At 54.7% G+C, this 229,554-nt stretch carries 207 protein-coding genes, 7 tRNA genes and 12 pseudogenes (1 of these 226 only partly in view); 100 read left to right on the top strand and 126 right to left on the bottom strand.

What is annotated here, in order from left to right:
* The 3 genes from A1830_RS06595 to A1830_RS06580 all read right to left on the bottom strand — a co-directional run.
* Positions 1-241, bottom strand: the 5' end (the start) of a protein-coding gene (locus A1830_RS06595; RefSeq protein ID WP_067703452.1) for a bifunctional succinylornithine transaminase/acetylornithine transaminase. It extends 980 nt beyond the left edge of the window; only the first 241 of its 1,221 coding nucleotides appear in the window; its start codon is at positions 239-241; its stop codon lies off the left edge, out of view.
* Positions 242-896: 655 nt separating this feature from the next.
* Positions 897-1,802 (bottom strand): bestrophin family protein, encoded by a 906-nt coding sequence (locus A1830_RS06585; protein ID WP_067703446.1) that lies wholly within the window; start codon positions 1,800-1,802, stop codon positions 897-899.
* Between the two features lie 255 nt (positions 1,803-2,057).
* Positions 2,058-3,503 (bottom strand): YchO/YchP family invasin, encoded by a 1,446-nt coding sequence (locus tag A1830_RS06580; protein WP_082804105.1) that lies wholly within the window; start codon positions 3,501-3,503, stop codon positions 2,058-2,060.
* Between the two features lie 228 nt (positions 3,504-3,731).
* Here A1830_RS06580 and A1830_RS06575 point away from each other — a divergent pair, with 228 nt between their 5' ends.
* The 9 genes from A1830_RS06575 to A1830_RS06535 all read left to right on the top strand — a co-directional run bounded on the left by A1830_RS06575 (position 3,732) and on the right by A1830_RS06535 (position 13,609).
* Positions 3,732-4,283, top strand: coding sequence for a YbhB/YbcL family Raf kinase inhibitor-like protein (locus tag A1830_RS06575; RefSeq protein ID WP_067703443.1), 552 nt, complete (start codon positions 3,732-3,734; stop codon positions 4,281-4,283).
* A gap of 229 nt (positions 4,284-4,512) precedes the next feature.
* Complete coding sequence (locus A1830_RS06570; protein WP_067703441.1) at positions 4,513-5,031, top strand: SH3 domain-containing protein; 519 nt, start codon at positions 4,513-4,515, stop codon at positions 5,029-5,031.
* Between the two features lie 114 nt (positions 5,032-5,145).
* Positions 5,146-6,375, top strand: coding sequence for a type IVB secretion system protein IcmH/DotU (gene icmH, locus A1830_RS06565; RefSeq protein ID WP_067703438.1), 1,230 nt, complete (start codon positions 5,146-5,148; stop codon positions 6,373-6,375).
* Entirely contained in the window at positions 6,375-8,468 is a 2,094-nt protein-coding gene (tssM, locus tag A1830_RS06560; protein ID WP_067703435.1) for a type VI secretion system membrane subunit TssM, read from the top strand. Before icmH ends, tssM begins: the two co-directional genes overlap by 1 nt.
* A 28-nt stretch (positions 8,469-8,496) precedes the next feature.
* Positions 8,497-9,195 carry a type VI secretion system-associated protein TagF gene (gene tagF, locus A1830_RS06555; RefSeq protein WP_067703733.1) on the top strand — a complete coding sequence of 233 codons (699 nt, stop codon included), beginning with the start codon at positions 8,497-8,499 and terminating at the stop codon, positions 9,193-9,195.
* 38 nt (positions 9,196-9,233) lie between these two features.
* Positions 9,234-10,406 carry a type VI secretion system-associated FHA domain protein TagH gene (gene tagH, locus A1830_RS06550; RefSeq protein ID WP_067703432.1) on the top strand — a complete coding sequence of 391 codons (1,173 nt, stop codon included), beginning with the start codon at positions 9,234-9,236 and terminating at the stop codon, positions 10,404-10,406.
* On the top strand, positions 10,396-11,190 hold the full coding sequence (locus tag A1830_RS06545; RefSeq protein WP_067703730.1) for a PP2C family protein-serine/threonine phosphatase: 795 nt from the start codon (positions 10,396-10,398) through the stop codon (positions 11,188-11,190). Before tagH ends, A1830_RS06545 begins: the two co-directional genes overlap by 11 nt.
* Positions 11,187-12,137 (top strand): hypothetical protein, encoded by a 951-nt coding sequence (locus tag A1830_RS06540; protein WP_067703429.1) that lies wholly within the window; start codon positions 11,187-11,189, stop codon positions 12,135-12,137. The genes A1830_RS06545 and A1830_RS06540 overlap by 4 nt, the downstream gene beginning before the upstream one ends.
* Before the next feature lie 23 nt (positions 12,138-12,160).
* On the top strand, positions 12,161-13,609 hold the full coding sequence (locus A1830_RS06535) for a serine/threonine protein kinase (RefSeq protein ID WP_067703426.1): 1,449 nt from the start codon (positions 12,161-12,163) through the stop codon (positions 13,607-13,609).
* A gap of 12 nt (positions 13,610-13,621) precedes the next feature.
* On the opposite strand, the gene A1830_RS06530 is transcribed toward A1830_RS06535, so the two are convergent.
* Complete coding sequence (locus A1830_RS06530) at positions 13,622-14,299, bottom strand: gamma-glutamylcyclotransferase (RefSeq protein ID WP_067703423.1); 678 nt, start codon at positions 14,297-14,299, stop codon at positions 13,622-13,624.
* 562 nt (positions 14,300-14,861) lie between these two features.
* Here A1830_RS06530 and A1830_RS06525 point away from each other — a divergent pair.
* From A1830_RS06525 to A1830_RS06515, 3 genes are read left to right on the top strand one after another with little or no spacing between them, the layout of a single operon-like run.
* Positions 14,862-15,344 carry an Hcp family type VI secretion system effector gene (locus A1830_RS06525; RefSeq protein WP_067703420.1) on the top strand — a complete coding sequence of 161 codons (483 nt, stop codon included), beginning with the start codon at positions 14,862-14,864 and terminating at the stop codon, positions 15,342-15,344.
* 25 nt (positions 15,345-15,369) lie between these two features.
* A complete protein-coding gene (locus A1830_RS06520) occupies positions 15,370-15,969 on the top strand; it encodes a peptidoglycan recognition protein family protein (RefSeq protein ID WP_067703417.1) in 600 nt (199 codons plus the stop codon).
* Positions 15,963-16,394, top strand: coding sequence for a hypothetical protein (locus A1830_RS06515; RefSeq protein ID WP_067703414.1), 432 nt, complete (start codon positions 15,963-15,965; stop codon positions 16,392-16,394). Before A1830_RS06520 ends, A1830_RS06515 begins: the two co-directional genes overlap by 7 nt.
* A gap of 179 nt (positions 16,395-16,573) precedes the next feature.
* Here A1830_RS06515 and chaB read toward each other — a convergent pair whose 3' ends face one another.
* Positions 16,574-16,801 (bottom strand): putative cation transport regulator ChaB, encoded by a 228-nt coding sequence (gene chaB / locus A1830_RS06510; protein WP_067703412.1) that lies wholly within the window; start codon positions 16,799-16,801, stop codon positions 16,574-16,576.
* 393 nt (positions 16,802-17,194) lie between these two features.
* On the opposite strand from chaB, the pseudogene chaA reads away from it, so the two are divergent.
* Positions 17,195-18,227, top strand: a pseudogene (chaA, locus tag A1830_RS06505) (sodium-potassium/proton antiporter ChaA).
* Between the two features lie 84 nt (positions 18,228-18,311).
* Here chaA and kdsA read toward each other — a convergent pair.
* From kdsA to hemA, 6 genes are all read right to left on the bottom strand, one after another.
* Entirely contained in the window at positions 18,312-19,166 is an 855-nt protein-coding gene (gene kdsA, locus A1830_RS06500) for a 3-deoxy-8-phosphooctulonate synthase (protein ID WP_067703409.1), read from the bottom strand.
* A gap of 87 nt (positions 19,167-19,253) precedes the next feature.
* Positions 19,254-20,063 carry an invasion regulator SirB1 gene (gene sirB1 / locus A1830_RS06495; RefSeq protein WP_067703406.1) on the bottom strand — a complete coding sequence of 270 codons (810 nt, stop codon included), beginning with the start codon at positions 20,061-20,063 and terminating at the stop codon, positions 19,254-19,256.
* A complete protein-coding gene (locus A1830_RS06490; RefSeq protein ID WP_067703402.1) occupies positions 20,060-20,458 on the bottom strand; it encodes a SirB2 family protein in 399 nt (132 codons plus the stop codon). The genes sirB1 and A1830_RS06490 overlap by 4 nt, the downstream gene beginning before the upstream one ends.
* 2 nt (positions 20,459-20,460) lie before the next feature.
* The gene (gene prmC, locus A1830_RS06485) at positions 20,461-21,303 is read right to left on the bottom strand and encodes a peptide chain release factor N(5)-glutamine methyltransferase (RefSeq protein ID WP_067703399.1); all 843 of its coding nucleotides are present in this window, start codon (positions 21,301-21,303) and stop codon (positions 20,461-20,463) included.
* Complete coding sequence (prfA, locus tag A1830_RS06480) at positions 21,303-22,385, bottom strand: peptide chain release factor 1 (RefSeq protein ID WP_067703396.1); 1,083 nt, start codon at positions 22,383-22,385, stop codon at positions 21,303-21,305. The genes prmC and prfA overlap by 1 nt, the downstream gene beginning before the upstream one ends.
* A gap of 38 nt (positions 22,386-22,423) precedes the next feature.
* Positions 22,424-23,680, bottom strand: coding sequence for a glutamyl-tRNA reductase (hemA, locus tag A1830_RS06475; RefSeq protein WP_067703392.1), 1,257 nt, complete (start codon positions 23,678-23,680; stop codon positions 22,424-22,426).
* A 225-nt stretch (positions 23,681-23,905) separates the two neighbouring features.
* On the opposite strand from hemA, the gene lolB reads away from it, so the two are divergent.
* The 3 genes from lolB to prs all read left to right on the top strand — a co-directional run bounded on the left by lolB (position 23,906) and on the right by prs (position 26,498).
* Positions 23,906-24,529, top strand: coding sequence for a lipoprotein insertase outer membrane protein LolB (gene lolB, locus A1830_RS06470; protein WP_067703388.1), 624 nt, complete (start codon positions 23,906-23,908; stop codon positions 24,527-24,529).
* The gene (gene ispE, locus A1830_RS06465) at positions 24,526-25,419 is read left to right on the top strand and encodes a 4-(cytidine 5'-diphospho)-2-C-methyl-D-erythritol kinase (RefSeq protein ID WP_067703385.1); all 894 of its coding nucleotides are present in this window, start codon (positions 24,526-24,528) and stop codon (positions 25,417-25,419) included. Before lolB ends, ispE begins: the two co-directional genes overlap by 4 nt.
* A gap of 131 nt (positions 25,420-25,550) precedes the next feature.
* Positions 25,551-26,498 carry a ribose-phosphate diphosphokinase gene (prs, locus tag A1830_RS06460; protein WP_156484946.1) on the top strand — a complete coding sequence of 316 codons (948 nt, stop codon included), beginning with the start codon at positions 25,551-25,553 and terminating at the stop codon, positions 26,496-26,498.
* Positions 26,499-26,707: 209 nt separating this feature from the next.
* Here prs and ychH read toward each other — a convergent pair whose 3' ends face one another.
* The gene (gene ychH, locus A1830_RS06455; RefSeq protein WP_067703379.1) at positions 26,708-26,995 is read right to left on the bottom strand and encodes a stress-induced protein YchH; all 288 of its coding nucleotides are present in this window, start codon (positions 26,993-26,995) and stop codon (positions 26,708-26,710) included.
* Positions 26,996-27,267: 272 nt separating this feature from the next.
* On the opposite strand from ychH, the gene pth reads away from it, so the two are divergent.
* Positions 27,268-27,852, top strand: a complete 585-nt coding sequence (gene pth, locus A1830_RS06450; protein WP_067703376.1) for an aminoacyl-tRNA hydrolase — start codon at positions 27,268-27,270, stop codon at positions 27,850-27,852.
* Between the two features lie 7 nt (positions 27,853-27,859).
* Here the strand turns inward: pth and A1830_RS06445 are convergent, their stop codons facing one another.
* Positions 27,860-29,341, bottom strand: a complete 1,482-nt coding sequence (locus tag A1830_RS06445; RefSeq protein WP_067703374.1) for a SulP family inorganic anion transporter — start codon at positions 29,339-29,341, stop codon at positions 27,860-27,862.
* 342 nt (positions 29,342-29,683) lie between these two features.
* Between A1830_RS06445 and ychF the strand changes: the two genes are divergently transcribed.
* The 4 genes and pseudogenes from ychF to A1830_RS06435 all read left to right on the top strand — a co-directional run bounded on the left by ychF (position 29,684) and on the right by A1830_RS06435 (position 32,267).
* Positions 29,684-30,775: a redox-regulated ATPase YchF gene (gene ychF, locus A1830_RS06440; RefSeq protein WP_067703371.1), complete on the top strand. Its 1,092-nt coding sequence runs from the start codon at positions 29,684-29,686 to the stop codon at positions 30,773-30,775.
* A gap of 214 nt (positions 30,776-30,989) precedes the next feature.
* Positions 30,990-31,205: pseudogene (locus A1830_RS23900) on the top strand (Arm DNA-binding domain-containing protein); the annotation flags it as partial.
* Between the two features lie 41 nt (positions 31,206-31,246).
* Positions 31,247-31,438, top strand: a complete 192-nt coding sequence (locus tag A1830_RS23895) for a hypothetical protein (RefSeq protein ID WP_369815690.1) — start codon at positions 31,247-31,249, stop codon at positions 31,436-31,438.
* A 235-nt stretch (positions 31,439-31,673) separates the two neighbouring features.
* Positions 31,674-32,267: a LuxR family transcriptional regulator gene (locus tag A1830_RS06435; protein ID WP_067703369.1), complete on the top strand. Its 594-nt coding sequence runs from the start codon at positions 31,674-31,676 to the stop codon at positions 32,265-32,267.
* Positions 32,268-32,308: 41 nt separating this feature from the next.
* Here A1830_RS06435 and A1830_RS06430 read toward each other — a convergent pair whose 3' ends face one another.
* From A1830_RS06430 to A1830_RS06415, 4 genes are all read right to left on the bottom strand, one after another.
* Complete coding sequence (locus A1830_RS06430; protein WP_067703367.1) at positions 32,309-33,466, bottom strand: CfaE/CblD family pilus tip adhesin; 1,158 nt, start codon at positions 33,464-33,466, stop codon at positions 32,309-32,311.
* Positions 33,467-33,475: 9 nt separating this feature from the next.
* Positions 33,476-36,214, bottom strand: coding sequence for a TcfC E-set like domain-containing protein (locus tag A1830_RS06425; RefSeq protein ID WP_067703364.1), 2,739 nt, complete (start codon positions 36,212-36,214; stop codon positions 33,476-33,478).
* 76 nt (positions 36,215-36,290) lie between these two features.
* Positions 36,291-36,794, bottom strand: a complete 504-nt coding sequence (locus A1830_RS06420; RefSeq protein WP_067703360.1) for a CS1 type fimbrial major subunit — start codon at positions 36,792-36,794, stop codon at positions 36,291-36,293.
* 178 nt (positions 36,795-36,972) lie between these two features.
* Positions 36,973-37,770 (bottom strand): fimbrial protein, encoded by a 798-nt coding sequence (locus A1830_RS06415; protein ID WP_067703357.1) that lies wholly within the window; start codon positions 37,768-37,770, stop codon positions 36,973-36,975.
* Positions 37,771-38,271: 501 nt separating this feature from the next.
* Here A1830_RS06415 and A1830_RS06410 point away from each other — a divergent pair.
* Positions 38,272-39,126, top strand: a complete 855-nt coding sequence (locus tag A1830_RS06410; protein WP_067703354.1) for a hypothetical protein — start codon at positions 38,272-38,274, stop codon at positions 39,124-39,126.
* Positions 39,127-39,524: 398 nt separating this feature from the next.
* Here the strand turns inward: A1830_RS06410 and A1830_RS06400 are convergent, their stop codons facing one another.
* Positions 39,525-40,715: a serine hydrolase domain-containing protein gene (locus tag A1830_RS06400; RefSeq protein ID WP_067703348.1), complete on the bottom strand. Its 1,191-nt coding sequence runs from the start codon at positions 40,713-40,715 to the stop codon at positions 39,525-39,527.
* 243 nt (positions 40,716-40,958) lie between these two features.
* On the opposite strand from A1830_RS06400, the gene treA reads away from it, so the two are divergent.
* The gene (gene treA, locus A1830_RS06395; protein ID WP_067703345.1) at positions 40,959-42,620 is read left to right on the top strand and encodes an alpha,alpha-trehalase TreA; all 1,662 of its coding nucleotides are present in this window, start codon (positions 40,959-40,961) and stop codon (positions 42,618-42,620) included.
* 109 nt (positions 42,621-42,729) lie between these two features.
* Entirely contained in the window at positions 42,730-44,007 is a 1,278-nt protein-coding gene (locus A1830_RS06390; protein WP_067703342.1) for an MFS transporter, read from the top strand.
* Between the two features lie 66 nt (positions 44,008-44,073).
* Here the strand turns inward: A1830_RS06390 and A1830_RS06385 are convergent, their stop codons facing one another.
* Positions 44,074-44,325 carry a GlsB/YeaQ/YmgE family stress response membrane protein gene (locus A1830_RS06385; RefSeq protein ID WP_067703340.1) on the bottom strand — a complete coding sequence of 84 codons (252 nt, stop codon included), beginning with the start codon at positions 44,323-44,325 and terminating at the stop codon, positions 44,074-44,076.
* 183 nt (positions 44,326-44,508) lie between these two features.
* On the opposite strand from A1830_RS06385, the gene A1830_RS06380 reads away from it, so the two are divergent.
* Positions 44,509-45,246, top strand: a complete 738-nt coding sequence (locus tag A1830_RS06380) for a flagellar brake protein (protein WP_067703338.1) — start codon at positions 44,509-44,511, stop codon at positions 45,244-45,246.
* A gap of 64 nt (positions 45,247-45,310) precedes the next feature.
* Here A1830_RS06380 and emtA read toward each other — a convergent pair whose 3' ends face one another.
* Entirely contained in the window at positions 45,311-45,943 is a 633-nt protein-coding gene (gene emtA / locus A1830_RS06375; protein ID WP_067703336.1) for a membrane-bound lytic murein transglycosylase EmtA, read from the bottom strand.
* A gap of 281 nt (positions 45,944-46,224) precedes the next feature.
* Between emtA and ldcA the strand changes: the two genes are divergently transcribed.
* On the top strand, positions 46,225-47,145 hold the full coding sequence (gene ldcA / locus A1830_RS06370; RefSeq protein ID WP_067703334.1) for a muramoyltetrapeptide carboxypeptidase: 921 nt from the start codon (positions 46,225-46,227) through the stop codon (positions 47,143-47,145).
* A gap of 15 nt (positions 47,146-47,160) precedes the next feature.
* Positions 47,161-47,823 (top strand): MBL fold metallo-hydrolase, encoded by a 663-nt coding sequence (locus tag A1830_RS06365; protein ID WP_067703332.1) that lies wholly within the window; start codon positions 47,161-47,163, stop codon positions 47,821-47,823.
* Between the two features lie 29 nt (positions 47,824-47,852).
* Here the strand turns inward: A1830_RS06365 and A1830_RS06360 are convergent, their stop codons facing one another.
* Complete coding sequence (locus tag A1830_RS06360; protein ID WP_067703329.1) at positions 47,853-48,257, bottom strand: hypothetical protein; 405 nt, start codon at positions 48,255-48,257, stop codon at positions 47,853-47,855.
* 124 nt (positions 48,258-48,381) lie between these two features.
* Positions 48,382-48,606: a YgdI/YgdR family lipoprotein gene (locus tag A1830_RS06355; RefSeq protein ID WP_067703328.1), complete on the bottom strand. Its 225-nt coding sequence runs from the start codon at positions 48,604-48,606 to the stop codon at positions 48,382-48,384.
* A 104-nt stretch (positions 48,607-48,710) separates the two neighbouring features.
* Between A1830_RS06355 and A1830_RS06350 the strand changes: the two genes are divergently transcribed.
* Positions 48,711-48,956, top strand: coding sequence for a DinI-like family protein (locus tag A1830_RS06350; protein ID WP_067703323.1), 246 nt, complete (start codon positions 48,711-48,713; stop codon positions 48,954-48,956).
* Between the two features lie 107 nt (positions 48,957-49,063).
* Here the strand turns inward: A1830_RS06350 and A1830_RS06345 are convergent, their stop codons facing one another.
* From A1830_RS06345 to A1830_RS06330, 4 genes are all read right to left on the bottom strand, one after another.
* Positions 49,064-49,273, bottom strand: coding sequence for a hypothetical protein (locus tag A1830_RS06345; protein WP_067703321.1), 210 nt, complete (start codon positions 49,271-49,273; stop codon positions 49,064-49,066).
* Between the two features lie 293 nt (positions 49,274-49,566).
* Entirely contained in the window at positions 49,567-51,318 is a 1,752-nt protein-coding gene (locus tag A1830_RS06340; RefSeq protein WP_067703318.1) for a pectate lyase family protein, read from the bottom strand.
* Between the two features lie 90 nt (positions 51,319-51,408).
* The gene (locus A1830_RS06335; protein ID WP_067703316.1) at positions 51,409-51,753 is read right to left on the bottom strand and encodes a DUF7940 domain-containing protein; all 345 of its coding nucleotides are present in this window, start codon (positions 51,751-51,753) and stop codon (positions 51,409-51,411) included.
* A complete protein-coding gene (locus tag A1830_RS06330) occupies positions 51,750-52,217 on the bottom strand; it encodes a glycoside hydrolase family protein (RefSeq protein WP_067703314.1) in 468 nt (155 codons plus the stop codon). The genes A1830_RS06335 and A1830_RS06330 overlap by 4 nt, the downstream gene beginning before the upstream one ends.
* Before the next feature lie 204 nt (positions 52,218-52,421).
* Between A1830_RS06330 and A1830_RS06325 the strand changes: the two genes are divergently transcribed.
* Complete coding sequence (locus A1830_RS06325) at positions 52,422-53,111, top strand: XRE family transcriptional regulator (protein WP_067703311.1); 690 nt, start codon at positions 52,422-52,424, stop codon at positions 53,109-53,111.
* A gap of 305 nt (positions 53,112-53,416) precedes the next feature.
* Here A1830_RS06325 and A1830_RS06320 read toward each other — a convergent pair whose 3' ends face one another.
* Positions 53,417-53,704, bottom strand: coding sequence for a phage holin family protein (locus A1830_RS06320; protein ID WP_067703308.1), 288 nt, complete (start codon positions 53,702-53,704; stop codon positions 53,417-53,419).
* On the bottom strand, positions 53,691-54,071 hold the full coding sequence (locus A1830_RS06315) for a putative holin (protein WP_073980964.1): 381 nt from the start codon (positions 54,069-54,071) through the stop codon (positions 53,691-53,693). Before A1830_RS06315 ends, A1830_RS06320 begins: the two co-directional genes overlap by 14 nt.
* Positions 54,072-54,534: 463 nt before the next feature.
* Here A1830_RS06315 and A1830_RS06310 point away from each other — a divergent pair, with 463 nt between their 5' ends.
* Entirely contained in the window at positions 54,535-55,011 is a 477-nt protein-coding gene (locus tag A1830_RS06310; RefSeq protein ID WP_067703305.1) for a GNAT family N-acetyltransferase, read from the top strand.
* A 284-nt stretch (positions 55,012-55,295) separates the two neighbouring features.
* Here A1830_RS06310 and A1830_RS06305 read toward each other — a convergent pair whose 3' ends face one another.
* The 6 genes from A1830_RS06305 to icd form a co-directional block, all read right to left on the bottom strand.
* Positions 55,296-56,603 carry a ParB/RepB/Spo0J family partition protein gene (locus tag A1830_RS06305; RefSeq protein WP_067703303.1) on the bottom strand — a complete coding sequence of 436 codons (1,308 nt, stop codon included), beginning with the start codon at positions 56,601-56,603 and terminating at the stop codon, positions 55,296-55,298.
* Positions 56,604-57,308: 705 nt separating this feature from the next.
* The gene (locus tag A1830_RS06295; protein WP_082804104.1) at positions 57,309-57,524 is read right to left on the bottom strand and encodes a helix-turn-helix domain-containing protein; all 216 of its coding nucleotides are present in this window, start codon (positions 57,522-57,524) and stop codon (positions 57,309-57,311) included.
* Positions 57,525-57,672: 148 nt separating this feature from the next.
* Positions 57,673-58,014, bottom strand: coding sequence for a hypothetical protein (locus A1830_RS06290; RefSeq protein WP_067703294.1), 342 nt, complete (start codon positions 58,012-58,014; stop codon positions 57,673-57,675).
* Positions 58,015-58,889: 875 nt separating this feature from the next.
* A complete protein-coding gene (locus A1830_RS06285) occupies positions 58,890-59,978 on the bottom strand; it encodes a glycosyltransferase family 9 protein (protein ID WP_067703292.1) in 1,089 nt (362 codons plus the stop codon).
* A 768-nt stretch (positions 59,979-60,746) separates the two neighbouring features.
* Entirely contained in the window at positions 60,747-61,787 is a 1,041-nt protein-coding gene (locus A1830_RS06280; protein WP_067703290.1) for an IS630 family transposase, read from the bottom strand.
* A 256-nt stretch (positions 61,788-62,043) separates the two neighbouring features.
* Positions 62,044-63,294 carry an NADP-dependent isocitrate dehydrogenase gene (gene icd, locus A1830_RS06275; RefSeq protein WP_067703287.1) on the bottom strand — a complete coding sequence of 417 codons (1,251 nt, stop codon included), beginning with the start codon at positions 63,292-63,294 and terminating at the stop codon, positions 62,044-62,046.
* 101 nt (positions 63,295-63,395) lie between these two features.
* Here icd and rluE point away from each other — a divergent pair, with 101 nt between their 5' ends.
* The 8 genes from rluE to A1830_RS06235 all read left to right on the top strand — a co-directional run bounded on the left by rluE (position 63,396) and on the right by A1830_RS06235 (position 71,301).
* On the top strand, positions 63,396-64,046 hold the full coding sequence (gene rluE / locus A1830_RS06270) for a 23S rRNA pseudouridine(2457) synthase RluE (RefSeq protein WP_073980963.1): 651 nt from the start codon (positions 63,396-63,398) through the stop codon (positions 64,044-64,046).
* A gap of 27 nt (positions 64,047-64,073) precedes the next feature.
* Positions 64,074-64,550: an NUDIX domain-containing protein gene (locus tag A1830_RS06265; RefSeq protein ID WP_067703283.1), complete on the top strand. Its 477-nt coding sequence runs from the start codon at positions 64,074-64,076 to the stop codon at positions 64,548-64,550.
* Between the two features lie 57 nt (positions 64,551-64,607).
* Positions 64,608-65,711 carry a tRNA 2-thiouridine(34) synthase MnmA gene (mnmA, locus tag A1830_RS06260; protein ID WP_067703280.1) on the top strand — a complete coding sequence of 368 codons (1,104 nt, stop codon included), beginning with the start codon at positions 64,608-64,610 and terminating at the stop codon, positions 65,709-65,711.
* A gap of 67 nt (positions 65,712-65,778) precedes the next feature.
* Positions 65,779-66,423: a high frequency lysogenization protein HflD gene (gene hflD, locus A1830_RS06255; protein ID WP_067703725.1), complete on the top strand. Its 645-nt coding sequence runs from the start codon at positions 65,779-65,781 to the stop codon at positions 66,421-66,423.
* 32 nt (positions 66,424-66,455) lie between these two features.
* Positions 66,456-67,826, top strand: coding sequence for an adenylosuccinate lyase (gene purB, locus A1830_RS06250; protein ID WP_067703278.1), 1,371 nt, complete (start codon positions 66,456-66,458; stop codon positions 67,824-67,826).
* Positions 67,827-67,952: 126 nt separating this feature from the next.
* Entirely contained in the window at positions 67,953-68,621 is a 669-nt protein-coding gene (gene phoP, locus A1830_RS06245; RefSeq protein ID WP_067703275.1) for a two-component system response regulator PhoP, read from the top strand.
* 4 nt (positions 68,622-68,625) lie between these two features.
* The gene (phoQ, locus tag A1830_RS06240; protein WP_067703273.1) at positions 68,626-70,080 is read left to right on the top strand and encodes a two-component system sensor histidine kinase PhoQ; all 1,455 of its coding nucleotides are present in this window, start codon (positions 68,626-68,628) and stop codon (positions 70,078-70,080) included.
* A gap of 93 nt (positions 70,081-70,173) precedes the next feature.
* The gene (locus tag A1830_RS06235) at positions 70,174-71,301 is read left to right on the top strand and encodes a ribosomal protein uL16 3-hydroxylase (RefSeq protein WP_067703270.1); all 1,128 of its coding nucleotides are present in this window, start codon (positions 70,174-70,176) and stop codon (positions 71,299-71,301) included.
* A 227-nt stretch (positions 71,302-71,528) separates the two neighbouring features.
* Here the strand turns inward: A1830_RS06235 and pepT are convergent, their stop codons facing one another.
* Complete coding sequence (gene pepT, locus A1830_RS06230) at positions 71,529-72,764, bottom strand: peptidase T (RefSeq protein WP_067703267.1); 1,236 nt, start codon at positions 72,762-72,764, stop codon at positions 71,529-71,531.
* Positions 72,765-72,893: 129 nt separating this feature from the next.
* The gene (locus A1830_RS06225; RefSeq protein ID WP_067703264.1) at positions 72,894-73,475 is read right to left on the bottom strand and encodes a helix-turn-helix domain-containing protein; all 582 of its coding nucleotides are present in this window, start codon (positions 73,473-73,475) and stop codon (positions 72,894-72,896) included.
* A 340-nt stretch (positions 73,476-73,815) separates the two neighbouring features.
* Between A1830_RS06225 and A1830_RS06220 the strand changes: the two genes are divergently transcribed.
* Positions 73,816-75,006 carry a benzoate/H(+) symporter BenE family transporter gene (locus tag A1830_RS06220; protein WP_067703261.1) on the top strand — a complete coding sequence of 397 codons (1,191 nt, stop codon included), beginning with the start codon at positions 73,816-73,818 and terminating at the stop codon, positions 75,004-75,006.
* 24 nt (positions 75,007-75,030) lie between these two features.
* Here the strand turns inward: A1830_RS06220 and A1830_RS06215 are convergent, their stop codons facing one another.
* Genes A1830_RS06215 through A1830_RS06195 form a run of 5 tightly spaced genes read right to left on the bottom strand, consistent with a single transcriptional unit; the run spans position 75,031 to position 80,663 of the window.
* Positions 75,031-75,999, bottom strand: a complete 969-nt coding sequence (locus A1830_RS06215) for an ABC transporter ATP-binding protein (RefSeq protein WP_067703259.1) — start codon at positions 75,997-75,999, stop codon at positions 75,031-75,033.
* Positions 75,996-77,060, bottom strand: coding sequence for an ABC transporter ATP-binding protein (locus A1830_RS06210; RefSeq protein WP_082804103.1), 1,065 nt, complete (start codon positions 77,058-77,060; stop codon positions 75,996-75,998). The genes A1830_RS06215 and A1830_RS06210 overlap by 4 nt, the downstream gene beginning before the upstream one ends.
* Positions 77,057-78,004 (bottom strand): oligopeptide ABC transporter permease, encoded by a 948-nt coding sequence (gene opp4C, locus A1830_RS06205; protein ID WP_067703256.1) that lies wholly within the window; start codon positions 78,002-78,004, stop codon positions 77,057-77,059. The genes A1830_RS06210 and opp4C overlap by 4 nt, the downstream gene beginning before the upstream one ends.
* Positions 78,004-78,963, bottom strand: coding sequence for an ABC transporter permease (locus A1830_RS06200; RefSeq protein ID WP_067703254.1), 960 nt, complete (start codon positions 78,961-78,963; stop codon positions 78,004-78,006). The genes opp4C and A1830_RS06200 overlap by 1 nt, the downstream gene beginning before the upstream one ends.
* Positions 78,964-79,013: 50 nt before the next feature.
* Positions 79,014-80,663 (bottom strand): ABC transporter substrate-binding protein, encoded by a 1,650-nt coding sequence (locus A1830_RS06195; RefSeq protein ID WP_067703251.1) that lies wholly within the window; start codon positions 80,661-80,663, stop codon positions 79,014-79,016.
* 469 nt (positions 80,664-81,132) lie between these two features.
* On the opposite strand from A1830_RS06195, the gene A1830_RS06190 reads away from it, so the two are divergent.
* Positions 81,133-81,510 (top strand): hypothetical protein, encoded by a 378-nt coding sequence (locus tag A1830_RS06190; RefSeq protein ID WP_067703248.1) that lies wholly within the window; start codon positions 81,133-81,135, stop codon positions 81,508-81,510.
* Between the two features lie 215 nt (positions 81,511-81,725).
* On the opposite strand, the gene cobB is transcribed toward A1830_RS06190, so the two are convergent.
* From cobB to lolC, 4 genes are all read right to left on the bottom strand, one after another.
* Positions 81,726-82,559 carry a Sir2 family NAD+-dependent deacetylase gene (gene cobB, locus A1830_RS06185; protein WP_067703723.1) on the bottom strand — a complete coding sequence of 278 codons (834 nt, stop codon included), beginning with the start codon at positions 82,557-82,559 and terminating at the stop codon, positions 81,726-81,728.
* A 67-nt stretch (positions 82,560-82,626) separates the two neighbouring features.
* Entirely contained in the window at positions 82,627-83,871 is a 1,245-nt protein-coding gene (lolE, locus tag A1830_RS06180; protein ID WP_156484944.1) for a lipoprotein-releasing ABC transporter permease subunit LolE, read from the bottom strand.
* Positions 83,868-84,572 carry a lipoprotein-releasing ABC transporter ATP-binding protein LolD gene (lolD, locus tag A1830_RS06175; RefSeq protein WP_067703244.1) on the bottom strand — a complete coding sequence of 235 codons (705 nt, stop codon included), beginning with the start codon at positions 84,570-84,572 and terminating at the stop codon, positions 83,868-83,870. Before lolD ends, lolE begins: the two co-directional genes overlap by 4 nt.
* Positions 84,565-85,764, bottom strand: coding sequence for a lipoprotein-releasing ABC transporter permease subunit LolC (gene lolC, locus A1830_RS06170; RefSeq protein WP_067703242.1), 1,200 nt, complete (start codon positions 85,762-85,764; stop codon positions 84,565-84,567). The genes lolD and lolC overlap by 8 nt, the downstream gene beginning before the upstream one ends.
* Before the next feature lie 273 nt (positions 85,765-86,037).
* Here lolC and A1830_RS06165 point away from each other — a divergent pair, with 273 nt between their 5' ends.
* Together A1830_RS06165 and mfd are read left to right on the top strand one after the other, a co-directional pair.
* Entirely contained in the window at positions 86,038-86,247 is a 210-nt protein-coding gene (locus tag A1830_RS06165) for a hypothetical protein (protein ID WP_067703237.1), read from the top strand.
* A 79-nt stretch (positions 86,248-86,326) separates the two neighbouring features.
* Positions 86,327-89,770, top strand: a complete 3,444-nt coding sequence (mfd, locus tag A1830_RS06160; protein ID WP_067703234.1) for a transcription-repair coupling factor — start codon at positions 86,327-86,329, stop codon at positions 89,768-89,770.
* A gap of 957 nt (positions 89,771-90,727) precedes the next feature.
* Here mfd and A1830_RS06155 read toward each other — a convergent pair.
* From A1830_RS06155 to yceD, 23 genes and pseudogenes are all read right to left on the bottom strand, one after another.
* Complete coding sequence (locus A1830_RS06155) at positions 90,728-91,267, bottom strand: glycine zipper 2TM domain-containing protein (RefSeq protein WP_067703231.1); 540 nt, start codon at positions 91,265-91,267, stop codon at positions 90,728-90,730.
* A 292-nt stretch (positions 91,268-91,559) separates the two neighbouring features.
* Positions 91,560-92,213: pseudogene (locus tag A1830_RS23670) on the bottom strand (NAD(P)/FAD-dependent oxidoreductase); the annotation flags it as partial.
* A gap of 12 nt (positions 92,214-92,225) precedes the next feature.
* Positions 92,226-92,992 (bottom strand): annotated as a pseudogene (locus A1830_RS23665) (NAD(P)/FAD-dependent oxidoreductase); the annotation flags it as partial.
* A 230-nt stretch (positions 92,993-93,222) separates the two neighbouring features.
* Positions 93,223-93,765 (bottom strand): alpha/beta hydrolase YcfP, encoded by a 543-nt coding sequence (gene ycfP / locus A1830_RS06140; RefSeq protein WP_067703228.1) that lies wholly within the window; start codon positions 93,763-93,765, stop codon positions 93,223-93,225.
* 31 nt (positions 93,766-93,796) lie between these two features.
* Positions 93,797-94,807, bottom strand: coding sequence for a beta-N-acetylhexosaminidase (nagZ, locus tag A1830_RS06135; RefSeq protein ID WP_067703225.1), 1,011 nt, complete (start codon positions 94,805-94,807; stop codon positions 93,797-93,799).
* A gap of 30 nt (positions 94,808-94,837) precedes the next feature.
* Positions 94,838-95,677 carry a thiamine kinase gene (gene thiK / locus A1830_RS06130; protein WP_067703222.1) on the bottom strand — a complete coding sequence of 280 codons (840 nt, stop codon included), beginning with the start codon at positions 95,675-95,677 and terminating at the stop codon, positions 94,838-94,840.
* Positions 95,661-96,220, bottom strand: a pseudogene (lpoB, locus tag A1830_RS06125) (penicillin-binding protein activator LpoB). Before lpoB ends, thiK begins: the two are co-directional and overlap by 17 nt.
* A gap of 23 nt (positions 96,221-96,243) precedes the next feature.
* Positions 96,244-96,612, bottom strand: coding sequence for a YcfL family putative periplasmic lipoprotein (locus A1830_RS06120; protein ID WP_067703721.1), 369 nt, complete (start codon positions 96,610-96,612; stop codon positions 96,244-96,246).
* Between the two features lie 31 nt (positions 96,613-96,643).
* On the bottom strand, positions 96,644-96,994 hold the full coding sequence (gene hinT, locus A1830_RS06115) for a purine nucleoside phosphoramidase (RefSeq protein WP_067703219.1): 351 nt from the start codon (positions 96,992-96,994) through the stop codon (positions 96,644-96,646).
* A 170-nt stretch (positions 96,995-97,164) separates the two neighbouring features.
* Positions 97,165-98,598 carry a PTS glucose transporter subunit IIBC gene (gene ptsG / locus A1830_RS06110; protein WP_067703216.1) on the bottom strand — a complete coding sequence of 478 codons (1,434 nt, stop codon included), beginning with the start codon at positions 98,596-98,598 and terminating at the stop codon, positions 97,165-97,167.
* 288 nt (positions 98,599-98,886) lie between these two features.
* Complete coding sequence (locus tag A1830_RS06105) at positions 98,887-99,681, bottom strand: metal-dependent hydrolase (RefSeq protein ID WP_067703212.1); 795 nt, start codon at positions 99,679-99,681, stop codon at positions 98,887-98,889.
* Positions 99,682-99,699: 18 nt separating this feature from the next.
* Positions 99,700-100,689: a DNA polymerase III subunit delta' gene (gene holB, locus A1830_RS06100; RefSeq protein WP_067703210.1), complete on the bottom strand. Its 990-nt coding sequence runs from the start codon at positions 100,687-100,689 to the stop codon at positions 99,700-99,702.
* Complete coding sequence (tmk, locus tag A1830_RS06095) at positions 100,686-101,318, bottom strand: dTMP kinase (RefSeq protein WP_067703206.1); 633 nt, start codon at positions 101,316-101,318, stop codon at positions 100,686-100,688. Before tmk ends, holB begins: the two co-directional genes overlap by 4 nt.
* Positions 101,315-102,328, bottom strand: coding sequence for an endolytic transglycosylase MltG (mltG, locus tag A1830_RS06090; RefSeq protein WP_067703200.1), 1,014 nt, complete (start codon positions 102,326-102,328; stop codon positions 101,315-101,317). Before mltG ends, tmk begins: the two co-directional genes overlap by 4 nt.
* A 12-nt stretch (positions 102,329-102,340) precedes the next feature.
* Positions 102,341-103,141 carry an aminodeoxychorismate lyase gene (gene pabC / locus A1830_RS06085; RefSeq protein ID WP_067703198.1) on the bottom strand — a complete coding sequence of 267 codons (801 nt, stop codon included), beginning with the start codon at positions 103,139-103,141 and terminating at the stop codon, positions 102,341-102,343.
* Positions 103,142-103,309: 168 nt separating this feature from the next.
* Complete coding sequence (gene fabF, locus A1830_RS06080; protein ID WP_067703195.1) at positions 103,310-104,551, bottom strand: beta-ketoacyl-ACP synthase II; 1,242 nt, start codon at positions 104,549-104,551, stop codon at positions 103,310-103,312.
* Between the two features lie 88 nt (positions 104,552-104,639).
* Complete coding sequence (gene acpP / locus A1830_RS06075; RefSeq protein WP_004157115.1) at positions 104,640-104,876, bottom strand: acyl carrier protein; 237 nt, start codon at positions 104,874-104,876, stop codon at positions 104,640-104,642.
* Between the two features lie 153 nt (positions 104,877-105,029).
* A complete protein-coding gene (fabG, locus tag A1830_RS06070) occupies positions 105,030-105,764 on the bottom strand; it encodes a 3-oxoacyl-ACP reductase FabG (protein WP_067703190.1) in 735 nt (244 codons plus the stop codon).
* 19 nt (positions 105,765-105,783) lie between these two features.
* Positions 105,784-106,707, bottom strand: coding sequence for an ACP S-malonyltransferase (gene fabD / locus A1830_RS06065; protein WP_067703188.1), 924 nt, complete (start codon positions 106,705-106,707; stop codon positions 105,784-105,786).
* Between the two features lie 16 nt (positions 106,708-106,723).
* A complete protein-coding gene (locus A1830_RS06060) occupies positions 106,724-107,677 on the bottom strand; it encodes a beta-ketoacyl-ACP synthase III (RefSeq protein WP_067703186.1) in 954 nt (317 codons plus the stop codon).
* Positions 107,678-107,683: 6 nt separating this feature from the next.
* A complete protein-coding gene (gene plsX / locus A1830_RS06055) occupies positions 107,684-108,718 on the bottom strand; it encodes a phosphate acyltransferase PlsX (protein ID WP_067703184.1) in 1,035 nt (344 codons plus the stop codon).
* A 26-nt stretch (positions 108,719-108,744) separates the two neighbouring features.
* The gene (gene rpmF / locus A1830_RS21220) at positions 108,745-108,915 is read right to left on the bottom strand and encodes a 50S ribosomal protein L32 (RefSeq protein ID WP_073980962.1); all 171 of its coding nucleotides are present in this window, start codon (positions 108,913-108,915) and stop codon (positions 108,745-108,747) included.
* Positions 108,916-108,930: 15 nt separating this feature from the next.
* Entirely contained in the window at positions 108,931-109,452 is a 522-nt protein-coding gene (gene yceD, locus A1830_RS06050; protein ID WP_067703181.1) for a 23S rRNA accumulation protein YceD, read from the bottom strand.
* A gap of 142 nt (positions 109,453-109,594) precedes the next feature.
* On the opposite strand from yceD, the gene A1830_RS06045 reads away from it, so the two are divergent.
* Positions 109,595-110,176, top strand: coding sequence for a Maf family protein (locus A1830_RS06045; protein WP_067703178.1), 582 nt, complete (start codon positions 109,595-109,597; stop codon positions 110,174-110,176).
* Between the two features lie 36 nt (positions 110,177-110,212).
* Here the strand turns inward: A1830_RS06045 and rluC are convergent, their stop codons facing one another.
* Complete coding sequence (gene rluC, locus A1830_RS06040) at positions 110,213-111,175, bottom strand: 23S rRNA pseudouridine(955/2504/2580) synthase RluC (protein ID WP_067703175.1); 963 nt, start codon at positions 111,173-111,175, stop codon at positions 110,213-110,215.
* Positions 111,176-111,868: 693 nt separating this feature from the next.
* Between rluC and rne the strand changes: the two genes are divergently transcribed.
* Complete coding sequence (gene rne / locus A1830_RS06035; protein ID WP_067703167.1) at positions 111,869-115,852, top strand: ribonuclease E; 3,984 nt, start codon at positions 111,869-111,871, stop codon at positions 115,850-115,852.
* A gap of 407 nt (positions 115,853-116,259) precedes the next feature.
* On the opposite strand, the gene flgL is transcribed toward rne, so the two are convergent.
* From flgL to flgB, 11 genes are all read right to left on the bottom strand, one after another.
* Complete coding sequence (gene flgL / locus A1830_RS06030; protein ID WP_067703165.1) at positions 116,260-117,225, bottom strand: flagellar hook-associated protein FlgL; 966 nt, start codon at positions 117,223-117,225, stop codon at positions 116,260-116,262.
* 22 nt (positions 117,226-117,247) lie between these two features.
* A complete protein-coding gene (gene flgK / locus A1830_RS06025; RefSeq protein ID WP_067703162.1) occupies positions 117,248-118,900 on the bottom strand; it encodes a flagellar hook-associated protein FlgK in 1,653 nt (550 codons plus the stop codon).
* A gap of 120 nt (positions 118,901-119,020) precedes the next feature.
* Complete coding sequence (gene flgJ / locus A1830_RS06020; protein WP_067703160.1) at positions 119,021-119,959, bottom strand: flagellar assembly peptidoglycan hydrolase FlgJ; 939 nt, start codon at positions 119,957-119,959, stop codon at positions 119,021-119,023.
* Entirely contained in the window at positions 119,959-121,065 is a 1,107-nt protein-coding gene (locus A1830_RS06015) for a flagellar basal body P-ring protein FlgI (protein ID WP_067703157.1), read from the bottom strand. Before A1830_RS06015 ends, flgJ begins: the two co-directional genes overlap by 1 nt.
* A 9-nt stretch (positions 121,066-121,074) precedes the next feature.
* Entirely contained in the window at positions 121,075-121,776 is a 702-nt protein-coding gene (locus tag A1830_RS06010; RefSeq protein ID WP_067703718.1) for a flagellar basal body L-ring protein FlgH, read from the bottom strand.
* Positions 121,777-121,885: 109 nt separating this feature from the next.
* Positions 121,886-122,668, bottom strand: coding sequence for a flagellar basal-body rod protein FlgG (gene flgG / locus A1830_RS06005; protein ID WP_067703154.1), 783 nt, complete (start codon positions 122,666-122,668; stop codon positions 121,886-121,888).
* Between the two features lie 17 nt (positions 122,669-122,685).
* Positions 122,686-123,441: a flagellar basal body rod protein FlgF gene (locus A1830_RS06000; protein WP_067703151.1), complete on the bottom strand. Its 756-nt coding sequence runs from the start codon at positions 123,439-123,441 to the stop codon at positions 122,686-122,688.
* 21 nt (positions 123,442-123,462) lie between these two features.
* The gene (gene flgE / locus A1830_RS05995) at positions 123,463-124,662 is read right to left on the bottom strand and encodes a flagellar hook protein FlgE (protein ID WP_067703146.1); all 1,200 of its coding nucleotides are present in this window, start codon (positions 124,660-124,662) and stop codon (positions 123,463-123,465) included.
* Between the two features lie 24 nt (positions 124,663-124,686).
* On the bottom strand, positions 124,687-125,355 hold the full coding sequence (flgD, locus tag A1830_RS05990) for a flagellar hook assembly protein FlgD (RefSeq protein ID WP_067703143.1): 669 nt from the start codon (positions 125,353-125,355) through the stop codon (positions 124,687-124,689).
* A gap of 11 nt (positions 125,356-125,366) precedes the next feature.
* Positions 125,367-125,771 carry a flagellar basal body rod protein FlgC gene (gene flgC / locus A1830_RS05985; protein WP_067703140.1) on the bottom strand — a complete coding sequence of 135 codons (405 nt, stop codon included), beginning with the start codon at positions 125,769-125,771 and terminating at the stop codon, positions 125,367-125,369.
* A 3-nt stretch (positions 125,772-125,774) separates the two neighbouring features.
* Positions 125,775-126,188: a flagellar basal body rod protein FlgB gene (gene flgB / locus A1830_RS05980; RefSeq protein ID WP_067703137.1), complete on the bottom strand. Its 414-nt coding sequence runs from the start codon at positions 126,186-126,188 to the stop codon at positions 125,775-125,777.
* Positions 126,189-126,343: 155 nt separating this feature from the next.
* On the opposite strand from flgB, the gene flgA reads away from it, so the two are divergent.
* The 3 genes from flgA to flgN all read left to right on the top strand — a co-directional run bounded on the left by flgA (position 126,344) and on the right by flgN (position 127,846).
* Positions 126,344-127,012, top strand: coding sequence for a flagellar basal body P-ring formation chaperone FlgA (gene flgA / locus A1830_RS05975; RefSeq protein ID WP_067703715.1), 669 nt, complete (start codon positions 126,344-126,346; stop codon positions 127,010-127,012).
* A gap of 101 nt (positions 127,013-127,113) precedes the next feature.
* Entirely contained in the window at positions 127,114-127,410 is a 297-nt protein-coding gene (gene flgM / locus A1830_RS05970) for a flagellar biosynthesis anti-sigma factor FlgM (protein ID WP_067703134.1), read from the top strand.
* A gap of 4 nt (positions 127,411-127,414) precedes the next feature.
* The gene (gene flgN / locus A1830_RS05965) at positions 127,415-127,846 is read left to right on the top strand and encodes a flagellar export chaperone FlgN (RefSeq protein WP_067703132.1); all 432 of its coding nucleotides are present in this window, start codon (positions 127,415-127,417) and stop codon (positions 127,844-127,846) included.
* A 70-nt stretch (positions 127,847-127,916) separates the two neighbouring features.
* Here the strand turns inward: flgN and murJ are convergent, their stop codons facing one another.
* The 3 genes from murJ to rimJ form a co-directional block, all read right to left on the bottom strand.
* On the bottom strand, positions 127,917-129,455 hold the full coding sequence (gene murJ, locus A1830_RS05960; protein WP_067703130.1) for a murein biosynthesis integral membrane protein MurJ: 1,539 nt from the start codon (positions 129,453-129,455) through the stop codon (positions 127,917-127,919).
* Positions 129,456-129,579: 124 nt separating this feature from the next.
* Positions 129,580-130,506 (bottom strand): Gfo/Idh/MocA family protein, encoded by a 927-nt coding sequence (locus tag A1830_RS05955; protein WP_067703126.1) that lies wholly within the window; start codon positions 130,504-130,506, stop codon positions 129,580-129,582.
* A gap of 34 nt (positions 130,507-130,540) precedes the next feature.
* Positions 130,541-131,131 carry a ribosomal protein S5-alanine N-acetyltransferase gene (rimJ, locus tag A1830_RS05950; protein ID WP_067703123.1) on the bottom strand — a complete coding sequence of 197 codons (591 nt, stop codon included), beginning with the start codon at positions 131,129-131,131 and terminating at the stop codon, positions 130,541-130,543.
* A gap of 255 nt (positions 131,132-131,386) precedes the next feature.
* On the opposite strand from rimJ, the pseudogene grxB reads away from it, so the two are divergent.
* The 7 genes and pseudogenes from grxB (at position 131,387) to solA (ending at position 136,483) form a co-directional block, all read left to right on the top strand.
* Positions 131,387-132,036 (top strand): annotated as a pseudogene (gene grxB / locus A1830_RS05945) (glutaredoxin 2).
* 150 nt (positions 132,037-132,186) lie between these two features.
* On the top strand, positions 132,187-132,753 hold the full coding sequence (locus A1830_RS05940) for a lipoprotein (protein WP_067703121.1): 567 nt from the start codon (positions 132,187-132,189) through the stop codon (positions 132,751-132,753).
* A 242-nt stretch (positions 132,754-132,995) separates the two neighbouring features.
* Positions 132,996-134,042 carry a dihydroorotase gene (pyrC, locus tag A1830_RS05935; RefSeq protein WP_067703111.1) on the top strand — a complete coding sequence of 349 codons (1,047 nt, stop codon included), beginning with the start codon at positions 132,996-132,998 and terminating at the stop codon, positions 134,040-134,042.
* An 85-nt stretch (positions 134,043-134,127) separates the two neighbouring features.
* Positions 134,128-134,373, top strand: a complete 246-nt coding sequence (dinI, locus tag A1830_RS05930) for a DNA damage-inducible protein I (RefSeq protein ID WP_067703109.1) — start codon at positions 134,128-134,130, stop codon at positions 134,371-134,373.
* A gap of 143 nt (positions 134,374-134,516) precedes the next feature.
* Positions 134,517-134,807 (top strand): hypothetical protein, encoded by a 291-nt coding sequence (locus A1830_RS05925; RefSeq protein ID WP_067703106.1) that lies wholly within the window; start codon positions 134,517-134,519, stop codon positions 134,805-134,807.
* A 202-nt stretch (positions 134,808-135,009) separates the two neighbouring features.
* Positions 135,010-135,264: a biofilm formation regulator BssS gene (gene bssS / locus A1830_RS05920; RefSeq protein WP_067703098.1), complete on the top strand. Its 255-nt coding sequence runs from the start codon at positions 135,010-135,012 to the stop codon at positions 135,262-135,264.
* Positions 135,265-135,370: 106 nt separating this feature from the next.
* A complete protein-coding gene (gene solA / locus A1830_RS05915) occupies positions 135,371-136,483 on the top strand; it encodes an N-methyl-L-tryptophan oxidase (RefSeq protein ID WP_067703712.1) in 1,113 nt (370 codons plus the stop codon).
* Positions 136,484-136,596: 113 nt separating this feature from the next.
* Here the strand turns inward: solA and proP are convergent, their stop codons facing one another.
* Together proP and A1830_RS05905 are read right to left on the bottom strand one after the other, a co-directional pair.
* Positions 136,597-138,066 (bottom strand): glycine betaine/L-proline transporter ProP, encoded by a 1,470-nt coding sequence (proP, locus tag A1830_RS05910; RefSeq protein WP_067703095.1) that lies wholly within the window; start codon positions 138,064-138,066, stop codon positions 136,597-136,599.
* A 402-nt stretch (positions 138,067-138,468) separates the two neighbouring features.
* On the bottom strand, positions 138,469-139,521 hold the full coding sequence (locus tag A1830_RS05905) for an oxygen-dependent tRNA uridine(34) hydroxylase TrhO (RefSeq protein WP_067703091.1): 1,053 nt from the start codon (positions 139,519-139,521) through the stop codon (positions 138,469-138,471).
* Positions 139,522-139,730: 209 nt separating this feature from the next.
* Here A1830_RS05905 and A1830_RS05900 point away from each other — a divergent pair, with 209 nt between their 5' ends.
* From A1830_RS05900 to A1830_RS05885, 4 genes are all read left to right on the top strand, one after another.
* Positions 139,731-140,825 (top strand): NADH:flavin oxidoreductase/NADH oxidase, encoded by a 1,095-nt coding sequence (locus A1830_RS05900; protein ID WP_067703088.1) that lies wholly within the window; start codon positions 139,731-139,733, stop codon positions 140,823-140,825.
* 176 nt (positions 140,826-141,001) lie between these two features.
* Positions 141,002-141,925 (top strand): Kdo(2)-lipid IV(A) acyltransferase, encoded by a 924-nt coding sequence (locus A1830_RS05895; RefSeq protein ID WP_067703085.1) that lies wholly within the window; start codon positions 141,002-141,004, stop codon positions 141,923-141,925.
* 155 nt (positions 141,926-142,080) lie between these two features.
* On the top strand, positions 142,081-143,319 hold the full coding sequence (mdtG, locus tag A1830_RS05890) for a multidrug efflux MFS transporter MdtG (RefSeq protein ID WP_067703081.1): 1,239 nt from the start codon (positions 142,081-142,083) through the stop codon (positions 143,317-143,319).
* A gap of 242 nt (positions 143,320-143,561) precedes the next feature.
* Positions 143,562-143,960, top strand: coding sequence for a MysB family protein (locus A1830_RS05885; RefSeq protein WP_067703078.1), 399 nt, complete (start codon positions 143,562-143,564; stop codon positions 143,958-143,960).
* A 33-nt stretch (positions 143,961-143,993) separates the two neighbouring features.
* On the opposite strand, the gene A1830_RS05880 is transcribed toward A1830_RS05885, so the two are convergent.
* Positions 143,994-144,233: a YceK/YidQ family lipoprotein gene (locus tag A1830_RS05880; protein ID WP_073980961.1), complete on the bottom strand. Its 240-nt coding sequence runs from the start codon at positions 144,231-144,233 to the stop codon at positions 143,994-143,996.
* Between the two features lie 309 nt (positions 144,234-144,542).
* Between A1830_RS05880 and A1830_RS05875 the strand changes: the two genes are divergently transcribed.
* Together A1830_RS05875 and A1830_RS05870 are read left to right on the top strand one after the other, a co-directional pair.
* A complete protein-coding gene (locus A1830_RS05875) occupies positions 144,543-146,078 on the top strand; it encodes an esterase/lipase family protein (protein WP_067703074.1) in 1,536 nt (511 codons plus the stop codon).
* Positions 146,075-147,202 (top strand): T6SS immunity protein Tli4 family protein, encoded by a 1,128-nt coding sequence (locus A1830_RS05870; protein WP_082804101.1) that lies wholly within the window; start codon positions 146,075-146,077, stop codon positions 147,200-147,202. The genes A1830_RS05875 and A1830_RS05870 overlap by 4 nt, the downstream gene beginning before the upstream one ends.
* A 188-nt stretch (positions 147,203-147,390) precedes the next feature.
* Here A1830_RS05870 and mdoH read toward each other — a convergent pair whose 3' ends face one another.
* Both mdoH and A1830_RS05860 read right to left on the bottom strand, forming a co-directional pair.
* The gene (mdoH, locus tag A1830_RS05865) at positions 147,391-149,952 is read right to left on the bottom strand and encodes a glucans biosynthesis glucosyltransferase MdoH (RefSeq protein ID WP_067703072.1); all 2,562 of its coding nucleotides are present in this window, start codon (positions 149,950-149,952) and stop codon (positions 147,391-147,393) included.
* Positions 149,945-151,480: a glucan biosynthesis protein G gene (locus tag A1830_RS05860; RefSeq protein ID WP_369815692.1), complete on the bottom strand. Its 1,536-nt coding sequence runs from the start codon at positions 151,478-151,480 to the stop codon at positions 149,945-149,947. The genes mdoH and A1830_RS05860 overlap by 8 nt, the downstream gene beginning before the upstream one ends.
* A 274-nt stretch (positions 151,481-151,754) precedes the next feature.
* Between A1830_RS05860 and mdoC the strand changes: the two genes are divergently transcribed.
* Positions 151,755-152,879, top strand: a complete 1,125-nt coding sequence (gene mdoC, locus A1830_RS05855; protein WP_067703068.1) for a glucans biosynthesis protein MdoC — start codon at positions 151,755-151,757, stop codon at positions 152,877-152,879.
* Positions 152,880-152,902: 23 nt separating this feature from the next.
* Here mdoC and A1830_RS05850 read toward each other — a convergent pair whose 3' ends face one another.
* The gene (locus A1830_RS05850) at positions 152,903-154,375 is read right to left on the bottom strand and encodes a phospholipase D family protein (RefSeq protein WP_067703066.1); all 1,473 of its coding nucleotides are present in this window, start codon (positions 154,373-154,375) and stop codon (positions 152,903-152,905) included.
* A gap of 162 nt (positions 154,376-154,537) precedes the next feature.
* On the opposite strand from A1830_RS05850, the gene A1830_RS05845 reads away from it, so the two are divergent.
* Complete coding sequence (locus A1830_RS05845; RefSeq protein WP_067703065.1) at positions 154,538-155,701, top strand: glycoside hydrolase family 1 protein; 1,164 nt, start codon at positions 154,538-154,540, stop codon at positions 155,699-155,701.
* Here the strand turns inward: A1830_RS05845 and A1830_RS22920 are convergent.
* Positions 155,689-155,856, bottom strand: a complete 168-nt coding sequence (locus A1830_RS22920; protein WP_197473293.1) for a hypothetical protein — start codon at positions 155,854-155,856, stop codon at positions 155,689-155,691. The genes A1830_RS05845 and A1830_RS22920 overlap by 13 nt on opposite strands.
* A 345-nt stretch (positions 155,857-156,201) precedes the next feature.
* Between A1830_RS22920 and A1830_RS05840 the strand changes: the two genes are divergently transcribed.
* Complete coding sequence (locus A1830_RS05840) at positions 156,202-159,147, top strand: RHS repeat-associated core domain-containing protein (protein ID WP_067703062.1); 2,946 nt, start codon at positions 156,202-156,204, stop codon at positions 159,145-159,147.
* Positions 159,148-159,410: 263 nt separating this feature from the next.
* Here A1830_RS05840 and A1830_RS05835 read toward each other — a convergent pair whose 3' ends face one another.
* From A1830_RS05835 to A1830_RS23220, 6 genes are all read right to left on the bottom strand, one after another.
* Positions 159,411-160,790, bottom strand: a complete 1,380-nt coding sequence (locus tag A1830_RS05835) for an efflux transporter outer membrane subunit (RefSeq protein ID WP_156484951.1) — start codon at positions 160,788-160,790, stop codon at positions 159,411-159,413.
* Positions 160,790-161,884 carry an HlyD family secretion protein gene (locus tag A1830_RS05830; protein WP_067703058.1) on the bottom strand — a complete coding sequence of 365 codons (1,095 nt, stop codon included), beginning with the start codon at positions 161,882-161,884 and terminating at the stop codon, positions 160,790-160,792. Before A1830_RS05830 ends, A1830_RS05835 begins: the two co-directional genes overlap by 1 nt.
* Positions 161,881-163,581 (bottom strand): MFS transporter, encoded by a 1,701-nt coding sequence (locus tag A1830_RS05825; protein ID WP_067703056.1) that lies wholly within the window; start codon positions 163,579-163,581, stop codon positions 161,881-161,883. The genes A1830_RS05830 and A1830_RS05825 overlap by 4 nt, the downstream gene beginning before the upstream one ends.
* Position 163,582: 1 nt before the next feature.
* The gene (locus A1830_RS05820; RefSeq protein ID WP_067703054.1) at positions 163,583-164,017 is read right to left on the bottom strand and encodes a MarR family winged helix-turn-helix transcriptional regulator; all 435 of its coding nucleotides are present in this window, start codon (positions 164,015-164,017) and stop codon (positions 163,583-163,585) included.
* Positions 164,018-164,864: 847 nt separating this feature from the next.
* A complete protein-coding gene (locus A1830_RS05815) occupies positions 164,865-165,086 on the bottom strand; it encodes a hypothetical protein (protein ID WP_067703053.1) in 222 nt (73 codons plus the stop codon).
* A 218-nt stretch (positions 165,087-165,304) separates the two neighbouring features.
* On the bottom strand, positions 165,305-165,727 hold the full coding sequence (locus A1830_RS23220) for a hypothetical protein (RefSeq protein WP_231877574.1): 423 nt from the start codon (positions 165,725-165,727) through the stop codon (positions 165,305-165,307).
* Between the two features lie 479 nt (positions 165,728-166,206).
* Here A1830_RS23220 and A1830_RS23890 point away from each other — a divergent pair.
* Together A1830_RS23890 and A1830_RS05800 are read left to right on the top strand one after the other, a co-directional pair.
* Positions 166,207-166,623: pseudogene (locus A1830_RS23890) on the top strand (RNase A-like domain-containing protein).
* Positions 166,592-166,918, top strand: a complete 327-nt coding sequence (locus A1830_RS05800; protein ID WP_067703051.1) for a contact-dependent growth inhibition system immunity protein — start codon at positions 166,592-166,594, stop codon at positions 166,916-166,918. The pseudogene A1830_RS23890 and the gene A1830_RS05800 overlap by 32 nt, the downstream one beginning before the upstream one ends.
* A 36-nt stretch (positions 166,919-166,954) precedes the next feature.
* On the opposite strand, the gene A1830_RS05795 is transcribed toward A1830_RS05800, so the two are convergent.
* Positions 166,955-167,308 (bottom strand): antiterminator Q family protein, encoded by a 354-nt coding sequence (locus tag A1830_RS05795; RefSeq protein WP_067703042.1) that lies wholly within the window; start codon positions 167,306-167,308, stop codon positions 166,955-166,957.
* Here A1830_RS05795 and A1830_RS05790 point away from each other — a divergent pair.
* Positions 167,285-167,851 (top strand): annotated as a pseudogene (locus tag A1830_RS05790) (tyrosine-type recombinase/integrase); the annotation flags it as partial. The gene A1830_RS05795 and the pseudogene A1830_RS05790 overlap by 24 nt on opposite strands.
* 125 nt (positions 167,852-167,976) lie before the next feature.
* Here A1830_RS05790 and A1830_RS05785 read toward each other — a convergent pair.
* The 6 genes from A1830_RS05785 to uvrY form a co-directional block, all read right to left on the bottom strand.
* Positions 167,977-168,062 (bottom strand) — tRNA-Leu (locus A1830_RS05785).
* An 11-nt stretch (positions 168,063-168,073) separates the two neighbouring features.
* A tRNA-Cys gene (locus A1830_RS05780) sits at positions 168,074-168,147 on the bottom strand.
* Positions 168,148-168,190: 43 nt separating this feature from the next.
* Positions 168,191-168,266, bottom strand: a tRNA-Gly gene (locus A1830_RS05775).
* A gap of 158 nt (positions 168,267-168,424) precedes the next feature.
* Positions 168,425-168,973, bottom strand: a complete 549-nt coding sequence (gene pgsA / locus A1830_RS05770; RefSeq protein ID WP_067703040.1) for a CDP-diacylglycerol--glycerol-3-phosphate 3-phosphatidyltransferase — start codon at positions 168,971-168,973, stop codon at positions 168,425-168,427.
* Positions 168,974-169,044: 71 nt separating this feature from the next.
* Positions 169,045-170,877 (bottom strand): excinuclease ABC subunit UvrC, encoded by a 1,833-nt coding sequence (uvrC, locus tag A1830_RS05765; protein WP_067703036.1) that lies wholly within the window; start codon positions 170,875-170,877, stop codon positions 169,045-169,047.
* Entirely contained in the window at positions 170,870-171,529 is a 660-nt protein-coding gene (gene uvrY, locus A1830_RS05760; RefSeq protein ID WP_067703034.1) for a UvrY/SirA/GacA family response regulator transcription factor, read from the bottom strand. Before uvrY ends, uvrC begins: the two co-directional genes overlap by 8 nt.
* A gap of 239 nt (positions 171,530-171,768) precedes the next feature.
* Between uvrY and A1830_RS05755 the strand changes: the two genes are divergently transcribed.
* Together A1830_RS05755 and A1830_RS05750 are read left to right on the top strand one after the other, a co-directional pair.
* On the top strand, positions 171,769-171,993 hold the full coding sequence (locus A1830_RS05755; RefSeq protein ID WP_067703031.1) for a DUF2594 family protein: 225 nt from the start codon (positions 171,769-171,771) through the stop codon (positions 171,991-171,993).
* An 82-nt stretch (positions 171,994-172,075) separates the two neighbouring features.
* Positions 172,076-172,414 carry a GlpM family protein gene (locus tag A1830_RS05750; protein WP_067703029.1) on the top strand — a complete coding sequence of 113 codons (339 nt, stop codon included), beginning with the start codon at positions 172,076-172,078 and terminating at the stop codon, positions 172,412-172,414.
* Here A1830_RS05750 and A1830_RS05745 read toward each other — a convergent pair.
* Positions 172,411-173,031, bottom strand: a complete 621-nt coding sequence (locus tag A1830_RS05745) for an acyl-homoserine-lactone synthase (RefSeq protein ID WP_067703025.1) — start codon at positions 173,029-173,031, stop codon at positions 172,411-172,413. The genes A1830_RS05750 and A1830_RS05745 overlap by 4 nt on opposite strands.
* Before the next feature lie 129 nt (positions 173,032-173,160).
* Entirely contained in the window at positions 173,161-173,883 is a 723-nt protein-coding gene (gene sdiA / locus A1830_RS05740) for a transcriptional regulator SdiA (RefSeq protein WP_067703022.1), read from the bottom strand.
* Between the two features lie 887 nt (positions 173,884-174,770).
* Here sdiA and cycA point away from each other — a divergent pair.
* Entirely contained in the window at positions 174,771-176,168 is a 1,398-nt protein-coding gene (gene cycA, locus A1830_RS05735) for a D-serine/D-alanine/glycine transporter (RefSeq protein WP_067703020.1), read from the top strand.
* A gap of 30 nt (positions 176,169-176,198) precedes the next feature.
* On the opposite strand, the gene rutR is transcribed toward cycA, so the two are convergent.
* Entirely contained in the window at positions 176,199-176,846 is a 648-nt protein-coding gene (rutR, locus tag A1830_RS05730; RefSeq protein ID WP_067703018.1) for an HTH-type transcriptional regulator RutR, read from the bottom strand.
* 302 nt (positions 176,847-177,148) lie between these two features.
* On the opposite strand from rutR, the gene rutA reads away from it, so the two are divergent.
* The 7 genes from rutA to rutG are packed head-to-tail and all read left to right on the top strand — an operon-like array spanning position 177,149 to position 182,753.
* Positions 177,149-178,240, top strand: coding sequence for a pyrimidine utilization protein A (gene rutA / locus A1830_RS05725; protein WP_067703017.1), 1,092 nt, complete (start codon positions 177,149-177,151; stop codon positions 178,238-178,240).
* Positions 178,240-178,986 carry a pyrimidine utilization protein B gene (gene rutB, locus A1830_RS05720; RefSeq protein WP_067703015.1) on the top strand — a complete coding sequence of 249 codons (747 nt, stop codon included), beginning with the start codon at positions 178,240-178,242 and terminating at the stop codon, positions 178,984-178,986. The genes rutA and rutB overlap by 1 nt, the downstream gene beginning before the upstream one ends.
* A 26-nt stretch (positions 178,987-179,012) precedes the next feature.
* Positions 179,013-179,417, top strand: coding sequence for a pyrimidine utilization protein C (gene rutC / locus A1830_RS05715; protein WP_067703013.1), 405 nt, complete (start codon positions 179,013-179,015; stop codon positions 179,415-179,417).
* The gene (gene rutD, locus A1830_RS05710) at positions 179,407-180,204 is read left to right on the top strand and encodes a pyrimidine utilization protein D (protein ID WP_067703011.1); all 798 of its coding nucleotides are present in this window, start codon (positions 179,407-179,409) and stop codon (positions 180,202-180,204) included. Before rutC ends, rutD begins: the two co-directional genes overlap by 11 nt.
* Before the next feature lie 11 nt (positions 180,205-180,215).
* Entirely contained in the window at positions 180,216-180,806 is a 591-nt protein-coding gene (locus A1830_RS05705; protein ID WP_067703009.1) for a malonic semialdehyde reductase, read from the top strand.
* 45 nt (positions 180,807-180,851) lie between these two features.
* A complete protein-coding gene (rutF, locus tag A1830_RS05700) occupies positions 180,852-181,376 on the top strand; it encodes an NADH-dependent FMN reductase RutF (RefSeq protein ID WP_067703008.1) in 525 nt (174 codons plus the stop codon).
* Positions 181,377-181,424: 48 nt separating this feature from the next.
* Positions 181,425-182,753: a pyrimidine utilization transport protein G gene (gene rutG / locus A1830_RS05695; protein ID WP_067703006.1), complete on the top strand. Its 1,329-nt coding sequence runs from the start codon at positions 181,425-181,427 to the stop codon at positions 182,751-182,753.
* Positions 182,754-182,815: 62 nt separating this feature from the next.
* Here rutG and A1830_RS05690 read toward each other — a convergent pair whose 3' ends face one another.
* Positions 182,816-183,004 (bottom strand): con-10 family general stress protein, encoded by a 189-nt coding sequence (locus A1830_RS05690; RefSeq protein WP_067703003.1) that lies wholly within the window; start codon positions 183,002-183,004, stop codon positions 182,816-182,818.
* A gap of 442 nt (positions 183,005-183,446) precedes the next feature.
* On the opposite strand from A1830_RS05690, the gene wrbA reads away from it, so the two are divergent.
* The 3 genes and pseudogenes from wrbA to A1830_RS05675 all read left to right on the top strand — a co-directional run.
* Positions 183,447-184,046, top strand: coding sequence for an NAD(P)H:quinone oxidoreductase (gene wrbA, locus A1830_RS05685; protein WP_067703001.1), 600 nt, complete (start codon positions 183,447-183,449; stop codon positions 184,044-184,046).
* Positions 184,047-184,068: 22 nt separating this feature from the next.
* The gene (locus A1830_RS05680; protein ID WP_067702997.1) at positions 184,069-184,299 is read left to right on the top strand and encodes a YccJ family protein; all 231 of its coding nucleotides are present in this window, start codon (positions 184,069-184,071) and stop codon (positions 184,297-184,299) included.
* 169 nt (positions 184,300-184,468) lie between these two features.
* Positions 184,469-185,848, top strand: a pseudogene (locus A1830_RS05675) (NAD-dependent succinate-semialdehyde dehydrogenase); the annotation flags it as partial.
* Positions 185,849-185,992: 144 nt separating this feature from the next.
* On the opposite strand, the pseudogene agp reads toward A1830_RS05675, so the two are convergent.
* From agp to A1830_RS05650, 5 genes and pseudogenes are all read right to left on the bottom strand, one after another.
* A pseudogene (agp, locus tag A1830_RS05670) lies at positions 185,993-187,626 on the bottom strand (bifunctional glucose-1-phosphatase/inositol phosphatase).
* Positions 187,627-187,948: 322 nt separating this feature from the next.
* Positions 187,949-188,036, bottom strand: a tRNA-Ser gene (locus tag A1830_RS05665).
* A gap of 5 nt (positions 188,037-188,041) precedes the next feature.
* A tRNA-Ser gene (locus tag A1830_RS05660) sits at positions 188,042-188,126 on the bottom strand.
* A 305-nt stretch (positions 188,127-188,431) separates the two neighbouring features.
* Positions 188,432-188,519: transfer RNA gene (locus tag A1830_RS05655), tRNA-Ser, on the bottom strand.
* A 4-nt stretch (positions 188,520-188,523) separates the two neighbouring features.
* Positions 188,524-188,608: transfer RNA gene (locus A1830_RS05650), tRNA-Ser, on the bottom strand.
* 325 nt (positions 188,609-188,933) lie between these two features.
* Between A1830_RS05650 and A1830_RS05645 the strand changes: the two genes are divergently transcribed.
* Positions 188,934-189,260: a TusE/DsrC/DsvC family sulfur relay protein gene (locus A1830_RS05645; RefSeq protein WP_067702992.1), complete on the top strand. Its 327-nt coding sequence runs from the start codon at positions 188,934-188,936 to the stop codon at positions 189,258-189,260.
* A gap of 49 nt (positions 189,261-189,309) precedes the next feature.
* Here the strand turns inward: A1830_RS05645 and yccX are convergent, their stop codons facing one another.
* Positions 189,310-189,588: an acylphosphatase gene (yccX, locus tag A1830_RS05640; RefSeq protein ID WP_067702989.1), complete on the bottom strand. Its 279-nt coding sequence runs from the start codon at positions 189,586-189,588 to the stop codon at positions 189,310-189,312.
* Positions 189,589-189,674: 86 nt separating this feature from the next.
* Between yccX and rlmI the strand changes: the two genes are divergently transcribed.
* Together rlmI and hspQ are read left to right on the top strand one after the other, a co-directional pair.
* The gene (rlmI, locus tag A1830_RS05635; protein WP_067702985.1) at positions 189,675-190,865 is read left to right on the top strand and encodes a 23S rRNA (cytosine(1962)-C(5))-methyltransferase RlmI; all 1,191 of its coding nucleotides are present in this window, start codon (positions 189,675-189,677) and stop codon (positions 190,863-190,865) included.
* A 60-nt stretch (positions 190,866-190,925) separates the two neighbouring features.
* Entirely contained in the window at positions 190,926-191,243 is a 318-nt protein-coding gene (gene hspQ / locus A1830_RS05630) for a heat shock protein HspQ (protein ID WP_067702981.1), read from the top strand.
* A gap of 78 nt (positions 191,244-191,321) precedes the next feature.
* Here the strand turns inward: hspQ and A1830_RS05625 are convergent, their stop codons facing one another.
* Positions 191,322-191,738, bottom strand: a complete 417-nt coding sequence (locus A1830_RS05625) for a CoA-binding protein (RefSeq protein ID WP_067702979.1) — start codon at positions 191,736-191,738, stop codon at positions 191,322-191,324.
* A gap of 188 nt (positions 191,739-191,926) precedes the next feature.
* On the opposite strand from A1830_RS05625, the gene A1830_RS05620 reads away from it, so the two are divergent.
* Positions 191,927-192,571, top strand: coding sequence for a YccT family protein (locus A1830_RS05620; RefSeq protein ID WP_067702976.1), 645 nt, complete (start codon positions 191,927-191,929; stop codon positions 192,569-192,571).
* 79 nt (positions 192,572-192,650) lie between these two features.
* Positions 192,651-193,109 (top strand): methylglyoxal synthase, encoded by a 459-nt coding sequence (locus A1830_RS05615; protein ID WP_067702973.1) that lies wholly within the window; start codon positions 192,651-192,653, stop codon positions 193,107-193,109.
* Between the two features lie 36 nt (positions 193,110-193,145).
* Here the strand turns inward: A1830_RS05615 and helD are convergent, their stop codons facing one another.
* Positions 193,146-195,200 carry a DNA helicase IV gene (gene helD, locus A1830_RS05610; protein WP_067702971.1) on the bottom strand — a complete coding sequence of 685 codons (2,055 nt, stop codon included), beginning with the start codon at positions 195,198-195,200 and terminating at the stop codon, positions 193,146-193,148.
* A gap of 133 nt (positions 195,201-195,333) precedes the next feature.
* On the opposite strand from helD, the gene A1830_RS05605 reads away from it, so the two are divergent.
* Positions 195,334-195,780: a YccF domain-containing protein gene (locus A1830_RS05605; RefSeq protein WP_067702959.1), complete on the top strand. Its 447-nt coding sequence runs from the start codon at positions 195,334-195,336 to the stop codon at positions 195,778-195,780.
* A 2-nt stretch (positions 195,781-195,782) separates the two neighbouring features.
* Positions 195,783-198,028 (top strand): annotated as a pseudogene (gene yccS / locus A1830_RS05600) (YccS family putative transporter).
* Between the two features lie 14 nt (positions 198,029-198,042).
* On the opposite strand, the gene A1830_RS05595 reads toward yccS, so the two are convergent.
* Positions 198,043-198,651, bottom strand: a complete 609-nt coding sequence (locus A1830_RS05595) for a TfoX/Sxy family DNA transformation protein (RefSeq protein WP_067702956.1) — start codon at positions 198,649-198,651, stop codon at positions 198,043-198,045.
* Positions 198,652-198,865: 214 nt separating this feature from the next.
* On the opposite strand from A1830_RS05595, the gene sulA reads away from it, so the two are divergent.
* Both sulA and ompA read left to right on the top strand, forming a co-directional pair.
* Positions 198,866-199,381 (top strand): SOS-induced cell division inhibitor SulA, encoded by a 516-nt coding sequence (gene sulA, locus A1830_RS05590; protein ID WP_067702953.1) that lies wholly within the window; start codon positions 198,866-198,868, stop codon positions 199,379-199,381.
* A 348-nt stretch (positions 199,382-199,729) separates the two neighbouring features.
* A complete protein-coding gene (gene ompA, locus A1830_RS05585; protein ID WP_067702950.1) occupies positions 199,730-200,800 on the top strand; it encodes a porin OmpA in 1,071 nt (356 codons plus the stop codon).
* Between the two features lie 64 nt (positions 200,801-200,864).
* Here the strand turns inward: ompA and matP are convergent, their stop codons facing one another.
* The gene (matP, locus tag A1830_RS05580) at positions 200,865-201,320 is read right to left on the bottom strand and encodes a macrodomain Ter protein MatP (RefSeq protein ID WP_067702947.1); all 456 of its coding nucleotides are present in this window, start codon (positions 201,318-201,320) and stop codon (positions 200,865-200,867) included.
* Between the two features lie 184 nt (positions 201,321-201,504).
* Here matP and A1830_RS05575 point away from each other — a divergent pair, with 184 nt between their 5' ends.
* Positions 201,505-203,262, top strand: a complete 1,758-nt coding sequence (locus A1830_RS05575) for an AAA family ATPase (protein ID WP_067702944.1) — start codon at positions 201,505-201,507, stop codon at positions 203,260-203,262.
* A gap of 68 nt (positions 203,263-203,330) precedes the next feature.
* A complete protein-coding gene (gene fabA / locus A1830_RS05570; protein ID WP_067702941.1) occupies positions 203,331-203,849 on the top strand; it encodes a bifunctional 3-hydroxydecanoyl-ACP dehydratase/trans-2-decenoyl-ACP isomerase in 519 nt (172 codons plus the stop codon).
* A gap of 58 nt (positions 203,850-203,907) precedes the next feature.
* Here the strand turns inward: fabA and rmf are convergent, their stop codons facing one another.
* The 6 genes from rmf to rlmKL all read right to left on the bottom strand — a co-directional run bounded on the left by rmf (position 203,908) and on the right by rlmKL (position 211,881).
* Positions 203,908-204,075 (bottom strand): ribosome modulation factor, encoded by a 168-nt coding sequence (gene rmf / locus A1830_RS21215; RefSeq protein ID WP_073980969.1) that lies wholly within the window; start codon positions 204,073-204,075, stop codon positions 203,908-203,910.
* A gap of 282 nt (positions 204,076-204,357) precedes the next feature.
* Positions 204,358-204,924: a membrane integrity-associated transporter subunit PqiC gene (pqiC, locus tag A1830_RS05565; protein ID WP_067702938.1), complete on the bottom strand. Its 567-nt coding sequence runs from the start codon at positions 204,922-204,924 to the stop codon at positions 204,358-204,360.
* Complete coding sequence (gene pqiB / locus A1830_RS05560; protein ID WP_067702935.1) at positions 204,921-206,564, bottom strand: intermembrane transport protein PqiB; 1,644 nt, start codon at positions 206,562-206,564, stop codon at positions 204,921-204,923. Before pqiB ends, pqiC begins: the two co-directional genes overlap by 4 nt.
* Positions 206,551-207,825: a membrane integrity-associated transporter subunit PqiA gene (pqiA, locus tag A1830_RS05555; RefSeq protein ID WP_067702932.1), complete on the bottom strand. Its 1,275-nt coding sequence runs from the start codon at positions 207,823-207,825 to the stop codon at positions 206,551-206,553. Before pqiA ends, pqiB begins: the two co-directional genes overlap by 14 nt.
* A 22-nt stretch (positions 207,826-207,847) precedes the next feature.
* Positions 207,848-209,758 (bottom strand): ABC transporter ATP-binding protein, encoded by a 1,911-nt coding sequence (locus tag A1830_RS05550; RefSeq protein ID WP_067702929.1) that lies wholly within the window; start codon positions 209,756-209,758, stop codon positions 207,848-207,850.
* Positions 209,759-209,763: 5 nt separating this feature from the next.
* Positions 209,764-211,881: a bifunctional 23S rRNA (guanine(2069)-N(7))-methyltransferase RlmK/23S rRNA (guanine(2445)-N(2))-methyltransferase RlmL gene (rlmKL, locus tag A1830_RS05545; protein ID WP_067703705.1), complete on the bottom strand. Its 2,118-nt coding sequence runs from the start codon at positions 211,879-211,881 to the stop codon at positions 209,764-209,766.
* A gap of 146 nt (positions 211,882-212,027) precedes the next feature.
* On the opposite strand from rlmKL, the gene A1830_RS05540 reads away from it, so the two are divergent.
* Positions 212,028-213,146: a YcbX family protein gene (locus A1830_RS05540; RefSeq protein ID WP_067702926.1), complete on the top strand. Its 1,119-nt coding sequence runs from the start codon at positions 212,028-212,030 to the stop codon at positions 213,144-213,146.
* Between the two features lie 19 nt (positions 213,147-213,165).
* Here A1830_RS05540 and A1830_RS05535 read toward each other — a convergent pair whose 3' ends face one another.
* Both A1830_RS05535 and pyrD read right to left on the bottom strand, forming a co-directional pair.
* Complete coding sequence (locus tag A1830_RS05535; RefSeq protein ID WP_067702921.1) at positions 213,166-213,708, bottom strand: cell division protein ZapC; 543 nt, start codon at positions 213,706-213,708, stop codon at positions 213,166-213,168.
* Between the two features lie 308 nt (positions 213,709-214,016).
* Complete coding sequence (gene pyrD / locus A1830_RS05530; RefSeq protein WP_067702918.1) at positions 214,017-215,027, bottom strand: quinone-dependent dihydroorotate dehydrogenase; 1,011 nt, start codon at positions 215,025-215,027, stop codon at positions 214,017-214,019.
* Between the two features lie 283 nt (positions 215,028-215,310).
* Between pyrD and ssuE the strand changes: the two genes are divergently transcribed.
* The 5 genes and pseudogenes from ssuE (at position 215,311) to ssuB (ending at position 219,676) form a co-directional block, all read left to right on the top strand.
* Entirely contained in the window at positions 215,311-215,862 is a 552-nt protein-coding gene (gene ssuE / locus A1830_RS05525) for an NADPH-dependent FMN reductase (RefSeq protein WP_067702916.1), read from the top strand.
* A 48-nt stretch (positions 215,863-215,910) separates the two neighbouring features.
* Positions 215,911-216,931, top strand: a pseudogene (locus A1830_RS05520) (sulfonate ABC transporter substrate-binding protein).
* Between the two features lie 15 nt (positions 216,932-216,946).
* Complete coding sequence (ssuD, locus tag A1830_RS05515; RefSeq protein WP_067702913.1) at positions 216,947-218,092, top strand: FMNH2-dependent alkanesulfonate monooxygenase; 1,146 nt, start codon at positions 216,947-216,949, stop codon at positions 218,090-218,092.
* A 7-nt stretch (positions 218,093-218,099) separates the two neighbouring features.
* Positions 218,100-218,891, top strand: a complete 792-nt coding sequence (gene ssuC / locus A1830_RS05510) for an aliphatic sulfonate ABC transporter permease SsuC (protein WP_067702910.1) — start codon at positions 218,100-218,102, stop codon at positions 218,889-218,891.
* Positions 218,888-219,676, top strand: coding sequence for an aliphatic sulfonates ABC transporter ATP-binding protein (ssuB, locus tag A1830_RS05505; protein WP_067702906.1), 789 nt, complete (start codon positions 218,888-218,890; stop codon positions 219,674-219,676). Before ssuC ends, ssuB begins: the two co-directional genes overlap by 4 nt.
* A gap of 200 nt (positions 219,677-219,876) precedes the next feature.
* On the opposite strand, the gene pepN is transcribed toward ssuB, so the two are convergent.
* Positions 219,877-222,492, bottom strand: coding sequence for an aminopeptidase N (pepN, locus tag A1830_RS05500; protein WP_067702903.1), 2,616 nt, complete (start codon positions 222,490-222,492; stop codon positions 219,877-219,879).
* 247 nt (positions 222,493-222,739) lie between these two features.
* On the opposite strand from pepN, the gene pncB reads away from it, so the two are divergent.
* From pncB to A1830_RS05480, 4 genes are all read left to right on the top strand, one after another.
* Complete coding sequence (pncB, locus tag A1830_RS05495; protein WP_067702900.1) at positions 222,740-223,960, top strand: nicotinate phosphoribosyltransferase; 1,221 nt, start codon at positions 222,740-222,742, stop codon at positions 223,958-223,960.
* A 175-nt stretch (positions 223,961-224,135) separates the two neighbouring features.
* Entirely contained in the window at positions 224,136-225,536 is a 1,401-nt protein-coding gene (asnS, locus tag A1830_RS05490; protein WP_067702890.1) for an asparagine--tRNA ligase, read from the top strand.
* A 299-nt stretch (positions 225,537-225,835) separates the two neighbouring features.
* Positions 225,836-227,008, top strand: coding sequence for a porin (locus tag A1830_RS05485; RefSeq protein WP_067702887.1), 1,173 nt, complete (start codon positions 225,836-225,838; stop codon positions 227,006-227,008).
* Between the two features lie 315 nt (positions 227,009-227,323).
* Positions 227,324-228,514, top strand: coding sequence for an amino acid aminotransferase (locus A1830_RS05480; protein ID WP_067702884.1), 1,191 nt, complete (start codon positions 227,324-227,326; stop codon positions 228,512-228,514).
* The last annotated feature ends 1,040 nt before the right edge of the window (positions 228,515-229,554 follow it).

The raw sequence follows: 229,554 nt of genomic DNA, 5'->3' as shown, positions 1-229,554 counted from the left end.
CATTGGTGTAGCCGTTACCGGTATGCCACAGCAGCGCCGCCTGCTGCACCAGCGCCTGCTGGAGTTCCGGATGAGCATGCCCGAGCGCATTAACGGCAATGCCGCCCGCAAAATCAATATACGACTTTCCCTGCTGGTCCCACAGCGTTGAGCCCGATGCACGTACGGGAATAAAGCCGGCAGGGGCATAGGTAGGAACAATCCATTGGTCAAAGTTTGCGCGGGTAACTTCTGATTGCATGACGGCCTCTGTTTTCAGCGCCCACCGAAAGGTGAACTAAAGGTTTAATTTATGTTAATAAAATGATTCATCACAGCTTCACTGTAATTTGCACAGTTCATGCCAGCCAGCGAATAAATTGCATAAATCACCTTACCTGACACAATATCAATAAGTTACCGGCCATCATTATTCACTAATAATGCATAAAAAGTGAATAAAACTACGGCAGGCGCAGGTTTGCCGAATAAAAAACAGAGGATTTATGCATTCAGAAAATAAAATATCGCTTTTGTGATCGGAGCGGAGATTGGCGCCTTCCAATCAGGGAGTTATGCACCTCTTTGACGCGTACTGCACTGTTTGGAGGCACGAGCGGGTCGCAGGCATGAGCATGGTCTCAGGCGCGTGCATGGTTTCATGCATGAGCATGGTCTCAGGCATGAGGTGGATCGCAGGCGTGAGAGGGGTCGGGGCTGTGAAAATGATTGCAGCCGCGAGAATGATTAGGGGCGTGAAAAGGGTCTACTCCGGCCTGAGATCAGCAATAGTGCGCATCAGGCCAGGGCTTTAAACATTGGCGCTAGTCAGCCCTGGTCCTGGTCCTGGCTTTGGTCCTGGCTTTGGTCCTGGTCCTGGCTTTGGCTTTGGCTAAGGCTCAGGTTCAGGTTCAGGCTCAGGTCAGACGATAGTGCGCGTCGGGGACGGGCGTAGCCGGCAGGTCGCGCTGGTTATTCATCTCCAGCAGGTTGATTTCGATATTGGTGCACAAGGCGTCCATCGGCAGGTGATTATTGGCGTAGCCAAAGGGCATCTCCAGCTCTTCGGCCAGCGTATCCAGCGAGAGAAAGCTGTAGGCGATAAACACCGACACCAGCGGCGTCATGTAGTGCAGATCTGGCACCAGTGCAAACGGCAGCAGCGTACAGAAAAGGTAGACCGTGCGATGCAGCAGCAGACCGTAGGCAAACGGCAGCGGCATGCTGGCCAGCCGCTCGCAGCCACCCAGTACCTGAGAAAGCTGGTGGATGCTGTTATCCAGCTGGGCAAAGACAATATCGGATACCGCACCGCTGCGGCGCAGATCGCCCAGCCACTGGGAAATTTTCATTTCGATAGCATTAGTCGGCGCACGGCGGCGCAGGACGTCTTCGGCCTCATCCCCGAGATAGCGCTGCAAATCCTCCCGTGGATCGGTCCGTCGCAGCTGGTGCTTGAGGCTGTAGCAAAATGCCATCAGCAGCGCGGTGACCCGCGTGGCATCCGCCGGTGAAATCGCATGCACCTGACGCAGCAGGGTTCTGCTGGCAATCAACAGGCCGCCCCAGAGCTGACGGGCTTCGGTCAGACGCGCATAGCAGACGCTGTTGCGAAACCCGAGGAAGATGGCGATGGAGACCCCCAGCAGGCTGAACGGCGCCAGGGTCAGCTTAACCCCCAGCGTTTCGTACCAGTCGAGGCAAAAGATCGCCACAATCGACATCAGTAGATTAAGGGCAAGTCGGAACAGGATGCCGGGCAGCACGGAGCCGTGCCAGGAGAACAGACGGACAAACCAGTGACGCGATGGACGAAGGATCATAGTAATCGGCTGCGTGGTGTTTTTTGAAATTCTGGCAAATTACCCTGACTATTCACAGCTGTTTTTTGTGATTTTACTCACATTTTTTAGCCTGGGCGATCTTGACAGCCTGTCTCAGCCAGGCTTCTCCCGCGCCAGACCACCAGGCTGCGTATTAACTCCTGGCCCCCTCATATCGAAAGGCTGAGCATCCTTTATGGCCGGACAATCACAGCTATGGCCGGACAATCATCACAGCGGCAGGATGAGCATCACCTAGGGTGCCATAAGATCGAAAGTCGGCGGCCTATCGTCCTGCAGCGTCACCGGCGGCACCAGCTTAAGCGTTATCCAGTTCGAGGTCACACGCTGCTGCCTGCTGTCCTCCAGGGTGACGGAGAGGTGATAAGTATTTGTGGCATCCGGGGAGCTGTCCCAGGCCGGAATAATAATGCTCCATCCTTGCGGATCAAGATTGTTCCCCGGCGGCGTCAGGCTTAGCGCCTGCGTGTCGCCCTGCCAGTTAACGGCCTGAAGCGGGTTAGCGTTGCGGATTTGCAGCCGCAGCGGCAGCGTTTCGCCCGGCTGGACCTGCCAGGGCGGCGTGGCCAGGAATACCGACAGCGTTTTGCGCTGACGAAAGGCCATTACCGGCGTGTCATTGCGGTTAACCTCATCGTAACGGCTGCCGCTCAGCGAGCGCGCCGCCGCGACATTTTCGGCCGAAAGCTGCTTGCTCAGCGCGACGCCAATCTGGTAGTTCATTTTTAAACCAAACTGATCCTGAGTTTCACCGGTATCGGCGGTTTTATGGGTGGCGGTAAAGGTAAAGAGCGGCACCGGCGTGTAGCTTACGCCAAGCTCGATAGCCGACGGGTTATTACCCTGCGTGCCGCTGTTAAACAGGTCAATGTTGTTACCCAGATACTGCTCGTAGCTTAGCGAAACGCCCAGCTGGCGATAGAATGGCAGATAGCCCTTGCTGGTGATGTCGTAGCCGCGCGCCAGCCGCATTTGCCCATATTCACTGCGATCCCGCCAGCCGGAAAGCGGCTGATAATAGTTGGCGGAAAAACGCAGGAAGTCGCCCCAGGCCTCCGCGCCCAGCGATCCTCGCTGCTGATGGGATTCAAACATCTGGTCAATAAAACCGTTATATCCCAGCCGCCAGTTGCCCGCCAGCCAGCGCTGGCCCACGCCAGCATTGCCCACTACGCCATAATCCGTCTGCTCAATACCGACCTGACTGAAGGTCAGATACTCATAGTTGTCCTGCCAGGGGGTAACCAGCTGAGCCGAGGTTCCCGCAAAGCTGCCATGCAGATCGACTTTCAGCGACAGATCGGCATGACCATAAGGAGAGAGTAGTCGCTCTCCCCCATTCTCAGCCCGCTGGGCGGCTTCGTCGCGAAAATGATTAAACGCCCACTGCCCCGCCTGATTACCGAGCGATTTGTCGGAGTCGCTGTCCATGCTGGCCTCGCCAATACTCTTCACCGCTTCCGCAATGCGCTTTTCGGTGGCGCTGTCTGCGGCCGTCGTGCTGCCAAGGTCGGGCAGCGAAGCGTTCAGGTCGCTGAACCTGGCAGGATCGTCAAAGGGCGCGTCGGCAACCCGCGTTTCCGTCATCATCGCCCGAACGTCAGGACAAACGATGGCCGCGGAGAATAACGCCAGCATCGGTATGCGGTTCAAAAGATAAAGGGCATTGAGTCTGCTCATAACCTCACTAATTTCTGCTAGCACAGTTTTCTGATTAAAAATGCAGGCTTTCTCACAAAATCATTCGACGTTTACTTTAGCATATTTATCTGACTGCGCGGGCAGTGCCACGCTGAAAGCGGCGGTGGTTTAGCCAGGATATTATCCCGTGTCAGACGATCGCGGTTGCGGTGGTGGATAACGGGATTATCGTCCAGGCTTTATTTCCACCCGTTCTGGAGTTATCCGATGAAGAAAATAGTGCTCTCTGCTTCACTGCTGCTCTGTGCCAGCGCCCTGAGTGCCGCGCCGGTTTTTACCCTGGTCTCGCCCGACTTTAACGATAACGCGCTGCTGGCAAAAAAGTTTGCTGGTAACACGCCTGGTAACGTCAGCTGCACCGGTGAAGGCATCTCACCCGCGCTGGGCTGGTCCTCTCCCCCCGCGCTGACCAAAAGCTTTGCGCTGACGATAACCGATCCGGTGGGTGCCAAAGGCCTTGGCGTCGATCATCTGGTTGCTTACAACATAGCCCCCCAGCAGACGCAATTCTCTCAGGGCGAGCTCGCCCAGGGTAAGGGCTTCACCGGCGGAAAAAATAGCATCGGGACGCAACGCTACGCAGGACCCTGCCCCCCCGCAGGCAGCGGCGCGCATCACTATAACTTCACGCTTATCGCCACCGATCTTGCGCCTGATGCGCTGCCCGAAGGGCTCACGCGAGACGCGCTGATGGCAAGGCTCAAAGGGCATGTGCTGGGGGCGACGGGGCTGATTGGCCGCTTTGGCAATGGTCTGTAGCCCTGGCGATTTTTCAGGTTTCAGCAACAAAAATGCCCCCCTCTTCTCAGGCCCGCAATAACATGTAATCTTGCGGGCCGCAATGGTTCCCAATCCCAAAAGTGTCAGGTAAACTGACTGCGGTTTTATCTTTCTGTAAACGTGAATGATTTTTTGTGCGGCTGCGTGCGGTTTTTTCACCTGCCGGTAAAAAAATCATTTTTAAACCGCTGGATTATCAGACTCACTGATGAGACTCACGAGGAGCACTGTGAAAACAAGCATTGCGTTAACCCTGCTGGCAGCACTGACCCTGAGCGGATGTAAAGCGCCTCCCCCCGCTGTGACGGATGACACCCTGGTGACCAGTGAAGTTGACGGCGTCAGGCTGACGCATCGCTATGCCGTTCAGGCCCCCCACGCCTTTACGCCAGTGAATGAAACTTACCGTGCGCTATACGCTGCCTCGGTAATGCCTCGCCCGGAGTTTGGCGGGAAAATTGTACGCTATCTGGATAACGGCAAGCCCTTTACCGTGCTCGGTGAAGTTGAAAATCACTGGCTGGCGATTGCGGACGACGACAGCCAGCAGCTCATTGGCTATGTTCCTTTTAAGGCTGGCGTAAAGGCGGACCTCTACGATGCAACGGTGCGCAGCGATCGTCCGCGCCCGCGCAAAAATACGAATGCGAAAAAAGTCTGTGTGGATGTCGGTGGGCAGAGTAAAGCCTGTCGCAATAACAGCACGGCCACGTGGATTCTGGAATAGATGTTGTTTCACCCCGGATCAATGTGAGTCAGGACAGGCGATGATTCTCTATTCGATGATAAGCACAGGGTGGCTGCCCCGCAGCTGCCCCCTGGCTGAGACAGTGATATCCTGATGACACTGGAAAATACGACCGACCTCCCAACCTCTGTCAGCCAGGATAATCCGCTGCTAGCCGCCGCCTCGCCGCTGCTGAATGCGATTGTGCAAATCCGCCTGTCGGCAACGCATGACGACCCCGCCGGTCTGCGCCAGCAGCTGATTGATGAGATCCGCCAGTTTGAATCCCGCAGCAAGCGAGCTGGCCTGCCTTTCGACATGATTATGGGCGCCCGCTACTGCCTGTGCAGCGTTCTGGATGAAGCCGCCGCGCAGACGCCGTGGGGAACGCGCGGCATCTGGTCCGGTAATGGCCTGCTGATCACCTTTCATAATGAAAGCTGGGGCGGGGAGAAGGTCTTTCAGCTCCTGTCACGGATTTCACAAACGCCGACGCAGCATTTATGGCTGCTGGAGGTTATCCACTACATTCTGTTACTGGGATATGAGGGCCGCTACAGGAGTATCGATCAGGGCCGCACTCAGCGTGACGCGGTGCGAAGCCGCCTGGGACAACTGATCGCTAATACGCGTGGCGTCCAGCCTCCGCTACCCGCCATGCAGCCCCTGCTTCCCACCGTGCAGCATAGCCTGTGGCGGCCGCCCGTGCCGCTCTGGGCCTGTATCACCCTGACCGCCTTTATCGCCTGCCTGATCTACACCGGGCTGAACTGGCGGCTGGGTAACGCGGCGGAACCTCTGCTGCGCGCTATCTGGGAAACGCCGCTGCCGAAAGGCGAAATTGGCCGTCGGAGTGTGTCAAGCCAGGCCCTGCTGGACCTGCGCGATCGGCTGGGCGACCTGATATCTGCCCGCCAGCTCGACGTAACGGATGGTACGGAAGGCAGCAGGGTGATTATTCCCCTGGATACGCTCTTTTCCCGTGACGGCAGCGACCTGACGCCTCAGGGACGGGCGATTATCTCCCGGGTGGCGGCGGCGATGGACAGCATCCAGGGCCGCGTGCTGGTCAGCGTCTTCACCGATGACCGCCCTGCCCGCAACAGCCATTACTCCTCAAACTATGAATCATCCCAGGCGCAGGCGCAGGTGATTGCTGCCCGGCTGCACCAGCAGATGAAGCAGCCCGGCCACACCATCCGGGGTGAAGGGAGAGGCGACAGCAGTCCGCTTCTGCCTAACGACAGCATTGAGAACCGTACGCTAAACCGACGGGTGGAAATCACTCTGCTTCCTGCACCACAGATACAGGCCAGCACCACCAGCAAAACGGGAAAATACTGATGCCAGGCGCCCTCTCAACCCTGTTCTTAAGCCGACTGTTGTGGAGTTTCATCGGCATTACCGCGCTCTCCGCGCTGATCTGGATCATGGGTCCGCTGCTCTCCTTCAGCGGTATGCACTGGCTGGAAAGCAGCATGAACCGCCAGGTGGTCATAGGGATGTGCTATTTCCTGTGGATCATGTTTCAGCTTATCCCGCAGCTTTATCGGACCTGGTTCAACAATAAACTGCTGACTAATTTGCAAAAGCAGAGCGTCGATCACGCTGAACAGGCCGCCACGGAAGAGCTGTTAAGCAGCCGCTTTAACGAAGCGGCCACGCTGCTGAAAAAAGCCCATTTCCCGACGCGCCAGCAGAAAAAATCGCAGGGCTGGCTGTCGCGCGTTAGCGCACAGCATCTGTATCAGCTGCCCTGGTACATGATCGTAGGCGCGCCGGGAGCCGGTAAAACGACCGCGCTGATTAATTCCGGTTTACAGTTTCCTCTTAGCGACAGCCTGGGTAAAACTGCGCTGCGCGGCGTGGGTGGCACCCGCCACTGCGACTGGTGGTTTACCGATGAAGCCGTGCTGCTTGATACCGCAGGCCGCTATACGCTTCAGGAAAGTCAGCGGGCGCGCGATGCCAGTGAATGGCAGACCTTTATCACGCTGCTTAAACGCTACCGTACCCGCCAGCCGATTAACGGCGTGATTATGACCATCAGCGTGGCCGACCTGCTGAGTGATTCAGCTGAGGCACGCTTTGCCCAGGCTACCGCACTGCGTCAGCGCATGGCGGAGCTGCACCAGCAAACCGGTATTCATTTTCCGGTCTACATCATGGTGACGAAGACGGATTTGCTGAAGGGCTTTATGAGCTACTTTTCCAGACTGGATAAGGATCAGCGCGAACAGGTGTGGGGCTTTACCTTTCCCTGGAGTGCGCAGAGAGAGAGCGAAGCCGCACTTCACACCCTGTTCGACAGCCAGTTCAGAGCGCTATCCAGCCGTCTGACAGACAATCTTGCGGGGATTATGGCCGAAGAGAGGGATCTCGCCCTGCGCGCCGAGAGTTTTCTGTTCCCGCAGGAGTTTGCCACGCTGCGTACGCTGCTGGCGGAATACCTTGATATCGTCTTTTCTGCCGATAACGAGCCCGTCTCGTGGCCGGTACGCGGGGTGTTTTTCACCAGCGGAACGCAGGAAGGTCTGCCGTTCGACCGCATTATGGGTCAGCTAACCCGCAAGCTACAGCTGCCGCAGCCCGGCTCCCACTCCATCGCCAGCTGGGACCAGGTTAATCGCAGTGCCCCCATTCCAGCCAACAAGGGCCAGGGCTACTTTATCCACCAGCTATTGAGCGGGATTATTTTTCAGGAGAGCGCCCTGGCGGGAAGCGATCGTTCATGGGAGCACAGAAATCGCCTGCTGCACTGGGCAGGATATGCCTCAATGGCGCTGGCGCTGGTGATCGCCACCCTGCTGTGGGGCACCAGCTACTATAAAAATCAGCAATATTTGCAGCAGGTTGATATGCGATTAAAACCGATCAATCAGCAGGCAAAAGGGCTGGTCAGCAGCAACAGCGGCGATATCCTGGATCTGCTACCCTTTTTAAACGGTCTTATCGCCCTGCCGCAAAGCAACCAGTTTTCCCTGGATGCGCCACCTCTGAGCATGCGTGCCGGTCTTTACCGGGGCAATCAGGTGAGCGACGCCGCCTGGGGCATTTATCAGAATGCGCTGAAAACGCTGCTGCTGCCGCGTGTGGCACAGACGATAACGGCCACGCTGCGCAATGATAATGGTCAGGATAGCGAGTTCAGCCGTAATGCGCTGCGCGCCTATCAGATGCTATATCAGCCCAGAAGCTATGACGGCGAGTTTCTGCGCGGCTGGGTGATGCAAAATCTTCAGCGTAGCCTGCCTGCCGACGTGACCACGCGCCAGCTGCAACAGCTTGACTGGCACCTCAGTCAGCTGCTTGACCGTCAGATTCTGACTTCGCCGTATGCGCGGGACAATGTTCTGATGATGGGAAGGTTGTCGCTAAAACTGAACGGTACCGATCCTCAGCCTGCTGCGCCCGCCGCCGAACAGGGCTCGCAGTAATTGATCGCTAATGAATAAGGCCATCGCGATGTCAGAAAAATATGACCTGGGATGGTATGGCAAACTGCCTGGAACCGGTGACTTTCTGCAGCGCCGACTGTCAGCGAGCACGGTAGCAAGCTGGTCTAACTGGTTTCAGCTGGGCATGGCCCACTGGCACCAGCACAGTGAAGGGGGCAGCCAACTCTTCCGTCGCGCACCGGTATGGAATTTTGCCCTGCCCGCTACGCTGGGCGTACAGCGAATACAAATTGGCTGCCTGCTGCCCTCCTGTGACCGCGTCGGGCGCACCTGGCCGCTGTTGGCGTTACAAAGCGTACCGGTAAGCCTGTGGCATCCGGCCCAGCTGGCCGTCTCCGGTGAGTGGTTCCGAACGCTGGGGGAAACCCTTTATCAGGGCGTGGTCCAGTCGGCTTCCCCCGATCTGCTGGAAGCCGCGCTTTCCGCATTAACGCCGCTGGCCCTTCCCGATACCGGTCGTTCGGATATTATGGACGTGCTTGGCTATCAGGATCTGCCCTGCACGCTGGCATGGCGCGAGGTCGCCCTCCGTTTTGATCCGATGCAGTACACCAGCTACTGGTGGACAAACCAGAGCGATGGATATCCGCTGGCCAGCCATAAGCACAGCGGCAATCTGACCGCCCAATTATTTTCGCAACTGTTCGACCCGGACGCCGTGGCGCAGCCGGGTCGAAATGGACTCTATCCACCGATGTTTGAGTAATGTTAGCTGGCCTTATGGCCCTGGCTCAGGAAAAGCGAATGCGATTTACCATTGTTGAAAGCCGCACCGAGGTGCCCGTTACCGCCTGCGAATTTGTTTCGCCCGGCGGAACGATTGGGCGCAGCGCCGATAACGATCTTGTGCTGCCCGATGCCGATCGTGCGATATCGCGCCTGCAGGCGGTGGTGCAGGTTACCTGCAACGGCGAGTGTCGTCTGACTAATCACGGCAGCGTGATTGCCGTGCTGCACAACCATATGCCGCTGGCGCGCGGCAGTCAGACGACGCTTCAGCATGGCGATCTGCTGGGTATTGGTGATTATCAAATCGCCGTCTGTGACCCGGCCCGCGAGCATGAAGAACCCCAAAACCCTCTCGACCCGCTCTCATTATTTACCCCCCTCAACGAATCCGGCGACGATCCGCTGGGCATCCTGGAAGACGAAGCGCCGATCGTCATTCATCCTGCCGATACCTTAAGTCCCGAGCAGCTGGCTGCCCGCATGAACCGACAGCACTCCGCCCGGCTGGGTATTGATCCGGTCAGCCATACCCCTCCTCCAGCCGGGCACTACCCTGCTCAGGGTAACGAGCAGCGCCTGCTGGCCGCACTTATGGAGGGTATGGGGCTGGATTATGGCCCGGGTAAAAGCCAGGTGACCGAGGATCAGATGCGCATTACCGGCCGTATGCTCAGCCTGTTTTCGCAGGGGACGGTCGCGCTGCTCTCATCGCGTTCGATCCTCAAGCGGGGCGTAAAAGCCGAGATGACCATGATCCTCAACGAAGCCAACAACCCGTTTAAGATCCTGCCTTCCGGTAAAACGGTCCTGATGCAGATTTACCAGAGCCAGATGCCGGGCTTTATGCCGCCTGAACAGGCGGTCAGGGATGCGCTGGTCGATTTACAGGCGCACCAGCTGGGAATGATTGCCGGCATCAGAGCGATCATTGCCGCCATGCTGCAATCGTTCAATCCTCAGCGCCTGGAGGAGAATGCGAAGCGCGACGGAAATCTCTCGCGCATGGGCCTCAGCATCACCCGCAAAGCAGCGATGTGGGATTATTTCATGCGCCATTATCAAAAGACCTCAGGTGAGGTTGAAGATGATTTCCATACGCTTTTCGGTGAAGCGTTCCTTCAGGCGTATGATATGGAAGTTAATCAGTATAAAGACTCGCAAATTCAAGCGGATGAAAATGAACATTAATTTTGCCTCGACCTCGCAAACGGGTGCGCGCGAAACCAATCAGGATGAAACCGGCGCGTTGCCGGGTGAGCACCGCGCCTGTTTTCTGGTCTGCGATGGCGTGGCAGGGAATGAAGGTGGCGGTAAAGCGGCTGAGCTTGCCCGGGATGCCCTGCTTACTCAATTAGCCGTTGATGCACCGCTTAACCCGGAAGAGACCGCAGGCTGGATCGCTATCGCCGAGCAGGCCATCCACCAGGCGCAGCAGAATAATCCGAATTTTGCGCATATGAGTACCACCCTCGCGGCGTTGTTTATTGATCGTGATGACCCGCGCGCATGGTGGGTGCATGCCGGGGATAGCCGCATTTATCACTTTCGCCGGGGATTTATTCATCGGGTCACGCGCGACCATAGTCTGGTGCAACAGATGAAGGATGCGGGCTATGAAAATACCGGAATTAACAGTAATTTACTTTATAATGCGCTCGGCGTAGCGGGAAGTCAGCCGGTAAGCTACAGCGAGGTGATGCCGCTTGAGGATGGCGACGTTTTTTTACTCTGTACCGATGGTTTCTGGTGCAGCCTGACATCCCAGGAGATGGAGCAGGCCCTGCGCATGGTGAACTCTCCGCAGGAGTGGCTGGCGCTGATGCAGAAAGCGATCAATCGCAGTGAGAAAAATGACAATCTGAGCGCCGTTGCGGTGTGGGTCGGCTCACCCCAGGAAACCACCCTTTTTCAATCCATGGCGGATTCCGCTCGTTTTCTACCGCCGCGTAAGTCACAACAAGGAACGCTATGAAATTTTGGTTGCCCGCCACCCTGATAGTGTTATTTGCTGCCACTGCACAGGCAGAGGATTATCGCGCGGTTTACTCGCCCAGTCTCGCGCTGGAGGTGTATATCGACAACGTTGACAGCAACGCACCTGAAGACTGGTGTCATGAAAATATTCATCTGCGTATCGTCTCAGGCAAGGCCAGCGAGTCCAGCGTGCTGAACACCTTTCTGCCAAGGGTAGGCAATCTGCTACAGAACCAGTGTAGCAAGCTTCTTGAGCTTCCCTGGCAGATGACCACAGAGACCGGGGCCGTTCTGGCTACGGGAACGGCGGCAAAGGAGCAGAAATGGCACCCTATCGTGCTGGCGGACGGCACCCCTGCGGCAACTGCCGGTAACGCCGAGCCGCTGGACCTGTCGCAGCCGGCCAACGCCGAGCCTTTACAGCACTTTGACCTGCCCGGCGGCTGTCATTTCCGCACCTGGTGGGACAAAAACGGCCAGTCGCTGTTTATACCGGATGGTAAAGGCCTGCGCTGCCCCGCCCAGGGGTGGCTGGAAGGAAAAAGTGAGCTGACTCTCACTCATGACGGTAAAAATGAGCGGGTAAACGTGGAGTTTTACGAGGGCTTTCCGCTGCAAAATATTCATCCGGCGGCGGGATCGCTGGATATCACTGCCGCCAATAACCAGCGGCTGGTTGTCAGCAGGAAAGGTGCGCCGGACAGCTGGCTGCTACTGCCCTTTGATACGGCACACCATGTCTGGTCATTTGATGGCACCCTGCTGGTGAAGATGGACAGACGCCAGGCAACGGATGCGGGTGCAGTCAGGACGCGCGTGGAAACTATGCGTAAAGCCTGGGCTGCGATTATCGATCCGAAAACAAAAGTTACCGTGCTGCTGGTTGATGACCTGCATGCCGATCTGGCCGATCCGGCAATTGGTGCCTGGCGCACCGTTAACTGACCCGCACTTAGAGAGTGGTTACTATGTCGGCGAACGAAAAGACAAAAAATGTGCCCAGCGCCCTTCCGGCGGGCCACCGTTTTAACGAGTTTGAGATTAAAGAAGTGATTGGCGGGGGCGGCTTTGGGATTGTCTATCGCGCATGGGATCACCTGCTTGAACGCACCATTGCAATAAAGGAATATTTGCCGATCTCTCTCGCTTCGCGTGGGGAAGATTTAGAGATTGTTCTGCGGGGCGAGCGCTATCAGAAACTTTTTGCCGCTGGCCTGAGCAGCTTTATACGCGAAGCCCGCCTGCTGGCGCGCTTTAACCATCCTGGCCTGCTGCACGTCCTACGCTTCTGGGAGGAGAACGGCACCGCCTACATGGGGACGCTGTACTACAGCGGCACCACGCTGAAAGCCTGGCAGTCGGCCAGACCGGAGTCGATTGATGATGCCTGGATACGGCATCTGCTGCCGCCGCTGTTTGGCGCGATCAATACCCTGCATCAGGGCGGATTTCTGCATCGGGATATCTCGCTGGATAATATCCAAATCCAGGATAACCAACTGCCGGTGCTGCTGGACTTCGGCTCGGCCCGAAAAGAAATTGGTAACCTCTCCGACCAGACCGAAATTATGCTTAAGCCGGGCTACGCGCCCATTGAGCAGTACAGCGAGGAGAGTGACAGCGACCAGGGGCCGTGGACCGATATCTATGCGCTGGGTGCCGTACTGCATACGCTGGTCACCGGAGCGCCGCCGCCGGTTAGCGTGGTGCGCTGTATTGAGGACCGCTATCAGCCGCTGACGCAGCTGCGCCCGGCGGGCTTTTCCCTGTCGCTGCTCAATGCCATTGATCGGGCGCTGATGATGAAACCCCAGGACAGGCCGCAGTCAATTGATGAACTCGCCGCCCTGATTGAGCTACCGGTCAGCACCGTCGAAGAGCTGGTATGCGCGCCGTCGCACCTGACGCTGGCAGACGAGATATTTGAGCCGCTGCCGGATGCGGAACCCGAACCGGTAGCCGTGGCGATCAACCCGGCTGCGCGGCCAGTGACGGCAGATACCCCACAAAGGATCCGCAAGCTGTCCAGGCCGCTGCTGATCCTCTGCGGCGTTGCCGTGGTGGCAGTGGTGGCGCTGGTTTCTATGCTCAACCAAAGCGGGCCGACAGAGCGCGCTGAACAGTCTGCTTTCCCCTCGGGGACCGAATCCTCTTCCCAGGCTGCCAGCGCGTCAGCCACTGCGTCAGTGCCCCACTCCGCCCCCATGCTGGCGACGGTTTATCTGAGGCTGGCCCATGGCGAGACCGTGATGCTAAACGGCGCGCCGGTAGACGTTAAGCCCAATAATAGCGGCTACGCCTCGCTCAACCTGGCGGCGGGCCATTATAAAATTGAGGTGCATTCCGGCGAAGGCGTTCATGCTCAGCAGCTGGAGATCGATCGCGCAGGCACCTGGCTGATTAATCCCGGAGGGTGACTGGGGGTGGGGTTAACCCACCCGCCCGACGTGGCACTGCTGTAGCTCACGAACGCGCTGTACCAGACCGGTCAGGCAGTCGTCATAGAGGCCGCGCTTGTTCAGTTCCTGCTCAAGTGAAAACAGGTATTGCGCATTGCTCCCCAGTGGGCCGCTGGCCTGGGCGATCAGCGGCGCGGTGGTCGTGGGGCAGGTATCGGACTCGTACAGCGCATGGCGCGGATCCATTACGAAGGCCAGCGCGGTGACCCGACGCCCATCGTTAAGCGCCAGTTCGCACCAGGTGGGCAGGTAGCAGCCCGTCACCATTTCACGCTTCCAGAGCAGCGTCAGCTCTTCATGCAGCGTCTCTTCCGGCAGCCTGAACGCCACTCCCGTCGTCTGGCCGCCATCCTTCAGGGCCAGCATGCGTCCGGGCTGTGTGGCCGTCCCTCGCCCTGCGGTAAGGCGCAGGCAAAAGGCACGATGCCAGCCGCGTAGCGTGCCTTCCGCCGTCTCTTCTGACTCAAAAATAGGGTTCCACATCAGCGAGCCATAGCCAAATATCCATACCGGGCTGTGGTCGGGGCGACAGGCCAGCGTGGCGGCCAGCGAAGCAGCCCGCTGTTCGCAGGTCCATAACAACGATTCTTCAATGGTGCCAAAAGCCGTTTTACAGTCCGCCTTTAATAAGAAATCCCGCGTCAACATAGACCTTCTCCCCTGCCCGTGAGCATCAATGCTGCATGATATGCTCAATGCTTTAACTATGAATAATTAACCCACTTATCGTTTGGTTATGAACACTGACCCTATGTCATTCAGACTTTGCAATCAAGGGTGATGGTCATCACAAAAGTAAATCTTTCAATACTGAGATCATCGGCAGCACTAAGGCAAACTTAAGCGCCCGGTTGCCGGGCGGCTTCTGAGTGTCGCTGAAGGGCGTTAAAGCGCACTGTTTCGCATAATGGATGCAATGCTGGGGTATAGATCCGTTCAGTCATATAGCGTTTTCCCTGGTCAGAAGCGCGTTCACTACCTGTTTTGTTTCTGTGCTGAGCGCCGGAAAATAATATCAACCCGTCGCTGCCAGTCTGCCGATAACGCTTTACTGATTATTTTCTGAACGGTAGAGTGTCCCGGACAGAGGGAAATGTTTTTCACGTGCTGGCAACCTTTACTGAATTCGAAGGCGATCTGATACGCCTGCGAACCCGAAAGGAATGGCAACAGCATGGGTAAATTATTATATATACAAGGATGAAGAATCATGGCTCAGGGTATTTTTATAAAATTTAATGGTATCGATGGAGAATCTCAGGATTTCACACACAAAGGGGAGATCGAGATACTAAACTGGGACTGGTCTGTTAGTCAGACATTGAATATGCATTCGGGCAGTGGCGGTGGTACGGGAAAATGTACTTTTGATAACCTTCATTTTGAACACTATATTGACAAATCCAGCCTCAACCTTCTTCAATTTTGCCTGACCGGAAAATATATTCCTGAAGCGGTTATGACTATACGCAAAGCCGGATGCTCACATCTGGAGTTTCTGCGCCTTACGCTTCAGGATATTCTTATCACTGGAGTGCATCCCGTTTACTACAATACCATGCGCGTACCGCGCGAGGCTGTAAGTCTGACTTTCTCCAGAGTAGCAATGGATTATATTCTGCAGAATGCAGTGGGAAATGCCGCAGGTACGATTTCCTCAGAGTATGACATTAAAGCCAATACGGTAATTTAACTACTGGTAATACAAGGAAGGATAAATGTTATTCATTGATAAAAATGGTTTAATGGATGCGGAACGTATTATTGTAAAGCGATTCATTACGATAGAGCGCTCAAGAATGGATAAAGTTAACGGGATTGTTGTACATCAGACGGGAGGCTCCACTGCAGAAAGCTCTTTTAATAGTTATAAAAATACGGGTGCAAACGGAGCTCATTTCCTGATAGATAAAGATGGTACTATTTACCAGACAGCTTCTGTATTTAAAGTCACCAACCATGTCGGTAAGATAAGATCCCGGTGTTATATGGAAAAGACATGCACACCTTCAGCATTTACCACATTAAAACCGCTACTTAATAAGTATAAACAACTCTCCCGGTTAGAACAGAAGAAGCCTTATCCGGAAAGATACCCTGCTAACGGTGACTCTCTGGGAATAGAAATTGTAGGGAAACCCACTTCAGGAGAAGGGGAAAACGCAGTTTATGAAAAAGTATGTGATGCACAAAACCGCTCTTTAAGATGGCTCATAGCTGAACTTACTGACACGCTGAAAGTATCAATGACTGAAATATTCAGACATCCAGAAGTATCATATAAAGTTAAGACAGAAGCAGGTACAGCCCGATGGTAAAAAAAATACTTTCCATATTGGGTTTGATTTTTACCATCAATGTGGCTTTTGCAGGCCATACTGCAACCAGGACAATAATAAAAATCAAAATTCACGAAACAGGAAAAAGTGAAGATGAGTCAGAAAATGTGAAGGAGGGTTGCCGTGTTTTTAAAATCACAGAAAAAGATGTCGGAGAATTCTTTTCTTATGCCTATCCTGTGCCTCTGAATTTCACTACCCATGAACGTTACTCCCCCTGTTATGCTAAGGGAACCATTGAGTTTAGCAACAATACCCGTGGTAAATGGAAGATTGACTCCAGTGGAGGCGGAACACTACTCTGGGATACGGGTGATGTAGCAACGTTATTTTATAATAACTATAAGTGGACAGATCCTTTTGAGGGAACATACACGCCTGAGGATGAATCCAGTCCAGAATAGAAAGTCAGGTTGTTATAATTAAAGTACGTCTCAACAGACGTACTTTAATTTCTGAGTGATTCAAGATATTAACATGATTTGACGGAGCTACAGTGAAGTAAACAGTGGCAACTTTCTGGCAGCTTCCTGCTTACAACCCCTTCACACTCCACCTGTCCCCTGCTCCAGGTTTGGCCGTATTACTTCTTATGCCACTTATCGTCATCACCCTTTTGAAACTGGTGCTTTACCGCAGCCCAGGCAACTTTATGTGCGACCTCTTCCTGAGACTCATCGCCGCGACGCTCTTTTTTATCCTTATACTCTTCCCAGGCGCTGTTAAAGGCTGCCTGATAAATGTCCTGCGCATGTGCGGGCAGCACATTTTTAACGCTATCCGGCAGGGACGAACGGGTTTTATATGGCATAGGTTATCTCCTCTTTTGTCACTGTTACCAGCCTGGTATCGATCCTGTCAGATCGCCATTTAGTGCTTTACAGGCCGTTAAGCTTCTAAAACAGATAAAGCTCGCAACACGGGTACAAACCACGGCTGAAAAAGCATTTATTCTGCGTATAATTCGCAACAAATAATTTTAATATCCGATTAGATACAGTGAGATAAGATGCCAGACCGCAAAAATAACGACTTCAACTAAAAAAAGCGCCATTCGGTAATATTTCGTAAAATATTAGGTAATTTACCCCGTCAGGCCTTATACTGCGACCGCTTGTATTATCACCACTTATTACCATTATTGTAGAAGCTTACGCAGCCATTGCCTCCCGGGTTAACCATTAAATAAAAGGGTCAAATGCCTATGAGTTCGAACGACAGCGGCAAAACACGCCACACCGAGTACTCGCTTATTCTTCCCCTCGCCGCGCTGGCCGTACTCTGGTTTTGGGGTGCATCAGGTTCACTATCCGTTGTGGTAGGAATCAACCTGCTGGCGCTGGTCGCCATCCTGGGCAGCGCCTTTAGCGTGGTGCGTCACGCTGACGTGCTTGCCCACCGACTGGGTGAACCCTACGGCTCCCTGATCCTCAGCCTGTCGGTAGTCATTCTTGAAGTTAGCCTGATTTCAGCCCTGATGGCGACGGGTGATGCCGCGCCCGCGCTGATGCGCGACACGCTTTACTCAATCATCATGATTGTGACCTGTGGACTGGTGGGGGCCGCGCTGCTGCTGGGGGGGCGTAAATTTGCGACCCAGTATGTCAATCTGGCCGGGGTGAAGCAGTATCTGATCGCCATTTTTCCACTGGGTATTCTGGTGCTGGTGTTTCCTAACGCGCTGCCCGGCGGAAACTTNGCTGATCCAGACCAAGACCCATCAGAGCCTGTTTGTTTACGAGCATGAAGACGAGGGCGACGATCCCCATCATGGCAAACCTTCAGCCCACTCCAGCCTGTGGCATACCCTCTGGCTGATTGTCCATCTGGTCGCGGTCATTGCGGTCACCAAGATGAATGCCAACACGCTGGAATCACTGCTAACCGAATTACATGCGCCTGAGCAGTTTACCGGCTTCCTGGTCGCGCTGCTTATCCTCTCCCCCGAAGGGCTGGGTGCAATTAAAGCCGTGCTGGCAAATCAGGTGCAGCGCGCCATGAATCTCTTCTTTGGTTCCGTGCTGGCGACTATCTCTCTGACCGTACCGGCCGTCACCATTATCGCTACCCTCACCGGTCAGCAGCTGATATTTGGGCTTGAGTCATCGCAAATGGTGGTGATGGTTGCCGCCCTGCTGCTGTGTCAGATCTCTTTCTCGACCGGACGAACCAATGTACTGAACGGCGCGGCACACCTGGCGCTGTTTGTGGGATACCTGATGACCATTATGCTGTAGCGGTAAGGAAGGGATGTAAAGCTTCTGAAGCGCGGGAACGTGCACAATAAAGCGGGCTCCGGGATGGAGCCCGCTTTATTTCAACTAGCTGCTGGTATCCAGCGCGGGGAAGTTCTTCACCAAATCGTCGATAGCTTTAATCTGCGCCAGGAATGGCTCAAGCTTATCAAGCGGCAGCGCTGACGGGCCGTCGCATTTTGCATTAGCCGGATCCGGGTGCGCTTCAATAAACAGACCTGCCAGACCCACGGCCATGCCAGCACGGGCCAGTTCGGTGACCTGACCACGACGGCCACCAGACGCGGAGCCAAAGGGGTCACGACACTGGAGCGCATGGGTAACGTCAAAAATCACCGGGCTGCCGTTAGAGACCTGCTTCATCACGTTAAAGCCGAGCATATCCACAACCAGGTTATCGTAGCCAAAGTTTGCACCGCGATCGCACAGGATCACCTGCTCATTGCCGCCCTCGGCAAACTTCTCAACAATATTCCCCATCTGCCCGGGGCTGACGAACTGCGGTTTCTTCACGTTGATCACCGCGCCGGTTTTCGCCATGGCTTCTACCAGATCGGTCTGACGGGCAAGGAAGGCGGGCAGCTGGATAACATCCACCACGTCCGCCACGGCCTGCGCCTGGCTGGCTTCATGCACGTCGGTAATGATTTTCACGCCAAACGCCTGCTTCAGCTCCTGGAAAATTTTCATCCCCTCTTCCAGACCTGGCCCACGGTAGGAGCGAATGGAGGAGCGGTTGGCCTTATCAAAAGAGGCTTTAAAAACGTAAGGAATACCCAGCTTCTGCGTAACGGTGACGTAATGCTCGCAAATACGCATCGCCAGATCGCGCGATTCCAGCACGTTCATACCACCAAACAGGACGAACGGCAGATCGTTACCGACCCTGATATCACCAATGTTAACCACTTTTTGTTTCATGTAATCGCCTTATCCATGCAGAAAATAGTCGCCCGTCACTTTCACACAGTCGCGCGCTGGCACCCGGGTGACGGCGGCAAAAACAGATTAGTGCAGCGTAATCTGCTTTTGTTCAATTGAGTGGATCTGTAGCTTAATCATTTCGCTAACCGGATCTTCCGGGCACTGTTCAACAAAATAGGCCAGATCGTTTAGCGCAATATGTTCGCAATCCAGCTGGGCAAAAATCAGCCCGCGATCGCGGATTTCATAGGGATCTTCGGGATCCATCTGCACCAGCACCTGGCTGACCTGCAGCGCCAGCTCCATCTGCTTCTCTTCCATCAGCGCCGACTTTAAGGTGTCCAGCATTTTGCTTAACACCAGATGCGACTCCGCTTCCTGCAGATCGTCATCATACAGCTCGGCTATCGGACCAATATTCCCTTTCAGCCACACTTCCAGCGTATGTTCGCTCAGCGTTTCGCCGTCGAATGGGTTAATCAGCCACATCTCTTCATCCAGCCAGTCCGCCCGCAGGATCAGCTGCGTGGGGAAAATCACCGGCATCAGCGGCAGAGAGAGCTCTCTGGCAATATGCAGGAAAATCACCCCCAGCGACACGGCCGTGCCCTGCCGCGTTTTCAGTACATTGTCCAGCCACAGCGTATCAGACAGGCGATAAACGCCGCTCGCGCCGCCAAAACCCCATGTCTGCCAAAACAGCTCAATCAGCTTTTCCAGCTTTTGATCCTGTTCTAACTGACCCGGTAGCTGGTCGCGGGCCTCTTTCACCAGCGCAGCCAGCTGCTTATTAACGTCATCAGCAGGAAAATCGGGGCGAATCGCCTGCATCGCGGCGATCACCGCCTCACAGAGCGGAAGCGCTGTGAGATCTACATTTGCTATCGACGTCATAAAATCCCCAACAGTGGCACTTTGGTTGTAGCCAGTCTGTAAATAATCACCAGCGTCGCAACCGCCACAATAAATGCAATCCAGCGTACTTTTTGCGCCCGGGGACGCCGCCCGAGGGCCACAAATCCGAGCGCGATATAGATGATAACGCCAAACAGCTTCTCAGTCAGCCAGGCTCCCTGAGGCGTAAACGGGTAAAAATGCGTTATCACCACCAACAGAATACCTGAAAGCAACAGCAGCGTATCGTTCAGATGCGGCACGATGCGCACCCAGCGCTGCTGTAGCATCGCCGAACCGCGCTGGAGCCAGTAAAAACGCAGCACAAGCATCAGCGCGGTGATCCCCACGGTCAGAAGATGAAGGTTTTTAATCAGGCTGTACCATGCGATCATGTTTAGTTCCTCTGTAAGGGAGTCTGTGCACGGGTGACGCGGTCATTCCCGCCGTAATCCTGCAGGGTGTCCACCTGTACAAAGTGATTTTCAAGTAAAATACGCCGTACCCGCTTCGCCTGCTGCCAGCCGTGCTCAAGCAGGAGCCAGCCGCCAGGGAGCAAATACCTTGCGGCCTGAGCCGCGATCAGCGCGATGTCAGCCAGGCCATTATCGTCAGCGATCAGCGCGCTGGCTGGCTCAAAGCGTACATCGCCCTGCTGCAAATGAACGTCATCGCGATCAATATAGGGTGGATTACTGACAATAAGATTGAAGTGCGACGCCTCCAGGGCGGTAAACCAGTCGCTGAGGGAAAAGGTGGCGTTGGTAATGCCCAGGCGCTGCGCATTGCATTCCGCCAGCCTGACGGCGCCAGGGATGCGATCCACACCGATCACGCGGCAGTCGGGCCGCTCGCTGGCGATAGCCAGCGCCACGGCACCTGTACCGGTGCCTAAATCAAGCACCGCCGCAGGCGTGGCGGGCAGATGCTGCAACGCCTGTTCAACCAGAAGCTCGGTGTCAGGACGGGGGATCAGCGTCTCAGGGGAAACCAGCAGGGAAAGGGACCAGAATTCGCGCTCACCGGTCAGATAAGCCACCGGCTCGCCGGCAGCCCGGCGCAGCAGCAGCGACTCCAGCTGCGTCAGCTGCTCAGGGCTGAGCAATTGGTCGTCAAAGGCCATCAGCCAGCTGCGGGATTTGCCGGTGACAAACCCCAACAAAATTTGTGCATCGCGCTTCGCGCTGTCACTGCCCGGCAGGCGGGCGATGGCGGCGCGCAGCCACTGACGAATCTCCATCAATCCTGCTCGGACAGCGCAGCCAGCTGGTCCGCCTGATATTCCTGAACGATAGGTTCGATCAGCATATCGAGCTTACCCTGCATCGCCTCATCCAGACGGTAAAGCGTCAGGTTGATGCGGTGATCGGTAATGCGCCCCTGCGGATAGTTATAGGTGCGGTTGCGGTCCGAGCGGTCGCCGCTGCCCAGCAGGTTGCGGCGCGTGGAGGCCTCTTCCAGCTGGCGTTTGGCCATTTCTGCCGCGCGAATACGCGCACCCAGCACCGCCAGCGCTTTGGCTTTGTTTTTATGCTGGGAACGCTCATCCTGGCACTCCACCACGATGCCGGTTGGCAGGTGGGTAATACGGATGGCGGAATCGGTGGTGTTAACGTGCTGACCGCCCGCGCCCGAGGAGCGGAAGGTATCGATTTTCAGATCGCCCGGATTGATATCCGGCAGTTCTGCTTCCGGCAGCTCGGGCATAATCGCCACGGTGCAGGCGGAGGTGTGAATACGTCCCTGCGATTCCGTTTCCGGTACGCGCTGAACGCGATGGCCGCCGGATTCAAACTTCAGGCGGCCATAGGCGCCGTCGCCGATCACTTTAGCAATCACTTCTTTATAGCCGCCGTGCTCGCCTTCGTTGGCGCTCAACACTTCTATCTTCCAGCGACGGGCTTCCGCGTAGCGGCTGTACATGCGGAACAGATCGCCTGCGAAAATCGCCGCTTCATCGCCGCCGGTTCCCGCGCGTACTTCCAGATAGCAGTTGCGCTCATCGTCAGGGTCCTTCGGCAGCAGAAGAACCTGTAGCTCCTGCTCAAGCCCTTCGCTGGCCGCCTGCGCCTCTTTCAGCTCATCCTGAGCCATATCGCGCATTTCAGGGTCCGCCAGCATCTCTTCCGCGGTGGCGATATCATCCTGAGTCTGCTGCCAGCGACGGAAACACTGGCTCACGTCGGTCAACTGAGCATATTCCCGCGAAAGTGCACGAAAACGCTCCTGATCGGCAATTACGCCCGCATCACCCAGCATGACCTCCACTTCTTCATGGCGTTCCTGCAGGGCTTCCAGTTTGGCAACAATAGAAGGCTTCATTAATCTTGTTTTACCTTGTATTCAAAGAGGCGAAAACGCTAATCCAGCCCGAGGCTGTCGCGTAAAATCTGCAGGCGTTCGGTATCCCCATCACGGGCAGCCTGCTGAAGAGATTTGGTTGGAGCGTGGATCAAGCGGTTAGTGAGCTTATGCGCCATTTCGCGCAGCACCTGCTGAGGGTCGCCCCCCTGCGCAAGCGCGGCCAGCGCCCGCTCTTCAAGCCCGGCACGCACTTCGTCAGCCTGAGCACGATAGTCGCGGATGGTCTCAACGGCGCTTTGCGCGCGCAGCCACGACATAAACTCGCCGCTCTCCTGCAGGACTATCGTTTCGGCTTCTACCGCCGCGGCCTTACGCTGGGCCATATTACTTTCGATAATCGCCTGAAGATCATCCACGCTGTAAAGATAGGCATTCGCCAGCTTGCCGACTTCCGGCTCGACGTCGCGCGGAACCGCAATATCGACCAGCAGCATGGGCTGATTGCGGCGCTGCTTCAGCGCGCGCTCAACCATGCCCTTACCGATGATCGGCAGCGGGCTGGCGGTGGAGCTGATGATAATATCGGCTTCGGCCAGACGCGAGTCGATCTCCGCCAGGCCAATCACTTCTGCCCCTACCTCGCTGGCCAGCGTCTGTGCGCGCTCACGGGTGCGGTTGGCGATAATCAGTTTCTGCACGTCATGCTGGCGAAGATGCCGGGCCGCCAGCTCAATCGTTTCGCCTGCCCCCACCAGCATGACGGTCACGGTCGCCAGGGATTCGAAAATTTGCCGCGCCAGCGTACAGGCAGCAAAAGCAACGGACACGGCACTGGCGCCGATCTCGGTTTCCGTCCGCACGCGTTTGGCGACGGAGAAGGATTTCTGGAACATTCTCTCCAGCTCGCTGGAGTGGGAGTGTCCGCGATGGGAGTCGGCATAGGCCTTCTTCACCTGCCCGAGGATCTGCGGCTCGCCCAGCACCAGCGAGTCCAGCCCGCTGGCCACGCGCATCAGATGACTGACCGCCTCATCGCCCTGATGCCAGTAGAGACTTTTGCGCACGTCATCGGCGCTCAGGCCGTGGTAGTCACACAGCCACTTCACCAGCTGTTCCTGCAGATTTTCCTGCTGCTCGACGCTTAAGTATAACTCGGTCCGGTTACAGGTAGACAGCACGACGCCGCCCTGCACCAGCGGCTGAGCCAGCAGGCTGTTAAGGGCCTGATCCAACGTCTCCGGCGAGAACGTAACGCGTTCACGCAGGGCGACGGGAGCCGTTTTATGATTTATTCCGAGTGCCAGCAACGTCATGGTGATTGGTTGGGGATATCCCACTGTTGATAGGGTTTTGTGAGGCGCATTCTACAAGATGCGCGAGATCAAGAAAAGCCATCCTTCGCCACAGGCTGTAACAAGATATAGCCATTGAGGGGCAAATAAGACAAATTGAGCATTGACCGCATGCCGTTGAGTAGATAGCGTGGACGGTTACTTTGGGCATGAACGCCCGTGATAAGTCTGAGGAGCTGACCCCCTATGTTTATGCAGAATCGCCGCCTGATGCGGCTTCTCCCGCTTGCCAGCGTCCTGCTGGCTGCCTGTAGCGTTAATAAACCCCAGGGGCCAGGGCAGAGTGTTACCTCTCCACAATGGCAACAGCACCAGCAATCCGTAGAGAAAATAACCCATTATCAAACCCGTGGCGCTTTTGCCTATCTCTCCGATAGCCAGAAAATTTATGCCCGTTTTAACTGGCAGCAGACCGCGCCCGATCGCTATCGCCTGCTGTTGACTAACCCGCTCGGCAGCACTGAACTCCAGCTGGACGCACAGGGCAGCGTGGTACAGCTGGTGGATAACAAAGGCAAGCGCTACGTCAGCAACGATGCGGAAAAAATGATCTCGCAGCTTACCGGTATGGACATTCCATTAAACAGCCTGCGCCAGTGGATCCTCGGCCTGCCGGGCGATTCAACCGACTATGCCCTGGATGATCAGTACCGCCTGCGCCAGGTGAACTACAGCCGTAACGGTCAGAAGTGGACCGTCACCTATCAGGGATATGACAACAAACTTAATCCTACCCTGCCCTCTAATCTGGAACTCCAGGAAGGCAACCAGCGTATCAAGCTGAAGATGGACAGCTGGACGGTAAAATGAAACCTGGCGATATTCAGCCGGCGCTGAGCCGCACGACGTGGCCTGCACCCGCTAAACTCAACCTGTTTCTCTATATCACCGGCCGTCGGCCAGACGGCTATCATGACCTGCAAACGCTGTTTCAGTTTCTGGATTACGGTGACGAACTGACGTTTGAACCGAACGTTAGCGGCAAAATCAGCCTGGTCACGCCCGTTGCGGGCGTGGCCGAAGAAAATAATCTGATCTTTCGCGCGGCTTCGCTACTGAAGGAAAGCGCCCTGCGGGCAGGGCGTATTTCCACCGGGGCGGGCGTCCGGATCAGCCTTGAAAAACGGCTGCCAATGGGCGGCGGTCTGGGCGGCGGGTCGTCCGATGCGGCCACCGTGCTGGTGGCCCTGAATCATCTGTGGCAAACGGGCTATACGCCTGAGCAACTTTCGGCGCTGGGCCTGACGCTGGGCGCTGATGTGCCGGTTTTTGTTCAGGGCTTTGCCGCCTTTGCAGAAGGGGTTGGCGAACGGCTTACGCCGGTCCATCCGGAGGAGAAATGGTACCTGGTGCTGCATCCCGGCGTGAACATTTCCACCCCTTTCGTTTTCAACGATCCCGAGCTTCATCGCACCACACCCGTACGTGAAATCAGTCAGTTATTACGGGCTGATTTCAGCAATGATTGTGAGCCAGTAGTAAGAAAACGTTTTCGTGAGGTTGAACAGCTTGTTTCCTGGCTGCTAGAATACGCGCCGTCGCGCCTGACTGGAACGGGCGCTTGTGTGTTTGCCGAATTCGACACCGAGTGCTCTGCCCGCCAGGTGTTTGAGCTGGCTTCGGAAAAGTGGCCGGGGTTTGTCGCGCGAGGCGTTAATATCTCGCCGCTGCACCGCCGCCTTTCTGAGTCATCAGAGTAATTTGTCGCATCGCCCGTTCCTGATGCGCAGGCTACTCTTTACTACACCCGTATGAACCCGTCAGCGGTATACCGCCCAGTGCCGCTAACGATGTTGTTCATTCTCTGGACGCAAAGCCTGAGGTTCTTCTCGTGCCTGATATGAAGCTTTTTGCTGGTAACGCCACCCCGGAACTAGCACAACGTATTGCCAACCGCCTTTACACGAGCCTGGGCGACGCCGCCGTCGGTCGTTTCAGTGATGGTGAAGTGAGCGTACAAATCAATGAAAATGTACGCGGTGGTGATATTTTCATCATCCAGTCCACCTGTGCCCCTACCAATGACAACCTGATGGAACTGGTTGTGATGGTTGATGCCCTGCGTCGCGCTTCCGCCGGCCGTATTACCGCCGTCATCCCCTACTTTGGCTATGCCCGTCAGGATCGTCGCGTGCGTTCTGCCCGCGTCCCCATTACCGCCAAAGTGGTTGCTGACTTCCTTTCCAGCGTCGGTGTTGACCGCGTCCTGACCGTGGATCTGCATGCAGAGCAGATTCAGGGCTTCTTTGACGTCCCGGTTGATAACGTATTTGGTAGCCCAATCCTGCTGGAAGATATGCTGCAGATTGGTCTGGTGAATCCGATTGTGGTTTCCCCGGATATCGGCGGCGTGGTTCGCGCCCGTGCTATCGCTAAGCTGCTGAACGATACCGACATGGCGATCATCGACAAGCGTCGTCCGCGTGCTAACGTCTCTCAGGTGATGCACATCATCGGTGACGTGGCGGGCCGCGACTGCGTGCTGGTTGACGATATGATCGATACCGGCGGCACGCTGTGTAAGGCTGCCGAGGCGCTGAAGGAACGAGGTGCCAAACGCGTATTTGCCTACGCCACGCACCCTATTTTCTCAGGCAATGCGGTAGAAAATCTGCGTCATTCGGTGATTGATGAAGTGGTGGTTTGCGACACCATTCCGCTGCCGGAAGAGATTAAGGCGCTGCCAAACGTGCGTACCCTTACGCTCTCTGGCATGCTGGCTGAAGCGATTCGTCGCATCAGCAATGAAGAGTCTATTTCTGCGATGTTCGAGCATTAATAAACGTGGGACGGGTTCGCCCGTCCCACTTCTTTCGCACTAGCTGAACAGCAAACACTGATCGTCCCTGCCACCCGGTTCCCACCGGCGAATACTAATCCCCTTCAAACGCTGGCTTTTATGCCCTCCTTCCAGGACGTGATTTACAGCGCCACTTTTACGGTGAGCTATCACGACAGTTCCATAAAAACGAAGCTGTGGGGGCAGAATTACTGATGTCCGTGATGGTTGCCGGAAGGGCGACGGCAGCGCTCATCGCCATAGTGGCGTACCCAGTAGTAGTGATCGGTTATCTTTTCACGTCCGCTAATGCGCGCGCCAACCAGCCACAGCAGCGCGCCGATGAAAATGCTAAGAATTGAACCCTGGATCATCAGCTGCGGCATCTGGAGCTGAGGAAGCTGGTTCAGTACGGCAAAAGCAATGCCAGCCAGCATCACTACCAAACCCAATACCATCAGCGCGTTACCCGCGTAATGTGCATGTTTACGTTTCATAATCCACCTCCAGAAGCAAAGCGGGGCAGAATCCACCCCAAAGTAAGATAAGTTTACCTAATGGATATGCAGTCTGGTGCGGGTCCGATCACATTTATTGCTTAAAGTTTGACATAACTTTACGTCTAAAGGGTTGTTTTACTATAGAAAACTTATTATCACGCAGGGCGATTAGTGTGGCTTTCGTCACATCACTGCGCGTTACTTTGAGTTCTGCCGTTCTGCCAGGTACACTAGCCCCCTGATAACGCATTCTTCAGGAACAGAGACAAGTGAGCAGCATTAAACTGATTGTGGGCCTTGCCAATCCCGGCGCCGAATATGCCGCAACCCGCCACAACGCCGGAGCCTGGTACGTTGATCTCCTGGCTGAACGACACAACCAGTCCCTAAAGGAAGAGAGCAAATTCTACGGCTACACCGCCCGCCTGAACCTGAGTGGCAACGATGTCCGCCTGCTGGTGCCCACCACCTTTATGAACCTGAGCGGTAAAGCCGTCGCCGCGATGGCAGCCTTTTACCGTATCGTGCCGGAAGAGATTCTGGTAGCGCACGATGAGCTGGACCTGCTTCCCGGCATCGCAAAGTTCAAACAGGGTGGCGGCCATGGCGGGCACAACGGTCTGAAGGATATCATCAGCAAGCTGGGGAACAGCCAGGACTTCCACCGCCTGCGCATTGGCATCGGGCATCCTGGCGATCGTAATAAAGTGGTGGGATTTGTACTGGGGAAACCTCAGGCCGCCGAGCAGACGCTCATCGACAGTGCGATAGATGAGGCTGCCCGCTGTACCGAGCTCTGGCTGAAGGAAGATAAGCTGAAGGCGATGAATCGCCTTCACGCGTTTAAAGCCTGATGCAATATTAGTCGCTGTCTGCGGCCACCTGATAGTTGGGGTCATCCAGCTCATGGCTGCAGAACGGGCCCGCTTTCTTCAGTAGGCTGATGCAGTCACGGCTGAGATGACGCAGCCTGACGCTGCGTCCCGCCTCCACGTAGCGGCTGGTGAGTTTATCAATCGCCTCCACGCCGCTCGAATCCATCACGCGTGTATGGGCAAAATCAATCACCACCGCCTCGCAATCCTGCTCCGGGTGAAACAATTCGTTAAAGCTGGCAGCCGAACCAAAGAATAGCGGCCCTTCAAGCCGGTACGTCTTCACGCCCTCTTCTTCCCGCTGCTCTACGATGGTAATGCGTGCATGCTGCCAGGCAAACACCAGCGCCGAGATAATCACGCCGCAGATAACCGCCATGGCCAGGTCGGTATAGATGGTCACCAGGGTAACGGCCACCATAATTACCGCGTCCGGCTTTGGCATGCGCTTAAGGCGACGCAGCGATGTCCATTCAAAGGTATTGATGCAGACCACAAACATAATACCCGCCAGCGCGGCCACCGGCAGCAGCGCGATATATTTCGACAGGCTGATAACAAACAGGATCAGCAGAACGGCCCCAACCAGATTGGATATCCGTCCGCGACCGCCGGAGGTAAAGTTAATAATCGACTGACCGATCATCGCACAGCCGGCGAAGCTGCCGAAGAAGCCGCAAAGGGTATTGCCAATGCCCTGTGCGACGCACTCCCGGTTACCGTTGCCCTTTTTACTGCCCATATCGTCCAGTACCGCGAGGGTCAGCAGCGACTCAATCAGCCCCACCAGCGCAATAATCACCGAATAGGGCAGCACCACTTTCAGCGTGGCCCAGCTCAGCGGTGCTTCCGGCAGGTGGAAAAAAGGCAGCGTGCCAGAGATATCGGCCAGGTCTCCGACGCGTTTGGTATCCAGGCCAAAACCGATGGCAATGGCGCTGATAGCGATCAGCGCGGCCAGCGAACCGGGGATGACGCGGGTGAACTTTGGAAACAGCCAGACAATCAGCATCGCCAGCGCGACCAGGCCGTACATCACGGGTCCCTGATGTTTAATCATCGGGATTTGCGCCAGAGCGATAACAATCGCCAGCCCGTTCACGAAACCGTAAATCGCGGGCTGCGGCACCAGCCGGATAAACTTGCCCAGCCGGAACAGACCAATTGCCAGCTGGATAACACCGGCGAAAATCGTTGCCAGCAGCACATACTGATAGCCATGGGTTTGGATCAGACCGATCAGTACAACGATTATCGATCCGGCTGCGCCTGAAATCATGCCCGGCTTACCGCCAAAGAAGGCGGTGACCAGCCCGAGGATAAACGCGGTGTGCAGACCGATCGTGGGCGACAGACCGGCCAGCAGCGAGAAGGCCGTCGCTTCCGGGATTAGCGCCACCGAGACAACGGCACCGGCCAGCACGTCGTTTTTAACGTCCGTTGCCTTAAGGTTGCTGAAATTAAACATACTTTTTCCAATATTATTAAGTTATGCCACGCCTGCACCGCCTTAAACATTACGGTGAGAAATATCACATTTGGGGAGAGCCGTGCGGTGAAAGGAAGCACTCAGGATGGCGTAAGCAGGAAGCCCGGCATCCGCTTGCGTCTCCGTTAATTGTAAAGTCCGGTCAGTATCAGGAAATGTGAAGTGGATCTCAACTCATTTCCTGACGGGCCGGAGAGAAATCGCCCCCATCGCAGCGATAATTACGTGTATAATGCGCGGAAACTTTTAGTGTTACTCAACATCGACCGTCCGGAATCGGTTATATCTGCCGGGCGATCAAGCAATTAAGGTGATTCAAACATGGGATTCAAATGCGGTATTGTGGGCCTGCCGAACGTCGGAAAATCGACTCTGTTCAATGCGTTAACCAAAGCGGGCATCGAAGCAGCTAACTTCCCGTTCTGTACCATTGAGCCAAACACCGGCGTGGTGCCAATGCCTGATTCCCGCCTGGATAAGCTGGCTGAAATCGTTAAGCCGCAGCGTATCCTGCCGACCACCATGGAATTCGTGGATATCGCTGGCCTGGTGAAAGGTGCCTCGAAAGGTGAAGGTCTGGGTAACCAGTTCCTGACCAATATCCGCGAAACCGAAGCTATCGGCCACGTGGTACGCTGCTTCGAGAATGACAACATCATCCACGTGAATAACAAGGTCGATCCGGCTGACGATATTGACGTTATCAATACCGAGCTGGCGCTTTCTGACCTGGATACCTGCGAACGTGCGCTCCAGCGCGTGCAGAAAAAAGCCAAGGGCGGCGACAAGGACGCTAAGGCCGAGCAGGCCGCACTGGAGAAGTGTCTGCCGCACCTTTCCAATGCCGGTATGCTGCGCTCGCTGGATCTTAACGACGATGATAAAGCGGCCATCCGCCACCTGAGCTTCCTGACCCTGAAGCCCACCATGTATATTGCCAACGTTAACGAAGACGGCTTCGAGAACAATCCTTACCTCGACAAAGTGCGTGAAATCGCCGATGCCGAAGGCTCAGTGGTGGTTGCCGTGTGTGCGGCAGTTGAATCCGATATCGCCGAGCTGGACGACGCCGACCGCGAAGAGTTTATGGCCGAGCTGGGCATTGAAGAGCCAGGCCTGAACCGCGTGATCCGCGCGGGCTATGCCCTGCTGAATCTGCAAACCTACTTTACCGCAGGCGTGAAGGAAGTACGTGCCTGGACCATCCCGGTCGGCGCTACCGCTCCACAGGCCGCCGGTAAAATCCACACCGACTTCGAGAAGGGCTTTATCCGCGCCCAGACCATCGCCTATGAAGATTTCATCACCTACAAGGGTGAACAGGGCGCGAAAGAAGCCGGTAAGATGCGCTCCGAAGGCAAAGAGTACATCGTTAAAGATGGCGACGTGATGAACTTCCTGTTCAACGTCTAAATAGCTTCTGTTGTCTTATGAGGTTTCACTGCACCTCATGCACATCAAAAAAAACCTTCAAAATCCACGCACATGCGTGGATTTTTCATTTCATAAAGGCTCACCTCATTTCGTAACAACGCAGTCAAAAATAAGTACGTGGATGAGTACAACATTCTTCCATCTTCATTTTAAGTGAGCTCAATAACGGTATAATAAATAAACAAGGCCCGTTATGCTCACCGATACGCAATGCCGCACTGCCAGGCCGAAAGAAAAATTCTATCGGCTCAATGATTTCTACGGTCTATATCGAAGTGAAACCCAATGGCAAAAAGGCCTGGCGCTATCGGTTTAAACTTAACGGTAAATCCAGCATGTTTGCGCTGGGTGAGTACCCGACGGTCAAACTTGCCGAAGCTCGCGGGAAGTGTGCGAGCAAGCGCGAATGTAAGTCGCGGATGGAGTTAAGCCGACGAAGGCTCGTCAGGTGTGCGTTTAAACGAAATGGGCTATCGACCTGATGCTATCGAAACTCAGCTTGCGCACGCCGATAGCAACAATGTTCGCCGCACCTATAACCATGCGACCTATCTTGATGAACGTAAAGTGATGATGCAGGATTGGGCTGATAAACTTGATGCATGGATAAACAGTACTAGCAACAGTGCTGATGTTTCGTAAACTATGATGTATTGATGTTTTATCATTGATTAATATATGTTTTTATAACTGCCCTTTTAAACTTAAAATTCAACCTACAATATATGTTGACCCGCTCCCCGTATGTGATCAAGCCATAATCAGGAATAACCGGCTTGGAGGTAGCAGAAAAACTTAGCACCAAAAATGGACAGTTAACTTTTACCATGAAACCGATATTATTCGGAGAATAAGGAAAACCTCATCGGAAATTAAAATGGATGCTATTTATTTGGATCAGTCCTACTTTCACCAGCAGGGCCTGACTGCGTTGATCGGTGAATCACTGTTATGCTGTTGCAGCGATATTCGTGAAATAAAAAACAGGCTTAATGACCGAAAAAGTCAATCCATATCGTCGCCGTTGATTATTTTTGATTTACCAGCCAATTTCCGCACTACGCTGACATACATCGATTATCTGACACGAATCAAAATCAATCTAAACGCAACGCTGATTTTCTTCTCCGACTTTGAGAGAAATATTTTTAGCTATAGTGAGCACGGCATCAAAGCCGACTTTTTTATCGATAAAAAATCCTCCACAGACATGATTATTAGTAAACTTGCGGAGATGCTGTTACTTCACAAAAACGGCCTGTCATTTCCCTCATCCGTGATGAGTAATGATTTAACAAAACGCGAATTCAGTTTCCTGTGTTCTTTATTCACCCAAGGTTCAATTGATGGTGTGGCGAAAATAACCGGTAAAAACAAAAAAACGCTCTACAGTTATCAGGCGAATGTGGTTAAAAAACTCAACCTCAAAAACAGCCTTCATCTGTATAAGCGTCTTATTCATCACTATTAATCCAACAATTTTATTCAGTAGCAAATAAATCTTTCGGGGAATTATTGCGTGGTCGGGGTATAAATAATCCTCAGGGTACCGCGATATCGCCCGGCCGTTTTTGACGACAAAGTGAAAGACGGCGTAATCAACTCCATCGGTGCGGGAACGCACAGCACAGAATTGCGCTGTCCCGGTAATACGACGCGTCGTAATACGCCTTTATTGGTGCCGCTCCAGATGACCTCGGTGCCGTTTTGCACTGCCTGCCGCGCTTTGGTCAGCGGGTTAATCACCTCTATCGAATAATCCAGACGATCTTGCGCCAGATTTTTATTCCCACCAATGAGATATAACGAAAACAACCCGGTGGCTCTGGAGGGCGCGGCAGAACCTTCGTCCTGAAATATCAGGCTTACGCGGTTGCTGTCCGAATTATTGCCATCATAAAGACACATATCCAGCGAACGACTGCCGCTTACGGTGGTGGTGGCACGCGCGCCGGGGAGGATTTTCAGCCCGAGATCCACATTCGCCGCCGCATTGCCAAACTCGGGCAGATAGACCTGCTGATTACCGTAATCCGTCACCTTAAACGCCATGCTGGCGATCCAGTCAGCCAGCTTGATCGCGTTGGTACAGCCCACGTTCACGTTCTGCGGATTCCCGGTACAGGTTACGGGCCATTGCATCAGCGACATTTTGAGCGTTCCGCTCCAGGTTCCGGCGGCGGGAAATTTACTCAGTTCCGACGAAGTTACATACGCCGAATAATCCGTACCGTCGCTCCTCGGCGTAACCTCGCCGCCAAAGGCATTCAGCGGAACCAGATTGGTTGCCACTACCACATTATTTAGCGATCTACGTTTGGTCATATAGACATTGAGCACCAGCGTCTGTTTAGTGGTGCTTTCGGTAAACAAGACCGGCACGGGATATGGCGCGGGGGACGCTTCCAGCCAGACCGGAAACGTCAGGCAGGCACCGTACTGATTGCTGGTTCCTGACTGACAAACCAGCGTGTTCCGCCCCCATTTTGGTGCATCGTTGGTGTCATAACCGCCGTTTTCGTTGGTCCAGATGGGCAACTGCGCCGGTACAGACATCCGGTCAAAGGACACGGCGATGCTGGTATTGCGTCCTGACGGCGTGAGCGAAGCCGCCTGCGCGCCAGCCATCAGGCATATCAGCGCCAGACAGGCGAGAAATCTACTTTTCATACAAAATCCCTATTGTTGTTCCTGCGAGGAAAACTCTGCCCGCGCAAGAGGACCTTCATCCGTCCGGCGGGTAGCGATCAGCATTTTTGCCTGCTGCTGAACGCCCTGCGGCACAGACGCGAGTTCGACCGTTTTACAATCGCTGTCGCCGACATAACGCACGACGTCATGCGTGCTTTTCACCTTCAGTTCGCAGCGGTAAATCTGCATGCCACGTGCCATATATAAATTTTTCATGCGGCGATCGGTTTCCGCCGTGAATCCGCCCTGCCCTAATCCCGACCAGCTGGCGACATTTAGCGGCGTAGCGCCTTCCAGCGGCGTTTGCTGATTGATCATCAGTCTGCCGAGATAGGTGTAGCGCGAGACGATATTCACCTTGCTGACCAGCATCCGTCCCGGCGCGATAAACAGCGTCCGGCGTCCGGCACCCTGCGTGATTTCACTGCGCATACCGGCGGTGGATTCGATGGAGTCATTGATGCTGATATTACTTTGCGTATACGCCGGCACGCTGAACAACGTTCGGCCGGTACCGTGCAGACTGGCGCTGCCCGCGCCGTCAACGGAGACATCCACGCGGGTATCCCTGCTGTCATCGGTGCTCTCGACGTTCAGCCCGACGGCAGCACCGGGCAGGCCGTTACCCCATTTCCCCCAGTACAGACCAGATTTTGCTACCGCCATTGAGGAGTTATAGCTGCCGCTACTGCTTAAACGCTGGCTTGACGCGCCCGAAGAGGCTGAACTGAACGCCAGACTGCCGCTGCCGTACTCGCCGCTGGTTTTGCCGTAGACCGAAGCATTCAGCGTATTGTCCTGATTTCCGTTGAGATTCACGCCGATCTCCTGCTGGTTCTGCGCATCGAAATACCAGTTTTGCGCGACGCTATAGCTAACCTGATCTTTACTGCTGCGGTCAGTCTGATAAGTCATGCCCACCGAGCTGTAGTTCGAGCGCGCATTAATCGTCGGCGTGCTGACCCTCGAGAGCGAAACGGAGAGAAATCCGCCGTTATCGCGCTTCATGCCGGTGCTGTTGGTACGCGTAAAAAGGTTGGCGCTGGTATTGATATTGATGCCGCCGACGCTGTAACCGCGCCCCAGCCCGGCCTGCCAGGTGGCTGTCTGCGTTTTGTTATAGCTGCTGCGGCGTGTCCACACCGGCACCACGTCTTTATCATCGAGCTGCGCCGGGATCACGTTGCGGCCTTGATTTTTGCTGGCGCTGTAACCGGCGTTCACATACCAGCTTTTCACCGGCACGCTGAACATCAGGCTGCTGCTCTGATAGCAACCGCTAAAACCGTATTGGCCGCCGTTGTTGCTGTAACAATCCTGCGCATACAGCGCGCTCCGGTAAAAGCTGAGGGAAAAACCGTCGTTATAGGTGACCTGCTGAATGTTGCCGCGCGAGCCTTCGCTGCCCTTCAGGTAACTGAAGCGGGTGGTGAGAATGCCGTCGAGCAGCGGGTTATCAAATCCGTGACTCCAATCGAGTGCGCTTTCGATAAAATGGTGGCGATTGGTCGCGGCCACACCACCGGTGAGCGCGGCTTCACGGGTGAGCGGCACTTTGATCCCCGCCTGCATCACGCGGCGATCGGTACCGTTTTTTGATTCTGCACCATTGCCCTGTACCTCGTGGTCAGGAATGGCACCGCCCTGCACAAACCATTCGATGTTCTGGCTGGTGGCATTGCCCGTACGGCTAAAAAGCACCTGCTCGGTGCGCGACAACTGGTTATCTTCGTAAACGCGCAACGTCACGGTGTAGCTGCCGTTAGGGAACGCGGTGGTATTGAGGTTCTGCGTCCCCTCATTCAGGTAAAAGGTGCCGAGCAACTGCCGATCGCGATAGGCATCAATGCGCGACGGGCGGGTGATAAACACCGTCACCGGCGTGCCCTGCGCGGCCTGTGAGTTGTTCATCCAGGCGAGCGTGGAACCAACACGCGCACCTTCGATGGTGCTGAGCGGCAACTGGCTGAGGGTAATATTTCCGCCTGCGTTGCTGAAAATATCTCGCGAGTCCATACGCCCCGCCTGAACGTAATAGCGTTTGCCGACGTCACGGCGCAGGAAAACGTTGTTAAAATGCACATCCTGATGATTTTGCTGGCGATATTTCTGCGCCAGATAATCCCAGTCAATACCGGCATAACTATTTTCCGTCAGCCCGAGCGCGCCCGCGCCCTGCACGGATAACGTCTGGTCATCGTTGTTGGTAACGAAGTTAATATTCTGCTGATGGATAAACGCCGCTTCCGTTTCTGCCGTCTGTTCGAAGTATGGCGAGCTCTTGTCTGCGGCAAGCGGCACAAACTCAGGGCCGAGGAACAGCGCGACTTTGGCATTATTTTCATCATAGATAAGCGCAACCGAGTCCGTTGCCAGATAGTCACACCCTGCCGCGCCGCCGTTACTGCTGCACGCCAGATTTCCATTACGTGCCATAGGCTTGCCGATCAGACGGTCCAGTACCACTTGCTGCTGAGAACTCTTTTGATAATGCGCCATCACTGCCTGCGCCACGTCTTCCGGTTTGAGGAAAGTGACAGTATCGAGGTTAACGGAAGCTTCAAAAAGTCCGAGCGATTGCCCGTAGACAGAAAGATTGAGCCACAGCGTCTGGCCGGTGACCAGCGATTCAAAACCAGGCGGAACCTGGGTGGCAGCACGGGCTGAAAGAAAGGGGGTCAGGGTAATGAAAGAGGCGATTATAACGATGCGGAAATTGACCTTCATTACAGCGTCCTGCTGAAAAAGAATAACAAGGGGGCAAACTGCCCCCCAAAATAATCGATCAGTCAACTCAGGCAAATCAGCTCGACGTCGTTGCCTGTGTGATTAACAGGCTGACCACGCCGGAATAGGTGCCGGTCGTCAGAGGCGCTACGGTTGCCGGGGAGATTTTCAATGGCAGAACGGAAGAACCGTTCTCAGTGCCCGCCGGAAACAGGGATGCGTAAGTCAGGGAAGTCGCCGTGGTGGTGATCGGTTTCAGATCTGCACCCAGCGTGACTTTCAACGGAACGGCGGTACCGGTTACGGTTTCGTTTAACTGGGCAGTGTTCACCAGCGCCACGTTGATATTGGCGGTAGAAGAATTCGACCAGATTTTGGTATCCAGTGAATAAGTAGATAAACCAAGGCCAGGAATATATTGCATATTAATGGTGCCCGGCAGTGCAGTACCATCTGCCTGAGTCATATCGACCGTCGAATCAACGTTGGCATTGACAGTAATATCTTTCTGCACAGCCTGTGCATTAAATGCAGCCGTTAACGCGGCAGCGATTAAAAGAGGTTTGATTAATTTTTGCATTTGTAGCTCCATGAAAATCCATGTAATGGTCATAACGCTAAAGAGTTCGAGCTGCAGGAAGGTGACTTAATACAGCCAACTCACCTGCGGCTTGAAGAATGCCGCGCATCCATGACCGTTTTATTGATAATGAACTGCTTAATAACAAACAGGTTGTTATTCTTTTAGAATAAGTTGATTATTTCCCGAGAACGTATTCGTTCATGCTTCTCGTTTTCTGATCAACATATTTAATTTTTATTTCCCGTGCAGCGTTTATTTCGGCTGGCGCCCATGATTTGAGCCGCAATGTCTCATCCGGATATACCGTGGCGTGTTCTTGTTTCCACCGGCAGCTGCCGCTGTTATTTTTTTGCAAGCAGAGAGCGACTTCACGGATCACCACTCGCACGGTGCCATTGTTTTTAACGTCGCTCGACGATAATGGAATGAGTGATAACACAGCGTGTTTCGGCGGAATATGAACCAGCACGCCCCAGACTAAATTGATGCCCACCTGGTTGCTGATTTTATTCTCCTTACCAGTGTTATCCTTCAATTCCTCCGGCGCACCGACGGCCTCGAAGTAAACACGCCAGGCAGTCTCTTTCTCCGGGGGTTTTAACGAAATAAGACGAATGATACGTTGCGAACCCGATGCCAGCGCGAATTTATCCGGGGTAGCAATTAGCGAGCGTGAAACCGCATCTTCTATCAATATTTCTTTTTCAGATTGTGTGGCAGGGTGATCAATTCGCTTAATGCTGACTTTAATAAACTGCGCCTCGCCGCTTTGCGACAAAGTCTGTACCTGCGCTGCGCCCTGGCTATTTAGCGTCACCTCCATGGGATAAACGCTCATATTTGCCAATGCAGCAGGCATGGATAAAAAAGTCATTATTATCAGTAAGAAACACCGTAGCGTGGCGCACTTCTTTTTACAAAAGAACGCAAAAGAATTGCCGTAACGCAGGGTCTGATGACGTGACTCTTCCATGATAAATCCTTATAAGATCCATTAAAAAAACGTGCCGGTAATTTCCCCTCCTGAGAGTACCCCTGTTAACCCGGACATCTGAGCTCACGGGTATAACCTGGCGATAAGAAAATTCTCACACAGCCTCTGATATGTCACTGTCCATTTTTGTGGTTAATTTTTTAAGAGAAAGGGCAGAAAGATCCATGCTGTAATAAAAATCACCTAACTCAATGAAATAGTTAATTAAAATACCCACAATGAAAGTATGGGTAATGGATTTTTAAACTATTTTAACCGGTAAGAATGAAATCAGGGTTTATGAGAAATAGACACTTTAGTGCTAGGATTATCCTGAGAAGGGCAATAAAGACCCTTATTAATTTTAACAGAAATCGCTAAACACCCACTGTCGCCATATAGTGCAACTAACCATTTCTCAACGGATTTTAAATTAACACTAAAAAACAATGGCGATATTTTTTTATTTGTATTATGGAACCAGGCAAAGTAAGCATCAATATGAAGAGCAAACAAAAACTCACAGAATTAATTTTCCTCCGTGCAGAAGTAATTAAATATCATAAAGATATTGAGGCAGCCATACAGAAGCACTATAAACTTCTGTTTAGACTTTATCTGACTAAGCCTCTCTATTTTAAGGTTATTTTTAAAGCAAACCGTTTTATTATCGGTTCGGCCATCATGGCGTATTTTTTTACGACAGAAAAACCGACGCTTCGCCACGTAAAAGATTTTTGTAAAAAAACGGGGTTAATCAGTGACAATACGATCGATTCCTTTCTGCTCTTTATCCGGGTAGGTGGCCGTATGGACGTCAAAAAGGATCCCCAGGATAAACGAAAGTTAAACTATCAGGTGACGTCAAAAGCGCTTGATGAAACCCGTGCGTTAATTAATACCATGATGATCCCCTATGGGATGCTTTATCCTGATTTCGATGTATCCGGATGTCTGAAAATGGAAAATTTCACCGCTGCTTATTTCCAAAAATATGCCGAAATCACCCTCAGTCAGGTGTATATCTTCGATATGGTGCCGGATTGTAAGGCGTTCATTTTCAGAGATGCCGGGCATATGCTGCTGATGGATCTCTATATCGAGAGCATCAAACAGCAGACGGCGGTGATCAAGTACAACTACCTGAAAGCCTCGCTCAAGTGTGGTGTGTCACGTTCGCACATCAGACGATGCCTGAAAGCCGCAGAGGTTGGCGGATTACTGACGCTCGATACAGAGAACAACACCATCATCCTGCACCTGACCTTCATGCAAATGGTGCTGAACTACTTTGCGGTTTACATGGCGATGATCGAGCATGGATTGCGAGGTTTGCCCCAGAGTCAAACGATCTGAGGGGCAAATTTACTTCATTTCAGGCGCTTCGCGAAGTATGTCGCGGCCTTTTGGAGGATGCGTTCTGCAAGCTTAAGGGCTTCGTTGCGGAACTCAGGCGTATGTTGCTTACGTGGCTTCTTACTGGTTGATGCTGGCTTTGTCATGTGAGCGACCTCTGGTTAAGAGTTTACTCACTTAGTCGCGTGTCCATTATTGGCGGGTAAGATGACATCAAAAAAAACCTATAAAATCCACGCGCATGCGTGGATCTTAGTAAGGTTTATTTCCCCCGAAGCGTCCCTCCCTTCGCCCCATCCACCCGCCTCTTCTCACCCACGCCGTTCCCATCCCACTTCCCGCCAAACACCAACTCCAGCCCTCCACAACCCCAGCCTTACCCCAACCAAACCCCAGCCTTACCCCGGCTCCAGCCCGGCATAAACGGCATCCCGTAGCTCGGTGACAAAACTGCCGGACATCCCTTCGTACAGCGTATTGGTTAATGCCACCACGCTTAGGCCCTGCTCCTTATCCACAAACCACGAATGACCATAAACGCCTCCCCAGCGCCAGGTACCGGCTGACTGCGGCGAGGCGGCCTGCTGAGGATCACGCAGAACGGCAAACCCCAGGCCGAAGCCGAAGCCCGGATTGTCGGGGAGGTTTATGCCGCCGGTCTGATCGCGGCCCATTTCTGCAACCAGATCGGCGGGCAATAGCTCTCCGCCCTGCTGGCGCAGCGTTTCCAGCAGGCGCATAACATCGCCTGCGGTGCCCGCCATACCCGCTCCACCCGAGGGGAAAGCGGACGGATCGAAGATCCGCCCCGGGCTGAAGTGCACGCCGAGGGTTTCATCGTCAAAAGGAACGGTTTCCCCCTCTGCCAGCCGGTGCGGCTGCGGCGTATCGTTTACGTAAGGGGTGGCGACAGATTGGGTGTCGTGCATCACAAATCCGCTATCGGTCATACCCAGTGGACCCGTCACCAGATCCCGTACCGCCACATCCAGCGTCGTACCCTGAACGCGGGCGATCAGCGCACCCAGTACGTCGGTCGCCAGTGAGTAACGCCAGTCCGTACCCGGCCTGAACAGCAGCGGTACGCTGGCCAGCCGGCGGAGGTTCTCATCAAGGCTAATGCCGGAGGCATCCAGGCCGTCGGACACCCCTGCGCGCGCGCAGGGGCCCTGGTTATCAGGCTCGGAAAAGCGGTAGCTTAGCCCGGCCATATGGCACAGCAGCTGTCGCAGAGTGATGGAGGCCGGTGCGCCATCGGCCAGACGTGGCTGGAATTCAGGGAGCCAGCGTTCAATGCCGGCGTCCAGATCCAGACGCGCCTGCGCCACCAGCACCATTGCCGCGGTAGAGACAATCGGCTTACTGACTGACGCCAGCCGAAATACCGTCTCCAGGGTCATGGGTCGCGCGCTTTCGCGATCGGCAAGGCCCGCGGCCTGTTGGTGGATCAGCTCGCCATTGTGGGCGACCAGCACCACCGCGCCAACCAGCCGTCGCTCGTCCAGCGCCTGCTGCACGACGCCGCGAACGCGGTCAACCAGGTTTGCCGGGGGAACACCCGTCGTCAGGGGAAAGGCGGAATTCGTCATGACAGAACCCTCATTATTTTCGGTAATATGCTGATGAATGGTTTCAGATTAAAGAAAAAACAGCGCCCGGGATAGTCCATCTGCCCGCTGACCGTATGACCTGCTGGTACTGCACCTGACGAAAAGCCGTACGGCTTCACACTTCCCGGCTTCGTGGCGGAAGGAATGCGAAAAATCGACTAAAGTTCTTTTCAGGGTCAACTACTTACAGACTGGATTTGGTCTGGACATGGAGAACAACCAATGCAACAAGTCGAAAAACGTCAATGGCGGGCCATGCTGGTACTGCCACTGCTTCTCTCTTCCACGCTGGCCGATACCGCTTTTGCAAAGCAAAGCGACGCGCAGCAATCTATGCTGAGTCAGTCCCCCCAGCCGCCGGATATCCGCCTGGGCCCGCTGTTTCAGGCCGTGCAGTCGGCGAAGCTTTTTTCCGATCAGAAAACTTTTGCGGATGCGATCCCAAAGAGCGATCCCTCGACCATTCTTGCTGACTGGCAGATGCAGAAGAAGCAGCGTAATTTCGATTTACGCCATTTTGTTGACACCAACTTCACCCTTCCCGTCGACGGCGATAAATATGTCCCGCCCGCCGGGCAGAGCCTGCGCGAACATATTAATGGCCTGTGGCCGGTACTGACCCGCTCCGCCAGCCAGCCCGCGCGCTGGGATTCCCTGCTGCCGCTGCCAAAACCCTACGTGGTGCCCGGCGGCCGCTTCCGCGAGATCTATTACTGGGACAGCTATTTCACCATGCTGGGCCTGGCAGAGAGCGGACACTGGGATCGGGTCGAGGATATGGTGAATAACTTCGCCTCCCTGCTGGATAAATATGGTCATATCCCTAATGGTAACCGCAGCTACTATCTCAGCCGCTCACAGCCGCCCTTCTTCAGCCTGATGGTCGATCTGCTGGCGCAGCATCAGGGCGACGGCGTTTACACTCAATACCTGCCGCAGCTACAGAAAGAGTACGACTACTGGATGGCGGGCGCGGACAACCTTAAGGCGGGAGACGCGAGTAAAAACGTGGTGAAGCTGAAGGACGGCACGCTGCTTAACCGCTACTGGGATGCCCGCGACGTACCGCGCACCGAATCCTGGCTGGATGACGTCAACACGGCGGAGAAAGCTAACCATCGTGAGAAAGCGGGCCTTTATCGCGATTTGCGCACGGGCGCGGCCTCCGGCTGGGATTTCAGCTCCCGCTGGTTCGGCACCCAGAACGATATCTCCACCATTCAGACCACGCGCATTGTACCGGTCGACCTGAATGCCCTGATGTTCCATCTCGAAAAGACCCTGGCGAAAGCAAATCAGGTCGCGAAACAGGCTGACGCCAGCAGGCATTACGACGCGCTGGCGAAAAAACGTCAGCAGGCGATCAATCGCTATCTGTGGGATGAGAAACAGGGCTTTTACGCGGACTACGACTGGCAGAAAGGTGCCGTACGTCCGCAGTTAACCGCCGCGACGCTCTTTCCTCTCTACCTTCAGGTCGCGACCGATAAGCAGGCCAGCCGCACGGCAGCCGTGGTGAAGAGTCGGCTGCTGAAAGAGGGTGGACTGGTCACGACCACCGTTAACAACGGCCAGCAGTGGGATGCGCCGAACGGCTGGGCACCGCTTCAGTGGGCGGCCGTAGAGGGGTTGAACAACTATGGTCAGCAGGCGCTGGCGAAGGATATCGGCATTCGCTTCCTGAAAAATGTTCAGACCACCTATGACAAAGAGCACAAGCTGGTTGAGAAATACGTGGTGGAAGGAAAAGGGCTCGGCGGCGGGGGCGGCGGTGAATATCCGCTGCAGGACGGCTTCGGCTGGACCAACGGCGTCACGCTGAAACTGATGGATCTCTACTGTCCAAAAGGCATCACCTGCAACAACGTGGGTGATATAAAATAAGCAGGTTCGGCAGCGCGTACCTCACGCGCTGCCGTCATAACGGCTTCCTGTTACCCAACAGCGTTTTTTTCTGTCACTCTTTCTCTTTTCACCTTCCCAGGCATTAACCATGCATAACGCAACTGCCCCCGTTCCGGATAAGAAAATGTTGATTGCCGCCTCAACGGGCAATTTTATTGAGTGGTATGAATTTGCTGTTTATGGCTTTCTGGCGACCATTATTGCCAAAAACTTTTTCCAGCTTGAGGGAGAAAGTGAACTGACCGGCCTGATCCTGACCTATGCCGCCTTTGCACTGGCCTTTTTCTGCCGTCCCATCGGCGCCATGATTTTTGGTCGTATTGGCGATCGCATTGGTCGAAAACCGACGCTGATTGCCGTGCTGCTGTTGATGACCTCTGCCACCTTCCTGATTGGCCTGATGCCCACCTACGCCGTTGCAGGCGTTGCCGCCCCGCTGCTGCTTACCCTGCTGAGGATGCTTCAGGGCCTGTTCGCCGGAGGTGAATTTGGTGGCGCGGTGGCCCTGATGACCGAGCTCGCCCCACCGGGTAAGCGTGGGCGCTACGGCGCATGGCAGTCCTTTACCGTGGCGCTGGGTCTGCTGGCGGGCGCGGCGACGGTGGCGGTTCTGGCCGCCGTGCTTACCGGCGATCAGCTCACGCGCTGGGGCTGGCGGGTGCCGTTTCTGCTTGCCCTGCCGCTTGGCGTGGTGGCGCTCTGGCTGCGCACTCAGCTGGAGGAACCGCCGGCCTTTGCTGCCGCGCAGCATACTCTTCCTGCGCCCTTACCGGTGGTGGTAAAAGCCATCGTGCTGGGCATTGGCAGAATGATGGGCTGGTCGGCGGCGGGCTATACCTTCCTGGTGATTATGCCCTCGTGGCTGCAGACGTCATTACACGCCAGCTTTCAGCAGGCGCTGGCGGCGACCGTACTGGGTAATCTGGGCTTTGCCCTCACCATCCTGCCCGCCGGACGGCTGAGCGATCGCTTTGGTCGGCGCCGCATAATGCTGCTGGCGATGGTAACGGTGATTGTATTCAGCTTTCCGCTGCTGGCGCTGCTCCAGCAGCCCACCACGTCAGTCTGGCTGAAAGCCCTGGCAGTGATGATGGCGGGCGGGGTGGTCGGTATCATTGCCGGGCCGGGGCCTGCCATGCTTGCAGAGATGTTTCCTGGCCGGGTACGCTATACCGGACTGGGGCTGGCTTATTCGCTCTCTAACGCGGTGTTTTCCGGCTGTGCCGGGCTGATTATTACCGGTCTGATAGCCCGGACGGGCAATGTGTTTATCCCCGCCTGGTACGTGACGCTGACCTGTATTATCAGCGCCATCGCCATTATGACCCTGCGCGCCGACGATCATCTGAAGCCACTGGAAACCTGATCCGTCGCAGACAGACAAAAAAAGGGAGACGTTTCCGTCTCCCTTTTTCATTCAATTGCGTATGCGTCAGCTTTTGACTTTGCGGTAGATCCACAGCACGACAATCGCGCCTACCACCGCCACGGCAAAGCTACCAAAGTTGAAACCGTCAACCTTGCCCATATGGAACAGCGTGGTGCTGATCCAGCCGCCGACCACTGCACCCACGATGCCCAGGATAACGGTCATGATGAAACCACCGCCGTCTTTACCCGGCATAATCCATTTAGCAATGATACCTGCGATCAGACCAAAAATGATCCACGATATAATACCCATTCCCTACTCCTTCCCTTGCTACATTTAGACCGCGTAAGTATAGGCTAAGATTCTAACCTTGTGATTTAAATCTAAAGTTTTTTTCAACTTTTTTATAACAGGTGTTAAGAAGTCATCAGAATCTGCCGATAAATTGCCGCAGAACTATTCAAATCTGGTTTCAACATTCATCAGGAGAGGGATGTGAAAGAGGAAGATAACGAGCAGTACCTCAAACGCGGCCCGCTGGCCGTGCTGGGCGTCCTGAAAGATCTGGTCAAAAATCAGACCCCGGTAATGGTGACTCATCAACGCGGCCAGTTTATTACCCGGTTGCTGTGTGCGGATCGCGAAAGGTTTATTGTCGATTATGGCAGTAATGATTATGACAATCAGCTCGCCGCTGAGGCCCGGCTGCTGAATATGACGGCGGAAACCGCCGGGGCGAAAGTTGAATTTGCCGTTTCTCAACTAAGTATCACCAGCCATACCGGCCTGCCCGCCTTTACCTCCGGCCTGCCTGATGACCTGATGATGATTCAGCGCAGAGAGTTTTTTCGCGTAACCGCACCGCTCTCGCCGCTGTTCATCTGTTACGTGGGCTGGCCCGACGGTAGGGGACAGGGACGCCTCCGCCTGCAGGATATCTCGCTGGGGGGAATTAGCGTACTGGCAGAATGCCCGCTGCCGCCAGGTCTGGCAGAAGGTGAGCTGTTTAAGAACATGCGTCTGGAGATGGGGGAATATGGTCGCTTCGAGGTGGATGCCCGATTAGTGAACATTGGACAGCGCAGCGTGGTCGGCAGCAAAAATCAAACCGTTATCACGCCACGTTTAAGCTTTCGCTTCCAGAAACTTAGCGCCGACCAGGAACGTCAGCTCCAGCAGGTCATTTTCTCACTTGAGCGCCTGGCGCGCGATAAAGCGACCCGCTTTCAGTAGCTGTTATCACTCTGTCAGAGTTAAACCGGCGAGAGGATCCCCTTCCCGCCGGTCAACACAGGGTTCAAATAGTCCGGTAGGCGGTGGTGACTTTCCACAAATAACGCGGTGCCTGCGCAGCGGGATGCTTGCTCTGAACGTGATGATAGAACGCTTCCGGCGTCATCGCGTTGATCATGGCTATTGCCCGGTCGCGATCGGGAGAGAAGGTGCGCAGCAGCGCGCCAGCCCCGTTGGCATAGGAAACGATCGTCGCGTAACGCAGCGTTTCAGGGTCGCGAATGCCCGCCAGCGACTGATCCTGCAAAATTTTCAGATAGGCGGTACCGATATCAATATTTTTCACCGGATCGCGCAGCTCCGAACTGCTTGGCTGACCGCGACGCCCCTGGACGCGATAGACTTCACGGCCGGCCGTGGAGGCTTTAATCTGCATCAATCCAATGGCATTCGACTTACTGACTACCGTTGGATTGCCGCCCGATTCCACTGAAATGATGGCATCTACCAGCTTCTGATCGATTCCGTAGCTGTGGGCCGCATTCTCCGTAAAGATCGACCACGCCTGCGCCACCTTTTGCGGTGGGGCCTTGGTTAATGGTGTTTGCTGTACGGTGACGGTCTGTTTATGGGGTTTGCTGGCACAGCCTGCCAGCAGGAGCACCCCTGCGATTGCAACGTAGTTAACGCTTCTCACGTTTTTATTATCCTTTGCGCCTTAGCCTGCGACCTATCATACCCGCCGCTGACCTGTGGAAAATTACCGTAACTCTGAATTTGCCGGGTCAGAGGGTGACTTAGGACAGGCTTTTAGTCATTATCGGGTTATTGGACCCCCGGTCTGCCAAAAAAATCCACTGGAGTCAGTATAAAAAGCAAACATTATGCAGCGCAAGGCTCAAACCGACCGCCAGCGGTAAGCGTAGCACACTGAAATGCGCCATTTATTCCACCCGTTAGAGGATTAAAGTGAAGATTATGTCCGTTACTCCGCGTTCTTTTCATCTGATTGCCCCTTCCGGCTATTGCCTTAATCAGGATGCCGCCCATCTGGCCGTCGATCGGCTGCGTGCCCAGGGGCATCAGGTGAGCCAGACGGAGATTATTCCCCGACGCGATCGCCGTTTTGCCGGGACTGACGAAGAGCGCCTGCAGGATGTGAACGCTCTGGCAGCGCTGGCGACGCTGCCGGATATTGTGCTGGCGGTGCGCGGTGGCTATGGCGCGTCACGGCTTCTGCCCCACCTCGATTATCAGGGTCTGGCCGCACGTCTTCGGGAGCAGCCCGTTGCGCTTTGCGGCCATAGCGATTTCACCGCGATCCAGCTGGCCCTGCTGACCCACGGCGTAAAGAGCTTTAGCGGCCCGCTGCTGGCGGGTAATTTTGGTGCGGAGGTGCTCTCTGATTTCACCCTCGATCACTTCTGGCGGGCGCTGACCTCGCCAGAATTCACCCTGAGCTGGCAAACGCCACCGCAGGACGTTGACGTTAGCGGGACGGTATGGGGCGGAAATCTGGCGATGATAACCTCCCTCGTGGGCACCCCCTGGCTACCTGCCCTCTCTGACGGCATCCTGGTCATTGAAGATGTAAATGAGCATCCCTACAAGATTGAACGCATGCTGCTACAGCTGGCCCAGAGCGGCATTCTGGCCCGACAGAAAGCCATAGTGACCGGCAGTTTTACCGCTGCAAACCTGAGCGCATACGATAATGGCTACGACTTTGACAGCGTCTGGACGTTAATCCGGCAGATAACCGGCCTGCCGCTGGTTACCGGCCTCTCTTTTGGCCACGATCGCGATACCGTCACGCTACCCTTAGGCGCCCATGGCAATTTGAAAGTAGAAGGTAACCAGGCTTCGTTAAGGTTATCAGGGCACCCTACGCTGCGTTAACTTCCCGGAGCCCCTATGAAGCAGTTATATGAGGACCTCTGGGTTTCCACGCCGGAGTTGTCGGCCTGTGAGACAGAATCAGAGTGGATGATGCATGGGTTTCTGTTGCAGCATGAGCGAGGCAACATGCTGATCTCCCGCGTTGAGAATGCTGACGATCACCAGACGATTGCCGGTCTTGGCGGGATAATCCGTCATTATCTGAGTGGCTGGCAGGAGGCCGGCCCCGGTGCGCGACAGCTGCAACAGCGGTTTAATTCCGCCCTCTACTGCCATACCCGGGCGCTCGGTCCAGTAAGCGCCTTTGTTGAAGCCGATGATACCTTCAACCTGGCAGAGGTACACTGCGGCAGCTTCCACCTGGTTCCGACGCCGGGCCATACGCCAGGCAGTACCACCTATCTTTATGCCTCCCCCTTCGGCAAAACCTATCTGTTTGTCGGGGGCACGCTGGTACGGGATGGCAATCGCTGGGTGACGCTGCAGTTACCCGAGAGTAACGAGGCCGATTTGCATAAATCGCTGGAGTTCTACCGGGCGCTGCGGCCAGACGTGGTGTTGATGAGCGTGACACGGGGTCATCCGGGCTGGTGCGAGGTGACCGTACGTGAGTGGCTGGCACTGCTCGATGAAGCCGAGCACCAGCCGCGGGATTGTCGCCAGCGGGTTATCGAGTAGCCGGGCAGGTTTTTTAACTGACTGAGGGGTCAGGATTCTACGTTTCCGGTCGCATCGGTGCGCTGCAGGGTGACTGCACTGTTCTCCCGTTCACTGCTGCGGCTGCAGGGCACCAGCTTTTTGGCCCCTTCGAAGGAGAAAAATGTCTCCTGATCCGCTTTATTAACGATCATCTGATCGCCGTTTCGAAACAGCACAATCGACACCCGCGTACCGCTGTCGGTGCTCGACTGCTGCTGCCCTGCGGCAATCTGGAAATGATTACCCGGCCACATCAGGGTGGTCAGGCCATATTGTGCTTCGGTGACGGTCATGGTCTGACGACCAGGGCAGGTAATTTGAAACTCAGCGTTCATCGGTTGGGCATCTGGCGTGGCCCGCGCCGCAAAGGTGGCACTGACCAGCAGACAGCCCGCGGCGAAAATGCGAAACATGATCAGCGTTCTCCGGAAATTTTCTCACTTAACGCAAATACTATGAGGGAAAAGTCCGTCACATGACACTGTCCCCTTCGTGAAAAGGGACAAACCAGGAGTGTTCCTGGTTTGTCCGCACCCTCTACTTGTCCAGCGCGCTCATCTCTTTGATATCAGCCTGATTTACCGCCTGCTGCTTGCCGTTTTCATCGGTGTACAGCACCATACCGGTCGCTTTATCGACCTGCGGTTTACCCTGTACCACCAGCGTGCGCCCGTCGTTCATATGCAGAATATGATTGTTCGTACAGCCTGCAAGCAGCGTGCCGGCCATCAGAACGCTGGCCATTAACAGCATTTTTTTCATTTTTCATTTCCTGTTTATGCGTTATCCCACCTGTATCATAATTTGATTGAAGGATGGTTAAAATAACTGTATTTTTATACAGCACAGTTAACCAGGATAAGTACATGTTTGTTGAACTGATTTACGATAAGCGCAACGTAGCGGGTTTACCTAATGCTCAACAGATGATTCTGGACGAGCTTGAAAAACGCATCCAGCGGGTTTTTCCGGAGGCGGACGTCCGGGTCAAGCCGATGCAGGCTAACAGCGTGAAAACCGATGCCAGCAAAAGCGATAAGGCTGTCATGATGAGAGTCATTGAAGAGATGTTTGAAGAAGCCGATCAGTGGCTGGTAACAGGCGAATATTAACGAGCAGAAGAGGTGCGCGACGACAGCTAACTGACCCGGCCTGCCCTTCAGCATGCAGCAGCCCGGTTACCTGATTTCATTGAGTGCAGTGAGTCTTAGCACTCCGCTCAGCGCGGTTGGTCTTTGTTACGCTCAGCGATTTCCGCATAGATCAGGTCATAGACTTTTGCCGCATGGGCCGAGCTGTCACGAAGCATCTGAATCGCATCCTCTAAGGTATGCGGTTCCATCTGGCCGACAATACGCCATCCCAGCGCGATATTTTTTGCCTCTTCCAGCCGATCGGGGTGGTTTTCAACAGACGCAGCTTCTGACACATCATTCTCCTGATTTAAGTAATGGTCCTATTTTACGACCCTTTTCATCTGGCTCAACCCCTGATTTATTCTAATGGCCAGGCTGCCACTTTTATAAACGCCTCTGGCAGAAAAACCACACAATTTCCCCCTGAAACAGAAATTTCGTCCACTAAAAACGGATTATTCCTGGAGGGTGATTCCGTACTATTTCACTCTTCTGCTATGTTCGCCAACACTTTTTGCGCACCGCGGCTTTATTTGCTGCAAAAAAAAACCGCCCTGGAGGGGCGGTTAGGTTCAGGCTGTAGCACTCAGTTATAGTAAGGGAACTTGCGATCGGTACCGTTAATGTTGAGCGTAATGTAACCGCCCGGTGCGGTGCTGGCAGGTACCGCTGCATCCGCAGTCGCTAAGGTCACTACGCCATTTTCATTAGCCCCTATCCCTGCTAAACCATTATGCAGGCTGAGTCTTGCACTGGGGGTCACGGTACCCAACGTAGTGAGATCGGTCACCTCACTCAGGTCCGGGGTAAACAAGGAGCATTCACCGGAATCAAACCGCGTGGGGCCGGTGGAACGAAGATTAAACATGGTATCCCCGCTGCCGGCTTTGAGTTTTACCCATACCTCAACGATGTTTTCATAGCTGCGCTTATATTTGACATCAATCACCGACGTCGAGCCGCGATGAAACATATCCGCCCAGACTGAACTGACGCATCGCTGGAGGTTCAGCCAGGTCACCCCGGATGAAACAGCCTGCACCGGGCTGGCTGCCGTGCCCGCCGGGTTAGTATTCGTCAGTTTACCCACGAACTCCAGCGTCCACTGCTGATTGACTTTCGGGAAGACGAATTTGCCAATGCGGAACCATTTATCACTGTCCGAAATATTATTCAGCCGGTAGCCGCTGTACCAGCCGGCCTTCATGGAGCCGGTCATCGTGGTGCCAAAGTTCTCCTCCCGGCGCCAGCCGGATTCGTAGCCTGACAGCCAGCGGTCGCTGGTGGTATCTATGCTGACCTTTGCACCCGCCTGCAAATTAAGCTGACGAAACTGCACCCGACTGTTGTTCATTAACAGCGGATTAGCGCAATCCTCCACGCTTAATGCATCGACAATCCACTGCCCGTTAGTGAGATCGCCGGGGAACCGCGTATGCTCAATCCAGACGTTGTGAATGATCCCCTGGGTCATGCGTGGCATATACAGGGTGGCATCGCCATAGCCGGTCTGGAAGTTGGCATTACTCAGCTCAATTGCCGTTGCGTGATCCCAGACGCCGTTGGGCGAGTTAGACCAGCCCACTTCAAAAACCCGCGCATAGGTATTCTGGCTGTAGATTTGATCAAAGCGGGTATCCAGGGTGTCCAGCAGCTTGATGACGGTGCCGCCGTTATACTGCACGCGAAAGCAGCGGATATGCACGAACTCGCCCTCGATAGTGGTGTTTTCAAAAAATGGCTGCACGTTGGAGAGCATATCGGCGGTAATGGCCCCGCTGGTAGCGGTGATATCCGCGCTGGCCTGCCCGTTCCAGCTGATACCGCGAATAACGGTGCGCCGGGCATTGACCTTAAACACCGTATTGATCGACTTATCAGAGATAATTACCGTGCCCGGAGACACGCCGTAAGGGCTGTCGTCACCATAAAGCGCAAAATAAGGTATTTCGCTGGCCGAAAGGTCGATGGGCGAAATCAAAAATTTCCCCGGCGGAAAACGCACGCCAATATCTTTTGCGTTGATATCGTAGCTCTGCGACCAGCTAAACATCCGCCTGAAGGCGTCGCCGTCATCGGTTACGCCGTCGCCGCGTGCGCCAAAGTGATAGAGATTCACCTGCACGGGATCGTTAATAATACGCTTCCAGTAAAAGCTGCTGCCCTTCGCCACCGTTCCGCCGTCATCAGTCAGCGTGGTGGTGCCCAGAAAGCCGACAAAGTCGCCGCCGCCGTGAAATGACGAGTCTTTGTCGTAATAGCGTTTCAGGGCGGCGATGTCGCCAGCTTTCGTCGGTGCAGTGGTGCGCAGATCGGCAAAGCAGTTCACTTCGATCATAAAAACCTCCAGATAAAAGGAATAGTCGTGCAAGGGGTGCCCACGGGGGCAGGTTTTGGGAACAGATGGAACGCGGTGAAACGAGGAGTATCAGTGATGACAGTCGAGCTTTTGACGCTCATCAGCCAGCGTGCGCTGGCGAACAAACTGCGCCATCACCGCCATGGCGACCATAAACGCGCCAATCAGGCCAAGATAATTTGGGGGGATAACGCTCTTAACGTCAGCGGGCAGCATCTGCCAGGCCTGCATGGCAGAATCGGGAAATGAGTGAACCCATGCGCTTATCGCGGAGCCAAGTGAAGCCAGCCACACCGACCAGGTTTTAAACAGCAGCCTGGCATGCAGTACAAACTCCACTGAGCTGTAGCGACGAATCACCAACAGCAGCAGCAGCGCAATCACTACGCCGCTCAGATAAAGGGAAAATTTCATAGCAGCCCCCGATAGCTTTCATAGCTGCCGCTGCGCATCACGTCCGCGTGTCGCTTCGCTCTGGCGGGTGTCTGCCTGGCCCACAGGCTGTTTAACATACCATCAGCAGCGGACGAAAAGTCTCCTCGGGCAATGGCGGCAAGCGTATTACTGAAGCCGCTCAGGCCCTCCACTCCCATCTGATAAGCCATACTGTAAAGAATGTCTGAACGCGCGTCGTTACACTGATCCAGCGCACTGGCCAGCAGGGGACGTTGCTGCATCGCAAAAATCTTCCCCTCAACCAGCGTTTGCATCCACAGTTCACCGACCTGTCGGGGAACCTTGAAGATATAGCTGGTCAGAGAGGCGCCTTTCGGACCGATTTTGATGCCACAACCTACGGTGGGATAGCCTAACGAATCGATAAACGGTTCGTCCCGGTAGCCCTCTTCATACTTCAAAATGGAGACAATCTGGCTCATGATGAACCCCCTCTTTAACGTGAAAGATAACCGGTAGCATTTTTCGGGCACCTGTATCGGCGCGTTCAGGCTGTTAAAGAGCGGGATAATACGGCGCATCATTTTACGGGCAAGAAAAATAATGCGTTATACGCATATTAGGATGCCCCTTAAAAATGCGCAAGGCGCTTTGCGTGATACGCATAAAAAAGGTGTAATAACCCGATGAAACCTGGAGAAAGAATCAGACAGCTTCGTAAAGCTAATAACATGACCCTGCATGAGCTTGCCCTGCGGGTTGAAAGTGACGTGGGTAACCTGTCCCGCCTTGAGCGTGGCCGGCAGGGTTACAGTGATGCGTTGCTACAAAAAATTGCCGATGCCCTCACCGTGCCCGTTTCTGAGCTATTCTCATCAGGAGAACTAAACAATACTGGGGTTTTATCCAGTGTTGATTCGTTAACCAGCGTGAGGAGAGGTGATGTGTATCGTGTTGATGTTCTTGATTTTGCCGCCAGCGAAGGCGTGGATCCACCCGCCAGAGAAGTGGTAGAAGTCATTAAATCCATTGAATATGTCAGAAATGAGGCAAGCGTAATTTTTGGCAATAAACCGGAAGCGTACGTTAAATTAATCAATGTTCGTGGCGACAGTATGGAAGGCACTATTGAGCCAGGCGATCTGATTTTTGTTGATGTCAGCGTGTCATCCTTTGACGGGGATGGCATATACGTTTTCGACTTCAACGGAGACACTTTTGTTAAGCGTTTACAGAAAGTTAAAACGGAACTTTATGTCATATCCGACAATCCCCGTTATAAAGAGTGGACCATATCTCATCACGAAATGGCGATGTTGAACGTAGCGGGTCGCGTGTTGCTGAGTCAGTCACAGCAGTTCCGGCGCCATGGTTAACCCCCCACAGAGGTCCCGGTAAACGGGCCTCTTTATATTCCCACCAACATATGCGCTTGACGCATATCAATTCAGCTTCCAGGCTTATCTTACCTTCACCCTAAAAGAGAGCTTGCCGATGAACTCACGCCAACGCCGCGCACTGCGCTACAAAGAAAATTGTAAACGGCTCGACAGAAAAATGACGCAGGCGCTAACCGGATGCTCGCCCCGGGTTTATAAAGCCCTGTCTCTGCCTCCGCCGGAAAAATAAAAAAAACCTGTCGCCAGCAGGCTGCGGCGACAGGATAAGGTTTTAATCAGGGCTATTTATGCTGCCTGAATACGGCAAATACCACCGCAACGTTGCCGCTGGCGCGGTATACCGCGGCGCAGATCAGCAAATTAATGGTGATAATTGCCCATGACGTATGTTCATAATGATCGAAAAAGAAGCGGAAAGGCACCGACGCGTAGGCCAGAATCATCAGATAAGCGAGCCAGGATGCCCATTTTTGGTATGAAGACCCCTCTCTGCGGAAGGACATTAGCCGTAGCACAATCGCCATACAGATCGCCACATTGGCAATGACCAACGGATCACTTATTACCATGATATCCTCCTCGCCAGCGAGCCAGCCAGATAACCGGATTCTGTTGATTAATAAAGGTCAGGGTTTTAATCGCCAGTGCCGAGAGCAGAATGGCCCCCAGCCCATCCAGCGGACGATCGCTGTAACCCAGGATCTGTGCCAGCTTTGCGCCCGCCAGCCCTGACCCAAACACCCCTACGATCATTGAAACCAAAAAGTAGGCGGCACGCACCAGAAGTCGCATATCAGATGCGCTGGCGACATAAAAAACCGCGCCCGCAAAAGCGCCAAACAGCACGCTGTAGTTGACCAACCCCGGATGACTTTCCAGGCCCGTTCCCGCGACCGCAGCCGCGCCAGTACCAACTGCTATCAAATGCCCGATCATACTGCCCCCCTTGTTACTGCAATGCCCTGGTTGCCAGAGATAAGTACCCCGTTCGGCGTCGTTATGGTAACGACTTAAGGCTGTCATCTGACAAAACGCTTACGGGACAGGAACGTCACGCTACGCCAGCTTTATCAGTTCGACGAATGGTTAGGAAATGTGTAATAAGGCCAGATGTGGTATATAAAGTAAGCGTCAGGTGAGTGGCCTGCGCGTTCTTAATTAGCATGCTTTTAATGTAGATCGATAATTGCGTACGCGTGAGCGTGAGAAACTGATAATTTTAACCCGTTGTTCCCGCTTGAAATCATGCCCTGAAACTCAGACCGGGGATCATTGTGATGTCGCATCCGGCGATTAAGAATGGATGAGTCATCAACCGGTTCCCCTGCCCCACCACGCGGGGGGGTATATCCACAATCTGAAGGATGAAACGTACGGATTGAGAAAATAAGGAGAGGAGATGGAGATAAGACTGGCCTCACCCGATGAGGCAAACGCGCTCTGGCGCATCCGTAACCTTGCCATCCGTTATGGATGCAAAGACGTTTACGGCGCATCAACGATCGGTGCCTGGACGCCCGATGCCATGCCCGCCGGTTTCCCACGCACCATTGCAGACAATCCCTTCTATGTCATCGATGCGCCCGGGGGGCGGATTCCGGTTGCCACCGGCTTTCTGGATCTGAAACAGCAGAGCGTGGAAGCGATTTTTACGCTGCCGGACTTTATGGGCCGAGGGCTGGCCGGTCGCATTTTGCAGGCGATCAAAGATGAAGCCCTGAAAAGGGGAATACGCAGGCTGACGCTCGATTCAACGCCGAATGCCTGTACTTTTTATCAGCGGCATGGGTTTCGCGTGGTGCGTGAAGGTATCTATCACTCTCCGACGGCAGGCGAATTGAGCAGCGTGGAGATGGCGTGCGACCTGACGGAGTGAGGCGTTAGCAGCAGGATAAAAATTTAGATTAAAGTTTCCGTAATTCAAACCGATGTAGATTCTACTTATCCTTAACGCTGACATGATGCTGTGTATTTCATCAAACCCATCGAGTTCGCTCTGCTTACCCTCACTCTGGTCTACTGCTTTGCCATGTCCTCATGGTTCTGGTAATCAGATAAAGGCTGAGTGGGGATTATATCGCGCTGACAGGCGTAATAGCGGATATCCGTGACTCAACCGTAACGGATATCCGTGGTTTCACTTGATTAACCATGGCTCTGTTATTCCTGCTTACCCTTATCCTCAAGCGTTAATACCTCCCGAATCTCAGTGCGCAACAGCCTGATATTTCCCCAGCTCTCACTTCGGGTGCGCCCAGCGACAGCTAAAAACTCATCCATGCTCATCCCCCGCTCCTCACGGGTTTCGGCCGCCACGGTACTAAAACGCTCAAACATCTCTTCCTTAACGTCCGCATCGCCAAACCAGCCATCCAGCCATCGCCGCAGCGATTTTGAATCGCCGCTGGCTCTTTTCTGCACGACTCGAGCCCGCTTAGGCGGAAGTACCACCACAACTTCCGGCTGTTCCACGTCATCCGCAGCCCACAGATGGGCATACTTCGACTCCAGCAGGGTATATTCAGCCTTATCGCCGAAAGCCGCTGCGGCGCAGGCCCATACTTTAATGCCGCTGCTTCTGATCATGTCGGCCTTGGCTACAGGGTATTCAGAAGCCGGATAAGGCTGCACAGCGTGCGCGCCTGACGTGCTGCCCTTTCCGGCGGCCATCCGGTACTGTCCAACGATGATCAGGATCTCCCTGAGTTTTTCCTCAGAAACCACCAGCGTCCTGGAGCCAGCGGAGTTTTGCTTAACCTCAGCCTCAGCAATCAGCTCCATCAACCGTCGGGCCCGGGTAGCGTCAAACCTGAGAATGGAATCATTACGGGTAAGTTTTTTTTTACCCATCGCCTTTACGGCTTTTAGTCGCGCCCTGACAATGCTTACCGCGAGGTTACCGTACTCATGCGAAAGTGCCAGGGCGGTTGTCGCGGCAATATCGCCCGTTCGCACCATGGCTAACAACTCTTCATCACAGGCTAAAAGCGTGAGATGCCGACTGATATCGCTCCTGGAGCGGTTAACGCGCCTGGCTATTTCCGTGTTGCTCAGACCAAGGTTATGCAGCCTTAGGTAAGCGACCGCCCGCTCCAGTACGCTCAATGGTTTACTCTGGATGCGGGACAGCATCAGGACCAGACGATCGGCTTCCGTCCCGCTCAGGTCTTCACAGGCAAGATGCGTTATATTGAAGCCCGCCTCAATGGCCATTACTGCCCCATAATAGCGATGATGCCCATCAACGATCTTCACCCCTTTTGCAGTAGCCTGTACGGACAATGGCGGCACAGGTTCCCCGGCAAGAAAAGCGTCGCGAAAAACCTGAATCTGATCCCAGTCAATGTCACGAATGTTATAACCCGGCTCAGCATAGAGTTCGGCAATGGGCACCAGCCAGGTTGGGACCGCACTGGCTTTCAGACCATGCGGGTCAGAAGATTTATACAGCTGAGAAAGTGTTGTCATTTGCTTACCGTCTCCAAAAAAGAGTTAACATCAGCGGCGCAATCAACACGCAGGACGTACGGCTATCGTGACAGGAAAGTCATTTCAGGAACCTGTATTCGCTGCCCTGTTTATCACCACGGACCGGTAATTGAGGTTTTACGTCGCAACTGCCTGCAGCTGAGCGATCGCGCCCACGTCACCACGACGATTGCATTGTTATCCGCAATGCCTGGGCACGGCCTGCGGCTTAACAGCTGGGTAGAAAAGCCGCAGCCAGACCCTTTTCACGCCGGTGAAGCACGCAAGATATGGCCTGGGGGAATACAGCCAAACAGCGGTGATATTTCTATTCTGGACTGCAATTCAGCCCGATGCCTGCTGCTGCTGCGCGGGTCAGGTGGAATGGATAGCTGACGCAGCTATCCCCTTTTTGAAGGGAAAAGGCCTGAAGCGGGCTACGTTAACCTTGTCGTGCGGGCTCAACCAGAAGAGGACGGATGTGAAAAAAGGAGAAAAGAGTAATAAAAAAAACTGCCGGGAGGGTAAAGACCCAGCAGCTGAACTTCCCACGATAATCGTGATAAGAAAATGCATAAAGACAGAATGTCAGACGTTATTTAACAACCTAATAAGCCGGTCAACGCGTTTAAGTTCAGGCCAAAAATTTCTATAGCATGAACGACATGATTTTTGTGAAAATGATTTGAAAGCTTTGTTTTCTCACTAGCCTTTGTCAATCAGGATTTCCGCAGATACGTCCAGCGCCTGCGCGATGCGCACAAGGCTCGAAAGGCTAATATTACGCTTGCCGTTCTCAACCTCACTCAGATAGCTTCTGTCCATATGTGCCAGGTGGCTGAGGTCCAGCTGACTCAGCCCTTTTCGTCGCCTGAGCTGACGTATCATCACGCCCACTCTCAGCAGCAGAGATTTGTACATAGGGTTTTCCAAATTTAACATTCACTGAGAATATTTAAGGCAAAACCTGATTAAGTACGACAATCTTTAATCAATCAAATCGCTATTACAGCAAGCCAAATCAAAGTGATAACGGGTCGCAATTAACGACAGGGAGTCTGGAAGAAGATTAACCCTCCAGAATATTACTGAACCGCTTTTCTGAAACCCGCTCCTCTGATTCAGCTTGCACAGTATGATAGTGATATGGCTTGCCCGGATCGGTACTTGCCCGCCTGACTTTACCATAGTCTTTCAGCCAATCCGTGTAGACGGCCAGCAAATCATCAACATCCCTGTGCGGCGGGACATGGCAAAGAAAGAGCTGAGCATCATGCTTCGTTAAGTGATGAATATACAAATCCTTTTTAGGTAGAACGCTCTCTTCTTCATAATATTCAACAACCTTAATATGGTTAAATTCAACCAAAGGCCAGCGTGATAAAAGTGAGAAAAACTGCATTTTTTCCATTTCAGCCCCCAGACGACTTGAGATATTATTTGAGAATTTCCTTATAAAGAAATTAATAATAAGTGGTACTGTATTTACTGGTTACTTTATTATGCGTTATACAGATGGTAAACATGGAGTTTATCACTAAGGTTTATTTTTTAGTGACGGTCCCTTTTTATGACAGACATGTAATCACTTTCAACCCATCACAGGAGAACCTGTAGACTATATACTACACCCCGCCTTAGCAATCCTTACCCGCTCCCAATTTGAGCAACAATACAGCAAGATCCCGATAAAGTGGCTTTCATCAGTGTAATATGCTAAAAAAAGCTGCCTGGAAGCGCCATTGACACCATAAAACCCTATAAAATCTAAATAACTCACCTAATAAGTTTTTTAACCTAAACACTGCCTGGCACTATATTTTAAAATGGCCTGAGATTTATTAGTGATATAGTCAACACCGTGACTTATATCATTTCAAAGTGAGTGCGAAAATTAGTTAAACAAATAAGAAGTAAACCGTTCTGCATATAGCCTGGGTGTTGAGGAGGTCGATTATGGAGAGTTTCCGGGGAGATTTTTTGAGACTACTACTAGAAATGAGAACTAATACCACATGGAGGAATGCTGTACAGCTTAAGGGAGCAACTACTAACTGATCCGTAAGCAGGCTCAGGGGGTCTCTGCATTATAAAAGTATTTATACAAATAGTTAAAGGATAGCTATTTAAGGCTTAATTTCTAAAGAGAGCTGAAAGGTACATCAAATCCGCTCAAAGCGCCTCATGGAAGTACAGCCTGTGAACTCAGCAAAGCGGATTTAAGCGATAAGCGCAAAAACAGGCTCCCCCCTCCTGAATACGCTTATGACTACCCTCTTGAAGTGCTTATGACAACCCTGAAGTCATCATGTACAATACGCCATCGATAATCTCACGAGTGGGAATACACTTAAGTGCACTTTCACCTTCTTTAATATTACTGAAATCAGCATAATCCGATGCATACAAAACATGATGATTGGCATTATCCTGCTGAGGGATACTTGCACCTGGCGACCTTATTAGAAATAGGCTAACTGTTTTTGTTTTCAATGCAGTGGCGATATGTAAACACCCCGTATCGGGTGTGACCAGTACAGTGAAATTATTGATAATTTCGGCTAACTGCGAAATACTAGTCGCACCAATATGATTAGTTAATCTGGCTTTACAATTCTCGTTTATTTTCTGAGTGAAACTTTCACCTAATGACTTCTCCTGAGTGGACCCGATAAGATGGAATTCACAACCAGGATACGTTGCATTTATTTCCGATACCATATCAACAGCAACTTCCTCTGGAAAAAATCTATTTTTACCAGAAGCACCTAACTGAATCCCCACGGAAAGGCTCTCTGTTTTCTTCGGCGGCAATGGATAAGGAAAAAACATTTCTGTATTATTATTAGTAATGCCAATTTTCTCTATCAGTTCGAGATCGTTCATTACTGGCGGCTTCTCCCCCCCTATAACGACTGCATCACAAACATCAATCAGTACTTTTTTTTCATTACCGAAATAGTGTTTGAGTATGCATTTAGTATCGGCCACTGTTAATGCTATGATATCATAAGGTAATTTTGAGTGAAAAATGATCCCCAGATCAGGTTTCATTGTGCGTAAAATTTTACCCATTCTTATAGCTTCTTTGAATGAGTCTCCCATGAAAAGAACTTCATCTATATAGGGATTATCACCTATCAAGTCTGAGTTTTGCTGACTGGTTATTACAGTTATTTTAGCGGATGGATTCTTTTCACGCAATGCTCTGATTGCAGGCGTACAAAAGAGAAAGTCACCCAGCCTTTTATTATTTATTATCACAATACTTTGAGCCATTGCTGCTTCTCTCTCAGTGATAATAGACCTGGGTTTTTTCCGGACCAGGTTTAGAACCCAACCTAAAACCACCATTTTTTTCTCAAAACTTGACATTTAAATCCCGGCCTGATTGAACAAAGTGCTGGATATATAACATTACGTAAAGAGCAGTGAAGCATCGCCTATGGAAGGGTTCGATTTTCCCTGAAAGGGATCCGAGCCGAACATCATAACTTTCTGCTACACACGAATATTACTTCTTTATATCCAGAATTTCATCACTCAATTTGCATTCAGTGCAAACGAAGTGAGTCCCGGTCTTTTGAAATGCCCCAAACTCAAGGGTTTCGACCCCGGTTATCATGAGTAGTACAACAGAAAGGCGCATACTTGCAGGTTGTCTTTCACTCCCAGGCGCGTTCATTCTTAACGAGTAATTTCTCTCACAGACATACTAAATTCCTTTTTATCAACCTGAACCCCATATATGCTCACCTGACATTCCATGCCTCTAAGGCATAAGCAGATTTACTCAAATTTATGAGTGACTTCAAGCGGCATCCCCTCTTTTTGATTTGAAAAAATCAAAGGCTATTAAAAGTATTTCCTGCTGGCAGATTTTCATGGTTCTATAAAAGCATTTGAAACGTGAAAAAATCACTCCTGTTCAAATGGCATTATCAAAGATATGTTACAACACAGTAGCCAAAGCAACCTGAGGAAAGCAAGGTTTCGATGGCTTACCAGTACGCAGTGGCGCTATGTACTTAACAAAACGCTTTTGATTACGCAGCTGTCTTGATGACTCATGTCACCAGCGACTCGTATAGTCGTTATGACCTCTTAGCCGCTGAATATCTGGCGCATACTAAATAACTGCGCTTAATACCGCTTCACTTTCGTTAGCCCGTGTTTGTTGCCAGGGAAAGGTGAAGCGACTTCCATAAATTGTCTGACATTATTCAATAATTGCCACATTGTTTTGCAGCGATGATTGCGCGTGACGGTTTCGTGCAAGGCCAACCATAAGAGCTCTATTTTGTTTATCCACGGAGAGTAAATTGGCTGATAAATAACAATAAATTTCGGATTATCCTTCAACCATTTCAACGTTTTTTTGCTCTTGTGAATGATGTAATTATCAACGATTAGCGTAATTGTTTTTGCACTGCGGTATGTGCTTTTCAACTTACGTAAAATATTGATAAATAAACCTGAGTTCTTACTTGTCCCGCTGACGTAGTCCACCCGGCCAGTTCCCGCATGAAGGGCTCCTGCAAGGTAATGCTTTTCATTTTTTCCCGGCGTAGGTATACGTTTTTGCTGCCCTTTTTTCTGCCAGTCAGCGCCGATTTTGGGATTCAAATCGATATCCACTTCATCCTCGTAAAAGACCGGATGGTCAGCGCAGTTTTTTTCTAATGCTTCATCAATCGCTGCCAGTTTTTCCTCTTTGTGAGGATCGCGAATATGCAGTGTCGGAGCCGCTCTTCGCCAGACAATTCCCGCCCCGGGTAACCAACGGCGAACTGAGCCAGGATGCAACGTTGAGTTAAATAACTTATTAAGTCCAATCGTTAACATCTCGGTGCTCCACCGTGACCGCAGATACCCGAAGTCCTGAGGAGAGCGCTGAATCAGTAAATCAAGCATGCGCAACATCGCTTCCACTGGCCACTTTTTTTGACGTCCGGCCGGAAGACTTTTTAGACCTTCGATACCAAATAATGTGAACCAGTTAATCCAGCGACCGACAGAGGAACGCGCTGCACACAGGGTTTTAGCGACATAACTGAGCGATTCACCACGATGCAACATCAGCATGGCCATAAGGCGTCTGGAATGGTTTTTATCTGTTGTTTTATGGACAATTTTTTCCATCTGGCGTCTTTCATTATTGGGTATCGGTGCTATGATCGGCATAACTCAGTCCGGTTGTGATGATTTGTGATGTTTGGCGATTGATCAGATCGCTCAAACCGGATTGAGTTCCCTTCAGTGATCTACTATTAAGCGCAGTTATTTAGTATCCATCAAGGCAATCCGTTATAGCCGACAGGCTGGTTGATAAGAAACATGAGGGTAAGAAATTCAGAAGGGGTTTAGCCGGAGTTGTACAGAAGACTTTGATCCGGCTTAATGGATAGCGGGAGCAGAACGCCCCCGCCGATCGGCACACTTACATGTGCTGAATCATAGCATCGCCGAACTCTGACGATTTCAGCAGCTTAGCGCCGTCCATCAGACGCTCAAAATCGTAGGTGACGGTTTTGGCGGCAATAGCCCCTTCCATACCTTTGATAATCAGGTCTGCGGCTTCGGTCCAGCCCATATGACGCAGCATCATTTCCGCTGACAGAATAACGGAACCTGGGTTCACTTTATCCTGACCGGCATACTTAGGTGCCGTGCCGTGGGTCGCTTCAAACAGCGCGCATTCGTCGCCAATGTTCGCACCAGGCGCAATACCGATGCCGCCTACCTGCGCCGCCAGGGCATCAGAAATGTAGTCACCGTTCAGGTTCATACAGGCAATCACATCGTACTCGGCCGGGCGTAACAGGATCTGCTGCAGGAACGCATCGGCGATCACGTCTTTAACAACGATCTCTTTACCGGTGTTTGGATTCTTAATTTTCATCCACGGACCACCGTCAATCAGCTCGCCGCCGAATGCTTCTTTCGCCAGCTGGTATCCCCAGTCTTTGAAAGCGCCTTCGGTGAACTTCATGATGTTGCCCTTGTGCACCAGCGTCACGGAGTCGCGATCGTTAGCGATCGCGTACTCGATCGCCGCACGCACCAGGCGCTTAGTCCCCTCTTCTGAGCACGGCTTCACGCCGATACCACACTGTTCTGGGAAGCGAATTTTGTTAACGCCCATTTCGTCGCGCAGGAACTTGATCACTTTATCCGCTTCGGCAGAACCCGCCTTCCACTCGATACCGGCATAAATATCTTCAGCGTTCTCGCGGAAAATCACCATATCCGTGTCTTCCGGGCGTTTAACCGGGCTTGGCGTACCGGTGTAATAGCGCACCGGACGCAGGCAGATGTAGAGATCAAGCTGCTGGCGCAGTGCCACGTTCAGTGAACGAATACCGCCGCCGACCGGGGTGGTCAGAGGGCCTTTGATTGCCACGCGATACTCTTTAATCAGATCCAGCGTCTCTTCCGGCAGCCAGACGTCCTGGCCATAGAGCGCGACCGATTTTTCGCCGGTGTAAATTTCCATCCAGGAGATTTTACGGTCACCGTTATAAGCTTTCTGTACAGCGGCATCGACCACTTTGATCATTACGGGTGACACATCAATGCCAATACCATCACCTTCAATAAACGGGATGATTGGGTTGTTTGGTACGTTCAGTTTTCCCTGATCCAGGGTGATTTTCTGACCTTCCGCCGGAACAACTACTTTGCTTTCCATTAACCTCTCCTTCGAACGCTTTTTTGTTAATGATTTGTAAGATGCGCGTCAATACTACTTGAATATTGACGTCGCGCCAATCATCTCGGGTTTGCGGTATAATGCGCTCATTATCACTCAGTGCAAAGACTATGCGTAAATCTTCCCTTATGAATCACCGCGTTAAACGCCCCTCCGCGCCCGCTGCCGCTAAGGGGCCCCGACGTATCATAATTTTTAACAAACCCTTCGACGTGCTGCCTCAGTTCACCGACGAAGCGGGCCGCGGCACGCTAAAGGATTTTATTCCGGTGGCTGACGTCTACGCGGCGGGTCGCCTGGATCGTGACAGCGAGGGCCTGATGGTGCTGACTAACGACGGGCCGCTTCAGGCCAGGCTAACACAGCCGGGAAAACGAACCGGTAAAATTTATTTTGTCCAGGTCGAAGGCGATCCCAGCGATGACGATCTCCGGCCGCTGCGAAATGGCGTGCTGCTGAAAGATGGCCCCACGCTGCCTGCTCAGGTGGCGCGGGTGCAGGAGCCAGAGTGGCTGTGGCCGCGCAATCCGCCCATTCGCGAGCGCAAAGCAATCCCCACCCGCTGGCTTAAGATTACCCTTTTTGAAGGGCGTAACCGTCAGGTCCGGAGAATGACGGCGCATATTGGCTTCCCGACGCTGCGTCTGATACGTTTTGCCATGGGCCCGCTACAGTTGCAGGACCTTGCTCCCGGCGAATGGCGCGATATCACCGACGCGTGTTCGCTGTGAGTTATCACTCTTTTCAAGGAGGCAGGCATGTTTAAACCGCACGTTACCGTAGCCACCGTGGTGCAGGCTGAAGGTCAGTATCTGGTGGTGGAAGAGATGGTGCGCGGTCGCGCCACCTGGAACCAGCCGGCAGGCCATCTCGAAGCTAATGAGACGCTGCTTCAGGCTGCCGCGCGCGAACTCTATGAGGAAACCGGCATTGAGGGCGTTCCTCAGGCTTTTCTCCGTCTGCATCAGTGGATCGCGCCCGATAATACGCCGTTTTTACGTTTTTTATTCGCGCTGGATTTACCGAAAGTGCTGCCCACCTATCCGCAGGATCGCGATATTGACCGCTGCTGGTGGCTGCCTGCCGAAGAAATTCTGAGCGCGAAAAAGCTGCGTTCTCCGCTGGTTGCAGAAAGCATTCTTATTTATCAGCAGGGTACGCGCTATCCGCTAGAGGTGCTGAGCGCCTTCCAGTGGCCGTTTAGCGAGGATGCGCCCGCCCCGGACGCGTGGTAAACTACGCCGCAATTTTACGGGGCGCTTTTCCATCGCCACTAACGTCAGGTATTTCTCATGTCTCAAAGCCAGAAAAAAGTGATCGTCGGCATGTCCGGCGGCGTCGACTCCTCCGTTTCTGCCTGGTTACTGCAACAGCAGGGTTACCAGGTCGAAGGCCTGTTTATGAAAAACTGGGAGGAGGACGACGGTGAGGAATACTGCACCGCCGCAGAGGATCTGGCTGATGCACAGGCGGTCTGTGACAAACTGGGCATGGTGCTGCACACCGTAAACTTTGCCGCAGAGTACTGGGACAACGTTTTTGAACTCTTCCTGGAGGAGTATAAGGCGGGCCGCACCCCTAACCCCGACATTCTCTGCAATAAAGAGATCAAATTTAAAGCCTTCCTCGAGCATGCCGCAGAAGATTTGGGTGCGGACTACATCGCCACCGGTCACTACGTGCGGCGTCAGGACGTTGACGGTAAAAGCCGCCTGCTGCGGGGGCTGGACGACAATAAAGACCAGAGCTACTTCCTCTACACGCTTAGCCACCAGCAGATTGCGCAGAGCCTGTTCCCGGTAGGCGAACTCTCCAAGCCGGAGGTGCGCCGTCTGGCGGAACAGCTGGAGCTGGTGACAGCGGCGAAAAAAGACTCTACCGGCATCTGCTTTATCGGGGAGCGTAAATTCCGCGATTTCCTCGGCCGCTATCTGCCCGCACAGCCGGGTGCCATTGTCACCACCGAAGGCGAAACGGTCGGCGAGCATCAGGGACTGATGTACCATACCCTCGGTCAGCGTAAAGGCCTGGGGATTGGCGGCACCCGCGAGGGCAGCGAAGATCCCTGGTATGTGGTGGACAAAGACGTGGCGAATAACCTGCTGGTGGTTGCGCAGGGCCATGAGCATCCCCGCCTGATGTCGCTGGGGCTTGTCGCACAGCAGCTGCACTGGGTTGACCGCGAGACGTTACGCGCGCCGCTGCGCTGCACGGTGAAAACGCGTTATCGTCAGGCCGATATTGCCTGTACGGTCACCCCGCTGGGTGACGATCGTCTGGAAGTTCGCTTCGACCAGCCGGTCGCCGCGGTGACGCCAGGCCAGTCAGCCGTATTTTATCTTGATGAAATTTGCCTGGGCGGCGGTATTATCGAAGCGCGCCTGCCGCTGCTATAACGGCTTTGCGGCGACAATATGCTGCCCGACGCGTTGACCGGGCAGCCGGGTACAAACAGGAGTGACCCTGGTGAAAAATTATTACGATATTACGCTGGCGCTGGCAGGTATCTGCCAGTCGGCTCACCTGGTGCAGCAGCTGGCGCATCAGGGAAACTGTCCGGCTGAGGCGCTGGATACGTCTCTGCGAAGCGTGGTGGATATGAATCCGGGCTCCACGCTGGCGGTATTCGGCAATGATGAATCCAATCTGCGCTTTGGTATAGAGACGCTGCTGGCGGTACTGAACAGCAGCAGCCGCAAGGGTGCAGGCGCGGAGCTGACCCGCTACCTGCTGAGCCTGATGGTGCTTGAGCGCAAGCTGAGCGCCAATAAAAATGCACTCGACGAGCTGGCTTCGCGTATCGCACAGCTGGACCGCCAGCTGGCGCACTACGAGTTAACCTCTGATACGCTGCTCAGTGCGATGGCGGCTATCTACGTCGACGTGATAAGCCCGCTTGGCCCGCGTATTCAGGTCACCGGTTCCCCGGCTGTTCTGCAAAACAGCCAGATCCAGAGTAAAGTACGTGCCGCGCTGCTGGCCGGAATCCGTGCTGCCGTATTGTGGCATCAGGTCGGCGGCGGCAGGCTGCAGCTGATGTTTTCACGCAATCGCCTTGCCAGTGAGGCAAAGCGCATGCTGTCCCGAATGGACGAGTCTTCACTCTAAATTTTTTGTTAACCTTTTCAGGAGTTGCACTGATGGAATTATCCTCTCTGACTGCCGTTTCACCCGTGGATGGCCGCTATGGCGACAAAGTCAGCCCGCTGCGCGGCATTTTCAGCGAATTCGGCCTGCTGAAATTTCGCGTAGAGGTTGAAGTTCGCTGGCTGCAAAAGCTGGCCGCCTGTGCAGAAATTGGAGAAGTTCCTGCATTTGATGCCGACGCAAACGCTTTCCTTGATGAAATTGTTGCCAGCTTTAGTGAAGATGATGCCGCACGCATCAAAACCATCGAGCACACCACCAATCATGATGTCAAAGCGGTTGAATACTTTCTGAAAGAAAAAGTGGCCTCTCAGCCCGCCCTGCATGCGGTATCCGAATTTATTCACTTCGCCTGTACCTCCGAAGATATTAATAATCTCTCCCACGCGCTGATGCTTGAAACCGCGCGCCGCGAGGTGATCCTGCCTTACTGGCAGCAGATTATCACCGCCGTGAAGGCGCTGGCCGTCGAGTATCGGGATATCCCCCTGCTCTCACGTACCCATGGTCAGCCTGCCACGCCGTCAACGCTGGGCAAAGAGATGGCCAACGTCGCTTACCGCTTTGAGCGTCAGCTGCGCCAGCTGGAACGCATTGAGATACTGGGCAAAATTAACGGCGCGGTCGGTAACTACAACGCCCACATTGCCGCCTATCCGGAAGTGGACTGGCACCAGCTCAGCGAAAGCTTTGTGACCTCACTGGGCATTACCTGGAACCCCTACACCACGCAGATCGAACCGCACGACTACATCGCGGAACTCTTTGACTGCATGGCGCGATTCAATACCATCCTGATCGATTTCGATCGTGACGTCTGGGGCTATATCGCGTTGAATCACTTTAAGCAGAAAACCATTGCGGGTGAAATTGGCTCCTCCACCATGCCGCATAAGGTCAACCCCATCGATTTCGAGAACTCCGAAGGCAACCTGGGGCTGGCCAATGCGGTAATGCAGCACCTGGCCAGCAAACTGCCGCTTTCCCGCTGGCAGCGCGATCTGACCGACTCTACCGTTCTGCGTAATCTGGGCGTGGGCATCGGCTATGCGCTGATAGCCTATCAGTCGACGCTGAAAGGTATCTCCAAGCTTGAAGTCAACCGTGACCGGCTGCTGGATGAGCTGGACCATAACTGGGAAGTGCTGGCCGAGCCCATTCAGACCGTTATGCGTCGTTATGCCATTGAAAAGCCTTATGAAAAACTCAAAGAGTTGACGCGTGGCAAGCGCGTTGATGCCGAAGGCATGAAAACCTTTATCGACAGCCTGGCGCTGCCGGAAGAGGAGAAAACCCGCCTCAAAGCCATGACGCCAGCCAACTACCTTGGCCGTGCCATTCAGATGGTCGATGATTTAAAATAAGTCTGCTCTTCGGGCCGCTTCAGGGCGGCCCACGTTAACCTGCTGTTTATTCGCTTTCACCTATACTCTTCAAAGAATAAAATAAGGCTCTGGGGCCGCTCACATCATATATAAAGGATATCCGTTATGCGCGTACTGGTCGTGGAAGATAACCCTCTGCTCCGTCATCATCTTGCCGTCCAGCTGCGGGAGTTAGGTCATCAGGTTGATGCAGCAGAAGATGCCAAAGAGGCGGACTATTTCCTCAGTGAACACACGCCTGATATCACGCTGGTGGATTTAGGATTACCTGACGAAGACGGCATGACGCTGATTCGCCGCTGGCGGGGAGAAGAGGTGAAGCAGCCGATTCTGGTACTGACCGCGCGTGACGGCTGGCAGGCGAAGGTTGAAGCGCTGGAAGCCGGTGCCGATGACTACGTGACCAAGCCCTTCCATATTGAAGAGGTGGTCGCCCGCATGCAGGCGCTGATGCGTCGTAACAGTGGGCTGGCGTCGCAGATTATTACCATCGCCCCTTTCCAGGTCGACCTCTCGCGTCGTGAACTGACCATAAACGATCGGTACATTAAGCTGACCGCCTTTGAATATACCATTATTGAAACGCTGATCCGGAATGCGGGCAAGGTGGTCAGCAAAGACTCGCTGATGCTCCAGCTCTATCCTGATGCCGAACTGCGTGAGAGTCATACGATCGACGTTCTGATGGGAAGATTGCGTAAGAAGATGCAGGCAGAGCATCCGACCGACGTGATAACTACCGTCCGGGGCCAGGGCTACCGGTTCGATCTCTAAGCCGATGACCCACTTTCGTCCTAAAAAACCTTTCTCACTGCGGGCGCGCTTTCTGATGGCTACCGCAGCGGTGGTGCTGATCCTCTCGCTCTCCTACGGGATGGTGGCGGTATTTGGCTATGTGGTGAGCTTCGATAAAAATACCTATCGGGTGATGCGCGGTGAAAGTAATCTCTTTTTCACCCTGGCGCAGTGGCACGATGGCAAACTGACCATCGCTAAGCCGGAGACCCTCTCTCTTAATTTTCCCACTCTGGTGTTTATCTACAATGAGAAGGGCAAGCTGCTCTGGCAGCTGCGCGACGTGCCTGAAATCCGCGATAAAATCAAACGTGAATGGCTGAAGCGCGCGGACTTTTATGAAATTGATACCGATAACAGCACCAGCCGTCAGGCATTAGGCGATAACCAGGAAGCGCAGAACAAACTGACCGCCTATGATGACGATAATAACGACACCTTTACCCACTCCGTGGCGGTTAACCGCTATGAGGCGACGCCGACCCTGCCCGCACTGACCATCGTGGTGGTGGACTCGATTCCACAGGAGCTTCAGCATTCCGACGTCGTCTGGTCCTGGTTCAGCTATGTGCTGCTGGTCAACCTGCTGCTGGTTATTCCCCTGCTGTGGCTGGCCGCCCACTGGAGCCTGCGCCCTATTGGCACGCTTGCCAGTCAGGTTCGGGAGCTGGAGAGCGGCAATCGGGATACGCTTGACCCACTGCCGCCGCAGGAGCTCAAAAGCCTGGTGAGGAACCTGAACCTGCTGCTGGACAATGAGCATCAGCGCTACACGCGCTATCGCACCACGCTAAGCGACCTGACGCACAGCCTTAAAACCCCGCTGGCGGTGCTGCAAACCACGCTGCGTTCGCTGCGCGGCAACCTGACGATTGAGCAGGCCGAACCTATTATGCTGGAACAAATCAGCCGTATTTCCCAGCAGATTGGTTACTACCTGCACCGCGCCAGCATGCAGGCCGACCACAACGTGCTGAAGCGTGAACTGCACTCGGTGCCCGCCCTGCTGGACAGCCTCTGCTCTGCACTGAATAAAGTTTATCAGCGCAAGGGCGTGTCGCTAACGCTGGATATCTCCCCCGAGGTCACGTTCGTTGGCGAACAAAATGACTTTATGGAAGTGATGGGCAATATCCTTGATAACGCCTGCAAATATTGTCTGGAGTTTGTGGAAATCAGCGTGATGCAAACCGAGGACCAGCTGCATCTGATTGTCGACGATGACGGGCCAGGGATCCCCGAAAGCAAGCGCTCGCTGATCTTTATTCGCGGCCAGCGGGCGGATACCCTGCGTCCCGGCCAGGGGCTGGGCCTCTCGGTCGCCCGGGATATACTGGAGCAGTATGCCGGAGACATCATCGCGACCACCAGTGAACTGGGTGGCGCGCGCATGGAAGTGATCTTCAAGCGGCAGGAAGTGCTGCATGATGATGAATAGTTGCTGCTCTCCCCGCGCGGTGGCAAATGCGTTTCCCCGCCCCTGCCCGGGGCTGTTATAATCGAACAAATTCAGCTTTCAGGAAATGTCATTATGGCGTATCAGCTCGACCTCAACTGGCCCGATTTTATTGCACGCTACTGGCAGAAACGCCCGGTTGTGCTTAAGCGCGGCTTCAAAAACTTTGTCGACCCGATTTCTCCGGATGAACTGGCAGGCCTGGCGATGGAAAGTGACGTTGACAGCCGTCTGGTCAGTCATCAGGACGGGAAATGGCAGGTGGGTCACGGTCCATTTGAAAGCTACGATCATCTGGGTGAAAACAACTGGTCGCTGCTGGTACAGGCCGTTGACCACTGGCATGAGCCTTCTGCCGCCCTGATGCGGCCGTTCCGCTTCCTGCCCGACTGGCGCATCGACGATCTGATGATTTCGTTCTCCGTCCCCGGCGGCGGTGTGGGTCCCCATCTTGACCAGTACGATGTGTTTATTATTCAGGGCACCGGCCGCCGTCGCTGGCGCGTGGGCGAGAAGGTGGCGATGAAACAGCACTGCCCGCATCCCGATCTGCTCCAGGTCGAGCCTTTCGACGCCATTATTGATGAAGAGATGGAGCCGGGTGATATCCTCTATATCCCACCAGGATTCCCGCATGAAGGTTACTCACTCGAAAATGCCATCAACTACTCCGTTGGCTTTCGCGCCCCCAGTGGCCGTGAGCTGATCAGCGGTTTCGCGGACTATGTGTTGTCAAATGAGCTTGGCAGCTATCGCTTTACCGATCCTGACGTCCCGGCACGTGATAACCAGGCAGAGATCCTGCCGGAAGAGATTGATGGTATCCGTAAAATGATGCTGGATGTGGTGAATCAGCCGGATCAGTTCAATCAGTGGTTTGGCGAGTTTATCTCCCAGTCGCGCCACGAACTGGATTTCGCCCCGCCGGAGCCGCCGTATCAGCCTGATGAAATTTATGATGCGCTGCAGCAGGGTGATTCTCTCTCACGCCTGGGTGGACTGCGCGTCGTACAGATTGGGCATGCGGTCTTTGTGAACGGTGAAAAGGTTGAATCGCCGCACCGCGAGGCGCTAAAGGTACTGGCCAGTCAGCATACCCTTAGCGCTGAAGCGCTCGGAACCGCACTCGACGATCCCTCTTTCCTGGCCCAGCTTTCCGCACTGGTCAACTGCGGCTACTGGTACTTTGGCGAAGAAGAGTAACGGCAGTTTGGGGTACCCGCCGCGTTGATATCACGCCTTCCGGCTAAAACGCCGGTCTGGGTACCCGCCGCGTTGTATTAAGCATCCCGGCCATAAAGGCGGTATGGGTACCCGTCCCGTTGTATTATCATCCCGGCCATAATGGCGCTCTCAGCGTATAAGCACCGATTTAACGACGGCGCAACACAGCACCGTCGGTAAACGGGAAGCGTAAAACAGGTCGGGCGCTACTGCCCGGCATACTTTTCTGCGGTCAGCGCGGCGATACGGGTAATGACCGTTACCGCCTTCTCCATATTATTCAGCGAGGCAAACTCATGTTTGCCATGATAGTTATAGCCACCGGTAAACAGATTCGGGCAGGGTAAGCCCATAAAAGAGAGGGCTGCACCGTCGGTTCCTCCGCGAATGGGCTTAACATCGGGTTCGATATCACAATCGCGTATCGCCTGTAGCGCGATATCAATAATATGATGATGCGCCTCCACCTTTTCCCGCATATTGAAATAGCTGTCGTCAAATGACACTTCAATATGACAGGGCTGATGCAGCGTTTGCGTTAATCTGTCCGCAATTTCCTTCATCACCGCTTTACGCGCCTTAAACGTGTCGCGACTGAAATCACGGATGATGTAGTTCATTTCGGCTTTATCCACGCCCCCTTTAATGCCGTGGAGATGGTAAAAACCTTCATAGCCTGAGGTATGCTCGGGAACCTCTTTCTCCGGCATGGCGGCATGAAAACGCATCGCTAAATCCAGCGCATTGACCATCACGCCCTTTGCCGTACCGGGATGGACGTTGTTACCAGTAATTTTTACCGTGGCAGAAGCGGCGTTGAAATTCTCATATTCAAATTCACCTATACCGCTGCCGTCGACGGTATAGGCCCATCGCGCACCAAAGGCATTCACGTCGAAACAGCGGGTGCCCTTCCCGATTTCTTCATCCGGGGTAAAGGCCACGCAGATATCACCGTGGGGAATATTCTCATCCTGCAGGCGTGCCAGCGCGGTCATAATCTCTGCCACGCCGGCTTTATCGTCGGCACCGAGGAGCGTTTTACCGTCCGTGGTGATTAACGTATGCCCGATCAGGCTGTGCAGCACGGGGAACATCACCGGCGAAAGGGATTCTTCGCCGTTACCCAGCGCAATGTCGCCCCCGCGATAGTTCTCAACAATCTGCGGATTAACGTTCTTAGCCGTGAAATCCGGTGAGGTGTCCATATGCGCGATAAAGCCAATGGCCGGAACGGGCCAGGAAACGGTAGACGGCAGAGTGGCCATAACAATGCCGTGTTCGCTAAGGGTGACATTGCTCAGGCCCAGCGCCTCCAGCTCATCCTTCAGTACCCTCGCCAGCGTCCACTGCCCCTCCGTGCTGGGAACCTGCCGCACGTGACTCTTTGACTGGGTGTCACAGGATACATAATTTAAAAAGCGATCGAGTAATCTGTTCATCTGCCGTCCCTCTGAATGCCAGTGCTTATTATCGGAAACTTATTTTACAAAGTATTGCGTCAGGTCAGTCGGGTGTGAGTTTATTTCTTCATATTCACGCCTGCTGTAACACCTTTGCCGGTTAAACCCTTATTCCGGGCGATCTAAGCGCAGCGGATAGTGTATCAGGCTGTAAAAGCGCACCCTTGCCTGCGTCTGATTATGATAACGGTGGGGTCGGTCAGCCGCAAAGCGCAGCGCCTCACCGGCCACCAGCCTGTACCCGTGGTCATCAACGTTAAGCATCAGCGTCCCTTCCGTCACCACCACATGCTCAATCACCCCCCTTTCGTGAGCCGCCGATTCACTGATCCCGCCCGGTGCCAGCTCAACGGTCAGCATGTCTAATCCCAGGGTTTTGTCGTAAGGAAACAGGGAGGCAGCCTGCATGGTAGCGCTGCGCTGCTGCCACAACGGTAATTTCTCACTGCGCAGCACCGTCGCGGGAGGTGCGCAGGGCCCGATGCCTGAAATAAACAGCGAAAAAGGCGCATTAAAGCCGGTAGCAATTTTCCACAGGGTTGCCACCGTGGGGCTGGATTCACCCCGCTCTATCTGGCCCAGCATGGCTTTACTGACGCCGGTGCGCAGCGCGGCTTCGCTGAGACTCCATGCACGTTCTGTGCGCAGGGATTTTAGCGTCTGACCGGGTTCAGGGTAGCCCTCGTCCATTTCTCCTCCACAACTCTTCCACATCTCTTCCAGATCGGGCAAAAGCATAACGGCTTCCCGGAGCTGGCGCACGTCGCCTTCCCGATTAAGCGGTCTCGCCCGCACGGTTAAGCTGTCACGGCCTCTTTATTTTACCTGAGACTAAAGGGGACGCCGCTCTGAGGGAAATGATTTTATTGCAGGTCAAAAATTTTTTCGGTCAAGCCACCCGCGCCGCAATGACCTGAATGAGCGTTAATCTTGTGCGTTAATCTTGTGCGTTAATCTTGTGCGTTAATCTTGTGCGTTATAACGCACAATGATAGCTTGTGTCTCATCCCAGTGCTAATCCGAGGTCAACATGCGCCCAGAGTTGTCGCTTCGCCATCTGACGATACCGGCGATGAGTGCCGGATTTGTCGCCGTGCTGGTGGGTTATACCAGTTCCGCCGCTATTATTTTCCAGGCCGCAGGCGCGGCGGGTGCCAGCGAACTCCAGACCGGCGGCTGGCTGACCATGCTGGGGCTGGCAATGGGTGTAACGTCGCTGGGGCTTTCACTCTGGTATCGCGCCCCGATCCTTACCGCCTGGTCGACGCCGGGGGCCGCCCTGCTGGTCACCAGTCTGCCGGGAACGCCACTCGACCAGGCCATTGGAGTGTTTGTGTTTGCTGCCGGATTAATTTTCCTCTGCGGCGTCACCGGTCTGTTTGCCCGGCTGATCGGTCATATCCCACAGGCCATTTCAGCAGCCATGCTGGCGGGGATCCTGCTGCGATTTGGGCTGGACGCCGTGGGGGCGCTGAAGCTGAACTTTACGCTGACCGCCAGCATGTGCCTGGTCTGGCTGCTGTCACGACGCTACCTGCCCCGCTATGCGATAGTGATAACCCTGCTGGCGGGTTTAGCGATCGCGGCGGCGAGCGGCGAGATCCATTTTTCTTCTCAGCCGATTCGCTTAGCCATGCCGCAGTTTATCGCGCCGCACTTTACCCTGTCGACGCTGCTGGGTATCGGCATCCCTTTTTTCCTGGTCACCATGGCCTCGCAAAATGCGCCCGGTATCGCTACCCTCCAGGCTGCGGGCTATCCGGCTCCCGTCTCTTCATTAATGAGCTGGACCGGCCTGACCGCCCTGCTCCTGGCCCCGTTTGGCGGCTTTACCGTCTGCATCGCAGCCATTACCGCAGCAATCTGCATGGGCCCGGATGTGCATCCCGATCCGCAGCGCCGCTACTGGGCTGCCGCCTGCGCGGGCTTCTTCTATCTGCTGGCCGGGCTATTTGGCGCGGCCATCGGGCAGCTGTTTAGTGCCCTGCCGCCCGCGTTGATTCATACCCTTGCCGGGCTGGCGCTGCTGGGTACCCTGGCAGGCAGCCTGCAGCGCGCCGTGGCGAATGAGAAACAGCGTGAAGCGGCGGTGATTACCTTTCTGATCACCGCCTCCGGTCTGACGATGCTGGGAATAGGTGCGGCCTTCTGGGGGCTGGTCGGCGGCGTGCTGTGCCATCTGATCTTCTCCCTCCCCGGCCTCGGGAGAGGTCAGAATTAATCCACCCATTCGATGCCCTGCCTTCTACTCCACCAAATGACACGCAACAAAGTGCTCCCGCGCAACCTGCCGCAGCACGGGAGGTTCCCGACGGCAGAGAGCCGTTGCCAGTGGGCAGCGGGCAGAGAAGCGACACCCGGAGGGAGGACGTGAAGGATCGGGGATCTCGCCCTGGACTATCGCTGTTGGTTCACTGCCCGGGTCCAGCGTGGGTACCGCCGCCAGCAGCGCCTGCGTGTAGGGGTGCAGCGGCTGGCTGAACAGCGCGTCACGGCTGGCGGTCTCCACCAGCTGGCCAAGATACATTACCGCAACGTCATCGCACAGATGCTCGACCACGCCGAGATCGTGGGAGATAAACAGAAAGGTTACACCGCGCTCATCGCGCAGATCGGAAAACAGATTGATAATCTGCGCCTGAATCGAAACGTCCAGCGCCGAAATGGGTTCATCGGCAACAATAAAATCCGGATTGAGGATCAGTGCACGGGCAATGCCGATGCGCTGACGCTGACCGCCGGAGAACTCATGCGGAAAACGGTCGTAATGTTCGGGGGCGAGGCCGCAAACTTTCATGACATCAATCACCCTGTCATACAGTGCCGCACGGGTGCAGAGCTTGTGCTCCAGCATCGCTTCACCAATGGCGTCGCCGACGCGAATGCGCGGGTTCAGCGAGCTGTAAGGATCCTGAAACACCAGCTGTATCTTTGGCCGCAGCGCGCGCAGCTCCGCCTGCGACAGCGTCTCTGTCTCCTGCCCGCGATATTTCACGCTGCCCGCCGTTTTGTCATACAACCCCAGCAGCGTGCGGCCAACCGTGGTTTTACCGCTTCCTGACTCCCCCACCAGCCCAAAAATCGTCCCCTGCCGGATACGGAAACTCACACCATCTACCGCGCGGAGCTGCCCGGTTTCCCGGCCAAACAGCCCGTCGCGCAGCGGGAAGTGCTTTTTCAGCCCTTCCACTTCAATAACATACTCGGCGTTCATTCTGCTGGCTCCGCTAACGCACTGTGGAAACAGGCTGCCTGTCGCACCTGTCTGACCGACCCCTGCACCTCTCCGCCCGGCTGTCGCGCCTGTCTGAGCAACTGTGGCGCCTGTCTGACCAACTGTGGCGCCTGTCCAACCAAAGGAGGAATGCCGCGACGACAGCGCGCGGTTGCCCGGTCACAGCGGTCCACGAAGGCGCAGTAAGGTGGCAGTGCGGCCAGATCCGGCACCTGACCGGGGATCGAGTAGAGCCGCCGCCGCCGTTCTCCCGGCACCGGACGCGAGGCGATAAGTCCCCGGGTATAAGGATGCAGCGGGTTACGCAGTACTTCAGCGGTGGGTCCCTGCTCGACGATACGTCCGGCATACATCACCACTACCTGCTCCGCCATCTGTGCGATAACGCCTAAGTCATGGGTGATCAGCATCAGCGCCATCCGGTGTGCCCGCGCCTGGTCTCGCAGCAGCTGCAGGATTTGCGCCTGTACGGTCACATCCAGCGCGGTGGTCGGCTCATCGGCAATCAGCAGCTTCGGCTTACAGCTCAGCGCCATGGCGATCATTATGCGCTGGAGCATACCGCCGGATAGCTGATGTGGGTAGTCGCGCATCAGCTTCTCCGCCCCCGCCAGCCCCACCTCAGAGATCAGCCGCGTCGCCTGCTGCCAGGCGGCTTTGGGCGACGCTGCGCGGTGGCGGATTAGCGGCTCGCACAGCTGTTCGCCAATCGTCAGCACCGGATTCAGGGCGCTCATCGGCTCCTGAAAAATCATCGCCAGCTCGTTGCCACGCAGATCGGCCATCTTTGTAGATTTGAGCCGCAGCAGATCGCTGCCCTGGAAGCGAATCTCGCCGCCGTCGATGCGCGCCGCCTGAGGCGGCAGCAGACCCATAAGCGACAACGCGGTGACGCTCTTACCGCAGCCCGACTCACCCACAATGCCGAGAGTCTGCCCGGCATTGAGCGAAAAGGAGACCTCCTGCACCGCCCGTACGCGGCCCTGCCCGGCGGCAAACGAGACGGATAACCGGTCAAAAGCGATCAGCGGCGCGCTCACTTCAGACTCCTTTTCATCTTCGGATCCAGCGCATCGCGCAGGCCATCGCCCAGCACATTAATGGCGATGACGGTGATAAAAATGGCGATACCCGGCGGCATCCACAGCCACGGGCGGCGCTGAAAATCGATCAGGCTGTTGGCCGCATCCATCATATTGCCCCATGAAGGCATCGGCGGCACGACGCCAAGCCCCAGATAGCTCAGCGCGGATTCGCTAAGAATGGCATTCGCCACCGCCATGGTTGCCATGACCACCAGAATCGGGACAGTGTTGGGCAGCAGATGTCCAAACAGACGGCGGCGCGATGAGAGGCCAAGGATGCGCGTCGCCAGCATAAAATCGCGCTCGCGCAGGGAGAGGATCTGCCCGCGCACCAGCCGCGCCAGCTTTGGCCACTCCAGCAGGCTTAACATCACCACCACCATATAGATACGCGAATCCGGTGAGAAATCGAGTTCCGAAAGCATCGCTCCGGCCACAATCAGCAGCGGCAACCCGGGAATGGTCATCACCAGGTCTGCCAGCCGCATAATGATCTTATCGGTCAGACCGCCCGCATAGCCTGATACCGCACCGAGCAGATAACCAAGCGTCACGGAGAGCAGCATGGTGAGCAGGCCGATAATCAGCGAGATACGGCCGGCCATCAGCAGACGGGTATACACGTCACGGCCGAGAAAATCCGTCCCAAGCCAGTGCGCGGCGCCGGGCGGTTTATTGATCATTAGCGCATCGGTGGCATCATCCTGCCACGGTGACCAGAGCGGGCCGAGTACGCACCAGACGGCCATCACAGTCAGTAATAACAGGCACAGCATCGCCAGCGGGTTCCGGCGCAGCGCGTGCCAGGCCTGATGCCATGGGGAGGGCGTCACCTGTGCCAGCATCGGTAATTCCGCTTTACGCAGGCGGCGACCGGTTGAAAATAACGAACTGAGCATCACGACCTCACACGAATGCGCGGGTCAGCCCACGCGTAAAGCACGTCGGCAATCAGGTTGCCGAGAATGGTTAATACCGCCAGAAACAGGGTGAAGCCCATCAGCACCGGGTAATCCCGGGCGGCCAGCGAGTCGATATGGATATGCCCGGCACCGGGCCAGTTAAAGACCTTTTCCGTAATAATGGCGCCGGAGAAGAGTCCGGGCAGTTCAAACCCGAGCAGGGTAATCACCGGCAATAGCGCATTGCGCAGCGCGTGACGGAAGATCACCGTGCGTTCGCGCAGTCCTTTGGCGCGTGCGGTGCGGATAAAATCCATCTTCACCACGTCCAGCATGCTGGCGCGAAAATAGCGCGTCAGGCTGCCCGCCTGAAGCATCACCAGCGCTACCACCGGCAGCGCCAGGTGTGCAGCCACCTGCATGACCCACGCCCAGCCGGTCGCGTCGCTGCCGGTATTCGTCATGCCACCCACCGGAAGCCAGTGCAGATCGACGGCAAACCATTTAATAAGCAGCAGGCAGAGGAAAAAGGTGGGGAACGACATGGCGGCGAAGACCAGGATGCTGACCAGATGGTCGAACAGCGAATTGGGTTTCATCGCCGACGCAACGCCGACCGTAAGCCCGATGCCCCAGTAAAGCACCAGCGCAACGATCGCCAGCAGGAAGGAGTTCCAGATGTACTGATCGAGCAGCTGACTGACCGGGATCTGATATTGCAGCGAGAAGCCCAGATCTCCGCGTACCAGCTGAGCAAGCCAGTGCAGATAGCGGCTGAACAGCGGCTGGTCGAGGCCATAAATAGCCTTCAGCTCTGCGGCGCGGGCGGCGGTAAGCGTGATATTGCCATCAATAAAGTCGCCGGGGGTTTTCGCAAACAGCATAAAGATAATAAATGAGGCGAGTAGCAGCATCGGCAGCGTTTGCAGCAGTCGCCGCAGAATAAAATTTCTCATCACGTTTTCCAACAGCCGCCGGAACGCCCGGCGGCCGCGACAGAGAGGGGTTATCGGGTGATTTTCACATCCGGCAGGCTGCCGGTGAGCCCGTTATAGATATCGGGTTTAAAGCCGCTGACCCTGGCGCTGCTTGCCGAGAGGATCTGCCGGTAGCCCAGCAGGATCGCCGGCGGATCGGCTGCCAGCACCTGGTATAGCTGATGATAAATGGGTTTACGTTTATCAACGTCCAGCACCGCATTACCCTCGCCGATAAGCTTGTCGACCTGCGGATTGTTATACCCGGACTCTTTCGCCTCGGTACTGTAGAAGTCCCAGACGCCGTCGTGGGGGTCGTTCAGCGTACTGGTACTGAAAGAGGCCAGGTCATAGTTACCCGCTTTGCGCTGCGCCATCAGCGCATTGAAATCCACCACCTGCGGCTTCAGCAGCACGCCAATCTGCCGCCAGTTCTCTTTAGCAATAGGGATCAGCGCATCATTAAGCACTTTCTTGCTCACCAGCAGCGTCAGTTCCAGCCGCTTACCCGCTTTAACGCGAATACCGTCGGGTCCCGGCTTCCAGCCCGCCTCATCCAGCAGCCTGCTGGCCTGCGCCGGGTCGTATTTATAGGGATTTACCCCCTGGGTGTCATAAGCCCAGGAGATCGGCGCAATGGGTTCATTAGCTACCCTGCCGTAGCCCTGATACACCACATCGATCAGCTTCTGACGGTCCAGCCCGTAGATCAGCGCCTGACGCACTTTCACCTCCTGCAGCGCCGGACGTCGAACGTTGAATTCCACCTTGCTGTAATCACTTGAGCCGTACAGATTTATATTGGCAAAGCCGAGCAGCTTCAGCTGCTCTATATCATCCGGACGCGATGTGAACGCGTCGTAGTCGGTTTCGCCAGTCTGGAACAGCTGGAAGTTGGTAGAGGGATTCGTAACACGATAGATAAAGCGCGGCGTGGGTGGCGTACCGCGATAAAAATGGCTATTGGCGTGAAAGCGGATCTCCTGACCGGGAAGGTATTTATCGTAGACGTAAGGCCCGTTGCCCAGCGGTTTGCCGTGCAGAGTCCGCAGATAATCCAGATTACCGCGCTGATAACCTTTGCCGTACCAGGCTTTGGACAGCACCGGCCCGCCGATCTTTGCGAGCGTGGTAGCACCTGGCTGGGTGGTAGTGACCTGTAACGTCAGCGGGTCAATCACCTTCAGGCCACTGACGCTGTCGGCCTTACCGGCTTTATACCCGGCGCCACCGGCAATATTGGCGAGGGTGATATCGGTATCCCCATCATAGTGCGGATCGTATAGCACGGTGAGGGTAAAGGCGACGTCAGCAGCGGTGAGCGGAGAGCCATCGCTGAAGGTCAGGTTCGGGCGCAGTTTGATGGTATAGACTTTATTATCAGGACTGACGGTCCAGCTTGCTGCCAGCCCCGGCACCAGCTTACCCTGGCTGTCCCAGTCAATCAGACGGGAGAAAATCACGTTGGTGACGTTCTCGTCCCAGCCGTTAACAAAAAAGTAGGGATTAAAAATCCCCTGAGGTTCGGAGATACCGGCGACCACGGTATCTTTACGCTGCTCTGCCGCCGCCGGGATCTGGCTGGCATCCGTTGCAGGCGTGACCCCCTCCCTGAGTATCTCATCGGCGTTTGCAATGGAAGAGAAAGCCATCATGCCGCTGAGCAGCGCGATATTCATTGCTGACGTTACGCCCGCTGGTTTTATTTTTAATCTGGTTAGTAACCCGTTCAAAACTGTTCCCTCATCAAATAATTGCCTGTTGAAATGACAAATAATGACGAAAGATAAGAGTCGCCTCCGTTCCTGTCTAACAACGAAAGCGTATGACTTATAGCAATATATCCTTAGTAAATAGGTGGCAAAGCAATGCTGAATTCATGCTAAAGCCTGGGTGCACCGCAGTTAATTGCCTTTCTTTTGCGGGAGAAAATTGCCGGAAAGAGTATATGCACGCTAAACACAGGGCCGCATTTTTTTGCATCATAACAGCGGAATATTTACTCTAACACTCCGTATGGAAAGCCCTGTCCCGCTGTAAGCGATCGGCCTGAGAGGTTGTTCAGCCTGTACGGCAGATTAATCAAATTCATTGAGGTTAACTGTTAATTAGCATTTATCCCCTGACATCATAATAAGGATCATTACGATGAAAAATAAAAAAACCTCCGCCCTTCTCCCTTTTATATTTCTTTTTCTTTCGGGCTGTTCCCACTATAGCGTATCAACGGAAAAGCTCTCCGAACTCTCAGAAACTGATTTATGCATCGCCCTGGGCGAAAGAAATAATACCGGGTCTGAGGTGCTGAGGATAACAGAAGAGATTGAAAAGCGGGGAGACAAAATCAGTTCGGAAAAATGTTACTTACTCTCTCACAAAGCCATGCGTTCATCTTCAGACATTACCGTTGAACCCTATGCCGAACGTAAATATAACACGACAGAGTATGACTATAAGAAAAGACGCTGGGTCACAAAACCCTATACCGATGAAGCCGGACTGACCATTAGTATTCCCGACCGCTAAGGTTCCCTGCTTAACCGGGTTGCCTGATACACCACGCCCTGATATACCACGCAGATAAGCCGTGACGCCTCTAACTGGCGCCCCGGTTCGGGCATTGATGCACGCGGCAACCTGCGGGTGAGCGCTCAGGCAGCAACCTGCCTTTACGCGCTCAAACTTCAGCGCAGCAGGCTGGCTTTATCGGGAGTCCAGCCTGCCGCGTATAATAAGCCGAATTATTTGCCGATCTTGTCCAGCAGGCTACGGACAAAAGCCGGTACGACCTCGCTGGCCAGGCCATACTCTTTGTCCTGAAATTCACTGCCCACCTGGCTTGGCTCAAGATTCAGCTCTACGGTGTGCGCGCCCTGCAGTTTCGCCTCGTGCACAAATCCCGCTGCCGGATAGACATGACCGGAAGTGCCAATGGCGATAAAATAATCGGCCTTGCCCAGCGCGTCGTAAATTTCATCCATCTGCAGCGGCATCTCACCAAACCACACCACGTGCGGGCGCAGCACGGCAGGAAACTGACAGCAGTGGCAGCGGTCATCAGGCTTGACGTCCTCAGCCCAGTGCAGCAGCTGGCCGCTGCTGACGCAGCGCACTTTAAGCAGCTCGCCATGCATATGAATGATATTGCGGTTGCCCGCCCGCTCATGCAGGTTATCGATATTCTGCGTAACCAGCAGGAAATTGTCCCCCAGCGCAGCTTCCAGCTCGGCCAGCGCCAGATGGGCGGCATTGGGCTGGATCTCAGGCTGCTGAAGCTGGCGACGACGGGCATTGTAGAAATTCTGCACCTGCTGCGCATCGCGGGCAAAGCCCTCCGGCGTGGCTACGTCTTCCACCTTGTGGTCTTCCCACAGGCCATCGGCAGCGCGAAAGGTGCGGATACCGGACTCAGCTGAGATCCCGGCGCCGGTCAGAACCACCACGCGAGGCAGAGGATGACGGGCGATTTCCAGCGTGCGATCGCGTTCAAAGATGCGCTGGCGAAAGCGCTGGTGCACCTGGCGTCGGGTTTTCTTGTAACGTGCCAGCCTCAGCCGGCGACGGGGTGTTCGCATCATAATTTCTTGATCCTTAACGTGCAGACGTACGCGCAACCGCGCACGCCTGAGGCCTGATTCCCGTTTATTGACCGCTCAGCACGCGGGCGGGGTCGATGCGGCTGGCGCGGCGGGCCGGATACCAGCTGGCAATCAGGCTGAGTACCAGCGAGGTGACCAGCACAATAGCCACATCCAGCCAGTGAACCTCGGAGGGCAGGAAGTCGATAAAATAGATATCGCCCGACAGAAAGTGATAACCGGTTAAGGTTTCAAGCCCGCGAATAATCGGCGTGAGATTAAACGCGGCCAACACGCCGACCACCACGCCGCTTACGCTGCCCACCAGCCCGGCCATCAGACCGTACCAGACAAATATTGCCCGAATAAGACCATCCTTTGCGCCCAGGGTGCGCAGCACGGCGATATCCCCGCTCTTATCCTTCACCGCCATCACCAGCGTGGAGACGATGTTAAAACAGGCCACGCCAATTACCAGCACCATCGCCAGATACATAATAGCGCGGATCATCTGAATATCGCGGTACATGTAGCCATAGGTGCCAATCCAGCTGCGGATATAGACGTAGGAGTGGGTCACCTCCCCCGCGTCGCGCACCAGCTTTTGAGCGTTGAAGGGATTATCCATTTTAAGCGCAATGCCCGTGACGTTGTCACCCATCCCCAGGTACTGCTGGGCATCCGCCAGCGGCACCAGCGCAAGGCTGTGATCGAGCGCGCCGCTGAGTGCCAGTATACCGCTGACCTGTAAACGCACGCGTTTAGGCTGCAACAGCTTGTGACCGGGATCGCTATTAGGGATCATAATCGAGAGCCAGTCACCCTGTTTGACCTTCAGGCTTTTTGCCACACCCTGCCCGAGAATAATTTGCTGCTTACCCGCCGCGAAGCTGCTCCATGCGTTATTTTGTACATACGAGGGCAGCGCACTCAGCCGGCTCTCCTGCTGCGGGTCGACGCCTTTAACCTGCACCGCCTGTAGCTTTGCTCCGCTTTCAATCAGACCGGTAAAGTTAATATAGGGCGCTGCGGCGGCAATGCCGTTCACCTCAGCGATTTTCGGCAGCAGGCTCTGCCAGCCGGTAAAGGGCTGATTCACCGGCTCGATCTCACCGTGGGGCACCACCGCCAGAATGCGGTTGTTGAGCTCCCGCTCAAAGCCGTTCATCGCGCTCAGCCCGACAATCAGTACCGCCACGCCCAGCGCAATACCGACCGTGGAGATAACCGATATCAGCGAAACCATGCCGCTACGGCGGCGACCACGGCTAAAGCGCAGTCCAAGAAGAAGAGAGAGCGATCCCATCAGCGCGTTCCTGCCAGCGTGACATGCTCGCTGAGCTCACCGTCGCGCATTTCCATCTGCCGGGTCAGGCGTTTCGCCAGGTTAAGATCGTGGGTGACGACCAGGAACGCGGTCCCCTGACGCACATTCAGTTCGCCCAGCAGGTCGAAAATGGCATCGGCATTGCGCGCGTCCAGGTTACCCGTCGGCTCGTCCGCCAGAACCAGCCGCGGATTATTAACCAGCGCGCGGGCAATCGCCACCCGTTGACGTTCGCCGCCGGAGAGCTCAGAGGGGCGATGCGCCGCACGTTTTTCCAGGCCAACGGCCGCCAGCATTTCGCGCGCCTTACCCTCGGCCTCACTCTGACTGGCTTTGCCAATCAGCAGCGGCATGGCGACATTTTCCAGCGCGCTAAAGTCCGGCAGCAGATGGTGGAACTGGTAGATAAAGCCGAGTTCGCGATTGCGTAACTCCGCTTTTGCTGCAGATGAGAGCACATTCAGTGAGCGGTCATTGAATACCACCTCTCCCGAGGTGGGCGTATCCAGCCCCCCCAGCAGGTGCATCAGCGTACTTTTACCGGAGCCGGAGCTGCCGACAATCGCCGTCAGCTCACCGGGAGCCATATTGAATGAAACGTTACGCAGCACGTCAGTCTGAACCGTTCCTTCCTGATAGCGTTTGCACAGGTTTTTGCACTGCAACAACATCGGGTTACTCATAACGTAAAGCCTCTGCGGGTTGAACGGCGGCCGCGCGCCAGGAAGGATAAAGCGTTGAAAGCAAGGCAACCACCATCGCGGAAATCACAATGGTCACTACCTGCGAAACAGAGATCTCCACCGGCAGCGCCGCGCCGTCGAGGAACGCGCCAATTAGCGGCATCAGATTATTCAGCTGGCTGGCCAGCAGCACGCCAAGCAGCGCGCCAAGTACCGAGCCAACGATGCCTGCCGTTGCGCCCTGCACCATAAACACCATCACAATCTGGCGACGGGTCAGACCCTGGGTCTGCAGGATCGCCACTTCACCCTGCTTTTCCATAATTAACAGCCCCAGCGAGGTGATAATGTTAAAGGCGGCCACGGCGACAATCAGGCTGAGCAGTAGCCCCATCATATTTTTTTCCATCCGCACGGCCTGGAACAGCTCGCCTTTGCGCTCGCGCCAGTCTTTCCATACCAGACCTTTGGGCAGCGTTTGCTGACTGAGCGTATCCACCTGTAGCGGTTTATCCAGCCACAGGCGCCAGCCGGTGATGTTTCCTGCCGGATAGCGCATCAGACGCGATGCGTCCTGCTGGTTCACCAGAATCTGATAGCCATCGACCTCGCTGTTTGCCGCGTAGGTGCCGGCAACCGTAAACAGGCGCTGGCTGGGCAGTCGGCCCATTGGCGTAAACTGGCTGGCCGAAGGCACCATCAGGCGGATCTGCTCACCGCGCTTCACGCCGAGCTGGTTCGCCAGCTGCTCACCCATAATGACGTTGTACTGACCGGGCTGGAGCACGGTCTGGCTGACGTTAACCAGCGAGGGCGTCAGCGGGTCCGGCTCATCGGGATTGATACCGAGCATCACCCCCACTCCGACGCTGCGGGCGCTTTGCAGGACCACGTCACCGGTGGTGAGCGGCGCGATGCGGCTGACGCCCTGTAGCTTTAGCTCACTGACGGGCGTTTGCTGGGGATTGATCGATCCCGTGTCGGACGCAATGAGCGCCTGCGGCATCAGGTTCAGGGTGCTTTTTTCCAGCTCGTGCTCAAATCCGTTCATCACCGAGAGTACGGTGACCAGCGCCAGCACCCCCAGCGTGATGCCGATGGCCGAAAGCCAGGAGACAAACCGCCCAAAGCGGTCTGAAGCTCGTCCGCGCATATAGCGCAGGCCAATAAATAACGCGACAGGTTGATACATGTATTCCGTCTTTTAGCGAATCGATGGCGAAAAGTGATCGAAGATAATAAAGGTTAGCCGGGCGTTATGGAACCTCTAAGCCGCTGAGCGGGCTGCTTTGTTTTGTCAGCAAAAACAACAGAGATGTCTGGCACACGCCAGGCGAACAAAAATTATGCGCTATTTGCGTGATTAACCAGCAATAACCAGCGTAAACTTATAAAACCCCTCTGAAAGAGAGGGTATGACGCGAGCGGGAAACGGGGTCGAAGAGCGGAATGGTGAGGGGTAAAGATGTCAAAATATCCTAAAGGCAGCATCGTCAGGCATAAAACGGGAGAAATTAAGGGACTGGTGGTTAACGTCTTTGAACAGGGTGCCGCCCCGGCGGGCTACTACGTTAAATGGGACGATGGGAATCACAGCTATCATGCCGAAAATGAACTGGTGTGGGCAAATATTGACCGACCCAGAATGCACTACACCCAACAATCTCCAAAATAGAGGTATACTCCGGTGAGCTGAATCGGGAACACTGCCTGTGTCCCGCTCTCCCTACTGCGAAGAGACTGCCTGAGAGATTATGCCTGAACAGAGTCGATATACCCTGCCCAAGAAAGCCGGTGACCAGCGTCAACTGGGTCAACTGACCGGCGCCGCCTGCGCAGTAGAATGCGCAGAAATTATTGAACGTCATGCTGGCCCGGTGGTGCTGATTGCACCCGATATGCAAAATGCGCTGCGCCTGCTTGATGAGATCAAACAGTTCACCGACCAGCCGGTTATCAGCCTGGCAGACTGGGAGACGCTGCCCTTCGACAGTTTCTCTCCGCATCAGGATATTATCTCCTCGCGGCTCTCCACCCTTTACCACCTGCCTGCCATGACCCATGGCGTTCTGATCCTGCCGATCAATACGCTGATGCAGCGCGTTTGCCCGCACAGTTTTCTGCACGGTCACGCGCTGGTAATGCAGAAAGGGCAGCAGCTTTCACGCGATACGCTGCGCAGTCAGCTGGACCAGGCGGGCTATCGCCATGTTGATCAGGTGATGGAGCACGGGGAGTATGCCATTCGTGGCGCACTGCTCGACCTCTATCCGATGGGCAGCGAACAGCCCTACCGCATTGATTTCTTTGATGACGAGATCGACAGCCTGCGTCTGTTTGACGTCGACAGCCAGCGCACGCTGGAAGAGGTCGCGGCGATTAACCTGCTGCCTGCTCATGAATTCCCCACGGACAAAGCGGCCATCGAACGGTTCCGCAGCCAGTGGCGCGAACATTTTGACGTCAGGCGTGAAGCTGAGCATATCTATCAGCAGGTCAGTAAAGGCACCCTTCCCGCCGGGATTGAGTACTGGCAGCCGCTGTTTTTCGAGCAGCCGCTGCCGCCGTTATTCAGCTATCTCCCCGCCGGGACGCTGCTGATCAATACCGGCGACCTGGAAGGCAGTGCGGACCGTTTCTGGCATGAGGTAACGGCCCGGTTTGAAAACCGTCGCGTAGACCCAATGCGCCCTCTGCTGCCGCCCGAATTGCTCTGGATGCGTACCGATGAGCTGTTCAGCGAGCTAAAAAAATGGCCGCGCATGCAGTTCAAAAGCGAAGCGCTACCGGAAAAAGCCGCCAATACGAACCTGAACTATCAGACGCTGCCCGATATCGCGGTGCAGGCCCAGGCTAAAGCACCGCTCGATGCGCTCCGTCAGTTCCTGGAGTCGTTTAGCGGCCCGGTGATTTTTTCCGTGGAGAGCGAAGGACGTCGCGAAGCGCTTCAGGAGCTGCTGGCCCGTATCAAAATTTCTCCACGCGCGATCGCTGCGCTGAGTGAAACCGGGCCGGGCGGGCACTATCTGATGATCGGGGCCAGCGAACACGGCTTTGTTGACGGCCTGCGCCATCGGGCAGTGATCTGCGAAAGTGACCTGCTCGGCGCGCGCGTCAGTCGCCGTCGTCAGGACAGCCGCCGCACCATCAATCCAGACGTGCTAATCCGCAACCTGGCCGAGCTCCATCCCGGTCAGCCGGTGGTGCATCTGGAACACGGCGTCGGGCGCTATATGGGGCTGACGACGCTGGAAACGGGCGGAATTACCGCCGAGTATCTGATTCTGACCTATGCCGGCGATGCGAAGCTCTATGTACCGGTTAATTCGCTGCACCTGATCAGCCGTTATGCGGGCGGCGCCGATGAAAATGCACCCCTGCATAAGCTGGGCAGCGACGCCTGGTCACGCGCACGGCAAAAGGCGGCGGAAAAAGTCCGCGACGTGGCGGCAGAGCTGCTGGACATATACGCGCTGCGCGCGGCGAAAGCGGGTTTTGCCTTCAAACATGACCGCGAGCAGTATCAGCTGTTCTGCGAGAGCTTCCCGTTTGAAACCACGCCCGATCAGGCCCAGGCGATCAATGCCGTGCTGAGTGATATGTGTCAGCCGCTGGCAATGGATCGGCTGGTTTGCGGCGACGTGGGCTTTGGGAAGACTGAAGTCGCCATGCGTGCGGCTTTCCTGTCGGTTGAAAACCACAAGCAGGTGGCGGTACTGGTCCCCACCACCCTGCTCGCTCAGCAGCACTATGATAATTTCCGCGATCGCTTCGCCAACTGGCCGGTACGCATAGAGATGCTGTCCCGATTCCGCACCGCTAAGGAGCAGACGCAGATTCTGGAAGAGGCGCGGGAAGGCAAGATCGATATCCTGATTGGCACCCATAAGCTGCTGGCCAGCGAACTGAAGTGGCGCGATTTAGGGCTGCTGATTGTCGATGAGGAGCACCGTTTTGGCGTGCGCCACAAGGAGCGCATTAAGGCGATGCGGGCCGATGTCGATATTCTGACGCTGACGGCCACGCCGATCCCGCGTACGCTGAATATGGCGATGAGCGGCATGCGTGACCTCTCGATTATCGCCACGCCTCCGGCGCGTCGTCTGGCGGTAAAAACCTTCGTGCGTCAGTATGACGATTTAGCCGTGCGCGAGGCGATTCTGCGTGAGGTGCTGCGCGGCGGTCAGGTTTATTATCTGTATAACGACGTTGAGAATATCGAGAAAGCGGCGAACCGTCTGTCGGAGCTGGTGCCTGAAGCTCGCGTTGCCATCGGGCACGGCCAGATGCGCGAGCGGGATTTGGAACGCGTGATGAATGATTTCCACCATCAGCGTTTTAACGTGCTGGTTTGTACGACCATCATTGAGACCGGAATTGATATTCCGACTGCCAATACCATTATTATCGAGCGCGCCGATCGCTTCGGTCTTGCCCAGCTTCACCAGCTGCGCGGGCGCGTAGGTCGCTCACACCATCAGGCCTATGCCTGGCTGCTGACGCCGCATCCAAAAGCGATGACCGGCGATGCTCAGAAGCGGCTGGAAGCCATCGCCTCGCTGGAGGATTTAGGGGCGGGCTTTGCGCTGGCTACCCACGATTTGGAAATTCGCGGCGCGGGCGAACTGCTTGGCGAGGATCAGAGCGGCCAGATGGAAACCATTGGCTTTTCTCTGTATATGGAGCTGCTGGAGAACGCCGTTGATGCGTTGAAGGAGGGCCGGGAGCCTTCGCTGGAGGATTTGACCAACGGCCAGACGGAGGTCGAGTTGCGTATGCCGTCTCTGCTGCCGGATGATTTCATTCCCGACGTCAGTACCCGTCTGTCATTCTATAAGCGCATTGCCAGCGCCGGGGAAGAAGGCGCTCTGGAAGATTTGAAGGTGGAGCTGATCGATCGCTTCGGTCAGCTGCCGGATGCCGCCCGTAATCTGTTGGACATTGCGGCGTTGCGTATGGTGGCGAAGCAGCTGGGTATCCGCCGCATCGAGGCGAGCGAGAAAGGCGGTTTCATCGAGTTTGCCGAGAAGAACCGGGCCGATCCCGGCTGGCTTATTGGGCTGTTGCAGAAGGAACCAAAACACTGGCAGCTGGATGGCCCGTCGAAGCTGAAGTTTATCCGCGATCTTGGTGAGCGTAAGGCACGAATGAAGTGGGTGCGGGAGTTTATGGGGCAGATTCTGGCGAATGCAGCCTGATTGGAGCTGATGCTCCGGCTAGTTGTATGGGCTGCCATTTCTGCTCTGCCGGTGGGTAAGCCCTGCATTTACCGGCTAGTTGTGCGGGCTGCAATTTCTGCTTTGCCGGTGGGTAAGCCCTGCATTTACCGGCTAGNAGGCTTTGCCTGGTGCCTTTGGCTCCGACTCCAGGCCGGACGGCCCGGTCGCGAGCGGGCATCCCTGCCCGCCGCTCCCTGAGGGCAGCGTCCCTGCTGCCCTCGCCTGGCCATTCGTCTCTGCCGCAGCGCTGCGGAATGCCCGTCAACCACAGGGCTTACCCACCTTTCAGGCTACAGAGTCGCTTTCAATAGAATCCCGGCCTTTATCATGCACCTGCGCTACATCAGCCAAACCCTGTTAATACGCAGGCTTCTGAGTCGCTTTAATTGTCCATGACTTACCCCGGAGAAAGCCAGAGGACTCTCAGTCATACTTTTTTCATCTGGTTTGCGTGATTACTTTGCTTTCAATCTGGGCGATATATTCCATCACTACCCACGTTGCTGTTACTTATAAACCAGCCAGGCGAATATGTCTGAAAGCGCCGCCCTTCCTACACGCTTATGCACAATGCTGACTGTGGTTTTGTTTATCGTTTTATTTATAAAGGCGGCTCTAAAGCCCGAGAGGTGGATAATCCCAGCCATTGCCGTGCATTCCGCAGCGCTGCGGCGTAGATGGAAGGCCAGGCGAGGGCAGCAGGGACGCTGCCCTCAGGGAGCGGCGGGCAGGGATGCCCGCTCGCGACCGGGCCGTCCGGCCTGAAGTCGGAGCCAAAGGCACCACGCGTAGCGTGGCGTGAGGACGCCCGGCAATGGCTGGGATTATCCACCGACACCGCAGACACCGCAGCTTACATAACCAGCCTGCAAACGCCGGGACTACCCACCCACACAGCAGGTATCCCAGCCTGCACAGCCAGTTTCTGAGCCGTTATTACGCTTTATCGTTCAGGATAAGCTGACCATTACTGTCCAGTGGGATACGCGTACCGGGATCGTTATCCATGCGGACTTTGCCCTGCTGGCTACCGATCTTATAGGTCACATCATAACCCATCATCTTTTCCTGCTTATCGTAAACCGTCTTGCAGCGCTGTTCGGTAGTGGTATAGGTATCTCGATCCTGCAGCGCGCCCTGCGCCTGATTACCGCCATAGCCACCCGCCAGCGCACCGGCAACGGTTGCCACGCTGCGGCCACGACCGCCACCAAACTGATGACCCAGCACGCCACCGGCGACGGCGCCCAGAACGGAACCGGCAATGCGGTTTTCATCCTGAACCGCACGACGGTGGGTCAGCGTAATATTCCGACACTCCTGACGTGGGTTTTTAGAGGTCTCTTTAATCGGGGTAGCAGAAAGCACCTGTGCGTACTGAGGACCACGGTCAAATACGTTCATACTCGCTACCGCTGCCACACCCAGTGCAGCCGCCACGCCAATCCCGATACCCGCCAACATTGATTTATTCACAGGACACCCTCCTGAAATTGTTACCGCGCATTCTTTCCTTCTGCACAATCTCGTTGCAGGAGTTTGTACTCGGCGTGCGCGACGCGCCGTGGTATTGCATTGAATTGTGCGCATCAGGACCAGATGTGACAATAAGAATACCGGACGAAAAGTAACGGTTTGACATAAGTAAAAGCTTTTAAGAGTGTTCTGACTGGCAGGCGCGTGGAATAGGTGAACCTGAAAGGCTCAGGGTGGACGCGCCACCCTGAGTTTTACTACATGGCGTTCAGCAACAGGACCGAAACAGGGCTTAGTGCAGCTTCAGGCGGGGACGAATAACGCGGTTAATGCTGCCTACCAGCATCATCAGGCCGGTTTTAAAATAACCATGCAGCGCCACCTGGTGCATACGATAAAGTGAGATATAGACGAAACGCGCGATGCGCCCTTCTACCATCATCGAGCCACGCATCAGATTTCCCATCAGGCTACCCACGGTACTAAAACGCGAAAGCGAAACCAGCGATCCGTGATCCTTATAGACGTAGGCTTTCTGACTCTTGCCTTTCATCTCTGCAAGAATATTGTCCATCACCCGCGACGCCATCTGGTGAGCAGACTGGGCGCGTGGCGGGACAAATCCCCCTTCCGGCAGTGCGCAGGAGGCGCAGTCGCCGATGGCATAGATAGTCGCATCACGAGTGGTCTGAAGCGTCGGTTCAACCACCAGCTGATTGATACGGTTGGTCTCCAGCCCGCCAATCTCTTTCATAAAGTCCGGAGCCTTAATGCCCGCCGCCCAGACCATCAGATCGGCTTCGATCACTTCGCCCGATTTCGTGTGCAGCCCCTGCTTATCGGCGCTGGTTACCATCGTCTGCGTCAGTACGCGCACGCCAAGTTTGGTCAGCTCATGGGTGGCCGCGGTGGAAATGCGCGGCGGCAGCGCGGGTAAAATGCGCTCNTCGTGTGCAGCCCCTGCTTATCGGCGCTGGTTACCATCGTCTGCGTCAGTACGCGCACGCCAAGTTTGGTCAGCTCATGGGTGGCCGCGGTGGAAATGCGCGGCGGCAGCGCGGGTAAAATGCGCTCACCCGCCTCGACCAGCGTCACGTTCAGCGCCTTATTGTCCAGCCCCTTATAGCCATAGCTGTGAAGCTGTTTAACCGCATTGTGCAGTTCAGCTGAAAGCTCAACGCCCGTAGCACCACCGCCGACAATGGCGATATTCACCTTCTCTTTCACCCCTTCGCTGGCAGAGAATTTGAGAAACAGGTTAAGCATTTCATTATGGAAGCGACGCGCCTGGTGTGGGTTGTCCAGGAAGATACAGTTATCCTTGACGCCCGGCGTGCCAAAGTCATTAGAAGTACTGCCCAACGCCATAACCAGCGTATCCCACGCGATCTCACGCTCCGGCACCAGCAGCTCGCCGTGCGAATCACGGATCTCCGCCAGATGCAGTCGTTTGTTTTCACGATCGATAGCGGTTAACGTCCCCAGCTGGAAGTGGAAGTGATGATTGCGGGCGTGGGCCAGATAGCTGAGTCCGTCGATGCCTTCGTCCAGCGATCCGGTCGCCACTTCATGCAGCAGCGGCTTCCACAGGTGGCTGTGGTTGCGATCGACCAGCGTGATTTCCGCTCTGTTTTTCCGCCCCAGTTTTTGCCCAAGCTGCGTGGCCAGCTCCAGACCACCAGCACCTCCGCCGACAATAACGATCTTCTTCATTGGTGTAGTCAAACGACCCCCTTAAAATGTGAACCAATCGTTAACTAAAGGTTAAATTAATATCCTTAATTAACATAGGGTTGGCGAGTTTAATTCGCTATCTGCTGGCAGAATAGCACGGGGAAAATCAGGGGTCGTGCAAAAATTGATGCAGGTCAATTTTTGTCTGGTGAACTCAGAATAGTACTAAGAGGCGCAGGTAAAATTCAGGCAGCTGAGCAACGCTCACGCTGCCTGAACGGTTAACCCAGCGTTTTAAAGGCTTTGATACGCTGAAGATGGGGAGCGATATTCTTAAATTTGTGGCCTTCGGTTTCGTCCCAGATAATCTCGTAGAAACTTTGCAGCGCGGCCGCGGAACGCTGACTGTCCAGCGCGTCATCCTGACGGGAAAGCACCGCCAGGCAGCGATCGCGATTCTTTTCACGAAAGTTACTCACGCATTTGCTGGCGATATCAACGTACTCCTCCGGGCGGTTGATCTTCCCTACCATGTTCTCTTCAGGCCACAGATTGGGGTTAAACATCACCTGGCGGATATCGCTAAGAAAGCCAATGCGCTCCGCCCAGAAACCGCCCAGACCGACGCCGCAAATGAGGGGCCTGTCGTCACTGCTGCTTTGCAGCAGCTTATCCGTCTCGTTCAGCAGAAACTGCATATCGTGCTTAGGATGCAGCGTGCTGTAGCTCAGCAGCCGCACATCCGCATCAATAAATTGCAGCTGCAGGACCTTCTCATGATTACCCGGGCTGGTTGAATCAAAACCGTGCAAGTAGATTATCATCGTCTGCCATCCTCTCTGTGGTGTTAGCCGGTCAACTACCCTTATGCGCCAGCCAGCGCGTCTGCAGTGCGCTCAGGGTTTGATGCGCCTCTTTCCAGCGGGCAGACGCCATCAGCTGCTCGCGGGTAAAAGTCCCCTGATGATAAAGGGAGGTGACGCGCTCAGCGTTGATCGGGGACAGATTATCGAGCACGCTTACCGCACCGTCGCGATTGTTGCATACCAGAATCATATCGCAGCCCGCAGCCAGCGAGGCTTCGCCTCGCTCCGCATAGCTGCCCATAATCGCCGCGCCTTCCATCGACAGATCGTCGGAGAAAATCACCCCCTTAAAGCCCAGCTCGCCTCGCAGCACCGTTTTTAACCAGTGTGGCGAGCCGCTGGCGGGTCGGCTGTCCACCTGAGTATAAATGACGTGGGCGGGCATCACGGCATCCAGCGCCTGTTCGTCGATCAGCTGGCGGAATATCTGCATATCATGCTGGCGGATTTCCGCTTCGGTGCGATTGTCGCGCGGCGTCTCCAGATGAGAGTCTGCGCTGACCGCACCGTGGCCCGGAAAATGCTTACCGGTGGTCTTCATGCCGGCGCTGCGCATACCGCTGATAAAATGGCGCGCCAGAATGAGCGCGATGGCCGGGTCCTGATGGAAGCTGCGTTCGCCAATGGCCGCGCTGCCGTGGCCAATATCCAGCACTGGCGCAAAGCTAATGTCGATATCCATGGCGATCATTTCCGACGCCATGAGCCAGCCTGCCTGCTCCGCCAGCTTTACCGCTTCCGCCTGCGGGTGAAGCGCCGCGAATGACTGCATGGCTGGCAGGCGGGTAAAGCCTTCGCGGAAGCGCTGAACGCGCCCGCCTTCCTGATCGACGGCCACGATCAGCCGATGACGGGAAGCCTGTCGAATCTGCCTCACCAGCTCCCGCAGCTGCGCCGGGTCGTGGTAGTTTCGACTGAACAGGATCAGCCCACCCGTCAGCGGATGTTGTAAAATTTCACGCTCTTCCGCATCCAGCTCGTAGCCGAGCACGTCTAACATTACCGGTCCCACTTCACACCTCTTCTTTGATTAGATCTGCTGCCAGGCTTCTGTCGCCAGCCCGTCATACAATTTATCACCGCTCTGCTGCCAGCGTCGTTCATACCAGCAGGCGATCAGGAGCCTCAGCCACGGCGCCCAGCGGCGGATCTGCTGGCGCAGCACCGCCGGATCAAGCTGCTGCCGTATCGCATAGTCTGCGATCATACTCTCCTGCTGTGCCAGAGAGAGATCGTTACCCGCAATCATCGCTGCCAGCTCCAGCGCAACGTCGCCGTCGCTGGCATATTCCCAGTCAATCAGATGCAGGTCGTCCCCGGTCTGCGTCACGATGTTGCCCGGGTGGATATCCATATGCAGCAGCGCCAGCCGCAGCGGCTTAGGCTCGCCCTGCCGCTGACAGCGGCGCAGCGCATTCAGCCAGCGGAGATGCCGACGCGAAGCGTGGCTTAACAGCCAGTACTGCTCCAGCAGCGGCAGCAGCAGCAGGCGAAAGCCGCTCAGCGGTTGCTGATGCAGCGCCGACACCCGCGCCGTAATATCGGGTAGCCGCTGCGAAAACTCATCCGGGGTAAGCGTCCTTCCCGCCTGCCAGTGCAACAGTAGCCAGCGCCGGTTATAACCCTGCACGACAGGCGCGAGACCGCTGTCGCTAAGCCCACGCAGAATATGATATTCACGCCGACGGTCAATGCCCGGCATCGGCGTGCTTTCCTGCTGCTGACGCGCCAGCAGCGTCACATCACCCACCTGCAATTTTCCACTCAGGCCGGTCAGGCCTGACAGCGGATAAAAAGAACCGGCGGGTTTAACCGCCGGAAACTGGTGTGCAATAAGCTGGCTGAGCGACGGATCAATGCTGAACGACACCGCTACCCGACCAGATAATTTCTCCGGTCTGCACCAGCATCAGCTGCATTTGCAGCGTGGGTGACTTCACGTCCCCCTCCGCATTGCTGTAGAGCACATACTGTGCGCCAACATAGCGCGCCAGACCGACCGCCTTGCTGCGTGAGCCCAGGCTGTCTTCAGCGGAAAGGCCCAGCGTCTGCTTAGCCGTTGCCAGCTGCTGCGGGGTGACCAGGGTAAACTGTGTATTGTTGGCCAGGGCGTTTTGCAGCGCACCCGTCGCCTTTGACGATTGCAGGCTACCGTTGGTACTGTTTTTGACGTTATCTACCAGCAATACGCTGCCGGCGGTAACGCCATCCGCTTTCAGCATCTGCGCCACCAGCGGGGTAACGCCTGTCTCTTATACACATCTGACGCNGGTCCCGGCTGGGCTGGCGGCGGCACGGGCTGGGCTGGCTGGGCCGGTTCTACCGGTGCAGGCGGCTGCGTCTGCTGCTGTTGATGGCTGATACAGCCGCTGAGGATCAGTGCCAGTAACAGCACGCCCGAACGTTTGGTTATTTTCCTTTCCACGCAATGACCTCTTACAGATACAAATAGAGCCTGACCTTACTGGCGGTCAGATTACCGGTTTGCGATGATATTTCAATTTTGTCGTGCGGCGCGACGGTGACGGTACGCGGACGCTCGAAGGGCAGTATCTCCAGCCCCTTATCGTCGTACCAGTAGAATCGGTAGTGGAGCGTTACCGCCCTCTCCTGCTGATTGTACAGTACCGAAGAGGCGCGCTGCTGCCCCTCATGTTCCGACAGGGTTGGCTCATCGGTGGTTATCCCGGCTGAGAGCACCGACGACTCCATCACCAGCGACTGTGAGGTATTAATGGTGGTGGTATCGCTGCTGCATCCGCTGAGGAGTGCAATCAGCGTCATGCCCGTAGCAAGAGCGCGCATCATAGAGTAGGTATCCGCGTTAAACGTGCATTTACTTTGCCAGCATTGGCCCTAAAGGACGGCCCCCGACGAGGTGCAGATGGATATGATACACCTCCTGTCCGCCGTGCTGATTGCAGTTCATGATCAGGCGGTAGCCGTCTTCGGCAATACCTTCCTGTTTTGCCACTTTAGCCGCCACGGTAATCATTCGACCCAGGGCAGCCTCATGGCCCGCTACCGTATCATTCACGGTTGGGATCAGGATGTTTGGCACCACCAGAATATGGGTGGGCGCCTGGGGAGAGATATCACGGAACGCGGTAACCAGCTCATCCTGATAGAGGATGTCAGCCGGAATTTCGCGGCGGATGATTTTACTGAACAGGGTTTCTTCAGCCATGGTGCATATCCTTGAGCGGCAGATTGATTTATCGCAGTATGAGCGAGAAATTCGATTTCATTCAACCTTACCGTCACTTTTCTTTCCCTGAATGCGCGCCTTTGCAGCATTTCAGCCTTACAGAGATAAAAAAAGGGCGCTTTCGCGCCCTCAGTGGTACTGACTAACGGTTACAGCTTGCGCATGTAGTCATCCATATCGGTCTTCAGGTTATCGGATTTAGTACCGAAAATGGCCTGAACGCCCGAACCCGCCACGACCACCCCTGCGGCCCCCAGCGTTCTCAGGCCGGTCTGATCGACCTTAGACACGTCGGCCACGCTAACGCGCAGACGGGTGATACAGGCATCCAGGTTTGTGATATTTTCCTTACCGCCAAAGGCCGCCACCAGATTAGCCGCCATCTCGCTGGCATTACCCGTAGCCTGATCGCGGGTTGCATCTTCACGACCCGGGGTTTTCAGATTGAACTTAGCAATCACTACCCGGAAGATGGTGTAATAAACCAGACCATAAATGATGCCGACAATCGGGAACAGCCAGATTTTGCTGCTGTTGCCGCTCAGTACCACAAAGTCAATCAGCCCGTGGGAGAAGCTGGTGCCATCACGCATGCCCAGCAGAATACAGATTGGGAATGCCAGCCCGGCAAGGATAGCGTGAATCACATAGAGGATCGGTGCCACGAACATGAATGAGAATTCAATCGGCTCGGTGATCCCGGTCAGGAAGGCCGTCAGCGCGGCCGAGATCATAATCCCGCCCACTTTTGCGCGGTTTTCAGGCTTAGCGGAGTGCCAGATAGCAATCGCCGCAGCAGGCAGGCCGTACATTTTGAACAGGAAGCCGCCTGACAGTTTACCGGCAGTCGGATCGCCCGCCATGTAGCGCGGAATGTCACCGTGGAACACCTGGCCGGCCGCGTTAGTAAATTCGCCAATCTGCATCTGGAAAGGAACGTTCCAGATATGGTGCAGCCCGAACGGCACCAGGGCGCGTTCAATCAGGCCATAGATGCCGAAAGCCACCACCGGGTTCTGATAGGCGGCCCACTGCGAGAACTCCTGAATGGCGGTACCCACCGGTGGCCAGATAAATGAGAGCACGACGCCCAGGAATATAGCCGCCAGCCCGGAAATAATCGGGACAAAGCGCTTACCGGCAAAAAAGCCCAGATACTCAGGCAGCTTGATGCGATAGAAGCGGTTGAACATATAGGCAGCGATGGAACCGGCGATGATCCCCCCGAGTACACCGGTATCGGCCAGGTGTTTAGCGTCGATTTCCGCCGCAGAAATATGCAGTACCAGCGGCGCTACCACTGCCATAGTTTTAACCATTATGCCGTAGGCGACTACCGCAGCCAGCGCCGAAACGCCGTCATTATTGGTGAACCCCAGCGCCACGCCGATGGCAAATATCAGCGGCATATTGGCAAAGACGGAGCCGCCCGCATCAGCCATAACGTGAGAAACCACGGCAGGCAGCCAGCTGAAGTTAGCCGAACCGACGCCCAGCAGGATACCGGCAATCGGCAGGACCGATACCGGTAACATCAGCGATTTACCGACCTTTTGCAGGTTTGCAAATGCATTTTTAAACATAGTGTCAAACTCCTGAGTATGAGTGCTTTTATCCGCGCGGTGCGCGTGGCAATGGGGGGAGGTCCCACTGCCGAAGGAGCGTTGTTACGCTCTCAATATTTATTACGAACTGTAAAATAAATCGGTCATGATTTGTTTGATGATTGTCACGTTTCATCTAACATTCGTTGCATACGTAGCGTATTTTTCTGATAAACGCCAATTTCTGACCATAAAAAAACGGCACCGCCCTGCGGAGGCGATGCACTTTACGATCGGCAACGAATTATTACGAGCAGTAAAATTATTTTAGCGGTCTGACAGCTCAGAGAGCGGGACGTGGAACAGCGTAGAGAAGTTTTGCGTGGTCGCTTCAGCCATTTCCTCAATGCTAACGCCTTTTAACACGGCCATATACTCCGCAACGTCGCGCGTCCAGGCCGGCTGGTTTTCCTTACCGCGGTAGGGAACGGGTGCCAGATAAGGTGAATCAGTCTCCACCAGCATTCTGTCGAGAGGCACATAGCGCGCCGCCTCGCGGATCGCTTCAGCGTTGCGGAAGGTAACGATGCCGGAGAAAGAGATGTAAAAGCCCATATCCAGCAGTTTTTCTGCCGTTTCACGATCCTCGGTAAAGCAGTGCAATACGCCGCCACATGCCTCTGCCTGCTCCTCTTTCAGGATCGAAAGGGTATCTTCGCGCGCGGCGCGCGTATGGACGATAACGGGCTTATTCAGATCGCGGCCTGTGCGGATGTGCTCGCGGAAAGAGGCCTGCTGCTGCGCTTTCGTTTCCTGCTGGTAGTGATAGTCCAGCCCGGTCTCTCCCATCGCTACCACGCGAGGGTCGGCCGCCAGCCGGCGAAGATCGGCGAAATCCCACTCTTCTTCCTGGTTGAGCGGGTGTACGCCGCAGGAGAATGCCACGTTTGGCCTGTCGCCAATCAGCTGCCTCATGGCGGTATAGCCGGGCAGCGTGGTGGCAACGGCCAGCATAAACTTCACGTCGCGGGCGGCAGCCTTAGCCAGTACGTCGGAGACGTCCTGATGAAGATTTTCATAATCCAGGCCATCAAGATGGCAGTGTGAATCGACTAAAAACATAATTACTCTCTGGTTCGTTTACCCGACCGTAGGGGTGTGCAGCATCTGCTCCCAGCCCAACAGCCGATCGGTTAATAACAGTTCGCGATTGACGGCAGAGACATGCAGCAGCCGATCGCGACAGATAATCCATTCCCGCAGGCTGAGATCCAGCGCGCTGCCGGGAAGCTGTGACGCCATTCCGGCAATCAGCGGCTGGCGATCTGCGTTCGCAATAAAAGCCCCACCGCCCTGCTGCCACTTCAGGACATCCACCAATAGCGCACACAGCCAGCCAATGCGCCTGGCCGCGTCATCATGATTGAGAACCGGCATGAGGCGCAACATATCCGCCTGTAGCGCCTCCGGCAGTGCGTGACATAATGCTTCCCGCGCTGCCCAGATCTTCTCTTCCAGCAGCCCAAGGGCCGCGCCCGGTGCTCCTCCACTCAGGCGCAGAGCGGTGATACAGGCATCCTGAGGCGCCCCAACCTGTTTTTGCAGCCAGCTCAGGCTCGGCTCCTCCGGCGGCGGTCCCAGATGAAAGTTCTGACAGCGGCTGCGCAGCGTGGCCAGCAGATCCGCAGGCTGGTGGCTGCTTAACAGAAACCAGGTATTTTTGGGCGGCTCTTCCAGCGTTTTTAACAGAGCATTCGCTGCCGCCTCGGTCAGCTGCGACGCATCGGGCAGCCAGACAACCTTCGCGCCCCCCTGCTGAGCGTGATGGTAAAGTTTTTCCGTCACGCCGCGAATGGCATCAATACCCAGCGACTGCTTGCCCTTCTCCGGCGAAAGCTGATACCAGTCGGGATGCGTATGCGCCTGCATAAGCTGGCAGGCGTGGCAGGTGCCACAGCTTTTAAAGCCATCGCGGCGCTGGCACATCAGCCAGCGGCTTAGCCCCCACACCAGCGAGGCATCGCCCATACCGGGAAGCGACTGCAATAACAGGGCATGATGCCCTCTGCCCGCCTGGTGCTGGCTGACCAGCTGCCGGTAGGGTTGATTCAGCCACGGATACCAGATCAAAGCTGCGCCTTAAGCCAGCCCGCGACCGATGCACGTATGGCCTGGGTGACCTGCTCCAGTGACTGGGTGGCATCAATGGTGGTAATGCGCCGATCGCTGGCCGCCAGCGACTGATAGCGTTCGCGAACGCGGGTAAAGAAGTTGAGTGACTCCTGCTCAATACGATCCAGCTCGCCTCTTGCCCGGGCACGTTGCAGGCCGATTTCAGGCGTGACGTCCAGATAGAGCGTCATATCGGGGGCAAAGTCACCGAGCACGCTGCTTTTCAGCTGCGCCATCAGGTTGCTGTCCATGCCGCGCCCGCCGCCCTGATAGGCCTGCGAGGAGAGATCGTGACGGTCGCCCACCACCCATGCGCCGCGGGCAAGAGCAGGTTTAATGACGTTCTCCACCAGCTGGACCCGGGCGGCATAGAGCATTAATAATTCTGCCCGGTCAGTGATCCGTTCATTTTCGACGCCCTGCTTTATCAGATCGCGCAGTTTTTCTGCCAGCGGCGTTCCCCCCGGTTCGCGGGTAAAAACGATCTCAGCGATCCCCTGCTGCCTTAGCTCAGCGACCACCACGTCACGGGCGGTGGTTTTCCCTGCGCCCTCCAGCCCTTCAATCACAACAAACTTACCGCTCATTTCTGTTCCTTAACGGCCAGACGCCAAGCCTGAACCGCCCGATTATGACTGGCGAGATTAGTGGTAAAGGTATGTCCTCCCTTACCATCCGCAACAAAATAGAGGAAGTCTGTTTTCAGCGGATGCGCCGCCGCTTCCAGCGAGGGCTTGCCCGGCATCGCAATAGGTCCTGGCGGCATGCCGGGGATAATATAGGTGTTCCAGTCGCTGGGCGTTTCGAGATCCTTACGCGTCAGGCTGCCCTTATAGCGATCGCCCATACCGTAAATCACCGTTGGGTCAGTTTGCAGACGCATGCCCAGACGTAGACGGTTAATAAATACCGATGCCACCTGGCTGCGCTCTGGTCCTATCGCCGTCTCTTTTTCAACAATCGAGGCCATGGTCACCAGGTCGTTCTTATCCTTATAGGGCAGGCCGTCTGCTTTTTCCTGCCACAGCCGGTCAACCAGACGATCCATCCGCTCATGGGCGCGCTTAAGCAACGCAACATCGGTGGTGTTAGCCGTATAGGAGTAGGTGTCGGGATAAAACCAGCCTTCAACATCCTGCTCCTTCAAATCCAGAGCAGCGGCGACCGCCGTCAGGCTGTCAGCCGATAGCGTATGCTTAATATAGGGCGCAGTGCGCAGTGCGGCCAGCCACTCCTGCATGCGCGTCCCCTCAACAAAACGTATCGGGAACTGGGCTTCTTTGCCGCTGGCCAGCAGTGCCAGCATCTGGCGGACGGTCATCCCCGGCGTAAAGCGATAGGTGCCCGCCTTGAATTTGGCCAGATCCGGTTCCAGCTTCAGTAACCAGCCAAACCACCGGGTACTGGCCACCACATGCTGTTTATTCAGTTCGGCTTCCAGCACCACTCTGCCCGAGCCCGCCGGGAGGGTGAATATCGTTTCATCGTGAATGGGCAGCGTGGAATCCGCGTACTGACGCACCTGCCAGTAACAAACGGCAACAGCAGCCACGGCGGCCAGCGCCAGGATGGTAATAATTTTTCGCGTAGGTGTCATGAAATGTCCATGTTAAACGTTTCTGGCAGTAATCAAATTGAACAGCTGGCGGGAAGCGTAGTGCCACGTGTCGATCTGACGGACCGGCACCACGGGCATTAGCGCATTGGTGATAAACACCTCATCCGCATTGGCAAGCGTATCGGGCGGCATTCTGACCTCATGCAGCGCGATCCCCCGCTCTTTTAACTGATGGATAACCCACTGACGTTGAATACCCTCAACGCCAGATGCGTGCAGGTCGGGCGTATAAACCTGCTCTCCCCTGCGCCAGAATAAATTTGCCGCACAGCATTCCACCAGCAACCCTTCGGTGTCAAGCACCAGGGCTTCGTCGGCTTCGGTCTGCTCAAGCTCTGTACGGATGAGTACCTGCTCCAGGCGATTCAGATGTTTAATACCCGCCAGCAGGGGGTTTTGCCCCAGCCGGACTGAACTTAGCGTCAGCCTGGCGCCGGTTTCACGCAGCTGGGCGTAATGTTGCGGATAGGGTGACAGGTAGAGGATCCGCGTCGGGCTGTCACAGCCCGCAGCACTGTAGCCGCGCCCACCTGAGCCGCGTGAAATAATGGTTTTCAGGACGCCATCGCTGCGCTGCGATGCCGCATAGATCATTTCAGCGCGCAGCGCCCCCCAGTCAACTGCCGCAATGCGCAGACGTTCACAACCTGTAGTAAGCCGTTGCAGATGGGCTTCCAGCGCAACGATCTGCCCCTCAACAATACGCGCCGTCGTAAAACACCCGTCGCCAAAATGCACGGCACGGTCTGCTGCTGCAAGACTGTTTTGTGACTCGCCGTTTATCCAGGCCATTCATCCCTCCGGTGACGATAACATAGGGGTAAAGATTACCTGTAAGCCCGAACGGATTCACCCGATCGCCAGGACTAAATTGTATAAAGATTAAAAAATGCGGATGCGCCAGCAGCCAGAAATGAAAAAGCCCCGCTGGGGCGGGGCTTCAGATACCACATTGCGGGATTAGATCCGTCGGAAAATCAGCGAGCCGTTCGTTCCGCCAAAGCCAAAGGAGTTGCACAATGCGTATTCCAGTCCACTGACCTGACGTGCGGTATGCGGCACGAAATCAAGGTCACAGCCTTCATCCGGGTTATCAAGATTGATGGTGGGTGGGATAACCTGATCGCGCAGCGCCAGTATCGAGTAGATTGACTCAACTGCACCGGCGGCCCCTAACAGATGCCCGGTCATCGATTTCGTTGAACTGACCATCACGGTTGATGCAGCAGCGCCGAAGACGCTCTTCACCGCCTGCGTTTCCGCTTTATCACCGGCCGGCGTTGAGGTGCCATGCGCGTTGATATAGCCAATCTGTTCCGGTGACAGCTGCGCATCTTTCAGTGCATTGACCATTGCCAGTGCTGCGCCCGCACCATTTTCCGGCGGAGACGTCATATGATAAGCATCGCTACTCATGCCGAAGCCCACCAGCTCAGCATAAATTTTCGCGCCGCGTTTTTTCGCGTGCTCATACTCTTCCAGCATCACGATACCCGCGCCATCGCCCAGCACGAAGCCGTCGCGGTCTTTGTCCCACGGACGGCTTGCCGCCTGAGGATCCTCATTGCGGGTAGACAGCGCACGGGCCGCGCCAAAGCCGCCAATCCCCAGAGGGGTACTGCCCTTCTCTGCACCGCCCGCCAGCATGACATCGGCATCGTTGTAAGCAATGATGCGCGCTGCCTGTCCGATGTTATGTACACCGGTCGTACAGGCGGTAGAGATAGCAATGCTGGGGCCTTTCATGCCAAACATAATAGTCAGGTGACCGGCTATCATGTTTACAATCGTAGAAGGCACGAAGAAAGGGCTAATCTTACGCGGACCGCCGTTGACCAGAGACGTGTGGTTCTCTTCGATCAGACCAAGACCACCAATACCGGAGCCGATAGCGGCACCAATACGGTCGGCGTTTTCATCGGTGATGACCAGGCCAGAATCCTGCATGGCCTGTATGCCAGCGACAACTCCATATTGAATAAAGGCGTCCATCTTGCGCTGATCCTTACGCGAGATAAACTCTTCACAGTTAAAATCCTTTACTAAGCCAGCAAAACGCGTTGCGTAGGCACTAGTATCAAAATGGTCGATCGGGCTGATGCCACTCTGACCGGCAACAAGAGCATTCCAGGTAGACTCTACGGTATTGCCGACAGGAGACAACATGCCAAGACCAGTCACAACTACACGACGCTTAGACACGTTCGTCCTCCAGGGAGGGAAAAAATGACACTGTGTGGGACGTTCAGATAAAACTCAGGCGGTCGAGTGACCGCCTGGAGATGCTCACTTAAGCCTGGTGACCATTGATGTAATCAATAGCAGCCTGAACAGTTGTGATTTTCTCAGCTTCTTCATCCGGGATCTCGGTATCAAACTCTTCTTCCAGAGCCATAACCAGCTCAACGGTATCAAGAGAATCAGCGCCCAGATCTTCTACAAAAGAGGCAGTATTTACAACTTCTTCCTGCTTAACGCCAAGCTGTTCGCCAATGATTTTCTTAACGCGTTCTTCGATAGTGCTCATACTATTAAATTTCCTATCAAAACTCGCTTTCGCGATGGTTTTCGTAGTGTATAAAATGTTGAAAAAGATGCAACTAAATCCCGGCTGGTCTAACCACGATTTTACGTTATTTTGCGGGATTCGCCGCAAATAACGCAAATAATTTCGTGATTATCAGACCATATACATTCCGCCGTTGACGTGAAGCGTCTCACCAGTGATGTACGCCGCCTCGTCGGAGGCTAAAAATGCAACGGCATTGGCGATTTCCTGTGGGTCGCCAAGGCGCCCCGCAGGCACTTCCGCCAGAATGCCCGTACGCTGATCTTCAGTCAACGTACGCGTCATGTCGGTTTCAATGAAACCAGGAGCCACAACGTTAACGGTAATACCACGTGACGCGATTTCACGCGCCAGTGATTTGCTAAAGCCAATCAAACCTGCTTTTGCTGCTGCATAGTTTGCCTGGCCCGCATTACCCATCGTTCCGACAACGGAACCGATGGTAATAATTCGGCCTGCGCGCTTCTTCATCATAGCGCGCATTACCGCTTTTGACAGGCGGAAAACGGAAGTCAGATTCGTTTCCAGGATATCCTGCCACTCATCATCCTTCATCCGCATCAGAAGATTGTCGCGCGTGATGCCTGCATTATTGACTAAAATGTCGACTTCACCAAACCCGGCGCGAATATTTTCAAGCACCTGCTCAATAGAAGCTGTTTCAGTCACGTTCAGCGACAGGCCTTTGCCCTTGCTGCCGAGATAAGCACTGATTGCATCCGCGCCGCTCTGGCTGGTGGCGGTGCCGATCACTATTGCGCCGCGTGCGGCCAGCGTTTCAGCGATAGCGCGCCCAATTCCGCGACTTGCGCCCGTTACCAGCGCAATTTTTCCTTCAAAGCTCATCATCTTCCTCGTATAACTGTTAAAGCGCAGCGGACAGGCTGACCGGATCGTTCACCGGTGCCGCCGTCAGGGTATCAACGATACGCTTAGTCAGGCCAGTTAGCACTTTACCCGGCCCCACTTCCAGCAGCGACGTCACGCCCTGGGCTGCCATAAATTCCACACAGCCGGTCCAGCGAACCGGGCTGTACAGCTGACGAACCAGCGCACTACGGATAGCCTCAGCCGAGGTTTCGCATTTGACATCAACATTATTCACGACCGGTACAGTCGGGGCGTTGAAGGTCAACTTCTCAAGCGCTATCGCCAGCTTGTCCGCGGCGGGCTTCATCAGCGCGCAGTGTGAAGGTACGCTGACCGGCAGCGGTAGCGCACGTTTGGCGCCAGCGGCCTTGCACGCGATACCTGCACGCTCAACGGCTTCTTTATTTCCGGCAATCACAACCTGCCCTGGCGAGTTGTAGTTAACCGGTGAAACAACCTGGCCCTGGGCAGACTCTTCGCAGGCTTTTGCGATAGAGGCATCGTCCAGACCAATAATGGCCTGCATGGCACCCGTGCCTTCCGGCACCGCTTCCTGCATCAGTTTTCCGCGCAGCTCTACCAGCCTGATAGCATCAGTAAACTCAAGCACGCCTGCACAAACCAGCGCACTATACTCGCCCAGGCTGTGTCCCGCCAGCATTGCTGGCATCTTGCCGCCTTTTTCCTGCCAAACGCGGAAAATAGCAACAGATGCAGCCAGCAGCGCGGGCTGCGTTTGCCAGGTTTTGTTCAGTTCTTCAGCAGGCCCATTCTGCACCAGCGCCCACAGGTCATAGCCCAGCACCGCAGAAGCTTCGCCAAAGGTTTTTTCAACTGTAGGGTTTTCCGCTGCCAGTTCAGCCAGCATGCCAGGCGTCTGTGAGCCCTGACCGGGGAAAACCATTGCAAATTGCGTCATTGTCATTTCCTGTTAATCAAAAACGAACCAGCGCCGAGCCCCAGGTGAATCCACCGCCGAAGGCTTCCAGCAGGATCAGCTGGCCGCGCTGAATACGACCATCGCGCACCGCTTCGTCGAGCGCGGTCGGGACCGAGGCCGCAGAGGTGTTACCGTGACGATCCAGCGTCACCACCACTTTTTCCATCCCCATGCCCAGCTTGCGGGCAGTGGCATTGATAATACGCAGATTTGCCTGATGGGGGACCAGCCAGTCAATGGCTTCGCGTTCAAGATTGTTGGCCTGGAGCGTCTCTTCAACAATATGCGCCAGTTCAGTAACCGCCACTTTGAACACCTCGTTCCCCGCCATCGTGACGTAGGAAGGCTGTTCCTGATGCTCACGATCCTGGTTGCTCAGCGTTAACAGCTGGCCGTAGCGGCCATCGGCATGAAGATGGGTAGAGATGATGCCCGGCTCCTCGCTGGCACCCAGTACGACGGCACCGGCACCGTCGCCGAACAGAATGATTGTGCCGCGATCTTCAGGATCGAGCATGCGCGCCAGCACGTCGGCGCCAATGACCAGTGCATTCTTCACTGCACCGTTTTTGATGTACTGATCGGCAACGCTAAGACCGTAGGTAAAGCCTGCGCAGGCAGCCGCCAGGTCGAACGACGCGGCATCATCAATTTCCAGCATCTGCTGGATCATGCACGCCGAGCTGGGGAAGGCATGGCTGGATGAGGTGGTGGCAACCACGATCAGCCCGATGTCGTTTTTATCGATACCGGCCATTTCCAGCGCGCGCCGGGCGGCCTGGAATCCCATGGTTGCGACATTTTCATCTGGCGCGGCAATACGACGCTCACGGATACCGGTTCGGGTGACAATCCACTCGTCCGACGTATCCACCATTTTTTCCAGATCGGCGTTAGTCCGCACCTGTTCGGGCAAATAGCTGCCCGTACCGATAATCTTCGTATACATTTCCGCTCAGTCACTCTTAGGTAATACAGCCTGAAGGCGGGCAGCAATCCGCTCCGGAACTTGCCGCCGCACCGCCTGCTCTGCCTGTTCGATCGCCGCAGCGAACGCGCTTTGATTGGCCGCGCCATGGCTTTTTATCACCGTGCCGCGTAATCCTAACAGACAGGCGCCATTGTACTGGTCGGGATTGAGATGGCCGAAGCGCCTTGCGAGGCGTTTCTTCAGTAAATGCCCCAGCAGCGACAACCACCATACCCTCTTTTTACCTTCGCCCTGTGATTTCAACAGCGAAAGAAACATTCTTACCACGCCCTCCATGGTCTTTAGCGTGATATTGCCCACGAATCCATCGCAGACAAGCACATCCGTTTTACCGGTAAGAAGATCGTTACCTTCAAGGTAACCAATATAGTTAATATCTGGCGATTCACGCAGTATATCAGCCGCCTCGCGGATGCTGGCGATACCTTTATTCTCTTCCTGGCCGATATTCAGCAGCGCTACGCGTGGGTGAGTAATGGTCAGTAACTCTTCTGCCACCACCGCGCCCATAATGGCAAACTGCACCAGCATCGCGCTGTCCGACTCCACATTCGCGCCCAGGTCAAGCACCACCGTTTTGCCCTGCCTCTGGTGGGGCAGAACGGTCATCAGCGCCGGACGCTCAATGCCTTCCAGCGGTTTTAACAGCAGTTTTGACAGCCCCATCAGCGCACCGGTATTTCCGGCACTGACGCACGCCGCTGCCCGCCCCTCTTTGACCAGCTCCAGCGCCACGCGCATGGAGGAGCCGCGACTGTGTCGGATGGCCCAGGAGGGTTTGGCATCACTGGCAATAACCGACTCGGCAGGAATAACCTGCAGGCGCGCGAGTGCGGCTGAATCAGCTTTTGCAAGTAATGGCTTGATTTTGTCGGGATCGCCGACCAGAAGAAGATGCAAATGCAGATCGGAGGCCAGTGCCTGCATTGCAGCAGGCACTGTCACGCAGGGACCGAAGTCCCCGCCCATGGCATCGAGTGCCAGGGTCAGACGTGTCAAAGTATCGCCGCGCTGTTCCGCAGGAATTACTTAGCGATGACCTTGCGACCGCGGTAGTAACCATCCGCAGTGATGTGGTGACGCAGATGCGTTTCGCCAGAAACTTTATCTACGGAAAGAGTTGCTGTAGTCAGAGCATCGTGCGAACGACGCATGCCACGCTTGGAACGGGTTGGTTTATTCTGTTGTACGGCCATGGACCTTACTCCTAATTACTTACGCTTTAAACTGGCTAATACGGCAAATGGGTTTGGTTTTTCTGCCTCGGGAGGCAACTTACCAAAGACCATGTCCGCCTCGGACACTTCACAGTGTTCAGAATCATGCACCGGAACGACAGGCAGGGCGAGGATAATTTCATCTTCAACCACCGCCAGCAGATCGATTTCGCCAAACTCGTTGACCTCGATCGGCTCGTACGCTTCCGGCAGTGCTTCAGCCTGCTCGTCAGTAACGACAGGGCTAAAGCAGTACGTCACGTGAACATGTTGCGGAAAAGTTTGACCGCAGCGTTGGCAACACAGCGTAACGGAGACCGCAGCAGTACCGTTAAGTACCGCTAAACGCTGGTTATCAATCGCAAACGACATCTTACAATCAACATCACTGTCCACGCTCACTACCGATTCGGTAATACGCTCCACCTGTTCAGGGGTGTAAACGCCCTGGTAGTCCAGGCGCTTTTGAGCGGTACGAACCGGATCGAGAGTCAGGGGTAATTTTACCTTTTGCATAGGGCGCGCATATTAACTTTGTAACGAGATAGAGTCAAAGAAAAAGGCCGCTTTACGACATCTTTCACCCATAATTCGCATCCAGTGCGGCGCACAGTTTAAAATGCGCCGCTCAGATCCGCTATCTATTCCGGAAAAAAATATGACCCAACTGGTTTTAGCTTCAACCTCTCCTTTCCGCCAGGCGCTGTTAGCGAAGCTGGCATTGCCTTTTATTACCGCGGCGCCAGAGGTGGATGAAACGCCGCAGCCCGGTGAATCGGCCACTGCGCTGGTAACGCGTCTGGCCGAAGCGAAAGCCCGGGCGCTGGCTGGGCGCTATTCTGACCATCTGATTATTGGCTCCGATCAGGTTTGCGTTATTGACGGAAAAATAACCGGCAAACCCCATACGCCGGAAAATGCCCGTCAGCAATTGCGGCGTGCCAGTGGCCATAGCGTGGTCTTTTATACCGGACTGGCGCTGTTCGAGAGCCGGAATAATCGCTTACAGGTTATTTGTGAACCCTTCAGCGTCGATTTCAGGGAGTTAACCGACCGCGAAATTAAAAATTATATCGACAGAGAGCAGCCCCTAAGCTGCGCGGGCAGTTTTAAATGTGAAGGATTGGGGATTACGCTATTTGATCGACTGTCGGGGCGCGATCCCAATGCGCTGATAGGATTACCGCTGATCGCGCTGTGCGACATGCTGCGTCAGGCAGGCATGGATCCGCTTGGGTAGCTTCAGGGCAGGCCTCTCCTGCCCTGAAAATGAGGATTATCTTGCGGGAGAAGTTTTGCGCAGCACGTCAAGGCAGCGTTTTAGTTCGCCATCCAGCGGCGCTTCAACCCGCATCACCTCGCCCGTGTCAGGATGGGTAAACTTAAGCGCGGCCGCATGCAGAAACAGTCTTTTCAGCCCGGTTGAGGCTAACTGTTGATCAAAGTCGCGTTCACCATAGCGATCGTCACAGGCAATCGGATGCCCGGCATGCAGCGTATGTACGCGAATCTGGTGGGTACGGCCGGTCACCGGGCTGGCCTTCACCAGCGTGGCACAGGCGAAACGCTCTTCAACCTTAAATCGGGTTTCTGAGGGTTTACCCTCGCTGTTAACCCGAACAATCCGCTCGCCGCTTTGCAGAATATTTTTAAGCAGCGGCGCCTGGACAGATTTAATATGCGAAGGCCACTGGCCACGCACCAGCGCCAGATAATCCTTCTGCATGCTTTTCTCACGCAGCTGCTCATGCAGCGCGCGCAGGGCGGAACGTTTTTTGGCGACCAGCAGCAGACCGGAGGTATCGCGATCCAGGCGGTGTACCAGCTCAAGAAACCGCGCCTCGGGCCGTAGCGCACGCAGGCCTTCAATTACGCCAAAGCTCAGGCCGCTGCCGCCGTGGACCGCCGTACCTGACGGTTTATTGATCACCAGGAGATAATCATCCTCGTAAAGGATAGCGCTGGCGAGGGCGGCAACCTTATCGAGCTTCGGCGAAATAGCCGCATCTTCACGTTCGGCAACCCGCACGGGAGGAATGCGAATCTCATCCCCCGCCTGTAGCTTATATTCCGGTTTAATTCGACCTTTATTTACCCGCACTTCGCCTTTACGCAAGATGCGATAAATCATGCTTTTCGGCACGCCCTTAAGCTGGGTGCGTAAAAAATTATCAATGCGCTGTTCAGCCTCATCGACGGTAATGGTCACGATACGTACTGCTGGAGTATTGGTTTTCATGGTCGGCGATTCTAATTACCGCGCCACCATAGCGCCACTTCTTTTTCTGTGCTTAACTGACAGTGACTCTTTATGTAAGGGAATTTTTCGTCCAGTTTTTAGGCAATTTGCATTCGTGTGAGGCAAATCGCGTTTAAATGGACAATAAACTGCCTGATGCAGGAAAAGTCACCTTGCTAACACAGGGTTGGCGATGGAATAATGAGAATCGTTTCCTCGCTAAACCTTGTGAAACAAGTAAATATAACCAAATTATCGGGAACGTCTTAAGGACGGCGAGTGCGAACAGCGCGATGAGCTTACAGGGTAAGCAAGTCGGGTGAGTTAACGCGACCCGCTCCGGGCCTTATCCGATAGGAAGGATATAGCGTAATAATAAGTTTTGCCGGATAGCCCTTACACGCAGCAATGGCGTAAGACGTTTTGGGTAATCAGGCATTTAGCGGGCTGCGGGTTGCAGCCTGGACGACAAGACGGGACTGGTTCACTCGGTTTTATGCTGGCAGTTCCTCCTTTTAAAAGCGCTGTTTTTCCAAATGAAAAACAGGCTGCCGAGAATTAGCACCCCTGGAGACGCCGACACCCGTGAGGTTGGCGGCGCTGCGATGAGTCTCGGGGTCATCGGTCGATCGCGTCCAGCGTTACTATTGCCCGTAGCTTTGTCACTAATGCAAGAATAATGAGTAAGTTACGATGAAAAGAATGTTAATTAACGCATCTCAGCAAGAGGAGTTGCGTGTTGCCCTGGTGGATGGTCAGCGCTTGTACGACCTGGATATCGAAAGCCCGGGGCACGAACAAAAGAAAGCGAATATCTATAAAGGCAAAATTACCCGTATTGAACCCAGTCTTGAAGCCGCCTTCGTCGACTACGGCGCTGAGCGACATGGTTTTCTCCCCCTCAAAGAAATTTCTCGCGAATACTTTCCCAGTAACTACGCCTCTCACGGTCGTCCGAATATTAAGGAAGTCCTGCGTGAGGGTCAGGAAGTCATTGTTCAAATTGATAAAGAAGAGCGCGGAAATAAAGGCGCAGCCCTGACCACCTTTATCAGCCTGGCCGGTAGCTATCTGGTGCTGATGCCAAATAACCCGCGCGCGGGTGGCATCTCACGCCGTATCGAAGGAGACGACCGCACCGAGCTGAAAGAGGCGCTGTCCGCGCTGGAACTGCCGGAAGGAATGGGTCTGATTGTCCGCACCGCCGGGGTTGGCAAATCAGCCGAGGCTTTGCAGTGGGATCTTAGCTTCCGCATGAAGCACTGGGAAGCGATTAAAAAAGCCGCTGAAAACCGCCCTGCCCCGTTCCTGATCCATCAGGAAAGCAACGTTATCGTGCGTGCTTTCCGTGACTATCTGCGTCAGGACATCGGCGAAATCCTGATTGATAATCCTAAAGTTCTGGAGCTGGCCCGTCAGCATATCGCTGCGCTTGGCCGTCCGGACTTCAGCAGCAAAATTAAACTCTATACCGGTGAAATTCCGCTGTTCAGCCACTACCAGATTGAATCGCAGATTGAATCCGCTTTCCAGCGTGAAGTTCGCCTGCCTTCCGGTGGGTCGATTGTTATTGATACTACCGAAGCGCTGACCGCCATTGATATTAACTCCGCACGCGCTACCCGCGGCGGCGATATTGAAGAAACGGCGTTTAATACCAACCTGGAGGCATCCGACGAGATCGCCCGCCAGCTACGCCTGCGCGATTTGGGCGGGCTGATTGTTATCGACTTCATTGATATGACGCCGGTTCGCCATCAGCGTGCGGTTGAAAACCGTCTGCGTGACGCCGTCCGTCAGGATCGTGCCCGCATTCAGATCAGCCATATTTCACGTTTCGGTCTGCTGGAAATGTCACGCCAGCGCCTCAGCCCGTCGCTGGGTGAGTCAAGCCACCACGTCTGCCCGCGCTGTAGCGGTACCGGAACCATTCGTGATAACGAGTCCCTGTCGCTCTCTATTCTCCGACTGATTGAAGAAGAAGCGCTGAAGGAAAATACCAAAGAAGTCCACGCGATCGTGCCGGTGCAAATCGCCTCTTACCTGCTCAATGAAAAACGTGAAGCGGTGAGCGCGATTGAAAAGCGCCAGGGCGGCGTTCGCGCCATCATCGTGCCAAACGATCAGATGGAGACGCCGCACTACTCCGTCCTGCGCGTACGTACGGGCGAAGAGACGCAGACGCTCAGCTACCACCTGCCGAAGCTGCATGAAGCCGAGATGGCGCTGCCGTCTGAAGAAGATCACGCTGAGCGCAAGCGCCCGGAGCAACCGGCTCTGGCGGCCTTTGTCATGCCTGATGCTCCGCCAATGCCACAGGAAAAAGTCCCTGAGGCGCCAGCAATCGCTGCACCTGAAGCCACCGCCGCGCCAAAAGCGCCTGCTGCTGCGCCCGAAGGTAGCCTGCTGGGCCGCTTCGTCCGTGGCCTGAAGAAGATGTTTGCGGGTGAAGAGAAGCCGCAGGTCGCAGAGGCTCAGCCAGAAGTCGTGGAAGAGAAGGCGCCCGTCGCCGCGCCAGCCGCCCCGCGCGGTGAGCGCCGTAATAATCGCCGACAGAATAATCGTCGCGACCGTAACGGTGAGCGTGGTGAACGCTACGGCGATCGCAACAGCAGCGAACGCAATAACGATCGTGGTGACCGAAATAACGACCGTAACGAGCGCAATAACGATCGTGGCGAGCGTAACAACGACCGTAACGAACGTAACAACGACCGTGGCGAACGCAATAACGACCGTAACAATGACCGTGGCGAGCGCAACAGCGACCGTAACGAACGTAATAACGACCGTGGCGACCGTAACGAACGTAATAACGACCGTGGCGAGCGTAACAACGACCGTAACGACCGTGGTGAGCGCAATAACAACCGTGGCGAACGCAATAATGACCGTGGGGATCGTAACGCGAGCCGCAACGAACGTATGGTCCGCGATCGCGATCCTGCTGCTGAAGGCCGCGAAGATAACCGTCGTAACAAGCGCAACGTCGTCGTTCAGGATGAGGTTCGTGAAGAGGTTCAGTTAACTGACGAAGCCGCCATCGAGCAGCAACCGCGTCGCGAACGCAACGATCGCTCACGCCGTCGCCAGGATGATAAACGTCCGACGGCGCAGGAAGATCAGCTGCAAGAGCCGGCAGTGCTGGAAGAGGTTGCGGAAACCAGCGACGACACCGTTGAGGTGATGCCGCGCCGTAAACCGCGCCAGCTAAACCAGAAAGTGCGTATCGAAACCGCTGAGCAGACTGCTGCGCGCTCTTTCCACACCGAAGAGAGCACGTCAGAACCTTCCGACGAAGAAAAGCCTGTCGCTGTAGAGCCAGTGGCCGAAGCCGATGAGGGAGACGAGCGTGACAGCATGCCGCGTCGCTCACGTCGTTCGCCTCGCCATCTGCGCGTCAGCGGACAGCGCCGTCGTCGCTATCGTGACGAGCGCTATCCAAATCAGTCACCGATGCCACTGACTTTCGCAGCCGCTTCCCCGGAAATGGCTTCAGGTAAAGTGTGGATCTCCTATCCGGTTGCGCAGGTAACTGATGAGCACGCTGAGCCCGAGCAGTCTGTTGTGCCTGAGTATGGCCATCAGGATCAGGCAGACGCTTTCGCCGTTGCAGAGGGTGCCGCTCAGTCAGCTCTGAATCAGGGTGAGGCAGAGCCGGTGCATATCGCCGAACCTCAGCCGGAAGAGAAGCCACAGGTGACGCTGGTTAATACCGACGAAACGGATGCGATTGACGCGCCGGTAAATCAGCAGCCTTCAGTTATCTCGGCCGCTGATGAACAGACTGCGGAAAGCATCTCTGAACAGGCCGTTGCAGCTGATGAGATCAAACCCGCTGTAGAAGCATCGGTTAGCCCGTCTGTAGAGCCCACCGATCGTTCGTCATCAGAACCGCGTATTGCCGACGCCGCCAGCCAGCTGGCTGCCGACAGTGCCGCTGATGTGAACGCCGGGACGCGACAAGACGTGCCTTCACGCTCCGCTGCGCTGGAAGCGACCTCTGAGCCCCATGCGCCGGTTCCGGCCCGTGACGAGCCTGCTTCGGCCCCGGCTGAAGCCGCTGCTGCCCAGCGTGACTCCGCGCCTGTGCAGGGTGAAACGCCTGCTGCCCAGGGTGACTCCGCGCCTGTGCAGGATGAAACGCCTGTAGCCCCGCGTGAATCCGCGCCTGTGCAGGATGAAACGCCTGCTGCCCAGCGTGATTCCGCGCCTGTGCAGGGTGACACGCCTGCTGCCCAGCGTGAATCCGCGCCTGTGCAGAATGAAACGCCTGTAGCCCAGCATGAATCCGCTCCGGTAACTCAGGCGTCAGCTTCCGCTCCGCAGGCTGGCGAAAGTCACCCAGTGGCAGAAAGCAACAGAGCATCTGCCCCTGCGCAGTCCCCTGCTGCAGAGCCCGCTACTGTCACCAGCGCTCCCGTTGCAGAATCTGCCGCAGCGGCGCCGGTCGCCAGCGAAGCGGTAGTGGCTGAGAATGCGCCTGTTTCCGCCTGGAAGCATCATGCCGCCGCGCCAATGACCAAAGCACCCGCGCCTGATTATACGCCTGAGTCCGACTCGTCACACCAGAGTGACTGGGTACGTCCGGCCTATAACTTTGACGGTAAAGGTGCAGCGGGTGGACATGCTGCAACGCACCAGGCCACCGCGCCTGCAACGCGCCCGCAGGATTAAGCCACTCTGCTAATAAAAGCCCTGGTCAGTTGACCGGGGCTTTTTTTTATCTTCCCCTTCTCGTTTTTTCCCGTCGCGATACTGATACTGATACTGATACTGATATTGATATTTCATGACCGACTGCATTGCTACCCGGCCAACAGTGCGGGTGCCGGTGTTGAGTTGGGTTTACAGCATGTCATTGAACAGAGGTGTCGCTTAGTAGGTTTAGAGGTGTCGGGCTGAGTAGGTTTAATGTGCTGATTGGGACTGAACGAAGCCGTTCCGAATAGAGCCAGAGATGAAGCTATGCTGAATCACTAAACAGGGATAATGCAGATAAAAAAAACCCGCTATCGGGTGGTTAGCCCCAATAGCGGGAGAAGGTGAACGTACCCGGTTAAAGTACGTTCAAAATTAAGTGACTAGCCGTTCAGTTTGAACAGGGACATGCTGGACATGTCGGTAAAGACTTTATAAGAGGCCTGCAGGGCCGTCTGCTGCATGGTGTAGGACGAGATCGCGCTGGTGTAATCCACGTCAACCAGCCCGCTCATTTCCGTTGCCTGATTGGTGGCGGTATCGTCACCTTTTGAATTCAGGTTATCCAGCTCATTAAGCTGCGTACCCAGCTCGGAACGCACTTTCAGCACGTTGTTTAGCGAGTTACTTAATCCCCGGCTGGTTTTGTCGATCGCAGCGCTGGCTGCCGTACTTGCCGCATCATCGGCGCTGGCCAGCGGCGTATTCAGGGAGGCAATCGCCGTATCCAGGGTGTTAAAGATATTCGCTTCGCTGGTACTGCCGTCCGGCTCCGCTTTAGCGTTGCTGGTCAGTGACATAAAGACCTGGCTACCGGTATGGCTGGTCACCATGGTGCGGTTAGCGTCCACTTTTTGCGTAATCGCAGTAGTGCCGCCGGTATAGGAGACGCTGCCGCTGGCATCGGTAGTAAAAGGCGCGCTGTTGGTCTTGTAACCGGCGAAAATATAGCTGCCATTGCCATCGGTAGAGTTAGCCAGGTTGAGCAGCTGCGCGCGGATCCCGGTCAGCTGTGTAGCATAGGATGCGCGGTCATCATCTGACAGCGTGCCGTTAGCCGCCGCAACCACCACGGTCTGCGCCTGCTGAATGACGCTGGTCACCTGCTGTAGCGTGGTCTCTTCCTGCGAGATCCCGTTAGTCGCAAAGGTTCTCGCGGTTTTATACTGCGTGTTCTGGGACTGGGCCTGCCCCAGCACGACCGCCTGGGCTGCCGCAACCGGGTCATCAGACGGGGTCACCACGCGCTTACCGGAAGAGAGCTGTTCACCGACCTTCAGCCAGCTCGCCTGCGAACTGCTGATGCCGCGCATCTGCTGATCGTAGATCATGGAAGTACTGAGACGCATGACGGATTCCTTAATTCAGTTATCAGCTAATGGCGCTGATAAGCGCATTGAAAATGGTGCTGGCAGTCTGCAGAACCTGGGCGTTAGCCGAGTAATACTGCTGATAGCGAGTCAGATTGCCGTATTCTTCATCCAGATTAACGCCGGAAACCGACTGCTGCTGATTGGTCAGCTGAGTTACCACATTGGTCTGGGTGGTACTGGTCGCTTCCAGATTGCTGGTTTTGTTACCAATATTCGCCACCATGCTGGCATAGCCCTGGGTCAGGGTGCTGTTGCTGTTGATGACCTTTTTGGTTTGCAGATCTAAAAGCGACTGAGCGTTGGTGTTATCACTCACTCCATCATCGGCACCGGCGGCGGCAACTTTAGACTCATCGGTAATATTCACGTCCATATTAACAATGACATCAGAGACCGGTTTCACCAGAAAGCTGTCTTTCGCCGCCGGGGTGCCGCTGACCGTCAGCTGCAGGCCGTCAAAGGCCAGCGTGGAGTTACCGCTGCTGTCGGTGCCAGAGGTGGCGGTTACGCTGGCATTATCCGACAGGCGCGTTACGTTCCAGTTTGACCCGTCGTAGCTTACCTTGTAGTTGGAGGCCTGCACCTTACTGGTATCGGTCCACGCGGCGCTGACGGAGGCAGTGCTGGTATTTTTGGTATTGGCCGTGACTGACGGGCTGCCGAGTTTGAAGAAAGCCTCGCCCTTGTCGCCGTTCACGTCATAGCCCGCTTCATGCTGGGTGTTAAAGCTGTCGCCCAGCGTCATCGCCAGCTGCCCCAGCTGATTACGGGTATTATCCAGATCGGTGCGGAACGACAGCAGGCCACCCAGCGAGCCGGTGGTCACCAGCTTTTCGGGAATTTCGGTGGTGGCGCCGGTGACGGCGTCAACGGTGGCGATGGTGGTCCGGTTTGGATCGCTGCTCGATGGCACGGCGGCCAGCTGGCTGGCACTGTCGCCCTGCACCAGTGAGATACCGTTGCCCATGCTGATGTTGTAGCTGCCGCCATCCTGCTGACTGACGGTCACACCCACCAGGTTATTCAGAGAACTGACCAGCTGATCGCGCTGATCCAGCAGATCGTTCGGCTCGCTGCCCGCGCCCGCACCCTTTAATTTGGTGATCTGCTGGTTAATATTCGCAATCTGTTTGGTATAGCTGTTTACCTGGTCGACGGTAGAGGAAACGGACGTATTCAGGCTGCTGTCGAGATTACGCAGATAGGTATCCGTCACCTGGAACTGATTGACCAGGCCGTCGGCCTTGCCCAGCACGGTCTGACGCGCGGACGAATCGCTCGCGTTACTGACCAGCGTCTGTAGCGAGGAGAAGAAGTCCTGCATATTGGTCGATAAGGTGTTGGTGGTGCTGGAGAACATTTTATCGATATTAGACAGCTGATTGTACTGCGTGGTCAGCGCGCTGGACTGCGTGCTGGCGTTGCGTAGCTGATTAGTAATAAAGGCATCATACTCACGGTTGACGCTGGAAACGGAGACGCCGTTACCCACATAGCTCGCGCCGGTCAGCGTGCTGTTTGCCTGCGCCAGAATCGTCGTCTGACGCGAATAACCGGCAACGCTGTAGTTACTGATGTTATTACTGGTGGTGTTTAACGCGGCCTGAGCGGCGCTTAACCCGGACATCGCGGTATTGATTAAATTAGACATCTCGGTTCCTTTTGTACCCAGGCCACGGCACGGGCAGGTAAGAAGATTCTGCGGCTGCGCTTAACGCAAATCCGGCTTGTTAGAGTTATCGGTTAAACCGCGACAAACTTGAGCAATTAATCAGAACAAATCGCCAATATCCTGGGTATAGGCTTTAACCACTTTTTCACCCATGCTTTTGAATTGATGGATCATCCCCACCAGCTTTTGGGCATATTTTGGATCGGTAGCATAGCCCGCTGCCTGCAGGGCCTGCGCCCCCTGTTCCGGGGTAGAGGCGGTAGTCACGGCGGAGTAGCGCGGGTTATTGGCAATCAGCTTGACATAATCATTGAGCGCGTCGAAATAGGAGTCGTAGACGCGGAATTTGGCCTTCACCTTCACCGCTTCGCCGTTCTCATATTCGGTGGTGGTAATTTCGGTGCTCTTGCCCTGCCAGTTTGCACCCGCTTTGATACCGAACACGTTGTAGCTCGGTTTGCCATCGGCGGTGCGGATCTGCCGCTGCCCCCAGCCGGACTCCAGCGCGGCCTGCGCCAGGATCAGGTGATGCGGGATCCCACTCTGGGCGCTGGCCAGCTGCGCCGGCTGTGAAAGCTGGGCGATGAAATCGCTGCTGTCGCCGCTGAGTGGTGTCTCGGACGAGGGTAAACGCGGCACCGCACGGCGAACGATCTGTTCCATCGCCAGCGGCGGCAGCGTGTTAATGAAGTTTTTATCCAGCATCATCGGCACGGTGCCCGCTTTTTCATCCAGCGGCTGCGCCTGCTCCATCTGCTTAACCATCATATCAGCCAGACCCAGACCCTTAGAGGCGATCTGTTGCCCAATCTGCTGATCGTACATTGAGGTGTAGAGCCGCGTCTGCTCCGTGCTGAGCAGGCCATCCTGCGGCAGGGCCTCACGCATGCTTTTCAGCATCATCTGTACGAACATCCCTTCCACCTGTTTAGCCACTTCCCGGGCATGCGCCTTCGGGTCGCCGCTGGCCTGGCGTTTAAGGTTGTTAAGCGAGCGGCTGTCGTACGCCGCCCCCATCAGAGATTGAGAATCGCTCATCAGATGATTTCCAGTTTGGCATGCAGGCAGCCGGCACTCTGCATGGATTGCAGAATAGACATCAGATCGATAGGCGTTGCGCCCAGCGCGTTAAGCGCCCGCACCACGCTGTTCAGGTTCGCGCTGGCGTTCACGCTTTGCAGTGCCCCACCGCTCTGACGCAGGTCAATTTGCGTCTGCGGCGTGGTGACCGTCTGGCCCCCGGCAAAAGGCGTATTCGGCTGGCTAACGTTCTGCTGCTGATTCACCGTCACCGACAGGTTGCCCTGGGCAATGGCGCAGCTGCTGAGCATCACTTCGCGATTCATTACCACCGTACCGGTCCGCGAGTTGATAATCACTTTCGCATCCTGAATCGGCACTGAGACGTCGATATTCTGAATATCCGCCAGCAGGCGAACCTGCGAGGTGCCGTTGGCAGACACCTGCACCTGCACCGTACGACCATCCAGCGCCTGAGCGGAACCGTAGCCGCTGTGGGCGTTAATCGCATCGCTGATCCGCTGCGCCATGCTGAAGTCTTCATCATTCAGAAACAGGTTGATAACGCTTTGCGTGCCGAAGTTAGTCGGCAGTTCGCGCTCAATGGTCGCGCCGCCGGTTATGCGCCCACCGTTAACCTGGTTGACGGTTACGCTGCTTCCGCCCGCTGAGGCACCCGCACCGCCGACCAGAATGTTCCCCTGCGCCAGCGCGTAAACCTGATTATCCACCCCTTTTAAGGGCGTCATCAGCAGCGTGCCGCCGCGCAGGCTTTTGGCGTTACCCATAGAGGAAACGACTACGTCGATCACCTGACCCTGACGGCCAAAGGCGGGCAGCTTCCCGGTCACCATTACCGCAGCCACGTTTTTTAGCTGCATATTGGTGCCCGCGGGCACGGTGATCCCGAGCTGCGAGAGCATGTTGTTCAGGCTCTGCGTGGTAAAGGGCGTCTGGGTAGTCTGGTCACCGGAGCCGTCAAGGCCCACCACCAGCCCGTAGCCAATCAGCGAGTTATCGCGCACGCCGCCCACGGTAGTCAGATCGCGAATGCGATCCGCCTGAGCCAGAGTGCTGATACCCGCCAGCAGCAGCAGGGCAAACTGAAAAATAATCTTACGCATTGTAGCCTCTTAGTACGGTGACAGGTTCAGGAAGAACCGTTGCAGCCAGCCCATGGTCTGCGCTTCATTGATATAGCCGTTGCCGACGTATTCAATGCGGGCATCCGCCACCTGCGTCGACACCACGCTATTGCTGCCGCTGATGGTGCGCGGGTTAACGACGCCCGAGAAGCGGATAAATTCCGTCCCCTGGTTAATCTCGATCTGCTTCTCACCGACCACTTTCAGGTTTCCGTTTGGCAATACCTGATTAACGGTAACGGTGATGGTGCCGGTAAAGGTGTTATTCGCGGTCGCGCCGCCCTTGCCGGCGAAGTCATTCTTACCGCTGGCGTCAATATTGGTTTTGCTGCCGCCCAGCAGCCCGGTCAGGGCGCTTGGTAATGCGGTCAGGCCCAGCGTACTGCTGCCGTCACGCCCTGCTGACGCAGTCGAGCTTTTGCTCGCGCTGACGTTTTCCTGCAGGGTAATGGTCAGCGTATCGCCGATATTACGTGGGCGTCGATCTTCGAACAGCGGCTGGTAACCGTAGTTCATCGGCATCACGCCCTGAAAAATAGAACCGTTAACCACCGTTGGCGAAGCAGGCAGCGGCTGGGCCGTTGTCGACCCATCGACCAGGGGCTTACGGGGAACCAAAGCACAACCGTTAAGCGTCAGGAGCAGCGTTGCTACCAACAAACGTCCAGGCACTGAAATTTGCTTCGCCATGGAATCACTACCTTTAATCATCAGAAGTTCTTTTATTAACGGCCGGGAAAACCGGCCGCCATAACCTTAAAATTTCGACCCGGAACAGGCGGGTTGTGCAGTGCGACTATTACAGCTGCGTCAGCTTAGCCAGCATCTGATCGGAGGTGCTGATGGCCTTGCTGTTGATTTCATAAGCGCGCTGGGTCTGGATCATACTGACCAGCTCTTCCGCAACGTTAACGTTGGACGTTTCGACATAGCCCTGATAGAGCAGGCCAGCGCCGTTGTTACCGGGCGTACTGTCGGTTGGCGCACCGGAGGCCTGCGTCTCCTGGTAGAGGTTTTCACCCTTACTTTCCAGGCCAGCATCGTTAATAAAGGTGCTCAGCGTCAGCTGCCCAACCTGCACCGGCTGCGTCTGGCCCTGCTGGGTGACGCTGACCACGCCATCGCGTCCCACGGTCATGCTCAGGGCGTTAGCCGGAATGGTAATCGCGGGCTGCACGGGGAAGCCGCCGTTGGTTACCAGTTGACCGTTCTGGTCGGTCTGGAAGGAGCCATCGCGGGTATAGGCCAGCGTGCCGTCGGGCATCTGTACCTGGAAGTAACCCTGACCACTGATCGCCACATCTTTCGACGAATCGGTTTTGTTCAGGTTACCCTGGGTATGTAAGCGCTCGGTGGCGACCGGGCGCACACCCGTACCCAGCTGCATGCCTGAGGGCAGCGTTGTCTGCTCAGAGGACTGCGCGCCAGGCTGGCGAATAGTTTGGTACATCAAATCTTCGAACACCGCACGCTGGCGTTTAAAGCCGTTGGTGCTGACGTTGGCCAGGTTGTTCGAGATGACGTCCATATTTGTTTGCTGGGCGTCAAGGCCGGTTTTGGCAATCCACAAGGAACGGATCATTTAGGTTTCCTCTGCACTTAGCTCATTGACAGCAGCTGATTAGCGCGTTGTTCATTCTCATCGACGCTTGAGATCACTTTCATCTGCATCTCGAAGCGGCGTGCGTTGGCGATCATATCGACCATGGTTTCAACCGGTTTGACATTGCTGCCTTCCAGTACGCCTGGCATCACCTGTATGGTCGGGTCGCTTTGCAGGACGGCACCGCGCTGCGTCTGTGCGCTCGCGGTCAGACGGAACAGTCCGTCATCCCCGCGAGTCACTTCATTGCCGGTGGCTTTCACCAGCTTCAGACGTCCCAGCTGGACAGTGGCATTCGGCGGATCGCCCGGGTTCAGCGCGGTAATAGAGCCATCAGCAGCAATGGTCACCTCAGACCCCTGCGGTACGGCAATCGGTCCGCCGTCGCCCATCACCAGGTTACCCTGGATGGTGAGCTGCCCGGCCGGGTCGAGCTCCATATTGCCGTTGCGCGTATAGGCTTCGCTGCCATCGGGCGCACGCACGGCCAGCCAGCCGTCCTCACGCACGGCGACGTCCAGCGGGCGCTCGGTGTAGTCCAGCGAGCCCTGCGACATGTCGGCACCGGGTGTTGATGCGGTGACCAGCGTGCGCGTTGGCAGCGAAAGCCCCTGCACCGGCACCGCCCGCAGCGCGTTAAGCTGTGCACGGAAGCCGGGGGTTGAGGCGTTAGCCAGGTTACTGGCCGTCACTGCCTGCTGTTCGAGGGTCTGACTGGCAGCCCCCATGGCGGTATATATCGCGTGATCCATAAGACGATCCTGTTAGCCGAATTAACGCAGGTTGACCAGGGTGTTGAGGATCTGGTCCTGAGTTTTGATAGTCTGGGCGTTAGACTGATAGTTACGCTGGGCGACGATCATATTGACCAGCTCTTTACTCAGGTCGACGTTGGATGACTCCAGCGCGCCTGCGGTCAGGGTGCCGAGGTTACCGGTACCGGCAAGCCCTACCAGTGCCTGACCGGACGAGTTCGTCGCAGACCAGACGTTGTTGCCCTCTGACTTGAGTCCTTCCGGGTTGGCAAAGTTAGCCAGCGCAATCTGGCCCAGCGTCTGGGACTGCTCGTTTGAGTAGTTACCGACTACGGTGCCGTCGTTATTAATCTGATAGCTGGTCAGTTCGCCCGGCTTATAACCGTTCTGAGTCGGGTTACCAAAGGTGCTGGTACCGGTGTTCTGCTGCTGGCTGTTCAGCATGCTCAGCGAGAACGTCTGGGCTGCGGAACCGTTCAGGGACGCCATGCTCAGCGTCTGGTTCGCATCGGAAGTCAGCTGACCGCTGCTGTTAAAGGTCATGTTAAACGAACCAGCGGCAGCACCGGTGCTGGCATCCTGCGCGTTAACAGTCCAGTTGTTATCACTCGACTTGACGAAGTAGAGATTCATGGTGTGGGCGTTACCCAGTGAATCATACGTGGTCATTGATGCTTTGCTGTTGTAGGTGTCAACGTTGGTTGCATCAAAAGGCGTCGTCGTGGGAACGCTGTCGGTAGAGTTGAGGTTAGCCACCAGTGCCGCCGTGGTGGTCGCTTTCGCTGACATCGCGGTGGTCGGTACGCTCAGCGCCACCGGCGTAGCGCCGGTCTGAACGGTTGGCGGCGTGCCGGTTGCCGGATAGCCGGTCAGCTGCAGGCCCGCTGCGTTAACGATATTGCGGTTTTCATCCAGCGTGAACTGGCCATTACGGCTGTAGTAGACCGCACCGGTGGTATCGGTCATGCGGAAGAAACCTGACTGGCTGATCGCCACATCCAGCCCGCGGCTGGTAGAGGTGGTGGTACCGTCGTTAAAGTCCTGCGTGACCGCAGCCACCTTAACGCCCAGCCCAACCTTGGAGTCGGCAAACATATCCGCAAAGGAGACGGTGGCGGATTTAAAGCCCACGGTCGCAGAGTTCGCAATGTTGTTACCTATTACGTCAAGATTGCTGGAGGCGGCGTTAAGACCGCTGACTGCCTGTGAAAATGCCATGTGTAATCTCCTGGAAAGGGTTAATTAAATAATCTGACGAACGTTCGCGACGGTACTGGTACCCATCGTACCGAGGTCTAAAACGGCACCGCTCGTGTCGTTAGTCACCCCATTGACCAGTGCATAATTCAGCGGCTGCGCAACCAGTTGACCGGTCGCGTTGCTGGCGCTGATTGACACGCTATATTTGCCATCTGCCGCTGCCGTGCCATCGGATGACGAGCCATCCCATGAGAAGGTGTGCACGCCCGCAGTCAGCGCACCCAGGTTGATGGTCTGCACCACCTTGCCTGTCGAATCGCTGATGGTAGCTGTGGTGGCGGTAGAGGCCTGCTCCAGACTGACGCCAAATGGCGTGGTCTGACTGCTGCCCACTAAGACCTGCGAGCCATCAACCATCACGCCTTTACCGATAAGCGCGGAGGCCTGCAGAGACTGCCCGCTGTTGATCTGCCCGGAGATCGATCCCAGCGTGGTATTCAGTTTCTCAATACCGCTCAGGGTATTGATCTGCGCCAGCTGGGTGGTCAGCTGGCTGTTATCCATCGGATTAGTCGGGTCCTGGTTTTTTAACTGTGTCACCAAAAGCGTTAAAAAGTTGCTTTGAAGATCGGCAGACGACGTATCGGTGGTCGAGGTGGTGGTAATTGAGCTGTTATCCAGCTTTTCATTTACGCCTACAGCAATGCCCATTAGCGAGCTCCTTATTGACCCATCGTCAGGGTTTTCATCATCATTTGCTTAACGGTGTTTAACACTTCGACGTTAGCCTGGTAGCTGCGTGAGGCCGAAAGGGTGTTCACCGTTTCCCCGACTACGTCAACGTTAGGCATTTTTACGTAGCCTTTCGCATCCGCCATGGGATTGCCCGGTTCATAGACCAGCTTTGCTGGTGTGGGATCGTCAACCACCTGGGAAACACGTACGCCGCCGGTGGGTGAGCCGGGCTCGGCATTGGTCTGAAAGACCACCTGCTTTGCCACATACGGCTGGCCGTCAGGCCCGGTAACGCTGTCGGCGTTAGCCAGGTTACTGGCGCTGACGTTGAGCCGCTGCGACTGTGCGTTCATCGCCGATCCCGCAATATCAAAAATATTGAGTAAAGACATCGATTATTGCCCCTGTAGCACGGACATCATGCTTTTGATCTGGCTGCTGATAACGGTCAGATCGGTCTGATATTTCAGGCTGTTGTCCGCAAACTGCGTACGTTCGCGGTCCATATCAACCGTGTTGCCATCCATCGACGGCTGATCCGGGATGCGGTACATCAGGTCCATGGAGGCGGGTTGCAGCGTTTCTGCGGGAATATGGCGTGCCGACGTAACCGCCAGCGACAGCCCCGATCCTTGTGCCCGCCCCTGCTCCATCACCTTGTTCATCTGACTGGCGAAATCAATATCGCGAGCCTGATAGCCAGGGGTGTCAGCATTGGCGATGTTAGATGCCAGGATTTCCTGCCGCTGGGCACGCAGGTTTAACGCTTCGGTATTAAACCTGAGTGCCGCGTCCAGTTTGTCGAGCATGCGTCCTCCGCAAATGAGAATTTAGAGCTGACAGCATAAGCGCGTGGGGGGAAGACTTATCGTCAGAATAGCGCCTAAAAGCGTTGCTAATTTGCGCCTTGACCTGGGGCAACAGTCAGTACAATGACTTTCATGTTGAGATGCGGGAAGAAAAAATGCGCGCCTTAAGCCTGCTTGTAATGTGCCTGACCGGACTGCTCACGCTGTCGGCCAGCGCCGAAGACCTGACCGGTCAGTTAAATCAATTTTTTAAATCCCGCTATGGTGAAAACGGCCAGAGTGCCGATACCCTTAGCGTGGTAGTAAAAACGCCGCAGGCACAGTGGCCAGACTGCACTGCCCCGCAGTTCTCACTTCCCGGTAACAGCCGGATGTGGGGTAGCATGAGCGTCGCCGCAAACTGCGGGCAGAACCGTCGCTATATTCAGGTCCAGGTTCAGGTGACCGGCGATTATATCGTCGCCGCCCGGCAGGTGGCTCGCGGTACCGCCCTCACGCCCGCCGATGTCAAAATTGAACACGGACGGCTGGATACCCTGCCCGCCCGTGCGGTGATGTCAGCGGATGAGATTGCCGATGCGGTCACCCTGCGCGACTTTTTGCCAGGACAGCCGGTTACGCTGATGATGGTCAGACAGCCCTGGCGGGTTAAGGCGGGTCAGAACGTGACCGTAACCGCCAGCGGCGAGGGCTTTAACGTCTCCAGCGAGGGGCAGGCCATGAATAATGCCACCGCCGCCCAGCTGGTACGCGTGAGAATGAGTTCAGGGCAGATTGTGAATGGTAAAGTTGGCGCGGATGGGAATATTCTGATAACGCTATAAAGGGCTAAAGATGGCTTCAGTTCTGCCGATAGTGTAATTAACAGACATAGTACACTTATCTTATCTGGCCGCTTTCAGGCCTGAGCATACAGGAGCCAGACATGAGCATCGACAGAACTCAACCTTTGAACCCAGCGGCTACCGTTCAGACGCGTGATACTAACGAAACGGCAGCACCGAAGGCACGTCAGGTCGAGACGAAAACTACCCCGTCCGCTACCCAGGTTGTACTGAGCGGCGCGCAGTCACAGCTGACCAAATCCAGCTCGCAGGATATTAACACCGCGCGCGTGGAAGAGTTAAAAACCGCCATTCGCAATGGCGACCTGAAAATGGACAGCGGTAAAATCGCTGATGCCCTGATTCAACAGGCAAAAGATTCGATAGAAGGTAACTAACCGGATGGATAAGCTGCTGAACGCGCTTGATAAAATGCTCGAAGTGCTATCGAACCTGGCCGACGTCATGATGGCAGAGCAGCAACAGCTCTCTGGCGGACAGGTCAACAGCAGCTTGCTCCAGCGTATTACCGAAGATAAAAGCTCCCTGCTGGCCACGCTCAATTTTATTGAGCAGCTGCGGCGCGATGCGGAAAAAGAGGCCGGGCTACATGCGCCCTACAGCCTTCAGCCGGAGATGGCGAAGCGCTGGGCCGCTATTCAGGAGCAGACCGTTAAGCTGCGGGATACCAACCTGCACAACGGGCTGCTGCTGAATCATCAGATTGGCTTTACCGAGCAGGCGCTGGAGGTGCTTAAGCCCCACCAGACGCAAAAATTCTATGGCCCGGACGGTCAGGCAACCTCGAGCGGTTTTATCAGTCGTAAAGTCTGATTAACGTTCCCGCCCTGCCTTTCCGAAACGCTTCCGACCCCGGCGCAGCAAACGTTGCGCCGGGGTCTTTTTATGATGCCGTGCGCCGCGCGTAATCGCTCACGCGGAAGCCCAGCAGCGCCAGAACGATGAAGTAGACGCCGCCGCCCACCGCACAGACACCCGCCAGTCGCACCAGCCGCCAGAGCATATTGCCGCTCGCCCAGTCAGGCATAATCATCATCATACCGACCAGCGCAGCGGCCATCGCGACTACCGCCAGCAGCAGGCGTACCAGGAAGCTTGTCCAGCCCGGCTGGGGCTGAAAGATTTTTTGCTTACGCAGCTGCCAGTAGAGCAGCGAGGCATTCAGACAGGCCGCCAGCCCAATCGACAGCGACAGTCCGGCATGCTTCAGCGGACCGATAAAAGCCAGATTCATCAGCTGGGTCACTATCAGGGTGACAACGGCAATTTTAACCGGCGTCTTGATGTTCTGACGTGAGTAGAAACCGGGAGCCAGTACCTTCACCACGATGAGTCCCATCAGGCCAACGGAGTACGCCACCAGCGCCCGCTGAGTCATCGAGGCATCAAAGGCGGTGAACTTGCCGTACTGAAACAGTGCCACGGTGAGCGGTTTTGCCAGGATCCCCAGCGCAACCGCGCTGGGCAACGCCAGCAGGAAGCAGAGCCTTAACCCCCAGTCCATCAGGCGGGAATATTCGTCATGATTGCCGCTGGAAAAGCTTTTCGCCAGGGAGGGCAGCAGAATAGTCCCCAATGCCACGCCCAGAACGCCGGAGGGGAACTCCATCAGGCGATCGGCGTAGTACATCCAGGAGACTGAACCGGAGACCAGAAATGAGGCGAAAATGGTGTTGATAATCAGTGATATCTGGCTGACCGATACGCCAAGTATCGCTGGCCCCATCTGGCGCATCACCCGCCAGACGCCCGCGTCCTTAAGATTGAGTCGCGGCAGCACCAGCATGCCAATTTTCCGAAGGTGCGGCAGCTGATAACCCAGCTGTAGCACGCCACCCGCGACCACGGCCCACGCCAGTGCCAGCACGGGGGGATGGAAATGCGGTGCGGCAAACAGGGCAAAACCGATCATACTGACGTTTAATAGCGTCGGAACGAACGCAGGTACCGAAAAGCGGTTCCAGGTATTCAGGACCGCACCCGCCAGCGACGCCAGGGAAATCAGCAGGATATAGGGAAAGGTGATACGCAGCAGGGACGAGGTCAGAGCAAATTTATCTGCCGTATCGGCAAATCCCGGCGCGGTAATCAGAATAACCCAGGGTGCGGCCAGCATGCCCAGCACCGTGACCAGCGCCAGCGCCAGCGTGAGCAGGCCGGAGACATAGGCAACAAAGATTCTGGTCGCCTCTTCCCCCTTCTGACTTTTGTATTCCGCCAGGATCGGCACAAACGCCTGAGAAAACGCGCCCTCAGCAAAGATACGCCGCAGCAGGTTGGGCAGTTTAAACGCCACAAAAAATGCATCCGTTGCCATCCCGGCACCAAATATTCTTGCCACAATGGCATCGCGGGCAAATCCCAGCACGCGCGAAAACAGGGTCATCGAGCTGACCGCCGCTAGCGATTTCAACAGGTTCATGGTCTTCCTGGTTCTTGGTGATAAATGACGACGTAAGACACGACTGAGCACAGGTCTTTCGCGCTCGGGTCGGCATAGTCTACTGATGCTGAAGGAAATGACCACATTCGTTTGTTACAGCGGATTATTCGCGCTCGCTTTCACGCCACAGTTTTTCAACGATACGCTGTGCCATCAGTGCCTGGTCACCCGAGGTCTGCGGCTGCGTCTGATTCTGCACGCAGTCGATAAAATGGTGCGCTGCGCCGGTAAAACCACGCAGTTGCGACGTGGTTTGCCAGCTTGGCACAGGGTCACTTATCAGCTGGCCACCGTGCTCCTGCTGAAAATTGCGCATGTCGCTGACGTTCCATACGCTGCCATCCGTAATGGCCATGACGGATTCACGATCGGTTCCTGCCCGACGGTGCATACTGGTCGTTATCCTTGCCTGCCCCACCGTAAAGTGATGCTCCGCATACAGCATTTCGCCCAAATCGCTGGTGAGCAAACATCCGCCCTGCAGCTTGCCAACGCCGCCGCTTAGCCACAGCGCGGTGTCCACCACGTGCAAATAATCATCCAGCAGGGTAAAGAACAGATCGCGCGGGCCGACGCTATTGCTGCGGTGCTTATCCATTCTCAGCGACACCGGCGGCTGGCTGAGCTGCGCTTTTAGCTGTAGGTAACGTGGCGCAAACCGGCGATTAAACGCCACCATCAGCCTGCGCCCCCGGCGATGGGCCAGCTCCACCAGCTGTTCCGCTTCATGTAACGTTGCCGCCAGCGGTTTATCCACGCAGACATCCACGCCCGCCAGCAGCAGCTGTTTAACGATAGCGAAATGCGTCTCGGTTGAGGTGTGAACGAACGCGGCATCACAGCTGGCGGCCAGCGCATCCAGCTGCGAGAAAAGCGGTATACGGTAGCTGTCACAGAGGATTTTGGCTTTTTGCTGACTGGGAGAAAAGGCCCCGGCGATATGCCAGCCCGTGGTCTGCGTCACCACCGGTAGCCAGGCTTTCTGCGCAATATTACCCAATCCGACAATGCCTATACGAAGTTGACTCATTACGTCGCGTCTCGCTTATGTTCGTCCGGAGGTGTTATCCCCGACGTTCGGGTGTCCATTCGCTGGCGGTCAGGGCCGTCAGCACGTGATCCTGCCAGCGACCATCAATCAGCAGATAATCCTTTGCATAACCCTCTTTTACAAAACCCAGCCGGGCCAGCAAATCGCCGCTGCGATGATTATGCGGCATGTAGTTTGCCATAATGCGATGGATGCGCTGCTGGCGCTGCATATAGCGAATCGCCGACTGTAGCGCTTCAAACATCATTCCCTGGCCCTGCCACTGCTGCCCCAGCGAATAGCCCAGGTAGCAGGCATGGAAGGATCCCCGTACCACGTTGCTGAAGTTCGCCACGCCGCGAACCGCGTTTTCTTCCGGATCCATCACCATAAAATAGAATGCGCTGGCCTGTCGGTGCATTTCGGTGATCAGACCGAGCCTGGCCTGCCAGCCGGAGGGGTAACAGTGACTTTCGTCCCGCACCGGCTCCCAGGGTTTAAGAAAAGCGCGGTTTTCAGCGTAATAGTCTGCCAGACGCCATGCATCGCGCTCATGGACCAGGCGAACAACCAGTCTGTCCGTAGTCAGGCGCACTTTGGGCGCAGCGGATCGATAGCCAAACATCATTTCTCCTGAATTGGCCAGATGACATTTTTCACGACATCCCTCGCTCACACCCACTGAGCCGCTCAGGGCCGCATTCAGGGAGGGAGATGACTGACCTCACTATAGCCGCCCGCAGCGCGACAGGTAACTGGATCCCGTTAAAAACCTTCAAACTTTTACATTTGCCGCTAAATACCGCCGTCGGTTTGCCCTGCCCGCTAATCTCTTCCATACTTACTCTTTGTAAACTCAGAATAATTCGAGGAGGGTTTCTTGAAACTTTACATCTACGATCACTGTCCGTTCTGCGTAAAAACCCGCATGATTTTCGGCCTGAAAAACATCCCTGTTGAGCTGATAGTGATGCTCAGTGACGATGTGGCCACGCCTGAGAAGCTGATTGGCCAGAAAATGGCACCGATCCTGATGAAAGAAGATGGCAGCTGCATGCCCGAAAGTCTGGATATCGTTGAATGGGTGGATAAGCGGAATGGTGAACCTCTCCTGACCGGCTCCACCAATCCCGCCATTAGCGAATGGCTGCGCCGCGTGAATGGCTATCTCAACAAACTGCTGCTGCCGCGTATTGCTGCGGCCTCCTTTGCCGAATTCGCTACGCCCGAGGCGCGCCGCTACTTTCATGATAAAAAGGAAGCCAGCCAGGGCAGCTTTGATGAACTCAAAAAGCATGCTGACGGCTATATCAAAAACGTCAACGACGATCTGCGCAAGCTCGATAAGCTCATTGTCCAGCCGAATGCGGTAAACGGTGAACTCTCTCTCTGGATGATATTCACCTGTTTCCGGTGCTGCGTTCGCTCAGCCTTATCGCCGGGATTGAGTACCCCAGCCGCGTGGCAGATTACCGCGACAATATGGCCAAACAGACCCAAATCAATTTGTTATCTTCGATAGCTGCCTGATCGATCGGGGCCGCGCCGTGCGGTCCTGCGTCATTTTGTTACCTGTTTCCCCTCCCTTTATCGGTTCTCCTGGTGACTCCGGACTGAATGTCGTGCAAGCTATTGTTTTGCGCCAGAAGGTACTGGCTGCACGCTCCCAGGAGGATAGCTATGAAAAAGGTGACTCTGGCGCTTTGCGCCTTTTTTTTGACCGGTCTGCTGGCTGGTTGTAATCAGCTTACGCAGTACACGATTAGTGAGCAGGAAGTGAATCAGGCCCTGCAGAAACACAATAATTATGAAAAGCAGATTGGCGTTGCAGGGCTGATTGACGCGCATATTGTCCTGACCGATCTCAGCAGTCAGATTGGTCGTGAAGAACCGAATAAAGTGACGCTCTCCGGCAATGCAAAGGTCAATATCAGCTCGCTGTTCGGCCCGCAGCAGGCCACCATGAAACTGACCATGAAGGCGCTGCCGTTCTACGATAAAGATCAGGGCGCGGTATTCTTAAAGGATATGGAGCTGGTAGACGTACAGGTCGAACCTGAAAAAATGCAGGGCGTGCTGAAGACCCTAACGCCTTATCTGAATCAGTCGCTGAAGGACTATTTCAATCAAAAACCGGCCTGGGTGCTCAGTACCGATCGCAGTAAGGCTGAGTCGCTGGCAAAACGCTTTGCTAAAGGACTGGAAGTGAAACCCGGCGAGCTGGTTATTCCCTTCACCGAACGTTAAGCGACTTCAGAGGCGCGCTGTGCGACCCTGTTGATGGGCGCGCCTCTTGTTCCACAGCGCGCCCTCCCCCCTCTCTGAGGCCGCCACCGGCGCGATTAACGGCCAGACTACGCTTACCCGCTGAAATCTTTTTTTTCCGACGGTAAACAAACCTGGTGCATTCAGCCCGCTTTATCCCTATGCTTGATACCCGGCCAAATCCAGCCATCACTGACTGATTTCACTTCTGCCGGAGCACGATGATGACAACACTTCCCCAGCAACTCCTGATCCGCCGCCCTGACGACTGGCATATCCATTTGCGTGACGACGAGATGCTGCAAACCGTGCTGCCCTATACCAGTGAAGTGTGCGGTCGGGCCATTGTGATGCCTAACCTGGTCCCGCCTGTTACCAGCGTGGCGGCTGCCGTGGCCTACCGTGAACGAATTCTGGCTGCGCGCCCTGCCGGGCACGATTTCACCCCCCTGATGACCTGTTATCTGACGGATACGCTGGACGCCAGTGAACTGGAAACCGGCTTTAACGACGGTGTTTTCACTGCCGCGAAGCTGTATCCCGCCCATGCCACAACTAACTCCAGCTACGGCGTAACGGATATCGCCAGCATCGCCTCGGTGCTGGAGCGAATGCAGAAAATCGGCATGCCGCTGCTGGTCCATGGTGAAGTGACCGGTGCAGATATTGATATCTTCGATCGCGAGGCGCGTTTTATTGAGACGGTGATGATCCCGTTGCGCAGGCAGTTTCCGGCGCTGAAAGTGGTGATGGAACATATCACCACCCGGGAAGCCGCCGCCTATGTCCAGGAGGGCGATAGCCTGCTGGCGGCCACCATCACACCTCAGCACCTGATGTTTAACCGTAATCATATGCTGGTTGGCGGCATCCGGCCCCATCTGTACTGCCTGCCGATATTAAAGCGCAACGTTCATCAACAGGCGCTGCGTGAGGTGATAGCCAGCGGTAACGATCGCTTCTTCCTTGGCACCGACACGGCTCCGCATCTGCAACACCGTAAAGAGTCCAGCTGCGGCTGCGCCGGGGTATTTAATGCGCCAACCGCGCTGTCTGCCTATGCGACAGTGTTTGAGGAGATGAGCGCCCTTGCGCATTTTGAGGCATTTTGTTCGCTAAACGGGCCGCGTTTCTACGGCCTGCCGCTAAACGAGGGGACAGTAAAGCTGGTTCGCAAGCCCTGGAAAGTAGCCGAAAGCATTGCGCTGGGTAATGACCGCCTGATCCCCTTCCTGGCGGGCGAGACGCTTAACTGGACGGTAGAGCGTTAACGCCCCGGCCAGGGTTCGTTTCAGAAAGTGATTGCCTGTGCGTTAAATACTGTATATATTCACAGTAACTTAATCGGAGGCTGTTATGCGTGTTGAAGTTACCGTTGCAAAAACTACTTCTCTTCCCGCCGGTGCCATCGATGCGCTCTCAAATGAGCTGATCAAGCGCATTGATAAGCAGTTCCCGGAATCGCCAAACAGCGTCTCCGTCCGTTATGCCGGGTCCAATAATCTGACCGTCATGGGTGGAGGCAAAGAAGCCAAAGACCGCGTTACCGAAATCCTCCAGGAAACCTGGGAAAGCGCTGACGACTGGTTTATCACTGACTGATTCTATTTTGTGCCGTAGCTTGCCGGGTTTTGCCATCCGGCCTTTTTGTTTTTCATCCCCGCCCCCCTCGCCGTAATGCCTCTGCCGTTGTAGACTGGTTTAGATTACCTGTCCCTGACACAAGCTCAGCTGAGGAACCCATCATGACGCCTGAAACCCCCGAAGAAGCGATGACATTTGGTGAATTACTGGGACTGATTGCCGACCAGCAGCGACGCCTCAGCGTATTAGAAATTGCTTTTTCCTCCCTTTCATTTTGCCTGGATGAGAAAGCTGTTTTATTACTGACGCAGCGTCTGCGGCTGGAAGCGCAAAATCACGACCGTGATGAAAATATGCGGCAGCATTTTTCCCGCCTGGCTGAAGAAGTTGAAAAGCATCGTGCGCCGATCAATATACCGCTTCAGGGTGATGACCGATCCCCACTTTTTTAAACGCGCCGGTGCGATTAATTTCCTGAAGATGCCCTGACGAAATAATAACCAAATAAAACACCCATTCATCCTGTGGGTAAATTTCATTCAGCCAAATTCAAAATCCCTGTTATAGTTAAACGGCTCTGTGAAAAAAAGACCGCATTGAACCTCGATAAATCACTTCGTTGTCATCATTAACACGAATAATAAGGGGATCATAATGGACAGAAACAAAGACGTTATCCAGACACATCCCCTCGTTGGGTGGGATATCAGTACCGTAGACAGCTACGATGCAATGATGATCCGGCTACATTCCCTTACCTCAAACGAGCAGCAGTCCGAAGAGGCTGAAGTGGGGCAGACCTATTGGTTAACCACTGATGTTGCCAGACAATTTATCTCTATCCTCGAAGCCGGTATTGCCAAGATAGAAGCCACGGAATATCAGGATCGTGATTACAAAAAGCATTAGTCCGTTTTGGCTTTATCTTAAGGGCACCCAACAGGGTGCCTTTTTCATTACTGCGACAGTTTGCTATTCTGCATGCCTCACCTGATTACTAAGGACCCGGATGCAGATGGTTTATGATTTAATCGTAGTGGGCAGCGGCTCGGTTGGCGCGGCTGCGGGCTTGTACGCTACGCAGGCCGGACTGAAGGTTCTGATGATTGACCGGCATCATCCTCCCCACCAGCAGGGCAGCCATCATGGTGAAACGCGACTGATCCGCCATGCCTATGGCGAAGGCGCGTACTATGTCCCGATGATACTGCGCGCACAGCAGCTGTGGGACCAGCTGGAAACCGACTGCGGCGAGCGCATTATGCATCGCTGCGGCGTGATTAATCTGGCTCCCGACGACTCAACCTTTATGCGCAATATCCGCCATAGCGTCAGTCAGTTTACACCTGAAACAGAAACGCTTAGCGGTGATGACGTGACTCGCCGCTGGCCTCAGCTCAGCGTTCCACCTGGCTATAGCGGCATTTTCGAACCCCGCTCGGGCTACCTGAAATCAGAGCTGGCGATCCGTCATATGATTCGGTTGGCGAAAGAGGCAGGCTGTGCGCAGCTGTTTAACTGCGGCGTGGACTCGCTTGAGGAGCGCGACGGTTTGCAATGGGTTAGCACCGCCGATGGCGACTTTTGCGCGCGAAAACTGCTGCTTAGCGCAGGAACCTGGGTGAAATCTCTGCTCCCCTCCCTGCCCATCACGCCGGTCAGGAAAGTCTTCGCCTGGCATCAGGCCGATGGGCGCTACAGCGAAAATAACCGCTTCCCCGCTTTTACCGTTGAAACGCCTGACGGCGGGCAGTTTTACGGTTTCCCGGCTGATAACAATGCTATTAAGATTGGTAAACACAACGGCGGCCAGACCATCACATCGCCTGAACAACGCAAGTCTTTTGGCTCCGTCGCCGAAGATGGCAGTGAGCTCTTCTCTTTTCTGCGCCAGTTCTTACCGGGCGTGGGGGTCTGTCTGCGGGGAGAAGCCTGCACTTACGATAATACGCAGGATGAAAACTTTATTATTGATACTCTACCCGGTTCGCCGGATCGACTTATTATTAGCGGCCTGAGCGGACATGGTTTTAAATTTTCAACCGTATTAGGCGAAATAGCGGCAGATTTTGCCCAGGATAAATCCTCTCAATTTGATTTATCGCCATTTAGTCTTTCACGTTTATGATTTGATTAGTCTGGTAACGATTATTAAAAACGCCCTGCCAGCGCATCGCTTACAGGGCGTTTTTTACCGTCTTATTTAACCGGGCCTCGCCCGGTTTTTTTATCTACGCGCCGTTACTTTGGCGTATTAAGCGCGGCGTCTTTCTTTTTCTGTCGCAGACGAAGCTTGTTAATTAGCTTATGGGCTTCTGCCTCATTCGCCACCGCCGGGGCCGATCCATTAAGCGGCTTCCGCGCCGTTTCACGCATGGTAAATACGGTAATCACGCCAATAACCCCTGCGCCCATTAAATAGTAGGCCGGCATCATCAGATTGTGCGTTGTACTGACCAGCCAGGTGGTAATCAGCGGCGTGGTACCCCCGAACAGCGAAACGGAAAGGTTAAAACCAATCGCCAGCGCGCTGTAGCGAATATCAGTGGCAAACAGTGCCGGAAGCGTTGCGGGCATTGAGCCGCTGAAGCAGGTATGAATCGCCCCAAGGATAATCAGGCCCACGAATACCCATAGCATATTACCTGATCCAATCAGCATCAGGCAGGGGATCGCCATCACTATCAGGGCAACTGCGCCGCCCCAAATAACAGGACGACGGCCCAGGCGATCGTTCCAGTGCCCCCAGAACAGCGTCAGCGGCATCATGACAAACATCACCACCAGGATCAGCAGCAGGCTGCTCATCTCACTCAGCCCCAGAATCCCGGTCAGGTAGCTTGGCATATAGGAGGTGAGCATGTAGTTAGAGACGTTAAACAGCAGCACCAGACCAATACACTTCAGCATCTGCGCGCGGTACTTGCTTAACATCTGAAACAACGTCAGACGGGGTTTGCTGTGCTCCAGCGCTTCCTGTTTCTCCATATGCTTTTGAAAAGCGGGCGTCTCTTCCAGTTTCAGACGCACATACAGACCAAAGAGGCCCAGTGGCGCGGCGATGAAGAAAGGAATGCGCCAGCCCCAGTCCAACAGCGTCTGTTCCGGCATAAAGGCGGTCAACGCCGTGACCAGGCCCGCTCCCAACAGGTAACCGCCGAGCGTGCCGAATTCCAGAAAGCTGCCCATAAAGCCGCGACGGTTATCGGTTGAATATTCCGCGATAAAGGTTGCGGCACCACCGTATTCCCCCCCGGTAGAGAAGCCCTGTACCAGCCTGGCAACCAGCAGCAGGATCGGTGCCAGGATACCAATCTTCTCGTAGCTGGGGATGATACCGATGCAAAATGTCCCGATGGACATCATGATCATGGTGATCGCCAGCACTTTCTGACGACCAATTCGGTCGCCGAGTGGACCAAACACCAGACCACCCACCGGACGCACCAGGAAGGCCGCCGCGAAGGCGCCAAAGGTCGCCAGCAGCTGTGCCGCCGCGCTGCCGCCGGGGAAGAACACCTTACCAATGGTAACGGCAAGATAGCTGTAAACACCAAAATCGAACCACTCCATGGCGTTACCCAAGGCTGCAGAACCTACGGCGCGCTTAAGCATGTCGCCATCAACGATAGTAATATCTTCGAAGGTCAGCTCTTTTGGCTTCTTTGGCTTTTGCCAGAAATGCTTCTTCTGTTTTTCTGTGTTGCTCATACAATCTCCATGAGTAAGGGTGAGCAGCGTTATAGCTTTCGTTGCCGGTGAAAAATGAACTAAAGGGAAAGAAAGCTATAAAGCAGCGGATTGCGACGGGGCGAAGGTGTTAATACGCGTGGGCAACTTTTCTTTACGGATATTTACTCTAGTAGACGACCTGTTTTTTTTCAAGTTTGTGATAGCTATCGTTTTAATTGCGGAATTTTTGGCGTAAATGCAGGTAGCGTAAGCAGAAAGGACAAAACTGTATCAGCGTCAAACAGGGCCAGCCGTCCGACTGGCCCCTGAACGCGGGCAAATCGGACTGGCCCTTAACGCGGGCAGATCCGACTGCGGGATCTTTCAGCGTCAACGTTACGCTAACGGTCCGGATCGGGGATCGTTAGCGCTATCGTAAAGTTAGCGATCTGATTCGGGGATCTTTAAGGTCATATTCAATAAGCCACGCGACTTATTGAACACCTTATTACCGTTTTCACGGCCCGCGCGACGCGCGCGCTGCTCTTCCGGCGTAAGGACCAGCTCTTCCATACAGAGCGGACTACAGCAGTGCTGGTACTTTTCCGCACAGGCTGGGCACTGGATAAACAGCAGGTGGCAGCCATCGTTCTTGCAGTTGACGTGGTTATCGCACACCGTGCCGCACTGATGGCAGTGCGCAATCACCTCGTCGGAGATACGCTCCCCCATCCGCTCGTCAAAAACAAAATTTTTGCCCTTGAAGCGCACGGGTAGCCCCTGCTCGCGCGCGCGCCGGGCATATTCGATAATCCCGCCTTCCACGTGATAAACGTTCTCAAAACCATTATGTCGCATCCAGGCGCTGGCCTTCTCACAGCGAATGCCCCCGGTGCAATACATGACGATTTTTTTGTCCTTATTGTCCTGCAGCATATCGACCGCCATCGGCAGTTGATCGCGGAAGGTATCGGCAGGGATCTCAAGCGCGTTCTCGAAATGGCCCACTTCGTACTCATAGTGGTTACGCATATCGACAAATATCGCCTCGGGATCGTCCAGCATGGCGTTCACTTCATTCGCTTTGAGGTAGTCACCCACATCGCTGGCATCAAAGGAATCATCGGTGATGCCATCCGCTACAATACGTTCGCGCACCTTCAGGCGCAGCACCCAGAACGATTTACCGTCATCGTCCAGCGCGATATTCATCCGCAGGTTATCCAGCGCCGGATGGAAGGCATAGAGCATCGTTTTCATCGCGTCGTACTGGCTGGCAGGTACGCTAATCTGGGCATTGATGCCTTCGGCCGCAACGTAGACGCGGCCAAAAACCTTAAGTCGGGTCAGCGCAACATAGAGCGCGTCACGAAAGGCTTTCGGATCGTCAACAGTGAAGTATTTATAAAAAGAGACGGTGGTGCGCGGCTCGGTTTCGGCCAGCATGCGCGCCCTCAGCTCTTCATTGGAAACAAGGTTATGTAACACTGGCATGGTGTTCGTTCCTGCATTCAAGAGAGAAATTTTGCGGCGGCTATGATACCTGAATCATTCGGAAATCAAACCAGATTCGTCAGTCGTTGCCGGGTTCTTTAAAAGGTAATGTTTGGCACTTAACAGCATAGCCTGATCAACATCACAGAAATAACCGCCTATAGTTAGCCTGTTCAGTTCAGAACTGTGATTGATACCGGAGAAAATTCATGAGTCACCTTTTCACCCCGATAACGCTGGGTAAGCTCACCCTGGAAAACCGCATCACCATCGCCCCGATGTGCCAGTATTCCGCCGATCGGGGCCGGGCCACCGCCTGGCACCGCATCCATCTGGGCCACCTCGCGCTTTCCGGTGCAGGACTGCTGATCCTTGAGGCATCCGCCGTTGAGGCTGCTGGCCGCATTACCCCGCAGGACCTGGGGCTGTATAACGATGAAACCGAGCAGGCGCTGGCGGATGTGTTAAAGGATGTGCGTCAGTACTCCTCAATTCCGCTGGGGATCCAGCTGTCACACGCGGGTCGTAAGGCGTCAACTGACGCTCCCTGGCACGGTGGCGGCTTTTTACAGCCTGAGCAGGGAGGCTGGCAGACCTCTGCCCCTTCAGCCGTGCCTTTCAATGAGACAGATACCCCCCCGGTTGCCTTAACCACCGCGCGTATTGAGGAGATTAAGCAGGGCTTTATCGACAGCGCCATTCGCGCCGACCGGCTGGGGCTGGATTTGATCGAGGTACATGCAGCACACGGTTATCTGCTGCATCAGTTCCTTTCGCCCCTCTCCAACACGCGCGAGGATCAGTACGGTGGCTCGCTTGAAAACCGTATGCGCCTGACGCTGGAGATTTTCCGTGAGATCCGTCGCGTGTTCCCGGCGGATAAACCGGTGGGCGTACGCATTTCTGCTACCGACTGGGTGGAAGGTGGCTGGGATACAGAACAGTCTGTGGCACTGAGTCAGGCGCTGGAGAAGGAAGGCTGTGCTTACATTCACGTTTCCAGCGGCGGCCTGTCGCCGAAACAGCAGATTGCGGTCGGCCCCAATTATCAGGTGCCTTTTGCGACGGCGGTCAAACAGGCCGTGGCTATCCCGGTTATCGCCGTTGGTCTGATAACCGACCCTGAGCAGGCCGAGGCCGTACTGGCCGATAATCAGGCGGATATGGTGGCGCTTGCCAGGGGCATGCTCTATGACCCGCGCTGGCCGTGGCACGCCGCCGCGAAGCTGGGTGCAAAAGTTAATGCGCCCGAGCAGTACTGGCGCTGTGAGCCACATGAAGTAAAAGGTCTGTTTAAATCCTGACCGACATCACTGTCCCACTGCGGTGGGACAGTAACCCTATCCTTAACCCCATCCTTAACCCCATCCTTAACGACACCGTGATAATTTCAGTTTGTTCTTAAAAAATGGCACAATAGGCCATAAATGTTCATCTCCGGCCCGCATAATGGTGCCCCTTTATTTTACTCTGGAAACTCATGACTCAGCTGCCTCAATTTTCGCGTGCGTTGCTGCATCCACGTTATTGGTTTACCTGGTTTGGTATCGGTTTACTTTACCTGTTGGTACTGTTGCCCTACCCCGTTCTCTATTACGCAGGCTGCGGCCTTGGCCGGCTCTCCATGCGCTTTCTGCGTCGCCGCGTCTGGGTCGCGCGCCGCAACCTTGAACTCTGCTTTCCCGCCATGCCGGAAGCCGAGCGCGAGGCGATGGTGGTCCGAAACTTTGAATCTGTTGGCATGGGCCTAATCGAAACCGGCATGGCGTGGTTTTGGCCCGACTGGCGCATTAAGAAATGGTTTCAGGTCAGTGGCCTGGAACATATTGAAAAAGCGCATCAGGATGGCAAAGGCGTACTGCTGATTGGCATGCATTTTCTGACGCTGGAGCTGGGTGCCCGAATATTCGGCATCCATAACCCCGGCATCGGCGTTTACCGCCCTAATGACAATGCCCTGCTGGACTGGCTGCAAACCTGGGGGCGGATGCGTTCCAATAAGAGCATGCTCGACCGCCGCGACGTGAAAGGTATGATTCGGGCGCTGAAAAATGGCGATATTATCTGGTACGCCCCGGATCACGATTACGGCCCAAAAAGCAGCGTTTTCGTGCCCTTCTTTGGCGTGGAAAAAGCCGCGTCAACCCGTGGGAGCTACCTGCTGATCCGCAGCGGCCAGCCCGCAGTGATCCCCTTTGTTCCGCGCCGCCTGCCGCAGGGCAAAGGCTATGAAATGGTTATTCTGCCAGAAGAGACAGCCATCCCCCTTGATGACGAGGCGGCCACGGCGGCCAGGATGAACAAGGTGGTGGAGAACGGCGTGCTGATGGCGCCTGAGCAGTATATGTGGCTGCATCGCCGTTTTAAAACACGCCCCAAAGGCGAGCCCTCTCTCTACAAATAAGCCCACGGACAGTCCGATAGCGGTCGGACTGTCCCACTTCCTGATACTCCCTGCTCGTTTAAATATCTCTGTCCCGCCCTGTTCATGACTGTTTTTTAAGCGCATAATTAGCAAGCTAATTAAACATTTACTGCCGACAGGTTACCTGCGCCCCTATGTCTACCCCCTCAGAAGTTACTCTGGTACAACTGAACTGGCGGAAAAACCTGTTTGTCGCCTGGTGCGGCTGTTTTCTGACCGGCGTGGCGTTCAGCCTGGTCATGCCTTTTCTGCCACTCTACGTTGAGCTGCTTGGCGTGAGCGATCCCCATGCGCTCACGCTCTGGTCAGGTGCGGTCTTTAGCATCACGTTTCTGTTCTCTGCCTTTGCCTCCCCCTTCTGGGGCGGCCTGGCCGACCGCAAAGGCAGAAAAATTATGCTGCTGCGCTCTGCCCTGGGTATGGCGATTGTGATGCTGCTGATGGGCATGGCAACGTCCGTCTGGCAGTTTCTTGCCCTGCGAGCGCTGCTGGGCTTGTTGGGCGGCTTTGTGCCAAACGCTAACGCGTTAATCGCGACCCAGGTGCCGCGTAATAAAAGCGGCTGGGCGCTGGGGTGGCTCTCTACCGGTGCCGTGAGCGGCGCGCTGATTGGGCCGCTAATAGGCGGCCTGCTGGCTGACAGCTTTGGCCTGCGGCCGGTCTTTTTTATTACCGCCGCCGTGCTGTTTATCTGCTTTATAATGACCCTGCTCGCCGTCAGAGAAACCTTTATACCCGTTAAAAAGAAAGACATGCTGCACGCGCGCCAGGTCTTCACCTCACTTAAAAATCCCAGACTGGTGCTGGCGCTGTTCGTCACCACGCTGATTATTCAGATTGCTACCGGTTCAATTGCCCCCATTCTCACGCTCTATGTCCGTGAACTGAACGGTACTACGCAAAACCTGGCGTTTATTGCCGGGCTTATCGCTTCCGTGCCCGGCGTGGCAGCGCTTATCAGCGCGCCGAGGCTGGGCAAACTGGGCGATCGCATTGGTCCCGAACGCATTCTGATCGCCATGCTGCTGGTCTCTGTTCTGCTACTCATTCCGATGTCGCTGGTGCAGAATCCCTGGCAGTTGGGCATCCTGCGGTTCCTGCTCGGCGCGGCTGACGGTGCCCTGCTGCCGGCAGTACAGACTCTGCTCATCTATAACGCCTCTAACCAGATCGCCGGGCGTATTTTCAGCTATAACCAGTCTTTCCGCGACATCGGTAATGTCACCGGCCCGCTTATGGGTGCGCTGGTTTCTGCCCACTGGGGATTCCGCGCGGTATTCGTGGTCACGGCAACCGTCGTGCTGTTCAATGCCGTCTACTCGTGGCGGGTACTGCGCCGTCGGGCCGTACTCCCCGCGCGGGCAGAGGAATGAAGGCTGGCTGTTACGGGCGCAGTATTGCCTTTGAGCGGGTGCCTATAAAGCCAGGCGGCAATCGCGTTACGCTGTTGAATTAGAATGAATGTCACAGAAGTTTTTTTATCCTTCATCATTTTTTTCTGTAACACACTGATACGCGTATACAAAACAGCACGATTTTTTTCCTGAGACGGGTTTACCCCTGCAAAACTTAGACTATCCTTTGCTGATAGTCTTAACCGGGAAAGGAAAATAGCATGTCATTATACGCAACGCTGGAAGAAGCCATCGACGCCGCTCGTGAAGAGTACCTGGCTGCGAATCCAGAGCTGGAAGAGGATGATGCCTCCGTCAGCCAGTTCAATCTGCAAAAATACGTTATGCAGGATGGCGATATCATGTGGCAGGCTGAGTTCTTTACCAACGAGGGCGATGAAGGCGAATGCCTGTCGCTGCGCAGTGGTGAAGCGGCCCAGGCTATTTTTGATGGCGATTTCGACGAGATTGAACTGCGTCAGGAGTGGATGCCGGAAAATACCCTGCACGAATGGGATGAAGGCGAATTCCAGCTTGAGCCGCCTGCAGACACCGAAGAGGGTGAGGCGGCTGCGCAGGAGTGGGAAGACGACAACAGCGAATCCGATCGCTGGGCCTGAGTCATGCATGACGGCGCACCCTTTCAGGGTGCGCTATTGATAGGGTCCGTGGCTGGCGTCCACCGGCAACAGCAGCGTATCAACCACCAGCGACAGCGGCAGGTCGATAATCGTCAGAAACCGCCAGGGCGTATCGCGAATGTCCCACTGCACCCCAGGATAAAATTGCTTTCCGTGACCCTGTCCGGGCAGCGTACGGCTGATGATGCTGCCACAGCCACTCAGTACCAGCAGGCTGGCACCCAGCAGTAACCCGCATATTATTTTCTTCATCGTAACCATCTGACCAAATCTAAGTAAAAGAGCGATACTAACCGCATATTGTATCCTACCCGCGTTCGCGCCGTCCGCTATAAACCCTGCTGGAAACGTAAGGTTGGCGTAAAACGACCTACCCACCAGAGCAGCGTGATGTTCTCAAAACGTTTTCGCTTAATGGCATTAATATCGGCGCAGGCTGTCACTTCTAAACCCGTTTAATCACCTCAGCCACGCCTTTCAAACCGTGATTTGAGTTAAGTTCGGCCCTGATGGGTTATGAGATGATGCCGTTTCCGACGGAGAATATCAGGAACTCAACGCATGGACGACAAAAGCGAAAACCATTCTTACCATCGTCCCATCTGGGATGACAACGGGCGGTTTCATTACGAGGTCATTCCCCAGCCGATAGAAAAACATCACGTGGCGGTCTGCCTCATGCCACCCGAAAAAGTGATCCCGGTGATTTTTATTCCGGGCGTGATGGGAACAAACCTGAAAAGCGGCAAGAATAACGTCTGGCAGTTCAGTGCTTCATCGTTAATAAAATGGCCGGTGGCCAGCCCGGAGAAAAGAAAGCTTCTGCTTGATCCGATGACCACAACCGCTGATAACAGCGGGGCGATTTTTAACGACGGAGCGGATGGCAAAAAATTCCCCTCCCGGCGGGAGCGGGGATGGGGATACGCCTTTTACAAGAGCTACGGTGAGGCGCTCGACCGGCTGCAGTACCTGCTCAGTGACGACGATATCCTGATGGATAATTACTTCAGGGAAGCGCAGCTGCAGACGGCCCGGCAGCGTTTTACCGGCGTGAGGATAGGCGACGAGCCGCCGGAACAGGTGCTGACCGAAGAAGAAACGGCCCACGGCCACCGCTTTTTATACCCGCTGCACGTTTTTGGCTATAACTGGCTGCAGTCCAGTGCGGACTCGGCGACGCTGCTGGGAAAGTATATCAGCAGGGTACTGCTGGATTATCATCATCGTCTGGCAGTGAAAAAGGTGATTCTGGTCACTCACTCGATGGGGGGACTGGTTGCCCGGCACTACTCGGAAAACATGAACGGGCAGGAAAATATTCTGGGAATTGTGCACGGCGTAATGCCTGACCTGGGCTCGCCGGCGGCATACCGGCGCATGAAAACCGGTGAGCGCGGCGTTACCGGGATGATTATCGGGGACAGTGCAGAAAAGCTGATGCCGGTACTGGCACAGTCCCCCGGTCCGTTACAGCTGCTGCCGGGCAGGGCCTATGGTGCGGGCTGGTTGAAAATCGAGGGCAGCACGACCCGGCTGACCCTGCCGGTGGACGACCCGTATAAGGAAATTTATCTGAACAAAACGGCCTGGTGGCGGCTGTGTGAGCAGGATCTGCTGCTGGGAGATACGGAAAAAGCGTGGAGCGAGTTTGAAACGAGGATAACCAAAAGAGTCCAAACTTTTATTGAAGAATTGCATGGCAAATACCATCCGCAGACCTGGCTGTTTTACGGTGCCAGCGCGGATAATCCGTCTGATGCTTTCCTGACGTGGAAAGAACGATCGGTTCTGCGGTCGCCCTTACCGGCGAGAGGCTATCACGTTCCGTCGTCCCCAACATACCGGTATGATGGTGATATCACTTTTGAACTGGTCTCCTCCGGGAGCCCGGGTGACGGCACGGTGCCGGTGAACGCGGTGCGAATGCATGCCGCGCGAATACGCGGGATTCTGGGCACGGATGTTGACCATGAAGGGGCCTACGCCGTTGACCCCGTGGACCGCGCCCGTTCGGTTTACAGCGACCTGTCAGACGCCCTGATGTTCACGGTCCGCTCGGTGGTGAAAATCGTGCAGCAGGTGCCGGCGCCATGAAAAAAAACCCTCTTCTCCTGCTTATCCCGCTGGTGATAGTGCTGCTGGCGGCAGGATTCTATCTTCACCACTATGTAACGTTTGTGCATACGCCCCCGGCGTTAACGGACAAGGAAAAACGTATGGTTGATACCCTGTTTGCCACCACCAAAGCCCAGTGTGTGGGCCGCTATGTGTTTGAGGTTCCCGCCTCGTTTGAAAATACCCTGACGGACCGTGCCCGGATTAATGAGGTGAGCATCAGCAGCAAACGGCTCTACCGTCCGGCGTTTGAGCAGCGTATCCAGCGGCGGGAGCAGGAATTACAGAACGGACATACGGTCAATCCTAAAAGTCAGCCGTTTTTGAAGCAGGTGATCCGGCTGAGTGAGAACGCGGTAATATTTGACCGCAATGAAAACGAGAGCGTGCCGGGCTTTGGGCGTATTCTGGAAGGGCACCTGTACGTTAACGGGGTGGCGTTTATCCTCACACAGGAAATCACCGATTACTCTGACCCACGCTATGAGGAAGAACGCGCGTTTTATTTGCGGGATGAGGCCGGGAGACCCGCCTGGATGGCGAATAACAAGCCGCAAAAACTGGCAGAGCTTCAGGATGTAATGTCCCGTCTGAGCGGGCGAAAGGACGAGGAAATCCCGACGCAGCCGGGGACCTGTATTTCGGAAGGGTTTATCCGTGACGGGAACGGACAGCCGAAGGAAGATATTACCTTTGACTATCCCCATAATCCGGCCTTTTCTTTTGTTGTCTGGAGCAATAACGCCTTAAAAGAAAGCACAACCATGCTGGAACGAAGCGGTGAAATTCAGTCTTATATCCGCAGTGTTGACGGACGGACGCTGCGAAAGGGGCAAACGCAGATTGCCAGTTTTAATACCAGCGAATGGCTTATCACTGCCCCGCCACGAAAATCATCCGATAATCCGTCAAAACAGTTAATGTTTACTGCTATCGCCAATGAGAAAACGGCGGATTTCAGACATCCTAATCTTGATCTGACGTTAAGTAATGAGATCATGCCTGCGGGCAGTGATAGCCTGCTGACTTATAGCGATGCCGAACTGGTGGAAGTTTGGGATCGAATTACCCGTTCTTTCCGTCTCAGAAACAATGCGTTCTGAACAAAATATTCTGGCAGATGGAAGGTTATTTGTTTCCTGTTTCAGAGGGTTGAATTCAGGACAATAGCTAACTGACAGGGGCGGTGAGCGGAAAAAAGAGGAGCTGGTGCGATTTGTTAAAAAAGGCCGGGGAAAGTCCCCGGCCTCTGCTGCCGTTACCCTGCTTTCGCAGAGCATTACAGCGCTATTTATTTCGCTTTCTGAATAGCCAGCGGATTCATTTTCAGCGACTGATAGTAATCAAACCAGTCATGATACTTATCCGCATTCTGCCACAGACGGTAGTGCATCCTTGACAGCGTCACCGGGTCGCTAAGCAGCGCCAGCCGACGGTCGCGATCCAGTTTAAGCGGTGACTCGCTCAGCGCCTGTTCAACGCGACGATCGCGGGCAAACTCCAGTATCTCACTTTTGAGATGACGCGAGGTTGCCATCGCGCTTGCCAGGGCATTAAACGATGGGTTAAACACCGCATGCATAAAGCCATCTTTCAGCGCACGTTCGCGATTGATCTGCACGTAGCGGTCGGTATCCAGCAGCTCTTTCGGCGGATCGTACTCTTCCGGGATAAGGAAGAGTTTCGCCCGTCGTGACGCTCTCCCGGTCGTAGAACGACTGGAAAATACCGACACAAAAGGTGAGAGGATCAGCGAGAAGACAATAGGTGCCAGCCACCACAGGAAGTTCAAATCAAGCCAGCCCATTCCTGCTGCCCAGACAATACCCAGCGCCATTTGTGAACCGTGACGTTTGAATGCCTCGCTCCATGGCGTTGCATCATCATCACGCTGCGGAGAGTTCCAGACCACTTCCCAGCCGAGGAAGGCGCTGACCACGAAGACCGTGTGAAACAGCATACGCACCGGCGCCAGCAGTACCGAGAACAGCATCTCGAGGAACAGAGACGCGAAGACCCGCAGCGCACCACCGTAGGGCTTAGCGCCTTTGCACCAGATCAGCACCACGCTCAGCAGCTTGGGCAGGAACAGGAGCACCAGGGTGGTAGAGAACAGCGCAATCGCCAGCTCGGGACGCCACTGCGGCCAGACCGGGAACAGCTGTCGGGGCTGCATGAAGTACTGCGGCTCCATCAGCGTATGCACCACCTGCAGTGCCGTCGACAGGGCGAGGAACATAAACCACAGCGGCGCAGAGAGGTAGGACATCACTCCGGTCAGGAACACGGCGCGGTGAACCGGATGCATGCCCCTGACCAGGAACAGTCGGAAGTTCATCAGGTTACCGTGACACCAGCGGCGGTCACGCTTCAGCTCATCCAGCAGGTTAGGCGGCAGCTCCTCGTATGAGCCAGGCAGATCGTAGGCAATCCAGACGCCCCAGCCTGCACGGCGCATCAGCGCGGCTTCCACAAAGTCATGCGACAGAATGGATCCTGCAAACGACCCTTCCCCCGGCAGAGGTGCCAGCGCGCAGTGTTCAATAAAGGGCTTCACGCGGATGATGGCGTTGTGTCCCCAGTAGTGAGACTCCCCCAGCTGCCAGAAATGCAGACCGGCGGTGAACAGCGGCCCATAAACTCGGGTAGCAAACTGCTGGCAGCGTGCATACAGCGTGTCCATACCGGATGCCTTTGGCGATGACTGGATAATCCCCGCATTGGGGTTCGCTTCCATCATACGCACCAGGCCGGTCAGACACTCACCGCTCATCACGCTGTCCGCATCAAGAACAACCATATAGCTGTACTGGCTGCCCCAGCGGCGGCAGAAGTCATCGATGTTACCGCTCTTACGCTTGACGCGGCGACGGCGACGGCGATAGAAAATACGTCCTTCGCCACCCACATCGCGCACCAGCTCCATCCACGCCTTCTGCTCGGCAAGGGCGATATCCGGGTTATAGCTGTCACTCAGAATATAGACATCAAAGTTCTGCTGCTCCCCGGTTCTCACTACCGACTCCCAGGTCGCGCGCAGCCCGGCAAAGACGCGTTCCACGTCTTCATTACAGATAGGCATAATTAGCGCGGTACGGTGTGCCGGATCGATCGCCTCATCCCCCACCGTTCCGTAGGAGATACTGTATTTGTCCTTGCCGATCAGCAGTTGCAGGAAGCCCATCAGAGCCGTCCAGAATCCTGCCGACACCCAGCAGAACAGCACGGCAAACAGGAACAGTATCCCGGTTTGCAGCACGTACGGCAGGATTTGCAGCAGCGACTGCTGCCAGTTCTGGTTGATCATCTCCATAGGATCGATCAGCGCCCAGCCCTGGTACGGCAGAATGGTTTTCATGTACCAGGTGGCGACGACCGTCTGCGCGATGGTGAGGATCAGCAGAATATAGCGGCGGATTGAGCCAACATGTCGCCACTTCTCTTCCGACCTTCTCTCTTCCGCACTGGTAAAGCGTGGAACGGTTTTACGGCCACGCAGCGAATCCCAGGCGCGCGCAACCGGGTTGGTGCGCCAGGCTTCCGGATACATAGAGGAGCGCGTATGCGGAGGCATCGCCTTCAGGGTGGTGCGATCCAGGGCATCCTTATCGAACTGCTCACCCTGTTCGCCCACGGAGTCCGGCCAGGTGTGATCAATACGCGTGCGAACCGACGAAAGGGGCGCGTCGTCAGGACGGGAAGCCAGGGGCTCGCCCTCAGCCAGATTCTGGTGCAGCTGGCTAAAGGCGTCATCCCCCTGGAGTGGCAGCGATTCACGCAGCGCACCCTTTCGCTCCGGCGAAAGGGGCAGCGCATCGATATACTCGGTAGGTATAACAGTAGACTTATTCATTGGCAGGCAACTGATAGCTCCAGGTTTCCGTCAGCGTTTTGTCGCCGTTAAGCAGCGCCGCACGCATTTCCGTAGGCTGTTTATTATCTTTGACGCGGATACGCATCAGCAGACGCCAGCCTTTGGTGACCGGGTTATAGCGTACGCTGTTTTCAACCAGCTCACCGTTGTTACCGATGCTCACCTGTGGCGTAACCGGCGTATTTTCCGGCATCTTGCTCATATCCTGACCGGTAAAGTCAACGATAAAGGCCAGGGTGCCGTCCGGCTGGTGAACCAGATTAGACTGTTTCACGTCGCCGGTGGAGCGCAGCGTATCATTTACATAGGCGGTATCCGGCGAATGCAGCTGGCTTTCGTCGCGGGTGAAGTGCAGACGATAGTTGAAGCTCATTGCTTTGCCCGGTTCCGGCAGCTGTTCCGGCGTCCAGAAGGCAACGATATTGTCATTGGTTTCGTCAGCAGTAGGGATCTCCACCAGCTCAACGTGCCCTTTACCCCAGTCGCCCTGCGGTTCAATCCAGCCGCTCGGGCGGAGATCGTAACGATCGTCCAGATCCTGATACTGGTTGAAGTCGCGCCCGCGCTGAAGCAGACCGAAGCCTTTCGGACTCTCAACGGTAAAGGTGCTTACCGCCAGATGTTTCGGGTTATTCAGCGGACGCCAGATCCACTCGCCGTTACCGGCGTGAATGGACAGACCGTTGGAGTCATGCAGCTGGGGACGATAGTTAACCATCGGCGACGGCTGATTAGGTCCAAAAAGGAACATGCTGGTCAGCGGGGCAACGCCCAGCTTGCCCACTTTATCGCGCAGGTAGACCTTAGACTGAACGTCTACGGTGCTCTCTTTACCCGGTGTAATCAGGAAGCGATAGGCCCCGGTCGCGCGCGGGGAGTCAAGCAGCGCGTAGATAACCAGATGCTTGTCGGACGGCTTAGGCCGTTCGATCCAGAACGATTTGAATCGCGGAAACTCTTCACCTGAGGGCAGCGCCGTATCAATAGCCAGTCCGCGCGAGGAGAGACCATAAACCTGGCCCGCACCAATTACACGGAAATAGCTGGCACCCAGGAAGCTGGTGATTTCATCATCTTTTTTATTTTTGCTGTTAAGCGGGTACAACACTTTGAATCCAGCAAAACCGAGGTTTTTGACCGTATCAGGATCGTGCTTAACGTTGCCGAAGTTAAAGTAATCAGGCGAATATTTGATCTGGCGAACCGAAGAGGCAATCACCTCATTGATCTGTACCGGCGTATCGAAATACATGCCCTGGTGATAGAATTCCAGCTTGAATGGCGTCTTTAATTTACCCCAGTAGGCTTTATCCCGGTTGAACTGAATCTGTTGATAATCAGCATATTTCATTTCGCGCAGCTGAGAAGGCAGATTGCTTTTTGGGGCTTCATACCCTTTTCCTGCCAGCTCTTTTGCCTGTTTTGCCACATCATCAATGCTGAAAGCCCAGCTTGAGCTGGCATACATTGATAATAAGACCGCAGCGCCAAGTAAGCGCAATGTCATCTGTTGTGGCTTACTTTTCATTTTAATCAGCACATCCCCCCCTTTCGAGTACCAAAATTAATTCCATCCATCTTAATGGATAATTCAGCATTCCGACAGCCTGACACCACTTTTAGTTCCCCGGTATTGGCGGCGTTAGCGCCCTATTCTCAAGTGCTTAGCGGATACAGAATCCCCTGATAGTATACCCATGAACGTTCAACTAAAGTAAGCGATAAGCTTTAGCGTGGTTCAGGGCGAACTACTGCATTAATTTGTTGATTTTAGGACGAATATGACTAGAAAAACGCAGCAAAGAGAGTACTTCCTCGATTCTATCAGGGCATGGTTGATGCTGCTTGGCGTCCCCTTTCACGTTTCACTGATCTATTCTACCCAGTCATGGTCGGTCAATAGTGCGACCCCCTCCGAATGGCTGACCCTTCTTAATGACTTTATTCATGCCTTCCGTATGCAGGTTTTCTTCGTCATTTCCGGCTATTTTTCCTATATGCTGTTTCTGCGATACACCCCACAGCACTGGCTGAAGGTCCGCCTTGAGCGCGTTGGCATCCCGATGCTTGCCGCTGTCCCGTTGCTGACGCTTCCGCAGTTTTTTATGATCAAAGCCTGGACCACTAAAATTGGCGACTGGCATAACCTTTCGCTGTATGAAAAGTTTAATGCCCTGACATGGGATTTGATCTCCCACCTCTGGTTCCTGCTAGTGCTGGTGGTACTTACCACGGCGGGTGTCTGGATGTTTAAGTGGCTGCGGGACAGCAGGCCCGCAAAAACAGATTATTCTGACCTGACATGGGGAAAATTAAGCCTGGCGATCCTGCTTTGCAGCCTGGCCTGGGGCGCGATTCGCCGTTTGTTGTTTCATTTTGAACCGCAGCTGCTGGGGAATGGATTCTTTAACTATGCCGTCATGCAGTCGCTATTCTTCCTGCCTTTCTTTGTGCTGGGGGCAATGGCCTGGAAATATCCGGCGATCAAAGCGCTGTGCGTCCGTCCGGTGCCCTGGACCTTTATTGGCTCGCTGCTGGCCTTTATTGCCTACGTGGCTAACCAGACCTACAGCAAGGGCGACGGCTGGCTGTATGAAATTGATGCGGTTGTATCCATGATGATGGGCCTGTGGATGGTTAACGTGGTGTTCTCTCTGGGACACCGCCTGTTAAATTCTCATTCGCCCCGGGTGACCTACCTGGTGAATGCTTCCCTGTTTATTTATCTGGTGCACCATCCGCTGACTATTCTGTACGGCATCTTCTTTGTGCCCGAGATCGGCAACAATACCCTCGGCTTTTTTGCCGGGCTGGTATTTGTATTTGGCATTGCCTTTATCCTGTATGAAATCCATTTACGTATTCCGGTTCTGCGCTTTCTCTTCTCCGGGAAGCCGCAGCGGTAGCGCCCCGCAGGGCGCCGCCTGGCTTACAGCAGCCACTCAATCGGCAGCCGCCAGACCAGGCGCACCAGCAGCCTTTGAATAAAGCGGGTACGGGGTTCGTGCTTATGTACCCGCTCTTTATCCCCTTCTCCGGGATACTCAACCCAGTTAACCCGCCCCCACTTATCCAGCCGCAGGGTCCAGGCGCGATCGCGCATGCTGCTGATAAACCGCTCATGAACACTGGTCGCCAGCGTTTCACTTTCAATAACCAACCCCATTTCGGTATTCAGCATCGCCGAACGCGGATCGAAGTTAAATGAGCCGATAAAGACCTTTTCATTGTCCACGCTGAAGGTTTTGGCATGCAGGCTGGCACCGGAATTACCGGTTAGCCCGCGATCGTGGCTCGGCTCGCGGGCGTCGCTATGGGGCTTGAGTTCATAGAGCGCAATACCGTGTCGCAGCAGCTTTTTACGCCATTTGGCGTAGCCCGCATGGACCACGGAGACGTCGTTTGCCGCCAGGGAGTTGGTGAGAATGGCAATTTTCACCCCCTGACGCACCAGCGACAGAAGTTGAGCGACACCCGCCCGGGTCGGTACAAAATAAGCCGAAATGATATCGAACTGCACCTGCGGTTTGCCAATCACCTCAAGCATGCGCTGGGGCAGCAGCGTGCTGGCTTTCGCACGTCCCAGCCCCTTGCGCGGGTCGTCGCTCAGCAGCCGCGTTTTGGCCCAGGTAAGAGGTAGCGTTCCACTCTCAAGCTGAGTTACAAACGTCGACGCGTTGACCTTATTCAGATAGCGCATCACCTTAGGATCGTTGCGCCACACATCCGGCAGCTGGACGTCTTCTCGCCCGTGCCCCTCTTTACGCTTAACCACGGCATTAAGAGGTTCAACGGCCCTGCTCTGCCAGTAGCGCTCGAAATCCTTCGTGACCTCCTTGACCACCGGCCCGATGGTCAGCACGTCAAGATCGGAAAAGAGCGGCTCATCACCCGTACCAAAGTACTCATCACCGATATTGCGACCGCCAACAATCGTCGCCTGGCGATCGACCGTGAAGCTTTTGTTGTGCATTCTGCGATTCAGACGGGCGAAATCGGTGAGGTAGCCCAGTGCCCTGAGCGTCCGAAAAGAGAAGGGATTAAACAGCCTGACCGCAATGTTAGGATGGCGAGCCAGCTCGCTCAGCGTGTCGTCCAGCCCCATGGTATTATTATCATCCAGCAGCAGGCGCACTTTAACACCGCGATCCGCCGCGTCCAGTACCGCACTGAACAACAGCCTGCCTGACATATCGTTCTGCCAGATGTAGTACTGAATATCCAGACTGTATTCCGCCATCGTCGTTAACAAATAGCGCGCGGCGAACGCGTCCAGTCCCTCTTCCAGCGGATGAATACCGCTATGGTCAGGGTGCATCTCCACCCGTGGGGAGACGGCGCGAGTCAGTCGCGACGGTATACCCGGGGTTGCATCCTCATCCAGCGTAAAAGCTTCGGCCATGCGTTATCCTCAGATCATCAGCGTAAGCGCTCTATTCTAGCGGTTTTATTAATAGCGCAGCGGCCTAAATGTGATGCGACTGTTCTGATTAAATGCGGTGACCCCGGATAGGCTAGACTTAGCGCAGAGAGTTGCGTCAGGTTAATGGAGTGAGGAACGCGCATGAAAACCGGAATGCTTGATGTATCACGCCAGCCCCACAGCCCAACACTGTTTAAAAGTTTCTTTCAGGGAAGCTTTGCCTGCTCCACCGCCCGTCGTGCCGAAGGCAAACGCTTCGATCTGGTGATCAATAGCGGTCACGATACGCTGATGGAAAAAGACTATGCCCTGCTGGCGGCGGAAAAACTGCTTACCGCCCGCGACGGCGCACGCTGGTATCTGATTGAAGAGACGCCGGGTGAGTATGACTGGTCAACATTTCTGCCCATGCTGCACGCTGCCGAAAATCAGGGGCTGGAAATGATCTGGGAGCTGGCTCATTTCGGCTGGCCATCCCATCTGGATATCTGGCAGCCTGCCTTTGTTGACCGCTTTGCCGCGTTTGCCCGGGCAATGGCTCACGTCATGCAGCAGGAAGGTCATACCCACCCTTTTATTACGCCAATGAATCAGATCTCCTTCTGGTCCTGGGCCGGCGCTGACGCAGCCCTGTTTAACCCCGGCGTGACCGGGCGCGGGCGTGAACTCAAGCAGCAGCTGGTCAGAGCATCCCTCGCCGCGATGCGGGCCATTCGTGACGTGCTGCCCGGCGCACGCTTCGTATTAACCGACCCGCTGGTGAACGTTGCGCCCGCAGAGGATACCGCAGCTTCCCGCCAGGCAGCCTTACGGCAACACGAAGCACAGTTTGAGGCATGGGATATGCTGAGCGGTCGGGTGCAGCCGGAATTAGGCGGGGAGGCGTCGCTGCTGGATATCGTGGGTTTGAACTATTATCCGGATAATCAGTGGCGGGTGGACGGTACTCCCATCGCGCCGCCGCACCCTGAATATCGCGATTTGTCCAGCCTGCTTCAGGAGGTCTGGCAGCGCTATCAGCGCCCGATGCTGATTGCCGAAACCGGTGCGGAGGGCGATAAATGCGCCCCCTGGTTTACCGGGGTGGTGGAACAGGTCGGGATAGCAATGGAACGCGGCGTACAGATAGAAGGTATTTCTGTCTATCCGGTAGTGGCTTATCCCGCCTGGGCAGACAGCCGTCGTTCGCCTGACGGATTGTTTGGCCTGCCGGATGCGAACGGCACCCGGCCGATTTTTGAGCCCTATGCACTGGCAGTACGCAGTCAGCAGATCAAATTAAAAAGTGCGAATCAGCCTGAGTGAGGCGGCGTGGCGTAGCATGACTGGGGCGAAATAGTATCGTCAGAGGGATGACGCACGTCCGACAGCAGGGTCAGGGTGAACAGAACCATAACCGCAATCAGGCAGGCCGACAGTAACCCCACCAGCGCCAGAAGTTTATCCTCTCTGGATCCCATATTATGCATACTCCATGCGGACCGTGGCCGGTTAATTATTACATCATTAGCAGGGTAAGGATCAGGACAAAGATTATAAGGGTAACGGAAGTGACTGCAAGTACCACTATGGCAAAATGAGCATCGTCCAGCCGGAAACGCGGTTCTTTTTCGGGTTCATATTCAGGATGTTCATTCATAAGCGGGTATTATCTGCTGCCCAGCCTGCGCTGTAAAGCGCAGGCGCTACGCGATCGCCCTCCCCCGTCAGTGCGCCTTTATTTCTACCACCACAACTCATGGCCATTTTTGCCTTATAGTTACTGATGCAACTCTGACCGTTTAATCCTCTGATGGAGAGCAAATATGAGTACAACGCTATTTAGTAAAACACCCTCGGTCGTGGTATTTGATAACCGTGCGCTTACCGTTCGCAACATCGTTTATCACCGCCATCCCGACGCACCGACCTTAACGGATGAGCGCATCTCCCGTTATCAGTATCATCCACGCGGCTTTATGACGCAGAGCGCAGACCCGCGCCTGTTTAAAGCCAGCCTGGTAAATCTTACCTGTGTGACAGATCTGACCGGCAATGTCCTGCACACGCAGAGCGTTGATGCCGGGATCGCGGTTACCCTGCATGATACCGCCGGGCGCCCTTCCCGGGCAGTAACTAACATCAACGCTGATGAAGAGATCAGGGATGAAAGTCAGACCTTAATCCGCACCTGGCAGTATGAGCGTCCTACGCTGGCGGGACGCCTGCTCAGCACGACAGAACAGGTGGGCCAGGCCGTGCGCATTACGGATCGTTTTATCTGGTCTGGTCACTCAAAAGAAGAGAAAGCCTTTAATCTCACGGGGCAGTGCGTCAGCCATTACGACACCGCCGGCCTGATTCAGATAAACAGTATTGGCCTGAGCGGCGGGTCGCTCTCGGTGACCCGGCGGCTGCTTAAGGAGATGAATAACGAAGAGATCGTCGCCAACTGGGAGGGGGACGCTATTTCTGCCTGGGACGACCGGCTGGACGACAGGTCGTATAGCACTCTGACCCGCGCGGATGCGACAGGCTCGACACTCATCGCCACCGACGCCAGCGGCAATCAGCAGCGTGTAGTCTACGACATAGCCGGCCTGCTTTCAGGCAGCTGGCTGACAATCAGGAACGAGCCGGAGCAGGTAATTGTTAAATCTCTGACCTGGTCTGCTGCCGGGCAGAAGCTGCGTGAAGAGCATGGCAATGGCGTTGTGACGCTCTACCGCTACGAGCCGGAAACACAGCGCCTGACAGGTATTAAAACTGAGCGCCCCGCCGGGCATCACTCAGGGCGCAAAGTGTTGCAGGACCTGCGTTATCAATACGATCCGGTGGGCAATGTGCTAAGTATCCGTAACGATGCAGAAGAAACCCGCTTCTGGCGCAATCAGAAAGTGGTGCCGGAGAATACCTGTCGCTATGACAGCCTGTACCAACTGGTCAGCGCCACCGGGCGCGAAATGGCTAATATGCAACAGAACACTGGCTCTTCCACTGCTATTATCCCCCTCCCCACCGACAGTTCAGCCTTTACGCCTTATACCCGGTCATATCACTACGATAATGCCGGAAACCTGACGCAAATACGGCACGCTGCGCCTGCTACCTCAAATACTTATACCACTGACGTTACCATCAGCAATCGTAGCAACCGTGGCGTCTTAAGCGCACTGACGACGAACCCGACCGTAGTAGACTCCCTGTTTACGGCGGCTGGCCAGCAAAAACAGTTACAGCCGGGACAAAAACTGGACTGGACACTTCGGGGCGAGCTGCGAAAAGTGATGCCCGTAGTCCGTAACGCTGGGGCAAATGACAGTGAAATGTATCGCTATGACAGTACCAGCCAGCGTCTGCTCAAGGTGACCAGACAGCAAACGGGCAACAGCACGCAAAAACAGCAGGTTATTTACCTGCCTGGGCTGGAGCTGCGTACCCGCTCAACGGGCAGTTCGTTAACGGAAAATCTGCAGGTCATTACTCTGGATGGGTTGGGGCGCGCGCAGCTGCGCATACTGCACTGGGAGAGCGGCAAGCCAGACGGTATCGGCAATAATATGGCGCGATGGAGTTACGACAATCTTTCAGGGAGCAGTGGTCTGGAGGTGGACGATGACGGCAATGTTATTAGCCTTGAGGAGTACTATCCCTTTGGCGGTACAGCCTTATGGACAGCCCGTAGCCAGACAGAATCTCACTATAAAACCATCAGATTTGCGGGTAAAGAGCGCGATGCAACGGGGTTATATTACTATGGCTACCGTTACTATCAGCCCTGGGCGGCGCGCTGGCTGAGTTCGGATCCGGCAGGCACGGTGGATGGCCTCAACCTGTTTCGCATGGTCAGGAATAACCCACTTTCATACAGTGATTCCGACGGCAGAATGCCTTTTTTTTCCGGCAAAAAATCCTCATTGCGACAGAATATCAATAACGAAGTCCAGGCAGAGATTTCCGCGCATGAGTATGCTGACATTCCAAAATCCATTCATATGATCTGGATTGGCTCAAACAAAATATCGGATAAGAATGTCGCGCTTTCGCTTGATACTGCCAGTATGAACCCAGATTATCAAACACAACTTATTTATGACAGCAGCATTGAAAATTACAAACAAGCAAGCGATGATTTAGTTGAAAGATTTCGCGGGAGTAACGTTAATGTTACCGACTTAAGAACATTACCTTCATTTTCAGAAATACAGTCTCACCCTGCTTTTAAGTATTATACTAATACCATTCGCGAAGGACGTTATGCACAGGCAAGCGATCTGTTACGCCTGTTAGTATTAAAACACGAAGGTGGGATATATAAGGATGTCGACGATACGCAGCGAGCGCCGTTTGGCGATTTGTCCCTCTATGGCGGGATAGGCTTTAAAAAAGAATATATCGCCAAAGAAGGAGAAAAAGAGCAGGCAGTGCCTAATACCCCTATTGGCGCGGCCCGGGAGAACAGGGTAATTAACCGGACACTGGATATTGCAGTGGAAAGATATCAGCGTGGTGAAACCAACGTATTTAAACTTGCCGGGCCTGATGTATTTACCGAGGCGCTTTACAGCACAATCAAGCTGTCAAATCTTCAGGCGGTTATTGACGGGGATAAGAAAGCAGTTGCGACGTTAACAACCTTTATGGATAAAATTTTAAGGCGGAAAATTCAAGGCTTTAGCGATGAACAATACGGCCAGCTTGTCCAACCCAGAGATAATATGCTTAGTCTCGGAAGACAGGTTGATAATGGTTCGGATCACTCATGGAAATAATCATTTATATGACCGATAGTGTTTAAAGTCAGCCTGAATGACAGCACAGGGACGACCATTTCGTCGTCCCTGTGCATACCGAGATTTACCCTCTTTTTGATTTCAAACAGTGCCAGTGAACCACCGATGCGACCAAATCCAGCTTCAAGCCGATTTCATTCTGATTAGGGGGTTAAACCGAAGGATGGCGGCAGCATTAGCCCGGAGAGGGTCCTCACTCACGGCAATTAATGGCTCGTGAGTGAGGAAAATGACGGTGGCGTTTACGCCTCCTTCCAGCCGCCCCCCAGCGCCCGGTAGAGATCAATCTGCGCCTGGAGGAGGTTATTTTTTACCTGTACAAGGTTAAGCTGGGTGCTGTAAAGCGTTCGCTGGGCATCCAGTTCATCCAGATAGGATGCATAGCCATTCTGATAGCGATTGCTGGCAATACGCAGCGCTTCACTCACCACCTGCGCCTGCTTTTGCAGCTCCACCAGCTGCTGCTGGTAACGTTCAATCGCGTCGAGATCGTTGTTAACTTCACTGAAGGCATTACGCACCACTTTTTCGTAGCTGTACAACGCCTGATTGCGGCTGGCCATGGACACATCTACCTGCGCCGTTAGCGCCTCGCGGTTGAGTATCGGGGCCAGCACGCTGCCGCCAATGCTCCATAGCCTGAAGGGGTTATCCAGCAGCTGGTGGAGTGCAGAACTCTGCATCGTACCGGATGCGGTCAGGTTCAGCGAAGGCAGCAGCCGCGCGCGGGATGCCGCAAGGGAGCTATCCGCCGCCAGCAGCAGCCTCTCAGCCTGGACGATATCCGGGCGACGCTGTAACAGCTCGGATGGGAGCAACGAAGGCAGCGTCTGCGGGGCAACCTGCTCGAACTCACGTCGCCGGGCAATTTCGCGGGGGTTCATGCCCACCAGAATACTCAGCGCATTCTCCTGCTGGGCGATTTGATGCTGTAGCACCGGGATCTGTGCTTTCGCCGTCTGATACTCCGACGCGGACTGCACCCACTCCAGCTTTGAGGTATAGCCTGTCTCATATTGCCGCTGGGCGAGCTTAAGCGAGTTAGCGCGTGAAGCCAGCGTGGATTCTGTCACCCGGAGCTGCTCGTCCAGTGCGACCAGCGTCATATAGCCTGAGGCCACTGAGCTGGCAACCGTCAGCTCGGCGGCCGAGGCGGCGGCCTGCTGAGCGGCAAGTGAGGCGGTGGCAGCATCAATACTGCTGCTGCGCGCGCCCCAAATATCAACATCATAGCTGGCCTGCAGCAGTCCCTGAAAAACGGCATACTCATAAGGCTGTCCGCTTACCGAGGAGAGCGCGCGAGCATGGGTGGCACTGACGCCAGCGTTGAGCGTGGGAAGATTATCGCCCTCTGCCCCGCGCAGCTGGGCACGATATTGCTCGACGCGGGATCGCGCCGTCAGGATATCCAGGTTGTTGCGCAGCGCCTGGCTAACCAGTCGGTTGAGATTGTCATCGTTAAAGTTGCGCCACCAGCCCGCTTCCACCGGTGAAGAGGGCCCCACCTGGTTACGCCACTGCTGAGGGATGGGGAGCGCGCCGGGCGCCTTTTCGACCTGCGTTGCGCATCCGGTCAGGGCTGTAACCACCAGCATCAGCGGCAGCGATATCTTCCAGCGCATCATTTCTTCTCCTGAGAGGACGACGACGCAGAGGTGTCAATGCTCACTTCGACGGACATGCCTGGACGTAAATGCCCGGCGTTATCACTGGTGATATTGATACGCACCGGAATGCGCTGGGCAATTTTGACAAAGTTCCCCGTGGCATTGTCGGGAGAAATGGCGCTAAATTCTGAGCCTGCCGCCGGGGAGATATATTCCACTTTACCCTGGAATTTCTCGCCATCGAGCGCATCAACGGTAAAGGTGACCGGCAGGCCGGGCTGGATACGGGCCATCTGGGTTTCCTTCATGTTCGCCACTACCCACATCTGCTCCGGAACCAGCGATGTCAGACGCGTGCCGGCGGTAACGTAGGCACCCTGACGGACGGCAATCTGGCCCAGCTGCCCGTCGCGGGGGGCAATAATGCGCGTGTTATCCAGATCGATCTGCGCCAGCTCCAGTGCAGCCTCCGCGCTGGCCACATCGGCCTCCAGTGACGCGCGATTAACAATGGCGGTTTGCAGGTCCTGACGGGAGACATCCAGCGTGGCCTGCGTCTGCTGCACGTCGGCCAGTGTCTGACTGTTGCTGGCGCGCGACGCATCCCGTTCACGGATCGACAGCGAACCGTCCGACACCAGATTCTCCACGCGCTTCAAGTCCAGCGCGCTTTTCACCGCCTGTGCCCTGGCGTTGGCCAGCATGGCTTTATTGCGCTCAATCACCGCTTCAGCGCTGCGACGCTGTTGGATATTGTTTGCCAGAGCGGCTTTTTTCATCGCCACCTGCGCCTGCGCCTGGTGAACCCGCTGTTTATAGATACGATCGTCAATGGTCATAATCATATCGCCCCGGTGCACCGGCTGATAGTCCAGCACATTCACGGCGGTAATATAGCCATTTACCTGAGGGCTGATAAACGTCACCTGTCCACGAACGTAGGCGTTTTCCGTCGACTGGATCTGACTGGTGAAGGGAGGAAGCTGCCACGCATAGAGGATAACCAGTACGCCAACAATCGCAATCCCAGCGCCGAAGGCGATGGATAATATACGCAGCTTATTATTTCTTTCTCGTTCCGAAAGCGGGTTCTGTTCCTGCTGACTCATTCTTTCCCCGGACTGATTGAAGTGGTAGGTGGTAGCATTGCCCGACGTTCAGCTTCCGCCTCACGTTTTGCCTGTTGCCAGTTAAGGTAACGCTGACGGGACAGTCGCCAAAGCACCCAAATCAGGGTGACGAATGCCATACCAGCGGTAAGCAGATAAGTATCGTTATAGGCCAGGACGTTGGCCTGCACGGTGGCAACGCTCTGAAGCTGCGTGGTGCTCTGCGCGGCCAGCAGTGCGCTATCGCTAATCTGGCTGCTGAACAAGCCGGTATACTGGCTCAGCCGTTCAGTGACGTTCGGATCGAGCGTCGACAGCTGGTCACCCAGCAGGCTGGAGTGAAACTTCTCACGCCAGGTCTGAAACGTCCCAAGGATCGCAGAGCCCATCAATCCGCCGAGGTTCTGACTCATGCCGAAGAGGACCACCAGACTCACCAGGTTTTTAGGCTGCGTGACCACGCTGCCGATATTCATCAGTAGCGCAGGTGCAATGAAGAAGGTGCTGCTGAATCCCAGCAAAAACTGGCTGAAATACATATTGTTCGCGCGCGTCAGCGGGCTGGACTGCGCATCCATCAGCGATGCCACAATAATCAGCAACAGAGAGACGACAATAGGCCAGCTCAGGTGCTTAACATTAATCGTCAGTGCGCTGATTACGATGCCAGCGACTACACCAGCCAGAATCGCCAGCGCCAGTCCATGCATTTGATCGTTGAGCAGCCCCATCTGTTGCAGATAGCCAATCGCGCCCGTGTTCTGCTCCGCCAGCGTGACGCGCAGCATTATCATCACAATACCCAGTCGTATTATTGATCCGGTGCGCAGCCAGCGGGTATTGATCAACGGATTGCTGCGGTTATGTTCCAGCACAATGGCGGCTATGACCAGTACCAGCCCGAGAGCCAGACAGATCCCCAGCCAGGGCGTACTGGTCCACCACTCTACCCGGCCGAGTGACAGCACCGCGCAAAACAGCGCCATTCCCGGTGCCATCAGCAGGAAGGTCAGGAAATCCTTTTTCTCGAAAACCTTCATCCGTTCGCCGGGCGGCAGCTTAAGTATCAGTACTGCTCCCAGACAGATCATTGCCAGGCCGAGTTCAAACAGGTAAAGCCCCCGCCACTCCTCCAGCTGTAGCAGCTCGTCTGAAAAGAGCCTGGCAAGCGGAATGGCCAGCTGTGACGCGCCGATGCCGATGGTCATCGCCTTAAGCCGATGCTTAGCGGGCCAGGCCTGAATCTGATAATAGATACCCAGGGAACTGAGGGCGGCGCCCACCATTCCATGCGCGGTGCGCACCACGATGGCGGAACTTAAATCGTTTACCAGCAAATGGAAAAAAGAGACCAGCACGTACAGCACCAGGAATGCCTCAGTAAAGGCACGCAGTCCAAACTGCTGGCGAAACTTTACCAGCAGCAGGTTGATGGAGATATTTCCCATCACATATACCGCCGGAAGCCAGGCGATTTCATTACTGTACGCGCCGAACACGCCCTGCAGATTGGTTAAATTGGCGGTCACCAGCGCATTGCTCAGCGCGCCAGTGACCGAGATCAGCAGGCCGATAATCCCGAAGGCGATACGCCTGTGAGTGGGATGCAGCGGCGTGGAGGGCGATCCCGGCAGGGTCGGTTTTTCGCCGGGTGCCCACTCCCGTGGGGCGAAGGGGTCATGGGAAGTGCCACGCATACTATTTGGCCTCGGTTGCGATTAGCAGGCGCTGTAGCACGCGCTCGGCAACCGCCAGATCTTGCGGATTGATATCCGTCAGCAGCTCACTGCGCAGATTATCCGCCTCAATCTTCAACTTTTCGTACAGCTTTCCACCCTTAAACGTTAAGTGCAGCAGCCGCTTACGGCGATCCTCTTCAGGCTGGATGCGCTCAACCAGCTGCTGCCTGACCAGCCTGTCGATCAGCGGTACGACGCTGGCATCTTCCAGCCCCAGCCGATGCGCCAGCTCTTTCTGGCTCATCGGTGCCTCTTCAGCCGCGATTGCCACGACCGCCAGCCAGCTACTCATGCTGAGCCCACTGTCCTTCATACGGCGATCGATAGCCTGCCGCCACGCATGGGCAGTCATATGCAGCAACCGGGAGAAGTTAAGTTCTGAGACATTCGACATGTAGACGCCTGATGATTAGGGTTCTAACTATACAGTTGCGGTAATTATAATCATGGATGGCAGAAGATGGGAAGAGGATTGCAAACCTGCAGGCAAAGTTTGTGCCGCCATACAATCAGGACGGTGGCTAACCCCGGTCGCTTAAGGGAGAGCAGCATGAGTCCACAGGCGGGTTAGCACTTTCTAATGGTACTGCTCAGTCGTACCTTTCACGCACTGATTTAACAAATGCAAAGTAGCAGTCGTCGCAAAGTTCATCATCGATTGCGAACAGGCGTGCTGTCAGGCGGCGTTTGATTCCGCAATCCGTGCAATATTTCATGGCCAAAATTTTCATCAGGTTATCACTACGCCCAGTTCCGGGAACCCGTTCACCCTATTTCCTGGCCCCTTAATAGTCCAATCACTTAAAACGATCGGTTTAGCGGTATTGATCGTCACCAACGATCAATACCCTGGAGTCAGTATGGATAATACACCTGTGCGTCGAGCTTAGGGCTGAATGCAGGTGTGTTTTTGGGGAGTCTTTGCCAACTCAGCGTCATTTCACCCTACCCCTGCCAAATCTCAGACACAAAAAAACCGCCACATAACAAAGTGTCCAACAAATGGGGTTCACTTCAATTGAGCGGTTACGACATCACTGCTTATTGTTTTGATTTTATTCGTTTAATCGGTAGTAAAAGTATGGTGCCCGAGGCGGGACTTGAACCCGCACAGCCATAAGCCGGGGGGTTTAAAAACTATCAGTGAGCCTTACAAATCATAATGTTATGAGCTGCAAGGCTTTTTAATTTGCGTATATCTGCGTATTCAAGCTTGTAGCGTGATTTCATCGCCATCCAGATCACCAATCGCTGGGACTCTCATCATAGATTTTACGCACAGCAAACTTGAAGATGTAGTAGCCCGATACCAACCCCAAAACGGTTAAAGCTGCCAGGTAGTATCTGTATTCGCTGAATGAGAAAAACACGAACCATCCCATACAGACTAGTGATAATCCGCATACACCCATTCCAATCCCCTGAATGATGCGTGAAAGTGATGCCAGCAGTAATTTCTTCATATCTAAACTTTCTCGAAAAAGTAACAGCAAGTCTGGTGAAATTTATTGCGATCTGTGTACCATAATGCAGCAGCGTCTTCAAAAGGCCTCGTTTTCTCTTCAACCATGAAGTACAGAAGATCCAAATCTCCCAGCCGCCGAAGCATATTGTAGGCATTATTATTGCGGCGCTGTAACTCTCTTGAAGCATAAACTGAACGAGACATTGCCGCCCCTATCTACAGGATGCTACCTATTGTCATGCCAGTTATCATTCGAGGGATCAATTTGGATGAAAAGACGTAGCCCATATTAGCAGTTGCTAACTGATTGAATGCCATCTTACCCAGGAAGTTACCACCTCCTTTAGCAGAAAGTTCTTTTACTTTATTAAAATCAACATGTTTAAAGAAATTATCCATAAACAGATGCAGGACTTTTTCAAGGTTCCGTCTTGAAGCCATCCCATGCTTCACCATCCTGGCTATTCGCTCTTTATCATAGGAATTGATATTCCTGTTATCTGTATCAAGATAATCCCGACCAAGATAATAAATGTCTACCGGCCAATTCACGAAACCCTTGAGAAATCCACGGAAAAAATTTCCATCTACATGAATCGCATTAGCCATCTCATCTGCAAGTTTTCTGGCACTAATCATCAAATTCGTCCTTGTCCACAAAAGTAACTTTGCGCGCGAGGGGCCAGTATACCGCAGTGGATCTACAGTTTGATCTTTTATGCAATATTTTGCGATTATCATAGTGAGTGTAAACCTCCCGGCATCCCCCGCCCACTCTGGCCTCCGCCAAATTTTCGCCACAACTGACATAATACGGTGCCGCCCGGTTTGATCCTCACGGAAAGCATTTGATCCTTCTTAGCACTCTGTATGGTGCCGGAACTTACCGGATTAACCAAAGCGGCGTGTGTTGTGGTCGGTGCTCATAGCATGGATAGCATTAACGCAGCGGCTAACCGGGTGCTGACCGTTCAGGACACCCGCACAGCGACTTATCAGACAGCCGTTGCTCTCGCCAAACAATTTGATGCTGACGACAAACAGCCTGGAATATTGGTCTGGCTGTAGATGTTGGCGTACCTGCAGCGTTTGGTCTTACCGTTGGCGCTGCCCGTATTATGTATGTCCATGCCGGGACTTTTAAAATTGCCGAGCATGAGGCAATGCGCTCTGTAAAGGCTGGCGGACACACAGTAGCTAAGCACGTGGCAATTGCTGATAATGATTTACTTGCCAGGCTGGCGCGTAGTCCGCAAATGCAGTCAGTCTCTTCATATTATTCACGCCAGCATGCAGAGAAAGCGATAAGCTCAGCCCTGAAAGCTAACCGACTTAAAATTATTCATTGGGCGAATTAGGGTAAAAACTCCGGCCCTCTTGAACTGGTATATCGTAGTGGTTCCGCAGTAGGCTACGGATTCAGACAGGATAAATCGGTAAAAGAAACCTGCTACGCTGCACGTGTGGTGTTGCTTAAGCAAACTTATAACGGGAAGCCTTATTATGTTCTCACGTCTTATCCCTGGATGGGGTAAAAAACCCGAAAAAGAATACCCGGCCCTAACCGGGATGCTGAGGGTATTTTTAAGCTGTCATCACGACGACTTCGGCAACTCTATTGAGGAAGTTCTTAAAAACTATATTGACCATCAGATGCCTGTTACTGATGCCATCAATGAAATAAACCGCTTGCTGCAGATCGAGAAAGATAATGAGCTCAGCGCTGTCATGGTAGCAATCGCTGGTGATGAATTTCGCCCCGAACCTTGGGGCGAAACATGGCGTAGTTTCTTGAACAGAGCAATGGTGACTCTCAATAGTGATCATTAATCTTATGCCCGCCTATCGCGGGCTGTCATCTCAGTTTCAGCTATCCATTTCCAGCCTGACATCCAGCATGGACAGACAGCCATCAATAAATCCCTCGGCCATCTGAAACTTTATCCGGATCATACCTTCTGACCGCTTCAGCTTTCTAACCAGCGCCCGCTTTGAAATATCCTTAATGTAGTGATCCACCAGCAAGGAGTACTCATCCGGACGTTTTTGCTTCAGTCGACCTACGCATTTATCAATGATGAGTGCGTCGTTCTCTGTGCAACTAATGCCGCTGGCACTTTCGGGAAGCAGACCTTTGAAACCGGCAGCAATCGAGGAATAGCCTACCTCGCTTTCAATGTGATGCTTTGACCAGTTAACCCTTCCAAAGGGGTCAAGCAGTTTACTGAGAAAGCACGCGATCGCTACATTACCGATGATGAATATGCAGCCCTCTACAGCGTTTCACCACCAATCGTCCAGATCGCTATGGAGTTGGCATATCTTTGCTGTGCGCGGCAGGCAGATGTTCTGGATATGAAGAAAAGCCAAATCATTGAAAACGGCATATTAATAAAGCAAAGCAAAACCAGCGTTTCTCAAATCAAAGGCTGGAGCCCGAGACTGGAAGGCGTAATAAATGCTTCCACTTCCCTTCCTCTCAATAAAGGGATGAGTTCGATTTTTTTTATTCATCAGCTATCCGGCGCCAGGTACACGCGTGATGGTTTCAATAGTCGATGGATGAAGGCAAAGCAAGATGCAAAGGTGGCATTCCCAAACCTGGAATTTGATTTCACATTTCACGACCTGAAAGCAAAAGGCATCTCCGATCTTTCCGGTAACATCTATGACAAACAGGCAATTTCCGGGCATAAAAATGTCGAGCAAACTGTTAGGTACAACAGGAAAATTGCTGTAGTTCCGGTAGTTGGCAACCAGTAAGGCGGGAAAAATATTCTGAAGGGGTATTCTGAAACTTACTATAACCACAAAAAAACCGCCCTTGGGCGGTTACGACATCACTGCTTATTGCTTTGATTTTATTCGTTTAATCGGTAGTAAAAGTATGGTGCCCGGGGCGGGACTTGAACCCGCACAGCCATAAGCCGAGGGATTTTAAATCCCTTGTGTCTACCGATTTCACCACCCGGGCAGGGTGTAAAGTGGAGGCGCGTCCCGGAGTCGAACCGAGGTTCACGGATTTGCAATCCGCTGCATGGCCACTCTGCCAACGCGCCTTAATCTTGCTTAGCCACCAGGCTCTACCTGACAGGCTGAATTTGGAGCGGGAAACGAGACTCGAACTCGCGACCCCGACCTTGGCAAGGTCGTGCTCTACCAACTGAGCTATTCCCGCCTTCATCATTTCTGCCAGCTTCACAGAACATGCTGATTTATTTTATCTTCTGGCAGCCTGACTGCCTTTCGATGCGTTGCATTCTACTGACCTGGAGAAATGAGTCAATAAAATTATCCTCATATTTTATCCGTTTGCTGCTTTTTAAATCGTATCGATCACCGTTCGAACAAATCACCGCGCGCAGCGTTGAGATACTGGAACATCGACCAAAAAGTCAGCACCGCAGCGATATACAGCGCGACCACGCCAATGCCAATAACGGTGCTGTCATAGCGCCAGAGCAGCGCAAAGAGAGAGAGCATCTGGGCGGTGGTTTTGACTTTACCGATCCATGAAACGGCCACGCTACTGCGCTTGCCTATTTCTGCCATCCATTCGCGCAGGGCAGAGATGATAATTTCACGTGCGATCATCGTTGCTGCGGGCAGCGTAACCCACCAGGCGTGGAAGTGTTCGGCCACCAGCACCAGGGCAATTGCCACCATCACTTTATCCGCCACGGGATCGAGGAACGCGCCAAAGCGGGTGGTCTGTTTCAGGCGTCGGGCAAGGTAGCCATCGAACCAGTCAGTGATGGCCGCCACGATAAAAATAAGCGCGCAAGCCAGCGGAGCCCATTGAAATGGCAGGTAGAATGCCAACACAAAGAACGGAATCAAAACGACACGAAACAGAGTAAGTAAGGTCGGAATGTTAAAATGCATAGGTACGCTAACTGTCTGGGCAGGGTAGAATTTGTCCCTATGTTCCTACATTGCCCGGACCGTTGCAATGCTTAGTGTTTCAGCGAATAAAAGATTTTCTCCGCCAGTAACTGCGAAATCCCCGGCACCCTGGCGATTTCGTCCACCGACGCATTCATCAGGGGCTGGAGGCCGCCCATGTATTTCAGCAGCTGCTGGCGGCGTTTCGGACCAATGCCCTCAATCGTTTCCAGTGCGCTGGTATTTTTAACCTTAGCACGCTTGTTACGATGCCCGGTGATGGCATGATTGTGAGAATCGTCACGAATATGCTGAAGCACGTGCAGCGCCGGAGAGTCAGGGGGCAGAGAGAACCCCTCGCCTTCTGGCTCGAAGAACAGCGTTTCCAGCCCGGCCTTACGATCGGTTCCCTTGGCAATCCCCAGCAGAATTGGCTTTCTCTTGTCCCACTCCACATCCAGCTCCGCGAAAACCGTTTTGGCCTGTCCTAACTGACCCTTGCCGCCGTCGATAAGAATCACGTCCGGAATTTTATTCTCTTCAATGGCTTTACCGTATCGCCGACGCAGCACCTGATTCATTGCCGCGTAATCATCGCCCGGTGTGATGCCCGTAATATTGTAACGGCGGTACTCCGCACGCAGCGGACCATTACTGTCAAAAACCACGCAGGAGGCAATGGTCTGTTCGCCCATGGTATGGCTGATATCAAAGCACTCCATGCGGTTAATTTCCGGCAGCTTAAGCACCGTCGCCAGCGCGTGAAGCCGCTGGTGAATCGTCGACTGCTGCGAGAGACGGCTGACCAATGCGGTGCTGGCGTTAGTGCGCGCCAGCTTAAGGTAGCGGGCACGATCGCCTCGCGGACGGCTTTGGATGGTCACCCGCCGTCCGGCAAGGGTGGTCAGCGACTCGGCCAGCAGATCCTTTTCAGGCAGGGTGAAGTCCAGCAGGATATCGGAAGGAAGCGTGCGGGCCTGGCTACCCTGCAAATAAAACTGTCCAACAAATGTCTGCACCACTTCGGCCAGCTCGGTGCCGCCGGGTATTTTCGGGAAATAGCTGCGGCTGCCCAGAACCTTTCCCTGGCGGATAAAGAGGACGTGCAGGCAGGCCATACCCGAGTCAAAAGCCACACCGATAACATCCAGATCGTCGCCATTATTGGAGACGAACTGCTTTTCAGTGACGCGTCGCACCGCCTGGATCTGGTCGCGTAGCCGCCCCGCTTCCTCAAATTTGAGATCGCGGCTGGCCTGCTCCATCCGTGCGACCAGCTGATTAAGGACCTGATCGTCCTTACCGGATAAAAAGAGCCGCACCCAGGAAATTTGCTGCGCGTATTCCTCTTCCGACACCAGGCCTGCCACGCACGGTCCCAGGCAGCGTCCGATTTGATATTGCAGGCAGGGACGGGAGCGATTGCGGTAGACGTTATTTTCACACTGCCTGACCGGAAATATTTTCTGTAGCAGCGAGAGGGTTTCACGCACCGCGTAACCATTTGGGAAAGGGCCGAAGTATTCACCTTTCGCATGTTTTGCACCGCGATGACTGGCCAGGCGTGGATGGGCATCCGCACTAAGGAAAATATAGGGGTAAGACTTATCATCCCGCAGCAGCACGTTGTAGCGAGGCTGATACAGCTTGATATAGTTATGTTCGAGGAGTAACGCTTCGGTTTCTGTGTGCGTTACCGTGACATCAATCTGACGAATGCTGTCAACCAGCGCTTCCGTTTTACGGCTCCCGAGGTTGCCGCGAAAGTAGCTTGAGAGACGCTTTTTAAGATCTTTGGCTTTTCCGACATAGATAACCGTTTCGCCTGCATCATACATACGGTAGACGCCGGGCTGGCTGGTCACAGACTTCAGGAAGGTTTTAGCATCAAATACATCATTCACTACTGATCAACGACTCCGGATTAAACAGGCCATGGCGAATGGCCAGGTGCGTTAACTCTACGTCACCGCTGATGTTGAGCTTACTGAACATCCGGTAGCGGTAGCTGTTAACTGTTTTGGGGCTCAGGCTCAGCTGCTCTGAAATATCTGCCACTTTTTGACCCCGTGTGATCATCAGCATAATCTGTAATTCACGTTCCGACAAACTATCGAAGGGGGAATCCGTTTTCTGAGGTTCAATCTGGCTTAACGCCATCTGCTGGGCGATATCAGAGGCGATATAGCGCTGCCCGGCATTGACGGAACGAATAGCATTGACCACTTCCTGAGGGGCCGCACCTTTACTCAGATAGCCCGCTGCCCCGGCCTGCATGACTCGCGCGGGCAGAGGGTTTTCGGTATGTATAGTGAGCATGATTATTTTGATATCGGGATTGTAGCGCACGATTTTACGTGTAGCTTCAAGACCGCCGATGCCAGGCATATTCATGTCCATTAGCACGATATCTACGCTGTTTACACGGCACCATTTCACCGCATCTTCGCCACAGTTGGATTCACCCACCACCTGAAAACCTTTGATGTCTTCCAGTATGCGGCGGATGCCCGCGCGGACAAGTTCATGGTCATCTACAAGCAGAACGCTTATCAAGGGTTCTCTCCAAAAGGGGATATCAGCTACGGTATTTAGGGATTTTCCGATGGACGATCTTACCTCTTTTAACCCCCGATAGAACAGAAAAAATTGACATATCCCGCGGATGAAATTTACGGCGGTCCGCTCTCCGAGGCGATCGCGGGCGTTTCTTATGTGGTATACTTGTTACCAGTTTACAGTACCAGCGGCAGCTGTCGGGCCGGTGAAGTTGAGATGACTTATAAGGAAAAATCATGAGCAATACAGACTTTTCAACCAGCGAAGAAACTGAAACTCTGGCCAAAGAAGTGGCATGTATGAAAGCACTGGTGACATTTATGTTAAAGGGTATGGGCCAGGCTGATGCCGGTAAAGTCATTATCAATATGGAAAGGTACATTAATCAGTTAACCGATGAAGAGCAGGCTGAAGTGTTCAGCGGCACCATCAAGCAGATCAAGCAGGCTTATCGCCAGTAACGGATAATCCTATTCTCAGCCCATTGATTTTCGCCCACGAATGTTAGATTGTGGGTTTTTCTCATAGAGAATACAGGAAACAATGGGCTTACTCTTTAAGGCGTTATTGGGCGCGCTGGTTGTGGTGCTGATCGGCATCCTGTCTAAAACGCGCAGCTATTATATTGCAGGGCTCCTGCCTCTTTTCCCTACCTTTGCGCTGATTGCACATTATATCGTGGGCAGTGAACGTGGTGTTCAGGCATTGCGCACTACCCTGATATTTGGCATGTGGGCGATTATTCCCTACTTTATCTATCTGCTTTCCCTTTGGTACTTTACGGGATTCATGCGGCTGCCTGTGGCGTTAGGCAGCGGCGTGTTGTGCTGGTGCGTGGCTGCCGGCGTGCTGATTTCGCTGTGGGCAAAATTCCAGGGCTAGCGCCCCCTGGAACCCCAGCTAACGGAAACGCCCAGCGTGGGCAGTACTTCCTCCGGGCTGAAGCGCCGCGCGCCGCGAAACTTCTCCGCAAGGTGGGGCTGCTGAACGGGAATGCGTACGGCGAAAAGGTTGTCTTCAGACTGGATGACGCCCGCCGTCAGTGGCTCATAGACCACCTGATTTTTCTCGAACATATGCTCCAGCATAGGCGTTGCCGCACTATAGAGAAAGCGGATCCCTGACTGTTCTGCCAGCTGGACGCAGTGCCACAAAATACTCAGCGGTAGCTCCGAATCGATTTCAAGTCGGGCTGAAAACCGCGACATTTCCCAGGCCGGCAGCGGGTTTTTACTGCTTCTACTCTCCGAGGCCAGGCTGGCCTCTGGCTCATGCCACTCCATCAGTCGGGCGCAGCCACAGATGCCATGCTGAGCCGTCCAGGCAATCAGCCATGTCACGTCTGAGCGGTCAAAGCGATCGTACTCCTGACCAGGCGTGCTGAGTCGTGATGGAATTGACCACCCTTCCCCCCTGGCAAAAACGCTGTAGCGGTAGCTTCCCAATTCGACCAGTAAGGAGGAAGGCATGTCCTTAAGTTTTGTTTGTATAATTTTCATCATTATTCCCCTGACGCATTCCCTCGTGGATGCCGCTCCTGACGGCCCGCTCAGGGTTGTTACCCTGAGCGCAGGGTAGACAACCTATTAGCAATTCGAAACTACCAAATTTAGTAGTTGTATTACCCCTCAGATTAATCCCATCGCAGCCGCGTAGGAGGCCACCTGGGTTCGGTTAGGCGCATTAAACCTTTTTTGCATATTTTTTTGATGAAAGTTAACGGTATTTTCCGAAATACAGAGTATGAGGGATATTTCCGCTGAAGTTTTACCCTCTGCCGTCCATTTTAGAATCTCCAACTCGCGCTGGCTTAATTCCATGTTCATAACCGACATCGAAATATCTTTTACACGCTGTAACGCTTCAAGCACCAGGACCACTAAATGCTGGAGCTTTAGCTGATCTTCCTGCACTAATCTTATTTTTTCAACAGGTTCGTGCGATGCCATAGATAATATCCCTGTGGCTCGGTTGAGGGCCATGGTGGAACAGGAAAAACCTGAGCAAATCCCGTACTCCTGTGCGGTCATCAGTACCCTGCTATCTCCGCAGCTAACGGGGTCACTCCATAAAAATATTTTCCCCGGCACCTTGCAGTAATTGATAACGGGGTCTATAGCCGCAAAGTCCTCATTCTGATAAAGCCTGACCCATTTTCTGGGATAATTACTATAAACAAAGGTCTTTGGCCGCGTAAAAGGAATCGGATGTCGGATATATAACGCGTAAAACTTAAGTCCCAGCTTAATCGTCTGCTGCTCAATGACGCACATTATTTCGGCGGCATCGCTCACATCATCCAAAGCAGCCCGCATTTCGTTACGCCAGCTGAAATAGTTACTGCCAATCATTAATGCCTCATCGGAGGGTTGTCGCTATCCCCTCCTGTTCCGGTTATTTACAGTAATATGGGGCAAAAAAATGAATAAAAAAGAGCAAGACCGCATTGCAATCCCATAAAAACCACAACTGTGATAATAACCCCGAAATGAACATTTTTATGGGGCGCGCTTTGCTGGATTATTGACCGACAAAGACCTTGCAGCATTTCACTCTACCCAGGCTGTTCAGCTGGCCAACCTGTTCTCAAAAACCGGCCATCCCGCCTAGAATAGGATTTTTCCTATAAACATTCAATAATTTTGACCCTGTCAGAATCCAAAAATTTATATAAAATTTTTTAATTTTACTCATGTTTAATGCGGGTGAAAGCGTAATAACAGGAAAAAGCATGTTTTTAATTGCCTGATATAAGTAGATTAAATACCAGAGAAAGGCTAATTTGGCTTTTATTTCAATGGTAATATAATATTAATTTTACTTAATTATAGCCATGCAATTACCGCTCTCTCATGCGCGTTACCCTGCCTAAATGATATCGAAGGTTAATTTATAGTGAAATTTTGTCACCTTCCTTCCAGCCAGTCATGCACAGATGCAGCTGCACAGTAAGCTGGGACACGGGATTAGCGATGTCGTCTCGTTTTTGCGCAGTTGGGAGGGGCTTTACTGAACTTTCCCTGTATCCGGGTCGCTTTTACGTTAAGCTTTGCGCCCCAAAACGCAGGTCAGGCGGGGATTCTGCTTCCCTGAATCCAGTACGTGGTTGACCGCGATGAAAAAATATTAGCGACCTGAAGCTGAGTTACCTTAAGGTAGTGCTGAATTCGCTTTTTTAAACGACCCACTAAGAGCCCACAGAGCTCAGACAACATCACTAAAGGACAATAACTTCGTTATGGTTGACCAATCTAAAGACGCGACCCAGGCATCAGAGGCGCCGGGCGAGCTCCGGCGTAACCTCAACAACAGACATATCCAGCTCATTGCCATCGGCGGTGCCATCGGCACAGGCCTGTTTATGGGCTCCGGTAAAACCATCAGTTTGGCGGGTCCGTCGATCATATTCGTGTATATGATCATCGGCTTTATGCTGTTTTTCGTGATGCGCGCCATGGGCGAACTGCTGCTCTCTAATTTAGAGTACAAATCCTTTAGCGACTTCGCAGCAGATCTGCTCGGGCCCTGGGCGGGCTTTTTTACCGGATGGACGTACTGGTTCTGCTGGGTGGTAACCGGAATTGCGGATGTGGTCGCGATCAGCGCCTATTTTCAGCTCTGGTTCCCGGACTTTTCAATCTGGATGAGCGCCCTGCTCTGTATCTTCGTTTTCCTGTCGCTCAATATCGCGACGGTCAAACTGTTTGGTGAAATGGAGTTCTGGTTCGCGATTATCAAAATCGTCGCCATTGTTGCATTGATCGTTACCGGCATCGTACTCATTGCCATGCACTACCCTTCCCCCGGCGGCGGAACGGCCTCGTTGACACACCTCTGGGATCGCGGCGGGATGTTTCCTAAAGGCCTGAGCGGCTTTTTTGCTGGCTTTCAGATAGCGATTTTCGCCTTTGTCGGCATTGAACTGGTGGGTACCGCAGCGGCAGAAACGCAGGACCCTGAACGGGTGCTGCCAAGGGCCATCAACGCCATTCCACTGCGCATTATTATGTTTTATGTGCTTTCGCTGGTGGTCATTATGGCGGTCACGCCGTGGGATAAGGTCGTCGCCGATCGCAGTCCGTTTGTGGAAATGTTCATGCTTATCGGTCTGCCCGCTGCGGCCAGTATCGTTAATTTCGTTGTGCTGACCTCGGCGGCCTCCTCGGCTAACAGCGGTATTTTCTCCACCAGCCGTATGCTTTACGGCCTGGCACAACAGGGAGCCGCGCATCGCAGTTTCGGCAGACTGTCACGCCGTGCGGTGCCTACTGCCGGTCTGTTCTTTTCATGCTTCTGTCTGCTGGGCGGCGTGGCGCTGATTTACCTGATCCCCAACGTGATGAAAGTCTTTACGCTGGTCACCACCGTGTCGGCCATTCTGTTTATGTTTGTCTGGAGCATTATTCTCTGCTCGTACCTGGTTTACCGCAAAAAGCGACCGCAGCTGCACGCAGAGTCCATCTATAAGATGCCCCTTGGCAAGGTAATGTGCTGGGTTTGCCTGGCCTTTTTTGCGTTTGTTCTCGTCCTGCTTACGCTTCAGGAGGATACACGGCAAGCGCTTATGGTGACCCCGGTGTGGTTTATTTTGCTGGCTATTGGCTGGTGGCTCCGCCAGCGCCGCAGGCCCAGCTGACGTTAACGGCGGGCCAACCAGGCCCGCCGCTTAGCGTACCCGAATGCCTTCAATTACCATCCGCTGCACGTTTTCCAGCGTCTGCCTGAAAAAACTCTCATCATTTAAGGTCCTGCCGGTGACGGCCTCTACCTGACTGGCGAAATCCGCGTAGTGCTGCGTGACCGCCCATAGCATAAAGATCAGGTGATCCGGCTGAACGGGTGCCAGTCTGCCCTGTCTGATCCACTCATCAATCACCGATGACTTCTCCTCCACCAGCGCCCGGAGTGAGCTTTCAAGCTCGCCTTTTAACAATGGCGCTCCCTGCAGCATCTCCATACAGAACAGCCTCGATGCCTGGGGATGATCGCGGGAAACCTCGAGCTTGAGACGAATATAATCGCGAATCGCTTCCAGTGGTTGCTGTTCATTGTTGAGGGCACGAAGGGGTGCCAGCCAGACGTCGAGAATATCCTTCAGCACGGCAATATAAAGCGCCTCTTTTGAGGGGTAATAGTAAAGCAGATTAGTTTTCGACACGTCCGCCCCCTCCGCCACTTTATCCAGCGTTGTTCCGTGTAGCCCAAACTGAGAAAAGAGCGCCAGTGCCGCATTTACAATCGCCGTGCGCTTCGCGGCTACCGCTTTGGAACGACGCGTCGCCGTTTTAAGCGGTAATTTATCTGTTGAATTCACCGTGACTCCATCATCTGTTTCGCAGGCCAGCCTGGACCGCCCTCACCGGAAAAAAACAGGTGACCTGCACCGACATGGAACAGACCTGCCTGTTTTCTGTGCACATTCTTTTTACCAAATGGTCCATTTCGGACCAAACGCTCTACTTTACTTTAACAAAATTTCTCAACCTGCTGAATATATAGCGTATTGCTAACCTGGCACAGCCTTTGCTACTTCATCAGTATGCGCCGCCGAAACGGGAACTGCAGGATGCACCGCAGCGCGAACAACATCCTTTATGCAAAATACGAGGTATCTTTATGAAAGTTGGCGTATTTATCCCTATCGGCAATAACGGCTGGCTGATTTCCACCCATGCCCCCCAGTACAAACCCACCTTTGAGCTGAACAAAGAGATTGTGCTTAAGGCGGAGCATTATCATTTTGACTTCGCGCTGTCGATGATTAAGCTGCGCGGCTTTGGCGGTAAAACCGAGTTTTGGGACCATAACCTTGAGTCATTTACCCTGATGGCTGGCCTGGCGGCCGTGACCTCGCGCATCGAAATTTACGCTACTGCGGCCACGCTAACCCTGCCGCCCGCTATCGTGGCACGCATGGCTTCAACAATCGACTCCATTTCCAATGGCCGCTTTGGCGTCAATCTGGTAACCGGCTGGCAAAAACCGGAATACGATCAGATGGGACTCTGGCCCGGCGATGAATACTTCTCAAAACGCTATGACTATCTGACCGAGTATGTGTCGGTACTGCGCGATCTCTGGGGGAACGGTAAATCCGACCTTAAGGGGGAGTTTTTCACCATGAACGATTGTCGACTCAGCCCACAGCCGCAAAAACCCATGAAGGTGATCTGCGCCGGTCAGAGCGATGCCGGAATGGCTTTTTCGGCAAAGCATGCAGATTATAATTTCTGCTTTGGTAAAGGCGTCAATACGCCCGCAGCCTTTGCCCCCACCGCAGCACGCATGAAATCTGCTGCGGATAAAGAAGGCCGGGATGTCGGTTCTTATGTCCTGTTTATGATCATTGCCGATGAAACCGACGAGGCCGCGCGCGCGAAATGGGAGCACTATAAAGCCGGTGCCGATGAGGACGCGCTCGCCTGGTTAACGACGCAAAGTCAGCAGGACAAGCGTTCCGGCAGCGATACCAACGTACGCCAAATGGCCGACCCCACCTCGGCAGTCAACATCAATATGGGCACGCTGGTCGGTTCTTATGCCCATGTGGCCCGTATGCTGGATGAAGTGGCGGCGGTTGAAGGCACACAGGGCGTGCTGCTGACCTTTGATGACTTCCTTCAGGGAATTGAAAACTTTGGTCAGCGTATCCAGCCGCTCATGACCTGTCGTCACGCCCTGCCTAACGCTACGCAGGAGGTGGCATAATGAACAGTTCAGAAACGGTCGTCTGCGCGACCGCCTCAAACCTCGATAACATCACCCTTAAGGCACGCCCGGAGTCCATCGCCTTCCCTCCCGGCCAGACTGCGCTGATTGTGGTGGATATGCAAAATGCCTATGCCACCGAAGGTGGCTATCTGGACCTCGCTGGCTTTGACGTCTCCGGCACGCGCCCGGTAATAGAAAACATCAATATCGCCGTGAAAGCCGCCCGTGACGCGGGTATCCAGATTATCTGGTTCCAAAACGGCTGGGATGACCGCTACGTGGAGGCAGGTGGCCCCGGCTCGCCAAACTGGCACAAGTCTAACGCGCTTAAAACGATGCGTTCGCGTCCCGAACTGGAAGGTAAGCTGCTCGCCAAAGGCGGCTGGGATTATGCGCTGGTCGATCAGCTCCAGCCCCAGCCGGATGACATTGTGCTGCCTAAGTCCCGCTACAGCGGCTTTTTCAATACGTCGCTCGACAGCATGTTACGCAGCCGCGGTATCCGCCATCTGGTCTTTACCGGGATAGCGACCAATGTCTGCGTTGAAGCCACGCTGCGCGACGGCTTCTTTCTGGAGTATTTCGGCATTGTGCTGGCGGACGCCACTCACCAGGCCGGGCCTGCCTTTGCCCAGCAGGCAGCGCTCTTCAATATAGAAACTTTTTTTGGCTGGGTATCAGATGTCAACGCTTTCTGCTCCGCGCTTCAGCCTGAAACGCTTTCATTAGAACCGTCGGCGTAAATTCACCCGATAAAGGAGCACCTTACATGCCAAAAACCATTATCCCCCCGCCGGGTAGCGGCAATCCGATCGCCCCTTTTGTGCCAGGTACGCTGGCCGACGGCATAGTCTATGTCTCCGGCACATTGCCGTTTGATAAAGATAACAACGTGGTGCACGTCGGCGATGCCGCTGCCCAGACGCGTCACGTTCTGGAGAGCATAAAAAGCGTGATTGAAACCGCCGGAGGGACGCTGGATGACGTCACCTTCAACTCCATCTTTATTACCGACTGGAGCAACTATGCGGCAGTCAATCAGGTTTATGCCGACTACTTTCCCGGCGAGAAACCGGCACGGTTCTGCATCCAGTGTGGGCTGGTGAAGCCTGATGCGCTGATTGAAATTTCCAGCGTAGCGCATATCGGAGGCGGAGACAGGCATGCATATTGAACTGACCGGGCCGGCGCATGCCGGGGTCAGGACGCTGGTTCTCTCTGCCGGACTCGGCGGATTAGGGAGCTTCTGGCGCCCGCAAATGGCTGCGTTATCCCGTGACTATCAGGTTGCTGTGTATGACCAGCGTGGCACGGGTCGCAGTGCCGATACGCTACCAGAAGGCTACAGCATAAAGGATATGGCGGCAGAACTTGCGCAGGCCCTGGCTGAAAAAGGCGTTGAACGCTATGAGGTTATCGGCCATGCGCTTGGCGGCGCAATCGGTATGCAGATGGCGCTCGACTTTCCCGATCGGGTGCAGGGACTGGTCATTGTTAACGGCTGGCTTCGGCTGGATGCCCATACCCGCCGCTGCTTTGACGTCCGTCAGACTCTGCTGCTCAGGGCAGGTGTGGAGAGCTTTGTCCAGGCCCAGCCGCTGTTCCTCTATCCTGCCGACTGGCTGTCGGAGAACCAGACGCGCATTGAGGCGGAGGATGCGCTGCACGTGGCGCATTTTCAGGGCCGCGATAATCTTCTGCGCCGCCTGCACGCCCTGATGGCCTGTGATTTCACGACGCAGGCGCAGTCTGTTACCCCACCCGTGCTGCTTATCTGTTCACAGGACGATCTGCTGGTGCCCTGGACCTGTTCGCAAAAGCTGGAGCAGGCGCTCCCCCACGCAAGCGTCGTCAAAATGCCCTGGGGAGGTCATGCCATGAGCGTTACCGCCAGCGATGAATTCAACCTGCTGCTGCTGAACTGGCTGCAGGAAAGACCGACTCACGATGTAAACGCATAACCGGAGCCACGATGGCAGAGAAACTGAATACGACGGCATTAGAAACGCTGTTCACCGCCGCCCGCACCTGTAACGGCTGGCAGGATCGTCCCGTCAGCGATGAGCAGATCCGGGCGATTTACGACCTGGTTAAGATGGGGCCAACCTCGGCTAACTGTGGCCCAGCGAGATTTTCCTTTATTCGCAGCGAGGCCGGTAAAGCACGCCTTAAGCCTGCGCTGTCCAGCGGCAACCTCGAAAAAACCATGACCGCACCGGTCACGGCCATTGTTGCCTGGGATCCGCTTTTCTATAACCGGCTGCCGGAACTTTTTCCTTATGCGGATGCCCGCGCCTGGTTTACCAGCAGTCCTGAACTTGCCGTGGAGACCGCCTTTCGCAACAGCTCAATGCAGGCGGCCTATTTGATCGCGGCATGCAGAGCGAGCGGCCTGGATACCGGTCCGATGTCCGGCTTTGACCGCGAGGCGGTGGATGCGGCCTTCTTCGCGGAGAGCGGCTGGAAAAGTAACCTGCTGATCAACATCGGCTACGGCGACCCGGACAGTGTTTATCCCCGTCTGCCGCGGCTGGATTTCGCTACCGCCTGTACCCTGGAGTGATAGCAGAACATCACCATCGCTCTCCCTGTGAATAAAGGAAATAATATGACTCTGGCTACGCCCGTAACAGCCGCTATCAGCGGGGTTGAAAAACAGGATTTCCGCAATGCCATGTCCCGCCTTGGGGCTGCGGTGAATATTATCACCACCGATGGTCCGGCTGGCCGGGCGGGCTTTACCGCCTCGGCGGTCTGCAGCGTGACCGATACGCCTCCAACGCTGTTGGTCTGCCTGAACCGTTCCGCCTCGGTCTATGAGATTTTTAGAAAAAATCAGCAGCTCTGCATCAATACGCTGGCCTCCGATCATGAAGATCTCTCTACCCTGTTTGGTGGCAAAACGCCAATGGAGGAGCGCTTTATCGCCGCCGACTGGACCACGTTGATAACGGGTTCGCCGATCCTCACCGGTGCCGTCGCCTCTTTCGACTGTCGCGTCTCTCAGGTAGTGAATGTCAGCACCCATGACATTTTGATCTGCGAGGTTCAGGCGCTGATTTCAAATGACGATACGCACGGTCTGATCTACTTCGATCGGCGTTATCACCCTTTACGGCGACAGCTCGTCTGATCCCTGCACCCGGCGGTCACGGCACTATTTACTCTACTGGAGAAAACGATGGCAGCTTCCTGGTTTCCAAAATGGCAGAAACATTCCGCGTCGGCGCAGGGGGTTGTAGCCCCGGATGAAACGCTACCGCTGGGTCAGACGATAATCATGGGACTTCAACACGCGGTCGCCATGTTTGGTGCGACGGTACTGATGCCGCTATTAATGGGGCTTGACCCCAATCTCTGCGTGCTGATGTCGGGCGTGGGGACGCTACTGTTCTTCCTGGTCACCGGAGGCCGCGTCCCCAGCTACCTGGGTTCCAGCGCGGCTTTTGTCGGGGTGGTCATTACCGTCACCGGGTTTACGGGACAGGGGATTAACCCCCACCTTAGCGTGGCGCTGGGGGGCGTTATGGCCTGCGGCCTGATTTATACCGTGATTGGCCTGGTGGTGATGAAAACGGGTACGCGCTGGATCGAGAAGATGATGCCGCCGGTGGTCACCGGCGCGGTAGTGATGGCCATCGGGTTGAATCTGGCGCCCATTGCGATTCGCAGCGTGTCTGCCTCCCAGTTTGACAGCTGGATGGCGGTGATCACGCTGGTTTGTATTGGCGCTGTCGCCGTTTTCACCCGGGGTATGGTGCAGCGGCTGCTGATTCTGGTCGGTCTGATTGCTGCCTGTGCGATTTATATGCTGTTAACCAACGGACTGGGGCTTGGGCAACCGGTGAACTTCTCCCTGATCGATAATGCCCCCTGGTTTGGTTTGCCTACCACAACCGCCCCCTCCTTCGACAGCCATGCCATATTTTTGATAGCACCGGTGGCTGTGATTCTGGTGGCTGAAAATCTTGGGCATATTAAAGCGGTGGCGGGGATGACGGGTAAAAACATGGATCCCTGGATGGGGCGGGCCTTTGTGGGTGACGGTCTGGCAACCCTGATTTCAGGGGCATCCGGCGGCAGCGGAGTCACGACTTATGCCGAGAATATCGGCGTGATGGCTGTTACCCGGGTCTATTCGACGCTGGTCTTTGTTGCTGCCGCAGTGATTGCCATTTTGCTCGGGTTTTCACCCAAGTTTGGCGCACTGATCCACACTATCCCAGGCCCGGTGATTGGAGGAGCGTCAATCGTGGTCTTCGGACTTATTGCGGTCGCAGGCGCAAGAATTTGGGTACAAAATGGCGTCGATCTGGGTCAGAACGGTAACCTGATTATGGCTGCCGTCACGCTGGTGGCCGGTGCGGGGGACTTCTCACTGCGGATTGGAAGCTTTACCCTCGGCGGTATCGGTACCGCGACCTTTGGCGCTATTTTGCTTAATGCCATATTAAATCATCAACGTAAGGCGGCACTGCCTGACAGCCCGGCGGTCGAACCGGAGCACTAAAGGTTATCGCCGCCGGGTAAACCCGGCGGCCTGACGGGGTCTGCTCGCTGGATCATTGCCGATTACGACGCGTCATCAGCTTTTGCCCGATTACCGTGACTATTGCGGCCTCCCTTCTCGCCCGCTTCAGAGGCACGTTTAGGGTCATTCTTAAAGTTACCCCCGCTGGCTTTCCCCCCTTTACGGCCTGCTTCTGATGCGCGTTTACGGTCTTCAGCGAAATTTCCCGATCCACCACGATGCTCTGCCATCTCTTACCTCCGCTATAGTTAAGCCATCATACTGCGTTGATTATTTCACCCGGCTGAAAGCTGCCCAGGGACGACGACGTTTATTTGCTGCCGCCACGTTATTAAGCATAGATTACCGGGTAAAGTTGGCGAATATTTATACTCAGCGGTGAGATTTAAGACAAATTAATTACGACGTAATCATTAATCAGCGCCAGCAAATAGTATAAAACAATCTAATGTATTAGTTCCCCGTCATGACACAAACCTCTTCGCCGGGTGCCTGAAACAGGCAAATCCCAGCAAAACTGTGATCCTCTTCTATACTTATTCCCTGACAATTCACTGAAGATAAAAAAGGAAGTTTGTTGTCAGTACGCTGACAAGCTTTCCGGTCCTTTAACAGGCTGGCCCGGCTTAAGCCGCCCGGCAAATGCCTTTAATTTTATCAAGGAGGGAGTCAATGGCCAAAATACTGGTGCTTTACTACTCGATGTATGGACACATTGAGACCATGGCAAATGCGGTTGCCGAAGGGGCAAAACGCGTCAGCGGTGCCGAAGTAACGATACGTCGCGTACCTGAAACGATGGATGACGAACACTTTGCTCAGGCTGGCGGCAAAACGCAGCAGTCTGCTGCTATTGCCACCCCCGATGAGCTTGTAAATTACGATGCCATTCTTTTCGGTACGCCGACGCGCTTCGGTAACATGACGGGACAGATGCGCACCTTTCTTGACAGAACGGGCGGCCTTTGGGCGTCGGGTGCTCTGCACGGCAAATTAGGCAGCGTCTTTGCGTCCACAGGTACCGGTGGTGGACAGGAACACACTATTTCGTCAACCTGGACTACCCTCGCTCATCACGGCATGGTTATCGTGCCAATTGGGTATGCGGCGAAGGAACTCTTTGATATTTCCCAGGTGCGTGGTGGTACCCCCTACGGCGCAACCACCCTTGCGGGCGGAGACGGCTCCCGCCAGCCCAGCGAGACCGAGCTGAATATAGCGCGTTTTCAGGGCGAATATGTCGCTGGACTGGCCGTTAAGCTGAACGGATAACACACTTCACAGGAGAGTAAACATGGCAACGCAACAATCTAAAGAACATCACGTTGGAGAATGGGCAAGCCTGCGCGCAACCTCTCCGGAGATTGCTGAAGCCATATTCGAAGTGGCTAACTACGACGAAAAGCTGGCCGAGGAGATTTGGGAGCAACAGGGGAGCGATGATGTTTTACTTCGCGCCTTTGAAAAAACCGATAAAGACGTCCTCACCTGGGACAACAAAACCGTCGAAAGAAAAAACGTATAACGTCATTAAATCATCCCGGGGCGGGTTTTTCCGCCCTTTTTGCTGCCTTAAAGCGGAATATTCCGACTTTTTTTGTCAACTGATAACGTTGTGAAATTAGTGTTCTTTCGACTACGCTTAATCCACATTTCAGGCCTGAGAGCCAGGCAGCTTATTCGTAAAGGAGCGCAATATGTCGTCTTATCAGACAATTAATCCCACCAGTAACGAACTTATTAAAACCTGGCCCGCCCACAGTGCCGATCAGGTCGAGCAGGCATTATCTACCGCCGACGATCTCTACCATTCCAGCTGGTCGAAAGGCCCGATCCAGCCGCGTCTTCAGGTGCTGAAGAAGCTTGCAGAACTGATTGAAGGCCGCGTCGAAGAGCTGGCCAAAGCGGCAAGCGTTGAGATGGGCAAACTCATTGGTCAGAGCCGCAGCGAAGTGCAGCTGTGCGCACAGATTGCCCGCTATTACGCTGAAAATGCTGAACGCTTTCTTGCGCCGGTGCGTTATCCCAGTGAATTGGGCGAAGCCTGGGTTGAAAATCACCCGATTGGCGTGCTGGTGGCCGTTGAACCGTGGAACTTCCCGTTTTATCAGCTGATGCGCGTGCTGGCCCCTAACCTGGCCGCAGGTAACCCCGTACTGCTTAAGCATGCTTCAAACGTGCCTCACTGTGCTTCTCTGTTTGAACAGCTGGTTAACGAAGCCGGCGCGCCTAAAGGCGTCTGGACAAATCTGTTTATCAGCAGCGATCAGGTTGCAGAGCTGATTGCCGATGACCGCGTGCAGGGTGCTGCGCTAACCGGTTCAGAACGTGCGGGCAGTGCCGTTGCCGAACAGGCAGGTAAATACCTGAAGAAAACCACCCTTGAGCTGGGCGGTAATGATGTCTTTGTGGTGCTTGATGACTGCGATCTTGATAAAGCAATTAAGGCGGGTGTCGGTGCGCGTCTGAATAACTGTGGTCAGGTATGTACTGCTGCGAAACGCTTTATCGTTCAGGAGAAGGTGGCTGACGCTTTCTTTGAAAAATTCACTCAGGCATTCCGTGACGTTAAAATCGGCGATCCGCTGGACGAAAGCACCACGCTTGGCCCTCTGTCTTCTTCTTCTGCGCGCGACACCCTGGTGAAACAGGTGAATGAAGCGGTAGCAAAAGGGGCCAAACTGCACGTGGGCGGTAAGGCAGTAGATGGCAAAGGCTGTTTCTTCGAGCCAACTATTCTCTCTGGCATTACGCGTGACAATCCTGCCTGGTTCGAAGAGTTCTTTGGCCCGGTGGCGCAGGTTTATGTCGTAAAAAATGATGAGGAAGTGGTGAAGCTGGCGAACGACTCACACTATGGCCTGGGCGGTGCAGTATTTACCCGTGATATCGAACGCGGTAAGAAACTGGCCTCGCAGATTGAAACCGGCATGGTGTATATCAACTCCGCTACTGATACCTCTGCTGAGCTTCCCTTTGGCGGCGTGAAGCGTTCTGGCTTTGGGCGTGAACTGTCCGATCTGGGCATCAAAGAGTTTGTGAATCAGAAGCTGGTTGTCGTCAGCGCTGACTGACCGTTAATGTCAGCGAGTCGAACAGGCATCCCGCCCCGCTGACAGACGACGGACAGACAGACTGACTGACTGACAGACAGACAGACAGACAGACAGAGAAAAGGCCGACATCGTCGGCCTTTTTTTTACGCCATTACCTGTGAATCAGGACGCTTTATCAGTCTGTGGCACTGGCTGCGCTGGCGTAACGGCATCTGATGGTGCCGCGTTATTTTTATCATCCGCCTTAGCTTTGTCATCAGTTTTGGCTTTCTGATCGGCACTGGCTTTATCATCAGCCTTGGCTTTCTGATCGGCACTGGCTTTGTCGTCAGCCTTGGCTTTCTGATCGGCACTGGCTTTATCATCAGCCTTGGCTTTCTGATCGGCACTGGCTTTCTCGTCAGCCTTGGCTTTCTGATCGGCACTGGCTTTGTCGTCAGCCTTAACCTTCTGATCGGCTTTTGCTTTCTCGTTGGCCTTCGCCTTATCAATCTTATCTGCGGCGCGCTTATCCTCAGCCGCTTTATCGGCGGCGGCGCGGTCAGACGTCACGTTGTCCTTACCAGCCTTGTCACCTGCTGCACCCTCTTTAGCTGCTTTTTCGCCAGCCGCTTTATTTGCTGCGGCCTTATCCGCTTCTGCTTTGTCTGCTGGGGTGGCGGGAGTGGCGGCCGACTGGGCGGCGCTGGCTGCCATTGGCGTTCCCTGAATGGCTTTATTCAGGACCTGAGTAAACTGATCCCATGGACAGAAGCCGTTAGCATCCGTCGTACAGCCGTTCATCTGCAACGTCACGCGCTGGGGTGGCGTATCCAGCGAGAGCGGGGTTGCATTACGCAACTGATCGCTGGTCTGGTAAACGTATTCCACCTTCACCAGTTCCTGATTGTTTTTCTTATCATGCCAGCGCTGGAACTGAATCATCCCACCAATCGGCGTGCGCTCATTTTGACCGGGCAGCGTATAGGGTTTGAAATCCAGGGCGGTCAGCAAAGACGCGATGTTGGAGTCATGTCCCACCAGCAGCGTGACCTTAGGCGCACTCGCCTTATCTTCATCCNCAGCGGCAGACCTTCGTAATATTGCAGGGTGAAAGCGTCGACCAGCGAGTTTCCGACTTTCAGCGGCCCGGAGACGCCCGGCTCTTTACCATTTTCTGCGGTAAATTTGTTCTGGTTGTCGCTTGCGAGGTCACACTGCTTTTTATCACGACAGGCTGGCGAATTTTTATAATCAATGATCTTTTCCAGACGCTGGAAGGCGGGCTTAAGCGCCAGCTTATCGCCTGCGCTATTCATCGCGGTCAGCGCCTGCTTATTAAAGGTATCACTGCCGTCGGTAATGATCGGGTTGAATACCGGATCCATTTCACCCATCGCATCCTGGTGAGTGACAGGAATATCGCAGCCAGGGAAGGCGCCAGTAGTGAAAAATTGTGCCGTCGCGACGGTACGCTGAAGGCTGTTGGCATAGGCGTAGATATCATCATTTGCCGGGCATTCGCCATCCTTCACCAGGCCCTGCTGCGCCAGCCATTCACGGGTGTAGCGCCCCATATACACTTCCAGCACGCCGCCCTTGGTGGTGAGCTGACCACCAGCAACGTCCCACTTTGGCCAGGCTTTTTTGGTTGCCTGCGCCAGTACGCTGCCGTTATCTGCCAGCGGCGCGCGAAGATTATGGCGGCTCATCATCAGGACTTGTTCAAGCTGGTAGTCACCGTCAGCTGCAAAGGCTGACACCCCGGTAAGTGCCGAGCAAACTGCTAACGCGCAGAGACTAAATTTTTTAATCATGTTTTTTCCATCAATTCAAGGGTGTTTAGCCCAGCCGTTTAAGGCGATGCGGTTGAAAACGCCAACAGCGCAGACGCCACTCGCAGTGGCACCCACCAGAACACAGGCAGGCATGGGCATTCGTTAACCGTGTTGAGTTTATAGCAGACTATCGCTTTTACGCTTAAGACGCATCAGGAGATTGAAAAGATACAAGATGTTTTAGGAATGCTCTAATCATTTCGGGAGGATAATGTACTGCAGAACGAAATGTGGGCTTCACCGGATGGCGCAGGGAGATAAAAGCAAAACGGGCCAGCTTACGCTGACCCGTCGAATTTGATGGCGGAGGAGGAGAGATTCGAACTCTCGAACGGTTTCCCGTCGCCGGTTTTCAAGACCGGTGCCTTCAGCCACTCGGCCACCCCTCCGCANGCGGAGGAGGAGAGATTCGAACTCTCGAACGGTTTCCCGTCGCCGGTTTTCAAGACCGGTGCCTTCAGCCACTCGGCCACCCCTCCGCACTTTATCCTTTACTCATTCGGTTTAAGAAAACGTCCTGAGCAACTGATGGGGCGCAGTATAGGGATTGTTACCGAGCTTGCCAAGCTTTTTTTTCGTATTTTGTTGAAATTATGCGCTTTTATGCAATTAATTTTAAAGTGAGGGGGAAAAGGGGTGCTGGAGTCTGGAGTCTGGAGTCTGGAGTCTGGAGTCTGGAGTCTGGAGTCTGGAGTCTGGAGTCTGGAGTCTGGAGTCTGGCATGAATAAGGTATGCGGTTATAAATGCAAAACGGGCCAGCTTTCGCTGACCCGTTAAATTTTATGGCGGAGGAGGAGAGATTCGAACTCTCGAACGGTTTCCCGTCGCCGGTTTTCAAGACCGGTGCCTTCAGCCACTCGGCCACCCCTCCGCNGCGGAGGAGGAGAGATTCGAACTCTCGAACGGTTTCCCGTCGCCGGTTTTCAAGACCGGTGCCTTCAGCCACTCGGCCACCCCTCCGCAATGAGGCGCACTATAAACATCCGCCCTGTCGATGTAAAGCAGGTTTTAATTCAGTTGCTTTAAAAACAGTCATTCGCTTTTCATTTGCCGCTAAAATCGCCAGGAAGCGCACTAAATCAGCAATTAATCGTGCCGGCGGCTCGCTTCCGCCCCTGTGACCCCTTCCTTATATCTGAAGGCCAGAGTGCAGATCTCTTTCCAGACATCATGTGGCGGTCAGCGGTCAGCGAAGCTAAACCCCTTTACATCGCGCCCCGGGCTTTATTTTTTACCCGGAAAATTTGCTACACTGGCCGCCGATAAACCAGAGAGAGGTTACAGGGTGTTTTTTGAAGGTAAAGAAATTGAGCGCGATGCGCAGGGGTATCTGAAATCGACGAGTGACTGGCATGAAGCGTTAGCGCCCCTGCTTGCCGCTGAAGAGGCGATTGTACTCACTGAGGCCCACTGGGAGGTTATTCGGCTGGTGCGCAGCTTCTATCTGGAGTTCAACACCTCCCCTGCCGTCCGTATGTTGGTGAAAGCGATGGCGAAAGAGCACGGTGAAGAAAAGGGCAACAGCCGTTATCTCTTCCGCCTTTTCCCTCAGGGTCCGGCAAAACAGGCCACTAAAATAGCGGGCCTGCCAAAACCCGCCAGATGCCTCTGATATCTACAGGCGTGCAATATTCACACCCTCGTCCGCAGGCGCGTAATGACTAATTTGTCGTAAAGCCGCCCGGTTCGTCGCCCGGCGGGCAGGGTTCAGCGAGCACCTTATCCACGCGTGCGCTGCGAGGGCCCCCTGCTCTTAACCAGGTCAACAACGCCTCAACCCGTTCCTCTTTTCCCCACGCAACCACCTCAACGCTGCCGTCATCCAGATTCTTTGCATATCCTTTCAGGCCAAGCGCCTTCGCTTCACGCTGGGTGCTGTATCGGAACCCTACCCCCTGTACCAGGCCATGAACCCAGGCTCGTGTACACACTATCGCCATATTCCCTCCCGTAAAGACGCAGATTGCATTTTCCCGGCTGGCACCGGACAATAAACGCTGTTTTTCTGACTGTAAGCATAGCAAATATGAGTGTTCGTTTAATTCTTGCCAAAGGGCGTGAAAAGTCACTGCTCCGTCGTCACCCCTGGGTTTTTTCCGGCGCGATAGCCAAAATGGAAGGAAAAGCCCAGTCGGGCGAAACCATCGATGTCTGCGACAGCCAGGGGAAATGGCTGGCCCGCGCGGCCTGGTCACCCTCGTCACAAATCCGCGCCCGCGTATGGACCTGGCAGCAGGACGAAGTCATTGATGTCGACTTTTTTGTCCGTCGCCTTAACGCCGCTCAGCAGCTGCGTGACTGGCTTGCTGCACGCGATAATCTGGACAGCTACCGTCTGATTGCGGGCGAGTCCGATGGTTTACCGGGTGTCACCATTGATCGTTTTGGCCACTTCCTGGTGCTTCAGCTGCTTTCAGCCGGGGCTGAATACCAGCGTGCTGCCCTGATTTCCGCGTTACAAATCTGCTACCCCAGCTGTGCTATCTACGATCGTTCCGACGTTAGCGTGCGTAAAAAAGAGGGCCTGCCTCTGACGCAGGGTACGGTGCTAGGCGACACGCCTCCCGACCTGCTGCCGATCACTGAACACGGTATGAAGCTGCTGGTTGATATCCAGACCGGCCATAAAACGGGCTACTATCTCGATCAGCGCGACAGCCGCCTCGCTACGCGTAGCTACGCAAAGGATCGACGCGTGCTCAACTGCTTCTCCTACACCGGAGGTTTCGCGGTTTCAGCGCTGATGGGAGGCTGTAAGCAGGTCATTAGCGTTGATACCTCACAGGGTGCGCTGGACGTGGCCCGTCAGAATATCGAACTCAACGGCCTTGACGTGTCAAAAGCCGAATTCCTGCGTGATGACGTTTTCAAGCTGCTCAGGCGCTATCGCGACGAGGGAGAGAAATTTGATCTTATCGTAATGGATCCCCCGAAATTTGTTGAAAACAAAAATCAGCTTGCGGGTGCCTGTCGGGGGTATAAGGATATCAATATGCTGGCCATGCAGCTGTTGAACCCCGGCGGCATGTTGCTCACCTTCTCCTGCTCGGGACTGATGCCGACTGATTTATTTCAGAAAATTATCGCCGATGCCGCGCTTGATGCGCAGCGTGACGTTCAGTTTATCGAACAGTTCCGTCAGGCCGCCGACCATCCGGTGATCGCCAGCTACCCGGAAGGAATGTATCTGAAGGGTTTTGCCTGCCACGTGCTGTGACTTGAAAACATCGCCCCTGCCCCCATGTTATTGACAGGGCATGTTTCTCAGGAGATTACGATGATTGCCAGCAAATTTGGACTGGGTCAGCAGGTGCGGCATCAGCTGCATGGATTCTTAGGCGTGGTAGTTGATGTCGACCCCGAATACTCTCTGGAGGATCAGGAGGTCGATGATACCACCACCAGCGGCTCGCTTCGGCATGCGCCCTGGTACCATGTCGTCATGGAAAATGAAGAGGGGGAAACGGTACACACCTATCTCGCTGAAGCGCAGCTCTCATGGGCGCTGCCCGGCGATCACCCCGAACAGCCCTCCATGGACGAGCTGGCCGCCTCTATACGCCAGCAGCTCCAGGCACCGCGCCTGAGAAATTAACTGTCGTGCAGGGAGAGTCACTCCCCTCAAAAGCCCGCGCTGCGGGCTTTTATTTTTTCCAGCCGGACGCGGCTCCTGTTACGCTTTTTCCAGGCCGAGGCGCGGTATTTCAATTTTAGGGCAGCGATCCATCACCACCTTCAGGCCAGCACTCTCTGCCAGCACCGCAGCCTGCTCGTTGATCACCCCGAGCTGGAGCCAGAGCGATTTCGCCCCAATGGCAATCGCCTCCTGGGCCACACCGTAAGCGGCTTCCGAATTGCGAAAAACATCCACCATGTCTACCGGTTCGGGAATATCTTCAAGCGATGCATAAGCCTTTTGGCCCAGCAGAACCTTCCCCTCAAGCTTCGGACTGACCGGGGTCACTTTATAGCCCTGAGATAACAGATAGGACATGACTCCATAGCTGGCTCGCGCGGGTTTATCACTCGCACCCACCAGCGCAATATGCTGCGTACCGCCTAAAATCTCCGCAATCATTTTATCCTGCATAGCATCCTCCTCATTATTCAATCCTCTTATTTTATGCCCTTCTGAGTACTTCGTTAATGACTGGGCCGGTTTATTGCGTACTGGCTGGACTAAACCGCACTAAGAGTATGTAAAAATGTTAATGCTGTGCCATAATGAAAGACTTTGATACATTCACTGTACTCGCATTCCCGCCGGCTGGAGAAAGAATGAAGCTGCGTCTGTCCCTGACAGGGCTACTGGCGATGCTGGTTGCGATAAGCACGCAGGCCACCACCCTGAAGCTTTCGCCTGATATCGATCTGTTGGTTCTTGATGGTCATAAAATATCGGGTTCGTTATTAAAAGGTGCCGAGGGCCTTGAACTGGAACGCGGTCAGCACCAGTTTTTGTTTCGAGTCGAAAAAAATCTGCAAAAAGGGCCACAGCAAAATGAGATGTGGCTCTCGGCCCCGATGATCGTCACCTTCAACACGGTGCATGCCCGTTCGGTCACTATCAAACTCCCCCTTCTGACCAGCCATCCTTTAAGGAAGGCTTTTGACAAAAATGCAGATTTTCAGCTGGTCGATGAAAAGGGGGTACTGATTGAGAGTCAGCGCGACCGCTTGAACACGGCGGGCAGTATGGATTTTGAACAGGCGATGGTTATCTACAATTTGAAAGGGAACGTCGCGTCGGTCGCGCGTTTTGCCCGTCAGCCAAAGCCGGGCGCAGCGGCTAGCGAAAGTCCGGACGATCTCGCCAGCAGTCAACATCCCGGTGGACGGCTGCTCTATCTCTGGTATCAGCAGGTTGACTCTGCTACGCGTCAGCGATTTATGGTCCTCATGCAGGCACTGCGTACCAGTTGATGTATGCTGCCCTGCCGCTTAAAATCGGCAGGTACAGGGTTATCTCCCTCACCTATTGTTGTGAAACCAGGAAACCGGCATGGAACAAACCACTCGCACTATTCAGGAAAAAAAACATATTGCGCTGGTCGCGCATGACCACTGTAAAACGTCGCTGATGGAGTGGGTCGGTATCCATAAAGAGATACTCAGCGCACACACGCTGTACGCTACCGGCACTACGGGTAACCTGGTGCAGCGCGCGACCGGACTTCCGGTAACGGCGATGCTTAGCGGGCCAATGGGCGGCGATCAACAGGTTGGCGCACTGATTGCAGAACTTAAAATCGACGTGCTTTTTTTCTTCTGGGATCCGTTAAACGCCGTCCCCCACGATCCAGATGTAAAAGCACTACTGCGCCTGGCGACCGTATGGAATATTCCGGTAGCAACGAATCGCGCGACGGCTGATTTCATTATCCATTCGCCACTTTTTACCCGGCCGGTCGAGATTATCATCCCCGACTACCAGCGCTATCTGCAGGAACGCCTGAACTGATTGTGTTGCAGCGGCCCACAGTGGCCGCTGCAACCGTTATGGCTTACGCAATACCGGCACGCCCAGCTCTCTGAACTCCTCCACAAAGACCGACGGATTTTCTTTTTCATACAGCAGCCAGACCTGCTGCCTCGCGCGGGTAAGGGCAACATAGGCCAGTCGCCGCTCTTCGGCATCCGGAAATGCCTCTGGCTGCGGTAGCAGCGCCTGTTCAATCACCGATTCTCTTGCCTCGGCGGGAAAGCCCTCTTTATCCGCCCGCAGGCCCAGTAAAATTACATAGTCTGCCTGCTGGCCTTTACTGGCATGGATGCTGGTGAAATCTATCTTCAGCTTCGGCCAGCGGGTTTTCGCCTTATCCAGCAGCTGCGGCCGCAGGTAGTGATAGCGGGCAAGGATCAAAATCCGCTCATCCGGCGCTGCATAGCCGCTCATTTTGTCCAGCAACGCCTCCAGCTGTCCTTCTGGCAGCAGTGAAACGGCGCGTTTGCCCCCCTTGCTCAGGCTGTTCAACGGTTTTTTAAGCTGATGGGGATTACGCTGAATAAAGCGGTTTGCAATATCACCAATGCGATCGTTAAAGCGGTAGGTCGTGTCCAGGAAGCAGCGATCGCCTTCACCAAAATGGTGATGGAACGCGGTGGTCAGCGTCATTTCTGCCCCACTGAACCGATATATCGCCTGCCAGTCATCGCCAACGGCAAAGAGCGAGGTTTGTTTGTTTTGCCTTCTCAGTGCGGCCAGCAGCGCAGCACGCTGCGGCGAGATATCCTGAAACTCATCAACCAGAATATGCTTCCAGGGGCTGATAAAACGGCCTTTATCCAGAATATTCACTGCCAGATGGATCAGGCCAGAGAAGTCTATTGCGCCCTCCTCTTTCAGCGCGCTTTTCCAGGCCTTAACCAGGGGGGCCATCAGTTTTACACGCTTAGAGAAAACGTCACGTATCGCCTCCGGTGCGGATGCAATCATCTCCGCCTGCGCCCCGCCGTGCATACGTATTAACCCCAGCCAACGTTCCAGCCGGCCCGCCAGCTTTTTAGCCAGGCGGTCATCCTGCCAGAATTCCCCTTCGCCAGGCGACCACGCCAGTTCATCCTGTAGCCACTGTCTCCAGCCGTTCGCGTGCGCTTTTTTCTCGCTGCACTGCTGACGCCAAACCGCAATCAGCAGCTTATGCCGCTCGGCACTGTCGGTCTCAAGCCTGCTTATCGTCGGAGATTTGTTACTTCCCTGGCTAATGATATTCAGTGCCAGGGAGTGAAAGGTACGGGCTTCTATGCCTTCCGCATCCAGCCGTTTTCGGATGCGATCGTTCATCTCACCAGCGGCCTGATGACCAAAGGCCAGTAGCAGGATTTGCTCTGGCGCGGCCTGTCGCCGCATTAACAGCCATCCTGCTCGCGCAACCAGTACCGAGGTTTTGCCGCTGCCTGCTCCCGCCAGTACCAGCAGTGAATCCTCACCGTTGACCACCGCCCTCGCCTGAGAAGCATTGAGCGGAGAGGTTTCAACCCTGTTAAAAAAGTCAGCATACTGCTCCAGCATTTTTTCTGTCCAGCTGGCATTGCGCTGCTGGCGCTGTGCATCGCCGCTTTCCAGCCAGCGCAAACAAAACAGGGCCGCATCCCGGCAGTTATCAAACTCTTCTAATCGCGCAACGGGTAGCGGTAAAGAGGAAAAGGCTTCTGTAATCACGCTGTGCCAGTCTGCCACATCACTGCGCTTCAGCCATTTGTCCTGCTGTTCAAAGGTGTGAAGTTTTTCGACCAGGCTCTCCAGTACGTCAGCAGCGACCAGGCTCATCTCGTCGCTCCAGAGCTGCCATGCGTGGCTGAGATGATGGTAAAAGCGCTGGGTTTCCTGCCATTCGGTGCCATGCAGCCGCACCACTTTGTCATCCGGCAGCGAGAACTCAAGCTCACCCCAGACCAGACCTCGCTTGCATTTGATGGCTAACAGTTGATTAAACGGAATAAGGTATTCATGCTTTTCGCCACTGACCTCGACGCCGGCGCGTAGCAGCCGCACCCGATTGTAGGGATGTTGCGCCAGATGTTTACCCAGCGACGTTGCTTTCAGTTCCATGACGAGACCCTGGCTACTGTTGAATTCTCCAGGCGGTAGTTTACCCGGCGGGGGTGTACCGCTCCAGAGTTAAAAAACGGTATAATCAGTCCATTAAGCTATGCGACTCGTATTTACCCTAAGGATTGTCCCCATGCGTACTGTTTTAAACATTCTTAACTTTGTTTTAGGTGGCTTTCTCACCACGCTCAGCTGGCTGCTGGCCACGGTATTGAGCGTGGTTTTTATCGTCACTCTGCCGTTAACCCGCTCCTGCTGGGAAATCACCCGACTTTCCCTTGTGCCTTTTGGCAATGAAGCGGTGCACGTTGACGAGCTGTATCCTGACCGGAAGAGCGCGGTGCTGAACTCGGGCGGAACACTGCTAAATGTACTGTGGTTTATTCTTTTCGGCTGGTGGCTATGCGTGATGCATGTTCTGACCGGCATTGCTCAGTGCATCACCCTGATTGGCATTCCTCTGGGCATAGCCAACTTTAAGATTGCTGCTATCGCGCTCTGGCCAGTGGGCCGCCGTGTGGTTCCGGTTGAAGTGGCTCAGGCTGCCCGTGAAGCCAATGCCCGCCGCCGTTTTAACTGACTATGCAAATCACGCTTACGCGCGGCCTTCGGCGCTATGCCTACAATAGCGCCCTGCTTTACAACCTGCGGATATTTATCGCCCTCGCGGGGACCACCGGCTTACCCTGGTGGTTAAATCAAATAACCTGGACCATTCCGCTAACCCTTGGCGTGGTTGCCGCTGCGCTGGCCGATCTGGACGATCGCCTGAGCGGCAGATTGCGAAACCTGCTTATCACCCTGGTCTGTTTTTGCGTAGCGTCGGTTTCCGTCGAACTCCTTTCCCCCCAGCCCTGGCTGTTTACCGCTGGCCTGGCGGTGTCAACCTGGGGATTTATTTTGCTGGGAGCGCTTGGCCAGCGCTACGCCACCATTGCGTTTGGTGCCTTGCTCATTGCTATCTATACCCTGTTAGGGATAGGTCTGTTCCCCCAGTGGTATCTCCAGCCCGTGCTTTTGCTGGTGGGCGCGGCCTGGTACAACCTGTTAACGCTGACCGGCCACGTCATTTTCCCTATTCGTCCACTCCAGGAGAATATGGCCCGATGCTATGAGGGGCTGGCACTTTATCTTGATGCCAAGGCAGGCCTGTTCGATCCTGATGCCGAAGAGGGCGACAGCGACACCCTGATAGAGGTTGCAATGGCAAACAGTCAGCTGGTTGCCACGCTGAATCAGGCAAAAATATCAATCCAGTCCCGCCTGCGGGGAGACCGGGGGCAGCGTGGTACGCGTCGGACGCTGCACTACTATTTTGTGGCTCAGGATATCCATGAACGCGCCAGTTCCTCGCACGTCCAGTATCACGCGCTGCGTCAGGAGTATCGCTACAGCGATATTCTTTTCCGCTTTCAGCGCCTGCTATCCATGCAGGCCGGTGCCTGCCGTCAGTTGGCCAACTGTATTTTGATGCGGGAAACTTATCAGCACGATGGCCGGTTTGAGCGGGTTTTTGTTCATCTTCAGGCCGCGCTGGACAGGCTAAAGAACACACAGCCCGCCAGTGGTGAAGTAAAAGCCATGCACTATTTGCTGAACAATTTGCGGGCCGTCGACGCACAGCTGGCCACAATCGAATCCGAACAGCTTCAGGCTGCTGGCACGCAAAGCCACGACAGCACGCTTTCCAGTGAAGGACTCACGGGCTGGGCCGATATCAGGCTGCGGCTGAGTCGACACCTTTCCCCTGAATCGCCTTTATTCAGACACGCCGTTCGCATGTCACTTCTGCTCTGCGCAGGTTATACCTTTATTCAGGTAACCGGACTTCAACATGGCTACTGGATACTGCTAACCAGTCTGTTTGTTTGCCAGCCTAATTACAATGCCACCAAAAGACGGCTGGCTTTGCGTATCGCGGGCACGGTTATCGGTATCATCATCGGCCTGCCGCTGCTGTGGCTGGNGTTTGCCAGCCTAATTACAATGCCACCAAAAGACGGCTGGCTTTGCGTATCGCGGGCACGGTTATCGGTATCATCATCGGCCTGCCGCTGCTGTGGCTGGTGCCTTCGGTTGAGGGGCAACTGATCCTTATCGTGGTGACCGGCGTACTGTTTTTCGCCTTCCGCCAGTCTCAGTATGCCCATGCAACCATGTTTATTACCTTACTGGTACTGTTTTGCTTCAATCTACTGGGCGAGGGATTTGAAGTCGCTCTGCCGAGAATTATTGATACGCTGCTCGGATGCGCGCTCGCCTGGCTGGCCGTTGCCTTTATCTGGCCCGACTGGCGCTTCAGGCGGCTCTCCGCCGTCGCTGAGCAGGCGGTGAGCGCCAACTGTCGCTATCTTGATGCCATCCTGGTGCAATACCATCAGGGTAAAGATAATCGCCTTGCTTATCGTATTGCGCGCCGTGATGCGCATAACAGCGACGCTGAGCTGGCATCCGTCGTGTCGGCGATTTCTGCCGAGAAAAATGCGGATGCCCCCCTGCGGGAAGCGGCCTTTCGCCTGATGTGTCTGAATCACTCCTTTCTCAGCTATATCTCGGCGCTGGGCGCTCACCGGGAAAAAATTCAGCATGAACTGATGCTGAAAGTACTGGAGGATGCTGTCTGCTATGTTGACGACGTGCTACAGGTTAAAAGCGTTGATGAGGTAAAAGCCACAGACGCACTGGCATGCCTTTCTGAGCGAATTGAAACCATGGAAGCCGACCCGGAGACGAAAGAGCCTCTCATTCTGCAACAGGTCGGCTTACTTATTGCGCTCCTACCCGAGCTAGCGCAGCTGAGAAAGCAGGTCCTCATTAATAAGATTTAGGGGTATCCGTACCTTCATTGCGGGCACCGGAGCGTCATCCGGTGCCACTCCCGAAGTTCTTCTTTAATGTCATCAGGCAGCGCCTGATGATGACGCCCCAGTATCGCCCCCTGAAGCGCAAACAGGACGCTGATACTGAGGTTCTTATTACAGGCCCGGAGCTTCAGCCAGCTCTCCTTCGCCCCCTGTTCCCTCAGCATTTGTACGCTGCTAATTCCTACCCTTCTCAGTTCGAGTTCAAGACGTAAGCTCAGGTTGGGCAGATCCTTCAGTCTCCGATTCTGTAAAACCCCTTCACGATGCTTACGCGCCCCCTGCAGGCAAAGTTTGGACAAAGCGATCAGTTGCTCCTGCTGGGACCAGAGCGCCGGATCAACACGATAATAATCCAGCGTCACCGGTATTCCTCTTTTGTTGAAACAGAGAGGTTCCATCTGGCGCTCAACCAGATAGGGCTTAGCCTGTTCACAGGCACGCAGATAAAGTTCCCCCTCCGCGATGAGCGCAAAAACCACTTTCCCCACTGACAGGCTGTAACCGCCAAACTGGCTGCGACTGTCGATATCGCCCAATGCGGCAAGGTCACGCTTAGCCTGCTCAATTTTTACTTTTGAATCATGCATTTCTCTCTCCTTGTGCCAAAGCCGTCCTTACGTAAAACTTTTTCTTTGCTGCGCTGTAGAAAGTATGCAATCGACGTTAAGGGTTCAATGAATAATTGCCTGGAAGGACATTTACGTTTCTTTTTTGCGAGGCATTTTCAAAAAAATAAGGTTGATCTTTATCCACCTGGCCTATACTGTATATTCATACAGTAACCCTGGGGGCGAAGCCATTATGTATACTCATTCTCTGAAGCCACGTGTTCGCACCGCTGCTTTTAATTCAACTCCAGCCTGTGCCGGTGACACATCTCAGACTGAGGGCGCAACGGGCCTGATCAGCGAAATGATCTACAGTGAAAACCAGCCAGGCATGACGCAAATGCTGTTACTGCCTCTACTTCAGCAGCTTGGTACGCAATCGCGCTGGCAGCTATGGCTAACGCCTCAGCAAAAATTGAGCCGCAGCTGGCTAATGCAATCGGGTTTACCGTTGGATAAAGTCATGCAGGTGAGTCAGTCAGGCGCTATCACTACCGTTGAAGCGATGATTAAAGCGCTGCAAACCGGCAATTACAGTGTGGTTTTAGGCTGGTTGCCCGGTGAAATTACGCTGGAAGATCGCCTCAGACTTCAGCATGCGGCCTCCGCAGGAAATGCTCTGGGATTGATCATGCGGCCCGATCGGGCAAAAATCGTTACCTCCAGACCCTGCAACGGGATAAAAATTCACTCTACTTTGTATCATTAAGTAAAAATAAGAATTTTCTCATGATTATTTTCCACCAGGCCCGCGAATAGCGGCTGATAATGGGCTGGCGCGGCACAATAATGGTTTAGCAGCTCTCAAAATCTCTTCTTTTAGGATGAAACCTGTCCACAAATGTGAAAATTTGTGTGTGGAAGGAACTTTTTTTGCTGTTGTCGCTCACATCATACTTGTAACTTTGCTGGTACGTTGTAGACTTTACGTCGCCAGGGTGCTCAATAACCACCATTTTTTGGATGAGTCACAATCGAGCTTCATAACCCGGCGAAGGATTTAATCAAAGAGCTAATGAAAGCTCATTGCCTATTTGGATGATAACGAGGCGCAAAAATGAAAAAGACAGCTATCGCAATTGCAGTGGCACTGGCTGGCTTCGCTACCGTAGCGCAGGCCGCCCCGAAAGATAACACCTGGTACACCGGTGCTAAACTGGGCTGGTCTCAGTACCACGACACTGGTTACTACGGTAACGGTTATTCCAACAATGATGGCCCAACTCACGAGAGCCAGCTTGGCGCTGGTGCATTCGGTGGTTATCAGGCTAATCAGTACCTGGGCTTCGAACTGGGTTATGACTGGCTGGGTCGTATGCCTCACAAAGGCAACAACGTAAACGGCGCATTCAAAGCACAGGGCATTCAGCTGGCTGCTAAACTGAGCTACCCAATTGCTGACGATCTGGACGTTTATACACGTCTGGGTGGTATGGTATGGCGTGCAGACTCTACTCAGCAGAACACCCTGACTGGCAACCGTATCAGCGACCACGACACCGGCGTTTCTCCGCTGGCAGCTGTTGGTGTTGAATACGCACTGACCAAAAACTGGGCAACCCGTCTGGACTACCAGTGGGTTAACAACATCGGTGATGCAGGTACCGTTGGTACGCGTCCTGATAACGCCATGCTGAGCGTTGGTGTTTCTTACCGTTTCGGTCAGGATGATGCTGCTCCAGCTCCGGCTCCAGCACCTGCTCCGGCTCCAGTTGTTGAAACCAAGCGTTTCACCATGAAGTCTGACGTTCTGTTCACCTTCAACAAGGCTACTCTTAAGCCAGAAGGTCAGCAGGCTCTGGATCAGCTGTACACCCAGCTGAGCTCACTGGATCCTAAAGACGGTTCAGTCGTCGTTCTGGGCTTCACAGACCGCATCGGTTCTGAGCAGTACAACCAGAAGCTGTCTGAGAAACGTGCTCAGTCCGTCGTTGACTACCTCGTTTCTAAAGGCATCCCATCTAACAAGATCTCTGCACGCGGTATGGGCGAATCTAACCCAGTTACCGGCAACACCTGTGACAGCGTGAAAGGCCGTAAGGCTCTGATCGACTGCCTGTCTCCGGACCGTCGCGTAGAAATCGAAGTTAAAGGTATCAAAGACGTTGTAACTCAGCCACAGAGCTAAGTTCTTTCTTTGATAAAAAAACCCCGCTCCGGCGGGGTTTTCTTTTTAGAACTCTTGCTGGAATTTAGTCTGGCTTACCTAATATGGCCTTAAGATCCTGCCTGAGAGATGACATCTGGTTCGCGTACTGCTCTTTTCTTTCCGCATCCTCAATCAACTGCACGATGATTTCTGAAAGCGTGCTGCTTCTCCGCTGGGCCAGCCCCGCCAGTCGCTGCCAGACCAGATATTCCAGATCGATCGACTTTTTACGGGTGTGCTGGTGCTCAGCGTTGAAATGCCGTTTGCGACGAGCGCGAATGGTCTGCTTCATTCTGTTTTCAAGCGCAGGATTAATATGCTTACTTATCCAGATAAGCACATCAACCGGTCGGTTTTCCATAGCCAGAAGTTCGTCGACAGCAACCTGTGCCGCGCTGTTTTCCAGATAGCGCGTAATCGCCTCACCCTCCCGGTGTTTTTTTACCAGGTATTTCCATTTCCAACCGCTTTCAAGATTTTCCAGTTGCTGATATTTCATCGGAATCTCATGCTGACTTCATAACGGGTTAAGAATAACAGTTTTTAACGCGCAGCCGCACACAAAACAAGGATGTTATCTCTATTGCGATCTGAACATGATGTGAAACACATGTCCCCGGTGCTTAACAGGCTGAAATCTTGTATAATGCCGCTTTTACTCATTTTAGAAAAATACGATAACTTTGACCAATAACAGATTAGAATGGCGTGCTTTACAGCCCGATATCGAAAGCGTCCAGCCCCTTTTTTCGCAGGCTTTTGAAGCCGACGGCAGCTGTTTTGCTCTGGTGCAAGCGCGCCTGTTTAACGGTCTGAGCCTGCTTCTGCAAACGCCAGCGGCATTTCCGCTGATGTTAATCAAGACGCCAGAAAATATTGAATATCAAAAACTTCTGCAGGACGAGCTTACCCGCCTCGCTGAGGAGGATGACGATTCGCTCTATGGCGGTCACTATCAGGTAGAGGGGATGTCAGTTAGCTGGCAGCCTGCCGTCACTCCTGAAGATAATTTCGCCAGCACGGGCGGTATTCATCGTGCAGACTGGATTGAAGCTGAAGAGCTTTTTGGCTGCATTCGTCTGCAACAGACAACTCTTATTCCCGAACCTGGCCTGGTTCACAAGGCTAACGGCGGCACGCTGATTCTCTCGCTGCGTGCACTACTGGCTCAGCCCCTGCTCTGGCTCCGACTGAAAAAGATCATGGCCACCGGTCAGTTCGACTGGCATTCTCCTGATGAAACCCGCCCGTTACCCGCGGCTATTCCTTCAATGCCGATGCAGTTCCGTCTGGTCCTCACCGGCGATCGCGATGTACTGGCGGATTTCCAGGAAATGGAGCCCGAGCTCGCCGCTCTCTCACTTTATGGCGAATTCGAAGATAATATTCAAATCGTCGATGCCGAAGAGTTCACCCTCTGGCTGAGATGGTTTAGTGACATCGCCGTTAGTCATGATTATGGGCCGATCAAAGAAGATTTTTGGCCGGTAATGATCCGTGAAGCCGTGCGTTACACCGGCGATCAGGACACGTTACCGCTCTGTCCCGCCTGGATCTCACGCCAGCTACACGAAGCAGCGATGTACAGCGCGGATAGCAGCCTGAGCGGGGAAAATATTCTTAATGCCCTGGAAATGCGCGAGTGGCGCGAGGGTTTTCTGGCCGAGCGCGTGCGAGATGAAATTCTTCTCGATCAGATAGTCGTAGAGACGGAAGGCGAAATGATTGGGCAGATCAATGCCCTGTCAGTGATTGAGTTCCCAGGCCATCCCCGCGCCTTCGGCGAACCGTCGCGCATCAGCTGCGTGGTTCACGTTGGCGACGGCGAGTTTACCGACGTGGAGCGCAAAGCTGAACTGGGTGGCAATATCCATGCGAAGGGCATGATGATCATGCAGGCGTGGTTGATTGCGGAGTTAGAACTGGAACAGCAGCTGCCCTTCTCGGCATCAGTGGTATTTGAACAGTCCTACTCGGAAGTTGACGGCGATAGCGCCTCCCTGGCTGAACTCTGCGCGTTAATCAGCGCACTCTCCAGCCAGCCGCTGACTCAGCTAATTGCCGTTACCGGTTCGGTCGATCAGTTTGGTCGCGTGCAGGCGGTCGGCGGACTGAATGAAAAGATTGAAGGCTTCTTCCATATCTGTAATCAGCGTGACCTTAACGGTAAGCAGGGGGTTATTATCCCCGCCGCTAACGTGCGTCATCTCTCCCTACAGCAGGACGTAGTGGATGCAGTACGGGAAGAAAAATTTCATATCTGGGCAGTGGACAGCGTGGATGAAGCCCTGCCTTTACTGACCGGCGCAGAATGGGACAAAGAAGAAGGCCCCTGCCTGTTACGGACCATACAGGAGCGCATTGCGCAAATTAATCAGCAGGAGCTGCGCCATCATCGCCCGTGGCCCCTGCGCTGGCTGAACTGGTTTAACCAGAGCTGATTGGGCTTGTTCAGCGTACACCTGTTCGCTAAACTTCGTGCTTCACTAAAATAAGGCTTATTGACAACATGGTAGATAAACGCGAATCCTATACAAAAGAAGACCTCATTGCCTCTGGTCGCGGAGAATTATTTGGGGCTGAAGGCCCACCGTTACCCGCGGGCAACATGTTGATGATGGACCGCGTGGTCAAAATGACCGAAGACGGCGGCAACTACGGTAAAGGCTTTGTTGAAGCCGAACTGGATATCAGCCCTGACCTCTGGTTCTTCGGCTGTCACTTTATCAACGATCCGGTTATGCCTGGCTGTCTGGGCCTGGATGCCATGTGGCAGCTGGTAGGATTTTATTTGGGCTGGCTGGGTGCCGAAGGTAAAGGCCGTGCGCTGGGCGTTGGCGAAGTGAAATTCTCTGGTCAGATACTGCCCACGGCTAAGAAAGTTTCCTACCGTATCCATTTCAAGCGGGTGATTAATCGCAAGCTGGTTATGGGCGTAGCGGATGGTGAAGTGCTGGTAGACGGCCACGTTATCTATACCGCCAGCGATCTGAAAGTGGGGCTGTTTAAGGACACTAACGCTTTCTAAGCTGCAGAAACGGAAACCTCCGCCCGGGCGGAGGTTATTCGTGGGTCAAACAGGATGATTATACCGAAACCGTCCTGTCCTCCATGGCTTGTCGCCACCCTCCCAACCAGTGAGACCTCGGTTCTATCGTTTGATAGGGACATATCTCTTTGGACCGTCCGGTAATACCGGCCTGGTAACCGCGTGAATGTGCCCGTTCGAGTCGATCTCGTTTCTGTCTCTTCATCATGCCTGTTGTCCCCTCTTCAGGTCAGGTGGATTCTGGTGGAAAGAAATCAGCGGTTACTTACTGCGCAACCACCCTTAAGTTCTATCGCCATCAGAGACAAAAATCAATGCGCAATTTTCACGCCAGCGTCATCAAAATGACACGTCAGTCGGGAATGAGAACACCTTAAAATTGGCACTTTAAGGCTTTAAACCGCTGTTTAAACATTAAAAAAGCCTTCGACCCTGGCAAACATCCGCTTGCAAAGATCAAAGGCTTAAGGGCAAAGATTAAATTATTTTAATTATTGCTGATAATCGAATTAGCAATAACCCGTGCTTCCTGCTGCCATCCTGCCGCCAGGGTTTTCACCAGCGCATCATAGCCATCTTTGTTTTGCGGCAGCGTCAGAGAAAAACTGCGCTTGATGATTTGCCCCTGATGCTCAAGGATCCAGTCCCCGCTAATCACCGCATGACCGTCATAGCGACCGTGGAAGCCGGTAACGTTGACGTTAAGCTTGTCCTGCGACTGTCCCAGCGGTGAAGCAGATACCAGCCAGCCGGGCAGTGCTTCACCCAGATTGGCTACCAGCGTCTGCTGGAGCTGCTGGTCCAGCGGGCTGGCCCAGAGGTTATTACTGGCGATAACATACTGCACATCGCTGCGCTGAAACACCACGCCGTTGCCCGCAAGGTAGTCCGGCACGGCGACGTGCTCAACCCAAACCGCCGGGCGGCTGGCATCTTCACGGCTGCTCACCACGGTAGTTTTATCGGCCGACGGCAGCTGGTAGTAGTTCGTTTCCGGCGTACTACTGCATCCGGCCAGCGTCAGCGCCAGCGCAATGGGGATCCATTTCATCATTGTTTCGCCCTCTTCGGCTGTGGGTCCTGCCCTGGTTTAGCCTGAAATACCAGCGCGTTACTTTTCGAGTTCAGCGTCTTCAGGACCGGCTGAAGTTCGCGCATCACCTGATCGAGCCTCTGCATATCGCCAACCATTTTGGTGTAGGCCGGTGAGCCAGGCTGGAAGCCCTTCATGCTGCGGTTCAGCTCGCGAAGGGTTTTCTGCATATCGGCTGGCAGATCCTTCATCGACTGACTGCTGGTGATTTGATTAACGTTATCCAGCGTTTTTTGCAGTTCACGCATCGTCCGCTGGCTCTCCTTCAGCGTGCCGGTTGCCTGATTAATCATCGGATTCAGCGGCAGATTATTGATCTTATCCAGTGCATCCATGAGCTTTTGCTGGATTTGCGCCAGGCCGCCGCTGGTGGTTGGAATGAGTTCATAACCCGCAAAGGAGTCCGGACCGGTGAAAGGTTTGGCGTTACTGTAAAAATCAAGGTCGATATAGAGCGAGCCGGTGATCAGGTTCGCCGATTTGAGCGATGCGCGCAGGCCGCTTTTGATGCCGTCTTTAAGATGACGCTCAATATCAAAGTCTTTGCCCAGCATGCTCTGGAAGCGGTCCGGTTCGATACGGATCAGCACCGGAATGCGATAGTCATTATTCAGGCGCTGAGCGATCTCCTTCGACTGGAACGGCACCTGAGCCACGGTTCCAAGACGTATGCCGCGGAATTCAACCGGGGCGCCCGCCTGCAGGCCGCGAATCGAATCGCTGAAGAACATCACGAAATCTTTGTGCACCGTATAAAGCGAATCCTGGATACTCCGCTGATCGTCAAACAGGGTAAATTCGCTTTTGTTCTCGGCGACCTTGCCAAGCTCCCACCCGTCTGGCACATCAAAGCTTACGCCACCGCTAAACAGCGTGGTCAGCGACCCCATTTCCACGCGCATCCCCGACGCTGACATATCAACCGCAATGCCGCTGTCTTTCCAGAAGCGCACGTTAGTGGTAATCAGACGATCGTAAGGCGCTGCGACAAAAAGCTGGTAGGTCATCATGCGCTTATCGGCATCAAAGTGGCTGGTTTCAACCGAACCTACGCGATAGCCCCGGAACAGTACCGGATCGCCCGGATTAAGCTGGCCCGCTTTCATGCTATCAAGCGTAATATGGATCCCTTTCGCATCGGGTGGCGCCAGCGGGGGGGCATCAAGCAGCTGATACTCCTCCTTCTTTTCACCTTTATTACCGGGCTGTAATTCGATATAGGCCCCGGAAAGTAGCGTACCCAGGCCAGTCACGCCTTCACGACCGATGGTCGGCTTGACCACCCAGAAGGCGCTGTCGTCTTTAAGCAGTTTTTCCATTCCGGAATTGAGGCGGGCGGTGATCTCAACGTGGTGCAGATCGTCCGTCAGTACCGCGCTCTGCACAACACCGACGTCAACGCTGCGGCTCTTGATGGTGGTTTTCCCCCCTTCAATCCCCTCAGCATTGGTGGTTATCAGCGTCACCAGCGGTCCCTGATGACTGAAGTGATAAAATAGGATCCACGCACCAATCAGTACGGTGACGATGGGGATTATCCAGACGGGTGACCAACGCTTGATTTGATCAACCGTCGCCACGCCGTGATTATTTTCCTTCAATTGCAGGCTCCTCAAGACTCTTTTCTCGTACACGATCCCAGGTCAAACGGGGGTCAAAGGTCATGGCGGCAAACATCGTCAGGATAACCACCATGGCAAACAGCAGCGCACCGGGCGCGGGATAGATGTTCATTAATCTCCCCATACGGACCAGCGCGGAGAGGACGGCAATAACGAAGACGTCGATCATTGACCAGCGACCCACGAACTCCACCACCTCATAAATCTTGTGCATTTTTTCACTGTCGTGACGTCCCGGCCCCTGCCGGTGAGCGTCCCAGCAGAGCCAGCAAATCGCCATCATCTTCAGCGAGGGAACCATAATACTGGCAATGAAGATCACCATCGCGACCGGATAGGACCCTTCGCCCCACAGCAGGGCGACCCCCGCCATAATGGTTGAGGTGATCTTACTGCCCAGCGCTTCGGTGATCATAATCGGCATCAGGTTGGCAGGGATATAAAGCAGCACCGAGGTGACCAGTAACGCCATGGTCCACTGCAGGCTGTGCCGCCGCCTTGCATGCCCCACCGAGCCGCAGCGCGGACAGACCGAACGATCGGCGGCCAGCACGGCCGTGCAGCAGGGGCAGGAGCGCATGCCCTGACGCAGCCCGCTGAGACCGGCCTCCGGCGCGGCAGGTAGCGCAGGAACCGGCGCAATTTCCCCCCACAGCCAGCGGCGATCGACGCACTGAAACGCCCGCAGCTGCATAATGCAAAACAGGCACCAGGGGATAAAGCTGGTGCCCACGCCAATACTGCCGTAGGCCATCAGCTTCACAAAACTGACTAACACCCCGGCAAGGAAAATTTCAGCCATTCCCCAGCTTTTCATCTGGAACAGCATGCGTGCCATGTTTCGCCTGAGCGTTTCCGGCAGGCGAACAGAGTTGACCAGCAGCAGAATGATGATCATGCACAGGGCGGGCACCGCCTGCACAAACAGAATAAACAGCGTCGCCAGACTGCTGTAATCTTCGGACACCATCACCTCGGGAATGCGCAGCAGGCTTATTTCACTGCTAAGACCCGAGACATTCATATTGATGAAGGGAAAAAGGTTGGCCAGTACCAGCATAAACAGGGCAGCCAGCGCATAGCCAGTGGGCCGCTTTCGCGGCTCCACCCAGCGCGAGACCAGCGTGGTCTCGCAGCGTGGGCAGCTGGCCTTGCTGCCTGGCTTAAGTTCCGGTAACTGCGTCATCAGATCACACTGCGGGCAAAGCATCCATCGTTCAGCGTGGTGATTCGAACACATTGTTGACCTCTGAGTGACTTAATTAATCATTTTTCAACGATTCAAGATATTCCCAGCGCTCGAAGGCCACTTCCAGCGCCTGCTCCGCCTGCGACAGCGCATCCAGAACTGGCTGCGTCACCTCATGGGGCTGGCTGAAAAAGCTGGCATCGGCCACCTGAGCCTGCAGGGATTCAAGCTGCTGCTCCAGATCTTCCATCTTTTGCGGTAGCTGTTCCAGTTCTCGCTGGACGTTATAGCTTAGCTTACTGGCTCCGCGCTTTGCCGGCTCGCTTTTTACACTTTCCTGACGCTGAGTCGTTGCCACGGCCTTCGCCGCCGCGCGATTCTGCTTCCAGGCCGCGCGCTGACGCTGCGCATCGTGATATCCGCCCACGAAGGTACCAATGTCCCCCTGCCCGTCGAAAATCCAGCATTCGGTTACGGTGTTGTCCACAAACTGACGATCGTGGCTGACCAGCAGTACCGTTCCCTGATAGCCGTCAATCAGCTCTTCAAGCAGTTCCAGCGTTTCAACATCCAGGTCGTTGGTCGGTTCATCGAGGATCAGCAGGTTGCTGGGCTTAAGGAACAGGCGCGCCAGCAGCAGACGGTTACGTTCACCGCCCGAAAGTGCGCGAACCGGCGTCATGGCGCGTTTGGGGTGGAACAGGAACTCCTGCAGGTAGCCCAGTACGTGGCGCGGCTTACCGTTAACCATCACCTCCTGCTTACCTTCGGCCAGGTTATCCATTACCGTCCGATCGGGATCGAGTTCGGCACGATGCTGATCGAAGTAGGCCACTTCCAGCTTGGTGCCGATATGCACACGTCCGCTGTCGGCTTTAAGCTGTTCCAGCATCAGCTTCAGCAGCGTGGTTTTCCCGCAGCCGTTAGGGCCAATCAGGGCAATCTTATCGCCGCGCTGAACCTGGACGCTGAAGTCGCGCACCAGCTGTTTCTCACCCATGCGGTAGCTGACGTTCTCCAGCTCAAAGACGATTTTACCGGAGCGGCTCGCCTCTTCGACCTGCATGTTGGCTTTGCCCATCACTTCACGGCGCTCGGAGCGCTCGTTACGCAGCGCCTTAAGCGCGCGTACGCGGCCCTCGTTGCGCGTACGGCGGGCCTTGATGCCCTGACGGATCCACACCTCTTCCTGGGCCAGCTTGCGGTCGAATTCGGCATTCTGCATCTCTTCAACGCGCAGCGCTTCCTCTTTACCCAGCAGGTACTCATCATAATTTCCCGGCCATGAGACCAGCTTACCGCGATCGAGATCGACAATGCGCGTCGCCATATTGCGGATAAATGAGCGGTCATGGGAAATAAATATAATGCTGCCCTGGAAGGTTTTCAGGAAGGTTTCCAGCCAGTCAATGGTTTCAATATCCAGGTGGTTAGTTGGCTCGTCCAGCATCAGTACGCGAGGGTTACTGACCAGCGCGCGTCCCAGTGCCGCTTTGCGCAGCCAGCCGCCTGAAAGCGATGAAAGTGGCGCATCGGCGTCAAGTCCAATCTGCTTAAGTACATCGTGAATACGGGTTTCCAGCTGCCACAGATTCTGATGATCCAGAATGCTTTGCAGGCGCCCCATTTCATTCAGGTTTTTATCGCTCGGATCGGTCATCACCAGATGCGAGATGGCATGATAAGCCTTCAGGTACTCGGCCTGCTCATTAACGCCTTCCGCGACAAAGTCATACACCGACCCCTTTACGTTACGCGGCGGATCCTGCTGCAGGCGGGCCACAACCAGATCCTGCTCATAGATGATGCGGCCATCGTCGAGCGGCTGCTCGCGGTTGATGATCTTCATCAGCGTGGATTTGCCCGCGCCGTTACGGCCGACCAGACAGACCCGCTCGTTTTCTTCAATGTGTAGCTCGGTGTTGTCCAACAGCGGTGCATCGCTGAATGACAGGTAGGCACCATGGATACTGATCAGAGACATAAAACTTATTCCTTACCGGCGTGGGTTATCAGCCAGCAGTTGTGAATTTGACGGTTACGGGCAAAGTCCTGAGACTGCGTTTTGCCGGTGATTTCCTGCGCGGTCAGGTTCAACCCTGCCAGCCCATCGTGGTCCATTTTGAACCCACGCTTATTATTAGAAAACATAATGGTACCGCCCTTCCGCAGCAGCCGTTTCAAATCGGTCATCAGCGACAAATGGTCGCGCTGCACGTCAAAACTCTCTTCCATTCGCTTGGAGTTGGAGAAGGTTGGCGGATCGATAAAGATCAGATCGAACTGTTCATCTGACGTTTGTAGCCAGTTCAGACAGTCGGCCTGCATCAGCCGGTGCTGTCTGCCGGTTAGCCCGTTCAGACGCAGGTTACGCTCTGCCCACTCCAGATAGGTACGTGACATATCCACCGTGGTGGTGCTTCGTGCACCGCCCAGGCCCGCATGGACGCTGGCGCTGCCGGTATAGGCAAACAGGTTGAGAAAGTCCTTGCCCTTGCTCATCTGACCGAGCATTTTTCGTGCCACGCGATGGTCGAGGAACAGTCCGGTATCCAGATAGTCGGTCAGGTTCACCCACAGCCTGGCGTTATATTCGGTAACCTCAAAAAAGTCGCCCTTCTCGCCCAGCTTCTGATACTGGCTTTTACCCTTCTGCCGCTCGCGCGTTTTCATAACCAGCCGGTTAGGCGGCAGATCTAATACGCTGAGGGTGGCAGAAATAACGTCAAACAGACGCTGACGCGCCTTCGCCGGTTCAATGGTTTTTGGCGGCGCGTACTCCTGCACGACCACCCAGTCGCCGTAGCGATCGACCGCGACGTTGTAGTCTGGCAGATCCGCGTCGTAAATGCGGTAGCATTCAATGCCTTCCTGGCGCGCCCACTTCTCCAGTTTCTTAAGGTTCTTACGCAGGCGGTTAGCGTAATCCTCGGCAATCTGCCCCACCGCGTTTGGCGAGGTGTTGACCGCCAGCGCGTAGTTTTTTTGCACGCAGTCCAGCGGGCCGTTTTTCGCCTTAAACTGGCGATCGGCACGCAGTTGCAGGCAGCTCAGCAGCTCGGGTGAGGCACTGAACAGGGAGAGATTCCAGCCGCCAAACTGGTTTTTCATAATGCGGCCCAGCTGGCTGTGCAGCGCAATCAGGGCCGGTTCGCTTTCCAGGCGCTCGCCGTAGGGCGGGTTGCTCAGCACGGTGCCGGTTGGGCCATCCGGCAGAGGATTCTGCAGCTTAAGCGCATCCTGCACGGTATAACTGATGATATCGGCCAGTCCGGCGCGGCGGGTATTCGCCCGCGCCCGTTCGATAACGCGGGAATCGTTGTCGTAGCCGTAAAAGCGGGAGGACGTCTCCTGCAGGCCGCGCCGCGCACGGACCTGGGCTTCGCTACTGACTTCACGCCAGAGCGCTTCATCAAATTTAGCCCAGCCGGTGAATCCCCAGTGGGTACGGTGCAGACCCGGCGCACGATCGGTGGCGATCATCGCTGCTTCAATCAGCAGCGTCCCTGAACCACACAGCGGATCGACCAGCGGTGTGCCCGCCTGCCAGCCGGAACGCATAACAATGGCGGCCGCCAGATTTTCCTTAAGGGGAGCCTGTCCGGTTTGCTGACGGTAGCCGCGCTGATGCAGCCCTTCACCGCTCAGGTCGAGCGCAATGCTGGCGGTATCCTTATTGAGCCAGACATTGACACGAATGTCCGGCTGTTCGCGATCCACATCCGGCCGCGCAAGGTTTTTACGGGTGAAGCTGTCAACGATGGCGTCTTTCACCTTAAGCGCGCCGTACTGACTGTTGCGGATAACCTCATTCAGGCCGCTAAAGTGAACGGCAAAGGTCTTATCGCTGCCGAACATCGCAGGCCAGTCGATAGCCTGCACGCCCAGATACAGGTCCAGATCGCTGTAGACACCACATTCGGTAAGCGGCAGCAGGATGCGCGATGCCAGGCGGCTCCACATCAGGCTCTGGTACATCAGACGATCGTCACCCTGGAAATGTACGCCGCCCTGGACAATCTGGCAGCCTTCGGCCCCCAGGGTTTCCAGTTCACTTTTTAATAGCTCTTCGAGCCCACGCGCCGTACTGGCAAACAGAGAATTCATAGTGTCACTTGTCGTCTTCAGAAAATTGCTGCGCATTATAGCTAATCACAGGCCCATGTCATAAAGTTAGCTTCTTTTCGTTTGCGCCAGGTGAATTGCCCGGCTATCTGACGCCTTTATTTAACCGTTTATGCCTGGAGTGCATTATGTTGAGCCTGTCCCGCCTGTTTATCCATCCGGTAAAATCAATGCGTGGAACGCAGGTTTCCCTGGCCCAGGCGCGGGACAGCGGTCTGGTATTTGATCGTAGCTTTATGATAACCGAACCGGACGGAACCTTTATCACCGCACGTCAGTATCCGGAAATGGTGCTGTTCACACCTGCACTGACGCCGGATGGGCTATTTCTTTCTGCGCCGGACGGCAGCAGCGCCAGTATCCGCCTGGCGGATTTTCAGCCGACGCCGGCAACGACGATGGTTTGGGGCAATACCTTCACCTCGCAGATTGCCCCCGAGGCTATTAACCAGTGGCTGAGCGGCTTTTTCCCCCGCCCGGTACAGCTGCGCTGGGTAGGGCCTGAGATGAGCCGGCGGGTAAAAAACTTTGCGCAGGTGCCGCTGAGCTTTGCCGATGGCTTTCCCTTTTTACTGATTAATGAGGCTTCGCTACAGGATTTGCGTCGGCGCTGCCCCGCAGGTGTCAGGCTTGAGCAGTTTCGCCCTAACCTGGTGGTGACCGGTGCCGCCGCCTGGGCGGAAGACAGTTGGTCAACGCTGCGCATTGGCGAAATCATTTTTGAGGTGCCAAAGCCCTGTAGCCGCTGCGTACTCACGACCGTTAGCCCGGAGCGAGGTCGTAAACACCCGAGCGGAGAGCCTCTGGCCACGCTGCAAACGTTCCGCAGCGCCACCGACGGCAGCGGCGATATTGATTTTGGCCTTAATTTACTGGCCAGAAATAGCGGCATCCTTCGCGTCGGAGACGAGCTGGAAGTGCTGTCGAGCAAACCTGCCCGCCGCTATGGGCCCGGCGAAGTGATTGAGACGCTTGATGTGGCCGCGGTTGCGGAAGGTAGCCTGTCGATAAGCTGGGAGGATGAGCTTTTTATCGGCAATAACCAGCAGGTTTTGCTGGAACAGCTGGAGATGAAGGGCTATCGGATACCCTACTCCTGCAGAGCGGGCATTTGCGGCAGCTGCAAAGTCAGGCTGGTCGCCGGAGAGGTCACGCCGCTGAAAAAAGGCGCGGTGCGCAACGATGGCACGATACTCAGCTGCAGCTGCATTCCCGCAGGCGACCTGGTACTGGGATCGGCCGGATGATAGCGCCTAATCTCAGGCGTTAGACGGCTCTGGCAAAGCTGTGCGCGGACTCTTTCGCCAGCGGAATAAGGCGATCGTGCATCACTTTAATTGCATCACCCAGCGCCATGCTGCGACCGGCCACCGTTAGCTCAGGCTGCGCAAGCAGGCAAAGCGCAGCCTTTTCGCCCGCTTCCGCCACCAGCAGCGTCGCCCACTCGCCGGTTTCACAGAGTTTCACACTCACCAGCTCGCCTTCTGCCGGATGGCAGTGGCCTGGATGCGTTTCGAAATGCCAGCTTTTGGGCATCAGGGGCTTAAGGAAGCGGCAGGCCACCAGCGCGTTCAGCACCAGCTGCGTGCGTTGTTCGCTATCCAGGTTGCAGCGCCGACAGCTCTCTTCAAAGCTGAAAAACATTGCGGCATCGTCAACGCAGAAGCCTGCGGCGCTAAAGGCATCCGGCGTCAATACCTTGCGCGTAAAGCGCGATCGGAACATCGAGCCGTCCGCAAAATCCAGCATCATGCAATCCTGCTCTGCATCGAAATACCAGCGCCAGCTGTCGTCAGGTTTATTTCTCATGATGTATTCCATTGTAATACTTATTTACATTACGGACGCAAAATTAGCATAAGAACGTCGGACGAAACCGCAATAAATAGCGTCCATCGCGTCCAGAGAGTAAGCATTGCGGTTAAACAGGATAAAATATAAACGAGCCAGCGGGGAAAATAAAGCCCCAGGCAGATAACCTGGGACCCGGAGCAATATTTTCGAGATAATTCCGGCAGGATATCGCACACAAAAGCGGCAGTGCGACGGGTGAAATGTTGGAGAGGGTAGGATTTACCCTCTCCAATAAAATAGCGCCGTCGGGACGGCATTCACCCTCAGAGGTGGTTCACAATTTCTTTTATCAGCGGTGGGCCTTTATAAATAAACCCGGAATACACCTGAATGAGCGAAGCGCCAGCCGCTAATTTTTCCCGCGCTGAGACCAGTGAATCAATGCCCCCCACGCCGATAATCGGCAGCCGTCCCTGGAGTTCCTGGGACAGGCGACGAATTATTTCCGTACTGCGTGACTGAACGGGACGACCGCTTAGCCCTCCCGCTTCGTCGGCATGTTTTAATCCGGCGACCAGAGAACGATCGAGCGTCGTATTGGTAGCAATAACACCCTCAATATTATGGCGCACCAGACTGTCGGCAATTTGGCTTAGCTCCTCTTCGGAAAGATCCGGAGCGATCTTTACCGCCAGAGGAACATATTTATGATGGCGCGCGGCAAGATCTTTCTGCTTCTCTTTAATCGCTTTTAGCAAATCATCCAGCGCTTCGCCATATTGCAGCGTACGCAGGCCAGGGGTATTGGGAGAAGATATATTGATGGCGATGTAGCCTGCATAAGGATAAATTTTCTCCATGCAGATTAAATAGTCTTCCTTACCCTGCTCAACCGGCGTGTCTTTATTTTTACCGATATTGATCCCCAGCACGCCGTCAAAATGCGACTTTTTAACGTTTTCCACCAGCTGGTCGACACCGAGATTATTGAATCCCATACGGTTAATGATGCCTTCAGCCTCCAGCACGCGGAACATTCTTGGCTTATCGTTTCCCGCCTGCGGACGCGGGGTCACCGTACCCACTTCTATAAAGCCAAAGCCCAGTGCGCCCAGTGCATCTATACATTCACCATTTTTATCCAGTCCTGCGGCCAGACCCAGCGGATTTTTGAACGTCAGCCCCATGCAGTTAACGGGCTTGAAAGGCAGCGACTGGCGGATCAAAGGCAGCAGGGGCGTCCCGGTAATGCGGTGCAATTGCCGGAGCGTCAACTCATGCGCGCGCTCAGCATCAAGCTGGAAAAGCTCCTTACGGACCAGAGGGTAATACATAAAGGCTCCTGAATGACCCCAGCAGTGGGGCTGATTAAAAAGGTATACGCCGAACTGCATGCCAGTGGCGTGACGCTGTGCGCGGGGCAAAATGGTAAAGTCCTTTTGACTCAATGTAAAACGATTGCGCGCATCCCGCCCTAAATCTACGGGCGACTCTTATTCGGAAAGTAACTTATAAATGCCGGATAAATCATTTAAGCCTGTTTCCTCACTCTGTCAGGATAAGCCTGTTCGTTATCTAATATGTTTAATCAATAACTTTTAGTTATAAGGAGAGGCGATGCGCGTTATTACTCTGGCGGGAAGTCCTCGCTATCCCTCACGCTCCACGGCGTTATTGACCCTTTGTCAGCATGCGCTTGAGGAACGCGGCGTGGACGTTATTCCGTGGAATCTGCACAATTTCCCTCCGGAAGATCTGCTTAATGCCCGCTTTGATTCCCCTGCGCTGCTGGCATTTAAGGAAGACCTTGCGGGTGCCGATGGCGTGATCGTTGCCACCCCGGTCTATAAAGCCTCTTTTTCCGGTGCCCTGAAAACCGTTCTCGATCTTCTACCCGAGCGGGCGCTTGAGCATAAAGTGGTTCTGCCGCTGGCAACGGGCGGCACTGTGGCACATATGCTCGCGGTGGATTACGCCCTTAAGCCCGTACTGAGCGCGCTTAAGGCGCAGGAAGTCCTGCACGGCGTGTTCGCCGATGATACGCAGGTGACCCATTACGATCGCCAGCCGGAGCTGTCTCCGGTGCTAGAGGCGCGTATTGCCGAGTCCATTGAAACTTTCTGGCAGGCGCTGTCTCGTCGCCATCAGCCGCTGGCCGTCGCCGTCTGATTAAGGAACCCGATCGTGAAGCTGTTTGCAAAAGTAACGGGTACCTTAATGCTCGTCGGCATAATGTTGCATAGCGCGCTGGCGGCCGACTCCCCTGCCCCTGAAACCTTCCGGATTGGTTATCAGAAAGGGTCGGTCAGTATGGTGCTGACAAAATCGCACCAGCTGCTGGAAAAGCGCTTCCCTGGCACGCACTTCAAATGGGTCGAATTCCCTGCGGGGCCACAAATGCTGGAAGCGCTTAACGTTAACAGTATCGATCTCGGCAGTACCGGCGATATTCCCCCTATTTTTGCCCAGGCTGCCGGGGCCGACCTGCTCTACGTCGGCCAGGAACCCCCTAAGCCCAGGGCTGAAGTGATTCTGGTGGCGAAAAACAGCCCTTATAAAACTGTTGCCGATCTGAAAGGCCATAAAGTAGCGCTACAGAAAGGCTCCAGCTCGCACAATCTGCTGCTCAGGGCGCTGGGAAAAGCCGGCCTGAAATTCAGCGACATTAANGAAAGGCCATAAAGTAGCGCTACAGAAAGGCTCCAGCTCGCACAATCTGCTGCTCAGGGCGCTGGGAAAAGCCGGCCTGAAATTCAGCGACATTAAACCCGTCTGGCTAACGCCCGCCGATGCACGCGCGGCTTTCCAGCAGGGCGATGTCGATGCCTGGGCCATCTGGGATCCCTACTACTCCGCCGCGCTGTTGCAGGGCGGCGTGCGTGTGCTTACCGACGGCAGCCAGCTTAATCAAACCGGTTCGTTCTATCTGACTACGCGTTCATTTACCGAGGCCCACGGCGCGTTTATCAGCCAGGTGCTGGAGACGTTCAGCCAGGCAGATGCGTTGACCCAAAGCGACCGCGATAACAGTATCGCCCTGCTGTCCAGCACCATGGGCCTGCCGAAAGCGGTCATCGCCAGCTATCTGGATCACCGTCCGCCAACGACGATTACCCCCGTCAGCGACAAAACGGAAAAAACGCAGCAGCAGACCGCCGATTTATTCTATGCCAACCATTTAATGCCGGTGAAGGTGGATATTTCCAGCCGCATCTGGCATGCCCCCACCGTGAACTGATTAAGGAGTTACGCGATGAGTCTTTCCGTTTTCTGGTTTCTTCCTACCCACGGTGATGGTCACTATCTGGGCACCGCCGAAGGGGCACGCCCGGTCGATCACGGCTATCTGCAACAGGTTGCGCAGGCTGCGGACAGGCTGGGTTTTGGTGGGGTATTGATCCCTACCGGACGCTCCTGTGAAGATGCCTGGCTGGTCGCGGCATCACTGATCCCGGTCACCCAGCGGCTGCGCTTTCTGGTGGCGCTGCGCCCCGGCGTGATTTCACCCACCCAGGCCGCCCGTCAGGCCGCCACGCTTGACCGTTTATCGAATGGTCGCGCGCTGTTCAACCTGGTCACCGGCGGCGATGCCGACGAGCTGGCCGGTGACGGCGTGTTCCTCGATCATCGTGAGCGCTATGAAGAATCGGCGGAATTTACCCGCATCTGGCGTCGCGTGCTGGAGGGCGAGACGGTGGACTATGAAGGTAAACACGTCAGGGTGCGCGGTGCGCGCCTGATGTTTAAGCCAGTACAGCAGCCGCGTCCTCCACTCTGGTTTGGCGGTTCCTCAGAGCCAGCCCAGGATCTGGCCGCCGAACAGGTCGATGTCTATCTGACCTGGGGCGAGCCCCCCGCGCAGGTCAAAGAGAAGATTGAGCAGGTCCGCGCCAAAGCGGCGGCGCAGGGCCGTAGCGTTAAATTTGGCATTCGCCTGCATGTGATCGTCCGCGAGACGAATGAAGAAGCCTGGCGCGCCGCCGACCGCCTGATCTCCCATCTGGATGATGCCACCATCGCCAGAGCGCAGGCCGCGCTGGCGCGAACGGACTCCGTCGGCCAGCAGCGTATGGCGGCCCTGCACGGAGGGCGCAGGGACAAGCTGGAAATCAGTCCCAACCTCTGGGCCGGCGTTGGACTGGTGCGCGGCGGTGCCGGAACGGCACTGGTGGGGGATGGCGAAACGGTAGCCGCTCGGATGCAGGAGTATGCCGACCTGGGCATTGAAACCTTCATTCTCTCCGGCTATCCGCACCTTGAGGAAGCTTACCGCGTGGGTGAACTGCTGTTCCCCCACCTGGATCTTGAGGTGCCAGAAATTCCCCAGCCCCGGGCCGTCGTCGCTCACGGCGAAGCGGTAGCCCATGATTTTGCCCCACAAAAAGTCTCCCAGAGCTGAGGTAACCATGAACAAGCAGCTTAAGCGTATCAACAATCAGCTTATTCCCTGGGCGCTGCCGATCGCGCTGGTGGTGGTGTGGCAGATTGCCTCACAAACCGGCTGGCTCTCTAACCGAATTTTGCCTTCGCCGGAGGCGATCGTGGTGACCTTCTGGCACCTGACGGTCAGCGGTGAGCTGTGGCAGCACCTGGCCATCAGCAGCTGGCGAGCGGCCGTTGGTTTCGGCATCGGCGGGTCCATCGGGCTGATTCTTGGCCTGATAACCGGCATGTCCCGCCTTGGGGAGCGTCTGCTGGACACCTCAATTCAGATGCTGCGTAACGTTCCGCATCTGGCGCTGATCCCGCTGGTTATCCTCTGGTTCGGCATCGACGAATCGGCCAAAATTTTCCTGGTGGCCCTCGGCACCATGTTCCCCATTTATCTCAACACCTATCACGGCATCCGCAATATTGACCGGGGGCTGGTGGAGATGGCACGCAGCTATGGGCTTTCTGGCTGGAGTCTGTTTATTCAGGTGGTGCTGCCGGGCGCGCTGCCGTCAATTATGGTTGGCGTACGCTTCGCGCTGGGTTTGATGTGGCTGACGCTAATCGTGGCTGAAACCATCTCAGCGAACTCCGGGATTGGCTATCTGGCCATGAACGCCCGTGAGTTTTTACAAACCGATGTGGTGGTGGTCGCCATTATTTTATACGCCCTGCTGGGCAAGCTGGCCGACGTCAGCGCGCTGCTGCTTGAACGCTGGTGGCTGCGCTGGCATCCCGCTTATCAACTGAAGGAGGATTTCGCATGAGTGACGTTAACACCTCTCCCGCGCGTCTTAATGCCGGAACGCCTCTGGCGATTAACGGCGTAAGCAAGCAGTACAATGGTCGTACGGTGCTGAATGACATTAATCTGCATATCCCCTCCGGCCAGTTTGTGGCGGTAGTCGGACGCAGCGGCTGCGGTAAAAGCACCCTGCTGCGCCTGCTGGCCGGACTGGAAAAGACCTCGACCGGCGCACTTTTAGCCGGCAGTGCGCCGCTTAGCCAGGCGAAAGACGACACCCGGCTGATGTTTCAGGATGCGCGCCTGCTGCCGTGGAAAAGCGTAATTGATAACGTCGGGCTGGGCCTTAAAGGGCGCGCCTGGAAAGAGGCGGCGCGGCAGGCGCTGGAGGCTGTGGGCCTCGCAGAGCGCGCAGCAGAGTGGCCTGCGGCACTGTCGGGCGGCCAGAAGCAGCGTGTGGCGCTGGCGCGTGCGCTGATCCACCGTCCCGGTCTGCTGCTGCTGGATGAGCCGCTGGGGGCGCTGGATGCCCTGACGCGCATTGAAATGCAGGACCTGATCGAATCCCTGTGGCAGAAGCACCATTTTACCGTGCTGCTGGTCACCCACGACGTCAGCGAAGCGGTGGCAATGGCAGACCGTGTGCTGCTGATCGAAGAGGGAGAGATTGGGCTGGATTTAACCATCGATCTGCCCCGCCCTCGCCGTAAAGGTTCCGTCAGGCTGGCAGAGCTGGAAGCGAAGGTGCTGGACCGGGTGATGAAGCGCTCGCCTGCCGAAGCAGAAAAGCATTACGCACAGCGATAAAGCGTGCGCATCTTAGATGCCACACCCGGGCAGCAGGACGACAGTCGTGAGGATTAGGATCTTATCCGGTCGCGGGCGGGTCTCACACAGCACCAATCCCTCCTTAAATAAAAAAACCGCCGCTTCCCGGTCAGTCATGCTGACAGGGATGCGGCGGTTTGGCGTTTTTAGTGAATTCCGCCGTCGGCTAGCGCCGACCCTTAGGCATTGAGCGCTTTGGTTATCTTCTCGAAAAGATCGCCTGAGAGCTTCTCCAGCCCCTGTAGCTGTTCCAGCGCCTGGCGCATCAGCGTTTGACGCGACGCATCGTAGCGTTTAAGACGGATCAGCGGCTCAATCATTCTGGAGGCCACCTGCGGATTACGGGTGTTCAGATCGGTTAAAATCTCAACCAGGAACTGATAGCCGCTGCCGTCGGCCGCATGGAACGCCGCCGGATTGCCGGAAGCAAATGCGCCGATCAGCGATCGAATACGGTTTGGATTACTCAGGGTAAAGGATCGATGTCCGAGCAGCGCCTTAACCTGACTCAAGACGTCCGGCGCGGGGCTGGTCGCCTGCAGGGCAAACCACTTATCCATCACCAGGCCATCTTTATGCCAGCGGTTGTCAAAGGCTTCCAGTAGCGCATCCCGGCAGGGCAGCCCGGCTGCCACCGCCGCCGACATAGCAGCCAGCGAGTCAGTCATATTATTCGCCTGCTCAAACTGCGCGGTAACCACTTTTTCCGCCAGCGCCTCGTCGCCAAAGGCCAGATAGCCCAGACAGACGTTTTTCAGCGCGCGCTTCGCCATGTCAGCATGTTCAACCCGATACGTCAGAGTATGGTGCGCGTTATAAATCGCCAGCCATTCGTCAGCCAGTTCGGTTGCCAGCAGGCGCACCAGCGCGGCGCGCACGTCGGAAATTGCCTGTGGATCGATTATCTCGAACAGCTCGGCAATTTCATTCTCGCCCGGCAGCGAGAGGATCAGCGCCATCAGCGCCGGATCGCTGTTCTCTTCCAGCAGCACGGCGCGGAAAGCATCGGCAACGTGGAGCGGCAAAGAGAGCGGCTGGCCCTGCTGATAGCGTGCAACGTTGAGACGAATATAGATTGCCAGCAGGCTCTGTGCCGCATCCCAGCGGGCAAAGTCATTACGTGCGTGACGCATCAGGAAGGTGAGCTGCGCATCGCTCCAGTTATACTCCAGCTTCACCGGCGCAGAGAATTCGCGCAGCAGAGAGGGTACCGGCTGGAAGTAGACTTTATCGAAAACGAACGACTGGAACTCTTCCGTCACGTTCAGTACGTGATGCACCGGATGCCCATTGTGCTGAAGCGGGATCACCCTGCCCTCGGCATCGTACAGTTCGATATCGAGCGGAATATGCAGCGGCAGCTTCTCTTTCTGATCGGCCGTCGGCGGCGTCACCTGGGTGACGTGCAGCGTATACTGCTCCAGTTCAGGGTTGTAGTCATCGCGCACGGTCAGCACCGGCGTGCCGGACTGGCTGTACCAGCGACGGAACTGGGAGAGATCGACGTTGGATGCGTCCTCCAGCGCCTGCACAAATTCATCGCAGGTGGCTGCGCTGCCGTCGTGGCGCTCGAAGTAGAGCTGAATGCCCTTCTGGAAGTTCTCTTCACCCAACAGGGTGTGCAGCATGCGGATCACTTCTGAACCTTTCTCATACACCGTCAGGGTGTAGAAGTTGTTCATTTCGATCACCTGCTCAGGACGGATCGGATGCGCCATCGGACTGGCATCTTCAGCAAACTGGGCGCCACGCATAATGCGTACGTTGTCGATGCGGTTGACCGCACGCGACCCCAGATCGGAACTGAACTCCTGATCGCGGAACACCGTCAGCCCCTCTTTCAGGCTGAGCTGGAACCAGTCGCGGCAGGTGACGCGGTTGCCGGTCCAGTTATGGAAATATTCGTGACCGATCACCGCTTCAATGCCGAGATAGTCTTTATCGGTTGCCGTTTCCGCCTTCGCCAGCACGTATTTGGAGTTAAAGACGTTGAGGCCCTTATTTTCCATCGCACCCATATTAAAGAAATCGACGGCGACGATCATAAAGATATCCAGGTCGTACTCCAGACCGAAACGCTCCTCGTCCCATTTCATGCTGTTTTTGAGCGAGGTCATCGCCCAGTCGGCGCGATCGAGATTACCGCGATCGACAAAGATCTCCAGCGCGACGTCGCGGCCAGAGCGCGTTCTGAAGCTGTCGCGCAGCACATCGAAATCGCCCGCGACCAGCGCAAACAGATAGCAGGGTTTAGGGAAAGGATCTTCCCACTTCATCCAGTGACGCCCGTCTTCCATCTGGCCGCCATCTACGCGGTTACCGTTAGAGAGCAGGAAGGGATAGCGTGTTTGTTCAGCAATGATGGTGGTGGTAAAACGCGCCAGCACGTCCGGCCGGTCAAGGTACCAGGTGATATTGCGAAAGCCTTCGGCCTCGCACTGGGTGCAGAGCGCATCGCCGGATTTGTACAGGCCATCCAGCGCGGTATTTTGATCCGGATGAATGTCGTTGACGATTTTCAGAGTGAATGCGTCGGGAAGCTGGCTGATATACAGCGCATCCGGCTCCTGGCGATAGTGCGGCCAGGGGGTGTCGTCGATCGTCAGCGAAATGAGCGTCAGATTCTCGCCATCAAGACGTAATTCACCTGCCGCCGGATTCAGCCGTTTGATCTGGCTGATGGCGGTGACCTGCGTTGTGCTGGCATCCAGGATAAACGTCAGGTCAATATCGGTGATGGTATAATCGGGTGCACGGTAATCATGGCGATTTTTGGCTTGCGGCAGTTGCGTCATAGGGCGTTCTCACGTCGACAATTAGTTAATCATTTCAAGTCTATTCCTGTTAGCGACATGTTGCCACGTACAATCCTGTCCCGACAGAAATAATGCGCCCTAAATACACATTTCATTAACAAGCGCACAGATTGCCCTCGACCTGAACCGATGATTTATGCTGTGATTAAGTTCAATAAATGAGGATTCACGTTATACTCCTGCGTCTTTACTATTTTGAACCAGGGATAACGCTCTTCGCCAGAGGATGCTGAAACGCACCATGACACGACATGATTCCCCGATATTGACGACGTTGCTTGATACGGATGCCTACAAGCTGCACATGCAACAGGCAGTGTTCCATCGTTACCAGAACGTCCCCGTAGTGGCGGAATTCCGCTGCCGGGGTGACGATTTGCTGGGTATTTATGCCGATGAAATTAGAGAACAAATCGACATGATGCGCACGCTGGCGTTGACCGGCGACGAAGCAAACTATCTGGCAGAGCTGCCTTTTTTCAAAATGGATTATCTCACCTGGCTAAAGCAGTTTCGTTACGATCCCAGCCAGGTACGCGTTCGCAACCATCACGGCAAGCTGGATATCCGCATCAGCGGAAGCTGGCTTGAAGTCATCATGTGGGAAGTCCCCCTGCTGGCGCTGATAAGCGAAGTGGTCCATCGCCACCGATCCCCAGGGGTGCAGACCGCCATGGCGGTTGACCGTCTGAACAGCAAGCTGGCTGATTTCAGCAGGCTGACCGATTCGATGGATATGTCGCGCTTTAAGCTGATGGATTTTGGCACGCGCCGCCGCTTCTCGGGCGACGTGCAGCGCGCGATTGTCAGCACGCTTAAGCAGCACGTCCCCTGGCTGGTCGGCTCCAGCAACTATGATGTTGCGCGCAGTCTGGCGCTACCGCCGGTGGGAACCCAGGCGCATGAATGGTTTCAGGCCCATCAGCAGATTAGTCCGGTGCTGGCAAACAGCCAGCGCGCGGCTCTCCAGGCGTGGCTTGATGAGTACCCTGATAATCTGGGTATCGCACTGACCGACTGCATTACCATGGATGCCTTTTTGCGCGACTTTGGCCAGACGTTTGCTAACCGTTATCAGGGTCTGCGCCATGACTCCGGCGACCCGGTTGAATGGGGTGAAAAAGCGATCGCCCATTATGAAACGCTGGGCATCGATCCGAAAACCAAAACGCTGGTGTTCTCGGATAACCTCGATCTGGCAAAAGCGGTCGATCTCTATGCGCATTTTGGGCAACGGGCAGACGTCATCTTTGGCATCGGCACCCGCCTGACCTGCGACATCCCTCAGGTTAAGCCGCTGAATATTGTTATTAAGCTGGTGGAGTGCAACGGCAAACCGGTCGCTAAGCTCTCCGACAGCCCGGGCAAAACAATTTGTCAGGATAAAGCCTTCGTTCGCGCCCTGCGCAAGGCGTTTGATCTGCCGCTGGTCAAGAAAGCCAGTTAATCCTCGCGTCATTAAGAGAAGAGGTCTCCCCTCTTCTCTTATCCTTCTCTCTTTCGTTAAGAAATCTCCCACCCGATAACGAATTCTTCTTGTGTCTCGCCAGTCGGCAAGTAACATAGCATCACCCCAATTTAGGGTAATAACTTCCCCTTCTGAATAATAGTGAGAGACTTTTATGAGCGTTGTGCCTGTAGCGGATGTACTGCATGGCCGGGTCGCGGTTGACAGTGAAGTCACCGTACGCGGCTGGGTGCGTACAAGAAGAGATTCAAAAGCCGGTATTTCCTTCATTGCCGTGTATGACGGCTCCTGCTTTAATCCCGTCCAGGCTGTCGTCAATAATGCGTTGAATAATTATCAGGATGAAGTCCTGCGCCTGACTACCGGCTGTTCGGTGGCGATCACCGGAAAAGTTGTTGAGTCACCGGGTGAAGGTCAAAGCTTTGAAATCCAGGCCACTGCCGTTGAGGTCGTCGGATGGGTTGACGATCCTGATACCTATCCCATGGCGGCAAAACGTCACAGTATTGAGTATCTGCGCGAAGTCGCCCACCTGCGCCCACGCACCAACCTGATTGGTGCCGTAGCCCGCGTTCGCCATACTCTGGCCCAGGCGCTGCATCGCTTCTTTGATGAGCAGGGCTTTTTCTGGGTTTCCACCCCGCTGATTACCGCGTCTGACACCGAAGGTGCCGGTGAAATGTTCCGCGTATCGACGCTGGACTTTGAAAACCTGCCGCGTACGCCAGAAGGTAAAGTCAATTTCGACGAAGACTTTTTCGGCAAAGAAGCCTTTCTGACCGTCTCCGGTCAGCTTAATGGCGAAACCTACGCCAGTGCGATTTCCAAAATCTATACCTTTGGCCCAACTTTCCGCGCGGAGAACTCCAATACCAGCCGCCACCTGGCCGAGTTTTGGATGCTGGAGCCGGAAGTGGCGTTTGCCGATCTGGAAGATAACGCAGCGCTGGCTGAGGCGATGCTGAAATACGTGTTTAAAGCGGTCCTGAATGAGCGTGCCGATGATATGGCTTTCTTCGCAGAGCGCGTAGACAAAGAAGCCATTTCTCGCCTGGAACAATTTGTAACGACGGATTTTGCTCAGGTCGATTACACCGACGCCATAGAGATTCTCATTGCCTGTGGCGAGAAGTTTGAGAATGCCGTTTCCTGGGGCATTGACCTCTCCTCCGAACATGAACGCTACCTGGCTGAGAAACACTTCAAAGCCCCGGTAGTCGTCAAAAACTATCCTAAAGACATTAAGGCCTTCTACATGCGCCTGAATGATGATGGACGGACCGTTGCGGCTATGGACGTTCTTGCTCCGGGCATTGGTGAAATCATCGGGGGTTCACAGCGTGAAGAGCGGCTGGACGTTCTGGATGCGCGCCTGGCCGAAATGGGACTCAATAAAGAAGATTATTCCTGGTATCGCGATCTGCGTCGCTACGGCACCGTACCGCATTCAGGTTTCGGATTAGGTTTCGAACGTTTAATCGCTTATGTCACTGGCGTACAAAATGTAAGAGATGTTATCGCGTTCCCACGTACGCCGCGCAACGCCAGCTTCTGATTTCAGCATTAAATATAAGAAATTCATATATATAAATAAGGTCAGCCTCGCTGGCCTTTTTTTATTTTTGTAAATCATGAGATGCTTCACAAAGTTCAGTGATTTTTACATCTTGTAATACATATTTTCTAATTGTAACCAGAATACGAGATTAGTAGCATTTTCGGGCTAGATTAACCGCGCTGCGAATGGAAAGATGCGTGCAGACACAGGAAGACACCAAACTCTCTTCGGGGTTCTGTAAAGAATTGTTGACGGCAGTGGCAGGNGTCCAAATAACTCCAATGAGGGTAATAAAAATGATGAAGCGCAACATTCTGGCACTGGTTATCCCGGCACTTTTAGCAGCAGGCGCAGCCAATGCAGCAGAAATTTATAATAAAGACGGCAACAAGCTGGACCTGTACGGTAAAGCGGTTGGTCTGCACTATTTTTCTGATAACGACAGCAATGATGGCGATCAGTCATACGTTCGTTTTGGTTTTAAAGGCGAAACGCAGATCAACGATATGTTGACCGGTTACGGCCAGTGGGAATACAACTTTAACGCCAACAATTCTGAAGGTTCTGATGCGCAGAGCGGTAACAAGACGCGTCTGGGCTTCGCCGGTCTGAAATTCGCTCAGTACGGCTCAATCGATTATGGCCGTAACTACAGCCTGCTGTACGATCCAATGGGCTGGACGGATATGCTGCCAGAATTCGGCGGTGACTCAGCTTATACCGACGAAGGTATCCTGGGTGGCCGTACCACTGGTGTCCTGACCTATCGTAATACTAACTTCTTTGGCCTGGTTGATGGATGGGACTTCGCTCTCCAGTATCAGGGTAAAAACGACCGTGACGATACCCGTCGTTCAAACGGTGATGGCTACGCCATCTCTACCAGCTACACCTCACCAGTGGGTCTGGGCGTGTCCGGTGCCTATGGTTCCTATGACCGTACCAACGCTCAGGCCTCTGGCGTTCGTACTCTGAATGACAGCAGCGGCAATGCGGTACTTGACGCAAATGGCAACGACGTCACCATTAACAATGGTGCAGGCAAGCGCGCTGAAGCATGGGCAACGGCCATCAAGTATGACGCTAACAGCGTTTACCTGGCTGCAATGTACGGTGAAACGCGTAACGCTACGCCGTTTACCAGCTCTCAGGTAACGTTCAGCAACAATCAGACCGGCAGCATCAGTTCTTTTGCTAACAAAGCACAGAACATTGAGCTGGTTGCACAGTACCAGTTCGATTTCGGCCTGCGTCCTTCACTGGGCTACGTTCAGTCTAAAGGCAAAGACATCGGCAACGGTATTGGCGATGCTGACCTGATCAAATACGCTGACGTTGGTGCGACTTACTACTTCAACAAAAACATGTCTACCTACGTTGACTATCAGATCAACCTGCTGAAAGACAACAACCCTCTGGGTCTGAACACCGATGACACCGTAGCAGTAGGCCTGGTTTACCAGTTCTAATTGCTCTGCGGGATGGCCTGCTCATCTCCGCGCTGTCATTAAATGGGGCTTCGGCCCCATTTTTATTTGTTCCGCAAGACAGAAGAATTGGCGCTCGCGCTCCATATCATACCGCTTCAATTAAATACAACACGTCCCGCCCATCGCCCGATATCTGTCAGCCTAACGTGAAAAGCGAGCAATTTATTATCCACTGGTGCTGACATGAATAAATTTACTTCCCCTGTTTTCCCCCGCAAACGGTTGGCATTTTGTGCCCTCAGGCGGTAATCTGGATGCACACTTCGTTTCAGATGACGCTAACGGAATTTGACTATGTTTGAACGCATTGCAGCAGCACCCGCCGACCCCATCCTTGGTTTAGCCGATCTTTTTCGCGCCGACGATCGTCCAAATAAGATCAATCTCGGCATTGGCGTCTATAAAGACGAAACCGGTAATACGCCCGTGCTGACCAGCGTAAAAAAAGCTGAGCAGCACCTGCTGGAAAACGAAAAGACTAAAAACTATCTGAGCATTGATGGACTGGCCGATTTTGCCCGCTGCACTCAGGCGCTACTTTTCGGCGAAGAAAGTACGGTCATCAGCAGCCAGCGCGCGCGTACCGCGCAGACACCCGGTGGCACCGGTGCGCTTCGCGTAGCAGCCGATTTTATTTCGACCCAGACTGGCGCAAAGCGTATCTGGATCAGCAATCCAAGCTGGCCGAATCATAAAAATGTTTTCGAGGCTGCTGGTCTGGAGGTCTGCGAATATCAGTATTACGATGCGGCCACACATTCGCTCGATTTCGACGGTATGCTAAGCACTCTGCGTGGCGCAAAAGCGGGTGATATCGTACTTTTCCACGGCTGCTGTCATAACCCTACCGGCGTTGATCCTTCAGCCGAACAGTGGGCAACACTGGCTGAAGCTTCCCAGGCCAGCGGCTGGCTGCCCCTGTTTGACTTCGCCTATCAGGGCTTTGCCCGTGGTCTGGAGGAAGATGCTGAAGGCCTGCGTATTTTCGCTGCCAGCCATCAGGAGCTGTTGGTCGCCAGCTCATATTCGAAGAATTTTGGCCTGTATAATGAGCGCGTCGGGGCGCTGACCCTTGTCGCCAGCGACGCCGCCGTTGCCACTACCGCTTTTAGCCAGGTTAAATATACTATCCGGGCTAACTATTCTAACCCGCCAGCACACGGCGCAGCGGTGGTAGCCACCATTCTGAGCAATAAGGCGCTGCGTGCCATCTGGGAGCAGGAGCTGACCGATATGCGCCAGCGTATCCACCGTATGCGCCAGCTGTTTGTGAATACGCTGCAGGAGAAAGGCGCGAAAGGCGATTTCCGCTTTATCATCAGCCAGAACGGTATGTTTTCATTCAGCGGCCTGAGTAAAGATCAGGTGATTCGCCTGCGCGAGGAGTTTGGCGTTTATGCGGTTAATTCCGGCCGCGTTAACGTTGCGGGGATGACGCCGGATAATATGTCACCGCTTTGCGAAGCCATCGTGGCGGTTCTTTAAGGGCATTACGGTACGCGGCAAAGGCTGGGGGTGTCGCCTGCAGGTGGGGCCCGGTGCGGCAAAGGCTGGGGTGTCGCCAACGGGTGGGGGTGTCGCCAACGGGTGGGGGTGTCGCCAACGGGTGGGGGTGTCGCCAACGGGTGGGGGTGTCGCCAACGGGNCCAACGGGTGGGGGTGTCGCCAACGGGTGGGGGTGTCGCCAACGGGTGGGGGTGTCGCCAACGGGTGGGGGTGTCGCCAACGGGTGGGGCCCGGTGCCTGGCGGTCCTCGCGCCGCGCGTGGCGCGGTTCCTTCGTTCCGCTCGTCGACCTTTCGGACCGGGCATGACGGGACATCCCTGTCCCGGCATGCCCTTGTGCCAGCATCCCTGCTGGCCCATCCGGGTNGCTCGTCGACCTTTCGGACCGGGCATGACGGGACATCCCTGTCCCGGCATGCCCTTGTGCCAGCATCCCTGCTGGCCCATCCGGGTCTTACTCTCTTCACTCAGCGCTGCGGATTGCCTGTCACCGGGCCCCACCCGCCTGCTCCTTTTGCCTAAACTGGCTGCGGGTAACGGCAGTTTCAGGGGTTACAGGAGATCATTCGCCTGTGGTTCAAACAAACATAACTATACAAGTAAGACAACTTCCGTGCTAAAGGCTTAGAGCCGTCGCCTGCGGACGGTGTCCGGTGCGACAAAGATTGGGGCACCACTCACCTGCTCCTTCGCATTGTACTGGTTGAGAGCAACAGCGGTTTAGGGTGTTACAGGGAACCCTTCAGCAGGTTAGAAAAAGAATAGGACCAGGCAAACAAGAAAGCCGGTTTGCTTAAAATCGGCTCAAAAGCCTACGCGTTAGTACGGCCTAACTGGAAGTGGTTAAGATATCTGTAGACATTTGAACGTGTACACCAAAAGCGACTCAGTAGCCTGCGGAAAGTCATACGGTTTCAAACAAAGCGGCTCAGAAGCCTGAGAGGTGGATAATCCCTGCGGGTGACGGGCAATCCGCAGCGCTGCGGCGAAGACGGAGGGCCAGGCGAGGGCAGCAGGGAT

Origin of the sequence: Erwinia sp. ErVv1, assembly GCF_900068895.1 — a bacterium.
GTDB lineage: Bacteria > Pseudomonadota > Gammaproteobacteria > Enterobacterales > Enterobacteriaceae > Erwinia.
This window is presented reverse-complemented; position numbering and strand designations above follow the sequence as displayed.

What these genes read in the sequence shown, in the direction of transcription:
- A1830_RS06585 (WP_067703446.1), bottom strand. Translation starts at nt 1,802, where the DNA reads ATGATCCTTCGTCCATCGCGTCACTGGTTTGTCCGTCTGTTCTCCTGG.
- A1830_RS06580 (WP_082804105.1), bottom strand. Translation starts at nt 3,503, where the DNA reads ATGAGCAGACTCAATGCCCTTTATCTTTTGAACCGCATACCGATGCTG.
- A1830_RS06575 (WP_067703443.1), top strand. Translation starts at nt 3,732, where the DNA reads ATGAAGAAAATAGTGCTCTCTGCTTCACTGCTGCTCTGTGCCAGCGCC.
- A1830_RS06570 (WP_067703441.1), top strand. Translation starts at nt 4,513, where the DNA reads ATGAGACTCACGAGGAGCACTGTGAAAACAAGCATTGCGTTAACCCTG.
- icmH (WP_067703438.1), top strand. Translation starts at nt 5,146, where the DNA reads ATGACACTGGAAAATACGACCGACCTCCCAACCTCTGTCAGCCAGGAT.
- tssM (WP_067703435.1), top strand. Translation starts at nt 6,375, where the DNA reads ATGCCAGGCGCCCTCTCAACCCTGTTCTTAAGCCGACTGTTGTGGAGT.
- tagF (WP_067703733.1), top strand. Translation starts at nt 8,497, where the DNA reads ATGTCAGAAAAATATGACCTGGGATGGTATGGCAAACTGCCTGGAACC.
- tagH (WP_067703432.1), top strand. Translation starts at nt 9,234, where the DNA reads ATGCGATTTACCATTGTTGAAAGCCGCACCGAGGTGCCCGTTACCGCC.
- A1830_RS06545 (WP_067703730.1), top strand. Translation starts at nt 10,396, where the DNA reads ATGAACATTAATTTTGCCTCGACCTCGCAAACGGGTGCGCGCGAAACC.
- A1830_RS06540 (WP_067703429.1), top strand. Translation starts at nt 11,187, where the DNA reads ATGAAATTTTGGTTGCCCGCCACCCTGATAGTGTTATTTGCTGCCACT.
- A1830_RS06535 (WP_067703426.1), top strand. Translation starts at nt 12,161, where the DNA reads ATGTCGGCGAACGAAAAGACAAAAAATGTGCCCAGCGCCCTTCCGGCG.
- A1830_RS06530 (WP_067703423.1), bottom strand. Translation starts at nt 14,299, where the DNA reads ATGTTGACGCGGGATTTCTTATTAAAGGCGGACTGTAAAACGGCTTTT.
- A1830_RS06525 (WP_067703420.1), top strand. Translation starts at nt 14,862, where the DNA reads ATGGCTCAGGGTATTTTTATAAAATTTAATGGTATCGATGGAGAATCT.
- A1830_RS06520 (WP_067703417.1), top strand. Translation starts at nt 15,370, where the DNA reads ATGTTATTCATTGATAAAAATGGTTTAATGGATGCGGAACGTATTATT.
- A1830_RS06515 (WP_067703414.1), top strand. Translation starts at nt 15,963, where the DNA reads ATGGTAAAAAAAATACTTTCCATATTGGGTTTGATTTTTACCATCAAT.
- chaB (WP_067703412.1), bottom strand. Translation starts at nt 16,801, where the DNA reads ATGCCATATAAAACCCGTTCGTCCCTGCCGGATAGCGTTAAAAATGTG.
- kdsA (WP_067703409.1), bottom strand. Translation starts at nt 19,166, where the DNA reads ATGAAACAAAAAGTGGTTAACATTGGTGATATCAGGGTCGGTAACGAT.
- sirB1 (WP_067703406.1), bottom strand. Translation starts at nt 20,063, where the DNA reads ATGACGTCGATAGCAAATGTAGATCTCACAGCGCTTCCGCTCTGTGAG.
- A1830_RS06490 (WP_067703402.1), bottom strand. Translation starts at nt 20,458, where the DNA reads ATGATCGCATGGTACAGCCTGATTAAAAACCTTCATCTTCTGACCGTG.
- prmC (WP_067703399.1), bottom strand. Translation starts at nt 21,303, where the DNA reads ATGGAGATTCGTCAGTGGCTGCGCGCCGCCATCGCCCGCCTGCCGGGC.
- prfA (WP_067703396.1), bottom strand. Translation starts at nt 22,385, where the DNA reads ATGAAGCCTTCTATTGTTGCCAAACTGGAAGCCCTGCAGGAACGCCAT.
- hemA (WP_067703392.1), bottom strand. Translation starts at nt 23,680, where the DNA reads ATGACGTTGCTGGCACTCGGAATAAATCATAAAACGGCTCCCGTCGCC.
- lolB (WP_067703388.1), top strand. Translation starts at nt 23,906, where the DNA reads ATGTTTATGCAGAATCGCCGCCTGATGCGGCTTCTCCCGCTTGCCAGC.
- ispE (WP_067703385.1), top strand. Translation starts at nt 24,526, where the DNA reads ATGAAACCTGGCGATATTCAGCCGGCGCTGAGCCGCACGACGTGGCCT.
- ychH (WP_067703379.1), bottom strand. Translation starts at nt 26,995, where the DNA reads ATGAAACGTAAACATGCACATTACGCGGGTAACGCGCTGATGGTATTG.
- A1830_RS06445 (WP_067703374.1), bottom strand. Translation starts at nt 29,341, where the DNA reads ATGTTTAATTTCAGCAACCTTAAGGCAACGGACGTTAAAAACGACGTG.
- ychF (WP_067703371.1), top strand. Translation starts at nt 29,684, where the DNA reads ATGGGATTCAAATGCGGTATTGTGGGCCTGCCGAACGTCGGAAAATCG.
- A1830_RS06435 (WP_067703369.1), top strand. Translation starts at nt 31,674, where the DNA reads ATGGATGCTATTTATTTGGATCAGTCCTACTTTCACCAGCAGGGCCTG.
- A1830_RS06430 (WP_067703367.1), bottom strand. Translation starts at nt 33,466, where the DNA reads ATGAAAAGTAGATTTCTCGCCTGTCTGGCGCTGATATGCCTGATGGCT.
- A1830_RS06425 (WP_067703364.1), bottom strand. Translation starts at nt 36,214, where the DNA reads ATGAAGGTCAATTTCCGCATCGTTATAATCGCCTCTTTCATTACCCTG.
- A1830_RS06420 (WP_067703360.1), bottom strand. Translation starts at nt 36,794, where the DNA reads ATGCAAAAATTAATCAAACCTCTTTTAATCGCTGCCGCGTTAACGGCT.
- A1830_RS06415 (WP_067703357.1), bottom strand. Translation starts at nt 37,770, where the DNA reads ATGGAAGAGTCACGTCATCAGACCCTGCGTTACGGCAATTCTTTTGCG.
- A1830_RS06410 (WP_067703354.1), top strand. Translation starts at nt 38,272, where the DNA reads ATGAAGAGCAAACAAAAACTCACAGAATTAATTTTCCTCCGTGCAGAA.
- A1830_RS06400 (WP_067703348.1), bottom strand. Translation starts at nt 40,715, where the DNA reads ATGACGAATTCCGCCTTTCCCCTGACGACGGGTGTTCCCCCGGCAAAC.
- treA (WP_067703345.1), top strand. Translation starts at nt 40,959, where the DNA reads ATGCAACAAGTCGAAAAACGTCAATGGCGGGCCATGCTGGTACTGCCA.
- A1830_RS06390 (WP_067703342.1), top strand. Translation starts at nt 42,730, where the DNA reads ATGCATAACGCAACTGCCCCCGTTCCGGATAAGAAAATGTTGATTGCC.
- A1830_RS06385 (WP_067703340.1), bottom strand. Translation starts at nt 44,325, where the DNA reads ATGGGTATTATATCGTGGATCATTTTTGGTCTGATCGCAGGTATCATT.
- ldcA (WP_067703334.1), top strand. Translation starts at nt 46,225, where the DNA reads ATGTCCGTTACTCCGCGTTCTTTTCATCTGATTGCCCCTTCCGGCTAT.
- A1830_RS06365 (WP_067703332.1), top strand. Translation starts at nt 47,161, where the DNA reads ATGAAGCAGTTATATGAGGACCTCTGGGTTTCCACGCCGGAGTTGTCG.
- A1830_RS06360 (WP_067703329.1), bottom strand. Translation starts at nt 48,257, where the DNA reads ATGTTTCGCATTTTCGCCGCGGGCTGTCTGCTGGTCAGTGCCACCTTT.
- A1830_RS06355 (WP_067703328.1), bottom strand. Translation starts at nt 48,606, where the DNA reads ATGAAAAAAATGCTGTTAATGGCCAGCGTTCTGATGGCCGGCACGCTG.
- A1830_RS06350 (WP_067703323.1), top strand. Translation starts at nt 48,711, where the DNA reads ATGTTTGTTGAACTGATTTACGATAAGCGCAACGTAGCGGGTTTACCT.
- A1830_RS06340 (WP_067703318.1), bottom strand. Translation starts at nt 51,318, where the DNA reads ATGATCGAAGTGAACTGCTTTGCCGATCTGCGCACCACTGCACCGACG.
- A1830_RS06335 (WP_067703316.1), bottom strand. Translation starts at nt 51,753, where the DNA reads ATGAAATTTTCCCTTTATCTGAGCGGCGTAGTGATTGCGCTGCTGCTG.
- A1830_RS06330 (WP_067703314.1), bottom strand. Translation starts at nt 52,217, where the DNA reads ATGAGCCAGATTGTCTCCATTTTGAAGTATGAAGAGGGCTACCGGGAC.
- A1830_RS06325 (WP_067703311.1), top strand. Translation starts at nt 52,422, where the DNA reads ATGAAACCTGGAGAAAGAATCAGACAGCTTCGTAAAGCTAATAACATG.
- A1830_RS06320 (WP_067703308.1), bottom strand. Translation starts at nt 53,704, where the DNA reads ATGGTAATAAGTGATCCGTTGGTCATTGCCAATGTGGCGATCTGTATG.
- A1830_RS06315 (WP_073980964.1), bottom strand. Translation starts at nt 54,071, where the DNA reads ATGATCGGGCATTTGATAGCAGTTGGTACTGGCGCGGCTGCGGTCGCG.
- A1830_RS06310 (WP_067703305.1), top strand. Translation starts at nt 54,535, where the DNA reads ATGGAGATAAGACTGGCCTCACCCGATGAGGCAAACGCGCTCTGGCGC.
- A1830_RS06305 (WP_067703303.1), bottom strand. Translation starts at nt 56,603, where the DNA reads ATGACAACACTTTCTCAGCTGTATAAATCTTCTGACCCGCATGGTCTG.
- A1830_RS06295 (WP_082804104.1), bottom strand. Translation starts at nt 57,524, where the DNA reads ATGTACAAATCTCTGCTGCTGAGAGTGGGCGTGATGATACGTCAGCTC.
- A1830_RS06290 (WP_067703294.1), bottom strand. Translation starts at nt 58,014, where the DNA reads ATGGAAAAAATGCAGTTTTTCTCACTTTTATCACGCTGGCCTTTGGTT.
- A1830_RS06285 (WP_067703292.1), bottom strand. Translation starts at nt 59,978, where the DNA reads ATGTCAAGTTTTGAGAAAAAAATGGTGGTTTTAGGTTGGGTTCTAAAC.
- A1830_RS06280 (WP_067703290.1), bottom strand. Translation starts at nt 61,787, where the DNA reads ATGCCGATCATAGCACCGATACCCAATAATGAAAGACGCCAGATGGAA.
- icd (WP_067703287.1), bottom strand. Translation starts at nt 63,294, where the DNA reads ATGGAAAGCAAAGTAGTTGTTCCGGCGGAAGGTCAGAAAATCACCCTG.
- rluE (WP_073980963.1), top strand. Translation starts at nt 63,396, where the DNA reads ATGCGCTCATTATCACTCAGTGCAAAGACTATGCGTAAATCTTCCCTT.
- A1830_RS06265 (WP_067703283.1), top strand. Translation starts at nt 64,074, where the DNA reads ATGTTTAAACCGCACGTTACCGTAGCCACCGTGGTGCAGGCTGAAGGT.
- mnmA (WP_067703280.1), top strand. Translation starts at nt 64,608, where the DNA reads ATGTCTCAAAGCCAGAAAAAAGTGATCGTCGGCATGTCCGGCGGCGTC.
- purB (WP_067703278.1), top strand. Translation starts at nt 66,456, where the DNA reads ATGGAATTATCCTCTCTGACTGCCGTTTCACCCGTGGATGGCCGCTAT.
- phoP (WP_067703275.1), top strand. Translation starts at nt 67,953, where the DNA reads ATGCGCGTACTGGTCGTGGAAGATAACCCTCTGCTCCGTCATCATCTT.
- phoQ (WP_067703273.1), top strand. Translation starts at nt 68,626, where the DNA reads ATGACCCACTTTCGTCCTAAAAAACCTTTCTCACTGCGGGCGCGCTTT.
- A1830_RS06235 (WP_067703270.1), top strand. Translation starts at nt 70,174, where the DNA reads ATGGCGTATCAGCTCGACCTCAACTGGCCCGATTTTATTGCACGCTAC.
- pepT (WP_067703267.1), bottom strand. Translation starts at nt 72,764, where the DNA reads ATGAACAGATTACTCGATCGCTTTTTAAATTATGTATCCTGTGACACC.
- A1830_RS06225 (WP_067703264.1), bottom strand. Translation starts at nt 73,475, where the DNA reads ATGGACGAGGGCTACCCTGAACCCGGTCAGACGCTAAAATCCCTGCGC.
- A1830_RS06220 (WP_067703261.1), top strand. Translation starts at nt 73,816, where the DNA reads ATGCGCCCAGAGTTGTCGCTTCGCCATCTGACGATACCGGCGATGAGT.
- A1830_RS06215 (WP_067703259.1), bottom strand. Translation starts at nt 75,999, where the DNA reads ATGAACGCCGAGTATGTTATTGAAGTGGAAGGGCTGAAAAAGCACTTC.
- opp4C (WP_067703256.1), bottom strand. Translation starts at nt 78,004, where the DNA reads ATGCTCAGTTCGTTATTTTCAACCGGTCGCCGCCTGCGTAAAGCGGAA.
- A1830_RS06200 (WP_067703254.1), bottom strand. Translation starts at nt 78,963, where the DNA reads ATGAGAAATTTTATTCTGCGGCGACTGCTGCAAACGCTGCCGATGCTG.
- A1830_RS06195 (WP_067703251.1), bottom strand. Translation starts at nt 80,663, where the DNA reads ATGAATATCGCGCTGCTCAGCGGCATGATGGCTTTCTCTTCCATTGCA.
- A1830_RS06190 (WP_067703248.1), top strand. Translation starts at nt 81,133, where the DNA reads ATGAAAAATAAAAAAACCTCCGCCCTTCTCCCTTTTATATTTCTTTTT.
- cobB (WP_067703723.1), bottom strand. Translation starts at nt 82,559, where the DNA reads ATGCGAACACCCCGTCGCCGGCTGAGGCTGGCACGTTACAAGAAAACC.
- lolD (WP_067703244.1), bottom strand. Translation starts at nt 84,572, where the DNA reads ATGAGTAACCCGATGTTGTTGCAGTGCAAAAACCTGTGCAAACGCTAT.
- lolC (WP_067703242.1), bottom strand. Translation starts at nt 85,764, where the DNA reads ATGTATCAACCTGTCGCGTTATTTATTGGCCTGCGCTATATGCGCGGA.
- A1830_RS06165 (WP_067703237.1), top strand. Translation starts at nt 86,038, where the DNA reads ATGTCAAAATATCCTAAAGGCAGCATCGTCAGGCATAAAACGGGAGAA.
- mfd (WP_067703234.1), top strand. Translation starts at nt 86,327, where the DNA reads ATGCCTGAACAGAGTCGATATACCCTGCCCAAGAAAGCCGGTGACCAG.
- ycfP (WP_067703228.1), bottom strand. Translation starts at nt 93,765, where the DNA reads ATGATAATCTACTTGCACGGTTTTGATTCAACCAGCCCGGGTAATCAT.
- nagZ (WP_067703225.1), bottom strand. Translation starts at nt 94,807, where the DNA reads ATGTTAGACGTGCTCGGCTACGAGCTGGATGCGGAAGAGCGTGAAATT.
- A1830_RS06120 (WP_067703721.1), bottom strand. Translation starts at nt 96,612, where the DNA reads ATGCGCGCTCTTGCTACGGGCATGACGCTGATTGCACTCCTCAGCGGA.
- hinT (WP_067703219.1), bottom strand. Translation starts at nt 96,994, where the DNA reads ATGGCTGAAGAAACCCTGTTCAGTAAAATCATCCGCCGCGAAATTCCG.
- ptsG (WP_067703216.1), bottom strand. Translation starts at nt 98,598, where the DNA reads ATGTTTAAAAATGCATTTGCAAACCTGCAAAAGGTCGGTAAATCGCTG.
- A1830_RS06105 (WP_067703212.1), bottom strand. Translation starts at nt 99,681, where the DNA reads ATGTTTTTAGTCGATTCACACTGCCATCTTGATGGCCTGGATTATGAA.
- tmk (WP_067703206.1), bottom strand. Translation starts at nt 101,318, where the DNA reads ATGAGCGGTAAGTTTGTTGTGATTGAAGGGCTGGAGGGCGCAGGGAAA.
- mltG (WP_067703200.1), bottom strand. Translation starts at nt 102,328, where the DNA reads ATGACACCTACGCGAAAAATTATTACCATCCTGGCGCTGGCCGCCGTG.
- pabC (WP_067703198.1), bottom strand. Translation starts at nt 103,141, where the DNA reads ATGGCCTGGATAAACGGCGAGTCACAAAACAGTCTTGCAGCAGCAGAC.
- acpP (WP_004157115.1), bottom strand. Translation starts at nt 104,876, where the DNA reads ATGAGCACTATCGAAGAACGCGTTAAGAAAATCATTGGCGAACAGCTT.
- fabG (WP_067703190.1), bottom strand. Translation starts at nt 105,764, where the DNA reads ATGAGCTTTGAAGGAAAAATTGCGCTGGTAACGGGCGCAAGTCGCGGA.
- fabD (WP_067703188.1), bottom strand. Translation starts at nt 106,707, where the DNA reads ATGACGCAATTTGCAATGGTTTTCCCCGGTCAGGGCTCACAGACGCCT.
- A1830_RS06060 (WP_067703186.1), bottom strand. Translation starts at nt 107,677, where the DNA reads ATGTATACGAAGATTATCGGTACGGGCAGCTATTTGCCCGAACAGGTG.
- rpmF (WP_073980962.1), bottom strand. Translation starts at nt 108,915, where the DNA reads ATGGCCGTACAACAGAATAAACCAACCCGTTCCAAGCGTGGCATGCGT.
- yceD (WP_067703181.1), bottom strand. Translation starts at nt 109,452, where the DNA reads ATGCAAAAGGTAAAATTACCCCTGACTCTCGATCCGGTTCGTACCGCT.
- A1830_RS06045 (WP_067703178.1), top strand. Translation starts at nt 109,595, where the DNA reads ATGACCCAACTGGTTTTAGCTTCAACCTCTCCTTTCCGCCAGGCGCTG.
- rluC (WP_067703175.1), bottom strand. Translation starts at nt 111,175, where the DNA reads ATGAAAACCAATACTCCAGCAGTACGTATCGTGACCATTACCGTCGAT.
- rne (WP_067703167.1), top strand. Translation starts at nt 111,869, where the DNA reads ATGAAAAGAATGTTAATTAACGCATCTCAGCAAGAGGAGTTGCGTGTT.
- flgL (WP_067703165.1), bottom strand. Translation starts at nt 117,225, where the DNA reads ATGCGTCTCAGTACTTCCATGATCTACGATCAGCAGATGCGCGGCATC.
- flgK (WP_067703162.1), bottom strand. Translation starts at nt 118,900, where the DNA reads ATGTCTAATTTAATCAATACCGCGATGTCCGGGTTAAGCGCCGCTCAG.
- flgJ (WP_067703160.1), bottom strand. Translation starts at nt 119,959, where the DNA reads ATGAGCGATTCTCAATCTCTGATGGGGGCGGCGTACGACAGCCGCTCG.
- A1830_RS06015 (WP_067703157.1), bottom strand. Translation starts at nt 121,065, where the DNA reads ATGCGTAAGATTATTTTTCAGTTTGCCCTGCTGCTGCTGGCGGGTATC.
- A1830_RS06010 (WP_067703718.1), bottom strand. Translation starts at nt 121,776, where the DNA reads ATGGCGAAGCAAATTTCAGTGCCTGGACGTTTGTTGGTAGCAACGCTG.
- flgG (WP_067703154.1), bottom strand. Translation starts at nt 122,668, where the DNA reads ATGATCCGTTCCTTGTGGATTGCCAAAACCGGCCTTGACGCCCAGCAA.
- A1830_RS06000 (WP_067703151.1), bottom strand. Translation starts at nt 123,441, where the DNA reads ATGGATCACGCGATATATACCGCCATGGGGGCTGCCAGTCAGACCCTC.
- flgE (WP_067703146.1), bottom strand. Translation starts at nt 124,662, where the DNA reads ATGGCATTTTCACAGGCAGTCAGCGGTCTTAACGCCGCCTCCAGCAAT.
- flgD (WP_067703143.1), bottom strand. Translation starts at nt 125,355, where the DNA reads ATGGGCATTGCTGTAGGCGTAAATGAAAAGCTGGATAACAGCTCAATT.
- flgC (WP_067703140.1), bottom strand. Translation starts at nt 125,771, where the DNA reads ATGTCTTTACTCAATATTTTTGATATTGCGGGATCGGCGATGAACGCA.
- flgB (WP_067703137.1), bottom strand. Translation starts at nt 126,188, where the DNA reads ATGCTCGACAAACTGGACGCGGCACTCAGGTTTAATACCGAAGCGTTA.
- flgA (WP_067703715.1), top strand. Translation starts at nt 126,344, where the DNA reads ATGCGCGCCTTAAGCCTGCTTGTAATGTGCCTGACCGGACTGCTCACG.
- flgM (WP_067703134.1), top strand. Translation starts at nt 127,114, where the DNA reads ATGAGCATCGACAGAACTCAACCTTTGAACCCAGCGGCTACCGTTCAG.
- flgN (WP_067703132.1), top strand. Translation starts at nt 127,415, where the DNA reads ATGGATAAGCTGCTGAACGCGCTTGATAAAATGCTCGAAGTGCTATCG.
- murJ (WP_067703130.1), bottom strand. Translation starts at nt 129,455, where the DNA reads ATGAACCTGTTGAAATCGCTAGCGGCGGTCAGCTCGATGACCCTGTTT.
- A1830_RS05955 (WP_067703126.1), bottom strand. Translation starts at nt 130,506, where the DNA reads ATGAGTCAACTTCGTATAGGCATTGTCGGATTGGGTAATATTGCGCAG.
- rimJ (WP_067703123.1), bottom strand. Translation starts at nt 131,131, where the DNA reads ATGTTTGGCTATCGATCCGCTGCGCCCAAAGTGCGCCTGACTACGGAC.
- A1830_RS05940 (WP_067703121.1), top strand. Translation starts at nt 132,187, where the DNA reads ATGAAAAAGGTGACTCTGGCGCTTTGCGCCTTTTTTTTGACCGGTCTG.
- pyrC (WP_067703111.1), top strand. Translation starts at nt 132,996, where the DNA reads ATGACAACACTTCCCCAGCAACTCCTGATCCGCCGCCCTGACGACTGG.
- dinI (WP_067703109.1), top strand. Translation starts at nt 134,128, where the DNA reads ATGCGTGTTGAAGTTACCGTTGCAAAAACTACTTCTCTTCCCGCCGGT.
- A1830_RS05925 (WP_067703106.1), top strand. Translation starts at nt 134,517, where the DNA reads ATGACGCCTGAAACCCCCGAAGAAGCGATGACATTTGGTGAATTACTG.
- bssS (WP_067703098.1), top strand. Translation starts at nt 135,010, where the DNA reads ATGGACAGAAACAAAGACGTTATCCAGACACATCCCCTCGTTGGGTGG.
- solA (WP_067703712.1), top strand. Translation starts at nt 135,371, where the DNA reads ATGGTTTATGATTTAATCGTAGTGGGCAGCGGCTCGGTTGGCGCGGCT.
- proP (WP_067703095.1), bottom strand. Translation starts at nt 138,066, where the DNA reads ATGAGCAACACAGAAAAACAGAAGAAGCATTTCTGGCAAAAGCCAAAG.
- A1830_RS05905 (WP_067703091.1), bottom strand. Translation starts at nt 139,521, where the DNA reads ATGCCAGTGTTACATAACCTTGTTTCCAATGAAGAGCTGAGGGCGCGC.
- A1830_RS05900 (WP_067703088.1), top strand. Translation starts at nt 139,731, where the DNA reads ATGAGTCACCTTTTCACCCCGATAACGCTGGGTAAGCTCACCCTGGAA.
- A1830_RS05895 (WP_067703085.1), top strand. Translation starts at nt 141,002, where the DNA reads ATGACTCAGCTGCCTCAATTTTCGCGTGCGTTGCTGCATCCACGTTAT.
- mdtG (WP_067703081.1), top strand. Translation starts at nt 142,081, where the DNA reads ATGTCTACCCCCTCAGAAGTTACTCTGGTACAACTGAACTGGCGGAAA.
- A1830_RS05885 (WP_067703078.1), top strand. Translation starts at nt 143,562, where the DNA reads ATGTCATTATACGCAACGCTGGAAGAAGCCATCGACGCCGCTCGTGAA.
- A1830_RS05880 (WP_073980961.1), bottom strand. Translation starts at nt 144,233, where the DNA reads ATGAAGAAAATAATATGCGGGTTACTGCTGGGTGCCAGCCTGCTGGTA.
- A1830_RS05875 (WP_067703074.1), top strand. Translation starts at nt 144,543, where the DNA reads ATGGACGACAAAAGCGAAAACCATTCTTACCATCGTCCCATCTGGGAT.
- A1830_RS05870 (WP_082804101.1), top strand. Translation starts at nt 146,075, where the DNA reads ATGAAAAAAAACCCTCTTCTCCTGCTTATCCCGCTGGTGATAGTGCTG.
- mdoH (WP_067703072.1), bottom strand. Translation starts at nt 149,952, where the DNA reads ATGAATAAGTCTACTGTTATACCTACCGAGTATATCGATGCGCTGCCC.
- A1830_RS05860 (WP_369815692.1), bottom strand. Translation starts at nt 151,480, where the DNA reads ATGACATTGCGCTTACTTGGCGCTGCGGTCTTATTATCAATGTATGCC.
- mdoC (WP_067703068.1), top strand. Translation starts at nt 151,755, where the DNA reads ATGACTAGAAAAACGCAGCAAAGAGAGTACTTCCTCGATTCTATCAGG.
- A1830_RS05850 (WP_067703066.1), bottom strand. Translation starts at nt 154,375, where the DNA reads ATGGCCGAAGCTTTTACGCTGGATGAGGATGCAACCCCGGGTATACCG.
- A1830_RS05845 (WP_067703065.1), top strand. Translation starts at nt 154,538, where the DNA reads ATGAAAACCGGAATGCTTGATGTATCACGCCAGCCCCACAGCCCAACA.
- A1830_RS22920 (WP_197473293.1), bottom strand. Translation starts at nt 155,856, where the DNA reads ATGGGATCCAGAGAGGATAAACTTCTGGCGCTGGTGGGGTTACTGTCG.
- A1830_RS05840 (WP_067703062.1), top strand. Translation starts at nt 156,202, where the DNA reads ATGAGTACAACGCTATTTAGTAAAACACCCTCGGTCGTGGTATTTGAT.
- A1830_RS05835 (WP_156484951.1), bottom strand. Translation starts at nt 160,790, where the DNA reads ATGCGCTGGAAGATATCGCTGCCGCTGATGCTGGTGGTTACAGCCCTG.
- A1830_RS05830 (WP_067703058.1), bottom strand. Translation starts at nt 161,884, where the DNA reads ATGAGTCAGCAGGAACAGAACCCGCTTTCGGAACGAGAAAGAAATAAT.
- A1830_RS05825 (WP_067703056.1), bottom strand. Translation starts at nt 163,581, where the DNA reads ATGCGTGGCACTTCCCATGACCCCTTCGCCCCACGGGAGTGGGCACCC.
- A1830_RS05820 (WP_067703054.1), bottom strand. Translation starts at nt 164,017, where the DNA reads ATGTCGAATGTCTCAGAACTTAACTTCTCCCGGTTGCTGCATATGACT.
- A1830_RS05815 (WP_067703053.1), bottom strand. Translation starts at nt 165,086, where the DNA reads ATGAAGAAATTACTGCTGGCATCACTTTCACGCATCATTCAGGGGATT.
- A1830_RS23220 (WP_231877574.1), bottom strand. Translation starts at nt 165,727, where the DNA reads ATGATTAGTGCCAGAAAACTTGCAGATGAGATGGCTAATGCGATTCAT.
- A1830_RS05800 (WP_067703051.1), top strand. Translation starts at nt 166,592, where the DNA reads ATGTTCTCACGTCTTATCCCTGGATGGGGTAAAAAACCCGAAAAAGAA.
- pgsA (WP_067703040.1), bottom strand. Translation starts at nt 168,973, where the DNA reads ATGCATTTTAACATTCCGACCTTACTTACTCTGTTTCGTGTCGTTTTG.
- A1830_RS05755 (WP_067703031.1), top strand. Translation starts at nt 171,769, where the DNA reads ATGAGCAATACAGACTTTTCAACCAGCGAAGAAACTGAAACTCTGGCC.
- A1830_RS05750 (WP_067703029.1), top strand. Translation starts at nt 172,076, where the DNA reads ATGGGCTTACTCTTTAAGGCGTTATTGGGCGCGCTGGTTGTGGTGCTG.
- A1830_RS05745 (WP_067703025.1), bottom strand. Translation starts at nt 173,031, where the DNA reads ATGAAAATTATACAAACAAAACTTAAGGACATGCCTTCCTCCTTACTG.
- sdiA (WP_067703022.1), bottom strand. Translation starts at nt 173,883, where the DNA reads ATGATTGGCAGTAACTATTTCAGCTGGCGTAACGAAATGCGGGCTGCT.
- cycA (WP_067703020.1), top strand. Translation starts at nt 174,771, where the DNA reads ATGGTTGACCAATCTAAAGACGCGACCCAGGCATCAGAGGCGCCGGGC.
- rutA (WP_067703017.1), top strand. Translation starts at nt 177,149, where the DNA reads ATGAAAGTTGGCGTATTTATCCCTATCGGCAATAACGGCTGGCTGATT.
- rutB (WP_067703015.1), top strand. Translation starts at nt 178,240, where the DNA reads ATGAACAGTTCAGAAACGGTCGTCTGCGCGACCGCCTCAAACCTCGAT.
- rutC (WP_067703013.1), top strand. Translation starts at nt 179,013, where the DNA reads ATGCCAAAAACCATTATCCCCCCGCCGGGTAGCGGCAATCCGATCGCC.
- rutD (WP_067703011.1), top strand. Translation starts at nt 179,407, where the DNA reads ATGCATATTGAACTGACCGGGCCGGCGCATGCCGGGGTCAGGACGCTG.
- A1830_RS05705 (WP_067703009.1), top strand. Translation starts at nt 180,216, where the DNA reads ATGGCAGAGAAACTGAATACGACGGCATTAGAAACGCTGTTCACCGCC.
- rutF (WP_067703008.1), top strand. Translation starts at nt 180,852, where the DNA reads ATGACTCTGGCTACGCCCGTAACAGCCGCTATCAGCGGGGTTGAAAAA.
- rutG (WP_067703006.1), top strand. Translation starts at nt 181,425, where the DNA reads ATGGCAGCTTCCTGGTTTCCAAAATGGCAGAAACATTCCGCGTCGGCG.
- A1830_RS05690 (WP_067703003.1), bottom strand. Translation starts at nt 183,004, where the DNA reads ATGGCAGAGCATCGTGGTGGATCGGGAAATTTCGCTGAAGACCGTAAA.
- wrbA (WP_067703001.1), top strand. Translation starts at nt 183,447, where the DNA reads ATGGCCAAAATACTGGTGCTTTACTACTCGATGTATGGACACATTGAG.
- A1830_RS05680 (WP_067702997.1), top strand. Translation starts at nt 184,069, where the DNA reads ATGGCAACGCAACAATCTAAAGAACATCACGTTGGAGAATGGGCAAGC.
- yccX (WP_067702989.1), bottom strand. Translation starts at nt 189,588, where the DNA reads ATGGCGATAGTGTGTACACGAGCCTGGGTTCATGGCCTGGTACAGGGG.
- rlmI (WP_067702985.1), top strand. Translation starts at nt 189,675, where the DNA reads ATGAGTGTTCGTTTAATTCTTGCCAAAGGGCGTGAAAAGTCACTGCTC.
- hspQ (WP_067702981.1), top strand. Translation starts at nt 190,926, where the DNA reads ATGATTGCCAGCAAATTTGGACTGGGTCAGCAGGTGCGGCATCAGCTG.
- A1830_RS05625 (WP_067702979.1), bottom strand. Translation starts at nt 191,738, where the DNA reads ATGCAGGATAAAATGATTGCGGAGATTTTAGGCGGTACGCAGCATATT.
- A1830_RS05620 (WP_067702976.1), top strand. Translation starts at nt 191,927, where the DNA reads ATGAAGCTGCGTCTGTCCCTGACAGGGCTACTGGCGATGCTGGTTGCG.
- A1830_RS05615 (WP_067702973.1), top strand. Translation starts at nt 192,651, where the DNA reads ATGGAACAAACCACTCGCACTATTCAGGAAAAAAAACATATTGCGCTG.
- helD (WP_067702971.1), bottom strand. Translation starts at nt 195,200, where the DNA reads ATGGAACTGAAAGCAACGTCGCTGGGTAAACATCTGGCGCAACATCCC.
- A1830_RS05605 (WP_067702959.1), top strand. Translation starts at nt 195,334, where the DNA reads ATGCGTACTGTTTTAAACATTCTTAACTTTGTTTTAGGTGGCTTTCTC.
- A1830_RS05595 (WP_067702956.1), bottom strand. Translation starts at nt 198,651, where the DNA reads ATGCATGATTCAAAAGTAAAAATTGAGCAGGCTAAGCGTGACCTTGCC.
- sulA (WP_067702953.1), top strand. Translation starts at nt 198,866, where the DNA reads ATGTATACTCATTCTCTGAAGCCACGTGTTCGCACCGCTGCTTTTAAT.
- ompA (WP_067702950.1), top strand. Translation starts at nt 199,730, where the DNA reads ATGAAAAAGACAGCTATCGCAATTGCAGTGGCACTGGCTGGCTTCGCT.
- matP (WP_067702947.1), bottom strand. Translation starts at nt 201,320, where the DNA reads ATGAAATATCAGCAACTGGAAAATCTTGAAAGCGGTTGGAAATGGAAA.
- fabA (WP_067702941.1), top strand. Translation starts at nt 203,331, where the DNA reads ATGGTAGATAAACGCGAATCCTATACAAAAGAAGACCTCATTGCCTCT.
- rmf (WP_073980969.1), bottom strand. Translation starts at nt 204,075, where the DNA reads ATGAAGAGACAGAAACGAGATCGACTCGAACGGGCACATTCACGCGGT.
- pqiC (WP_067702938.1), bottom strand. Translation starts at nt 204,924, where the DNA reads ATGATGAAATGGATCCCCATTGCGCTGGCGCTGACGCTGGCCGGATGC.
- pqiA (WP_067702932.1), bottom strand. Translation starts at nt 207,825, where the DNA reads ATGTGTTCGAATCACCACGCTGAACGATGGATGCTTTGCCCGCAGTGT.
- A1830_RS05550 (WP_067702929.1), bottom strand. Translation starts at nt 209,758, where the DNA reads ATGTCTCTGATCAGTATCCATGGTGCCTACCTGTCATTCAGCGATGCA.
- rlmKL (WP_067703705.1), bottom strand. Translation starts at nt 211,881, where the DNA reads ATGAATTCTCTGTTTGCCAGTACGGCGCGTGGGCTCGAAGAGCTATTA.
- A1830_RS05540 (WP_067702926.1), top strand. Translation starts at nt 212,028, where the DNA reads ATGTTGAGCCTGTCCCGCCTGTTTATCCATCCGGTAAAATCAATGCGT.
- A1830_RS05535 (WP_067702921.1), bottom strand. Translation starts at nt 213,708, where the DNA reads ATGAGAAATAAACCTGACGACAGCTGGCGCTGGTATTTCGATGCAGAG.
- pyrD (WP_067702918.1), bottom strand. Translation starts at nt 215,027, where the DNA reads ATGTATTACCCTCTGGTCCGTAAGGAGCTTTTCCAGCTTGATGCTGAG.
- ssuE (WP_067702916.1), top strand. Translation starts at nt 215,311, where the DNA reads ATGCGCGTTATTACTCTGGCGGGAAGTCCTCGCTATCCCTCACGCTCC.
- ssuD (WP_067702913.1), top strand. Translation starts at nt 216,947, where the DNA reads ATGAGTCTTTCCGTTTTCTGGTTTCTTCCTACCCACGGTGATGGTCAC.
- ssuC (WP_067702910.1), top strand. Translation starts at nt 218,100, where the DNA reads ATGAACAAGCAGCTTAAGCGTATCAACAATCAGCTTATTCCCTGGGCG.
- ssuB (WP_067702906.1), top strand. Translation starts at nt 218,888, where the DNA reads ATGAGTGACGTTAACACCTCTCCCGCGCGTCTTAATGCCGGAACGCCT.
- pepN (WP_067702903.1), bottom strand. Translation starts at nt 222,492, where the DNA reads ATGACGCAACTGCCGCAAGCCAAAAATCGCCATGATTACCGTGCACCC.
- pncB (WP_067702900.1), top strand. Translation starts at nt 222,740, where the DNA reads ATGCTGAAACGCACCATGACACGACATGATTCCCCGATATTGACGACG.
- asnS (WP_067702890.1), top strand. Translation starts at nt 224,136, where the DNA reads ATGAGCGTTGTGCCTGTAGCGGATGTACTGCATGGCCGGGTCGCGGTT.
- A1830_RS05485 (WP_067702887.1), top strand. Translation starts at nt 225,836, where the DNA reads ATGATGAAGCGCAACATTCTGGCACTGGTTATCCCGGCACTTTTAGCA.
- A1830_RS05480 (WP_067702884.1), top strand. Translation starts at nt 227,324, where the DNA reads ATGTTTGAACGCATTGCAGCAGCACCCGCCGACCCCATCCTTGGTTTA.